The sequence below is a fragment of the Nocardia sp. NPDC019323 genome, from assembly GCF_044389845.1.
Classification (GTDB): domain Bacteria; phylum Actinomycetota; class Actinomycetes; order Mycobacteriales; family Mycobacteriaceae; genus Nocardia; species Nocardia implantans.
In genome coordinates this window covers 118961-349646 of record NZ_JBIRYN010000003.1, presented here as the reverse complement: position 1 = coordinate 349646, position 230686 = coordinate 118961, and the positions used below count along the sequence as shown (strand labels likewise).

189 protein-coding genes, 6 tRNA genes and 3 pseudogenes (1 of these 198 only partly in view) are annotated in these 230686 nt (G+C 68.1%); 81 read left to right on the top strand and 117 right to left on the bottom strand.

From position 1 onward, the window contains the following. Nucleotides 1–617, bottom strand: the beginning of a protein-coding gene (locus ACH49X_RS14560) for a valine--tRNA ligase (RefSeq protein ID WP_195077547.1). Its footprint begins 2062 nt before the window's first position; 617 of the gene's 2679 nt are visible here — the first part of the coding sequence; its start codon is at nt 615–617; its stop codon lies beyond the left edge, outside the window. A 300-nt stretch (nt 618–917) separates the two neighbouring features. Continuing rightward, entirely contained in the window at nt 918–1844 is a 927-nt protein-coding gene (locus tag ACH49X_RS14555) for an NAD(P)/FAD-dependent oxidoreductase (protein ID WP_195077546.1), read from the bottom strand. A gap of 91 nt (nt 1845–1935) precedes the next feature. Between ACH49X_RS14555 and ACH49X_RS14550 the strand changes: the two genes are divergently transcribed. Both ACH49X_RS14550 and ACH49X_RS14545 read left to right on the top strand, forming a co-directional pair. Further along, complete coding sequence (locus ACH49X_RS14550; RefSeq protein WP_195077545.1) at nt 1936–2529, top strand: helix-turn-helix domain-containing protein; 594 nt, start codon at nt 1936–1938, stop codon at nt 2527–2529. 159 nt (nt 2530–2688) lie between these two features. Next, nucleotides 2689–3348 carry an AAA family ATPase gene (locus tag ACH49X_RS14545; protein WP_323123919.1) on the top strand — a complete coding sequence of 220 codons (660 nt, stop codon included), beginning with the start codon at nt 2689–2691 and terminating at the stop codon, nt 3346–3348. A 20-nt stretch (nt 3349–3368) separates the two neighbouring features. On the opposite strand, the gene ACH49X_RS14540 is transcribed toward ACH49X_RS14545, so the two are convergent. Together ACH49X_RS14540 and ACH49X_RS14535 are read right to left on the bottom strand one after the other, a co-directional pair. Next, complete coding sequence (locus tag ACH49X_RS14540) at nt 3369–4313, bottom strand: YegS/Rv2252/BmrU family lipid kinase (RefSeq protein ID WP_397069913.1); 945 nt, start codon at nt 4311–4313, stop codon at nt 3369–3371. Further along, on the bottom strand, nt 4310–5887 hold the full coding sequence (locus ACH49X_RS14535; protein WP_195077909.1) for an FAD-binding oxidoreductase: 1578 nt from the start codon (nt 5885–5887) through the stop codon (nt 4310–4312). The genes ACH49X_RS14540 and ACH49X_RS14535 overlap by 4 nt, the downstream gene beginning before the upstream one ends. Before the next feature lie 145 nt (nt 5888–6032). On the opposite strand from ACH49X_RS14535, the gene ACH49X_RS14530 reads away from it, so the two are divergent. Further along, nucleotides 6033–6653 carry a TetR/AcrR family transcriptional regulator gene (locus ACH49X_RS14530; RefSeq protein ID WP_195077544.1) on the top strand — a complete coding sequence of 207 codons (621 nt, stop codon included), beginning with the start codon at nt 6033–6035 and terminating at the stop codon, nt 6651–6653. A gap of 43 nt (nt 6654–6696) precedes the next feature. Further along, nucleotides 6697–8238 carry a glycerol-3-phosphate dehydrogenase/oxidase gene (locus ACH49X_RS14525; protein ID WP_195077543.1) on the top strand — a complete coding sequence of 514 codons (1542 nt, stop codon included), beginning with the start codon at nt 6697–6699 and terminating at the stop codon, nt 8236–8238. A 13-nt stretch (nt 8239–8251) separates the two neighbouring features. Here the strand turns inward: ACH49X_RS14525 and ACH49X_RS14520 are convergent, their stop codons facing one another. Continuing rightward, the gene (locus tag ACH49X_RS14520) at nt 8252–8770 is read right to left on the bottom strand and encodes a GNAT family N-acetyltransferase (protein ID WP_357205108.1); all 519 of its coding nucleotides are present in this window, start codon (nt 8768–8770) and stop codon (nt 8252–8254) included. A 42-nt stretch (nt 8771–8812) separates the two neighbouring features. Next, nucleotides 8813–9484: a TetR/AcrR family transcriptional regulator gene (locus ACH49X_RS14515; protein WP_195077541.1), complete on the bottom strand. Its 672-nt coding sequence runs from the start codon at nt 9482–9484 to the stop codon at nt 8813–8815. A gap of 407 nt (nt 9485–9891) precedes the next feature. On the opposite strand from ACH49X_RS14515, the gene ACH49X_RS14510 reads away from it, so the two are divergent. From ACH49X_RS14510 to ACH49X_RS14495, 4 genes are all read left to right on the top strand, one after another. Next, complete coding sequence (locus tag ACH49X_RS14510) at nt 9892–11145, top strand: FHA domain-containing protein (protein WP_357205105.1); 1254 nt, start codon at nt 9892–9894, stop codon at nt 11143–11145. An 86-nt stretch (nt 11146–11231) separates the two neighbouring features. Further along, nucleotides 11232–13529: an FdhF/YdeP family oxidoreductase gene (locus tag ACH49X_RS14505; protein ID WP_357205102.1), complete on the top strand. Its 2298-nt coding sequence runs from the start codon at nt 11232–11234 to the stop codon at nt 13527–13529. 121 nt (nt 13530–13650) lie between these two features. Next, a complete protein-coding gene (gene fdhD, locus ACH49X_RS14500; RefSeq protein WP_357205099.1) occupies nt 13651–14490 on the top strand; it encodes a formate dehydrogenase accessory sulfurtransferase FdhD in 840 nt (279 codons plus the stop codon). 80 nt (nt 14491–14570) lie between these two features. Continuing rightward, entirely contained in the window at nt 14571–15152 is a 582-nt protein-coding gene (locus tag ACH49X_RS14495; RefSeq protein WP_195077537.1) for a hypothetical protein, read from the top strand. 47 nt (nt 15153–15199) lie between these two features. On the opposite strand, the gene mihF is transcribed toward ACH49X_RS14495, so the two are convergent. Beyond that, complete coding sequence (mihF, locus tag ACH49X_RS14490; RefSeq protein WP_039796616.1) at nt 15200–15514, bottom strand: integration host factor, actinobacterial type; 315 nt, start codon at nt 15512–15514, stop codon at nt 15200–15202. Nucleotides 15515–15931: 417 nt separating this feature from the next. Next, entirely contained in the window at nt 15932–16294 is a 363-nt protein-coding gene (locus ACH49X_RS14485; protein ID WP_357205096.1) for a hypothetical protein, read from the bottom strand. 113 nt (nt 16295–16407) lie between these two features. On the opposite strand from ACH49X_RS14485, the gene ACH49X_RS14480 reads away from it, so the two are divergent. The 3 genes from ACH49X_RS14480 (at nt 16408) to ACH49X_RS14470 (ending at nt 18568) form a co-directional block, all read left to right on the top strand. After that, complete coding sequence (locus ACH49X_RS14480) at nt 16408–16785, top strand: nuclear transport factor 2 family protein (RefSeq protein WP_195077535.1); 378 nt, start codon at nt 16408–16410, stop codon at nt 16783–16785. A gap of 106 nt (nt 16786–16891) precedes the next feature. Beyond that, nucleotides 16892–17461, top strand: a complete 570-nt coding sequence (locus tag ACH49X_RS14475) for a carboxymuconolactone decarboxylase family protein (protein ID WP_195077534.1) — start codon at nt 16892–16894, stop codon at nt 17459–17461. A gap of 225 nt (nt 17462–17686) precedes the next feature. Continuing rightward, nucleotides 17687–18568 carry a hypothetical protein gene (locus ACH49X_RS14470; protein ID WP_357205093.1) on the top strand — a complete coding sequence of 294 codons (882 nt, stop codon included), beginning with the start codon at nt 17687–17689 and terminating at the stop codon, nt 18566–18568. Nucleotides 18569–18677: 109 nt separating this feature from the next. Here ACH49X_RS14470 and ACH49X_RS14465 read toward each other — a convergent pair whose 3' ends face one another. The 7 genes from ACH49X_RS14465 to ACH49X_RS14435 all read right to left on the bottom strand — a co-directional run bounded on the left by ACH49X_RS14465 (nt 18678) and on the right by ACH49X_RS14435 (nt 25048). After that, nucleotides 18678–18941 carry a ribosomal protein L7/L12 gene (locus ACH49X_RS14465; RefSeq protein WP_195077533.1) on the bottom strand — a complete coding sequence of 88 codons (264 nt, stop codon included), beginning with the start codon at nt 18939–18941 and terminating at the stop codon, nt 18678–18680. Between the two features lie 27 nt (nt 18942–18968). Continuing rightward, nucleotides 18969–19379: an STAS domain-containing protein gene (locus ACH49X_RS14460; RefSeq protein WP_195077532.1), complete on the bottom strand. Its 411-nt coding sequence runs from the start codon at nt 19377–19379 to the stop codon at nt 18969–18971. A gap of 148 nt (nt 19380–19527) precedes the next feature. Continuing rightward, nucleotides 19528–20808 carry an ATP-dependent Clp protease ATP-binding subunit ClpX gene (gene clpX, locus ACH49X_RS14455; protein ID WP_067802795.1) on the bottom strand — a complete coding sequence of 427 codons (1281 nt, stop codon included), beginning with the start codon at nt 20806–20808 and terminating at the stop codon, nt 19528–19530. Nucleotides 20809–21270: 462 nt separating this feature from the next. Further along, complete coding sequence (locus tag ACH49X_RS14450) at nt 21271–21939, bottom strand: ATP-dependent Clp protease proteolytic subunit (protein WP_039796610.1); 669 nt, start codon at nt 21937–21939, stop codon at nt 21271–21273. 70 nt (nt 21940–22009) lie between these two features. Further along, nucleotides 22010–22597, bottom strand: coding sequence for an ATP-dependent Clp protease proteolytic subunit (locus ACH49X_RS14445; RefSeq protein WP_067802392.1), 588 nt, complete (start codon nt 22595–22597; stop codon nt 22010–22012). A gap of 235 nt (nt 22598–22832) precedes the next feature. After that, the gene (tig, locus tag ACH49X_RS14440) at nt 22833–24209 is read right to left on the bottom strand and encodes a trigger factor (RefSeq protein ID WP_357205090.1); all 1377 of its coding nucleotides are present in this window, start codon (nt 24207–24209) and stop codon (nt 22833–22835) included. Between the two features lie 263 nt (nt 24210–24472). Beyond that, nucleotides 24473–25048, bottom strand: coding sequence for an FKBP-type peptidyl-prolyl cis-trans isomerase (locus tag ACH49X_RS14435; protein WP_357205087.1), 576 nt, complete (start codon nt 25046–25048; stop codon nt 24473–24475). Nucleotides 25049–25254: 206 nt separating this feature from the next. Here ACH49X_RS14435 and ACH49X_RS14430 point away from each other — a divergent pair, with 206 nt between their 5' ends. The 5 genes from ACH49X_RS14430 (at nt 25255) to ACH49X_RS14410 (ending at nt 31249) form a co-directional block, all read left to right on the top strand. Beyond that, the gene (locus tag ACH49X_RS14430; protein WP_357205084.1) at nt 25255–27723 is read left to right on the top strand and encodes a phosphoketolase family protein; all 2469 of its coding nucleotides are present in this window, start codon (nt 25255–25257) and stop codon (nt 27721–27723) included. A gap of 65 nt (nt 27724–27788) precedes the next feature. Next, nucleotides 27789–28409, top strand: coding sequence for a TetR family transcriptional regulator C-terminal domain-containing protein (locus ACH49X_RS14425; protein WP_357205081.1), 621 nt, complete (start codon nt 27789–27791; stop codon nt 28407–28409). 180 nt (nt 28410–28589) lie between these two features. After that, complete coding sequence (locus tag ACH49X_RS14420; protein WP_195077527.1) at nt 28590–29339, top strand: DUF6008 family protein; 750 nt, start codon at nt 28590–28592, stop codon at nt 29337–29339. Between the two features lie 851 nt (nt 29340–30190). Continuing rightward, the gene (locus ACH49X_RS14415) at nt 30191–30565 is read left to right on the top strand and encodes a hypothetical protein (RefSeq protein ID WP_357205078.1); all 375 of its coding nucleotides are present in this window, start codon (nt 30191–30193) and stop codon (nt 30563–30565) included. 141 nt (nt 30566–30706) lie between these two features. Further along, a complete protein-coding gene (locus ACH49X_RS14410) occupies nt 30707–31249 on the top strand; it encodes a hypothetical protein (RefSeq protein ID WP_357205075.1) in 543 nt (180 codons plus the stop codon). Nucleotides 31250–31286: 37 nt separating this feature from the next. Here the strand turns inward: ACH49X_RS14410 and ACH49X_RS14405 are convergent, their stop codons facing one another. From ACH49X_RS14405 to ACH49X_RS14390, 4 genes are all read right to left on the bottom strand, one after another. Next, nucleotides 31287–33839, bottom strand: a complete 2553-nt coding sequence (locus tag ACH49X_RS14405; RefSeq protein WP_357205072.1) for a hypothetical protein — start codon at nt 33837–33839, stop codon at nt 31287–31289. 42 nt (nt 33840–33881) lie between these two features. Then, nucleotides 33882–36413, bottom strand: coding sequence for an AAA family ATPase (locus tag ACH49X_RS14400; RefSeq protein WP_357205070.1), 2532 nt, complete (start codon nt 36411–36413; stop codon nt 33882–33884). A 115-nt stretch (nt 36414–36528) separates the two neighbouring features. After that, nucleotides 36529–37104 (bottom strand): dihydrofolate reductase family protein, encoded by a 576-nt coding sequence (locus ACH49X_RS14395; protein WP_323123922.1) that lies wholly within the window; start codon nt 37102–37104, stop codon nt 36529–36531. A gap of 241 nt (nt 37105–37345) precedes the next feature. Then, nucleotides 37346–38080: a MerR family transcriptional regulator gene (locus ACH49X_RS14390; RefSeq protein ID WP_067802421.1), complete on the bottom strand. Its 735-nt coding sequence runs from the start codon at nt 38078–38080 to the stop codon at nt 37346–37348. A gap of 204 nt (nt 38081–38284) precedes the next feature. On the opposite strand from ACH49X_RS14390, the gene ACH49X_RS14385 reads away from it, so the two are divergent. Beyond that, nucleotides 38285–38641: a DUF1707 domain-containing protein gene (locus ACH49X_RS14385; RefSeq protein ID WP_195077522.1), complete on the top strand. Its 357-nt coding sequence runs from the start codon at nt 38285–38287 to the stop codon at nt 38639–38641. A gap of 6 nt (nt 38642–38647) precedes the next feature. Here the strand turns inward: ACH49X_RS14385 and ACH49X_RS14380 are convergent, their stop codons facing one another. Continuing rightward, entirely contained in the window at nt 38648–41023 is a 2376-nt protein-coding gene (locus ACH49X_RS14380) for a tetratricopeptide repeat protein (RefSeq protein WP_323123923.1), read from the bottom strand. 189 nt (nt 41024–41212) lie between these two features. After that, the gene (locus ACH49X_RS14375) at nt 41213–42745 is read right to left on the bottom strand and encodes an amino acid permease (RefSeq protein ID WP_357104467.1); all 1533 of its coding nucleotides are present in this window, start codon (nt 42743–42745) and stop codon (nt 41213–41215) included. Nucleotides 42746–42956: 211 nt separating this feature from the next. On the opposite strand from ACH49X_RS14375, the gene ACH49X_RS14370 reads away from it, so the two are divergent. Then, nucleotides 42957–44021 carry an SPFH domain-containing protein gene (locus ACH49X_RS14370; RefSeq protein WP_195077519.1) on the top strand — a complete coding sequence of 355 codons (1065 nt, stop codon included), beginning with the start codon at nt 42957–42959 and terminating at the stop codon, nt 44019–44021. A gap of 35 nt (nt 44022–44056) precedes the next feature. Here ACH49X_RS14370 and ACH49X_RS14365 read toward each other — a convergent pair whose 3' ends face one another. The 18 genes from ACH49X_RS14365 to ACH49X_RS14280 all read right to left on the bottom strand — a co-directional run bounded on the left by ACH49X_RS14365 (nt 44057) and on the right by ACH49X_RS14280 (nt 72205). Then, the gene (locus ACH49X_RS14365) at nt 44057–48997 is read right to left on the bottom strand and encodes an NAD-glutamate dehydrogenase (RefSeq protein ID WP_357205067.1); all 4941 of its coding nucleotides are present in this window, start codon (nt 48995–48997) and stop codon (nt 44057–44059) included. A 170-nt stretch (nt 48998–49167) separates the two neighbouring features. Then, the gene (locus ACH49X_RS14360) at nt 49168–49848 is read right to left on the bottom strand and encodes a hypothetical protein (RefSeq protein ID WP_195077517.1); all 681 of its coding nucleotides are present in this window, start codon (nt 49846–49848) and stop codon (nt 49168–49170) included. Between the two features lies 1 nt (nt 49849). Beyond that, nucleotides 49850–50893, bottom strand: coding sequence for a hypothetical protein (locus ACH49X_RS14355; protein ID WP_195077516.1), 1044 nt, complete (start codon nt 50891–50893; stop codon nt 49850–49852). Between the two features lie 77 nt (nt 50894–50970). Continuing rightward, nucleotides 50971–51324 (bottom strand): helix-turn-helix domain-containing protein, encoded by a 354-nt coding sequence (locus ACH49X_RS14350; protein WP_040775643.1) that lies wholly within the window; start codon nt 51322–51324, stop codon nt 50971–50973. Nucleotides 51325–51340: 16 nt separating this feature from the next. Further along, a complete protein-coding gene (eccE, locus tag ACH49X_RS14345; RefSeq protein ID WP_357205065.1) occupies nt 51341–53062 on the bottom strand; it encodes a type VII secretion protein EccE in 1722 nt (573 codons plus the stop codon). Continuing rightward, nucleotides 53059–54417 (bottom strand): type VII secretion-associated serine protease mycosin, encoded by a 1359-nt coding sequence (mycP, locus tag ACH49X_RS14340; protein ID WP_357104459.1) that lies wholly within the window; start codon nt 54415–54417, stop codon nt 53059–53061. The genes eccE and mycP overlap by 4 nt, the downstream gene beginning before the upstream one ends. Continuing rightward, complete coding sequence (gene eccD, locus ACH49X_RS14335) at nt 54417–55940, bottom strand: type VII secretion integral membrane protein EccD (RefSeq protein ID WP_195077513.1); 1524 nt, start codon at nt 55938–55940, stop codon at nt 54417–54419. Before eccD ends, mycP begins: the two co-directional genes overlap by 1 nt. Further along, entirely contained in the window at nt 55937–57499 is a 1563-nt protein-coding gene (locus ACH49X_RS14330) for a MinD/ParA family protein (RefSeq protein ID WP_195077512.1), read from the bottom strand. The genes eccD and ACH49X_RS14330 overlap by 4 nt, the downstream gene beginning before the upstream one ends. Nucleotides 57500–57533: 34 nt before the next feature. Beyond that, nucleotides 57534–58388, bottom strand: a complete 855-nt coding sequence (locus ACH49X_RS14325) for an ESX secretion-associated protein EspG (protein WP_323123924.1) — start codon at nt 58386–58388, stop codon at nt 57534–57536. Between the two features lie 22 nt (nt 58389–58410). Beyond that, nucleotides 58411–59799, bottom strand: coding sequence for a PPE domain-containing protein (locus ACH49X_RS14320; RefSeq protein ID WP_195077511.1), 1389 nt, complete (start codon nt 59797–59799; stop codon nt 58411–58413). A gap of 38 nt (nt 59800–59837) precedes the next feature. Further along, entirely contained in the window at nt 59838–60155 is a 318-nt protein-coding gene (locus ACH49X_RS14315; protein WP_195077510.1) for a PE domain-containing protein, read from the bottom strand. A 312-nt stretch (nt 60156–60467) separates the two neighbouring features. Further along, the gene (locus ACH49X_RS14310; protein ID WP_195077509.1) at nt 60468–60773 is read right to left on the bottom strand and encodes a hypothetical protein; all 306 of its coding nucleotides are present in this window, start codon (nt 60771–60773) and stop codon (nt 60468–60470) included. 43 nt (nt 60774–60816) lie between these two features. Next, entirely contained in the window at nt 60817–61125 is a 309-nt protein-coding gene (locus ACH49X_RS14305; RefSeq protein ID WP_195077508.1) for a WXG100 family type VII secretion target, read from the bottom strand. 485 nt (nt 61126–61610) lie between these two features. After that, nucleotides 61611–65618 (bottom strand): type VII secretion protein EccCa, encoded by a 4008-nt coding sequence (gene eccCa / locus ACH49X_RS14300; protein WP_357104453.1) that lies wholly within the window; start codon nt 65616–65618, stop codon nt 61611–61613. Further along, complete coding sequence (eccB, locus tag ACH49X_RS14295) at nt 65615–67171, bottom strand: type VII secretion protein EccB (protein WP_195077506.1); 1557 nt, start codon at nt 67169–67171, stop codon at nt 65615–65617. Before eccB ends, eccCa begins: the two co-directional genes overlap by 4 nt. Before the next feature lie 103 nt (nt 67172–67274). Next, on the bottom strand, nt 67275–69035 hold the full coding sequence (gene eccA / locus ACH49X_RS14290) for a type VII secretion AAA-ATPase EccA (RefSeq protein WP_195077505.1): 1761 nt from the start codon (nt 69033–69035) through the stop codon (nt 67275–67277). 521 nt (nt 69036–69556) lie between these two features. Continuing rightward, nucleotides 69557–71230 carry a hypothetical protein gene (locus tag ACH49X_RS14285; protein ID WP_357205062.1) on the bottom strand — a complete coding sequence of 558 codons (1674 nt, stop codon included), beginning with the start codon at nt 71228–71230 and terminating at the stop codon, nt 69557–69559. 27 nt (nt 71231–71257) lie between these two features. Next, nucleotides 71258–72205: a C40 family peptidase gene (locus ACH49X_RS14280; RefSeq protein ID WP_195077503.1), complete on the bottom strand. Its 948-nt coding sequence runs from the start codon at nt 72203–72205 to the stop codon at nt 71258–71260. A 173-nt stretch (nt 72206–72378) separates the two neighbouring features. Between ACH49X_RS14280 and ACH49X_RS14275 the strand changes: the two genes are divergently transcribed. Further along, nucleotides 72379–73494: a hypothetical protein gene (locus tag ACH49X_RS14275; RefSeq protein WP_195077502.1), complete on the top strand. Its 1116-nt coding sequence runs from the start codon at nt 72379–72381 to the stop codon at nt 73492–73494. A 448-nt stretch (nt 73495–73942) separates the two neighbouring features. Here ACH49X_RS14275 and ACH49X_RS14270 read toward each other — a convergent pair whose 3' ends face one another. From ACH49X_RS14270 to ACH49X_RS14175, 20 genes are all read right to left on the bottom strand, one after another. Continuing rightward, complete coding sequence (locus ACH49X_RS14270; RefSeq protein ID WP_357205059.1) at nt 73943–75907, bottom strand: type VII secretion target; 1965 nt, start codon at nt 75905–75907, stop codon at nt 73943–73945. 101 nt (nt 75908–76008) lie between these two features. Continuing rightward, a complete protein-coding gene (locus tag ACH49X_RS14265; RefSeq protein ID WP_195077500.1) occupies nt 76009–78588 on the bottom strand; it encodes a hypothetical protein in 2580 nt (859 codons plus the stop codon). 7 nt (nt 78589–78595) lie between these two features. Beyond that, the gene (locus ACH49X_RS14260) at nt 78596–78916 is read right to left on the bottom strand and encodes a hypothetical protein (RefSeq protein WP_357205056.1); all 321 of its coding nucleotides are present in this window, start codon (nt 78914–78916) and stop codon (nt 78596–78598) included. 36 nt (nt 78917–78952) lie between these two features. Then, a complete protein-coding gene (locus ACH49X_RS14255) occupies nt 78953–79333 on the bottom strand; it encodes a hypothetical protein (RefSeq protein WP_323123925.1) in 381 nt (126 codons plus the stop codon). Next, nucleotides 79330–80055 (bottom strand): hypothetical protein, encoded by a 726-nt coding sequence (locus tag ACH49X_RS14250; RefSeq protein ID WP_195077498.1) that lies wholly within the window; start codon nt 80053–80055, stop codon nt 79330–79332. Before ACH49X_RS14250 ends, ACH49X_RS14255 begins: the two co-directional genes overlap by 4 nt. Then, nucleotides 80052–80390, bottom strand: a complete 339-nt coding sequence (locus ACH49X_RS14245) for a YbaB/EbfC family nucleoid-associated protein (RefSeq protein ID WP_195077497.1) — start codon at nt 80388–80390, stop codon at nt 80052–80054. Before ACH49X_RS14245 ends, ACH49X_RS14250 begins: the two co-directional genes overlap by 4 nt. A gap of 79 nt (nt 80391–80469) precedes the next feature. Then, nucleotides 80470–81951, bottom strand: coding sequence for a PPE domain-containing protein (locus ACH49X_RS14240; RefSeq protein ID WP_357104433.1), 1482 nt, complete (start codon nt 81949–81951; stop codon nt 80470–80472). 39 nt (nt 81952–81990) lie between these two features. Beyond that, nucleotides 81991–83673, bottom strand: a complete 1683-nt coding sequence (locus ACH49X_RS14235; RefSeq protein WP_195077495.1) for a hypothetical protein — start codon at nt 83671–83673, stop codon at nt 81991–81993. Then, complete coding sequence (locus ACH49X_RS14230) at nt 83670–84200, bottom strand: hypothetical protein (RefSeq protein ID WP_195077494.1); 531 nt, start codon at nt 84198–84200, stop codon at nt 83670–83672. The genes ACH49X_RS14235 and ACH49X_RS14230 overlap by 4 nt, the downstream gene beginning before the upstream one ends. A gap of 524 nt (nt 84201–84724) precedes the next feature. Beyond that, entirely contained in the window at nt 84725–85660 is a 936-nt protein-coding gene (locus tag ACH49X_RS14225) for a transglycosylase SLT domain-containing protein (RefSeq protein WP_357205053.1), read from the bottom strand. A 580-nt stretch (nt 85661–86240) separates the two neighbouring features. After that, nucleotides 86241–86936, bottom strand: a complete 696-nt coding sequence (locus tag ACH49X_RS14220) for a DUF4226 domain-containing protein (protein WP_195077492.1) — start codon at nt 86934–86936, stop codon at nt 86241–86243. 358 nt (nt 86937–87294) lie between these two features. Continuing rightward, on the bottom strand, nt 87295–88164 hold the full coding sequence (locus ACH49X_RS14215) for a hypothetical protein (RefSeq protein ID WP_357104426.1): 870 nt from the start codon (nt 88162–88164) through the stop codon (nt 87295–87297). A gap of 48 nt (nt 88165–88212) precedes the next feature. Further along, a complete protein-coding gene (locus ACH49X_RS14210) occupies nt 88213–90726 on the bottom strand; it encodes a hypothetical protein (RefSeq protein ID WP_195077490.1) in 2514 nt (837 codons plus the stop codon). Further along, nucleotides 90726–93251: an ATP-binding protein gene (locus ACH49X_RS14205; RefSeq protein ID WP_195077489.1), complete on the bottom strand. Its 2526-nt coding sequence runs from the start codon at nt 93249–93251 to the stop codon at nt 90726–90728. Before ACH49X_RS14205 ends, ACH49X_RS14210 begins: the two co-directional genes overlap by 1 nt. Beyond that, nucleotides 93251–93805 (bottom strand): hypothetical protein, encoded by a 555-nt coding sequence (locus ACH49X_RS14200; protein WP_195077488.1) that lies wholly within the window; start codon nt 93803–93805, stop codon nt 93251–93253. The genes ACH49X_RS14205 and ACH49X_RS14200 overlap by 1 nt, the downstream gene beginning before the upstream one ends. Further along, on the bottom strand, nt 93802–94062 hold the full coding sequence (locus ACH49X_RS14195; RefSeq protein WP_067802523.1) for a hypothetical protein: 261 nt from the start codon (nt 94060–94062) through the stop codon (nt 93802–93804). The genes ACH49X_RS14200 and ACH49X_RS14195 overlap by 4 nt, the downstream gene beginning before the upstream one ends. 16 nt (nt 94063–94078) lie before the next feature. Further along, the gene (locus ACH49X_RS14190; protein WP_323123926.1) at nt 94079–95080 is read right to left on the bottom strand and encodes a conjugal transfer protein; all 1002 of its coding nucleotides are present in this window, start codon (nt 95078–95080) and stop codon (nt 94079–94081) included. Nucleotides 95081–95147: 67 nt separating this feature from the next. Further along, nucleotides 95148–96272, bottom strand: coding sequence for a GAF domain-containing protein (locus tag ACH49X_RS14185; protein WP_195077487.1), 1125 nt, complete (start codon nt 96270–96272; stop codon nt 95148–95150). A gap of 376 nt (nt 96273–96648) precedes the next feature. Next, nucleotides 96649–97545, bottom strand: coding sequence for an ROK family protein (locus ACH49X_RS14180; RefSeq protein ID WP_195077486.1), 897 nt, complete (start codon nt 97543–97545; stop codon nt 96649–96651). A gap of 50 nt (nt 97546–97595) precedes the next feature. Beyond that, nucleotides 97596–97928 carry a hypothetical protein gene (locus ACH49X_RS14175; protein ID WP_067802535.1) on the bottom strand — a complete coding sequence of 111 codons (333 nt, stop codon included), beginning with the start codon at nt 97926–97928 and terminating at the stop codon, nt 97596–97598. A gap of 386 nt (nt 97929–98314) precedes the next feature. Between ACH49X_RS14175 and ACH49X_RS14170 the strand changes: the two genes are divergently transcribed. After that, nucleotides 98315–99031, top strand: a complete 717-nt coding sequence (locus ACH49X_RS14170; RefSeq protein ID WP_195077485.1) for a MerR family transcriptional regulator — start codon at nt 98315–98317, stop codon at nt 99029–99031. A 418-nt stretch (nt 99032–99449) separates the two neighbouring features. On the opposite strand, the gene ACH49X_RS14165 is transcribed toward ACH49X_RS14170, so the two are convergent. Both ACH49X_RS14165 and ACH49X_RS14160 read right to left on the bottom strand, forming a co-directional pair. After that, a tRNA-Pro gene (locus ACH49X_RS14165) sits at nt 99450–99526 on the bottom strand. Between the two features lie 46 nt (nt 99527–99572). Next, nucleotides 99573–99646, bottom strand: a tRNA-Gly gene (locus ACH49X_RS14160). Nucleotides 99647–100660: 1014 nt separating this feature from the next. Between ACH49X_RS14160 and ACH49X_RS14155 the strand changes: the two genes are divergently transcribed. Beyond that, complete coding sequence (locus tag ACH49X_RS14155; protein WP_195077484.1) at nt 100661–101611, top strand: diguanylate cyclase domain-containing protein; 951 nt, start codon at nt 100661–100663, stop codon at nt 101609–101611. A 31-nt stretch (nt 101612–101642) separates the two neighbouring features. On the opposite strand, the gene ACH49X_RS14150 is transcribed toward ACH49X_RS14155, so the two are convergent. Both ACH49X_RS14150 and ACH49X_RS14145 read right to left on the bottom strand, forming a co-directional pair. Beyond that, the gene (locus tag ACH49X_RS14150) at nt 101643–102455 is read right to left on the bottom strand and encodes a DNA-formamidopyrimidine glycosylase family protein (protein ID WP_357205051.1); all 813 of its coding nucleotides are present in this window, start codon (nt 102453–102455) and stop codon (nt 101643–101645) included. 23 nt (nt 102456–102478) lie between these two features. Next, on the bottom strand, nt 102479–102952 hold the full coding sequence (locus tag ACH49X_RS14145) for a ribose-5-phosphate isomerase (protein WP_350904438.1): 474 nt from the start codon (nt 102950–102952) through the stop codon (nt 102479–102481). Nucleotides 102953–103127: 175 nt separating this feature from the next. Between ACH49X_RS14145 and ACH49X_RS14140 the strand changes: the two genes are divergently transcribed. Then, entirely contained in the window at nt 103128–104237 is a 1110-nt protein-coding gene (locus ACH49X_RS14140; protein WP_357205048.1) for a M48 family metallopeptidase, read from the top strand. 39 nt (nt 104238–104276) lie between these two features. Here ACH49X_RS14140 and ACH49X_RS14135 read toward each other — a convergent pair whose 3' ends face one another. Next, complete coding sequence (locus tag ACH49X_RS14135) at nt 104277–104918, bottom strand: disulfide bond formation protein DsbA (RefSeq protein ID WP_195077481.1); 642 nt, start codon at nt 104916–104918, stop codon at nt 104277–104279. A 179-nt stretch (nt 104919–105097) separates the two neighbouring features. On the opposite strand from ACH49X_RS14135, the gene ACH49X_RS14130 reads away from it, so the two are divergent. The 4 genes from ACH49X_RS14130 (at nt 105098) to ACH49X_RS14115 (ending at nt 108735) form a co-directional block, all read left to right on the top strand. Further along, nucleotides 105098–106333 (top strand): FAD-dependent oxidoreductase, encoded by a 1236-nt coding sequence (locus ACH49X_RS14130; protein ID WP_357205045.1) that lies wholly within the window; start codon nt 105098–105100, stop codon nt 106331–106333. A 106-nt stretch (nt 106334–106439) separates the two neighbouring features. Further along, entirely contained in the window at nt 106440–106841 is a 402-nt protein-coding gene (locus tag ACH49X_RS14125; RefSeq protein WP_195077479.1) for a YciI family protein, read from the top strand. Continuing rightward, the gene (locus ACH49X_RS14120; protein WP_195077478.1) at nt 106838–108103 is read left to right on the top strand and encodes an RNA polymerase sigma factor; all 1266 of its coding nucleotides are present in this window, start codon (nt 106838–106840) and stop codon (nt 108101–108103) included. The genes ACH49X_RS14125 and ACH49X_RS14120 overlap by 4 nt, the downstream gene beginning before the upstream one ends. A 155-nt stretch (nt 108104–108258) precedes the next feature. Next, nucleotides 108259–108735: an NUDIX domain-containing protein gene (locus ACH49X_RS14115; protein WP_195077477.1), complete on the top strand. Its 477-nt coding sequence runs from the start codon at nt 108259–108261 to the stop codon at nt 108733–108735. Nucleotides 108736–108738: 3 nt separating this feature from the next. Here the strand turns inward: ACH49X_RS14115 and ACH49X_RS14110 are convergent, their stop codons facing one another. After that, nucleotides 108739–109575: a phosphoribosylaminoimidazolesuccinocarboxamide synthase gene (locus ACH49X_RS14110; protein WP_357104411.1), complete on the bottom strand. Its 837-nt coding sequence runs from the start codon at nt 109573–109575 to the stop codon at nt 108739–108741. 217 nt (nt 109576–109792) lie between these two features. On the opposite strand from ACH49X_RS14110, the gene pepN reads away from it, so the two are divergent. Further along, on the top strand, nt 109793–112375 hold the full coding sequence (gene pepN / locus ACH49X_RS14105; protein ID WP_357205042.1) for an aminopeptidase N: 2583 nt from the start codon (nt 109793–109795) through the stop codon (nt 112373–112375). A gap of 59 nt (nt 112376–112434) precedes the next feature. Here the strand turns inward: pepN and ACH49X_RS14100 are convergent, their stop codons facing one another. From ACH49X_RS14100 to ACH49X_RS14085, 4 genes are all read right to left on the bottom strand, one after another. Further along, nucleotides 112435–112899, bottom strand: a complete 465-nt coding sequence (locus ACH49X_RS14100; protein WP_323123929.1) for a DUF5130 domain-containing protein — start codon at nt 112897–112899, stop codon at nt 112435–112437. Next, entirely contained in the window at nt 112886–113164 is a 279-nt protein-coding gene (locus ACH49X_RS14095; protein ID WP_067802579.1) for a hypothetical protein, read from the bottom strand. The genes ACH49X_RS14100 and ACH49X_RS14095 overlap by 14 nt, the downstream gene beginning before the upstream one ends. A 104-nt stretch (nt 113165–113268) precedes the next feature. Then, nucleotides 113269–114873 (bottom strand): alpha-amylase family glycosyl hydrolase, encoded by a 1605-nt coding sequence (locus tag ACH49X_RS14090; RefSeq protein ID WP_397069867.1) that lies wholly within the window; start codon nt 114871–114873, stop codon nt 113269–113271. Nucleotides 114874–115091: 218 nt separating this feature from the next. Next, complete coding sequence (locus ACH49X_RS14085; protein WP_195077473.1) at nt 115092–115496, bottom strand: globin; 405 nt, start codon at nt 115494–115496, stop codon at nt 115092–115094. A 243-nt stretch (nt 115497–115739) separates the two neighbouring features. Here ACH49X_RS14085 and ACH49X_RS14080 point away from each other — a divergent pair, with 243 nt between their 5' ends. Beyond that, a complete protein-coding gene (locus ACH49X_RS14080; protein ID WP_195077472.1) occupies nt 115740–116441 on the top strand; it encodes an HNH endonuclease in 702 nt (233 codons plus the stop codon). 4 nt (nt 116442–116445) lie between these two features. On the opposite strand, the gene ACH49X_RS14075 is transcribed toward ACH49X_RS14080, so the two are convergent. Further along, nucleotides 116446–117012 (bottom strand): XRE family transcriptional regulator, encoded by a 567-nt coding sequence (locus tag ACH49X_RS14075; protein WP_357104406.1) that lies wholly within the window; start codon nt 117010–117012, stop codon nt 116446–116448. A gap of 613 nt (nt 117013–117625) precedes the next feature. Between ACH49X_RS14075 and ACH49X_RS14070 the strand changes: the two genes are divergently transcribed. Both ACH49X_RS14070 and ACH49X_RS14065 read left to right on the top strand, forming a co-directional pair. Beyond that, nucleotides 117626–118321, top strand: coding sequence for an AzlC family ABC transporter permease (locus ACH49X_RS14070; RefSeq protein ID WP_357104403.1), 696 nt, complete (start codon nt 117626–117628; stop codon nt 118319–118321). Continuing rightward, the gene (locus tag ACH49X_RS14065; RefSeq protein ID WP_195077469.1) at nt 118321–118629 is read left to right on the top strand and encodes an AzlD domain-containing protein; all 309 of its coding nucleotides are present in this window, start codon (nt 118321–118323) and stop codon (nt 118627–118629) included. Before ACH49X_RS14070 ends, ACH49X_RS14065 begins: the two co-directional genes overlap by 1 nt. Before the next feature lie 451 nt (nt 118630–119080). On the opposite strand, the gene ACH49X_RS14060 is transcribed toward ACH49X_RS14065, so the two are convergent. The 8 genes from ACH49X_RS14060 to ACH49X_RS14025 all read right to left on the bottom strand — a co-directional run bounded on the left by ACH49X_RS14060 (nt 119081) and on the right by ACH49X_RS14025 (nt 131555). Beyond that, entirely contained in the window at nt 119081–119746 is a 666-nt protein-coding gene (locus ACH49X_RS14060; RefSeq protein WP_195077468.1) for a hypothetical protein, read from the bottom strand. A 48-nt stretch (nt 119747–119794) separates the two neighbouring features. Beyond that, nucleotides 119795–120166: a thioesterase family protein gene (locus tag ACH49X_RS14055; RefSeq protein WP_084486252.1), complete on the bottom strand. Its 372-nt coding sequence runs from the start codon at nt 120164–120166 to the stop codon at nt 119795–119797. A gap of 89 nt (nt 120167–120255) precedes the next feature. Next, on the bottom strand, nt 120256–125193 hold the full coding sequence (locus tag ACH49X_RS14050) for an NAD-glutamate dehydrogenase (RefSeq protein ID WP_357205038.1): 4938 nt from the start codon (nt 125191–125193) through the stop codon (nt 120256–120258). 193 nt (nt 125194–125386) lie between these two features. Then, entirely contained in the window at nt 125387–125509 is a 123-nt protein-coding gene (locus ACH49X_RS14045; protein ID WP_267465347.1) for a hypothetical protein, read from the bottom strand. A gap of 636 nt (nt 125510–126145) precedes the next feature. Then, complete coding sequence (gene ettA / locus ACH49X_RS14040; RefSeq protein ID WP_195077466.1) at nt 126146–127822, bottom strand: energy-dependent translational throttle protein EttA; 1677 nt, start codon at nt 127820–127822, stop codon at nt 126146–126148. Nucleotides 127823–127902: 80 nt separating this feature from the next. After that, a complete protein-coding gene (locus ACH49X_RS14035; protein WP_357205417.1) occupies nt 127903–128400 on the bottom strand; it encodes a single-stranded DNA-binding protein in 498 nt (165 codons plus the stop codon). Nucleotides 128401–128556: 156 nt separating this feature from the next. Then, the gene (locus ACH49X_RS14030; protein ID WP_357205035.1) at nt 128557–129525 is read right to left on the bottom strand and encodes a serine/threonine dehydratase; all 969 of its coding nucleotides are present in this window, start codon (nt 129523–129525) and stop codon (nt 128557–128559) included. Continuing rightward, entirely contained in the window at nt 129522–131555 is a 2034-nt protein-coding gene (locus ACH49X_RS14025) for a cytochrome c oxidase assembly protein (protein ID WP_357104392.1), read from the bottom strand. Before ACH49X_RS14025 ends, ACH49X_RS14030 begins: the two co-directional genes overlap by 4 nt. 198 nt (nt 131556–131753) lie before the next feature. Between ACH49X_RS14025 and ACH49X_RS14020 the strand changes: the two genes are divergently transcribed. Continuing rightward, nucleotides 131754–131827: transfer RNA gene (locus ACH49X_RS14020), tRNA-Arg, on the top strand. Nucleotides 131828–132058: 231 nt separating this feature from the next. Here the strand turns inward: ACH49X_RS14020 and ACH49X_RS14015 are convergent. Both ACH49X_RS14015 and ectB read right to left on the bottom strand, forming a co-directional pair. After that, entirely contained in the window at nt 132059–132457 is a 399-nt protein-coding gene (locus ACH49X_RS14015) for a group 1 truncated hemoglobin (protein ID WP_195077901.1), read from the bottom strand. 146 nt (nt 132458–132603) lie between these two features. Continuing rightward, on the bottom strand, nt 132604–133860 hold the full coding sequence (gene ectB / locus ACH49X_RS14010; RefSeq protein ID WP_357104390.1) for a diaminobutyrate--2-oxoglutarate transaminase: 1257 nt from the start codon (nt 133858–133860) through the stop codon (nt 132604–132606). A 227-nt stretch (nt 133861–134087) separates the two neighbouring features. Here ectB and ACH49X_RS14005 point away from each other — a divergent pair, with 227 nt between their 5' ends. The 3 genes from ACH49X_RS14005 to ACH49X_RS13995 are packed head-to-tail and all read left to right on the top strand — an operon-like array spanning nt 134088 to nt 136670. Beyond that, the gene (locus ACH49X_RS14005) at nt 134088–134861 is read left to right on the top strand and encodes an ABC-2 family transporter protein (protein ID WP_357205032.1); all 774 of its coding nucleotides are present in this window, start codon (nt 134088–134090) and stop codon (nt 134859–134861) included. Then, nucleotides 134854–135678, top strand: a complete 825-nt coding sequence (locus ACH49X_RS14000; RefSeq protein ID WP_195077462.1) for an ABC transporter permease — start codon at nt 134854–134856, stop codon at nt 135676–135678. The genes ACH49X_RS14005 and ACH49X_RS14000 overlap by 8 nt, the downstream gene beginning before the upstream one ends. Further along, nucleotides 135675–136670 carry an ATP-binding cassette domain-containing protein gene (locus tag ACH49X_RS13995; protein WP_195077461.1) on the top strand — a complete coding sequence of 332 codons (996 nt, stop codon included), beginning with the start codon at nt 135675–135677 and terminating at the stop codon, nt 136668–136670. The genes ACH49X_RS14000 and ACH49X_RS13995 overlap by 4 nt, the downstream gene beginning before the upstream one ends. Before the next feature lie 25 nt (nt 136671–136695). Here the strand turns inward: ACH49X_RS13995 and ACH49X_RS13990 are convergent, their stop codons facing one another. After that, nucleotides 136696–137379, bottom strand: a complete 684-nt coding sequence (locus tag ACH49X_RS13990; RefSeq protein ID WP_195077460.1) for a DUF4389 domain-containing protein — start codon at nt 137377–137379, stop codon at nt 136696–136698. Between the two features lie 228 nt (nt 137380–137607). Here ACH49X_RS13990 and ACH49X_RS13985 point away from each other — a divergent pair, with 228 nt between their 5' ends. The 3 genes from ACH49X_RS13985 (at nt 137608) to ACH49X_RS13975 (ending at nt 140535) form a co-directional block, all read left to right on the top strand. Beyond that, nucleotides 137608–138024: a hypothetical protein gene (locus tag ACH49X_RS13985; protein WP_195077459.1), complete on the top strand. Its 417-nt coding sequence runs from the start codon at nt 137608–137610 to the stop codon at nt 138022–138024. A gap of 223 nt (nt 138025–138247) precedes the next feature. After that, nucleotides 138248–139300, top strand: coding sequence for a PLP-dependent cysteine synthase family protein (locus ACH49X_RS13980; protein ID WP_323123957.1), 1053 nt, complete (start codon nt 138248–138250; stop codon nt 139298–139300). Next, on the top strand, nt 139297–140535 hold the full coding sequence (locus tag ACH49X_RS13975) for an MFS transporter (protein ID WP_195077457.1): 1239 nt from the start codon (nt 139297–139299) through the stop codon (nt 140533–140535). Before ACH49X_RS13980 ends, ACH49X_RS13975 begins: the two co-directional genes overlap by 4 nt. A 45-nt stretch (nt 140536–140580) precedes the next feature. On the opposite strand, the gene ACH49X_RS13970 is transcribed toward ACH49X_RS13975, so the two are convergent. Then, nucleotides 140581–140901 (bottom strand): hypothetical protein, encoded by a 321-nt coding sequence (locus tag ACH49X_RS13970; RefSeq protein WP_195077456.1) that lies wholly within the window; start codon nt 140899–140901, stop codon nt 140581–140583. Between the two features lie 378 nt (nt 140902–141279). Between ACH49X_RS13970 and ACH49X_RS13965 the strand changes: the two genes are divergently transcribed. Continuing rightward, nucleotides 141280–141810, top strand: a complete 531-nt coding sequence (locus ACH49X_RS13965; protein ID WP_195077455.1) for a DUF4254 domain-containing protein — start codon at nt 141280–141282, stop codon at nt 141808–141810. Here the strand turns inward: ACH49X_RS13965 and ACH49X_RS13960 are convergent, their stop codons facing one another. The 3 genes from ACH49X_RS13960 to ACH49X_RS13950 are packed head-to-tail and all read right to left on the bottom strand — an operon-like array spanning nt 141811 to nt 144419. Further along, on the bottom strand, nt 141811–142128 hold the full coding sequence (locus tag ACH49X_RS13960; protein ID WP_195077454.1) for a hypothetical protein: 318 nt from the start codon (nt 142126–142128) through the stop codon (nt 141811–141813). Continuing rightward, on the bottom strand, nt 142129–143277 hold the full coding sequence (locus ACH49X_RS13955) for an acyl-CoA desaturase (protein WP_357104378.1): 1149 nt from the start codon (nt 143275–143277) through the stop codon (nt 142129–142131). A gap of 20 nt (nt 143278–143297) precedes the next feature. Further along, entirely contained in the window at nt 143298–144419 is a 1122-nt protein-coding gene (locus ACH49X_RS13950; RefSeq protein WP_357205029.1) for a ferredoxin reductase, read from the bottom strand. Between the two features lie 171 nt (nt 144420–144590). Here ACH49X_RS13950 and ACH49X_RS13945 point away from each other — a divergent pair, with 171 nt between their 5' ends. Continuing rightward, the gene (locus ACH49X_RS13945; protein WP_323123932.1) at nt 144591–145211 is read left to right on the top strand and encodes a TetR family transcriptional regulator; all 621 of its coding nucleotides are present in this window, start codon (nt 144591–144593) and stop codon (nt 145209–145211) included. A gap of 1 nt (nt 145212) precedes the next feature. On the opposite strand, the gene ACH49X_RS13940 is transcribed toward ACH49X_RS13945, so the two are convergent. Next, nucleotides 145213–146577 (bottom strand): MFS transporter, encoded by a 1365-nt coding sequence (locus tag ACH49X_RS13940; RefSeq protein ID WP_195077450.1) that lies wholly within the window; start codon nt 146575–146577, stop codon nt 145213–145215. A 110-nt stretch (nt 146578–146687) separates the two neighbouring features. On the opposite strand from ACH49X_RS13940, the gene ACH49X_RS13935 reads away from it, so the two are divergent. The 4 genes from ACH49X_RS13935 to lysA all read left to right on the top strand — a co-directional run bounded on the left by ACH49X_RS13935 (nt 146688) and on the right by lysA (nt 151688). Then, nucleotides 146688–147266, top strand: coding sequence for a PadR family transcriptional regulator (locus ACH49X_RS13935; protein WP_195077449.1), 579 nt, complete (start codon nt 146688–146690; stop codon nt 147264–147266). Further along, nucleotides 147263–149293, top strand: coding sequence for an NADPH-dependent 2,4-dienoyl-CoA reductase (locus ACH49X_RS13930; protein WP_357205026.1), 2031 nt, complete (start codon nt 147263–147265; stop codon nt 149291–149293). The genes ACH49X_RS13935 and ACH49X_RS13930 overlap by 4 nt, the downstream gene beginning before the upstream one ends. Nucleotides 149294–149398: 105 nt before the next feature. Then, the gene (gene cmrA / locus ACH49X_RS13925) at nt 149399–150202 is read left to right on the top strand and encodes a mycolate reductase (RefSeq protein WP_195077447.1); all 804 of its coding nucleotides are present in this window, start codon (nt 149399–149401) and stop codon (nt 150200–150202) included. A 142-nt stretch (nt 150203–150344) separates the two neighbouring features. After that, nucleotides 150345–151688 (top strand): diaminopimelate decarboxylase, encoded by a 1344-nt coding sequence (gene lysA, locus ACH49X_RS13920; protein ID WP_195077446.1) that lies wholly within the window; start codon nt 150345–150347, stop codon nt 151686–151688. A gap of 13 nt (nt 151689–151701) precedes the next feature. Here the strand turns inward: lysA and ACH49X_RS13915 are convergent, their stop codons facing one another. Continuing rightward, nucleotides 151702–153384 carry a helicase HerA-like domain-containing protein gene (locus ACH49X_RS13915; protein WP_357104362.1) on the bottom strand — a complete coding sequence of 561 codons (1683 nt, stop codon included), beginning with the start codon at nt 153382–153384 and terminating at the stop codon, nt 151702–151704. 200 nt (nt 153385–153584) lie between these two features. Between ACH49X_RS13915 and orn the strand changes: the two genes are divergently transcribed. The 4 genes from orn to ACH49X_RS13895 all read left to right on the top strand — a co-directional run bounded on the left by orn (nt 153585) and on the right by ACH49X_RS13895 (nt 155068). Beyond that, a complete protein-coding gene (gene orn, locus ACH49X_RS13910) occupies nt 153585–154223 on the top strand; it encodes an oligoribonuclease (RefSeq protein ID WP_397070126.1) in 639 nt (212 codons plus the stop codon). Nucleotides 154224–154278: 55 nt separating this feature from the next. Then, a tRNA-His gene (locus ACH49X_RS13905) sits at nt 154279–154354 on the top strand. Between the two features lie 163 nt (nt 154355–154517). Further along, the gene (locus ACH49X_RS13900) at nt 154518–154712 is read left to right on the top strand and encodes a hypothetical protein (RefSeq protein WP_357104358.1); all 195 of its coding nucleotides are present in this window, start codon (nt 154518–154520) and stop codon (nt 154710–154712) included. A gap of 104 nt (nt 154713–154816) precedes the next feature. Next, on the top strand, nt 154817–155068 hold the full coding sequence (locus tag ACH49X_RS13895; protein ID WP_357205023.1) for a hypothetical protein: 252 nt from the start codon (nt 154817–154819) through the stop codon (nt 155066–155068). Nucleotides 155069–155134: 66 nt separating this feature from the next. On the opposite strand, the gene ACH49X_RS13890 is transcribed toward ACH49X_RS13895, so the two are convergent. Beyond that, complete coding sequence (locus ACH49X_RS13890; RefSeq protein WP_195077442.1) at nt 155135–156373, bottom strand: Ig-like domain-containing protein; 1239 nt, start codon at nt 156371–156373, stop codon at nt 155135–155137. A gap of 307 nt (nt 156374–156680) precedes the next feature. Here ACH49X_RS13890 and ACH49X_RS13885 point away from each other — a divergent pair. The 4 genes from ACH49X_RS13885 to ACH49X_RS13870 all read left to right on the top strand — a co-directional run bounded on the left by ACH49X_RS13885 (nt 156681) and on the right by ACH49X_RS13870 (nt 159214). Then, nucleotides 156681–156753: transfer RNA gene (locus ACH49X_RS13885), tRNA-Lys, on the top strand. 710 nt (nt 156754–157463) lie between these two features. After that, complete coding sequence (locus tag ACH49X_RS13880; RefSeq protein WP_195077441.1) at nt 157464–158096, top strand: transglycosylase SLT domain-containing protein; 633 nt, start codon at nt 157464–157466, stop codon at nt 158094–158096. Nucleotides 158097–158268: 172 nt separating this feature from the next. Then, a complete protein-coding gene (locus ACH49X_RS13875; RefSeq protein WP_195077440.1) occupies nt 158269–158583 on the top strand; it encodes a hypothetical protein in 315 nt (104 codons plus the stop codon). A gap of 94 nt (nt 158584–158677) precedes the next feature. After that, on the top strand, nt 158678–159214 hold the full coding sequence (locus ACH49X_RS13870; RefSeq protein WP_195077439.1) for a DUF1992 domain-containing protein: 537 nt from the start codon (nt 158678–158680) through the stop codon (nt 159212–159214). Nucleotides 159215–159229: 15 nt separating this feature from the next. Here the strand turns inward: ACH49X_RS13870 and ACH49X_RS13865 are convergent, their stop codons facing one another. Continuing rightward, entirely contained in the window at nt 159230–159694 is a 465-nt protein-coding gene (locus ACH49X_RS13865; RefSeq protein WP_195077438.1) for a MarR family winged helix-turn-helix transcriptional regulator, read from the bottom strand. Between the two features lie 58 nt (nt 159695–159752). Here ACH49X_RS13865 and ACH49X_RS13860 point away from each other — a divergent pair, with 58 nt between their 5' ends. Continuing rightward, nucleotides 159753–160730: a pirin family protein gene (locus ACH49X_RS13860; RefSeq protein ID WP_195077437.1), complete on the top strand. Its 978-nt coding sequence runs from the start codon at nt 159753–159755 to the stop codon at nt 160728–160730. Nucleotides 160731–160865: 135 nt separating this feature from the next. After that, nucleotides 160866–161162 carry an excalibur calcium-binding domain-containing protein gene (locus tag ACH49X_RS13855; protein ID WP_195077436.1) on the top strand — a complete coding sequence of 99 codons (297 nt, stop codon included), beginning with the start codon at nt 160866–160868 and terminating at the stop codon, nt 161160–161162. 63 nt (nt 161163–161225) lie between these two features. Here ACH49X_RS13855 and ACH49X_RS13850 read toward each other — a convergent pair whose 3' ends face one another. After that, nucleotides 161226–161447: a DUF3618 domain-containing protein gene (locus ACH49X_RS13850; RefSeq protein WP_195077435.1), complete on the bottom strand. Its 222-nt coding sequence runs from the start codon at nt 161445–161447 to the stop codon at nt 161226–161228. 165 nt (nt 161448–161612) lie between these two features. On the opposite strand from ACH49X_RS13850, the gene bcp reads away from it, so the two are divergent. After that, nucleotides 161613–162086, top strand: coding sequence for a thioredoxin-dependent thiol peroxidase (gene bcp, locus ACH49X_RS13845; protein ID WP_195043242.1), 474 nt, complete (start codon nt 161613–161615; stop codon nt 162084–162086). A gap of 57 nt (nt 162087–162143) precedes the next feature. Here the strand turns inward: bcp and ACH49X_RS13840 are convergent, their stop codons facing one another. Further along, the gene (locus ACH49X_RS13840; protein WP_195077434.1) at nt 162144–163370 is read right to left on the bottom strand and encodes a hypothetical protein; all 1227 of its coding nucleotides are present in this window, start codon (nt 163368–163370) and stop codon (nt 162144–162146) included. A gap of 297 nt (nt 163371–163667) precedes the next feature. Between ACH49X_RS13840 and ACH49X_RS13835 the strand changes: the two genes are divergently transcribed. Next, entirely contained in the window at nt 163668–164288 is a 621-nt protein-coding gene (locus tag ACH49X_RS13835; protein WP_323123958.1) for a TetR/AcrR family transcriptional regulator, read from the top strand. 37 nt (nt 164289–164325) lie between these two features. Here ACH49X_RS13835 and ACH49X_RS13830 read toward each other — a convergent pair whose 3' ends face one another. Together ACH49X_RS13830 and ACH49X_RS13825 are read right to left on the bottom strand one after the other, a co-directional pair. Further along, nucleotides 164326–164763 (bottom strand): holo-ACP synthase, encoded by a 438-nt coding sequence (locus ACH49X_RS13830; RefSeq protein ID WP_043721202.1) that lies wholly within the window; start codon nt 164761–164763, stop codon nt 164326–164328. Between the two features lie 76 nt (nt 164764–164839). Continuing rightward, complete coding sequence (locus tag ACH49X_RS13825) at nt 164840–174154, bottom strand: fatty acid synthase subunit beta domain-containing protein (RefSeq protein WP_357205020.1); 9315 nt, start codon at nt 174152–174154, stop codon at nt 164840–164842. 386 nt (nt 174155–174540) lie between these two features. Here ACH49X_RS13825 and ACH49X_RS13820 point away from each other — a divergent pair. Continuing rightward, nucleotides 174541–174622 (top strand) — tRNA-Leu (locus ACH49X_RS13820). 629 nt (nt 174623–175251) lie between these two features. On the opposite strand, the gene cyaB is transcribed toward ACH49X_RS13820, so the two are convergent. Genes cyaB through ACH49X_RS13800 form a run of 4 tightly spaced genes read right to left on the bottom strand, consistent with a single transcriptional unit; the run spans nt 175252 to nt 177850 of the window. Then, on the bottom strand, nt 175252–175818 hold the full coding sequence (gene cyaB / locus ACH49X_RS13815; RefSeq protein ID WP_357205017.1) for a class IV adenylate cyclase: 567 nt from the start codon (nt 175816–175818) through the stop codon (nt 175252–175254). Nucleotides 175819–175826: 8 nt separating this feature from the next. Further along, nucleotides 175827–177203, bottom strand: a complete 1377-nt coding sequence (locus ACH49X_RS13810; RefSeq protein WP_357205014.1) for a hypothetical protein — start codon at nt 177201–177203, stop codon at nt 175827–175829. 51 nt (nt 177204–177254) lie between these two features. Then, complete coding sequence (locus ACH49X_RS13805) at nt 177255–177446, bottom strand: hypothetical protein (RefSeq protein WP_357205011.1); 192 nt, start codon at nt 177444–177446, stop codon at nt 177255–177257. 26 nt (nt 177447–177472) lie between these two features. Then, on the bottom strand, nt 177473–177850 hold the full coding sequence (locus ACH49X_RS13800) for a DNA-directed RNA polymerase subunit beta (protein ID WP_244892119.1): 378 nt from the start codon (nt 177848–177850) through the stop codon (nt 177473–177475). A gap of 440 nt (nt 177851–178290) precedes the next feature. Here ACH49X_RS13800 and ACH49X_RS13795 point away from each other — a divergent pair, with 440 nt between their 5' ends. The 12 genes and pseudogenes from ACH49X_RS13795 to dbpB (ACH49X_RS13740) all read left to right on the top strand — a co-directional run bounded on the left by ACH49X_RS13795 (nt 178291) and on the right by dbpB (ACH49X_RS13740) (nt 190386). Beyond that, on the top strand, nt 178291–179610 hold the full coding sequence (locus tag ACH49X_RS13795) for a helix-turn-helix transcriptional regulator (protein ID WP_357205005.1): 1320 nt from the start codon (nt 178291–178293) through the stop codon (nt 179608–179610). A 9-nt stretch (nt 179611–179619) separates the two neighbouring features. Further along, a complete protein-coding gene (locus tag ACH49X_RS13790; protein WP_357205002.1) occupies nt 179620–180537 on the top strand; it encodes an aminoglycoside phosphotransferase family protein in 918 nt (305 codons plus the stop codon). 685 nt (nt 180538–181222) lie between these two features. After that, nucleotides 181223–182227 carry a site-specific integrase gene (locus ACH49X_RS13785; RefSeq protein ID WP_357204999.1) on the top strand — a complete coding sequence of 335 codons (1005 nt, stop codon included), beginning with the start codon at nt 181223–181225 and terminating at the stop codon, nt 182225–182227. 308 nt (nt 182228–182535) lie between these two features. Then, nucleotides 182536–183084, top strand: a pseudogene (locus tag ACH49X_RS13780) (IS1380 family transposase); the annotation flags it as partial. Nucleotides 183085–183420: 336 nt separating this feature from the next. Then, nucleotides 183421–184125 carry a 7-cyano-7-deazaguanine synthase QueC gene (gene queC, locus ACH49X_RS13775; RefSeq protein ID WP_357204996.1) on the top strand — a complete coding sequence of 235 codons (705 nt, stop codon included), beginning with the start codon at nt 183421–183423 and terminating at the stop codon, nt 184123–184125. After that, nucleotides 184125–184766, top strand: a complete 642-nt coding sequence (gene queE, locus ACH49X_RS13770; RefSeq protein WP_357204993.1) for a 7-carboxy-7-deazaguanine synthase — start codon at nt 184125–184127, stop codon at nt 184764–184766. The genes queC and queE overlap by 1 nt, the downstream gene beginning before the upstream one ends. Further along, a complete protein-coding gene (gene queD, locus ACH49X_RS13765) occupies nt 184766–185137 on the top strand; it encodes a 6-carboxytetrahydropterin synthase QueD (RefSeq protein WP_357204990.1) in 372 nt (123 codons plus the stop codon). Before queE ends, queD begins: the two co-directional genes overlap by 1 nt. Beyond that, complete coding sequence (folE2, locus tag ACH49X_RS13760; protein WP_357204987.1) at nt 185118–185942, top strand: GTP cyclohydrolase FolE2; 825 nt, start codon at nt 185118–185120, stop codon at nt 185940–185942. The genes queD and folE2 overlap by 20 nt, the downstream gene beginning before the upstream one ends. Further along, nucleotides 185932–186885: a hypothetical protein gene (locus ACH49X_RS13755; protein WP_357204984.1), complete on the top strand. Its 954-nt coding sequence runs from the start codon at nt 185932–185934 to the stop codon at nt 186883–186885. Before folE2 ends, ACH49X_RS13755 begins: the two co-directional genes overlap by 11 nt. Continuing rightward, nucleotides 186886–188025: a DGQHR domain-containing protein DpdB gene (gene dbpB, locus ACH49X_RS13750; RefSeq protein ID WP_357204981.1), complete on the top strand. Its 1140-nt coding sequence runs from the start codon at nt 186886–186888 to the stop codon at nt 188023–188025. A 2-nt stretch (nt 188026–188027) separates the two neighbouring features. Beyond that, nucleotides 188028–189278, top strand: a complete 1251-nt coding sequence (gene dpdA / locus ACH49X_RS13745; RefSeq protein WP_357204978.1) for a tRNA-guanine transglycosylase DpdA — start codon at nt 188028–188030, stop codon at nt 189276–189278. Next, nucleotides 189271–190386, top strand: coding sequence for a DGQHR domain-containing protein DpdB (gene dbpB / locus ACH49X_RS13740; RefSeq protein WP_357204975.1), 1116 nt, complete (start codon nt 189271–189273; stop codon nt 190384–190386). The genes dpdA and dbpB (ACH49X_RS13740) overlap by 8 nt, the downstream gene beginning before the upstream one ends. Nucleotides 190387–190517: 131 nt before the next feature. Here the strand turns inward: dbpB (ACH49X_RS13740) and dpdD are convergent, their stop codons facing one another. The 9 genes and pseudogenes from dpdD to ACH49X_RS13695 form a co-directional block, all read right to left on the bottom strand. Continuing rightward, nucleotides 190518–192503, bottom strand: coding sequence for a protein DpdD (gene dpdD / locus ACH49X_RS13735; protein ID WP_357205414.1), 1986 nt, complete (start codon nt 192501–192503; stop codon nt 190518–190520). Next, a complete protein-coding gene (gene dpdK, locus ACH49X_RS13730; protein WP_357204972.1) occupies nt 192503–193024 on the bottom strand; it encodes a phospholipase D-like domain-containing protein DpdK in 522 nt (173 codons plus the stop codon). The genes dpdD and dpdK overlap by 1 nt, the downstream gene beginning before the upstream one ends. Next, nucleotides 193021–197409: a protein DpdJ gene (gene dpdJ / locus ACH49X_RS13725; protein WP_357204969.1), complete on the bottom strand. Its 4389-nt coding sequence runs from the start codon at nt 197407–197409 to the stop codon at nt 193021–193023. Before dpdJ ends, dpdK begins: the two co-directional genes overlap by 4 nt. Continuing rightward, nucleotides 197406–198077, bottom strand: a complete 672-nt coding sequence (locus tag ACH49X_RS13720) for a hypothetical protein (protein WP_357204966.1) — start codon at nt 198075–198077, stop codon at nt 197406–197408. The genes dpdJ and ACH49X_RS13720 overlap by 4 nt, the downstream gene beginning before the upstream one ends. Continuing rightward, nucleotides 198070–201162: a protein DpdH gene (gene dpdH / locus ACH49X_RS13715; RefSeq protein WP_357204963.1), complete on the bottom strand. Its 3093-nt coding sequence runs from the start codon at nt 201160–201162 to the stop codon at nt 198070–198072. The genes ACH49X_RS13720 and dpdH overlap by 8 nt, the downstream gene beginning before the upstream one ends. Then, nucleotides 201159–202025, bottom strand: coding sequence for a protein DpdG (dpdG, locus tag ACH49X_RS13710; RefSeq protein WP_357204960.1), 867 nt, complete (start codon nt 202023–202025; stop codon nt 201159–201161). Before dpdG ends, dpdH begins: the two co-directional genes overlap by 4 nt. Further along, nucleotides 202026–204569, bottom strand: coding sequence for a protein DpdF (gene dpdF / locus ACH49X_RS13705; RefSeq protein ID WP_357204957.1), 2544 nt, complete (start codon nt 204567–204569; stop codon nt 202026–202028). Then, the gene (dpdE, locus tag ACH49X_RS13700; protein ID WP_357204954.1) at nt 204562–207783 is read right to left on the bottom strand and encodes a protein DpdE; all 3222 of its coding nucleotides are present in this window, start codon (nt 207781–207783) and stop codon (nt 204562–204564) included. The genes dpdF and dpdE overlap by 8 nt, the downstream gene beginning before the upstream one ends. Nucleotides 207784–207909: 126 nt before the next feature. After that, a pseudogene (locus ACH49X_RS13695) lies at nt 207910–209185 on the bottom strand (IS256 family transposase). Between the two features lie 194 nt (nt 209186–209379). Between ACH49X_RS13695 and ACH49X_RS13690 the strand changes: the two are divergent. Beyond that, nucleotides 209380–209726: pseudogene (locus tag ACH49X_RS13690) on the top strand (transposase); the annotation flags it as partial. A 993-nt stretch (nt 209727–210719) separates the two neighbouring features. Here ACH49X_RS13690 and ACH49X_RS13685 read toward each other — a convergent pair. Then, nucleotides 210720–211511: a hypothetical protein gene (locus ACH49X_RS13685; RefSeq protein WP_357104341.1), complete on the bottom strand. Its 792-nt coding sequence runs from the start codon at nt 211509–211511 to the stop codon at nt 210720–210722. 348 nt (nt 211512–211859) lie between these two features. Here ACH49X_RS13685 and ACH49X_RS13680 point away from each other — a divergent pair, with 348 nt between their 5' ends. Continuing rightward, a complete protein-coding gene (locus ACH49X_RS13680; RefSeq protein WP_195077431.1) occupies nt 211860–212489 on the top strand; it encodes a TetR/AcrR family transcriptional regulator in 630 nt (209 codons plus the stop codon). 119 nt (nt 212490–212608) lie between these two features. Here the strand turns inward: ACH49X_RS13680 and ACH49X_RS13675 are convergent, their stop codons facing one another. Beyond that, entirely contained in the window at nt 212609–212791 is a 183-nt protein-coding gene (locus ACH49X_RS13675; protein WP_357204944.1) for a hypothetical protein, read from the bottom strand. Nucleotides 212792–212973: 182 nt separating this feature from the next. Here ACH49X_RS13675 and ACH49X_RS13670 point away from each other — a divergent pair, with 182 nt between their 5' ends. The 3 genes from ACH49X_RS13670 to ACH49X_RS13660 all read left to right on the top strand — a co-directional run bounded on the left by ACH49X_RS13670 (nt 212974) and on the right by ACH49X_RS13660 (nt 214354). Next, nucleotides 212974–213126 carry a hypothetical protein gene (locus ACH49X_RS13670; RefSeq protein ID WP_357204941.1) on the top strand — a complete coding sequence of 51 codons (153 nt, stop codon included), beginning with the start codon at nt 212974–212976 and terminating at the stop codon, nt 213124–213126. A 140-nt stretch (nt 213127–213266) separates the two neighbouring features. Beyond that, a complete protein-coding gene (locus tag ACH49X_RS13665) occupies nt 213267–213896 on the top strand; it encodes a glyoxalase (RefSeq protein ID WP_357204938.1) in 630 nt (209 codons plus the stop codon). Between the two features lie 83 nt (nt 213897–213979). Next, on the top strand, nt 213980–214354 hold the full coding sequence (locus ACH49X_RS13660; RefSeq protein ID WP_195077428.1) for a phosphomannose isomerase type II C-terminal cupin domain: 375 nt from the start codon (nt 213980–213982) through the stop codon (nt 214352–214354). A 99-nt stretch (nt 214355–214453) separates the two neighbouring features. Here ACH49X_RS13660 and ACH49X_RS13655 read toward each other — a convergent pair whose 3' ends face one another. The 5 genes from ACH49X_RS13655 to ACH49X_RS13635 form a co-directional block, all read right to left on the bottom strand. Next, nucleotides 214454–215599: an alpha/beta fold hydrolase gene (locus ACH49X_RS13655; protein WP_323123934.1), complete on the bottom strand. Its 1146-nt coding sequence runs from the start codon at nt 215597–215599 to the stop codon at nt 214454–214456. Between the two features lie 326 nt (nt 215600–215925). Continuing rightward, complete coding sequence (locus ACH49X_RS13650) at nt 215926–217296, bottom strand: AarF/ABC1/UbiB kinase family protein (protein ID WP_357204935.1); 1371 nt, start codon at nt 217294–217296, stop codon at nt 215926–215928. Nucleotides 217297–217409: 113 nt separating this feature from the next. Continuing rightward, a complete protein-coding gene (locus ACH49X_RS13645; protein WP_323123935.1) occupies nt 217410–218657 on the bottom strand; it encodes a helix-turn-helix domain-containing protein in 1248 nt (415 codons plus the stop codon). A gap of 282 nt (nt 218658–218939) precedes the next feature. After that, nucleotides 218940–219572: a TetR/AcrR family transcriptional regulator gene (locus tag ACH49X_RS13640; protein ID WP_195077425.1), complete on the bottom strand. Its 633-nt coding sequence runs from the start codon at nt 219570–219572 to the stop codon at nt 218940–218942. A 147-nt stretch (nt 219573–219719) separates the two neighbouring features. After that, entirely contained in the window at nt 219720–219902 is a 183-nt protein-coding gene (locus tag ACH49X_RS13635; protein ID WP_195077424.1) for a DUF6011 domain-containing protein, read from the bottom strand. Between the two features lie 127 nt (nt 219903–220029). Between ACH49X_RS13635 and ACH49X_RS13630 the strand changes: the two genes are divergently transcribed. The 3 genes from ACH49X_RS13630 to ACH49X_RS13620 all read left to right on the top strand — a co-directional run bounded on the left by ACH49X_RS13630 (nt 220030) and on the right by ACH49X_RS13620 (nt 222106). Further along, nucleotides 220030–220446 (top strand): hypothetical protein, encoded by a 417-nt coding sequence (locus ACH49X_RS13630; RefSeq protein ID WP_195077423.1) that lies wholly within the window; start codon nt 220030–220032, stop codon nt 220444–220446. A 188-nt stretch (nt 220447–220634) separates the two neighbouring features. Beyond that, complete coding sequence (locus ACH49X_RS13625; RefSeq protein WP_357104321.1) at nt 220635–221627, top strand: serine/threonine-protein kinase; 993 nt, start codon at nt 220635–220637, stop codon at nt 221625–221627. 56 nt (nt 221628–221683) lie between these two features. Continuing rightward, nucleotides 221684–222106 (top strand): hypothetical protein, encoded by a 423-nt coding sequence (locus tag ACH49X_RS13620; RefSeq protein ID WP_195077421.1) that lies wholly within the window; start codon nt 221684–221686, stop codon nt 222104–222106. A 55-nt stretch (nt 222107–222161) separates the two neighbouring features. Here the strand turns inward: ACH49X_RS13620 and ACH49X_RS13615 are convergent, their stop codons facing one another. Both ACH49X_RS13615 and ACH49X_RS13610 read right to left on the bottom strand, forming a co-directional pair. Then, nucleotides 222162–223085, bottom strand: a complete 924-nt coding sequence (locus ACH49X_RS13615) for an SDR family NAD(P)-dependent oxidoreductase (RefSeq protein WP_357104318.1) — start codon at nt 223083–223085, stop codon at nt 222162–222164. An 89-nt stretch (nt 223086–223174) separates the two neighbouring features. Beyond that, nucleotides 223175–223843 carry a TetR/AcrR family transcriptional regulator gene (locus ACH49X_RS13610; RefSeq protein ID WP_323123936.1) on the bottom strand — a complete coding sequence of 223 codons (669 nt, stop codon included), beginning with the start codon at nt 223841–223843 and terminating at the stop codon, nt 223175–223177. Between the two features lie 20 nt (nt 223844–223863). Here ACH49X_RS13610 and ACH49X_RS13605 point away from each other — a divergent pair, with 20 nt between their 5' ends. The 4 genes from ACH49X_RS13605 to ACH49X_RS13590 all read left to right on the top strand — a co-directional run bounded on the left by ACH49X_RS13605 (nt 223864) and on the right by ACH49X_RS13590 (nt 227452). Beyond that, entirely contained in the window at nt 223864–224871 is a 1008-nt protein-coding gene (locus ACH49X_RS13605) for a GlxA family transcriptional regulator (protein ID WP_195077419.1), read from the top strand. A gap of 103 nt (nt 224872–224974) precedes the next feature. Beyond that, the gene (locus tag ACH49X_RS13600) at nt 224975–225697 is read left to right on the top strand and encodes an alpha/beta hydrolase (protein WP_357104313.1); all 723 of its coding nucleotides are present in this window, start codon (nt 224975–224977) and stop codon (nt 225695–225697) included. A 38-nt stretch (nt 225698–225735) separates the two neighbouring features. Next, the gene (locus ACH49X_RS13595) at nt 225736–226701 is read left to right on the top strand and encodes an alpha/beta hydrolase (RefSeq protein ID WP_195077417.1); all 966 of its coding nucleotides are present in this window, start codon (nt 225736–225738) and stop codon (nt 226699–226701) included. 22 nt (nt 226702–226723) lie between these two features. Beyond that, nucleotides 226724–227452, top strand: a complete 729-nt coding sequence (locus tag ACH49X_RS13590; RefSeq protein ID WP_357204932.1) for an alpha/beta hydrolase — start codon at nt 226724–226726, stop codon at nt 227450–227452. Nucleotides 227453–227686: 234 nt separating this feature from the next. Here the strand turns inward: ACH49X_RS13590 and ilvD are convergent, their stop codons facing one another. After that, nucleotides 227687–229393, bottom strand: a complete 1707-nt coding sequence (gene ilvD / locus ACH49X_RS13585) for a dihydroxy-acid dehydratase (RefSeq protein WP_195077415.1) — start codon at nt 229391–229393, stop codon at nt 227687–227689. A gap of 129 nt (nt 229394–229522) precedes the next feature. Between ilvD and ACH49X_RS13580 the strand changes: the two genes are divergently transcribed. Beyond that, a complete protein-coding gene (locus tag ACH49X_RS13580; RefSeq protein ID WP_195077414.1) occupies nt 229523–229909 on the top strand; it encodes a helix-turn-helix domain-containing protein in 387 nt (128 codons plus the stop codon). On the opposite strand, the gene ACH49X_RS13575 is transcribed toward ACH49X_RS13580, so the two are convergent. Beyond that, nucleotides 229910–230503, bottom strand: a complete 594-nt coding sequence (locus tag ACH49X_RS13575) for a ClpP family protease (RefSeq protein WP_039799894.1) — start codon at nt 230501–230503, stop codon at nt 229910–229912. Nucleotides 230504–230686: the final 183 nt, after the last annotated feature.

Genomic DNA, 230686 nt, shown 5'->3' with positions numbered 1-230686 from the left:
TCCTCGTACTTGACCTCGATGTCGGAGATAGCGGTGCGCAGCTCGGGCGACCAGTTCACCAGCCGCTCGGCGCGGTAGATCAGGCCCGCGTCGTAGAGCCGCTTGAACATCGTCTGCACGGCGCGCGAGAGGCCCTCGTCCATGGTGAAGCGGTCGCGGCTCCAGTCCACGCCGTCGCCGAGAGCGCGCATCTGCCACTGGATGGCGCCGCCGGATTCCCGCTTCCAGTCCCACACCTTCTGCACGAACAGTTCGCGGCCGAAGTCTTCCTTCGTCTTGCCGTCCACCGCGAGCTGCTTTTCCACCACGGTCTGGGTGGCGATGCCCGCGTGGTCCATGCCGGGCAGCCAGAGCACCTCGTAACCCTGCATGCGCTTGCGGCGCGACAGCGTGTCCATCAGGGTGTGGTCGAGGGCGTGGCCCATGTGCAGCGTGCCGGTGACGTTCGGCGGGGGCAGCACGATCGAATAGGCCGGCTTGCCGCTGCCGGGGTCGGCGGTGAAATAGCCAGCGGCTACCCAGCGCTCGTACATCTCGGCCTCCACCTCGCTGGGCGTCCAGCTCTTGGGGAGTGCATCGGCACGATTACGCGTGTTGTCAGGGGCTGCGCTGGTCACCCCGCGATTCTAGAGCGCGTCGATCGGCCGACTTCGGGTCGGTCGACCCGGCTCACCGCCGCCCACGCATCCACCCGCCGGTGGCACTTCGGAAATCGGCAGGGTATCGGCCCGCAGGGACGCCGCGCGGAATCGTTCGGAGGGGAATTCCACGACGAAGACGAAGAAAGGCGGAGTCTTCGGTGGATGAGGGACACCGAACACTCCGCCTATGTCAGAAGCTTACCGGCGATCCACGACCGCACTCGGAATCCATAAGCAATTCTCAGCTTCCGGCATTTTCTACCCCGGATACACCCCTTATCGGGCGAGGACGGCGACGTCGGCGAGCACCAAATCGCCGTTGATCGCGATGGCCGCGGTCGAGCCGGCGCCCGCCGCGGATATCACCTGGGCGGCCGGATTGCTCACATTACCGGCGGCCCAGACACCGGGCACGCTGGTGCGCCCGGTGGCGTCCGTCACGACCCAGCCGTTGTCGTCGAAGGCGCAGCCGAGCGCCACCAGCACGTCGTCGGCGGCGCGGAAGGCCGGCGCGACGAACATCGCCGTTCTCGGCACGGCTCGCCCGTCGGCCAGTTCCACACCGCGCAGCCGGTCGTCCACCACGAACCGCGCGACCGCGCCTTCGACCACACGGACCCCGCGCGCGTCCAGGTGGGCGCGCTCACCATCGGACAGCGGCATCGTGTTGGGGAAGAAGACGACGTCGCCGGACCACTGCGGCAGCAGCAGCGCCAGGTGCACCGCCCTGGCCATGGCGCCGGGTTCCGGTCCGCCGAGCACGCCGATCGGCTGGTCACGAACCTCGTAGCCGTGACAGTAGGGGCAGTGCAGCACGTCGCGGCCCCATCGTTCGCGCACTCCGGGCAGCTGCGGCAGTTCGTCGCGCAGTCCCGTCGCGACCAGCACGCGGCGCGCTCGCAGCGTCGCACCGCCGCCGAGCCGCAGCGCGAACTCCGAGTCCCCCGCCGGTTCCGCGCCGACGACGAAGTCGGAGATCAGCTCCGCGCCGTAGCCCGCCGCCTCCTCGGCTCCGGCCGCCAGCAATTCCGCGGGCGGCATGCCATCCCGGGACAGGAACCCGTGCATGTGCTCGGCGGGCGCGTTGCGCGGCGCACCGCCCCTGACCACCGCGACCCGCCGCCGCGCGCGGGCCAGGACCAGCGCCCCGGACAGCCCCGCCGCACCGCCACCCACGATCACCACGTCATATGTCTCGCTCATTCGCGATCACCTCCACCGACACAGTGCCGTCGACCGGCGGCATTCAGCAACTAATATTGCCGAATCCGGGAAAACGCGGTGCACTGGTGACATGTCCACACCACCGGGCGTCGCCCGAGCCCTCGCCGACATCGGTCCGCGACTCAAAGCACTGCGGACCCGCCGCAATGTCACACTCACCGCGCTGGCGGAAAGCACCGGGATCTCCAAGAGCACGCTGTCGCGGCTCGAATCCGGCCAGCGAAAAGCCAGCCTGGAACTGCTGCTGCCGATCGCGATGGCCCATCAGGTGCCGTTGGACGAACTGGTGGCCGCACCGAAGATCGCCGACCCCCGGGTCCACACGACGGCACGCAAGACCAACGGGCTGACCATTCTTCCGCTGACCCGGCAACCGGGGCCGCTGCAGGCGTTCAAGATCGTCATTCCACCCGAGCGCAGCGAGCCGGACCCGAAGGTGCACGAGGGTTTCGAGTGGCTCTACGTGCTGTCGGGACGGCTGCGGCTGGTGCTGGGCGAGCACGATCTGACGCTCGGCCCCGGCGAAGCCGCGGAATTCGACACCCGCCAACCGCATTGGTTCGGCAGCGCGGGGCGGGGCCCGGTGGAAATCTTGAGCCTATTCGGTTCCCAGGGCGAGCGAATGCATCTGAGAGCGCGGTCGGCTGGCCGCAAACCCACGTGAACCGACACGTGCCTGAAATGTCCGATATTGCCGAATCGGCGAAAACTCGGGAGGCTGGAGAGGGTGAACACCCCAGGCGCGCCCTCCCCGGCGAATCACCAAGAAAAACCAGGGTTTTCCCGGTTGTCGAACGCGTCTCGGCCACGGACGCTGGGAGAGGTGAACCCCCCGCTGGAAGCCGCGCCGCAGCACGTCCCGGAACCGGCGCCGCCGATCCTGTTCCCGGCCGCACTGCATGATCTGCGCGGTCACGCGGTCGCGGAGCTCCGATATCCCGCCGCGGCGGCGCTGATCGTCGCCGGCGTCCCCGGCGCGGGCAAGAGCACCGCCTTGGGCAAGTTCTTCGACGCCGACGCGGCGGCCACCGCACCGTCGCGCAGTTCCGCCGGGGTGCTGGTGCTCGACTCGATACAGGCGCGCAATCGGTGGCGGCCCAAACTCCGGTGGCTGCCGTATCTCCTATGGCGACCGGTGGTGCACGTGGCGCACTTCCTCGCCATCCGCGCCGCGCTGCGTGCGGGCGGCCCGGTGGTCATCCACGACTGCGCCACCTTCCAGTGGGCGCGCACCCTGATCGCCCGCTGGGCCGCGCATCGCGAACTGCACCTGCTCCTGCTCGATGTGCCCGCACCGGTGGCCAAGGCGGGTCAGCACAGTCGCGGACGGCGGATCAACCGCGTCGCCTTCCGGCTGCACGTGCGCGGCTGGGGCCGATTGATGAGCGCGGTGGCCACCGGACACGCCGCCCGCGGCGCGCGGTCGGTGGTCATCGCCGACCGCGCCACCGTGGACAACTTGCGGTGCGTGACCTTCGCCTGACCGGCGAAAGCCGATGCGGCTCAAGGCACCAGCACGGTCAGAGCCGCCGGGACGGCCCGGATGGTGATCGGCAGGACGCCCGCCGGTTCGCCGTCGGCGGTGGCGGGCGCGCCCGCTGCGGTGAGCGTCACGGCCGCGGCACGGAACTGCTTCACCTCCGGATGATCCTGGCGTTTTCCCGCCGACAGCGCGGGCAGCAAGCGCAGCATCTCCCGGCGCGACAGCGCGCCGACCACGGTGAGGTCGAGCAGTCCGTCGTCCATGATCGCGTCCGGACAGATCAGCATGCCGCCGCCGTAGGTGCGGGTGTTGCCGACCGCGACCATGACCGCTTCGGTCTCCAGCACAGAGCCCGCGCCCGGGTTGGTGAGACCGTCGGTCACCGCGTCCACCAGCTCGACCCGGTAGGGCACGGTGAAGCGGCCGGAAATCTCGGACAGCGCGGCGAGGGTGTAGCGCAGCCTGCCTTTGGGCCAGCGCATCTCGTTGGCGCGCAGGGTGACCCGCGCGTCGAACCCGGTGCCGGTCACCGTGGCGAACCACATCGGCGCGCCGGGCGATTCGATCCTGCCGAGATCGATCGTCCTGGTCCGCCCGCGCAGCACGAGCGCAGCGGCGGCGACCGGGTCGTCGGTCGGCACACCCAGTTCCCTGGCCAGGTCGTTGCCGGTGCCTGCGGGAACCATGGCGAGCGGGACGCCGGTCTGCGCCACGGCCGGGAGGGTCACGTTGAGCAAGCCGTCGCCGCCGACGCAGACCACGGCATCGGGCGGGACCGCGTCCGCGATGGACTCCCGCACCTGCCGGGCCGTTTCGGCGGCCGAGGGCGCGCACACCTCGGTGACCTCGGCGCCGCCCGCGCGCAGGCGGCCGATCGCGGCGCTCGCCGCCTCGCCGCTCCTGCCGTGCCCGGAACGCGGGTTGGTCACGACGGTGACCTTGCGCACCGGCGAATGGTCGTTCACGGCACCAGCTTTCCGGGGTTCATGATGCCGGCCGGGTCGAGTTCGGCCTTCACCGCGCGCAGGACGCGCACGCCGAGCTCACCCACTTCGTCCGGAACCCAGGGACGATGGTCGGCGCCGACCGCGTGGTGATGGGTGATGGTGCCGCCCGCCGCGATGATGGCGTCGCCGGCCGCGCGCTTGGCGGCCTGCCACTGGGCCGGCGCGTCGTGCGCCTGCTTGGCGACGACGGTGAAATACAGCGACGCCCCGGTCGGGTAGGTGTGCGAAATGTGACACATGACCAGCGGCGGCGTTCCCTCGGCGCTGAGCGACTCGCTCAGCGCCGCGGTCACCTCCGCCTTGAGCGCGATCACGTTGGACCAGGTGGTGGCGGTTTCCAGCGTTTCGCAGAGCACGCCCACATCCAGCAGCGCGTCGCGCAGATACGGCGCGGCGAAACGACCGTGCTCCCACTCCCTGGCCGGTGTCTCGCCCAGGGCCGAGCCGCCCGCCGCCGCCAGCAGCGCACCCGCTTCCGCGCTGCGCGCGGCGACGTGCGCGGCGCTGCCCTCAAAGGTGGTGATGGCCAGGCATCCGGCCACCGGGTTGCCGCCGACGTCGCCGGACCGGGCGAGGTTGATCCCGGTCTCCGCCTCGTCGGACAGCCGCAGCACGGTCGGCGCCGCGCCCTCCTGCACCACAGCGCGCAGGGCGGCGGCGCCGGTCGCGAAATCGGGAAACGACCATGCCTGGTAGGCAACGGTTTCCGGGACCGGGTGCACGCGCAAGGTGACCTCGGTGATCACGCCGAGCGTCCCTTCCGATCCGACGAACAGCTCACGCAGGTCCGGCCCGGCCGCCGAGGCGGGGGCGCGCCCGAGCGCCAGGGTGCCACTGGGCGTGGCGATCTTCAGCCGCTGCACCATGTCGTCGAAGCGGCCGTAGCCCGCCGAAGCCTGGCCGGATGACCGCGTCGCCGCGAAGCCGCCGATGGTGGCGAACTCGAAACTCTGCGGGAAGTGCCCCAGCGAAAGCCCGTGCTCGCCGAGCAGTTCCTCCGCGCGGGGACCGGTGAGTCCCGCACCCAGCGTGGCCGTGCCGCTGATCGGATCGATCTCGGTGACCGTGTCCAGCCTGCGTAGATCCAGGGCGATCACGATGTCGAAACGACCACGCAGCGGTTGCACGCCGCCCACCACGCTGGTGCCGCCGCCGAACGGAACCACCGCGACGGAGTTCGCCGCGCAGTAGGCCAGCACGGCGAGCACCTCGTCGTGGCCGGCCGGGAAGACGACGGCGTCCGGCGCGTCCTGCGGGCCATCGGCCCTGCGGCGCAGCAGATCGGGTGTGCTCTTGCCCCCTGCGTGCCGCAGCCGATCGCGGTGGTCGGTCGACACGTTGCCGGCGCCGACCACCTCGACCAACCCGGCTCGCCGCGCGGGCGTCAACGCCGATTCGCGCAGTGGCACGTCGCCCTCGTCGCGACGCGCCACCGAGTCGCCGGATACCCCGAACACCTGCGTCAGCAGGCCGCGGACCCGATCCGAGAGTGGCTGGTGCCCGGCCGGGACACCCCAGGCATCCCAGACCATACTCGCCGCCGGCCCGCTCACGTCGGGCTTCGCGGCGGAAGCCGGATCGGCCGGGGTGCGCTGCTCTGTCTCCACCATGCGTTACAGTTTGACATAAAGTGTCAAGCAGTAATGATTTGCCGATCTACTTCCCGGTGGTGACACGTTGACCGCTCCCGACGACTCCGCCGAGCGCCTCTCGGCGACCGACCTGGCGATTCTCGACGCCGCTCGCGCCTGCGTGGCGGAGTTCGGCGTGCGCCGCACCACCCTCACCGAGGTGGCGCGCCGAGCGGGCGTCAGCAGACCGACCGTCTACCGCCGCTGGCCGGATACCGGCGCGCTGGTGGCCGAACTGCTGGTGCGCGAGCTGCGCGGGATCGTGGCGGCGACGATGCCGTCCGCGGGCAGCGCGCGCGCCAGGTTGGTCGACGGCGTGGTCGCCGGGGCGGCGACAGTCCGGTCGAATCCGTTGTTCGGCAAGATCTTCCGCACCGACACCGACCTCATGCTCACCTACGTCTTCGGCAGGCTCGGACGCAACCAGCGCGCTCTGATCGAGCTGTTCGCGGCGGGTATCCGCGACGGCCAGCGGGACGGCTCGATCCGCGCGGGCGACCCCGATCGCATGGCCACGATGCTGCTGCTGATCGCCCAGTCCGCGGTGCAGTCGGCGGGCACCGTCGCACCGCTGCTGGCCGGCGAGCACCTCGACACCGAACTCCGCCGCGCGATCGACGGATACCTCGACCACCGCGAGACCGGCGAACCGAGGCACACGCGATGAGCCGTGTTTCGCGCGCTTCTCGTCAGAACCGAAAGGCCTCGTGATGAACCCTGATCCGGGACACACCGGTGATTCCGCGTTGAACGCCGCCCGCCGCGCCGCGGATCTGTCCCGGCTCGGCGACGGCGCCGAGGTCGACGTCCTGGTGATCGGCGGCGGCGTCACCGGCGCGGGCGCGGCACTGGACGCCGCGGCCCGCGGGCTGCGCACCGTGCTGGTGGAACGCCACGACCTGGCCTTCGGCACCAGCCGCTGGAGTTCCAAGCTGGTGCACGGCGGCCTGCGCTATCTGGCGAGCGGCCGGGTCGGCATCGCGCACGAGAGCGCGGTGGAACGCGGCATCCTCCTGCGCACCACGGCGCCGCACCTGGTGCGCCCGCTCCCCCAGCTGGTACCGCTGCTGCCGAACGTCGGCACGGCGCAAGCCGCGCTGGTGCGCGCCGGTTTCCTGGCGGGTGACCTGCTGCGGCGTGGTGCGGGCACCCCCGCGGCGCTGCTGCCACGGTCCCGGCGCGTCGCCGCAGCGGAGGCGGTGCGGCTCGCACCGACCGTGCGCCGGGCGGATCTGCGCGGCGGGCTGCAGGCGTGGGACGGACAGCTCGTCGACGACGCGCGCCTGGTCGTGGCACTGGCGCGCACCGCGGCGGCCAACGGCGCACGGATTCTGACCCGCGTCGAAGCCCGAGACGTCACCGGGAATTCGGCGACCCTGCGCGACACGCGCACCGGCGAGACCCTCGCGGTGCGGCCGCGCGCCGTGGTGAACGCCACCGGCGTCTGGGCCGATCAGGTGGATCCGAGCATCCGGTTGCGCCCGAGCCGCGGCACCCACCTGGTGTTCTCCGCCGCCTCCTTCGGTGGCCTTACCGCAGCGCTCACCGTACCGGTGCCCGGCAGCGTCGGCCGCTTCGTCTTCGCTTTTCCCGCCGCGCACGGCCGGGTGTACCTGGGATTGACCGACGAAGATGCCCCCGGCCCGGTGCCCGACGAGCCGAAGGCCACCGACGGTGAGATCGATTTCCTGCTCGACACCGTCAATCCCGCCCTGCGCGAGCCGCTGACCCGCGACGACATCCGCGGCTCGTACGCCGGACTGCGCCCGCTGCTGGAGACCGCCGACGACAGCACCGCCGACATCTCCCGCAAGCACGCGGTGCTGCGATCCCCGACCGGGATCGTCACCATCGTGGGCGGCAAGCTCACCACGTACCGGAAAATGGCCGAGGACGCGATCGACGCCGCGGTCGCGCACGGCGGCCTGACCGCGGGACCGTGCCGCACCCGGCGGCTGCCGCTGGTGGGCGCGGTCTCCGGCGCGGAGCGCGATCGCATCGACGCCCCGCCCGTACTGATCGACCGCTACGGCGGCGAGGCGGCCACCGTGCTGGCCGCGGCCCGCCGTGACCCCGCGCTCGCAGAACCGGTCGCACCCGGAATCGACGTGCTGGCGGCGGAATTCGCGTTCGCGGTGTCCCACGAGGGGGCGCTCGATGCCGGCGACCTGCTGGATCGGCGCACGCGCATCGGCCTGATCACCGCAGACCGGGTCGCCGCGGCACCCGCAGCCGCGCGCGCCCTCACCTGACGGCCCGGTTCGCTCAGTCCATCGACCACGTGGACAGCTCCGCGCGCATGCACGCGCGCGGCCAGCGGTCGAGCCCGTGGGCCCGCTCGGCGGCGCGCAGCGCGATCAGCCCCGGCGTCTCTTCCGCGGCCGACAGATACCGGAAGCCGAGGCGTTCGTAATACGGGCCGTTCCACGGCACCTCGGTGAACGTGGTCAAGGTCAACGCGGGCAGGCCCGCGGTCGCCGCCCAGCGCGCGGCCCGGTCGAGCAAGCGCTTGCCGATGCGGCGCCGCGCGTGCTCCGGGCGTATCGAGACCTGCTCGATGTGGGCGTTCCCGTCGACCACTCCCACCAGGAGATAACCGATCGGCAGCTCGTCATCGGTCCACACCCAGGCCCGTCCCGCCTGCTGGAACTGTCGCAGCGTCGCCAGCGGGGGTGGTTCGTCGTCGGCCACCGTCGTCATGCCGATTTCCGCGAACGGCTCGCCCGCCGCACGCTCGATGTCTTGCAGCACGGGGAGGTCTTCGGGCGTCGCGGGCCGGATCACCGGCTCATTGTGAATGCCCATCGGCGGGCGGGCCAGCGCATTTCACTCCGCCCGTGTGGCGAGCATGCCGTTGAGCAGCACGCGCACGGCCCAGGCCGCGCGCGCCTCGCCGCCGCCGGCCAGCAGCGTCTCCCGCATGGCCACGACGGTCGGATAGCGGTCGGCCGGAAGTTCCGCGAAGCGCCGCTCGATCGTGGCGAGGTACTCCTGTTCGCTGCCGCCGCCCGTGCGGTGCGCGCTCTGTTCGGCCGCCGACGCGGTGACGTGCAGATACAGCAGGTCCACCGCCCACGCCGCGGTCCGGTCGTCCAGTCCCGCCTCGATGAGCGAGCGGAGCATCAGCTCCACCAGGCGTATGGCGTTCGGACTGCTCGGGATCACGCCGAGCGCCACAAGCGCCAGCCCTTCGTGCCTGCTCATCGCCGCCACCATGGCATCGACCAGCGCGGTGAGCCGTTCGCGCCAACTCGCCCCGGCGGGTTCGGGCACCGAACCGAGGACATGGTCGAGCATGGCGGCCATCAGATCGTCGCGATTGGCGACGTACACGTACAGCGACGCGGCGCCGGTGTCCAAGTCCTGCGCCACCCGGCGCATGGTCAGCGCCGCCGCTCCGTCCCGGTCCAGAATGCGCAGGCCGGTCTGCACGATCACCTCGCGGCTCAGCGGAGCTTTGGCCGGACGGGCCCTGCGGCTGACGGCTGCTGCGCTCATCGGGTGAGCATAACCAGGGGCGAACGGCGTTCGGACGAACGGCGCAATTCCACGACGGAGGGACACCCGCCTAGCGCCCTCGCACAACGGGTGGGCAGGCGATCCGAGACATGGCCCCGGTGAGTCCTCGTACCGTCGGTGGGTGACCCACGACATAGTGATATATCGCCCCACATGACCGGCAGCTCGCTGCGGAAAACACCACAACGCGCAGCTCACAGCCCCTGCCGAAGGCGGAACCGACCGTTGGCGAGAACCCGCCCGGCGGAGTGTGATTCGAGCATCCGGCGGCATGGCGCGGCGATCGCGATGTCCGCCGCGCGATGCGCGCGGAGCCCGGTTCGGTTGTCGCCGACGCTCTATGCTGGCTTCGGTATGCCGGTAGTGCGCCGGGAAGGAGGGCGCGGGTGCGCAGACAACCGTCCACCGTGGGTATCGCACCGGGCGACGGGCTCGTCGCCCGATTCGGTGCGGTCGTCGCCTACCTCGGGGCCGAAACGACCTCCACGGACCGAATACTCGGCACCATCGAAGCCGTGGCCGAAGGCGAGCATCCCGGCGCCGCGCTGGCGCAGCGCTTGGCCGCGGTGATCTTCGGCAGCACGGTGCAACCGCCGCCGTTCGGCGTCGTCGCGCCGACCGCGGACGGGGTGCTGATCCTGCTGCGCGGACCGGTGACCGCGGAGATCCAAGGCGCGGAGGGCGCCCGCCGCCTCGACGGCGGGCGTGCGTTCACCTGGGTGGACGAGATCGTGCGCGAACCGGTGCGCCGCATCACCATCGGCGCGGGCACCGGCGCGCCGCCCACCGCGCTGCCCCGCACCGACCTGCGCTCAGGCGTGGTCCCCGGTGGCGGCTTCGTGCTGCACGCCGCGGTACGACGCGCCGGAAAGCCCGCCGGGCCGCGGACATCCGAGCCTTCCGCCCAGGGCGAGCCCGAGCCGACGGCCGCGGCCGGTTTCGCCGCGATGCCGGAACCGACCGGCGCCGCCGACGCCGTCGTCCAGGCAAAGCCCGGGGCCAGGCAGACCGGTACGTCCGACGCCGTCGCGCAGGCGACCCCCGCTCCCCGGCCGCCCAGCGCCGCCGACGCCGTCGCACCCGCCCGGCCGACCGAGTCGTCCCGCCCCCTCGTCAAACCGCGCCCGCCCCGGCCCGTTCCGGATCGACCGCTCGCGTGGTCGCAGGTGCAGCCCGCGCACGAACCGGTCGCCCTGCGCAAAGCGCCCGACAACGGCGGAACGCGTGGCCTGCGCCAGGCAGCGCTGTCCGCGGAGGCCACCGTCGGCGCCCTGGTCACCGAAGAGGGGGCGGCCTACCCGTTGGACCGCGCCTACGTCATCGGGCGCGGACCGCAGGTGGACGAAGCGGTCCGCACCGCCGCCGCCGAGCCGATCGTCATCCAGCGTGACCGCCACGTCTCGCGAGTCCATGCCTATGTGTCGGTGGACGGCGGCAAGGTGTACATCCGGGATGCCGCCGCCACCTCCGGCACCTTCATCGCAGGCCCCGGCACCGATCAGTGGACCCGGATCAGCACCTCTCCGACCGAACTCCCGCCCGGCTGGCGCGTCCGCATCAGCGAGCGAGTCCTCACCCACCGCGGCGATACGCAACGCACGGGCACGACGGATATCGCGGGAGCACGCCGCCGTTCGTGACCGCAGGGTGCGTCGGCCTCGAGCCGGAGACCAGCCGATCACCCGGTCGCGTCCGGTCCGGCCCGCGCGGGGAGGACAATGGCGACATGCACCGAAACGGACCGAGCCGCGACATCGACGAGTCCGAGCTGACGGTGACCCCGCCCGAAGAGCAGGCCGGGGGCGTCACCGCCGTGGCGGTGGCGTTGAAACGCTCGATCGAGGAGATGGGCGTGGTCCGCGCCGCGCGCACCCTGGCCCGGGTCAATCAGGTGCACGGCTTCGACTGCCCCGGCTGCGCGTGGCCGGAGCCGACCGGCCACCGCAGGCCCGCCGAGTTCTGCGAGAACGGCGCGAAGGCCGTCGCCGAGGAAGCCACGCTGCGCACGGTGACTCCCGAGTTCTTCGCCGCGCATTCGGTGGCGGAGCTGAGCGAGAAGTCCGGCTATTGGCTCGGCCGGCAGGGCAGGCTGACCCACCCGATGGTGCTGCGGCCCGGCGACACCCACTACCGGCCGATCGCCTGGGACGACGCCTACCACCTGATCGCGGAAACCCTGCGCGGACTGGACTCGCCGGACGAGGCGGTGTTCTACACCTCCGGCCGCACCAGCAACGAGACCGCGTTCCTCTACCAGCTGCTGGTGCGCAGCTACGGCACCAACAACCTGCCGGACTGCTCCAACATGTGTCACGAGTCCTCCGGCGCGGCACTGTCGAATTCGATCGGCATCGGCAAGGGCTCGGTCTCCATCGATGACTTCGCCGAGGCCGACCTGATCGTCGTCGCGGGACAGAACCCGGGCACCAACCATCCCCGGATGCTCAGCGCGCTGGCCGACGCCAAAGCGAAAGGCGCCCGGATCGTCGCGGTGAACCCCCTGCCCGAGACCGGGCTGCTCGGCTTCCGGGACCCGCAGACGATCAAGGGGGTCACGACCGGTGTGCCGATCGCCGACGACTTCTTGCAGATCCGCCTCGGCGGTGACCTGGCCCTGTTCCAGGCGCTGGGCCGCCTGCTCCTGGAAGCCGAGGACCGCGCGCCGGGCACGGTGGTCGACCGAGCGTTCGTCGACGCACACTGCGCGGGCTACGCCGAATACGAAAAGCACATGCGCGCGGTCGATTTCGACACGGTACTGGAAGCGACGGGCCTCACCAGGGCGGAGCTCGAGCACACCGCGGAACTGTTCGCCCGCTCCCGCAACATCATCCTGTGCTGGGCGATGGGCCTCACCCAGCAGACCCATGCCGTGGCCACCATCGAGGAGGCCACCAACCTGCTGCTGCTACGCGGCATGATCGGCAAGCCGGGCGCGGGCGTGTGCCCGGTGCGCGGCCACTCGAACGTGCAGGGTGACCGCACCATGGGCATCTGGGAGAAGATGCCCGCCGCCTTCCTCGACGCCCTCGACCGCGAGTTCGGCATCACCAGCCCGCGCGAGCACGGCTTCGACACCGTGGCCGCCATCCGCGCCATGCGCGACGGACGGGCGAAAGTGTTCGTCGGCATGGGCGGCAACTTCGTCTCCGCGACCCCCGACACCGCCGTGACCGAGGCCGCGCTGCGCGGCTGCGCGCTCACCGTGCAGATCTCCACCAAACTCAACCGCAGCCACATCGTGCACGGCCGCACCGCGCTCATCCTGCCGACGCTCGGGCGCACCGACCTCGACCTCGCCCCCGACGGCAGCAAGAACCAGGTGTCGGTGGAGGACTCGATGTCGATGGTGCACCTGTCCACCGGACGGTTGAAGCCGGTCAGCGACCATCTGCGCAGTGAAGTCGCCATCGTCTGCGAACTCGCCCATGCGCTCTTAGGCCCCGATCACGCGGTGGGGTGGGCGCGGTTCGCCCGCGACTACGACAGCATCCGCGACGCCATCGCCCGCGTCGTCCCGGGCTGCGCCGACTACAACGCGAAAGTCCGCGGCCGCAACGGTTTCCAGCTACCGCATCCGCCGCGCGACGCCCGCGAATTCCGCACCGCCACGGGCAAGGCCAATTTCGCCGTCAACGAGCTGACCTGGCTGCCGGTCCCCGAAGGCAGACTGATCCTGCAAACCCTGCGCAGTCACGATCAGTACAACACCACCATCTACGGCCTCGACGACCGCTACCGTGGCATCCACAACGGCCGCAAGGTGGTGCTGGTCCACCCCGACGACATCACCGCGTTCGGTTTCCGCGACGGCGATCCGGTCGACATAGTCTCCGAATGGACCGACGGCACCGAGCGCCGCGTCGAAGGGTTCCGCCTGGTCTCCTACCCGACGCCGCGCGGCAACGCCGCCGCCTACTATCCCGAGACCAACCCTCTCGTACCGCTGGATCACGTCGCGAAACGATCGAACACGCCCGTCTCCAAAGCGGTCACCATTAGGTTCGAGGCGAGCAAGGCATGACCGACCGGGTCCGTCAGCAGGACTGCGCGGCCACACACGGGCTCGCTGGTGCCGCCGAGCAACGCCGCATGGGCGGCAGACCCCGCGCGTCGAGCACCGCTCGCGCTGTAGGAAACACAGCATGAGCCGCGTCACCGCCCGCCGCCGGATGCGCCGGATCTCGCCGAGCGGAGAGATCCACCGCCCGGACACCCTCGCCGTCGAAGAACCGCTGGAGATCCGCATCGGCGGGCAGTCGCTGACGGTCACCATGCGCACCCCCGGCAACGACATCGACCTGGTGCACGGTTTCCTGCTGAGCGAAGACGTGATCGGCTCCGCCGAGGACATCGTGGCGGCCCGCTACTGCGCGGGCACCGACGACAAGGGCCGCAACACCTACAACGTCCTCGACGTCACCCTGCGCACCTCCGTCCCGGTGCCGACACGCTCCTTCCTCACCACCGGAGCCTGCGGACTGTGCGGAAAGACCGCCCTGGACGAAGTTCGCACCCGCACCAGGTTCCCGCTGCCCGCCGGCGGCCCGGTGGTGGATACCCGGGTACTGGCCGCGATGCCCGGCCTGCTGCGCGACCGCCAATCGGTATTCGAGGCCACCGGCGGCCTGCACGCCGCGGGCCTGTTCACCGCCGACGGCGAAGCGCTCGCCGTACGCGAGGACATCGGCAGGCACAACGCGGTGGACAAGGTGATCGGCTGGGCCCTGCGTGAATCCCTGATACCCGCCCAAGATTCGGTGCTGATCGTGAGCGGGCGCGCGTCGTTCGAACTGGTGCAGAAGGCCGTCATGGCCGGAATCCCGATGCTCGGCGCGGTCTCGGCGCCGAGTTCGCTCGCGGTCGATCTCGCCGCCGACGCCGGACTGAGTCTGGTCGGCTTCCTGCGCGGCGACACCATGAACGTGTACACCGCTCCCGACCGCGTCCGCGCCGCTCCGGGCGCGGACTCGTTGTTGGCCTGACTCACTATTGCCCGCGCCCGACGCCCGTTCTACCGTGACTGCACGGAGCCGGAACGGATTCTGCGAGAACGGAGCGGCCGATGCGGATTTCGGTGGAGGGGAACTCCGATGGCCTGCGGGTGCGGATGCGGTTCGAACAATACCGCCGCCTGCTGCTGACGCGGATCGTGCTGGCCGTCTTGGCGGTGCAAGGAGCGATCGTCGGTCTCTGGGCCACGCTCGCGCCGCACTCCTGGTACACCAGCTTTCCGGGGTTCGGCGCCCGATGGGTGGCGGCGGACGGGCCGTACAACCACCATCTGGCGGCCGATGTGGGGGCCTTCTTCCTGGCGCTGACTGCGGTGACGATCGCCGCGCTGGTGGTCAACCGGACCACTGCCGCCCGCATCGCGGGCGTCGGCTGGCTCACCTTCGGTGTGCCCCATTTCCTGTACCACCTGCTGCACCAGCCCGCCGAACTCGGCGCCGCGAGTTTCACCGCCAGCCTGATCGCGGCGTTGTTGCTGGTAATCGGCGGGGCGGTCTGCGTCTTCCTGCCGCCGCGGGGCGAGCTGCCCCTCTCGGAGCCGCGACCGGTGACGCTGCGTTTCCCCCGCCGCCGTCCGAGCGGCAGATCCGGCGGCCGAGTCCGGGACGCCCGTGGACGATCACCACGGGCGTGATCCGGTGAATCCGCGGATGACGCCGCGTCTTCCGAATTCCCCGCCCGTCAGTCCTTCAGCGCTTCGAGCAGTGCCGCGCGCTGGCGCGCCCCGAGCCCACCGATCCGGCGATCCTCCGGGATCTCCGCCTGGTCCATCAGCTTCGCGGCCTTCACCGGCCCGACACCGGGCAGGGCCTTGATCACCGCGGCCACCTTGGTCTTCTTCACCAGCTCGTCGGAGTCGGCCTTCTTCAGCAGATCCGCGACCGAAACCTTGCCCGCCTTCACCTTGCCGATCAGTTCGGAGCGTGCCTTGCGGACCGCAGCCGCCTTGGCCAAGGCCTCGGTGCGCTGCTCTGCGGTCATGGTAGGCAGTGCCATGTCTCCTCCGCTTCCACTCGTCACTCGAACATCTGGTTGACCGGACCGAGTAAACAGCACGGCACCGGGCACGCAAGCTCGACACACCGCGCACGAACAGCGGAAATAGCGATGAATTTCCCCGCTCCGCGCCGTCGGAACAGGTGAACGGCCGACGCTCGCCGGGCGAAAAGGACGAAAGGACCATCACGTCAGCGGGCTGCTCCGCGGTCGGTTCGCCACGCCGGATGGCCGGTGCCGAAGACGGGGCGCTCCGGCAGCGACGACCCGGAAATGGCGGCTATCGAGCAGTAACACGCGGTCCGCTGTTCCCGACACAATCAACAGATGCCGAGCGCGGGTCATGGTTCAACGGCGAACCTGGGAGATCAACGGCGATCGCCCGCGTGTCCGCCCGGGTCGCACCGGGCGGACCTGTCAGCCCGCACAACAGAACATCGTCCGGTTCGCACGAACCGTGACGGCATGACGGCAGGAGGCCGAGCCCCCGCCGGAAACGCCTTCGTCCTCGGCGCTGCGCGGGCCCGGCAGGCGAGCCATCGCACCGTCGCCTCGCCGAAGGCGCATCCGCCCGCCGCGGCCCTCTCCGTCGGGGTGGACGTTCCGTTCGTGCTCGCGACCGTTGACGTCGCGTACCGTGCGCAGCGCCTTGATCCCGCCGTGGCGGGCGCGCCGCGTCGTCGCGAGCGGCGACCGGATGATGTTCTGCCATCCGAATCCGGGTTCACGCCGCATTCCGGGCCGCATGACGCGCACTGAGCGGCCGGTCGGCCACAGCACAGCTCACCACCGCGGTGCGGATCGTCGTACTGAACGAAACGAAGGGGATCGAATCGGGCGCGCGAACGCGCTAGGCTACGAATTAGAACACGTTTCATTTCGAAGGAGACGCCGTGGCCAAGCAGATACGCGACGTGGTCGAGCAGTACGTCAAGCTGGTCGGCTCGGGTCCGACCGAGGACATCGTCGCGCTGTACGCGCCCGACGCGATCGTGGAGGACCCCGTCGGCACCCCGCCCAAGCGGGGCCACGACGCCATCCGCGAGTTCTACGAGGTGATCGCCGCACTGGATCGGGAGACCGAGTTGCGGCCGGAGGAGGTCAGGATCGCGGGCAATCAGGCCGCGTTCCCGTTCACCATCGTTACCAAGGTCGGCGGACAGCGCTTCGTCCTGTCGCCGATCGACGTGATGGAGTTCGACGAGGAAGGCCGGATCACCGGGATGCGCGCCTACTGGAGCCAGGAGGACATGCGGGTCGAGCCCGAGTAGCGCGCGACGGCCGGGTGCGCCACGTCACATCGCGGCCCCATCACATTCCGGCGCGGTCTCTCGTCCGAGAAGTAGGAACCACATCCGCTGATCGAAGGAGATCGACATGGGCGCCACCCGTATCGCCGCCGTCACCCCGCAGCAGGCGGGACCGACGACCAAGCTCCTGTACCGGCTGGCCAAGCGCCGCTTCCGTGAAGTGCCCGAGCCCTTCGCCGTGACGGCCAACCATCCGAAACTGCTGCGCGCGAGCGCGGTCCACGAAACCATGGTCGACAAGGCCAGCACCGCCCTCCCCGCCGTCATCCGCGAGATCGCGGTCTATCGCACGGCGTGGACGATCGGTTGTTCGTGGTGCGTCGACTTCGGGGCCATGCTCATGCGCCTGGGCGAGCTGGACGTGGCGCGGCTGGAACACATCGCCGACTACGCGACCTCGCCGTTGTACTCCGACGACGAGCGCGCCGCCATCGCCTACGCCGACGCGATGACGGCGACGCCGACCACGGTCACCGACGAGCAGATCGCCGACTTGGAGCGGCGGTTCGGCCGAGCGGGCGTGGTCGAGCTCAGCTACCACATCGCGCTGGAAAACTCACGCGCCAGGTTCAATTCGGCACTCGGCATCACCGCGCAGGGCTTCAGCACCGATTCCTGCCGCGTGCCCTGGGCCTGAAAACGGCCGCGGCGCTGCGGAAATGGTCCGGCCTCACCTGGCACTTCAGCGCCGCGTCCGCTCCGGGCTGTCGCTACGGCCCGGAATGCACTAAGAATAAGAGGTGTTGACGTCGCCTGGCCGTACCGCGGCCTGCGAGCTATCTTCGCGAGTTTCGGTGCGGGATAGGCCGTGTCGGCGTCTTCGGTGTCTCGAGTTCCCCTCCGCCCGACCGTTTGGAGCCGCATGCTCGACGAACAGACCCCGGACGACGACGTCGCACGGCTGGCCAGGCGAGTCGAGAAGGCCCGTGGCCGGCTCGCCTACCAGTTCGACCCCGCGCTGACCGGCGCGCTGTCGGAGGAGGAGCTGCTCGCCGAACGCGAACTGGCCGAACGCATCCGCACCCAGGACCGCGAACAGCGCTGGAAGCACGCCGAGGCGGGCGCCGCGGGCGCCGACCGGGCCAGGCACACCGCGGAGGCCATCGAGAAGGCCGAGATCAGAGATCTGCTGCTGGCGCGAAAGGCGATCGCCGCGCAACGGCGCGCCTCCAGCCCGCACGCCAGGCTGGCGTCGCTGTACCGGCACCGCTCCTGGTCGCTCGGCGCGCTGGCCGGCGTGGTCGCCGCCGGAATGCTGTGGTCGGCGGTCAACGTCCAGCACAACATCGCGCCGGGCGGGCCGGACGACCCGCTGTACTGGTTCAGCTATCTGCTCGAGGCGATGATCAGCGTGTCGCTGATCATCATCATGATCGGCACCAACAAGGTCACCGAATGGGGCGTGCTGGACAACCGCAGCCAAGTGGCGGCGGCCGAGATGGCCTTGCTCGCGCTCACCGTGGGACTGAACACCTACCCGTACGTGAGCGCGGGGCGGTGGTTCGACGCGGGCGTGCACGGAGTCGCCCCGGTGATGATCGGCGTCGCCCTGCTCATCCACGATGCCGCGAGCGCGCGATACGGACGCGCGATCGGCTACGCCACCGAGCAGGTGCGCAGCCTGCCCGACCCGACCGGGCACGAACCCTTGCCGGAACGCTCCGCGGCGGACGGCCCGTCCAGCGCGAGCGCCGACTTCCCGGTGGAGCTGCACACCCCCGCCGTCCAGGGCGCACACGGCTAGGTCTATTCGGCAGCGGCACAGCACAAGTCGTTCGGGAAGCGCCGCCTTACCAGCACATGACAGCGACGGTGTGCGAGCCGTCGAGCCCGGTGCTCGTATCGCCCGGAGGTCAGTACGGATACCGCCGTTCGACGGCGTCCTTGGCCTCTTTGAGCCCGCACCCGGTGAGTTCGCGATACCGCTTGATCGCGTGAATCTTCTTGCCCTGCGCGAGAAGAGCATCGATTTCGGCCATGCCGTCGCCGTGCGGGACGGACGGCACGGCGCGCGGCGCGGCCGAAGCAGGGGCCTCGATGCCCAGATGGCGCATGATCAGATCGAGCTTGGCGTGCAGGGCATCGACCTCGCGCTCCAAGCGCCGGTTGGCGAACATGCCCCGATGGTAACGACCGGGATCACGTCACGCCGCGTCGAGCACGGCGTCGGCGAGATTCGACACGGTCTCGAAGCGCGCGAGGTCCCCGGCCAGCTGCAGCAGCCGGTCCACGCACCGGGGCCCGGTGACCAGGCGCATCCTGCGGCCGGTCTCGGCCAGCATGGACCGTGCGTCGACCAGGACGTGCAACCCGGCGACCCCGAAGAAGGTGACCTTCGACAGATCGACCACCACCAGCGGCGCCGCCGTGCCCAGCGAGCCGATCAGCCTGCGGCGAAACACTTCGGCGGTGTAATGATCGACTTCGCCGGCCAGCGCGCACAGCGTGACGGAATCGCTCGGCACGGTGACGGAGATCTTGAGCCGCTCGGCAGGGTGATCGGCATTGCGAGCAGCGGTGAGAACGTACGAGGGATTGGCCAAGCCTGCCGACATGAGGACCTCGGTCCAGTCGCCCGCGAGCGATCTCGGGAACCGGATTCGCTCGCGGGAATGATGCGCCCCGGCGCGGAACGCCGGAACTAGGCTGTTTGTTCAACCCTCACGAAGGAGTACCCACTACGACGGGGCGCCACACCCCGAATTACGCCGACTTCTCCCGGCGCTCCGGGCGCTGCGCCTTGCGCGGCACGATGGTGGGCAGGACGTTGTCGTTGACCGTGTCCGCGTTGACGACCACCTTGGCGACATCGTCGCGGCTGGGGATGTCGTACATCGCCGGCTGCAGGACTTCCTCCATGATCGCCCGCAGGCCACGCGCGCCGGTGCCGCGCAGAATCGCCTGATCGGCGACCGCCTCCAGCGCGTCGTCGGTGAACTCGAGATCGACACCGTCCATCTCGAACAGCCGCACGTACTGCTTGACCAGCGCGTTCTTCGGCTCGGAGAGGATCTTGACCAGCGATTCCTTGTCCAGGTTGGTCACCGAGGCGACCACGGGCAGACGACCGATGAACTCGGGGATCAGGCCGAACTTGATCAGGTCCTCGGGCATGACGTCGGCGAAGTGATCGGTGGTGTCGATCTCGGCCTTGGAGCGCACCTCGGCGCCGAAACCGATGCCGCGGTGGCCGGTGCGATCGGAGATGATCTTCTCCAGACCCGCGAAGGCGCCCGCCACGATGAACAGGACGTTCGTGGTGTCGATCTGGATGAACTCCTGGTGCGGGTGCTTGCGCCCGCCCTGCGGCGGCACGCTCGCCTGGGTACCCTCCAGGATCTTCAGCAGGGCCTGCTGCACGCCCTCACCGGACACGTCCCTGGTGATCGACGGGTTCTCGCTCTTGCGGGCGATCTTGTCGACCTCGTCGATGTAGATGATGCCGGTCTCGGCGCGCTTGACGTCGTAGTCGGCGGCCTGGATCAGCTTCAGCAGAATGTTCTCGACGTCCTCGCCGACGTACCCGGCCTCGGTCAGCGCGGTGGCGTCGGCGATGGCGAACGGGACGTTCAGCATCTTCGCCAGCGTCTGGGCCAGATAGGTCTTGCCGCAGCCGGTGGGACCGAGCATCAGGATGTTGGACTTGGCCAGCTCGACGGTCTCGCCGCGGCTGTCGCGCCCCTTGTCGCCGGCCTGGATGCGCTTGTAGTGGTTGTAGACGGCCACCGCGAGAGTGCGCTTGGCGGTGTCCTGGCCGATGACGTAGTTCTCCAGGAACTCCCGGATCTCGGCGGGCTTGGGCAGCTCATCGAGCTTCACCTCGCTGGATTCGGCGAGTTCCTCCTCGATTATCTCGTTGCAGAGATCGATGCACTCGTCGCAGATGTACACCCCTGGTCCCGCAATGAGCTTCTTGACCTGCTTCTGGCTCTTTCCGCAGAACGAGCACTTCAGCAGATCGCCGCCATCTCCGATGCGCGCCATCTCGTGGGTCCCTACTTCCTTGTCCGCGTGCAACCGTCCGTCCAGGTTGCCAGCTGTCCACCACTTTCGCAGCCGCAAACGCATCGGCTGATTTCGTGGCCGGTGGGGCAGTGCCGTCAACCGGGAGCAAAGGTCCCTAGGTTGACCGTACCCGGTGTTCGGGATGGAGGTCGACAACTCGCGCATGTTTCTCGCGCGGGTTGTGCGAGTCGTCACGACGCCGAAAGGCGAAGCGTCCGCCGCGGCGGCAGTCGACACCTCCGCACCGCCCGCGGCGCCGCGCCGCCGGTTCGAACGAATTCTCGAACCCGCGGCCACGCGTGGGCGGTCCGGCCGGGCGGTATGCCCCATTGCGCACTTCCCGGCCGGAATTCCCTGTCACAAAGCAATTCAGAGCGGATCGCCGCCGGGATCGGCAATTCGCCCCGCCGTCCCGGACCGGCCGGAACGGCGATTCGCGCCTTATTTCTGCGCGCTGAGCTTCCGGTAGTCGAAGACCGTGTCGATGATCCCGTACTCCTTGGCCTCCTCGGCCGTGAGGATCTTGTCGCGGTCGGTGTCCTTGCGGATGGTGTCGGCGTCCTTGCCGGTGTGCCGCGCGAGCGTGGTCTCCATCAGGCGGCGCATGCGCTCGATCTCGGCGGCCTGGATCTCCAGATCCGACACCTGACCCTGGATGCCGCCCTCCAGCGAGGGCTGGTGGATCAGCACGCGGGCGTTGGGCAGGCAGGCCCGCTTGCCCGGCGTACCGGCGGCCAGCAGCACGGCGGCGGCCGATGCGGCCTGGCCCAGGCAGACGGTGGCGACGTCGGCGCGCACGTACTGCATGGTGTCGTAGATGGCCATCAGCGAGGTGAACGAGCCACCGGGCGAGTTGATGTACATGGTGATGTCGCGGTCGGGGTCCAGCGACTCCAGCACCAGCAGCTGCGCCATGATGTCGTTCGCCGAGGCGTCGTCCACCTGCACGCCGAGGAAGATGATGCGCTCCTCGAACAGCTTGTTGTACGGGTTGGACTCCTTGACGCCGAAGCTCGAGTGCTCGATGAACGACGGCAGGATGTAGCGCGCCTGCGGGCTCTGCGGTGCCATGCCGGACAGGCCGGCGCGCGGGTCGATCGAATTGGCCATCTTCGTCTCCAAAGTCGGTGCGGCGGCCGGACGTTCGAGGTGTCCGGGGGCCTGTGGGTGATCCGGTGCGTTACTTCTTGGCGCCGTTGGCCTGATTCGCGTGGCTGATCACGTGGTCGATGAAGCCGTATTCCAGGGCTTCGGCCGCGGTGAACCAGCGGTCGCGGTCGGCGTCGGCGGTGACCTGCTCGACCGACTTGCCGGTGTGCAGCGCCTGCAGCTCGTTCAGCTCCCGCTTCGTGTGCGCGAACTGCTCGGCCATGATCGCGATGTCGGCCGCCGAGCCGCCGATCCCCGCGGAGGGCTGGTGCATCATGATCCGCGCGTGCGGCAGCGCGTAGCGCTTGCCCTTGGTGCCCGCGGTGAGCAGGAACTGCCCCATGGACGCGGCGAGGCCCATGCCGTAGGTGGCGATGTCGCACTCGGCGAACTGCATCGTGTCGTAGATGGCCATGCCGGCGGTCACCGATCCGCCCGGCGAGTTGATGTAGAGCGAGATGTCCCTGGTGGGATCCTCCGCCGAGAGCAGCAGGATCTGCGCGCACAGCTTGTTCGCGATGTCGTCGTCGACCTGCGTGCCGAGGAAGATGATGCGCTCACGCAGCAGGCGCTCGTACACCGAATCACTGAGGTTGAGACCAGCAGTCGCGGTTGTCATGACCCCTGCCTGGTTGATTGTCACGGATACCTGCCTTCTCTCGCCGGCTCGTTGCGGATTGCCACATAGCCATCACTGGTTGGATACGCCGCACCCGGTCGGACATGGCCATCCAACTTGCCGTCACAAACATTAACGAAGCAGGGCGGCACCGAACTCCCGGTACCGCCCTTTCTTCGCTCACAGCGCAATCAGCGCACCTCGCGGGCGTCGATCACGCCGACATTCCATGGATTTACTCGGCGTCCGCCGCGGCCGTCTCCTCGGCCGCGTCCTCGCCCGCGGAATCGGCGGGCGCGCCGAACATTTCGGCGGTGTCCACCGGGTTGCCCGCGGAGTCGGTGACGGTCACCTGGCCGACCACGCCCGCCAGCGCCTTGCCGCGCCGCACGTCCGCGAAGATCGCACCGAGCTGGCCCGCCTGCTGCACCTGCTGGATGAACTGCTCCGGCGACAGGCCGTAGCGCTGGGACTGGAACAGGATCCGCTCGGTGAGCTCCTCCTGGCCGACCTGGGTGCCCTCCGCCTCGGCGATCGCGTCCAGCAGCAGCTGGGTCTTGACCGACTTCTCGGCGGCCTGCTTGGTGTCGGCGTCGAACTCCTCGCGGGTGCTGCCCTGCGCCGCGAGCGCCTCGGCGAACTTGGCCTCGTCGTGGTCGAAGCCGTGCACCGCGTCGTGGGTCACCGCGTCGATCTCGGCCTGCACCACGGCGTCGGGCAGCGGCACCTCGACCTGCTCGAGCAGGGTGTCGAGCACCTTGTCACGGATCTCGCCGGCCTGCTGCACCTTCTTGACCCGCTCGACGCGGCTGCGCAGATCGGCCTTCAGCTCCTCCAGCGTGTCGAATTCGCTGGCCAGCTGGGCGAACTCGTCGTCGGCCTCGGGCAGCTCCCGCTCCTTGACGGTCTGCACGGTCACGGTGATGACCGCGTCCTTGCCCGCGTGCTCGCCGGCGACGAGCTTCGAGGTGAACTCCTTCGACTCGCCCGCCGACAATCCGACCAGCGCCTCGTCCAGGCCCTCGATGAGCTGACCGGAGCCGACCTCGTGGGACAGGCCGGTCGTGGCGGCCTCGGCCACCTCCTCGCCGTCCACGGTCGCCGACAGGTCGATGGAGACGAAGTCACCGTTCCGCACCGGACGCTCGACCCCGGTCAGGGTGCCGAAGCGCTGGCGCAGCGACTGCAACTGCTCCTCGATGTCCTCGTCGCCGACGGTGAACGCGTCGACGGTGACCGCGATGCTCGAGTAGTCCGGCAGCGTGATCTCCGGACGCACGTCGACCTCGGCGGTGAAGGCCAGCTCCTGGCCGTCCTCGATCTTGGTGATCTCGATCTCGGGCTGACCGATGACCTTCACCTCGGAGGTGGTGACGGCCTCGCTGTAGCGACCCGGCAGCGCGTCGTTGACGACCTGCTCCAGGATCGCGCCACGGCCGAGACGGGCCTCGAGCAGCTTCGCGGGCGCCTTACCGGGACGGAAGCCGGGGATGCGGACCTGCTTGGCCAGTGCCTTGTACGCGCGGTCGAAATCCGGCTTCAGCTCCTCGAAGGGCACCTCGACATTGATCCGGACCCGGGTCGGGCTCAGCTGCTCGACGGTGCTCTTCACGGACATGCTCCTTGTTCGTTGTTCGTACTGGTTGACGTTCGTTCTGCGGCGCCACGCCCGCGGCGTTCCCGGTTCGGAACGGCGGGCGAAGCGGCCCTACGCCGGCTGCCGCGCTCCCCCACCGGCGCCGATCCGAACCGGAGTCCCGGCCTCGGCCGAGACGACGAGGGGTGCGGCGTACGCCACGCATCCCGACCAGGTTAGTTGACCGGCCCGGCGGGGCTGCACCCGGCGGTGCCCGTGGCGGCGCGTGAGCGGGCGGGCTACTTCCCCACCGACACGGCGTCGGTCACGAAGACCAGCGTCTCGTACGGGGCGATGCCGCGTCCGCCCGCGCCGTAGCCCAGCTCAGGCGGCACGATCAGCAACCGGCGCGCGCCTTCCTTCACACCGACCAGCCCCTGGTCCCAGCCGTCGATGACCTGGCCCGCGCCGAGGGTGAGCTGGAACGGCTTGCCGCGATCGAACGAGCTGTCCAGCGTCTTCTTGTCCGACCAGGTGACCAGCGCGTAGTTCATGGTCAGCTGCTGACCGGGCGCGGCGGCGGGCCCGCTGCCTTCCTGCAGATCCTTGACGATCAGTTGCTTCGGCGGGTCGCAGTTGTCGGGCAGAGTGATCTTCGGCGCCGCGCCGAAATCGCCGCTGACCCCGATATCGTCGGCCGTGCACTCCCTGCCCTTGCTCTGCGTGGCGGGGCGCTGCGCGGAAGGCCCTGCCGCCACGGTGGTCCTCGTCGTGGAGACGGCCGTGGCGGACTCGTCGTCCGAGCCGCAGGCCGCCAGCGCGACGGTGGTCGCGGCGAGGACGCCGATCCCGATGATCCGTCCGAGAATGTGCATGCCGCGGACCCTAGACCACGAGCGGCCGCGGGGCTGGACGGAGTTCACGCGACACGCGCGGGCCGCCCCGCGGAGCCCGCTGCGGCTAGGCTTGGCGGTGAATTCTCCATCCGGCGTTGTCGATTCCGGTCGGCAACCGTTGCAGGACCGGGACGGCGGCCGGTCGCCGTCGCCCCCGATGCCAAGAGCGTGAGGAGAGTCGGCCCATGACCCACATGGCGAGTGCGGGTGGCGATACTTCGGCGGACAACGTCGGCAGCACCGGCGGCCGGACCGTCGCACCGCGTCCCTATCGGCTGGCGGACGTGCCGGGACCGCTGGGGCGCGAGGAGCTGGCGGCGATCGACGCGTGGTGGCGGGCCGCGAACTATCTCGCGGTCGGCCAGATCTACCTGACGGCGAATCCGCTGCTGCGCGAACCGCTGCGCGCCGAGCACGTCAAACCCAGGCTGCTCGGGCACTTCGGCACGGTGCCCGGCCTGAACCTCGTCTGGGTGCACGCCAATCGCGCGATCCGCAGGCGCGACCTGAACGCCGTCTTCGTCGCCGGTCCCGGGCACGGTGGTCCCGGCCCGAACGCGTGCGGCTGGCTGGAAGGCACGTACTCCGAGCTCTACAGCCACATTCCGCAGGACGCCGCGGGCATGGGCGCGCTGTTCCGCCAGTTCTCCTTCCCGGGCGGGGTGCCGAGCCACTGCGCACCGGAGACGCCCGGCTCCTTCCACGAGGGCGGCGAACTCGGCTATTCGCTGCTGCACGCGTTCGGCGCCGCCCTGGACAATCCCGATCTCACCGTGTTCTGCGTGGTCGGCGACGGCGAGGCGGAAACGGGCCCGCTGGCCACCAGCTGGCATGCGAACAAGTTCCTCAATCCGGCGCGCGACGGCGCGGTGCTGCCGATCCTGGCGCTGAACGAGTACAAGATCGCCAACCCCACCATCCTGGCCCGCATTCCGGAAACGGAGCTGCTGACGCTGCTGCGCGGCTACGGCTACGAGCCCGTCGTCGTCGCCGGTGACGATCCCGCCGCCGTGCACCAGGCGATGGCCGCGGCGGTGGACGAGAGCATGGACCGCATCGGACGGATCCAGCGCGCCGCGCGCGACGGCACGGACGGGACGCGCCCGAACTGGCCGATGATCGTGCTGCGCACACCCAAGGGCTGGACCTGTCCCCCGGTGGTGGACGGCGACCAGGTGGCGGGAACCTTCCGCGCGCACCAGGTGCCGCTGCCGGGGGCGCGCTCGGACGAGGGGCACCGCGCGGTGCTGGAACAGTGGCTGCGGTCCTACCGTCCGGAGGAACTGTTCGACGAGGACGGCAAGCCGGTCCCGGAGCTGACCGCTCAGGTGCCCGTCGGCGATCGGCGGATGAGCGCCAATCCGGTCGCCAACGGCGGCACGCTGGTGCGCGACCTGCGCCTGCCGGACTGGCGCGACTTCGGCGTCGAGGTCACCGCGCCCGGCGCGACCTCGCACGAGGCGACCAAGGTGCTCGGCGGCTGGCTGCGCGAGGTCACCAGGCGCAATCCGGACAACTTCCTCACCTTCGCGCCGGACGAACTGGCCAGCAACCGCCTGCAGGACATCCTCGAGGTCACCGGCCGCAACTGGCAGGCGGAGATCGACCCGCGCGACCAGAAACTCGACCGCGCGGGCCGGGTGATCGAGGTGCTGTCCGAGCACATGTGCCAGGGGTTGCTCGAGGGGTATCTGCTCACCGGCAGGCACGGGGTGTTCACCTGCTACGAGGCGTTCATCCACATCGTGGACGCCATGTTCAACCAGCACGCCAAATGGCTCGACGCCAGTTCGGCGGTGCCGTGGCGGCGTCCGATCCCCAGCCTGAACTACCTGCTGTCCTCGCACGTGTGGCGCCAGGACCACAACGGCTTCACCCACCAGGACCCCGGCTTCCTGGACGTCGTGCTGAACAAGAAGGCCTCGATCGTGCGGGTGTATCTGCCGCCGGACGCGAACACACTGCTGTCCACCTACGACCACTGCCTGCGCTCGCGCCACTACGTGAACGTCGTGGTGGCGGGCAAGCAGCCGCAGGCCGACTGGCTGTCGGTGACCGAAGCCGCCGAACACTGCGCGCGCGGGATCGGCATCTGGCCGTGGGCCTGCCACGGCGACGAGGTGGGCACCACACCGGACGTGGTGCTCGCCTGCGCGGGCGACATACCGACGCTGGAGACCCTCGCCGCGGCGGCGATCCTGCGGGAACGCCTGCCCGAGCTGCGCGTCCGGGTGGTGAACGTGGTCGACCTGATGCGGCTGCAACCGCGCGAGGAACATCCGCACGGCCTGCCCGACTGCGAGTTCGACACCCTGTTCACCCGGGACCGGCCGGTGATCTTCGCCTTCCACGGCTATCCGTGGCTGATCCACCGGCTGACCTATCGGCGCGCCAACCACGACGGACTGCACGTCCGTGGTTACCGGGAGCGGGGCACCACCACCACGCCGTTCGACATGGTGATGCTCAACGATCTGGACCGCTACCACTTGGTGATGGACGTCATCGATCGGGTGCCGAGCCTGCGCGAGCGGGCCGCGGGCTTGCGCCAGGAGATGGCCGATGCGCGGTGGACGGCCAGCGCGTGGACCAGGGATCACGGCGAGGACATCCCCGAGGTCGCCGACTGGAGCTGGCCCTACGAGCGCGCCTGAACCGTACGACGGACTTCCGTCCCGGCCGGTGCGGGTTCCGGCCCGGCAGAAGTACGATCGACCGTATGGAAAGTGTCCCGCGAACCGCCGAAATCACCGACAAACGCCTGCTGCGCGGCGCCAGGACCCGCGCCACGGTGCTGCGACACGCGGTCGACATCGCCTCGCTCGACGGATTGGACGGCCTGAGCTTCGGCAGGCTGGCCGAGGACACCGGGCTGAGCAAGGCCGGGATCCAGACCCTGTTCCGCACCAAGGAGGCATTGCAGCTGGCCGCCGTCGACCACGCGCGCGACCGGTTCGTGGAAGCGGTCGTCGAACCTGCCCGGTCCGCGCCGCACGGCGTCGCTCGCCTGCGCGCCTTGGTGGAGCACTGGATGGTCTACGCCACGACGCCGCTGTTCCCTGGCGGATGCTTCCGCGTCGCGACCATGGCCGAGCACGACAGCAAGCCGGGGCCGGTGCGCGACGCCCTGTTCCGCGACCAGCGAGCGTGGGTGCGGCTGCTGGCGCGGGAACTGCGCGCCGCGGCGTCCGCCGGTGAGATCGCCGAGCTGGACGCCGATCTGGCCGCGTTCCAGATCGACGCGGTGCTCTGCGCGACGAACACCGCCCTGCGGATCGGCGATCCGGACGCCGCCGACCGCGCACGCCGCATCGTCGAAAGGTTCTTGCGCACACCCTGACCACGCCCGATACGTCTTCGGTATGACTCGGGCCGAATTGTGAGAGATTTCAGGACATTAGAAAATCGCGGACAGAGACCGTCGCCACCTTGTATCTTGCGGACAACGCGTTTCGCGCGTTTCCGTAGCAACTCCCCCATCCGTCGCCGTTGCCGGAGGGCGCGCAGAAGGGCGGTTCTCATGAACCACACAGCCGAAGCGACCGGGTTGGACATCCTAGGTGCGATCTTGATGGTGGCGTGGATGGTCGTCATGTGGGCGGCCGTCGGCGTGCTCGCCGTCGCGATACGTAAACCGCTGCGACCGTGGATGTTCCGTACCGCGCTCGGGGTCGTCGCGCTGGGCGTCATCGCCCAGATCGGTCACTTCCAGGAGCACGTGGCACAGGTCGGATACTGGGTCCAGCACCCCAACGCACCGTCGTGGATGACCCCGTGGGGCACCGGCTTGGCCAACGGATTCGGCCAGGTGAACCACATGAAACCGGCGCTGGGCATGGAAATCCTGCACCTGGTCGGCAATTTCCACTTCCTCGCCGGACTGGTCGGCGTCGCACTGGTCACCCATCACGCCCTGGAGAGCAAGGCACGCAAGTGGGGCCGCATGGGCGTGCTGATGCAGGGCATCCACGGGCTCGAACATCTCGCGCTCACGCTGACGGTGGCGTTCGGCACCAAGGCGATCGGGTTGTCGACCTTCTTCGGCCTGCTCGATCCGGGCGCGGGCGCGTCCACCTACCGCATCTGGTGGCACTTCCTGGCCAACGTGATCGGCACGAGCATCTTCGCCATGGCGCTGTACTACCTGTGGCGGGAGCGCGCCGTGATCGAGGCGCCGTTCCGCGACCCCGCCGCCGCCAAGCCGAGCCGCGCGCCCGCGGCGGCCGCGGGCGCGGCGGCTCCGGCGTACGCGGCGGTCACCGAAGCCTGATTCAGCGGCCCCATAAGGGCGTCTGCCATCACGGCAGGCGCCCTTTTTCGCGTCGCGACCTAATTACCCTCTCGCCGGGCGGTGCGGCCGGTCTCGGACGACGAATGCCCACCGAAGTCCAGCCTCGTCGGTAGCAAACCGCAGTCCGCTCGACGAGGTTGCGCGGACGTCGATTCCGACCACCCCAGCGCGCGTCGACAACGCATATGTACGCGGATTCCGGCCCGGAAATGCGCCACCCCTGGGGGAGGTCGCGCAGCCCCTCGGGTTCAAGACGCTTGGCGTCGCCGCTGGTCGCGGTGCCGGGCCGCGCGGAAAACGTGGCGACTCTTCCCATGCTCGAGAAAGCACTCGACAAGGGATCGACCCGTCGATTAATGTGACGTTATCCAACGGCACGATGGATAGGGACCCGCCGATCGGACCCCACCGGACCGATCCCCGAGCCCGAGGTGGCGAGATGAACGGACGCGAACGATGACCGGCATCACGCCGCACCAGCGACGGACACAGACCTGGCTCGTCCGCCCGCTGATCGTGAGCGCGATAGCGGCAACGCCGGAAACCCCGGCGCAAGCCGATGCGCTGGCCGGGCCCGACGCGATCGTCGCGGCACCGCGCCCCGCAGACCCGGGCCGCCACGGATACGACAGGCCGGGCTCCTCCCATCCCGACAACCGGGACCGAGCCGACCGGCACCGGCCCGCGGACGAGCCGTCCGCGACGGATGCCGCCCCGATCCCTTCCCCGCCCCCACCTCGCGCGGCAACCACGACCATCGACGTTCGCCGCACCGCCGCCGCTCGAACCGTGTCGCCGCGCACGGCTCGAATCCCGAACGGAGACTTACGATGACCGCCACCACCCATTCCGCCGCACGGCGACTGCTCGCCTGTACCGCGATCGTCGGCATGCTCACCGCCGCCGGCGCCGGCATCGCAGGCGCCGAGTCGCACTCGGGCCCGTCGGACCCGCGCAACGGCACCGGCGACACCAACGGCTGGCACCACATCGATCCGATGGGCTACAACCACAGCGACAACGACCCGCTGCGCGCGGAGGAGCACGACGACGCCATCCGCGACTATCACCAGCGCCAGAGCCGTCCCGCCCCGGCCGACACCACCACGGGCGACTCGTCGGCCAGCCCCAGCTGGTCGCGCGTCGCCCGCCCGGACGGCAGCGGCTACACCGTCTGCCGTCCGCAGGCCCGCTGGTGCCAGTGAGCGCCGGACCGGCTGCACCCACGAACCTTCCGTGACGTCCACTCGGACCGATTGTACCGCTATCTAGCGGCACACTACTTGAAGTATCACCCATCCCGGAAATCCACTCCGGCCGGGATAGCGCACGAAAGAGAAACACCCATGTTCAAGATCAACGGGCTTCGCCGGACGACCGCGTGTGAGGACAAGCGCGGCACGGCACGGACGCTCACCCTGCTGGCGGCGGCAGCGGTGGCGGCGGGCGGCCTGAGCCTCGGCGCGGGCACCGCCGAGGCTCAGGGCGCTGCCTGCCTCTGGGCCGGGGGCGCCTACGGCCAGGGCACCACGGTCGTCGCGGGTGGCTGGACCTTCAGCTGCGGCACCGACGCGGTCGGCGCGCCCTACTGGCATCGCGGCAACGCCGTGCGGCAGGGCAGCACCGTGCCGAACCCGGGCGCCTACACCCACCCTGCGGGCCTGTTCAGCCCCGGCGCCCGCCAGTACGGCACGGAATACAACGACTACTGCGTCGGAAGCCAGCTCATCGAGGGCTCCGAGGACGTCTACCAGGTGGTCTCGGACGGCCGCGGCTCCGTGTGGTGGAAGGCCGCCGGATCGATCGACCAGTGGACCTTCGATCCCGGCACCGGCCCGCAGCATTCCTGGCGGTCGTCGAGCCTGTGCTACGACGGCTCGCTGACCTGACCCGGCCCATCCACCGGCACGCCCGTGACCGCCGCGGTCACGGGCGTGTTCGCGTGCGCGCCGGCCTCCGCTGCGATTCCAGCCGGATCCGCTCCTCGAGGTGATCCGGCACATGCCAGCTGATGTCGGCCCTCGTGGCCGCCATCAGCTTCCTGCGCACGGTCGCCACCTGGGCATCGACCGTCCGGATCGAACTGCCCCTGCGCGCGGCGATGGCGCTGTTGGCCCAGCCCGCGGCGGCCAGCACGGCGACCTCGCGTTCGGCGGGCGTCAGCTCGTCCCAGCGCGAGGCCGTCGACCTGGCCTGCGGCCGCCGCGCGGGCAGCAGGCGGTCGGCGGGCAGCCTGCCAAGCAGCAGCAATTGCAGTTCGTCGCGTTCGGGACGCAGGCGCGCGCCGCGCTGGACCGCCGCCTCGTGCGCCTCCGCGCCGATGACCGCGGTGACCGCCGTGACGGCCTGAGCGGTGCCCCTGGCCACCAGGGTCACCCGATCCGCGACGATGCCCATGGAACGGTGCAGCGTGGCGATCCCGCCTTGCAGATGGGCGATCTCGGTGGCGGCGGCGATCGCCTCGGCGCTGTCGGTGTCCCCCGCCTCGATCCGGGCGGACAGCAGGTAGGTCAGCGCCATCATGATGAAATGCGCGACCCAGCCCGCCGTCCAGGTGTCGCCCGTGATCAGCAGGCGTTCCAGAATGGACTTCCCCAGCGTGACCGCCTCCCGCGCGTCCCCGTGCCGGGAGACCGCGATCATCCAGGCCAGCTCGGCCCACGAGGTCGCCCAGCCCGCGTCGGAGGCCACGGCCCGGTCCAGATGCCTGCGCGCGGCCGCGAGCGCGACGTCCGCCTCACCCAGGTTCGCGTAGGTGAGCGCTTCGAACAATTCGCTGCGCTGCTCGCCGGCCCGGTCGCCGAGCACGGCGAATTTCCGCCGCGCCCTGGCCAGCACGTCCACCGCGCGGATGTCGAGGTGGATCAGCAGCAGCTCGAGCCCCCAGGTGAACTCCACCGCGGCGGGCAGGCCGGCATCGGTGGCGGTCGTCTCACGCCAGCGACGCCGCAGTCGCGCGTCCGGCAGGCACTCCGCGGCGCATTCGTCCAGTAGTTGCGCGGTGTAGGCGTGTCTGCCCTGCCAGATGGCGATCCAGCCCACCAGGGCGGTCGCGTTGATCCGCAGCCGGGTCGGCGGCGGCTCGACCTGCGCGGTGACTTCCAGCGCCTGTTCGGTGAGGCTGGTGATGGCGCGGTTGGACCCGGTGATGAACGGCACGCGCAACGCCATCAGCGTCGCGGCGGTCTCCAACCCGACCACGGCCTCTTCCGGATCGGCCAGACTGGTCTCGATGGCGATGAGGATGTTGTCCCAGGCCGCGCGGGCCCAGTCGATCCACTCCTGTTCCCTCGGGCCGTACCAGAAGGAGGGGCCCGAGGCGACGCGGTCGCGATAGTGCCGCCGGTGCCGGGCGAGCAGCCGCGCCTCGTCGAGGTGGTCGCCGCGGGCGGACAGCCGGTCGCGCACGAACACCCGGACGCTTTCCAGCAGGTAGTAGCGCACCGTGGACGCGGTGATGCGGGCCGACAGCAGCGAGCGCTCGACCAGGCGCTCCAGCAGCCCGCCGATCCGCTCCGCGGGCAGCGCCGCGTCCGCGCACACCGCCACGATCGCGTCCACCTCGGCCCCGCCGCACGGCGTCTCGTCGTCCTCGGCGTCGCAACCGGTGGCGAACACCGACAAGCGGTCCAGCAGCAACTGCTCTTGCGCGGTGCACAGACCGTAGGACCAGGCGATCACGTCGCGCACACTGCGGTGCCGTTCGCCGACGCCGCCCCTGGCGCCGTGCGTCCACTGCAGGCGGCGATCGTCGGTGTCGCCGGACAACTCGCGCAGCACGATCGCGGGTGGCCGGTGCAGCAGCCGCGCCGCGGCCAGGCGGATGAACAGCGGGTTGTTGTCGACGTGCCCGCAGATGCGGGTGGCGATGTCGAGCTGGCCGGGATCCTCGGGAATCGGCCGTCCGGTGCGCTCGGCTCGCCGCCGGAACAGTTCGAGGGCGTGCGCGCTCGACAACGGGGGCACGGTCACCAGTTGCTCGTCGATCCAGCCGATCGGCTCCCTGCTGGTCGCGACGATGGTCAGGCCGGGGGCCGCCTGCAGCAGCCCGATGACGAGCGGGCCGACGCCCGCCAGCACGTGTTCGCAGTTGTCCAGCACCAGGATGGTCCGGTGCGCCTCGCCCTCGACGAAGCCGTCGGCGAAGATCTCCACCAAGCCGTCCCAGGCGGAGCGGCCCGCGATGCCGTTCTTCGCGACCGACAGCAGCACTTCCTCGGCGACCGCCCCGGTCTCCGCGCCGGGCACGAGCCGGGCCAGCCTGGTCCAGTACACCGGGTGCCGGACCGCGCCGCGATAGCGCCGCACGGCTTCGACCGCCAGCGTCGTCTTCCCGATGCCGCCGGGCCCGACCAAAGTGATCAACCGGGCGCTCGACGAGCTGAGCAGGGCTTCTATCCGCCGCAGTTCGGCGTGTCTGCCCACGAACTCACCGGGCGCGGCGGGGCCGTTGTCGCCACCGCTGTTCACCTCCGACATGCCGACGCACCTACCGATCCGGGACTCCACCGCTCGAGCAGCCTAATGGTTGCGACCGGTCCTTTTCCTGTGACCGCGCCTGGGCCGACGCTCGGCTTCGTACCTGACCCGATCGGCCAGCTCGTCGGGTATGTGGGCCGCGATGTCGGCGCGCGAGGCGATCATCAGCTTCTGCCGGATGGTGGCGACCTGCGCGTCGACCGTACGGATGGAGCTGCGCCGGTGCCCGGCGATGGCACTGTTGGGCCAGCCCGCGGCGGCGAAGACGGCGACATCGCGTTCGGCGTCGGACAGATCGTCCCAGCGCGAAGCGGGCCGCCGCGACACCGGTCTGGAGGCGGCCGGGCGATCCGGCCGCCTGGCGGGCGCGACCGCGTCCGCGGTGGGGCACCACAGCGCGTCCAGTTCGGGACGCAACCGCGTTCTGCGCTCGGCGGCGGCGTAGGCCCGGTCGCCGAGCACCGCGCGGGCGACCTCCGCCGCGCCGCGGATCTCGGCGGCGATCAGCGGTACCCGTTCGACGGAGATGCCCATCGAACGCTGCCGCGTCTTGAAACTGCCCACCAGATAGGCGATCTCCGTCGCGGTGTCGGCGCACGCGGCCCGATCGCGGCCCTCGGCGCGCTCCGCGACGAGCACCTGGGCCAGCGCGACGATGTGCGCGCCGACCGCCCAGCTAGCCGTCCAGGTGTCCGGCTCGCCGCGGTAGCGGGTGAGCACGCCGTGCGTCAGTGTCAGCGCCTCCGCGGCGGACCCGTGCTTGGCCAGCGCCACCGCGCGCGCGATCTCGGCCCAGGCGCGCGACAGCGTCGATCCGGAGGACGCCGACCGCGCGAGGAACCGCTCGGTGTGCTCCAGCGCCTGCCGCCGGTCGCCGACGAGGGCGGCGCAGAAGACCACGAACACGTCGCTGCGCTCGGCGCCGATGCGATCGCCCTGTTCGGCGAACTTGCGGCGGGCCCGGGTGAGGACGGCGATCGCGCGCGGGTCGCCGCGCACGAGCATCAGTTCCAGTCCCCACATCCACTCGACCGGCGCGGGCAGACCGAAATCCGTGTCGGTGTAGCGCGGGCCCGCGCCGGGCGGCAGGGCCGCGCGGTCGGCGAGTAGTCGCGGGATGTGATCGGTCCGCCCTTGCCACAGCGCGATCCAGCCGAGCAGCGCGGTGGCCAGGTCGGCGAGCCCGGAGGGGCCGAGGCCGCACCCGCGGGTGGCCTCCAGCGCGCGTTCGGTCAACCGGGTCAGCACGCCTGCGCCGGATTTGACGTACGGCACCTTCATCGACAACAGCACGGTGGCGGTCTCCAGCGCGACCACGGCTTCGGCCGGGTCCGCCAAGCCGGACTCGATGCCGAGCACGATGTCGTTCCAAGCCGATCGCGCCCAGGCCAGCCAGGCTTGATCCTGCGGGCCGAGCCACATGGCCTGCCCGGCGACCACCTTGTCCCGGAAATACCGGCGATGCCGTGCGGCGAGGCGGTCGAGCTCGGCGCGGCCCCGGCGGCACAGCCGCTCACGGGCGAACACCCGGACGCTTCCCACCAGATACCAGCTGACCGTGGTCGCGGTGAGGTGCGCGGACAACAGCGACCGTTCGGTGAGCCGCTCCAGCAGCTGTTCGATCGCACCGGCCGGCAGGTCCTCGTCGGCGCACACCGCGATCGCCGCGTCCAGTTCGATGCCGCCGCGCAGCGACTCGTCATCGGTCTCGTACCCGGCGGCGAAGACCGACAGCCGCTCCAGTAGCAACTGCTCGGCGGGGCCGCACAGCGCGAACGACCACGCGATCACGTCGTAGACGCCGCGGTGGCGCCGTTCGGCGCCCGCCCGTGCCCCGTGGGTCCAGTGCAACCGTTTGTCGTCCGCGTCGCCGGTGAGTTCGTGCAGCACCATGAGCGGCGGCTGATGCCGCAGGCGCGCCGCGGCCAGGCGGATGAACAGCGGATTGTGGTCGACCCGGCGGCAGATCCGCGCGGCGACGGCCGTCGCCTCGCGCTCGTCCGGGATCGCCCGCCCGATGAGTTCGGCCCGCTGCCGGAACAATTCGAGCGACTGCCGCGGCGACAGCGGCGGCACGGGCAGGATGTACTCGTCGGCCCAGCCGATCGGTTCGCGGCTGGTGGCCACGACGGTCAGTCCCGGTGTGGCTTCCAGCAACTCGGTGATCATCGCCGCGACCGCGCCGAGCAGGTGTTCGCAGTTGTCCAGTACCAGGATGGCGCGCTCGGCGGAGCGGTCAGCGCTGGTGAAGGTGCGCACCAGCGCGGACCGGGTCGGCGGCGCACCGAGGTCGGCGCGCACGGCCGACTGCATGACGTCTTGGGCGGTGGCGGTGCTGCCGGCCTCCAACCCGGCCAGCCGCGCCCAGTACACCGGCCTGCCGCGGGCGCGGACGCCGCGGCGCAGCGCCTCCGCCGCCAAGCGCGTCTTGCCGATCCCGCCCGGCCCGACCAGGGTGATCAGGCGCGCGCCGCCGTCCAGCAACGCGCCGAGCCGGTCCAATTCCGTTTCCCGGCCGACGAATTCACTGGTGGATGCAGGCAGCACGCCGCCACGTGCCTGAACCAGGGACATAAAACGAAAGTTAGCCGACGACGCGGCAACGCGCTCGACAATCAGAGGTTACGTCCGAGGTCCGGTCGGCCGCTCACGCGGACGCGGAGGCGGTGCGCGCTTCCCGCGCCGGTTCCTACCTGGCCGACGCCGTCTGCTGGTAGTGCATCTGGACCACCGCGCTGTCGAAGGTCATCACGTCCACCAGCTGCAATCCCGACACCACCGCGGGCGTCGGGAACAGCGGGATCCCGCCGCCGAGCAGGATGGGGTGCACGAACAACCGGTACTCGTCGATCAGGTCGTGCTTCATGAACTCCGACGCCGTCTCCGCGCCGCCGAACAGGACCATGTCGCACCCCGGCCGCGCGCGCAACGCCGTGACCTCCTCGACGAGGTCGCCGCCGACCACGCGGGTGTTCCAGTTCGCCCGCGACATGGTGCGGGAGAACACCAGTTTCGGCGTCTCTTTCCAGCACCGCGCGAAATCCACGTAGAACTCCGAGATCGCCGGATCCACGTCGGCCGTCGGCCAGAACGACGCCATGATCTCGTAGGTCTTGCGGCCGTAGAGGAACAGGTCCGCCGAGCGCAATTCGTCCAGGAACGATTCGCACAGTTCCTCGTCCACCACCGGCCAGTGGACTTCCTGATCCGGCCCTTCCGCGAAGCCGTCGAGCGACATCTGCATCCACAGTGTCACGCTTCCCATGTGCCCACACCCATCTGCTGCCCTTGTGCGACAGAGAGATTGTCGGGCGAAGCGACACTTCGGCGCATCGGTAGGTTGCCCGCAGACATACCTAAGTAGGGGAACTCAGGCGGCTCGGCGCCGCGATCGCGCGCCGGATGACCCCAATATACCGTTGATCAACGGCACGTTACCGCTACGTATCGCCAATGCTGGGAATCTGAAACGGAAATACTTCGATCGGTGCGGCCGCGCGGGAGGATCAAGCGTCCGGCAGCGTCTCGGCCAGCTCCGCGTCCTGGTCGAGATACCTTGCGACGAGCCGGTTCACGAGTTCGGCCGTGGTCTCCGCCGGGACCGCCCTTGTCGCCGCCAGCCGCTGCGCGAGTTCGTCGACCTGCGCGGGGCCGCGTTCGGAGTCCTGGAACGACGCCCACGCGGTGCGACGGAACAGATCCACGTAGCGCCGGGCGATCCGCTCGGCGTCGGCGCGCAGCTTCTCCAGTTCGCCGAGGACCTCCTCGGCCGGGATGCCCGCGGCCGTCATCTGGTCGAGGCTGTGCGCCAGGCGGCGGTCGGCGATCCGGTAGGTCGCCGCGTCGACGGGTTCGTACAGACCCGCGGCCACGACCCGGGCCAGACCGTTGGGCACGTCGCGATAGCGCTCGGCCAACTCGGTCGCCGCGATCGTGTCGGCGGCGTCGACGACGGGCGCCTCGGTGGAGCCGGGCTCGCCGACACCGAGGATGTCCCCCAGGTCGTCACCACGGTCCCAGGCGTTGAGCAATTCCTTGATGCCGTTGAGCTTGATCCCACGATCGAGCAACCTGCTGATGGTGCGCACCCGGTTGAGGTGGTCGGCGCCGTAGAACCCGGTACGCCCCTTGACCTGCGGGGGCGGCAGCACACCGCGTTCGTGGTAAACGCGCAGGCTGCGCACGGTCGTACCGGCCTCACGCGCCAGCTCGTCGATCGTGTATTCCACACCCGCAGTCATACCTCAAGGAAACCACATCGCAACACGTGACGACCGCCGGTGCGCGGCCATTGCCGGGGCGACCGACCGGTCTCTAGCGACGTTTCAGCAAACACCACTGCGTGCGGCGGATCGCCCCGCCGCGGGCGCGCCGGCCGCCCCTTCTTCCCGCCGCTGGAAATCCGTCCGGCGCCCGGTCGCGCCGCTGCGACCTATCCTTCCGGCATGGGTGATTCCGCGGGCCCTCCGGCCAGTCTCGCCGACCGCGAGCGCGCGATGCGCGAGCTGACCCACCACCTGGGCACGGGCCGGCTGTCGCTGGCCGAGTTCGACGAACTCAGCGCGGCCGTCTCGGCCGCGACCAGCAAGACTCAGCTGGCCGAACTGTTCGCCGACCTGCCGGGCAGCACACCGCCACCGGCCGAGGTCACGCCGGTCAACCCGCTGCCACGTCTGGCCGTGCTGGCCGGGGCGACGGTGGTCTTCTCGGTGGCGCTCGCGGTGACCACGGGCACCTGGCTGTGGCTGCTGCTGATCCTGGCCGCGCCAGCTCTTTTCATGCTCACCGCGCGCACCACCTGAGACCGGTCACCACCTGGACTTCGGCCGCACGTAGTTGGCCAGGTCGACCAGGCGATAGCGGTGCAGCCGGTGCGGCGCGATCCTGGCCAGCGCCCGCAGGCTCGTCTCCAGTCCGCGTTGCAGACCCAGCGTGGTGAACGGGAAACCGAGCAGGGTCGCGTCGGGGGTGGCGGATTGCCCGCCCGCGCGCACCCATTCCAGCGCCGCTCCCACCACGATCACTTGCAGTTGCAGCGCCCGCGGTTCGTCGGGCGCGGCGTCCAGCCGCGCGGCCGCCTCCAGCAGATCGGCCTCGGTGGTCTCCGGGATCGGTTGCGAGACCAGCAGCAGACAGCCGGTCATGCGCGCCACGCTCTGATACCGCGACGCCTCAGGCACCTGATCGAGCACCTCGACGGCCTCCAGCAGATCGCCGTCGGCGGCGAGCCTGCGGGCCAGGCCGAACGCCGCGCTCACCACGCCGTGATTGGTCCGCCACACCGTGCGGTAGTACTCCTCGGCGAGCCGATGCCAGCGGTCGTCCGCGGCATCCCCGAGGTGCTGGAGGGTGAGTTCGGCGGTGGCCGCCAGCGCCAGCGCGGGGGCGATCTCACCGGGCAGCATGCCGTGCACCAGGTCGAAGTACTCGTAGGCGCGCTCGTACTGCCCGTCCAGCAGGGCGGCGACGGCCGAGTACCACTCGATGCGCCAGTCCGTGCCGTAGTCGGGCCGCAGATCGGCGAGCCGGTCGCAGGCGGGCACCACCTCGCCCAGGTCGAGGTGCGCGCGCACCGCGGTGAGCGTGCCCTCCAGTTCGAACGTCTCCGGCTCCGGGATGGTCCCGGAGACGATGCGGTCGGCGGTGCGGCGCAGCGCGTCCAGCGCATGCCTCGGATCACCGTGCAGCAGCGTGGACAGCAGATCGGCGCTGGGGTCCTCGCTGTCGATCAGCGGCACCGGCAGGGCGGCGACGACGCTGGGCGCGTCCAGCGCGGGCAGGCGATGCCGTCCGTCGGTCATGCCGTCGGTCTGGCCGATCAACGTCTCGATGCCGAAATCGCCGCGCATCGCGCCGAATTCCAACGACGCCTGCGGATGCTCCTTGCCGGTGTCGTAGGCGAGCACCATGCGCAGCACGCCGGCGAGCTGGCCGTACATCGCGTAGGCGGTCGGGAAGCGGCGGCGCGGATCGGGGTCGGTCGCGCGGCACAGCAGCCGGTACAACGCCGGATAGTCCCGCAGCAGCGGCTGGTCCTCCGGGGAGGGGATGCCTGGCAGCTGGTGTCCCTCGGGGTTCTTGGGCATGTCCAGCACCAGCGCGGCCAGTGTCCGCCCCACGGTGTAGATGTCCGAGGCGACCGTCGGGCCGGTCTCGGTGATCTCCGGCGCCTGATAGCCCGGAGTGCCGTAGATGCTGCCGTAGGACTCCATCGCGGCCACCGCGCCGAGGTCGATCAGCTTGACCTCGTCCTCGCTGACCATGATGTTGTCGGGCTTGAGATCGTTGTAGGCCAACCCGAACGAGTGCAGGTAGTCCAGCGCGGGCAGGATCTCCATCATGAAGGCGATCGCCTCGGAGGCCGGGATGCGTTCGGGCGCACGCAGATCCAGCATCTTCTTCAGCGAGCGCCCGCCCACGTACTCCATGACGATGTAGCCGTCGGCCACGTCGCGCCCGGAGCGGTGCTTGACGAAGTTGTGGATCTTGACGATGCCGGGATAGGCCACCTCGGAGAGGAATTGGCGCTCGGCCAGGGCGACCACGTGCGCCTCGAAGTCGAGCGGGTTCTGCAACCCCTTCAGCACCACCCAGCGGTCGCTCACGTTTCGATCGATCGCCAGGTAGATCCAACCGAGTCCGCCGTGGGCCAGGCAGCCCTGGACCTCGTACTGGTCGGCGACCATCTCCCCCGGTTGGAGCAAGGGCCGGAAGTTGAACGGCGAAGCGCATCTGCCGCACTCGCCTTCGACCGCCCCCGGCTTCCCTTCGGCGGTGCGGCCCACCGGCTGCTGACATTTCCAGCAGAACCGTTTGTGCTCGGGCACTTCCGGGTTCTGCATCACCGCGGTGCGCGGATCGAGCGGACTCACCTTGGGCATGGACACCAGACCGCCGCCCAATCTGCGCCCGCTCGGCCGCGAGCGCCCGCTGCGCCCGGAACCCGGGTCGGACTCGAGTGCGCCGAGCAGCAGCTCGGCGGTCCCGATGGTGTGCTCACCGCCGTCCTCCCGGCCGTCCGGCTCGACGGCGCTGGGAACGGAGTCGACGGCCAGGGCACGTGGTGGCGCGACGTACTGGGGTGTCGACCACGGATTGGGTAGCCGGGGGGGCACTTCGGTCTTGAGCAGATGCCGAGTCGCCCACGGGTGGGAAGTTCGCCGGGGCACGTCGGTACCGCGCATGCGCCGATTCGCCCAAGGGTGCGCAAGTGGACGGTCGGATGCGCTGGGGTGCTCCGGCATACGAACCTCTCAGACCCGCCGTGTGATCGCGGTTTCATTCTGGTCCGCCGCCTGTCGATGCGCGCTGGGGTTGTTCCCGCCATTGGGAATATATCCGCCCCGGGCGAGCGGCCCGGGGCGGATACTGCCTCACTCTTCGTCGGGCTTGTCGAGGATCACCACCGGATCGCCCGATTCGCGGCGCGGCCGCTCGGCGAGGACCGGGAACTGACCGGTGATGCCCTGACGGATCTCCGCGATCTGCAGCACCCGCTTGCGGGCGAGGAACCAGCCGCCGACGAGCGCGGGAACCATGATGACGACCATCGCGATCACGGCGCCGCGCTGCACGTGGTCGTCGCTGAAGGCCATCAGCCCGACCACGACGACCAGGAAGGCCAGCGTGGCGAAGCTGGTGTACGGCGCGCCGATCAGCCGGAACGACGGCCGCTGCGCCCGGCCGGTGCGCGACCAGCGCCACAGCTGCAGCTGGCAGACCACGATCGCGGCCCACGCGAAGATGGTGCCGAGCGCCGACATGTTCAGCACGATCTCGAAGGCCTGCTCGGGCACCACCGCGTTCAGGCCGACGCCGATGAGCGCGACCGCGCCGGTGGCGAGGATGCCGACGTAGGGCACGCCGCCGTTGGACATCCGTGCCGCGATGGTCGGCGCGCTGCCGTTCATCGACATCGAGCGCAGGATACGGCCGGTCGAGTAGAGACCGGCGTTCAGGCTGGAGAACGCCGCGGTCAGCACCACGAGGTTCATCACGGAGCCGGCTCCGTCGACGCCGAGGCGCGAGAAGAAGGTGACGAAGGGGCTCTCACCGTTCTTGAACGCGGTGTACGGCAGCAGCAGCGCCAGCAGGACCAGCGAGCCCACGTAGAACAGCGCGATCCGGGCGATCACCGAGTTGATCGCGCGCGGCATGATCTTCTCCGGGTTCTCCGCCTCACCGGCCGCGGTGCCGACCAGCTCCACCGCCGCGTAGGCGAACACGACGCCGGTGGTGACCAGGACCAGCGGGAGCAACCCGGTCGGGAACAGCCCGCCGTTGTCGGCGATCACGCTCGGGCCGGTGACCTGGCCGTCGATCTTGAAGCGACCGGCGAGGAACACCGTGCCGACGATCAGGAAGGTCACCAGGGCGACCACCTTGATCAGCGCTGCCCAGAACTCGAGTTCGCCGAACCACTTCACCGACACGAGGTTGATGCTGACCACGATCGCGAGCGAGACCAGGGCGATCGTCCACTGCGGTATCGCCTCGAACGCCCCCCAGTAATGGACATACGTCGCGATGGCGGTGATGTCTACGATCCCGGTCATGCACCAGTGGAAGAAGTACATCCACCCGACCGCGAAAGCCAGTTTCTCGCCGTAGAACTCGCGGGCGTAGGAGACGAACGATCCCGAGGAGGGGCGATGCAGCACCAGCTCGCCGAGCGCCCGCAGGATGAAGAAGACGAACACGCCGCAGATGGCGTACACGAGGAACAAGCCGGGGCCGGCACTGGCCAGCCGGCCACCCGCGCCGAGGAACAGGCCGGTGCCGATCGCCCCACCGATCGCGATCATCTGCAGCTGACGCGGGCGCAGCGACTTGTGGTAACCCGAGTCCTCGTCTTCGAGCCCGGCAGGCTGCGCGGCCGCCTCCGCGGGTGGTCGAACTGTGGTCATGGCGATGGCCTTTCAGGTGACGGCGATCATAACTTCGCTCAATGTACCGTTACATAGCGGTACGTTCAATAGCGAGTCGCGACTTGTAACACGCTGGACATCAAAGCCTTTCGAAAAAAGGTGCCAGAGCAGCGACGATCGCCCCAGATTCGTTGATCGTGCCACCGCATATCGGTACGCTGGATGAGACAAATCGGATGAGGGAGCGCAGATGGCCTGGTTCGAGCGGGAATTCATCGCGGTCCCGGAGGACCGCAAGAACCAACTGGTCTACAAGTGGCCGGACATCAACATCCGCCGGTACAGCCGCGCGATGGTCAATGCCGACCAGATCGCCCTCTTCCTCAAATCCGGGCGGGTGGTCGGCGCGATGGGCCCGGGGCGCCACCGCATCGACGCCGACGAGCTCCCCGTGCTCGGCGCGCTCGTCGACACCCTCACCGGCGGCAACTTCTACCGCGCCGAACTGTATTTCGTCTCCACCCGCGAGTTCCCCGGGATTCGCTTCGGCGGACGGCTCGACGACATCCTCGACCCGGTCAGCGAGCAGGTGGTGACGCTGCGCGTGTTCGGCGAATTCGCCCTGAGCGTTCGCGACCCGGCCGAGCTGCTCACCGCGCTGTCGGGCACGGCCGATCTCACCGACCAGGAGCGCGTGCAGAACTGGTGCGCCGACCTACTGCTCAAATCCATGAAGATGGCGGTGACCCGGGGTGTCGCCGGCGGCGACTGGCCGGTGCTCGGTCTCTCGGCGCAACTGCAACCCATCGAGCAGGCGGTGCTGCGCCAGACCAACACCACCCTCTACGAATACGGGCTGCGCATCCCGCGGATGGGCAATTTCGACATCAGTCTGGCCCCGGAGGACGCCGAGCGCCTCAAGCGCCTGGCCAAGGACGTCAAGTACATCAACCTCACCGGTGATTTCCAGCGCTATGCCGCGGGCGAGCTCGCGCTCGGAGCGAGCCAGGGGTTCGCGCGCGGACACCACCACGGCGTCGAAGGCGGATTTCTCGGCGCGGCTTTGAGTTTGAACGCGATCGGTCACCACGTCGGCAACCACTCCCCCGCGCCGCAGCCGCCGGCCGCGTCGCCGGAGACGGCCCAGACCTCCTGCGCCGCTTGTGGATCCGCGAATCCGGCGAGCGCGAAGTTCTGCATGAACTGCGGAGCGCGCCTGGCCTCGCCACCGAGGCACTGCCCGAACTGCGGATCGGAAGCGACGCCCGGCGCCAAGTTCTGCGGCAACTGCGGAACGCCGATGCCCGGAGGCTGACGCCGCGCGCCTGCCTCCGGGCATCGTGGGGAAGGTCAGCCCGCGACCGTCGGCGCGACGGTCGACTCACCGCCGCTGACCATGCCGCGCACCTGCCGCGCCGCCACCGAGAGCGCCGCGAGATCGTGCGTCTCGGCGGCGAAGATCTGCGCCAGCGACGCGCCGGCACGGGCCAGCCGTGACCGGTTGGTCGACTCCCAGTAGGCGATCTTCTCCTCGGTGCTGTCCTGCGGCTCGGTCGCGGTCAGCACGTCTCGGGTCAGTGACCGCAGCGAATCGTAGAGATCCTCGCGCACCGCCAGGCGGGCCAGCGCCCGCCAGCGGCCGCCGCGCTCCAGCTTGCCCACCGCGGTCACCAGCCGTTCGATCTGGAAGTGCTCGTTGAGCGCGTAGTACAGCTCGGCGACCTCGGCGGGATCGCGATCGGCGATGTCGGCCAGGTCGAGCACGTCCAGCAGCGGGAAGCGGTGGATCAAGCCGAACGCCTCCTCGGTCAGTTCGCGCGGCGCGCCGCGGGCGATCGACCGCCGCGAACGCTCGGCGAGATCGTCGCTGAGGTAACCGGTCAACCACCCGGGCACCCGGCCGGAGAGGGCGCGAACGCCATCGCGGTACCTGGCGATATCCGCGCCGATCGCGATCGGCTGCGGCCGGTTGGACAGCAGCCAGCGCGCGGCCCGGTCCAAGGTGCGCTTGGTCTCCAGCTCCAGTTCGTTGCGCGCCGCCGTGGACATCGGCGTCTGCCTGATCCGCTCCCACAACTCGTGCAGATCGAAGATCTCCACCGCCGCCTTGTACGCGCGCACCGCGTCGTCGGTGGTCGCGCCGGCCTCTTCGGCGAGCCGGAAGGCATAGGTGATGCCGCCGTAGTCCACCATCTCGTTGACCACGACGGTGGCCACGATCTCACGCCGCAGCGGATGCCTGCCGATCGCCGCGGCGAACCGCTCCCGCAGGGGCGCCGGGAAGTAGGCGGGCAGCACCGAGGCGAACGCCGCGCTGTCGAGCAGGTCGCCTGCCAGCAGGTCGGCCTTGAGCGAGAGCTTGACGTGCGCCATCAGATTCGCCAGCTCGGGCGAGGTGAGCCCGGTCCCATCCGCGGCCCGGCGGGCCAGTTCCGCGTCGGTGGGCAGCGCCTCGAGTTCGCGATCGAGACCGCGGCGCTGCTCCAAGTCGTTGATCAGCCTGGCGTGCACCCCGGACATGCCTGCCGCGTCGGCCCGCGACATCCCGAGCCGGAAGTTCTGCGAGATGTTGTCGCGCAGCACGAGTTCGGAGACCTCGTCGGTCATCGAGGCCAGCAGCGGATTGCGCTCCTCGACGGCGAGCTCGCCGCTGGAGACGACGGTGTCGAGCAGGATCTTGATATTGACCTCGTGATCGGAGCAGTCCACGCCCGCCGAGTTGTCCAGCGCGTCGGTGTTCATCCGCCCGCCGTTGCGGCAGAACTCGATGCGGCCCAGCGCCGTGGCGCCGAGGTTGCCGCCCTCGCCGATCACCTTGACCCGCAACTGATCCGCGTCGACCCGGACCGCGTCGTTGGACTTGTCGCCCACCTCCGCGTTGGTCTCCGTGCTGGCCTTGATGTAGGTGCCGATGCCGCCGTTCCACAGCAGATCGACCGGAGCCAGCAGAATGGCCTTGATCATCTCCGGCGGCGACAGCGTGGTGACGTTCGCGGGCAGGTCGAGTGCCGCGCGCACCTCCGGCGTCACCGGGATCGCTTTGGCCGAGCGATCGTAGACGCCTCCGCCGGGGCTGATCAGCGAGGTGTCGTAATCCGCCCACGACGACCTCGGCAACGCGAACATCCGCTGCCGCTCCCGGTAGGAACGCGCCGCGTCGGGAATCGGGTCGAGGAAGATGTGGCGGTGGTCGAAAGCGGCCACCAGACGAATGTGCTCGGACAACAACATCCCGTTGCCGAACACGTCACCACTCATGTCACCGACACCGACGACCGTGAAGTCTTGTGTCTGGGTGTCGATCTCCATCTCACGGAAATGACGCTTGACGCTCTCCCAGGCGCCTTTCGCGGTGATGCCCATCGCCTTGTGGTCGTACCCCGCCGAACCGCCGGAGGCGAACGCGTCACCGAGCCAGAAGTCGTAGCTCTGGGCCACGTCGTTGGCGATGTCGGAGAACGTCGCGGTGCCCTTGTCGGCGGCGACGACCAGGTAGGTGTCGTCGCCGTCCCGGCGCACCACCTGCGCGGGAGGGAGGACCTCGCCGGTCGCGCGATCGACGTTGTCGGTGATGTCCAGCAGGCCGGAGATGAACGTGCGGTAGCAGGCGACGCCTTCCGCACCGAGCGCCTGCCGGTCGGCGGCCGCGTCGCCGGTGGACGCGGGCGGCTGCTTCACCACGAAACCGCCCTTGGCGCCGACCGGCACGATCACCGCGTTCTTCACCGCTTGTGCCTTGACCAAGCCGAGGATCTCGGTGCGGAAGTCCTCCAGCCGGTCCGACCACCGCAGACCACCGCGGGCCACCGAGCCGAAGCGCAGGTGCACGCCTTCCACCCGCGGCGAGTAGACGAAGATCTCGAACTGCGGCTTCGGCTTGGGCAGTTCGGCGATCGCGTGCGGATTCAGCTTGACCGACAGGTAGTCCAGCGCGGAACCGGCCGCGTCGCGCCGGTAGTAGTTGGTCCGCAGGGTCGCTTCGATCAAGCCGAACAGCGCGCGCAGGATGCGGTCGGTGTCCAGGCTGACCACCGCGTCGATCTCGGCCTGCACCCGCTCGGCGATCTTCGCGGCGCGGTCGGCCGCCTCCGTCCCGACGCCCTCCGGATCGAAGTACGCCGCGAACAATTCGATGCACGACCGCGCCGTCGCCGGATGGGTGAGCAGCACGCGGGTGATGTTCCCGAACGTGTAGGCGAATCCGGCTTGCTGCAGGTACTTCGCGTAGGCCCGCAGCAACGCCACCTCACGCCAGTGCAAGCCGGCGCGCAGGACCAGTTCGTTGAGGCCGTCGACTTCGGCGCGGCCGAACCACATCGCCGTCACCGCGGCCGGGAAACGCCGCCGCACACTGGTTTCCGGCAGCGACGCGGCATCGACGGCGTGCGCCAGCTGGGCGGGCGGCTCGGCGGCGAGCGCTTCCCGCAGCGGCGCGGCGGTCACCCGCAGACCGAAGTCGTAGATCCACCGGTCCGGCCGGTCGGCCAGCTCGACGCGGTAGGGCCGCTCGTCGACCACTTCCACGCCGAGGCTGTGCAGCACCGGCAGCACCCGGCTCAACGAGATGCCCTCGCCCGCGACGTAGAGCGTGAATCGCCATTCCGGGGCGGCGGAGTCGCCCTGGCGGTAGAAGTCGGTGTCGATCTCCCCGTCCGACAGCCGCTCGAGGCGGCGCAGATCGCTGAGCGCGTGGGCCGGCTCGTGCTCCTGCTGGTAGCTGGTGGGGAAGGCCGCCGCGTAGTCGGTGGCCAGCGCCTGCGGCACGTCGGACGCGCCCGCGGCCTCGGCGACCAGCCGGTCGCCCCAGGTCCACGTCGTCGCCAGCAGCAGCTCCTGGATCCGCTCGCGATTGTCCTCGGAGATGTCGGCGGCGTCGGCGCCCGGCTTGCGATGCACCGTGAAATAGACGACGGCCAGCTCTGATTCGGTGGCCCGCGCCGAGTACGCGATCTGCTCGGCGTCGAACTGCTCGCGCAGGATGTCGCCCATGCGCACGCGGACCTCGGTGGAGTAGCGGTCGCGCGGCATGTAGACCAGGCAGTAGATGGTGTCGCTGCGCGAATCGCGCCGGATGAACAGCCGCACCTGCCGCCGCAGGCCCAGATTCATCACCGCGGAGACGGTTTCGAACAGCCTGCGCGCGTCGGTGGAGAACAGCTCCACCCGCGGGAACGACTGCATCATCTCCAGCATGGCCTGCCCGGAGAACGAGTCGAGACCGAAGCCGGCCCACTCGATGACCTGCAGCACGCGCCGGGAGATGACCGGGATGTCGAGGATGTTCTCGTGCAGGCCAGCGACGGTGAAGGTGCCGACGAAGACGTGCTCGCCCTTGACCATCTTCACGGTGTCGCCCCAGGCCGCACGGCCGCTCGGGTCGCTCGCGCCGTAGTCGGCCACGCTGATGAAGTACAGGTCCCTGGAACCGGGCAGCAGCGAGTCCACCGAGCCGTTGGCCATCCGCAGGACCGTGCGCTTGGCGCCGACCACGGGCACGCTGATGTCCGCGGTGGCGCCGTTGCCGAGGATGCCGAGCCCGGTGCCGGGCAGCTGCCACGGCTCGAAGGGCGCGTCGGCGCTCGGCGCGGAGCGGCGGAAGTGGTAGTAGCCGTATCCGAGCGGGGTGAAGTGTCCGTCCGACAGCCAGCGCAGCAGCCCGGCGGTCTGCGGGATCTCCGCGTCACCGGCCCATTGCGCCGCCTGATCGAGCTGGTCGGCAACGGTATTGAGCACCTCGACCATGGTCGGCGTGTCGTCGGCGACGCGGCGCAGGTCGGCCAGCAGCGGCGGCAGCGCTTCTTCGATCCGGTCCACCAGTTCATCGGACAGGCCCGTGCCGAGCTGCACGTGGATCCACGACTCGCGCAGCGTCCGCCCGTCGGCTTCACCGGCCGGTTCGGCCACGCCGTCCCTGGGCGCGATGGACAGCACCCGGCCGTCGGCGTCGCGCGACACGTCGAACACCGGATGCACGACCTCGGTGACCGTGGCGCCGAGGCGGCGCAGCGCGGCGGTCACCGAGTCGACCAGCAACGGCATGTCGTCGTTGACGATCTGGATCGCGGCGCCGACCCCGGCGCTGTCGTCCGGCCGGTAGACGCGGGTGGTCGCCGAGCCGGGCGCGCGGGTGGCCGCCAGCTCCAGATGCTGACGGAAGATCCGCTCGGCCCGATCCGTGATCGCCGACGCCGAGGACCCCGGCTGGATCCAGCGGAAGTACGCCGCTTCCAAATCGGTCGGATCATCGCGGAACCGCTTCGGTGAAATCGTCTGCTGGGTGGTTGCCACCATCGATCCGTTGCCTTCCCGAGAACTGCGCTCGTACGTGTTTCGTACTTCACATAACGTACCGCTGGATAACGGCACAATCAACAGTGTAACAATAATTTCCCTGGGCCGACATGGGTTACGGCGGCCGGATCAGGGATTTTCCGGGTCCGGCGGAAGGGAGCGCTGCTACGTCAGCGGACCAGCCCCGCACGCGACAGGAAAGTCTGCGCGCCCGTCCGCCCGGCGAAGTTGCCCGTCTCCAACCGGAGACCGGTCCGGGTGTCGGCGTACCAGACGGTTGCCGAGGGGCCGATCGCCGCGTAGACCGGGCCGTCTACGATGGCCGTCGCGCCCGCGCCGCGCCAGCGGGAGATGGTCTCGGCCAAGCGATCCTGCGGTAGGAGTTCGGCGTAGAAGGTCAGGTCACGGCCGCCGGCGATATTGCCGAACAGCATCGGGTCGGTGGCGGCGACGACGCACTTCTCCCGCTGCCCTCCGGAATCCAGCGGTTGACAGGTCGCCGCTGTGCGGAGCATGTCGGGCATGGCCCGGACCGGCGCGCTCCCCTGCGCGAGCGACGGCAGCGACGGCGAACACGACCGCAGCCCCCACACCACGGCCACCACCATCAGCAGCGCGAGCACGCCGACGGCCTGCCACTGCCAGCGCGGATACGTCTTGTCCACAAACCTTTTCGCCTCGCCGCCGACCTTCTCTGCGACTTCGGCGACCTGGGTGGGCAGCTTCTCCCCGACGGATTTCATCGTGTCCACGGCCCTGCGCAGCGGCGCTCCGCAATGCGTGCAGCGGGAATCGGCACCGGTGTTGCGGTGCGAGCAGTACTGGCAGACCAGCTCCGGCGGCGCGGACACCTCAGCGCCCCGTGATGACGATGGAGGAGATGGCGGTGGTGTTGATCGACGGTTCGCCCTTGGACTCCAGCACGGTCAGCACGATCTTCGATGCGCTCACCGCGGGCTCCATCTTCGTCACCACCAAGGTTCGCTGGTCGAGGGTCGGCTGCGTGTAGACGGTCTTGGCGCTGTCGTCGAACCGGTAGGAAACCCTGCTCACCGTGCGGTATTTCGCCCACTGGTCGACGCCGTCCGCGCTGATGTGATCCCAGCCGGGCACGATGCCGATCGATTCGATCTGGTAGGTCTTGCCCAGATCGATGGTGATGACCTGACCGTCCACCTTGTAGGCGCGCACGCACGACCATGCCTTGCCGGTCTGACCGCCGAAAGCGTCCATCGCCGAGGTGCTGCCGGGCGGGCACTTCGACTCCGCCGACTTCGGCTGGATGATCGAGCTCGACGGCGCGGCGGGTGAGGTCGGCGCCGCCGAGGTCGGCGGCGGCGTGACGACAAGCACCTGATTGCTCGACGTGTTCTCCTGGCCACCGGTGGTGATCAGCAGCAGCACCAGCAGCACGGCGAGCACCGCGGCGACGATCAGCGCGACCTTCGGTTTGCGCAGTTGGGTGAGCACGTCCTTGGCGAGCTGCTGCGCGGGCGGAAGCCGGTTGCCCGTCGCGGCGGGCTGGCGTTGCGGCTCCGGCTCCGGCTCGGCGGGCGCGTTCGTGCGCGCGGCGACCGAGGAGTAGTCGTTCGCGAAATCCATCGCGGGCGTGGCATCCTGCGCCTGCCCGTTCAGCAGCGCCAGAATTCGCTCGCTCGCCTTCGGACCGTCACCGCTGCGCCGCCGCGGCGCGACCTCGCTCGGCTGCGAGTCCAGATCGGGTAATCCGATCGACGCGACGCTGCTCTCCCCGCCGCCCACCTCGACGCCGCGGCTGAAGCCGACGCTGTCCACCGAAGTCGCGGCAGGGGACCCGAGCGAAGGATCGGCGAGCAGAGTGTCGAGGACCGCACCTCGATGACGGAGAAAGACGTCTCCCGGGTCCTCGACGGGCATGATCCGGATCGTATCCGCCCGCGGCCTCCCGCCGAGACCGCGCTATTCCCGCTGGAGAGAACAGCCGGCAGGCCGGATCAGCGCTTCTTCTCCTCGGTCACGAAGTACTCCGGCGGCACGTCGAACACCCGCGCCAGCGCGATCACCAGGTCGAGGCGCGGGATCGCGTCACCGTGGATCAGCCGGTACAGACCGGACTGCGACACCGGCACGTCCGGGTAGGCCAGCTCCAGGTGCTGCGCCAGCGAGTAGAGCGTCAGCGACCGCGTCGATCCGTCCTCGGTCGAGACGACGGACTCCGCGATCAGCTCCGACAACCGGCTGGAGAAGATGGCCGCGGCGGCCTGTCTGGGGGTGAGCGCGTCCCCGGCGTCCTGATGAGGGAGATCGCCGCCATCGGAATGGGTGTCCGCTACCACGGTGATAGACATTAACCGACCGCTCCCATCAGCTCACGCGACGGCCACCGGGTTGCGGAGGTGCAACCACGGGTCCTGGTGCCCCCGCGGGATGCGCGGGCGGACCGTCGACAGTATCGAAATATCGGGTTTCGCCTCTCGGCTCGATCAGATCGACCCGCACCGTGCGCATGGGAATGCTCACGTCCACCGCGGTCGCGCTGACCTGGTTGATCGCGAGATCGACAGCGCGCCTGCGCGGACCGCCGGGCTCGCTGATGGTGACCGTCGTGTGCGCGCTGGACGCACGCGGCGGCAGATGGTCGAAGACCGCGATGGTGGCCGTGGTCTCCGCCTCCCCATTTGCTGGGCCGGTGTGCTCGTCGCCGGGGTCGGCCAAGCGCATGGAGCGCGGGTCGCCGACGGCGGTGACGAGTTGACGCCAGCTGTCCGGCCGCGCCGAGTGGATCTCCACGTCGGCGCCGACCACCATCGCCCGCAGGATGATCTGCTGGGCGACGGGCAGCTTGGCATGGACATCGATGGTGCGTCTGCGCGGGTTGAACCGGGCCGGATCGAACAGCGGCAGCGCCAGGGTGTGGCGCGGCTGGCCGCTGATCGCGCCGAGGATCTGGCCGTTCGGGCCGATCGCGATGGCCAGCCCGGCGGCGAGGTCCTCCGGCGCGATGTCGGCGCCGGACTCGAAGCCGCGCAGGGCGCGGATGGAGGAGCCGGTGGGCAGCGACGCCAGCAGAGCCGTGGACTGGTCGCCGCCGAGCAGCCGCAGATAGTCCGGCGGTTCGGTGGTGACGGGCGGACCGATGAACCGCACCAGGGCGCGCGGACCCTCGGTGTCGGAGGTCAGGCTCACCACCAAGGTGGTTCGTCCGCGGTTCCAGGTCCAACAGTCGTCCAGGCCGACCCCGTCCAGCCGGGACCAGTCGATCAGGAAGCTGGTCACACACCGGCCCGGCACCGGCGTCTGCAGGTTGCTCCAGGTTTCGCGCAGGTCGGACAATTCGATTCCGGCGTGCAGCAGGCGCGTCGCGTCCCGCAGGGCGGCCGCGGGCAGCGGGTGCGCGGCGATGCCCCGCTCGCGCAGCCGGCCCGCGATCCGATGCGTGGCGCTGGCCAGTGCTTTGGGGGCGACCACCGCGCACGGCCCGCGCTTGCTCAGCGCGGCGAGGTTGCGTTCCTGGTCGAGGCGGACCACCAGCCAGGTCAGCCGGTCGCCCACCACCGGGTGCGAGCCGATCAGCTGGTCGTAGAGCATGCTGTAGCTGCCGGTGGAACGCACGCGCTGTCCGGTCGTGACGATGTCGATGTCCACCGAGATGCCGTACTGGTCCAGCATCGGCAGCAGCAGGTCGACCGGAATGGTGTCCTCGGTGTAGAGCGTCCGCTCGGCGATCACGGTGGGCAGGTCCAGATTCGGCGCGAGCTGGATCATCGCGATCAGGGTGCTGCCCGCCTCGTTGACGCCGCAGACGCCGGCGGCGACCCGCACGTCATCGATCCTGGCGGTCTGCGTGCGTTCGCGGGCCCGCGCGGATCGGCCGGTGCGGTAGGCCGCCCAGTCGAGCAGCCAGCGCATACCGGTCCGCCCGTTCACCCGGACGGTCACCGTCGCCACCAGCACCGTGACCACCACCGCGCTCACCCACCACGGCGTCTTGGCCGACAGGCCGACCAGCAGCGGGCTGCCGACGACGACGAAGGCGGCGAACGGACCACGCTCGACGCCGGCGACCCGTACGCTCGGAAAGCTCACCGGCGCCTCCGCATCGCCGAGTTGAGGTGACTGCCCGCGAGGCCGAGCAGCAGCGCCGCGAGGATCACGACGGTCGCGGTGATGGCGGGACGCAGATCCTTGGGCCGCGGCGCGGGAGGTATGGGCAGTTCCGCGGACCGGAACAGGCCCGCGGGTTGCTGCGGCGGCGTGCGGTAACTCAGGGCGGCGAGCGGGTCGATCACGCCCGCGCCCACCACGTTGTCGATGCCGCGGGCCGGGGCGTGCGCACTGGCCTGCAGGCGGGCGGCGATCTCGCGCGGGGTCTCGTTGGGGAAGCGTGAGCGCAGCAGGGCGGCCACCCCGCTGACGTAGGCCGCGGCGAACGACGCGCCGCCGACCGGCACCAGCTTGTCCGGCTCACCGATGCCGTTGATCAGGCCACCGCCGCCTGGACCGAGCGATTCGATGCCGGTGCCGGGGGCGGCGACCGAAACCCACGGTCCGGTGAGCGAATCGGGCATGGGCGCGCCGTTGGCGGTGGTGAATCCCACCGTGAGCACGTCGGGGCCGAACCACCCCGGCGTGGAGATGGTCTTCACGTCGCGCCAGTTGCGCGGGTCGGCGGGACGCGTCGGGTCGATGTCAGGGTTCTGTACGCAGTTGTCGCCGCCGGCGGCGTTGCCCGCTCCCGCGACGATGAGCGCGCCGCGGCCGTGCACCGCGTAGCCGATCGCCGCCGACAGCATGGACTGATCGACCTGCGCGTCCACCGGCAGGCAGATCGGCAGCGACACCGTGATCACCGAGGCGCCCTGATTCGCGGCGCGCGTGATCGCCCGCGCGAGCGTCCTGATGTCGACGGCCTTCCGCTGGTTCGGGTCCGAACCCGGTCGTTCGGGGCTGAACGCGCCGGAGCGGACGCGGATGGAGACGATGCGCGCGTCCGGGGCCACGCCGGCGAATCCGTCCGCGGGATCGGACGTCGCGCCGATGATCCCGGCCACCAGCGTGCCGTGCGCGTCGCAGTCGGACAGGCCGTCACCGCCCGCCGCGAGGTAGTCGCCGCCGCCGATCAGGTTGGGCAGGCGCGGATGTGGCTGCACTCCCGTGTCGATGACGGCCACGGTCACCCCCGCGCCCCGGCTCAGCGCCTTGGCCCGGCGCAGATCGAGCGCCAGCTCCGCGGGCGGGGTGCGGGTGAGGTCGCTGTCGGGCAGCACACCCGCGGCCAGACAGCCCTTTTCCTGCTTCATCGGCTGCTCTGGCCCCGGCGGGTCGTCCGCGGGCGGCGCGCCGACCACGACCTGCGGCGGTTCCAGGGCGAGGGCGGGGGCGGCCGCAACGGCCAGTATCACCCCCGCCAGAACCGCCACAGCGGCACTGCCGACCTTCATCAGATCCCTCGCATCGCGGTGTAGACGCCCATGATCCAGAAGGCGATCACCGGAACCACCAGGATGAGCGCGTATTCCACCAGATCGATGACACGGCGGGTGACCGGGGACAACCGCTTGCCCGGCAGCCGCAGCGCCGCGAGACACGCCGCGCACGCCGCCGAGGCCACCACGAGCCCGACGACCAACCGGGCGACCGGAGTCTCGTACGCGCCGACCAAGACGAAACCGACACCGCACACGGTGACGGCGGATCCGGCGATGAGCGCGATCGCCTGGACCCGGTCCGGATGCCAGCGCGCGCGCATCGCCAGCAGACCGCCGATCGCGGCGGCCATGACGATTTCGCGAATACCACCCGGGCTCGCCGCGGCCGCGACCACGGCGGAGACCGCGAGCACCGTGGCGATCGCGGCCATCAGGCCGCGCAGGCTGGTCACCGCCAGCCGGGCGCGGCTTTCGATGCCCGCTTCGTTGGCATTGCGCTGCTGCTCGCCGACCGCTGTGTGCTCGTCGCCCTCGCGTACCGTCTCCGCGTCGAAGATGTCGGTCAGCGTGGTCGGTGAGACCTCGTTGCCCGGGTCGGGCAGATCCGGCGGCCGGATGCGGGCGATGACCACGGCCAGGCGTGGCGCCATGGTCAGCAGCACGACCGCGACGAAAGCGGTGCCGCCCGCGACCTGCCCGACGGACAGGTCCGCGTAGGTCAGCGGCAAGGCCGCCGCGGTCAGCACGATGCCGAGTACGGTCACCGCCATCAGGGTCGCGATGCCCACCCCGCTCAACCGCATCATGGTGGCGGCGGCCACCGCGGCGACCACCGCCCCTGCCGCCAGATTGGCCGCGGCGAACGGACCCGGCTGGCCGTAAGCAGGCGGCACCAGCATCGCGCCTCCGGCGAACAGCAGCGGCGTCGCCGCCAGCGTCAAGCCGAGGGAGATCATCGCCGCGGCGTCGCGCCTGCGCGACTGCGCGGCCGCCGCCCAGCACAAGCCGCCCAGCAACAGCGCGGGCAGGCCGCACCACAAGGTGGAACCGGTCATGGTCCACGACCAGGCCAGCATGGCGGCCACCGCCGACGCCCCGATCCCCAGCACGGTCAAGCCCACGATCGCGGCGGTCTTCGCGTCGAACTCGGCGAACTCGCGCTCGTTGATCATGGCGAGCGCGTCGGTGATGTCCTCGACCACCGGCGTGAACACCTCCGCCGACTCGACCACCGACAGCATCAGCACCGTGCCGTCGGTGATGTCGTGGTCGGCCAGGCTGCGCCAGCGCGGGATCGGCGGCTCGCCCGGACGCGCGAGGCTCCACTGGCCCTGCGGCGGCGTGAAATCGACGTTCTCGTCATCGATCGCCGAGGCCAGCACGACCAGCAGATCATCGATGAACGTCTCGATGGTGAACTTGGTCGGCACCACCACGTCGACCTGATAGCTGGAGACCAGCACGGCGATCCTGGCCCGCGCGACCTCCGCCGACGGCTGCGTCCCGGCAGGCGCGGGCGCGACGGCAGTGCTCATCGCCATCCTCCGCGGTCACCGGAGTTGTCGGCGCCGCCGGCCAGGTATCCAGGGAATCCATCGGCCAGCCAGGCGGCCAGTTCCTCGAACGCGAGCACGGTCTCCTTCTCCAACAGCCGCAGGTCGATCTCGCCGCCCTCGGCCAGATGCGCGTCGTAGGGCAGCACACAGGTGGGGCGCTGCGCGGTCTCGAACAGCTTCTCGATCGCGTCCACGTCCACGGTCGGCTTCAGCGGCTGGTGATGCACGATGCCGACGATCGACTTCGCGATCAGGTGTTGCAGCCCATGAGAACTCAGCCAGTTCAGGGTGGCCACCGCGCCGGTCACGCCGCCGACCGTGGCCGGGGTGACGACCACGACGGCGTCGCTGGTCTGCAGCACCGTCGCCGTCGCCGAATCCAGCACACCGGTGCCGCAATCGACCACGAGCAGGTTGAAGTGCTTGCGCAGTACTTCGACGGCGGTGCTGTACTCGCGGCCCGACAGCGCCTCGGTGGCCTCGGTGCTCCACGGCGACGCGATCACCGCGAGGTCGGCGGAGTTGATCGACGTGAACGATTGCACCGCCGAGAAGGCGTCGAGGTTCTGCGACTGCGCCAGGTCGCGCAAGGTCAGACCGTAGGGGTGCCTGCAGGTGCGGGTCGAGAGGTCGCCGAAGTCCGGGTTGGCGTCGATCGCGACCACCCGGTCCGGGCGCAGGCTGGCGAAGGTGGAGCCGAGCGTCGCCGCGGTGGTGGTGCGGCCGACGCCGCCCTTCACGCTGATCACCGCGATCTGATACGTCGTGGTGAGCTGACGCCGGATGCGCGCCTTGCGGTCCTCGGCGCGCTGCTCGGCCGGGGAGAGGCCGAGGTTGAAGCCGACCTTGTTGAGCGCGCCGCGCACACCGGAGTTGGAGCGCAGCTGGGCCCGCTTCGCGGCGGAGATGTCGGCGAGCAGTTCGATCGAGCTGAGGGCGGCGGGCAGCACCTCGATCCGCGGCGTCGGCTCGTAGGCGGAGTGGTCGACGCGCTCGGGCACCCATGGCGTCGCCGAACTCGACGACCACTCCTGATTCGCGGATGCCGCTTCGTTGCGCGCGATCGCCTGGGACGGCGTGGCGGCGGAGTAGTCGGCCTGGTACTGCTCGGCGGACCGCTGCCCTGCCGAATGCTGTTGCGCCGTCTGCTGCGCGGCTCCGGGCGGTGCGGCCGGGGGATGCGGCGCGGGCGTGCTCGCCTGCGGCGGCGCGTTCGTCGGAGCCGGAGGTGTATTGGGGTGCGCCGCCGCTGCGTTCGCCTGCCGTGGGGGTGGCCCACTCGCGACGGGAGGTGGCGTCACCCCCGCCTGCGTGGGACGGGGGCCGGATTCCCCGGGGGGCGCTTGCGGCTCGCGCGGCGCGCCGATCACGGGGTCGGCGGGCGTGGAATTCTCGGCGTCCTGGCGGGTCTCGGGGGCTGGGCCCGGCGCGACAGCTGCGTCGGCCAGGTCGTTCGTCGGTGCGAAGTACGCGTCGTAACCGCCGCGAGCGCGCGCGGACTCGGCCGCATGACCGTTGATGCTCGGTGCTCGGTTCATTTCCGTCGTCCTCTCGACAAACACTGTCCGACGTTCAGCTCGTTCTGCTGGTGTCGAACCAACTTCGGCCGGGCACCAGATCGATGAGCGCACCGATGCCCGACCGCAAGGCCGCGTCGTCCCCAGGGGCGAACGTGGACCATATCTCTCCATCCATCGCCCTGCTCGGGGTGACGATCAGCCGCCCCGACGTCGTGTCGAGCACGCTCACCGACACCTCCGGCCGCGCCTGGCTGCCGTCCCGGTGCTCGATAACCAGGATCTCGGCCCGGCGCACCACCTCGGTGAGCGCCCGGCTCAGGACCGCTGCGGTGTGCGGCTGGGCGCCCAACTCCAGCAACGCCTGTCGTCGTTCGTCCGGGTCGGACGGAACCTCGCCGAGTTGCTCGACCGTGGCGGTCACCGGTGTGAAGCGCAGTGCCTCCGCGGGACCGAGCGCGGCGGCCAGCGCGGCCGTCAGGTTGTCCAGATTCTGCCCGTCCTGGAACATCGTCTGGATCACCACCTCATCGTCGCAGCGCAACGCCAGCACATGGGTGTCATCGCTGCGCACCAGCGAGAACCGCAGCATCGCTCGCGGCTGCCCGTCCGATCCGGTGGACATGATCCTGGCCGCCAGTTCCACGTCCGGCCGGTCCAGGCACCGCACCCAGTGCTCGACCACCGGGTGCACACGGTCACCGTCGATGATGCCCGCCTCGGTGAGTCGCTGCGCTACGACAGCGTGCACCCGTTCCCGATCCTCGAGCCGGTAGATGTTCGGTAGCAGCGCCAGCACCGGCGGATACGAGTCGATGCCGACCAGCTCTTTCAGCACGAGGGCGGCATCGACATTCAGATCGATGGCTACCGGATCTGCTTCCAGGGGAAAGGCCTCCTCTCCTTGCACCGGACCTCGGCTACGGTGTGGCTCACCGCGCGGGCTCCGAGTCGGCCGTCGCCGGCTCGTCCGCGGCGCCTTCGATCACCCCGACCAGCAGCAGCTGTTCGCTTTCCGGCTCGTCGATCTCGTCTCGCCGGTCGGCGTCGCCGTATTCGATGACGCCGATCACCGGGGGCTGCTCGAGCACGGGGACATCCTGCGGCTCACCGGGCACGAACACCTTCGACTTCTTGCGGTCCTCGTCGCGCCTGCGCCGCCGCATCTGCGCCTTGGGTGCGGTCGCTCCGCGCGGTGCGGTCGGACGCGAGGCGGGCCCGCCGCCGGTCGGATTCGGCGACGCGCCGAACGCGGTTCCTCGGCCGAGGGACCAGTTGGACGGCATCCGGAAACCGCTGGCGGCGCCGGGCATGGCGTTCAGTCCTCCGGTGGTCATGTTGAGCGCCACCAGGGTGCCCGCTCCGCCGTACAAGCCCGCCAGCGTGGTCGAATTCTGCGACGCTCCGAGGAGACCTTGCTGGTCGAACGAGCCGTCCATCCCCGAATTGGCCAGTGAATCCGACAGCGACGAGTTGTTCATGTCCGGAAGCTGATCGGTGGGTTGTGTGGTGTCCACCGGCTGCGTGGTGTCGGTGGGCTGTGTGGTGTCGCCGGGTTGAGTCGTGTCGCCCGGTTGCGTGGTGTCGCCGGGCTGCGTCGTGTCACTCGGCTGGCTGGTGTCGGTGGGATCGGGATTGGATTTGACCGGATCGCTACCGGTGTCACCGGTCTGGTGATTCACCACGTCCTGGGTCGTGTGCCCGGTATCGGTGTCCAGCGGATTCGTGATATCCGGCGTGGACAGCAGGTTCGGCGCCGACTCCAGCCCCGAACCACCGTTGACGATCGGCAGGGGAACCTCGGGCGTCGGCAACCCGGCCAGCACTCCGGAGGCCGCGGTATCGTAGCCGGCCATCACCCCCGCCGCCGCTGCCGTGATCGCCAGATATTCGAGCTCGCTCAGCGCCATGGCCCCGAGGGTCAGCGGGGCCAGCTGCGTCGTGCTGGCGGCGGCGAGAGCCGCCTGTTTCGCATACCATTCCGCCAGCCACGCTTCCACACCCAGCATGGCTGCCTCGGCCTCGCCGAAGATCATCCCCAGCTCGGCCGCGGATTTCGCGGCATCCATAGCGACGACGGCCTGCCTGTGCAGCCAGCCCGCGTGCTGACGAAATGCCGCTTGGGCGCGCTCGGACGACAGTCCTTCCCACGCCCCGCCCATCTCGGCCGTCGAGCCATCCGTGCCGCTGGCGGTGGCCGCCAACCCTGCGGCCAAGTCGGCATAGGCGGCCGCGGCAGTGGTGAGCGCGGACACGCCGGGGCCGGACAGCAACCGGTGGATGTTCACTTCCGGTGGCAACGCGAAGTAATCGAACGACATGAACGGCATGGCATCGGCCTCGCTCGCAGCGGCTCGGACTACTCGCCGAACGCCACGCCTCTCGCGCTGATGTGACTGTCGCCGGCGGCGTCCGCGGCGCAATAGCAGGCGTCCACCTCGGGCAGGTGCGGCTCGGCCATGATGCGGTGGTTCACTCCCTGGACCGTCTTGTCGTAGAGGTCGGTCGCGAAGCCGAAGAATGCCTCGGTGATCTTCTCGCTCACGGAATCGCAGCCCGGCGGTAGTGGGACACACCCGGCCGCGGTCGTACCTGTCGTCGCGGCCAGCGCGGCCGTCCCGGTGCTCAGTTGCGCGGCGATAGCGGGGAGTTGCCCTGGAGTGAGACTGAAGTACATGGAAAGCTCCTAACGAAGGGCGCCGTGCTCGCGTCGAGCGGTGCAATCAGAACGTTAAGGCATTCCCAGTGTTGGGGATAGCGGTGCGGGACGCGCATTCCACCCCTGTCCGGCCGAAACTCGTTGGGCCAGAATTGATCCATACATCCACGGGCGGCACGTCACGTGACACGACCCGGGGGCCGCCCTCCCCGCATAGGACCGATGACATGCGATCGCCCTCGACGAAGTCCGTTCGAGCGAACTCGTCGAGGGCGATGGCGGATATCGTGGTCTCGCCTCGGGCGCGCGACAGCGACCCGAGCGGAGTCGCTAGATCCCGATCTGCGAGAACCGCATGGCCTGACCGGTGTCGACGACGCGGAACTGACCGTCGATACCGGACACAGCCTTGGTGGCCGCCTTCAGCTGGGTCAGCGCCTCGTTGTACTGGTCGATCTGCTGCTTGACGCGAGTCTGCAGGTCGCCGTTGGAGGTACCGGCGTCACCCTGGAAGTTCTCGGCGAGCAGCTTGGCCAGCGTGTCGCGCTCGCCCGCGTCGACCATCATGTTGCTGAGCACCTGGTCGGTGCGGATGACCAGGCCCTCGACGGCATCGTAATCATTCTTCAAAGCCATTTTCCGAAACCTTTCCTGATTGTTTTCTGCTGCGGATCCGGCATCAGAAATTGAGGTTGTATTTGTTGACCTGCGACGCGTTCTCCTGGTCCTGGCTGTCGAACGTCGCACCTGCGGCATTCAGCGCGTCGACGATTTCCATGAAGGTCTGGTGCAGCTTCGACCCCTTGTCGAGGGCTCCCTGCATCGCCGCCTGGATGGCGTTTCCGGTCGCGCCCTGGACAGCGGGCGCGTACTCCATCTTGATGCCCTCGAGAATACCCTGGTGGTTCTTGAAGGTATCGGCGTGCGTGAAGAACTTCTTGGCGGCGGCGTTGATCTCGGACGGGTCGCCGGTGTAGCCGATGGGCATATCTGTTCCTATCCTATAAGGCGTTTACCTTGCCTCGGACGGGTTCGCCGAGGACGTTGACAGCGTGTGCGTCGCAATCGTCGATGCGCGGCTCGGGCCATCGACGTCCTCGACCACACCGAATACAGGGGATCTCTCCAGTACCGGCACCTCCTGAGTTTCTCCGGCGACGAACACCGCCGCCGGACAGAGAGTTTCCCGTCGTTCCGGTGGCGTCCCGTCTGCGGCGCGATGGCGCCTCGCGGCCGAACGCGACTGTCCGCCCCGCGACCGGCTCGCAGACCTGCGCGAATCGGCGACGCTGCCGGAGATGGAACCGAGCATGCGCCTGAACTCGGTCGCGGCCTCCCGCACGTCCGGCGGCGCGATGCCGAGATCCGGGAGTGCCATGGCGAGACTCCAATCGAGCGTGACTACCAGCTCGGATCGAGCGGCTGCTAAGGAAAACGGTAATTTATTCCCAACCTTGGGATGGAGCGCCGAGGTCAGATCTGCTGTGGAATCCAGGCCACTTGGACGAGGTCACGCCGAGAACTCATGGGCTCCACGTAGATTCCGCGGCCCGGCGGCTGCTTGGTGGCGCGCACGTCGCTGATCAGCACGCCGTCGAGCTTCGAACCGTCCATGATCAGACCCGAGGAATTGAGGTTCTTCATCTGACCGATCACGTTGTCGTACAACGCCGTATCCGCCTGGGCGATATTGCGGGCGGCGATGACGTGCAAGCCGGTGTCGCGTCCGTCGACCAGGATGTCCTTCAGCGGCTCCAGCGGGTTCATCGCACCGCGCTGCGCGATCATGTGATAGTCGTCGATCACGACGAAGACCTCGGGCCCGGACCACCAGGACCGCTCCGCGAGCTGCCGGGTGGTCACGTTCTCCGGTGGGCGCCGCGAGCGCATCTTCTCCACCAGCGGCGGCAGCGCCTCGCGCACATCGCGCTCGTTGGTGACGTGCCCGATGAGCATCTCCTGCGGCACCGTCTCCAGATGCCTACGCCGGTAATCGATCAGCAACACGCGCGCCTGCGACGGATCGTACTGGCGTTTGATCGACTCCAGCAGCGCGGCCAAGGTGGTCGACTTCCCCGACCCCGTCGATCCGAGCACGATGAAATGTGTCGACACGCTGAAATCGATCGTCGCCGGACTCAGATCGGATTCCCGGACGCCGAACGGCACGACGAGACGCTGAGCGAGCGTCTGCGGCACCGGCCATCCCGCACGAACCTCGTCGATGCCGATCTGCGGCGGCAGCAGTCGCACCTGCGGCGCGCGCCTGCCGGGATAACGCTGCGCGACTTCGGCGACGGCGGCGGCGAGACCCTCGGCCGCCGAATCCGGCTCGCCGACGCCGTCGATACGCGGCAACGCCGTCAGCATGTGCAGGCCGTCGGTCGAGATGCAGCGACCGGGCCGGTTGGCCGGTATCGCCGCGACCACGGTGCGGTGGACATTGAAGGTCGTGTCGGCCAGGTCGCCCAGACGCATCTCCACGCGCGTCTGCATCAGGTCCTTGATCGCCGGGCGGATGGCGATCCAGCGCGAGCTGCTCACCACCAAGTGGATGCCGTAGTTCAGGCCCTGCAGGGCGATGGACTCCATCACCGGGGTGTACTCGTCGTAGTACGGGCCGTTCGTACCGAAACCGACGTCCCATCCGTCGATGACCAGGAAGATGTCGCCGTACGGATCGCGGTCGTGCCACGGCGGGGCGGTCGGGCCTTCGCGCAGTGTGCGGAACTTCCGGATGGAGTCGATCCCGAACTCGGAAAACATCGACTGCCTGCTCTCGAGCAGGTTCGTGACCAAGGCGATCGTGCGCCGGATGCGGTCGCCGTCCCTGGCCGCGGCGACCGATCCCACGTGCGGCAGGTTCGCCAGCGCCGTCAAACCGCCACCGGAGAAGTCCAGGCAGTAGAACTGCACCTGCTCCGGGGTGTGCGTCAGCGCCGCGGACATGATGAACGTCTGCAGCGCGGTCGATTTACCCGACTGCGTGCCGCCGACGATCGCCATGTGCCCGCCCGCGCCGGACATATCGACCGACCACACATCCTGGCGCTGCTGCCGAGGCTTGTCGACCAGCGCCAACGGCATCTGCAACGCCCCTTGCGGCACGGCGCGGATCATTCGCTCCAGCGTCGGTGGCGTACCCAGCGGCGGCAGCCACATCTTGTGCGCGGGCTGGCCGTGCCGGGCCAGCTGCTGCAATACCGCTTCCATCACCGTGATCGACTCGCCGTCGGCGGATTCGGGCGCCTGCTGGACGACGATCGGCTCGACCACCGTGGGCCGGGTGTCGACGATATGACCGGCGGTGAAGCGCTGCGGCGGCCGGTACCCGCCACCGGGTCGCCGCGCCCGCTGCGCGGAGGCCGCGGAGATCTGCGCGGGCGGCGCGTACTTCTCACCCACGTACGCGGCCTGGAAGCGCTGGAGGTCGCCGGAGCCGACGCGCAGGTAGCCCGCTCCGGGCTTTTTCGGCAGGTGGTAGGCGTCCGCGGTGCCGATCGCGTCACGCGAGTCGCTGGTTTGGTTGGTGCGCAGCGCGACTCGGTAGGAGAGATGGGCCTCCAGCTCACCCATGCGGTTCGCGGGCACCTTTTGCGACGCGAGCAGCAGGTGGATACGCAGCGATCGGCCCAACCGGCCGATGGCCACGAAGAGCTTCGAGAAGCTGGGATGCTGCTCGAGCAGTTCGGCGAACTCGTCGAGGATGATCAGCAATGTCGGCAGCGGGCGCAGGTCCGCGCCCTGCTCCCTGGCACGCTCGTAATCGGCGACGTTGGCGAAGTTCCCCGCGTCACGCAGAATGCGCTGCCGCCGGGCCATTTCACCGTTGATGACGTCTTCCATACGGGTGACGAGGTCGGCTTCTTCCTCCATGTTCGTCACGATGGCCGTCACATGCGACAGCCGGTCGAAACCGAGGAAGGTCGCGCCGCCCTTGAAGTCGACGAGCAGCAGGTTCAGAACATCCGGCGAATGCGTCGCCACCGCCGAAAGCACCAGGGTACGTAGGAATTCCGACTTACCCGATCCGGTCGCGCCGATGCACATGCCGTGCGGGCCCATGCCCTCTTCGGCCGATTCCTTGATGTCCAGATAGACGACGCCACCGGCCGGGTCATGGCCGAACGGAATGTTCAGGCGTGCCCGGTCCTGGTCGCGACGCCGGACCCACGCCTGCTCGACCCGGATGGCGCCGGGGTCGTCGATCCCGACCATCTCTTCCCAGGACGTGCCGCCGCTGGCCTGCTCGGCGGCCACCGCTTCGACCACGGTGGACAACCGGTACGGCGAAATGCTGCGCGCCATCGCCGTGATCGCCGCCGTGGACAGCGAGTCGGCGACTCCGACGCGACGCAATCCGCGCGGGGTCACCTCGTTCAGCGACCGGTCCTCGGTCACTTTGAAGCGCAGCGCCCGCGGCAGATTCTGCTCCGCGGGGCCGAGCCGCAGCCACGTGCAGCCGTCGATGCCGGAGATGTCACGGTCGCTGGCCGGTCCCCCGACGTCCACGATCAGCAGGAAGTGCGTGCGGTCCAGGGTGGGCTGCGAATTGGCCGAGAACGGGCCGCGATTGAGTCCGGCGAGCACCTTGGTGCGCAGCTCGGCCACGGTGCGGTAGACCATCCGGCTGGAGCCGATCGCGTCGGTCTCGCTCGGATGCTGGGTGTGCGGCAACCATTTCAGCCAGGACCATTCCGGCGCGTCCGGGTCGGACAGCACCGCCGCGACCGCCACCTGGTCCGGGCCGTGCAGCACCACCACCTCGGCGATCATCGCGCGAATCAGCCCGGCCACCAGCTCCGGGTCGCCGTCGATGCCGACCTGCGGCGCCGACAGCAGGTTGATCGCGACCGGCATGCCGCCGACCGTGGAGTAGGCCTTGGCGAAGCGGGTCAGTTCGACGACGCCGACCGGATCCAGATCCGAGGTGGGTGCGGCTTCCGGGACGATCACGCGCACCTGGTTGGCGATGCGCCCGCGACCGACCCGCACGCGCAGGAACTGCGGACTGGCGACCTGCACCTCCCACATCCGCTTGCCGCCGATCAACCGCGCGATCTCATCCGGACCGGGATGGGTGTACCGCAGGAAGGCGTGCAGCTCGGCTTCCGCCGCGTGCACCGTCTTGCGGTTGTCGGTGAGGCTGCGCAGATAGTCCTTGCGTTCCTCGTTCAGGCTCGCCGCGCCGCCGCTGGAGTTGCCGGCGAACGCGCCGCCCATCATGCCGAACATCGACACCAGCATCATGGCCGGGAACATCAGCATCATCGGGTTCATGGTTCCGCCGCCGCGGAACATCATCACCATCATCCCGCACATGGCCGCCACCATGACCACGGGCATGATCATGCGCAGCCGCGACGGCGGCACGGGTTTGGGCAGCTCGGTGGGCGGTTGCAGCCGCAACTCGGTCACGGCGGGAGCTTTGGGGCCGCGCACCATCCTGGCGGGCCGGACGAATCGGCGAGTGGTGGTCACTGCGAACCCCCGAGCCCCGCGACGATCTTGTTGTTCGGAATTCCGTCGTGTTGGATGCGAGCTTCCTTCTGGGACAGGGCCGGTCCGATCGCGAACAGCGAGATGATGCTCCACGGCGCCGGGACCGGGGCCCGCAGCGCGAGCGAGGTCAGAGTGGGGTCGGCGGCGCCGATACTGCTGGGGTCGGTGATGATGCCGTAGCGGACGCCGCTGTCGGAGACCCAGTACAGCGATTCCCGCAGCGGCGACCCCGGTTCCGCTCCGGTCACCTGGACGAAGCGACCGGTGTCGCGCGGCAGGTAGGCAGCGTCCGCGGTGGTGCCGCGCGAGGCCGCGGAGGTCACCAAGTCGACCGCGCGGCCCTGTTCTTCCTTGGTGAGCGGCAATTGCCTGCCCACCAGCAGTTCGGTGGCCGCGTTCGGATCGTTCCCCGAGCGCGACCAGTGCAGGCAGGTCACGCCGGACCGTTCGGGGTCGACCAGGCGGATGGGACGGGGCGGGTAGGTCGCGGTGCCCGGCCACTGTCCAGGGCGGAGATTCGCCGCGATCACGTCGGGTCCCACCGTCCGGGTGGACACCGAACCCTGCGAGTCCGCGTTGCGGACCATCGCCGCGAGCACCGTGCTGATCCGCACCAGTCCCGACTGGGAGACGAGGTAGTACGAGACGCCCTGGTCCGGCACCGACACGGTGAGCACCGATCCGACCGGCGTGGTGTATCCGTTGTTGAGCGTGATCGACTCGCCCTTACCCGGCACCTCGGGCACCCGCAGCGGCGGAGCCTCGGGAATGGCGTTGATCAAGCCCTTGGACGCCGCCATCACCGGAGCGGTCGAATCGATGCCGAGCGCCATGGCCACCGCGGTGTTCGCGAGATCGATCGCGGCGCGCACCACGCCCTTCTCGGCGTCGCCGTACACCAGCCAGGTCGTGGTGTCGTCGCGCAGCAACCGGGCCTCGCCGTCCCCCAACGGGCGATTGGCGTCGCCGTCCACGGTGAGCGGGCCGCCGATCGCGGTCGTGCGCACCGCGGAGCGGCTCACGGTCGGCAGACCGGTGCTGGGGTTGACCGGCGCCGCCGCGCCGGTGCGCGCCGTGTCGCACACCGTCCACGAGGAATCCCGCTCGTCGGTATCGACGATGCTGGCGGGCGCTCCGGGGATGCCGACCCACGGCCCGCGCGGGTATTTCGCCAGCTCGTCCCGGGAGACTTTCACCGGGGTGTCGGGAGAACCGACGATCAGCCGGGCCGAGGTCAGATTCAGCGCCGGGAACAGCCGATTGTTCAGGCGCACGAACAGGGCCCCGGTGTCCTTCTCCGCGACGATGTTCGAGTCCCCGACCTTCTTGGCGGGCTTGAAGAACGCCAGCACCGCAGCGCCCGCGATGATCACGCAGGCCAGCGCGATGCCGATGGACAGCGCGGTCGAGCGACCGCGCTGCGGGTCATCGATCATCGACGCGTCGCGTCGGACCAGCGCGTGCTCGATCCGGCGCAGCAGAAAACGCCAGCCGGAGATCTGGTGTTTGGTCACAACCCGGAAGCGCGCCACCGGTTCTCGTTCCTTCCGCCGCCCTCACCAAACCGTAACCAGCGGTCACAGCATGAATACGACCGCTATTCCCGCGACTGGGAACAGCGGACCAGCGGACGCCTCACACCCGCGTGCTCGGCGCCAAACCCTCCAGCGCCGCGGTGATGTCGAACGCGTCGATCGTCATGAGTTCCTCGTCGGTCATCGCGGCGATATCGGCGTTCTCCCTGGTGAAGCGATAGTCCCGCTCGGCTTCGGCGGCCTCGACCACGTTGCGCACGAAACGGCCGTTGCCGGCCAGGTCGATCAGCCGCCTGCCGTTCTTGGTCTGCCCCGCCAGTTCCTCACACCGCAGCCGCAGCACCTCGCGGGCCTCCTCGGAGAGGATCGAATCCTTCTTCCGCGCGATGTGCTCGGCGATCTGCACCAGTTCGTCGGCACCGTAACTGGCGAAACGGATGCGCTTGGTGAAACGGGAAGCCAGGCCGTCGTTCGACGCCAGGAACCGATCGATCTGATCCTCGTAACCGGCGATGATCACGACCAGCTTGTCGCGGTCGTTCTCCATCCGGGCCAGCAGCGTGTCGACCGCTTCCTTGCCGAACGCGTCGCCGCCGGAAAGACCTTCCTGGATCAGCGTGTACGCCTCGTCGATGAACAGCACGCCGCCGAGCGCCGTGTCGATCAGCGCGTTGGTCTTGGGCGCGGTGTGGCCCAGGTGGGTGCCGACCATGTCGTTGCGTGACACCTCGATGACATCGGCGTTCTCCACGACGCCCAGACCGGCGAAGATCTTGGCGATCACGCGGGCGATGGTCGTCTTGCCGGTGCCGGGGGGCCCCGAGAAGATCAAGTGCTGCGACTTGGAATCCACCGCGAGCCCTCGCTTGGCGCGCACCTGGTCCATCAGCACGCCGGACTTGAGCCGGTCGACCTGCTCCTTGACCGAGTCCATGCCGATCTGCGCCTGCAGCAGGTCGGAGGCCTCGGCGAGGAGACTCTCGCGCTCGGCGCGCGCCGCGCTGGCGGCCGCCTCTCGTGGATCGTCACCCGTCTTCGGGTCCCACCGGTTGGTCCTGGACGCGATGAGTTCCGCGGTGGCGATCTCGAAGCGGTAGGTCTTGTCGCGCACCGCGCGCTGCCATTCCTCGCGCTCCGGCCACAGCGCCGAGCCCTGCAGTCCCTTGAGGATCTTGTCGGCGGCGTCGTGATCGCCGTTGTGCCGCATGAGCATGCCGAGCAGGAAGTGCGCGTCGGCCCAGATGTAGGACAGATTGCCCGAGGAGCTGTCCTCCACGATCCGCTGCGCGCGCGGCATGGCCTCGCCGAAGCGTCCCAGATGGGCCAGCGACTGGGCGGTCATCAGCTCGGCAGCGATGTCGAGCAGGCCGTCCTCGAGCACCGGCCGCGCGTTGCGTGCGGCGAGCACCTCCGGCCACTGCTTGGTCCGGAAGTACAGCGACATGCGCACGAAGTCGGAGACGTCGTCGCGCGGGACCTCGTCGAGAATCGCCGCGGCTTCCTGCCATTCACCGCCTTCGGCATAGGAGCACGCCTGCGCGATCGCGATCTGGTCGCGATCGGCCATCGCGACGCGCAGGCCGTACATGCCGATCTCGACCTGGCACCACAGGGCGCGGTCGACCAGACCGGCCCGCTGCTGATCGCGGTAGAGATTGTGCACCGAGCGGTAGGCGCCGTAGATCACCTCCGAGGTGACCTCGCCGGCCATGGCCCGCCCGAGCCACGCATCGCACATGTCCGGGTCGAGGTCGGTGGCGGCCCGAAACGCCGCCGCCGCGTGCTGCTCGTTGCGCACGCCACCCGCGACCAACCCAAGATTCTGAACACCCGTGTAGAACGCGTCCTCGGCCGCTGACACTCGGACTTCCCTTCCGCCGATCTAGCCTGTTCAAAAGATAGATTCCGGCGTCGGACCCCGGGTCCAGCGCCTTCCCAGTCATGGGAAGCAGTCGTCACCGCGGAGACCGTGCCGTCACATGCCAGTTTTGAACGTGCCGTCGGTTAACGGTATGTTTACCTCGGGGCCGGCAATCATCCGCCTGCAGACGGCCCCTTCGGCGGCGGCTGGCCAGCCGCGATCCGGTCCCCCAGCCGCCGCGCAGCAGGTCGGAGGACCCCGCGAAAATTCTTGCCGCTATTTAGGTGCACACTATTGAACGTTCCGACAGAAGAGGGTACTGTCTGAACACAGATCGCCAGTCCCTCATCCTGACGATCTGAACCCAATAAGCAACGGCCGGTGGCACCGGCAGGCCACCGGCCGTTGTGGGGGTAGGACTTCCCGCCGAACGGCGCTTCTACGTCTACCACTGCCGTCGATCCGACTCAGCAACCCATTCCCGTTCTTGGGAATGGGTTTTCGCGTTTCGGCGGCCTCGCTCAGCCGCGCGTGGGAGGCGCGTCCCCGTGCTCGGGCGCCGGTGCCGCCACCCGCGATCGCACCGAGTTCGCGTCGGCGAGCTCGGCGCCGTGCGCTTCGGCGCCCTTCTCCCCGACCAAGCGCAGTCGCGGCCGTGTGGACGGTGCGTGCACCACGGCGGGAACTTCCCGGGAACGACGGGTCTTGCTCCACGGGGTGACCGCGGGCCTGCGCACTTTCGGCGAGATCGTCTCCAGACGACCGCGCTTCGCCTGCACGGGGTTCGGCGTACCCGACGGCTGCGCGGCACGTCCCCAAGGGGTGGCCGTCGCTCCCGGGTTCTGCTGCGCGGAGAACGCGACTCCCGCGACCGGCGCATCGGCCGAAGGCTCCTGACCGGCGGAAGCGACCGGCTCGGTGGCCGAGCCGCTTCGGCGAGGCTCGCAGTCGGACGCGGGTCGCTGCGCCACCTCCGACACCGCGTCGCCGCCGACCGCCGTTCCGGCAGGTGCGCCTGCGTGCGCGGACGTCGCAGGAGGGCTCATCAGTCCATCGAGCCGGTCCGCCGCGTCCTTCGGCGCGACCGCGGAGATCTGCGGGTGCCGCGCGGAGTCGGCGACCCGGCTCTGCGCCGATGCGGCCGAGGCAGAACGGTCGGCCACCGGGCCTTCCGCCGAAGGCGGCAAGGCGGAACTGTCACCGCCCCGGATCGGTACTCGCGCACCGCTTTCGGGTTCATGCCGATCGGCTACATGCCTGTCGACGGGCCGTTCCCTGACACCGACCGCGTTCGCCGCATCGCGCGGCGCGACCGGGACAGGCGCACCGCCGGTTCCCTGTCCGTCCAGACCGGATGCCGCTGCGGGGGCGGGCAGCCCCGCGCGCTGTTCGCCGCGCCCGAGCGGATAGTCCCGCGCGGTGTGGCCCGGAGCTGCCGGTCCGGCGTCGGCCACGGCGCGCCGCGCCGCGTCGTCGAGCAGCGTCGACGTCGTGAAGTCCAGTGTCGAGACGTTCTCGGCGAAGTCCGCGGCGTGCCGCATGATGTCGTCGGCGTGGTCGTCGAGCACCTTCGCGAAGTGCTGCACGGCGTCGGGGTCGATGTGCAGCGGCTGGGGGCGACTCGACGACGGGACACCGAGCGCGTCGCGGGTGGCGTCGTAGACGATCCCCCTGACCAAGTCGTCGATCGCCTGCTCCAGCGGTTCGATCGCCTTGCCGACCACTTCGGCGACGATGTAGCCGATGAGGTACTGCGACATCTGCTCGCACACCCGGCGAGCGGCGGCGGCGACCAGCGGAGCCGACGAAGCGAGCGGCGGCGTCACCATGATCGAGGCGTAAGTCGCGGCCAGCGCGGCGAGTTCGGCCAGCACGGCGGCCTTGACCACGGTGATCACGGTCGCCGCCACGTCGAGCGCGCCGCCGACGAGCTCGCAGGCGCCCTCGAGTCGCCGCATGTGCGTGGCGCTCATGTGCGACCAAGTGGCGACCAGCTGCTGGTAGGACTCACCCGAGTAGAAAGCGCCCATCTGGCCGATCACGCCTGTCGCCGACTCGTGCGTGTCACGCACCTGCGCGGCGAATGTGCGCACATGCCCGGCCAAGGCGCGCACATCGTCCTCGTCGATGTCCGGGTACGGGATGCCGCAGATGTTGAGGAAGAGCGCTACCTCGCTGGGGATCTCGATCGCCACGCCGCACTCTCCTCCCCGGTCACCGGCTCACAGCACCCGCACGACGACGGCCTCGCTCGGCATCCGCGACCACTTCACCGTCGAACCCGTGTACGGCGCCTCGATGACCATGCCGTTGCCCGCGGCCAGCTGCACGTGCTCCGGTCCTCGCGTGCTGAACGAGCTGGCGGGGAACACCAGGTCACCGGGGCGCACGTCCTCGGGGTGCACTCGGACGCCGCTGTAGATCTGCTCGTAGGTGGTGCGCGGCAGCACCACGTCGCCGTGGCTGGCCTGGGCGATCGCGTACTGGGTCAGGCCGGAGCAGTCGAATCCGCCGCCGCTGGGACCACCCGCGCCGCCACCGCCCCAGACATAGGGGGTGCCGAGCCATTCGCTCGCGGCGAGCACCGCGTTGCTGCCCCGCGTGCCGTCCGAACGCACGGTGCTGCCGCGGCGCAACCGGGAAGCGGACCTGGACCTCGAGCGCGTCCGTCGCCGCCTGCGCGGGGTGGTGCCGCGCCGGGTCTGCCGGGTCGCGGGTGTCGCGGGCGGCATGATCTGCGCGGCCTGCTGCCGTGCGGCGGCGACGTCGGCGTCGACCTGCCTGGTGGCGTTGGAGATGGTGGTCTGCGCGGCATCCAGCAGCGCGGGACCGCTGAAGCGGGTGTCGCCCACCGCGGCGATCGCCTGGATCCGGCTCTGCAGATCCGCGATGTGGTTGTTCAGGCGGCCACGGCCGTTGACCGTTCCGTCACCGGACTCGCCGACGGCTTTGCTCACGATGCTGTCCTTGCCCGCATGCGATTGCGCGACCGACAGCTGCATGCTCTGCGCCTCGCCGTACCGCAGCGCCACTGCCCCCGCCTGGGGAGACAGCCCGCCGGCCAGCGCTTCGGTGGTCCTCGCCGCCTGGCCGGCGGGCTGGCCGTCGCCGTACAGCGCGAGCAGCGAGCGGAGCACACCGTCCAGGTCGTTCGTCAGTGCCGGCGCCATTCGAACTCGCCATCGCTCATCACCGACCGCCTCTCACACTTTCCAGCTATTGTGTCGCCCCAGCCGATCCCGCCGTATTCCCATCGCTGGGTGGGTAATCGAACTATGCGCCACTTCCCATAATCGGGAAGCCGAGACAATGGGGGTGACTTCTGAGAGGCGGTGGCGGCGGTATGGCAACAACGGCGACGGAAACCGAAGCCAAGAAAACGACGACCACCTCCAAAGGCAAGCATTTCTGGGTGGTGAAGCTGTACTGCCCGCCCGGAGCCTCGGAAGGGCTGCGCGCCTACATCGCCATGGCCGAGACCGCCATCCAAACCGCCGTCGACCTCCTCGGCCGCGGCATGACGACGCTGCCGCCTGCAGTGTCCGACCTGCTCGAGCCCGAGATCTACGAAACCCTCGGCAGCGGCAAGGCGGACGACGAATACCGCGCGACCGTCAACAAAGTCGAAGCCAGACAGCTGCAGCTGCTGCAGATGGACGACAAGGTGATCAAGACCTCCGCGACGGTCGCCGCCGAGCAGGTACAGGCACTGCGTTCCATCGAGAACATCGTCGAGGACCTCAACACCACCCTGAAGGCCGTTGGCACCGGCAAACTGAAATCGGCGCAGGAGCTGTCCCTGCTGAAGGCGGTCGCCCAAGCCGTGGACGCGGTGTACGACAAGGTCATCGCGATCGCCGAACTGAACGAGCAGATGGCCAACGGCGGCGGGAGCGGCAACAGCGGCTCCGGCGGATCGAACGGCTCCGGCAGCGGCGGTGCCGCCGGCGGCACCGGCGGCGCGGCCGGCTCCGGTGGCGGCGGCGACGGCGGGTTGTCCTCGCTCCTCTCGTCGTTGGCGATGCTGCCGATGATGGCGTTACCGCTGGTCCAGCAGATACCGCAGATGTTGCAGAACGCCGAAGAGCAGAAGCAGAAGAAGGCAGAGGAAGACCGGAAGAACGGCCAGCCACAGCCGGGCCAGCCGGGTCAGACACAGCCGCCCGGCACTCAAGCCGCCCCCGCCGCCGCACCGCAGCCGGGCGATCCGAATGCGCAACCCGCCGCTGTGGAAACAGCCACCGCACAACCCGGCGGCATCACCGCCGCCCCCGCCGCGAATACCGCGCCGCCGCCCGAGCCGGATGGGACTTCCACCGCGGGCACGACGCCCAGCGTGGTCCAGGCCCGGCGGACCAGGGACGTGTCGGCGGCCGATCGGCCGGCCAACGGGTCCACGCAGGACGCGACGACCGACGAACAGCCCGATCAGGACGCGGGCGCCGTCATCGAGGTGTAGCCGTCGCGCCGAGCGATCTTTCGCGCGGCGCTCGGAAGCATTCGGTGCGTGCCGCCGACCACGTTGACGTGAGCGTCGACCACCCCCGCTCGGAACGACCCGTCCGAAGATACGGCGTGATTCGCGCGCTCGACCACGCTGACGCGAGGGCCGATCACTCGGTTGGGAAGGATCCAGCGCTCCGGCGTGATTCGCGCGCTCGGCCGTCATCCGGCAGCGTCTTCGCCCTGACCGCGGCGGTCGCTCGCCGGCACGATGCCGGCGCCAGCGGCAGTCGCGTACTTGATCGAAATCGTTCTACTCGCCCTGCGGGACGGTGTGCCGTCGAGCAGCCACGGCACACCGTCTTCTCGTGCGGCCCCTCGTGACAAGGGCCGTTCCGGTGTCCGGGTCGCGGGGAGCGCCCCACCACGGCCCGGAGCACCGAAACGATGTCACGACCGGCGATTCACGATCGCTGCGAGTTCGCCGATGGCGGTGAGGTGGGCGGCGCGACGACGGTGGACGGCGGAGCCACCACGGTGGGCGGCGGCCCTCCGGCGACCTCCGGTGCGGTGACCGAGGGAACCGCGGCGGGGCGGGCGACGCGCTCGGGCTGCGCGGTGGTGGACACGGGCGCCGGTGTGGAGACGAATTGCGGATGCAGCGTGATCTGTTCGTGCGCGTAGACGGCGTCTCGCAGCGTCTGCCTGCTCGGCTCGTCGGCCAGCAGCAGCACCAACTCGTTGCAGCGCCGCTCGAAGACCATGTTCCGCAACGGGGAGGTTCCCGCGTCCAGCCGCAGCTGACCGACCTCGACCCGGCCCACGTCGACCCGCTGTCCGAGCATCGACGCGGCCAGCAGATCGTCGGCGTCGCGCAATTCGTCCCACAGTTCGCGCGCCACCGGCCGTCCGGCTTGCAGATCGGCGAGAATCCGTTCCCGGACCCGGCGCGAGGTAGCGGCTTCCGCGGGTGCGGGTCCGGAGCGCCCGAGCTGTCCGTGGGCGTCCACGGCCAGTTCCACGCAACGCGACCGCACCCCCGTGTCGGGTACCGAGGAGACGTGCTCGAGTCCGGCGATCGAACCGGCGAGCCCGAGGCGGTCGGCCGTGTCCGGGGTGAACTGGCGCAGGTCGACGTCGTAAGAGGGGCCCACGAGTCCTTCCATCGCCGCCTCGCCGAACCGCGAACGCAAGCCGGGATCGATCGGTCCGGACGAGACGAGGGCCGACAGGCTCGCGTTCGCCTTCGCGCCCCAGGCCAGACCGAACTCCGCCAGGATCCGGGCCGGATCCGTGACGCCCTCCCACGGCGATCCGGCGCCGTCGTCGGCGGAGAGCAGCTCGTCCCAGTTCCACGGGGTGGACACCTCACGCGGCAGGTACAGCCCCGCGGGCAACCAGCCGCGGCCCTCGTTCGACGTGATGAAGACGCCGACCCCGCCTGGACCGCGCATCACGGCGACCGACCAGGCCATGCCCACCGGCGAGTCCACGGCGGCGAGCACGCTGCCGAGCAGCGTTCTGGCCAGCACCAGGTCGTCGTTCACCTGGCTGCCGACCACGTACGCGGGTTCGGCCTCCTTGTCCTTCGCCGAGGCGACGGCGGCGGCGAACGGACTCGCGGCAGGCACCGGAATCGGCGACGCGTCCGACCGCCCCGCGCCGTCGGCCGGCTGTGTGGCGCCTCGATCCTCCGGGCCTGCGTTCAAGGGGCCGACACCGCCCGGCGGCATGCCCGCCGCCGCGGGCGCCGTCACTCCGGAGCTCGACGGTCCGCCCGGAGGAGGTGTCGTTCCGTTCGCGTTCGGCGTACCCGCGCCGTTGGTGCCGACCTGCTCGCCAGGAGCGCCGGGAGCGCCGGGCACGCCCGTGCCCGTGGGAGATGTCCCGTTGGGTCCACCGGGCGAGGTGCCCACGGGGTCGGCCTGGGTGCCGTCGGGCGCGGTCGAGGTGGGCCTGGCGGTCGTGGGATCGGTGGCAGACGGCTGGGCCGAGGACGGGTCGGCCGTCGCCGGTCCGTCGCCGGGCGTGGCAGCGGAGGGCGTCGGCGTGGATTGGCTCGGGTACGGAAGGCTGTGGCTGGTGCCGGGGCCCGTCGGGGACGGCTGATCGAACAGGTCGTTGGACTTACGGATCTGATTGGCGAAATCCTCGTCGGCTTGCTCGTACGCGTCGGCGGACGCACGCAACGAGTCGGCCGTGCGCTCGTGCTCTTTGGCCAGCGCCTCCCCCGCACGCTGGCGGGCGTCGTAATACCGCACCAGCGCTTCGTAGACCGGGTAAGCGATCTTGCCGTAAGTGGGCAGGAAATTCGCGAGCCACTCCGTCGGCGGTTTAGCCCACTCTGTGATGTCGCGCCCGACTCGGCGGTGCTGTTCCTCCAGCTGGCGCAGAACCACAGGGTCGACTTCCATGCTGTTTTCCGGCATGTTCGATCAGATCCTTTCCCACCACACGTCTCCCCATTGTCGATCCTTCCCATACATGGGGAGTCTTTCGCGGTGGCGCTCGGGATCCGACTCCGCCCTGCTCAGCGCCCCGGCCCCGCCGTGATGGTCGGGCGACGCGGCGCCGGAGCGGCGGGGGCGGGGGCCGGCGCGACGAAAGCCGGGTGGCCCACGATCTGGGCGTGTGCGTACACCGCGTCGCGCATGCTCTGCCGAGTCGCGTCCTCCGCCAGCAGCAGCACGAGTTCATCGCATCGCCGCTCGAAGACCATGGCGCGCAGAGCGCCCGCCTCCGACGCCGACCGCCCTTCGGCATGGTCGGCACGCAACTCACCCAGCGCGACCCTGGACACGTCGGCGCGCCGCGACAGCATCGACGCGGTGAGCAGGTCGTCGGCGTCCCGCAGCTCGTCCCACCACTCCTGCGGCACTTCACGGCCCCGCCGCAGCGCACCGAGAATCCGCTCGCGGGCAGCGGGCGCCCCCAGCGCGGCCGGCGAGCCCAGCCCGGCCTTGTGGACGCGGACGTGCGCGTCCGAGGCCAATTCCCAGCGCCGCACCCCGATCTCCGCCTCGGGTGTGGTCACGGCACGCCGGACCAGCGCCGGCGCGCCGACCAATTCGAGACGGTCGGCCAGGGTCGGCTTCGGTGCGCTGAAATCCATCGCCGACGAGGCGGCCACCGAGCCCTCGATCGGCACCTCGCCCAACTGCCGTCGCAGCCCGGCATCGACTTCCACCGATGAGGCGACAGCGGTCAGCCGGGCGCCGGACTTGCGTCCCCAGGCGATCCCGAATTCGGCCAGCACGCGTGCGGGGTCGGCGACCCCCTCCCAAGCGTTCTCGGCCACCTCCCACACCCACGGCGTGGACAACTCACGCGGCAGGAACAAGCCCGCAGGCAGCCAGCCACGGCCCTCGTTCGAGGTGACGAACGCGGTGATGCCGCTGGGATTGCGCATCACCGACACCGCCCACCCGAGCCCGAGGACCGCGTCGCCACCAGCGGCCAGGATTCCGCCGAGCAATGTGCGGGCCAGCACCAGGTCGCCGTCCACTCGCTCGCCGAGCACGAACGCGGGGGCGGCCGCCGACACCATCGCGGCGCCGACCGCAGTGCGGATCGACTCGTCGCCGTCGTCTTCGTCCTTCGCGGCGTCCGCGCGCTGCTCGATTCGCTCCGGCGGCTGCGCCTTGCCCGCGCCGCCCGCGCCGGGGGGCGGCCCCGAACTCACCGCCGTGACCTTGGGCGCGACGGCAGCCGGACGCGCGTCGCTCGGCGGGGCCGCTGCGGTCTGCTTCGCCTGGGCTTGCGGCGGCGTCGAACTCCCCTGCGCCGCCGGAGCGGACACCGGCGATCCAGGGGGAGCGACCGAGGCGGCCGGTGCGGACGATGCGATGGAACCGGGCGCCACGACGGGTGGCGGAAGGATCACCGGCGGCGGCATCGACGCGGCCGGATCTGCCGCGGACACAGCGGTACTCGTGAACCGGCCCGCTTCGGCGGCGTCGTGCGGTTCCGCTGCCGCAGCGGTGGACGAGTCATCGGGTGTCGCGGGTTCGGCGCCGTGACCGGAAGCATCCGGATCCCTTCCCTGCGCATCACGCGTATTCGTGTCCGCGACACTCTGATGGTTGTCGTCTGCCTGCACCGCCCCGTCCGAGGTGTGCGCCGGCACGACCCCGTCGGGGCCGTCCACCGGCGCGGACCGGCCCGGAACGAACGGGTCGGCGCCGGGAATCTGCCCGCGAGGCGTGACACCGGCGGCGGGCAGGCCGGGTCCGTGATCGGATGTCCCGCCCGGCAGATTGCTCACCGGGACGGTCGTCGTCCCTCCGGGCGTGTACTGGTCGCCCGTCGACGAGGGGTCGACCGGGATCTCTTCCGTCGCAACGGGATCCGTCTGCTGTCCGGGTTCGTCACCGAGCAGCGGATCGACGGGGTCGGCGGCCGGTTGATCGGCGGGGTGTTCCGGAGACACCACGACCGGCGAATCGTCCTTCGGCCGATCGGTCCGCGGCGAGCCGTCGTGCCGTGGATCGCCCGAGTGGTCGGTGGCCTGCCGGTGCTGCCCGTTGTCGGTCCCGCTGTGGTCGTCCGCATAGCGGTGGCCCGGCTCCCAAGGTCCCGGCTGCCCCAGTGCGTCGGCGATGGCGGCGAGACTGGGCAGGCCCTGCGGGCTGATCGAGTTGAGCGCCGCGCGGACGACGTCCTCCACGTCTTCCCTCGCCGCGGCGATCATCCCGGGAATCCGGTTGCGGAGGGCCTGGGCATCGGATTCGTCCTCCTCCGCCGCGGCCCGTCGTTTGATCGCGTTGATCCGCGCGGTGGTGTCGTCGACGATGTCCAGGATCTTGTGCCGGGTGCGGTACACCAGATCGGAGAAGTCTCGGAAGGTGTCCGCCGCGGCTTCCAGCGCGTCGGCGAACGCCTGCGGGTTCATCCGCTGGCGCAGCATGTCGAGCTTGACCGGAAGCAGACCGGCGCTGGAACGAACCCGATCGTCGAACTCACGCCGTCTGCCGTCGGCGTCGAGCAGATCCAACGCCCCCGCGCCGTCGCGCGCGAGACGTTCCAGCGCGCTCCAGTCCCCCGGGGAGATCGCAGGCCAGTTGTCGCCGACGATGGCATCCCAGTACGGACTGTCGCGCTCGGGCTCCATGCGCGAGTCAGACGGATTCGGCGCGACGGCGCACCGCGGCGGCGCCCGCGCGATCGGCATCGCCGTGGGTGTACGTCACCTGGGTGGTGACCTCTATCGTCGCGTCCACCCGGCGGCCGTTGGCCCGTACGGCGCGCTCGAAAGTCGTCTTCATCCACTGCGTGTGCGCCGTCAACCGCCGATCGATCTCCGATTCGGGCCGCCGTGGCACGACGAAATCACCGCTGATCTGCCCGACCTGGCTGCCGACGGTGTTGATCGCGGTCCGGAATTTCTGCGCGACGGCGACCACCTCGTGGGGGTCGTCGGTATCGAACTTGTCGGTCATGTCGCTGTCCTGTCTCGCCGTTGCGGCGGTCGGCACTCAGGTCTGGCGGAACTCGGCTTGCTCCATGGCGCGATACGACGCCTCGGTGGGAAGGTCGAACGAATCGATCGTGTACGAGCGGGTGCCCTTGTACTCCATCTCGGCACGCAGCCCCACGCGGGACTTCGCGTGCGCCAGCCGCGCGAGCTTGACGATCTGGGCGGCCAGCCACTCGTCGCCGTTGTCGCGGGCGTCGTCGGTGATGTACAGACCGATGATCTCGCCGTCCCGGTCGCATCCGACGCCGACGGTGTGGTCGGGGTTGAACACCTCGTAGGTCATGTTCCGCCAGTCCGGCTCGGCCGCCACCGGCTCGTCGACCTCATCGATGTCGTCGTAGTCGTAGTCGTCCATGTGGATCGAATGCATGTCGGTCATCGGCTGCTCTCCGAGAATTGGTCGCCGGGACGGGGATTGATCAGGTAATCGGCATCGTCGGTCACCGATTCCAGGCGTGCCGCCAGTGCGGACCAGGCGGCGTCCTCGATGCGCATGACCTGGCGCATCTGCCAGAACCGGGCGCCGAGATACAGCTCGCCGGTGCCGTCGGGGGCCACGTCCAGATGGTCGGGGCCTTCGGTGGACGGATTCAACGTCACCGCGGTCAACGGCGGGCGGGTGTCGTCGACGTTGACCAGTGTCGCGCCGCCGCCAGGGATGAAACTCTGCCGCAGTCTGGCACTGCTGCCGATCGCGACGTCGGCGCTGTTGGTGGTGATGGTGATCTCCGGATTCAACAGCAGTTGCAGCACCCACGATCGGGCCGTGTGCTCCGGGCGGTCGGCGTTGATCGCGATCGTCAGAGTCGCCGCCAAATCGATCACCAGCACCGCGTCCGTACTCGTGACACCGGCGATCACCAGACGCCGTGCCGTGCCGACCGGGTACGGCAGGTCGTCGGCGGCCAGGGACACCACGTCCGCGCCGACCCCGCCCCCGGTCGCGGGATGCGCGGAGACGGTCCCGGTGGCGACGTCGATCGTGTAGGCGACGATCGTCTCCGAGATGCCGTCCGCCACGCCGGCCAGCCGGACCAGCCCCTCGTCGTGCAGCCACCGCACGGTGTCGGCGACGGTGACCTCAGGGGCGGGCTCGGTCATCCGGTCCGCCCCCAAGCGCTCGCGACCGTTCCGGGTTCTTCGACGGGCGCCTCCATGACGCTCTGGTACTGCCGCGCCGCGTCGGCGGTGCTCTCCCTGATGGCGGCCATGATCTCGGCGACCAGTTCGGGACAGGTGAGCCGCGCGGCGGTCCCGGGTGCGAGGTAGAGGTCGGTCAGCCTGCCCATGGCATCGACTTCCGGAATGACCGCACCGCTCGGCGACGGTCTGCGGGCGCGGATGTTGTCGATCTTCTCCCGCATCTCCGCGATCCGGTGCCGCAGGCTGCGGGCGGCGTCCAGAGCCGCCTGCACGTCCGGGTGGACGGAACTCACGACGCCACCTCGCCCGCGCTCGGCTCCGTCATCACCGCGATGGCGGCTGTGCCGGTTGTTCGTTCGCGGCACTCCCTCATCATGCGTTACCTCCGGTCTGGGTCGGGGTCTGGTTGCCCGGTGTGGGCGTCGGCGGGGTCACGGTCGGCGCGATGGTCGGCCGCTCACCGATCACCGCTTCGGTGTGCGGTGTGTCGTCGACGTACATCAGGCGGTCGGGATGCCACGCCACCACGCGGTTGCGGTCGTTGCCGCCGCTCGAGTTGCCCATGCCCGGCGACATCGGCATGTACGGCATCATCGGCGAACCGCTGCCTCGCGCGGCCGTCGCGCCGGATGCCGAGGACGTGCCGAGGGGTTCGATCACCGAGGTGCGCGGCAGACCGGAACCCAGACTGGCCGCCGAGGCCACCGGCAACGCGGTCGCCTGAACGGTCTCGGCCTCGACGTCCGGGATACCGGCGCCGGGGCTGCCGACGGGCATTCCGCTGGGACTGCCCGTGCCGAGCCCGCTCGGGATTCCGAGGTCGTCGTAGCCGTAGTCGTCGAGGCCGTAGTCGTCGTATGCCTCCGAATCCGACTGCCCGAGCTGGCTCAGCGGCGTTCCGGCCGCCGACATCGCACTCATCAGGGCGGGCAGCATCTGGCTCAGCATGTTGCTGCTGCTGTCGCCACTGCCGCTGCCGGTCTTGCCGTCGCTGCCGGTCGAACTGCCCGCTTCGCTCTCGCCGACTTTCGCGCCGACCTCGGTGGAGTAGCCGGTGATCGTCTCCGCCGAACGCGCGTTCTGCTCGTTGAATTTCGCCATCGCGGCCGCGATGGCGGCTTCGTTCTTGGAGCGCATCGCCGTGAGGAGTTCTTTGCGGGTGGCGATGATCTCTTCCGGCGTGGGGTGTTTGGCTTTCGCGGTCTGGAACGCGTTGCTGTAGGTATCGATGCCGTCGGCCAGGAGCCCGAGTCCGGTGCCGAGCTGGTCGAGGAACCCGCGCCGCTGGTCGAGTTCCCCCGCCGCCGCCGTGCCGACCGGTTCCCAGTTCTGCATCGACTTCGACGCGGCGCTCACTTCCTCGATGGCCGCCAGATGCGCGCTCCCGGCGAATCGGCGCAGTGAGTCCGCGAAACCTTTGGCCGCGCTCGTTCCAGGGCCGGAGTGCAACTGCTGAGCGAAAGTCAACGGATCGACACTGCCGCCGGCGGAGGGGAACTGGATCGCAGGCATCCTGCGCCGCCCGATCTCCTGCACTTCACCCACCGGATTCGCGAGAATCTCGCCGCCGCTGCCGTTCACGGTCCTGGCGCCGCGGTCATCGGCATCGGTGTAGTCGGCGGCGGCGGCGCCGATGTTGTAGGCGGTGCGCTGGACATCGGTGAGAACGCTCGCCACTCCGTTGAGCAGCGAGGTGGCCTGCTTGTTCAGCGCGGGCACCGCGGCGGCCGAGACCGGGTCGGCGCCGCCGGGCACGACCCACCCGGTGGGCATCGCCGCCCCGGCATCACGGGCCGCCGCGGCGAGTCTCGACGCCACGGCGACGAGTTCCTGCGGATCCACCTTGAGCACCATCGCGACCTCCTCTCCTCATCCGCGCGCTGGCCCGCGCGATCAGCCCGCGGGCATCGCGGCAACCGGCATTGCCGCGTCCGCGGGCTGATCGGCCGTGCCCGGCGTCGTCTGAGGCGCGGCCCCGTCCGCCGGCGCGGTCACCTCGATGCCGTTCGGATGCGCGAATCCTTCGAACAAGTTCGTGTCCGAAGCGATCTCGGGCATCTTCGGGTCGAACGGCTTCAGCTCGCCCTTGACGATGACCTCCAATGTGCCTGCCTCCGTGCCACCTTCCTCGGGCGGCCACACGACGAGGATCGCGGTCGAGTTCGTCCACGTGGCGACGTCACCGGTCATCAGCTGGAAGTCACCCACCCGCTGGCCGATCTGCTTCTTGTCCGACCACTTCGCCGGCGTCTTCTCGTAGGCCTTCTGCGCGTCGGTGCCGCTGTGGTTGCCGAACGCGGCGTCGAGACCTTGGGCGGTGGTGACGGACACCTTCTGCGTCTTCCCGTTCGGGAACGTGTAGACGACGCTGCCGTCCTCGCCCGGCGTGCGGCCGGGCGCCGCCGTGGGCTGGGTAGACGTCGCGCTCGCGGGCGCTGCGGCATGCTGCGTCGACGCCGGAGCTGTCGAGGCGGGCTGCGCGGCCGCAGGCTGCGCGGTGACCGGCGACGCCACCGGCTGCGGGGCGACCGGGTCGATCTCGTCGTCGTAGCGGCTGGGATCGAGGTCCCGCCGCCGGTTGTTCATGTCCTGGTCGGCGAGGTTTCGCATCATCATCTGCTGCGCGAGCAGGGAACCCAGATCCATGCCGGGAGTCGGGCTGGACGTCGGCGTGTAAGCGGCGGGTGTACCTACGCCGGAGGTGTCCCCGAGACCGTTCGTCCCGGGGGTTGTCCCGTTGCCCAGGCCGGAGGTGTCGACATCTTGCGGCTTCGTGCTGTCGGTGCCGGTGTTGTCCTTCGTGGAGTCGCCCAGGTCGGAGGGGTCCACGTCCTTCGGCTTGGTGCCGTCGTCGGTGCCGTTGGGGTTCTTCGTGACATCGCCCGGATCCGGGTTGCCGACATCGTTCGGTTTCGTGCCGTCGTTGACGCCGGGGACCTGCGGCTGCTTGATATCGTCCGGTTGGGCCGCCCCGGCTTTCTGGGCTGCCTCCAGCGCCTTTATCCGGTCGGCGAGTTCCTTGTTGGCGGCCGATTGCTCATCGATGCCGTCCGCCGTCTTCTCTTGTTCGGTCTTCGCGGTGTCCATGGTGCCCAGCGCCGCCTCCAGGCCACTCGACACATACGTCATGACATGCTTGTTCTCGTCCATATCGGCAGGCGGTCTCGCGGCCTCCGTGTTCAGGAACGAGATCAGTTTCTTCAGACTGCTCCTGGCGTTGTCGACGGAAATCTTCGAATCGTTGACCTTCGCGGCGAGCTTCGCATCCCGCTCCAGCATTTGGTCGAAATTGTCCTTGAGCGCGCTGTTGACATTGGCGTAGTTGGTGAACAACAACGATCTGATGTGCGTACTGTTCAGTTCGACTTGCGGCACCGTGCCGCTGTCGGGCACGTCGTCCTTCTCGCCGTCACCGAGAGCGCTCCAGTCCTCTTGGAGAATCGTGTGCAGGGACTTGTCATCCCCTTTGTCTACATCCAGCCAATCGTGAATGGTGGCGAAAAGTTTGAGCCTTTTCGCCGGCCACTTGGGCGAATAGACATCCGGAACCACCAGCATCGGCATGTCGTCGCTCATGCATACACCAGTGCGTCAGAACTGGTACCCCTGTACTGCGCACCCGCAGGCCGGGTGGGCAGCGTATCGGGAATATCCTGCTGCTTGGGCTGCTGAGGCCCCGGCACGGGATGCACGGCGTCGTACGTTTTACTGGCAAGAGCGTTACCGAGGCCCGCGACCGCCGCGCCTGCACCCAATCGCGGCATATACATCTTGGACAGAGCCAACCGTGACCCGAGTCCCCCCAAGCCCCGCTGGGTCATGAGCTGGCCGGCATCACGGACGGCCATGCCCAAGGCCTGAAGCCCACCACCGGTCAGGCCCCTCGTCGCACCGCCGACCACACCGCCGGGTATCGCGCTGACCGCCGCGCCGATCAAGCCGGCCTGCAAACCCTCTTCGAAGGACCCCCGCTCGATGCCGGTCCAGATGCCGCTGACCGCGCCGCCGATGATCGCGGAGCCGACCGGACCGCCGACCATGAATCCGACACCGCTGGCTACGCCCGAGACGACATCTTTCCATTCGAGACCGAACAAGCCCATGCGATTTCACCCATTCGACGCGCAGCGAGTATCTATCGAGCCAAGCCGTTCGCTGTCGCCGCAGGTAGACGAGGTAAGGCGACCTGGTCCTGCGGCTGCACATCGACCATGCTCGGGAGTCCTCTCGACATCACCATTGTCGATGATTCCCACTGATGGGAACCGGGGTTTCCTTCGTACGGCCTGACCACGTGCCCCGCGGAACGCATACCGAACCGCACGAATCACCCAGCACGCCTGCTGTACCGGCGCGGCAGGCGCTCCCGTCGCCCCGTCCTCCGTAGCTGCCCGCACCGGGCCGTCGGTCGACGCAGGACGGCCGGGATCCGGGTTGGCCCGGTGCCGGTCGCGGGTCCGCATTGCGGTTCGGTCGGGCGGTCGCGCGGCATCAGGAGCGGTGAATCTCGACTCCGAGCCTGGGCTGCGCGAGGCGGCTCCCGGCGCGTCGCAGCTCCGCGGACCTGCCCTCGGCAGCGGGACACGGGGCGGGCGAGCGATGGCCGAACTCACGACCGGTGGCGGCATCAATATCCCACGTACGAACCTCCGCCGCGCATCTGCACGATTCCCGGCACATTACTGACCGATCCGTAACGATCGATGGCATAGCGAACGCCCGCGACGATGTTGTCCACCGGATTCCAGATATCACGGTGCCCGGGAAGCGAATACGCGTTGAACGTCGGATCGATGGTCTGCATCAGGCCTTTCGACGGGATTCCCGCCGCCGCGTTGCTGTCCCAGAGATTGATGGCGTTCGGGTTGCCACCGGACTCGTGCTGGATGATCGCCGCGATATCGGCCGGATCGATCTGGCGCGTGTCGTACCCGTGCTGACGCAGTACCTGCAACGCCTCGTTGATCCATTGGCCCTGTTGCCCGGACGGCCGCGTGCGTGGCGGACCGCCGCTGCGCAGGCCGGAGTGCGAGGTGCGGCGGGATCGGCGCGGCGCCGACGGTCGCGACTCACGCAAGTAGCTGTCGGCCAGCGCGGCCACCCGATCGGCGGTGAGCACTGCCGCGGTCTGCCCTTGACCGAGCACGGAACCCGCGCGCTGCAAGGCGTTCTCCATGGTCGAGATCACCAGCTGCCTGCTCGCGTTCGCGTCCTGGATGGTTCCGAGCGCGGTCAGAGCGGTGTTCACCTCGGCGATGATCGCGCCGATCGCGGCGCGACCCTGCGTGGTGCTGTCGACCGCGCCGCCGAGGATGCGTTCCAGCTCGGCGTTCATCGATTGCGTCGCGTCGCCGTGGCGTGCTCGATTCTGATCGCTCATGGCGTACTGCGAGCCGAGCGCGCCGTCCCACGCGACGGGTCCGCTCGGCCGCCCGGCGCCCAGATCCGGCGGCGCGTACGGCTGCCCCGTGGCGGCGGTCGGCGTGTGGTCACCGTACTGGGCCGCGATGGCCGCCAACGCGCCCATCGCCGCGGCCGCCATCGGTGTGGACGAACCGGCCATGCCGAGCGCATCCGACCGTGGCGCGGCTGTCGAAACCGATGGCGCGGACGCTGTTTCGGATACCGTGGGCGCATTCTGGGCTCGCCCCTGCGCCGCCGCGCCTGCCTGCGGCGCCGCGGTCGGCGCACCTGCCGGTGGCCGCGGAATCGGTGTGGGAGCGGTGCGCGTCGCGGACTTGCCGGAACGGCGCGGAGCGGACGTGGTGGCGCTCGCCCGCCCGTCGCGAACACCGCCGGGATCGTCGGGATCCGCGTCGGGCGGGGTGCGATTCACCGGTGCCATCAGTGCCCCCGAGACGCCCGCGGGCTACGCGCGGTGACCACAGAGGCAGCCATGATCCACCTTCCGCCAGACGCTTCGGTACCCGCACCGGACCCGCCTATCGCCCTGGTGCCGCCTTGCCCGCTGCCGGCTCATCCGACTCGGACGGACTCTTCCCCGAGGCTCGCCTCGAAGCGTATCCGCAGCTTGATCCAGGTGCAGTCCCGCCGTGTTCCCGCTTACGGGAACACCGGATGACTTGTGCCCCGCCGACCAGCCCGAGCATTCGGCCGTCCGAGATACCGGCCGTGCTCGCGGATCACGTGGAGCGCTTCCCCGCGATGTCGCCCAGATACTGATTGGTCAGCCGATTGATGGCGACGGCGATATCACTGGTGGTCTCCTGCCCACCCGAGACGATCGCATGCGCCCTCTGCAAGGCCGCGGCCAGGATCTGGTGCGCCTTCTGCCGCCCGGCCCTCGTATATGCCTGCGGCCCCAGCTCCGCCAGCGCCGTGTTCGCCTGGCGCGCCAGTCCGCTGATCTCCGTTTTGTCGATCTTGTTCGTCCCCGCCAAACCCCGCATATACGAGGTCAACTGGTCGTCCACATCGCTCAACGCCTCCGCCGCGTTCTGCTGGAACAACTGCTCGGCCCGTAGCGACCGCGCCCCCGCCCCACTACCCGACGAAATGGCCGAATGCTGCGGCAACTGTCCGGCCCGCGGATCCGTCGGATCCGCCTCCCCGTACACGCCCTCCAACTGTTTCAACACATCCAGCGCCTTCGCCGCCTCCGGCGACAACCCGCCGTCGCCGGAACCATCCGACGCCACCGGAGCCGAACCACCGCCGCCACTGCCGAGCCCCGCCAACGCCGAGGCGATCATCGGCAGCATCGCCATCGCCATGGCCCCGGTCGTCGCCGCTACCGGCACCACATCCGCCACCAACTCCGGATCCACCGGCGGCGGCTCATGATCCACCGGCGGCACCCGCTGGATCTGCGGAGTCACGGCACCACCCGGCGCCGCTGTGCCATCACCGGGCGCAGCGCCCTGACCGGAGGTGCTCGGCGTTGTTCCGGAGTGCCCCGGCGCTGCCGCCTGGCCGGACGGACCCGGCTGAGACGGGCCGGAAACACCGGGCTCACCGGCGCTGTTCGGCTGAACCGGCGCCGATCGGCCCGGCTCCGGCGAGTCGGACCGCTCCGATCCGGGAGACGGACCGCCGGACTGCCCCGGCACCCCGCCCGGTCGCGGCCGTTGCTGATCCGGCGGGTGCGACCACGGTGTCACCGGCCCCGCCGGCGCGCCGGACTCCTCCCCCGTATCCGTCCTCGGTTCTACTTCTGTCGGCGGCATCGTCTACTCGTCACCTCTCGCTGCCGAGCACTCGCTTCACCCGCACGTCGGTCGTGCTCGGGATGACCAACTCCACGAAACCGCCGGTCGACGCATCGGTGGTGACCAGCCGGGAATCGCTGACCGCGATGCCGACCCGGGTCGGAGCGTTGCTTCGATAACTCCAGAAGACGAGGTCTCCCGCCGATACCGCGGAAGGATCGACCCGCTGACCGCACGCACCCTGTGCCGCGATGGTGTTCGGCAGCTCGACGACCCCCGCGCCGTCGAGCTGACCGCACGCCCGCCGCTCCGAACCGCTCGATCGGCCCCCTGCCTGCGCCGCCGTGCCCGAGGTCGCTTCGCACCGTCCCGTCGATCGCGCGACCGAGGCCTGATAGATCACCGACCTGGTGAACTCCGCGGCGGTCTGGCCGTCCCCGGAGCCGTTCACGTCTCCGGTCGCCGAGACCCTCGCCAGCGCGAGTTGACGCGCGCACGCCGCACCGATTCCCGAGCTGCCCTCCAGCAACGGAGAATTCTGATACGGCGCGTCTTTCAGCGCTGACACGCAGGCGCGCTGCCAGTCCGACACATTGGTGTCGTCCGCTTCGATCTCCAGTTTCGCGTAGGGGTTGGTGGTCGGAGCGGTCGTCACACCGGCCACCGGAGCGCCCTGCGTCCTCGGCGCCGCGGGCAAGGCGGTAGCGGTCACCGTCACGGAGGGATCGGGACCAACCGCGCTGTCGCACTGGTAATGCAGGTCCGCGGCGACCGACGAGGTCGCACCGCCGATGACCAGCACCAGGACCATCAGGAGCAGGGACACGACACTCACGCCACCCAGCACCACCCATACCCAGAGCGGCATCAGGACGAACGTCAACAGACGACCGATCATCGACTACCTTTCTGTGCGTGTCACCAGGTCGCGCGAACGCGAATCCGATCAGGGGTGGGCGCGCTGGAACCTGATCGCGTCCAGCAACCGCTCCGGGATGGGCTCGTTGCGATCGCGGTTGCCCGCGGGCGTCGGGAGGCGGCGAGCGGCGCTCGGTTGCGGGAGCGACACCGCGCCCGTGATACTCCGGCCCGCTGCCCATTGGTCGGTTTGGGCGGCCTTGTCGACCTCGGAGCGAAGCGCACGGATCCGTTGGAAGTCGTTCGGATTCTCCGCCACCCAATTGGTGGCCGCCTGAACACGGAGCGCATGCTCGTTCGAGATCCAGCTTCGCATACGGTCGGCTTCGTTCGCCGTCATGAAAACTCGCTGGCCGCCGAGTTCGATGTGGTTACCCGCAGCCGGACCGCTCGCGATGGTCTGCAGATCTTTGATGAACTTCTCTTCCGGGTTCCGGATGTAGGAAAGGCCGAGGCGGTTCAGTGCGGACCTTTCGAAGGAGACGCCGCCCGGATAGTCACCTCGATACCGATCGACACTGGCCTCCAGCCCGTGCAGCCTCGCCATGTACATGTGCCGGTCGTTCGAGTTGAACGCATTCTCCAGATGCTTGTGCGCGGCAACCACGTTCGCCAGGTGCTTCGAGGCGAGCGGCTCCGCGTCGGCGTGCCGAATGATGTCCGTTCGCGCCTCGATAGCCCGTTGGGCGATGTGCTCGGGGACACCTGCCATCAGCAGGGCGTGATATCCACCGGACTGCGGGCCGCCGCTACCCAACAGGTGCGTGACATTCTCCATGGCGAACGCGGCGCCCCGCTCACTGCGCTGGCTGTTGCCGGAGCGGCGGATACCGCGCCGCGCCGCGTTCGCCGCCGCGACACGGTCGTACAGTCCAGCGTGCGCGGCCTCGCGCAGGTCCTTGGTCTTCAGTCCCTTCGCCTTGTTCTTCTTGTCGATGTAGTCGACCCGTGAGAAGGGATTCAGCGGGTTGAGGCGACCACCGGCGAGCCACGCGGTGAGCGGCGAGCTGTTGATGGTGCTGATCGCGCCGACCATCGCGAGCGGAGTCATCGAGCTGGCCACATTCGAATTGCCCATGCCCATGCCCATGCCCAGCGCGGAGCCGCCTCCGCCGCCGCCACCGCCCCCTGTCGATCCGCCGCTCTGGATCGCCGCCCCGATCCGGTTGGTCACCCAGTCGTTGGCCTCGTCGATATTCCTGCTCAGCCGCCGCACCTGGATGATGGCGACGATCTCTACGCCGGCCCCGATGACGAACACCACCATGACCTGGCCGTTCGCCGCTCGGAACAGGCTACCCAGCAAGAGTTCGTAGACACCGAGAGCGATGACGAAGAAGGCCATCTTGCCCGCGGCGATGAAGCCGTGGACCACGCAGCGAACGGTGAACGTCTGCGTCGGACCGTAGATGTATCCCCCCGCGGCGAACCCGAAGACCGACGCGAACCCGTAATAGATGAGATCGAGTACCGCCCACATGATCTTGATGGACAAGTACGCGGCGAAGGCGAGGAGAATGATCGCGCACAGCAACAGCAGCAGTCCGGCGCCGATCTGACCGACGCTCGGATTCTCCACCGCGGCATAGGCCGCGCTGTCGCCGCACGATTTCATGCCGTTCTTCACGCGGTCGTCGCTGCCGGCCGTCATGCCGGACGACCACGCCGCCCGGCAGGACGGACTGCTGTCCACCACGTGCCCGAAATTCCACACCTGCAGGGGAAGCCGTACGAAGTTGTCCGCCATGGTCGCCTGCAGCGTGCTGACCAATTGGTCCGGATTCGGATTGTTGTTCCCGTTCAATCCCGCCGCGACCGAGAGCCCCAGATCACGCCCTTGCACCAGGAAGCCGTCGGCCGACAGCGCCTCGGCCAACGGGTCGGCCAGGATCGGCACGCCCACGATCGCGACCACGATCATGGTGACGATCTGCATCACCGCCTTGGCGATCAAGAAGCGCACGAGGAAATAGGCCACGAAGAACGCGCCGATCGTCGCCGCCGTCCCCGCCAGCAGGGGCGTCGCGATGGTCCCCGTGAAGTTCTGGGCCATACCGCGCAACGGCGCGGTGATCAGATTCAACCACCCGAAACTCATCGCCTCGCCGGGTAGCCAGACCCCCGTGGTCGAACAGAGCAGCCAGACCGCGAACAGCGGCATGAGGATGATCCACAGCGCGAAATTGCCCAGGTTGAACACTCCGCCCTGATCGACCACCAAGCGATAGCTCGAGACATTCACCCCGAAGGAGTCTTTGACATTCATCCAGCTGGTCGCGCTGTTGGGCGCGGCTCCCTGAGTCGGGGTGCCGGTCTGCGCGATCGACACCGCGTGCACCAGGCCAGGGCAGACGAACAGCACGAAGAGCGCGAGGACGATCCACGCGACCCGACGGCGACGGCGCGACGCGGCGATCCAGGACCGGAAGCGCCGGAACATCATTTGCGGCCGCCAGCGTTCCGCGTCCCAGAACTGCGGTTCCCACGGCATGCCGAAGGACGCCTGACGTGCGCGCGTGCTCGACCCGAGCGGAGATCTCATCAGCGCACCGACCGCTCCGGCAGCGCCGAACGCATGCCATTGGCACTGGTCGGCGTACTGGTGATCGCCGCGGCGCGGTCCGGACGCGCAGGACCGAGCACCTTGCCTCGCCCGATGCGGTTCAGCGCGTCGCGCATGAACATCTCGCCGCGGCGCTCCTCGGGAATCTGACGGCCGGGCCCGACCGGCGGCGAGGTCTCCTCGCGCAGGATCTGCAACAGGAACGGCGCTTCCTCCAGATCGACGCCCAGCCACTCGAGGCTGTTGCGCGCCAGCGTCTCGTCGCGCTGGCGGAAGACGAACCGGTTCGGGATGAGATTGTGCGCCGCGCCTTGGAAGTCGGTGGCCGGGTCGTGCGAGGCGAGCCCGATCGCGGCCAGGTGCTTACGGCCGTCGCGGCTGAAGTCCGAGGTGACCGCCGAGCCGACCTGCGTCTGCGTGAAGTGGTGCGCCTCGTCGCCGACCAGCAGGCCGAACCTGCCGTTGTCGGAGAGGAACGCCTCCCGCGCCGCGACGCCGACCAGTTCGTACAGCGCCGTGCCGAGCCGCTTCGTCAGCGGCAACCGGTTGTACAGGTGGGGGGTGGTGAGTTCCTCCGCGCTCGGCAGTTGCAGGTTGTGGCTGCGCACAACGGTGGCGGCGGCGTCGAGGCGCAGCGGTCGCAGCTTGGGATCGAACAGCACCGGCACCCGCTCCACCACGGTGCCCAGCCGGGCCGCGAGATCGGCGTACTCCTCCCCTCGCTCCGGGTGCTCCCGCAGGCGGCGCACGACATGGAACAGGTCGAGCAGGCTCTTGATCTTGTGCTCGGCCATGCCTCGCGGTGACAGCAGATTGCTCGCCGCCGCGCCCGCGCCCGAGGTCGGTGACAGATCCAGCAGCGGAAGGATCGAATCCAGCGCGCGCTCGCCCGCGATCCGCGGGTTGAACAGCCGCAGTGGATCCAGGGAGACCGTCGGATTGGCCAGATCGATGATGACCGCGTCATCGATCGATCGCGCGAAGTGCTCCCATTCCCCGACCTGACTGCGGTCGATGGCGAGGAACTGACCGCCCATGTCGTGCACGAGCACCGCCATCAGCTTGAGGAAATACGACTTGCCCGAACCGAGTTCGCCCGTCACGGCGAACGAGGCGGACAGGTCGTGCAGCGCGGCCTCCATGATGCCGAAGTGGATCGGCTCGAAATGGCCCGACAGCAGGTTGACGCCGATCACCGGCCCGCTGTCGTCGCCGATCTGGCTGGTGGTGAACGGCACGAATCCGGCCCACATGTCCGAGGGGACGATATGGGCGAAATCGTCGAAGGCGCGTCGCGGCGGACTGCCGGGAACCAGCATCGACCACAGGTCGACCTGAGCGCCGACCGGCGCGGTCACGTCGACCTGGAACCGCTTGTAGCGCCGCTTGAGCGTGTTGACCGCGTCCATCGTGGCGTCCCGCGTGGGTCCGCCGATGGCGATCACGGTGGTGAAGGAGACCTCCGATTCACCGCCGTTGACTTCGAAGTGCTGGTTGTACTCGCTGAGCATCTGCGCCTTCGACGCCAGCGTGTTCTGCGCGAACGAGATCTCCTGATCCCGTTGATCCATCTGCTCGCCGAGCCTGCGCAAGCTGAGTTCGTTGTTCTTGAGCACCTCGTCGGCGGGCTTGGTGGAGATCCGCATGCCCCAGTCCACCGTGACGTCGCCGAGGCCCTCCAGCACGTTGAGGAACTCGCTGCCGCCGGGAAACGTCATGCCCGCGTACGGGAACGAGTGCGGCGTCAGCATGGCCTGATACGACGGGCGGTAATCGAAATCCGGCTGGACCACCTTGATCACGGGGACGAACGACGGCCGGATACGCCGGTTGCTGTCGGCCTGGGCCCCCTCGTCCAGCGCCGCGGAGCGGAACACCGCCGCCGTCGCGTCGTCCAGCGCGCCGGCCCGGGTGGGCGCCACCGGGTCCCCCGCCGCACCGCGCGAGAGATAGTGTTCCCACAGCCATTGGAACAGGGCCGCGGGCACCGGCACCGGATCGAAGTCGCCGCCGATCCTGGACAGGATCTCGTTCGCCTTCTCGTCGTACTCGTCCAGGTCGGCGCGGGAGATCGCGGTCGCGTCGATGGTGGCGGTGCTGCCGCGCCACAGGCGCGACAGCGCGGAAATGCTCGAGTTGCTGGCCCCGACCGGGATCGACAGCAGGAAGATCCGGGTTTGCGGCATGATCGCGTGCACGCGCTCGTAGGAGGCGACCACCTCGTCGGCGTAGTCCTCGCACTCGTCGAGGTCAACGCCCTCCACCATCTTGGTGAGCACGTCGATGGTGTTCAGCCGCGCCTGGATACCGAGCAGCAGCGACCCGTTCGGCAAGTTGTTGACCAGGGCGTGATGCGCCAGCTTCACGTCGTACTTGTCGCTGGCCTTACGCAATCCGTAGCCGAGGGGATTGATGAAGTACGTCGCGGTGACCAGACCGGAATGGGTGAACTGGAGATTGCCGCGAATCGCGGCGGTGGGCTGTAGATCTCGTCCGAGTGCCATCAGGGGCGTCCTCCGGGGGCCTGGCCGCTGCCGTTACCGTTGTCTTCGTCGTTGCCGTTCAGTCGCTGCCACAGGTCGGTGACCTTTCCGCCACCACTCATCACCTCGAGCAGCCGGACACCGGACTTCGGCGCGGCGGCCATCGCCTCATCGGAGCGGTCGGGCAGCAAGAGGACTACGCTCTCGTCGACGAAAACGGTGTTGCGCGAGGAGTCGCTGGTAACCGGCATGCCGGAGGCGGACACCGGCTTGCGGTAGACGATGAGCCTGCCCAGCCACAGGGCGCGTGAGGTCATCCGGACGCCCGTGTACGGCACTAGTCCGAGCACGAACACCGCCAAGATCGTCAGGGCCAGCCCCGTGATGAACGTGACGGCCGGGTTGACCGGCAGCGTCATGGCGAACACCGACGACACCGACATCATCACCACGCCGGCCGCGACCTGGGGCAGGGTGTAGGGACCGAACGGGAGTTTCTGCCCGTTCTGGGCCTTGCCGATCATCGTCGGCACACGTTTGACCGGCGTGAAGACCTTGATGACTTGGGTCGTCATCGATAGCCACCGATGGGGTGATCGGGGACGATGAGGTTGGCATCCGTTCGGGCGTAGTTGATGGTCGTGGGCAGAATCCAGATCACCACCCCGGCCATCAAGCCCGATCCGAAGACGACGATGATCCGCGACGGCGACAGCCGGGATTTCGCCGCCTCGGAGATCACCACACCGATCGTGACGATGGCGATGATGATCATTCCGCCCCACCGGACAAAGATCAGAATGCCATAGAGGATGTTGCTCAGATTACCCATCGGGCTGCCTCTCGGATCAGTTCTGTGTCGCCGGCGGAATCGTCACCGTCGGCGAGGAAGTCGTGGTCGACGTAGGTGGCGCTCCGCCGCGCGCATCCCCGCCGACCACCACCGCAAGCGGACTCGACAATGCGGGGATCGGATCGATGGACACCACCTGCCACTGGCCCGCGTTGCGGATCATGGTGAGCGGGTAAGCCAATGTCGCGGTGGCGCCGGTGTCGGCTTTGGGGTTGACGGTGGCCAGTACTTGGGCCTTCGCGCCGCCGGAGCCACAGCTGGAATCGTCCGTGGTGAGCGAGGTCAGCTCGACGGCGGTGAACGGGGACGGCTTCAGCGCGGCCAGCCCGGAATCCGGGACGGTGTAGCGGGCGACGTCGCCGTTTCCGGTCAGCATGGCGCTGAGGAAACCCGAGGCGACCTGGCCGAGTGGCGTATCCGGTGCACAGGGCGCTCCGTAGGCCAGTTTGAGGTCAACGCCCTTGCCGGGGGGCTGGACCACAGCGGGCGTGGACAGCGCACGCAGCCGCCCATCGGTCAGCGACACCGCGACCCGGTAGAACTGCCGCTGGTCGGATGCGGCGGCTCCGGGTTTGCCGACGCGGACCGACACCGTCACCGACCACACTTCCAGCCCGCCCGCCGCGACCGCGCGCGAAACGTAGACGACCGCGGGGTCGGAGACCTGACGTGCGGACGAAGGCAAAGTGATCTGCTGATTGGAACCGACGAATTCGCCGATTCGATCCTGCTGTCCCCCAACGGCGGTGAGATAGGCGACGACGAACTGCTCGGCGAAAGAACCGGCCAATTGCGCATGCCCGACGATTGCCGTCGTCGAATCGTCCGACGGCGCGGGCGGGCCCGAATCGAAGACGCTGAGGATCGCGTGGCCACCGCCGAGCACGGCGAGCACGGCGAGCACCGCGACCACGATGTTGTCGCGACGGCGGCGGGCGGCCATCCGGCGAAGCAGCGCCTCACCCGAATCTGCCGGTCCCCGAACCACTGTCCTCACTCCCGAAATGGTAGAGAGCACAGGCCTTCTTAACCGGCCGGTAGTTCCCATCCGTGGGAACTAATCATCAGCAGGCCGGGCTGCTTTTCATTCTCCCCGCGAGCCAATGCCGCAATTGTTCGTCATAGCCGATCGGCGCGCTGCGCTGCCGCGGCTCGAGGACCTGACGATGGGTTTCCAGCAACGGAACGTCGTCGGCCACGCGCACCAGCTGCGCGATCGCCAGCTGTCTGCTGGAGTACCCGGGATAGGGATACAGCAGCAGCGAGGTCGGCGTGTAACCGCCGCCGTAGTTGAGCACCCGCAACGTCACACCGGCGCTGTCGCCCGACCGCAGCCGGTCGCCGAGTTCCACCAGCCGCGGACGGTCCTCGGGATGGAAGACGTCGACGGGCCGGAAGAGATAGTCCCACCGGACCCACGGCGCGGGATCGGTGAGCCAGTGCGAGATGCTGGTGTGCTCGAGCTGGACAACGGCCAGATGCGTGCCCGCGCGGCGATGCGCCTCGCGCAATCCGATTCGCTCCAAGGTCGGCCACGCCGCCGGAGCGTTCTCCGACGTCACGTCCTCGATCAGCCACCAGGCGCCACGGGTGCGCTCGTCGTCCCGGGCGCGAATGGTGATCCGCCACTGGGCCGGACGCCCGAATCCGTGCACCACGGTGGTGTCGAATTGCATGCGCTCACCGGGTTTGGGGTCGTACAGCAGATCGAGAACCTCCGCGTGCCGATCGAAACTCGACACCCGGTGGAACAGTTCCGCGATCGACATCCGCGGAACGTACTGTTCGGCGGTGCTGCCGGACAGCCGCGTGATGCCGCTCGGTTGCTGAATGGTTTGACTGCTCAGGTCCCAGATGGCGCCCACCGCCGGGCGCAACGCGGGCACCCGTTCGGACGCCGGGCCCAGCCACAGCCGCACCGCGTGCACGTCGCCGGCCGGGCCGAAGATGGGGCGGATGAGCAGTTGATGCCTTCCCGCGCGCGTCTGGATGGCCAGGTCGACGTCCTGCGCTTGATCGTGCGCGGTATGGATCGCCTCCGTCAGCGCCGCGGTGGTGAGTTTGTCGTACAACGCGGGCGTCTTGGACAGCGTTCGCTGCAGTACTCGCTGCCAGCTCGCGAACTCACGCGGTGCATCCCCCACCGAGGCGACGGACATGCCGTCCGGCGCCAACGTCTCGATAGTCACCCATGGAATCACTGCGCCACTTCGCTTCGCACTTGCCCGACCAGCCGTTCCTCCGGATCCGCCTCAACCCGGATGAGACCTCTTGCGACTCAGGCAATGTACCGTTATTTAGCGGCTCAATCAACCCGTGACATGGCGGCCGGTTCTCCTGCAGTCTGCGTCATGTTCACCGGACACGCGCGCGGGTGTTCATTTTGTTCACGTGGAGTTACGACAGACCCGCTCCTCGACCGGCGCGCGGCCCAACGGCACATCCATCGCAAACCGGTGCGCGAGAACAACGGGCGCCGCACCCGGGAGCCGATGGCACTCTCTTGGCTAATGCCACGCGCGGCGGCGCGCGGTCCCTCTCGCCATGAGCCTTCCCCGCGGTCGATCAGGCGGCGGCCGCGCCGGCGAGGGCGAGCACGCCCGCGCCCATGATCGTCGCGGCGTCGCCGAGCCGCGAAGGAACCACCCGCAATCCGGGCAGGAAGCTGAGCCTGGCGTGCGTGGCGACCGCTTCGCCGAGCGGCTTCCACAGCGCGGGCCCCGCCTCGGCGAGCGAGCCGCCGAGCACGACGAGATCGAGGTCGAGCAGCGCAGCCACCGAGGCGATCGCCCGGCCGAGCGCCGTGCCCGCCCGGCCGAGCGCCGCGGCCGGGATGTCCTCGCCGACGCGGGCGGCCTCGAGCAGCTCCGGGATCGATGTGCCCGCCCAGCCCTGCTCCTGCGCCCAGCGCACCACCGCCAGGCCACCGGCGACGGCTTCCAAGCAGCCGCGGCCGCCGCAGGCGCACCGGTCGTCGAAGCCCGGCACCAGGACATGGCCTACGTGCCCGGCGTTGCCGGTCCGTCCCACCAGGGCGAAGCCGCCCACCGTGACCCCGCCGGCGATGCGATCGGAGACATCGATCGCCAAGCTGTCCATCACGGCGCCCGTCGCGCCGAAAGTTCGCTCCGCCATCGCCAGGCAGACGCCGTCCAGCGCGAGCCGAACGGTCGCTTTCGGGAACAGTTTCCGCGCGGCTTCCACGATGCCGAAGCCGGTTCGCCACTGCGGAACGTCCGGCGGCGCGATCACACCGGCCGCCATGTCGATCGGGCCGGCCGAAGCGATGCCGAGGTCGGTGACCTCGCCACCGCCGGCGACCTCGAGCAGCAGTTGGCTGCATTCATCCCAGGCGTCGGCCTCCGGGATCGGAATCCTCCGGATGTCCTCGGTATCGACGTCGTCGGCGATACGGCTGGCCGCGAAGCCCGACGAACCGATTGCCAATGCCAGGACTGTCATGAGTTACGCACCACCGGAGGACTCGACGCGAAAGACCGCACGCAGCATAGTCACAGACCGTCGGTTCCGGTCGGCTTGAGGGGTTGCCCGAGCACGATGTGCCTGCGGGGAGCGGGAAGAGTGGATACGGTGCGCAGCGGACGCGGTCCGTTGCGGATGATGCGCATCGGGCGCTTGTGGTCGATCGGCGCGGCGCGGTGGCGGTCCAGGTTCTCGATGACGCTGCCGGAGTTGTCATAGGCGACGCCCGCCCAGATCATCGCGCGCGGACCGTCACCGCGGGTGGTCAGCGCCTGCGCCAATTGGCGGCACTGCGCGAGCAAGGGGCAACTCTGGCAGGTGCGCACTGCCGCTCGCCAGGCATCCGGATTCCCGGTGTCCATGTCCCAGTTGTCCGGGACGTCGGCGCACGGGGGCCGCTGGTTCGACTTTGCCGGAATCGACGAGATCTTTGCCGGTGCAATGGATCCCGTGTCCATCGGAAGGGTTCGCGTAATGCTCATAGCCATCTCCGGGGATGCCGAGCACACACCTCTGGCAGGTGCGTGGCCCATGGATCGGACGTCATCAGGGCTGCTCAACAGTCCCCGGAACCCAGCCGCGATAAGCTGGTCTACGCACGGTAGCCCACTGTTGCCCAGACCACAACCCTTTGTGCCGCTATGTAACGGCTCGTTGACCTTGAAGCAACACCCAGCTACCGTCTTTAACGGCACGTTATGAAACGGACCGTTTTCCACGGGGGCTCTACTATGGTTTCCTTTTAAACATGGCTGCGGACTCTGAATTCACGATCGACGAACTGGCGCGGGCAGCCGACACCACCGTGCGCAGCGTCCGCGTGTACCACGAGCGAGGTCTCCTGCCCTCGCCGGAGGTGCGCGGGCGGATCGGGTATTACGGGTCGGACCACCTCAACCGGCTGCAGACGATCAGCCGCTTGCTGGGGCGGGGCATGAAGCTGAACGGGATCAGGGAACTGCTCGAAGCCTGGGACCGCGGTGACGGACTCGCCGATGTGCTCGGCGTGAAGAACCAGAACGCGGCTGAGCCGGAATCGGAAGCCACCACCGAGCCACAGGACAGCTACGCCGAGTTGCCCGACTACGCGAAGCAGGCGCTGGCCTCCAGCGAAGACCCGCTCGAGGCGTATCGGGTCACGAATCCGCGGTGCTGCGATCTGGCGACCAGGCTGCACGACACCGGGCTGCCGATGCAGGACACGTTCCAGCTGGTCGAACGCCTGCGCGCCGATTGCGATCGCATCGCCGACCGGTTCGCCACCGAGCTGTTCTTCCGCTTGGCCGGGCAGACCTACGAAGAGTCCGCACGCACCCCGCGCGACCGCACCAAACTGGAGACCGACCTGGCGATCGCCCGGTTGATCGTCACCCGCGCCACGTCGGAACTGATCGATCAGGCATTCGCCCGGCACTCGGAGCTGCCGCCGGTGGCGACCACCCCGCAAGCGCAAGCCGAACAGTGACAGCGCGCGCCGCGCACCGACCGTTCTCCAATTTCCTTCCGGCACCGTCCAATACTTAAGTAGACGAAATCCTTCGGGCCTTTCGAGTGCTGCGCCGGGGACGGCGGACGGAATGGCTCGTAGCCCGTCCAACGCGGGGCTCGGCGAATCGCCGAACTCGGCTACGCAGGACCGGTGCCGAAGGGTTGCCACAGGGTGCCCGGCGGCCGACCCGAAGACGGAAGCGGTGATCCGGGCGTTCGTAGCGGCTGCGCGTTGTCCACCCGTTCCCGCCCGCGTGAATTCCTCTGCGATACGTAGGTATACCGATCCGCGGAAGGCCGGCGCCGCGATGGCCATGCTCATCTCAAAGCGGACCGCGCCCGCGACCCCACCGCCGACTACCGATCAGCCCTGTGCGAACCTCGCCCCCGAACGATGGTCGGGGTGACAGGATTTGAACCTGCGACCCTCCGCTCCCAAAGCGGATGCGCTACCAAGCTGCGCTACACCCCGTGGCCCTCGCCTGCGACCGGAACCGCAGGCGAGGATGAATACTCCGTGGAGCGGGTGACGGGAATCGAACCCGCACCATCAGCTTGGAAGGCTGAGGTTCTACCATTGAACTACACCCGCAGGCATACGACACCGATGGGATCGCCACGATGTCGTGTGCGATCCGACTGTACCGAACCCGGCTTGCGAAACGCCAATCAGCCCCCCGCGCAGCGCGATGTCGCAGGTTGCCCGGCGGAGCGCTCAAGGGTTGCCGCACCAGTGTCGCACGCCAGGCCCGTCGGCACTCGATACCGCGCCGATCGGAAATTTTAAAGGTGATTTTTCATTGAAACTCTGGCGTGTCGGATTCCGGTGGGCGAAACTCGGATGACACACATGTCACGCCAGGAACTTCGCTCGAGGGAATTCCGATGAGGACCGCAGGACTCGCCGCCACAGCCGACGCGCTCGGCGTATGGGGCGGCCACGGCCGCCCCACCGGGCATAGCGGGCGGTGCGCGCCGAGAAGTGCGTCCGGCGAACACTCGGCCGATCGCACGGCAACCCGGCTCCCGGCAGGGCGGCGACGGGAAGGCGCCCTCATCCCGTTCCCGGAGGTATCCGGCCTCGTGCCTCGCGACGGCGGACACACCCCGAGCCGCCCCGGCCGGACGACCACGTGCGGGCGACCCGCAACACGCCAGGAACAACCATCCGCAACTCGACAGGGAAGACGAGGACGTCGCGTGCGAGAACCGATTCTCGTGAGGCAGGCGGCGCGGGGCCGGTCCGGACCGTCACCGCGGCTCACGCCCCACTCTCCGCACACCTCGCACCGCGTGTCGCCAGCGCGTCGCGGCGCGATTTTGCGGCGAACCGGAATCGGGTGTAACACCAACGCGACGGGAACGATCACATACCCGATCGCCATTCGCCTGGCGTCGAGAACACGTTGCAAATCGCCGCTTTTCGATGCCGAGTGGCTTGCTAGGATCCTTTTTGCCGGACGGGGGTATCTGGAAAGGGGGCGGTGACCGTGCGCCGAACCAGGTGGACACAACCGCGTAGCAGTGGGAACGATCAGGGTGACGCCGGCGCCTGTGTGACTACAGGGCACCCGGGTACCGACGTCGCCCACACCGGGTGAGTCCGATGTCGACCGACATCGAGCCCCCGGTAGCCGCCATGGCCCGAGCATGGGCCCGTGCGGTCTGCGCCGAGCCCGGTTCGGGCGCGGCGCCCCAGCAGTTGGAACCGGTGCTGATCGAAATCGTCGAGCGCCTGCTCACGCTCGCCAGGTCCGAGCCGTTCCCGGTCCCGGAAGCACGGATGCTCGGCGCGCGACTGGCCGAGGCGCCGTTCGACCGCATCCGGATGCTGGCGCAGGCCACGCGCTGGCTGCTCGGTTTCCCCTCCGGCGCTCCCGGTTCCCTGGTGGCCACGCGCTGGCCCTTCATCGCCAGCCAGGCCATCGATAGTTACGCCCAGGCGCTGCAGGAGCGCGCGCTCGCGCAGCAGGAGCAGAACCTGTCGGCCAAGGTGTCGTTGCGTGTGCAGGAGATCGCCGCGCTGCAGCACCGGTTGCGCCACGAGGCCACCCACGACGCGCTCACCGATCTGGCCAACCGGACGCTGCTGCAGGACAAGGTGCGCCTGATGGCCACCGACCCGACGCGCGGCGTCGGGCTGCTGCTGATCGACCTGGACCGGTTCAAGCAGATCAACGACGGCTACGGGCACGCGATCGGTGACGAGGTGCTGGTCGAACTGGCGGGCAGGCTGCGCGAAGCGTGTCCGCCGGACACGGTGATCTGCCGGTACGGCGGCGACGAATTCGTGCTCGCGACCAACCCGCACCACAACAACCTCGGTGACCTCGCGCACCGGATCGTGGCCGCGCTGCGCGACCCGGTCTGGTCCTCGGCAGGCCCCGTTCCGGTGTCGGCGAGCGTCGGCACCGCCTACAACCCGCCGGGCAGCCCGCTCGATTTCACCGATCTGCTCCGCCGCGCCGATCGCGCGATGTACTCCGCGAAGACGGCGGGTGGCCGCCGCTTCGCGCTGGCGGACCAGCCGGACATCGATACCGCCGTCGCAGGCTGACCCGGGCTGCCACCTGTCAACCCGGCCGGGGTCAGCCGGGTTGACAGGTGGGGCACCAGAAGAGATTCCGCGCCTGCATCACCTGATGGGCGATCGGCGTGCCGCACAGACGGCACGGGGCGCCCTGACGGCGATAGACGTAGGTGCGCGGACGATCCGGGGCGTAGGAGGGCTCGCCGTGATCGTGTTCTGGCCGCACCACGACCATCTTTCCGACGCGCACCCCCACCCGCATGAGCGCGACCAGATCCGACCACATGTCGGCCCATTCGCCCGCGGACAGTTCCGTGCCGGGACGGTGGGGCGAGATCCGGTGGCGGAACAACAATTCCGCTCGATAGACGTTGCCGACCCCGGCGACCACCTGCTGATCCATCAGCAGCGCGCCGATCGGCCTACGGGAACGATGGATGCGCCGCCACGCCCGGTCCGGATCGGCGCCGCGCCGCAGCGGATCGGGCCCGAGCCGGTCGGTGAGCGCCGTCACCTCGGGCGGAAGCAGGATCTCGCAGGCGGTAGGTCCGCGCAGATCGGTGCCGAAGCCGGGCTGCCCGTCCCGCTGCCCGAACAGGCGCATCCTGACCTGCCCGACCGGCTCCCCCATCGGCACCGCGGATTCGGTGAACGTGCCGTACAGGCCGAGATGCACGTGCACCACCAAGCCGGAGTCGTAGTGGTGCAGCAGGTGCTTGCCCCACGCCTCGGCTCTGGTCAGCACCTGCCCGTCCACCCGGGCAGCGCCCGCGGCGAATTTGCCCTGCGGGCTCGATACGCGCACCACACCGCCCGCGAGGCGACGCTGATGCAGCCGCGCGAGGCGGTGCAGCGTATGTCCTTCCGGCACAGCCGGTTACGATCCCGGTGCGCTCAGTACGCGGGCACCGCCGGGGCGACGCCGGTCTTCTCGTACTCGGCCAGGATATCGATGCGCCGCTGGTGGCGCTCCTCGCCCGACCACGCGGTGGCGACGAACGCGTCGACGATGGCCAGCGCCTCCTCGGTCGAGTGCATGCGGCCGCCGATGCCGATCAGCTGCGCGTTGTTGTGCTCGCGGGCCAGCTTCGCGGTCTCCACGCTCCAGGCCAGCGCGCAGCGGGCGCCGGGCACCTTGTTCGCGGCGATCTGCTCGCCGTTGCCGCTGCCGCCGAACACCAGGCCGAGACTGCCGGGGTCGGCGACGGTCCGGCGGGCCGCCTCGATGCAGAAGGCGGGGTAGTCGTCCAGCGCGTCGTACTCGAGCGCGCCGCAGTCGACGACCTCGTGGCCCGCCTGCTCCAGATGGGCCTTGACGTGATTCTTCAGTTCGAAACCGGCATGGTCGGCACCCAGGTAAACGCGCATGCCAGGCATTGTGTCAGGTGACCGCGTCGCGGCGGCGAGAGGGTTTGCCCCGCCATTAACACCGCGGCGGGCCTGCGCGAATCGACTGATGCGCCAGTTGTGTTCACGGCCACAGCGCCCGCGTACACGGCCGACGCGCCGACCCACTTCCCGGCAACTGAATAGAGTTCATCCCATGCAGCCGTTCGAACCCCAGCCGTCCGACCAGGCGGGCCGACAGGCCGACCCGTACGCCCCGCAGGGCGGGTGGGTCCCGGCTCAGAGCACGCCTGCCGCGTCCTACGGCCAGCAGTACACCTCGGGCTCGTATCCGTCCGCGCCCCCGGCTGCGTACCCGGCGCCCTACGGGTCCTACCCCGGCGCCCCGGCGCCGCCCGTGGCGCCGCCGCAGCGGCAGCCGCGCGGCCTGTCACCGTTCGGCATGCCCGCCCGGCACAGTTGGGAGATCCCCATGCTCGTCGTCGTGGTGGTGCTCACCGTGCTCGCGTATCTGATCGCGCTGCTGCTGCTCGCCACCGGTAACTTCGACCAGTACGTCCTCGCGTTCGCGGCCGCCCCGCTGCTGCTGTGGTTCGGTCGCGGCATCAACTACGCGGGCCAGCGGGTAAACGGCGTGAAGATGTCGCCCACGCAGTTCCCCGAGGGCTATCAGATGGTGGTGGACGCCGCCGCTCGCTTCGGCATGGCGAAGGTGCCGGACGCGTACGTGGTGCTCGGCAACGGCCAGATCAACGCGTTCGCCAGCGGGCACGGGTTCCGGCGCTACGTGGTCGTCTACAGCGACCTGTTCGAGATCGGCGGCGCCGCACGGGAACCCGACGCGCTGGCGTTCATCATCGGCCACGAGGTGGGTCACATCGCGGCCGGGCACACGTCGTACTGGCGGCAGCTGGGCATGTTCCTCGTGCCGTTCCTGCCGATCATCGGCAACAGCTTGATCCGCGCGCAGGAGTACACCGCCGACAACCACGGCTTCTGCAATCGCCACACCGGCGCGTCCGCCGCCATGGGCACGCTCGCCGCGGGCAAGTACATGAACCGGCTGGTCGGCTTCGACGAGATGGCCGATCGGGCGGCCGTCGAGAAGGGGTTCTTCGTCTGGATGGTGAACGCTCTGTCCAGCCACCCGGTGCTCACCTGGCGGATGTGGGCGCTGCGCGATCGCAGCAGGCACGGGAAACTGTTCCTGCGCCCCGCGCCGCCCGCGGGCGCCGCTGTGCCCACGGGCGGCTACGCGAGTTCCTACGGCCAGGCGCCGGCAGGCCCGCCGAAGTCCGTGCTGTGACCGGGCCGGGTGCCGCGCGACGGCACCCGGGCACGGTGCTCAGTCGAACGACGGATCTTCGGTCCGCGTGCGCTTCAGCTCGAAGAAGTGCGGGTAGGACGCCAGCGCCACCGCAGCGTCCCAGAGCTTGCCCGCCTCCTCGCCGCGGGGGATCCGCGACAGGACCGGACCGAAGAACGCCGTGCCGTTGATGTGGATGGTCGGGGTGCCCACATCCGGCCCCACCTTGTCCATCCCCTCGTGATGGCTCTTGCGCAGCGCCTCGTCGTAGTCGGTGCTCTCGGCGGCCGCGGCCAGCTCGGCGGGCAGGCCGACCTCCGCCAGCGCGTCGGCGATCACCGCGGCGAGGGTCTCCTTGCGGCTCTCGCGTTCGTATTCCGCCCGCCGATTGTGGATGCGCGTGCCCATCGCCGTGTACAGCGGCGACAGCACCTTGTCGCCGTGCTCCTGCGCCGCGGCGATCGCGACGCGGACCGGGCCCCACCCCGTGTCCAGTAGTTCCTGGTACTGCGGCGGCACATCCTTGCCCTCGTTCAGCACCGACAGGCTCATCACGTGGAATCGGGCTTCGATGTCGCGCACCTGCTGGACCTCGAGGATCCAGCGCGACGTGATCCAACACCACGGGCACAGCGGGTCGAACCAGAAATCGGCGACGTCCTTGGTGGCTTCGTCGGTCACGGGCGGCTTCCTCTCGATCGCATGCGGACAGGCGGCCGCACACTGCGCCGCCCTACCGAGCAACCACGGCGGCTCGCGATTCGTTCCCACCCGCGGCGCCCGTTTTCCCGAGCCGCGCGCACGGCTGCCAGTAGGGTTGACCGGCAGGAGCTTGGTTCCCTTCGGAGAAGGAGTCCGCGATGAGTTCTGACCAGCGTTTCGTCATCGTCGGCGGCGGACTGGGCGCGGCCAAGGTCGCGGAAGCGTTGCGCGCCAACGACTTCGAGGGAACCGTGACGCTGATCGGCGCCGAGGAGCACCTGCCCTACGATCGACCGCCGCTGTCGAAGGAGCATCTGGCCGGGAAGAAGTCGCTGCCGGAGTTCACGATCGATCCGGCTCAGTGGTACCGCGATCACCACATCGAGGTCCGGCTGGGCACCACCGTCACCGGGCTGGACCCCGCGGCCAAGACGGTCACCCTGCCCGACGGTTCCACGCTCTCCTACGACAAGCTCGCGCTCGCCACCGGCTCCACGCCCCGGACCCTGCCCGTTCCCGGCGCCGACGCGCCCAACGTGTACACCTTGCGCACCATCGAGGACTCCGACACGTTGATCGAGCTGTTCAGCGGCGCGACGCGGCGGCTGGTCATCATCGGCGCGGGCTGGATCGGCCTGGAGGTCGCCGCCGCGGCCAGGGCGGCGGGCGTGGCGGTGACCATCGTCGAACGCGCCGGCCTGCCGCTGCTGGCGGTGCTGGGGCCGGAGATGGGCGAGGTGTTCGCCGACCTGCACCGCGCCAACGGCGTCGACTTCCGGTTCGGCGCGCAGGTCGAGGCGATCACCACCGAGGACGCCATCGCCACCGCGGTCGCCAACGGCGTGCGCCTCGGCGACGGCAGCACGATCGAGGCCGACGCGGTGCTGGTCGCCGTCGGCGCGCGCCCGAACGTGGAACTGGCCGCCGACGCCGGACTCGCCGTGGACGACGGCGTGCTCGTCGACGAGCGCTTGGCCACCAGTGATCCGGACATCGTCGCGGTCGGCGACATCGCCGCCCAGCAGCACCCGGTGCTCGGCAGGCGGGTCCGGGTCGAGCACTGGGCGAACGCGCTCAATCAGCCCGCGGTCGCCGCCGCGACCATGCTCGGCAAGCAGGCTTCCTACGACCGGCTGCCCTACTTCTTCACCGATCAGTACGACCTGGGCATGGAGTACACCGGGTTCGCCGCGCCGGGCGAGCACGCCAGGGTCGTCGTGCGCGGCGACAAGGCGGCACGTGAATTCGTGGCGTTCTGGCTGGACGCCGACAACCGGGTGCTGGCCGGGATGAACGTGAACGTCTGGGACGTCACCGACCGGATCAAGGAATTGATTCTGGCGGGCGAACCGGTGGATCCGGATCGGCTGGCCGACACCTCGGCGCCGCTGTGACGTGGATCACCTCCGCGATGTGTCGAATGCGCGCGCCGCGCTCCGACCCCATCGCGAGCGCCACCCGCGCGCTGCATCCGACCGAACGCCGGAGAGGAAACCGATCATGAAGTACATGCTGCTGAAGACCTACGGGCCGACCGCGTACTGCGACACACCGATCAACGAATGGTCCCCGGAAGAGATCCGGGCCCACATAGACTTCCAGCGCGCGCTGGGTGCGCAACTGGCCGAGGCGGGCGAGTTGGTGGACGCGCAGGGATTGGCCGGTCCGGAGGAGGCGCGGATCGTCAGTTCGGACGGCCGGTCGGCGCCGGTGGTCACGGACGGGCCCTTCCCGGAGACCAAAGAGTTCTTGGCGGGGTACTGGATCGTCGACGTGGACAGCCCCGAGCGGGCCTACGAGATCGCCGCGCAGGCCTCCGCCGCACCCGGCCCCGGCGGTAAACCGATCGGCGAGTACATCGAAGTTCGCGCGGTGATGGGCGCCCCCGCCACCGAGCAATGAGCGACCGGAGTGCGGTGCCCGACGACACACCGCTCCCGGCGAGCACCGAGGACCTGCTGCGCACACTGGCGCCGCAGGTCCTCGGAACGCTCGTCCGCCGGTTCGGTGACTTCGACACCGCGGAAGACGCGCTGCAGGAAGCGCTGCTCGCGGCCGCGACCCAGTGGCCGAGGGAGGGCCTGCCGGACCATCCGCGGGCCTGGCTGATCCAGGTCGCGCAGCGCCGGATGGCCGACGCCGTGCGCGCGGAGGTGGCTCGGCGGCGCAGGGAGACCACGGCTTTCGACCGCGAGGTCACCGACGCCGTGCCCGTCGATCACGACGACACCCTCACCATGCTGTTCCTGTGCTGCCATCCGGCGCTGACGCCCGCCGCCGCCATCGCGCTGACGCTGCGCGCGGTGGGCGGTCTCGGCACCGACCAGATCGCCCGCGCCTTCCTGCTGCCGGAAGCGACGATGGCGCAGCGCATCACGCGGGCGAAGAAGAAACTGGCCACGGTCGAGCGTCCCTTCGCGCAGCCGGGCGATCAGCGGTGGCGCGAGCGGCTCGGCGCGGTGCTGCACGTGCTGTACCTGATCTTCAACGAGGGCCATACCAGCAGCTCGGGGCACACGTTGCAGCGGACGGACCTGTCCGACGAGGCGATCCGGCTCACCCGAGCGGTGCACCGGCTGTTGCCCGAAGACAGCGAGGTCACCGGTTTGCTCGCGCTGATGCTGCTCACCGACGCCCGCCGGGCCGCACGCACCGGCGCGCACGGCGAACTCATCCCGCTGGCCGAGCAGGATCGCGCGCGGTGGGATCGTGCGCTGATCACCGAAGGGACGACCCTGGTCACCGGCACGCTCGCAGGCGGCTTGCGCGGGCCGTACCAGATCCAGGCGGCCATAGCGGTCCTGCACGCGCAGGCTCCGCGCTCGGAGGACACCGAGTGGACCAAGATCCTCGCGCTGTACGACCGGCTCGAACGGCTCTCGGACAATCCGATGGTGACGCTCAACCGGGCGGTGGCGACGGCGATGGTGGCGGGGCCACAAGCGGGTCTCGCGCTGGTCGAGACCCTCGACGACCACCTGTCCGGCACGCACCGGCTCGACGCCGTGCGCGGCCATCTGTACGAGATGGCCGGTGCGGTCGACGCGGCCATCGACTGCTACACCAAGGCGGCCGCGCGCACGACGAGCGTGCCCGAGCGCGACTATCTGACCATCCGTGCGGCACGGCTGCGGCACGAAGCGCGGGTGAACCTCACCGACTGAGCGGATTCCTTGCTTCAGGTGGGCGGCCGCGCCATTCCCGGTTCGGCGTCACCGGAAGCCGGCGATACGTTCGTCGGAAGCGTCTGCTCCGGCGACGCGCCGGGCACCGCCACGCGAGGGCACTCGGCCGGTCGCGACCGGGCAGACTATCCCGGGTGGCAGGCAAACACAGTGCGGGAGTCCTTCTTTTCCGCCGGAACTCCGATGGCGCCGCCGAGGTGTTGCTCGGACACATGGGCGGTCCGTTCTGGGCGCGAAAAGACCTCGGCGCGTGGTCGATTCCGAAAGGCGAGTACGAGCCGGAGACGGAGGACGCCGAGGCCGCGGCGCGCCGCGAGTTCGCCGAGGAGCTCGGGCTGCCGGTCCCGGCTGGCACCTGGCTGCCGTTGGGCGAGGTGCGCTACAGCGGCGGCAAGAAGATCCTCACCGTGTGGGCGGTCGAAGGCGATCTCGATCCCGCCGCCGTGGTACCGGGGACCTTCCAGTTGGAATGGCCGCCGCGTTCCGGTCGCCTCGCGGAGTTCCCCGAGGTCGACCGCGCGGAGTGGTTCGATACGGCCACCGCGCGAGACAAGCTCGTCGCGGGGCAGCGACCCTGTCTGGACCGGCTGGCCGAGTTGCTCGCGGACTGACCGTCAGCGCGCCAGGCCCGCCCAGCTGCGGCCGGTGACGAGTTCGTAGGCCTCCACATACTTCTGCCGGGTCGCCGCGACGATCTCGGCCGGGATCTCCGGGCCTGGCGCCTCCTTGTTCCAGCCCGTCGAGGTGGCCCAGTCGCGGACGAACTGCTTGTCGAACGAGCGTTGCGCGCGGCCGGGCTCCCACTCGTCGGCGGGCCAGAACCGCGACGAATCCGACGTCAGCACTTCGTCGCCGAGGGTGAGCACATCACCGTCCCAGCCGAATTCGACCTTCGTATCGGCGACGATCACACCGCGTTCGGCGGCGTGCTCGGCGCCTCGGGCGTAGATGTGCAAGGTCAGCTCGCGCAGCCGCTCGGCGACCTCACGCCCCTCCTGGTTCACCACGTCCGCGAAGGTGATCGACTCGTCGTGCCCCTCGGACGCCTTGGTGGTCGGCGTGAAGATCGGCTCGGGCAGCTTGTCGCCCTCACGCAGGCCGGGCGGCAGCGCGATCCCGCACACCGAGCCCGTCTGCCGGTACTCCACCAGCCCCGACCCGGTCAGGTAGCCGCGCGCGATGCATTCCACCTGCACCATCTTCAGCGGCTTGACCCGGATGCCGCGACCGGCGAACTCGGCGGGCACGTCGGTGGCCGAGACGACGTGGTTGGGCACGTCGGTGAAGTACTCGAACCACCAGTTCGACAGCTGCGTGAGCAGAGCGCCCTTGTCCGGGATCGGCGTCGGCAGCACCACGTCGTACACCGACACCCGGTCGGAGGCGACCAGCAGCAGCGTGTCGCCGTCCTCGTACAGGTCACGCACCTTCCCGGCGTGCACATGCTTCAACGTCGAGCCTCCGAATCCGTGGGGTGAACCTGCGCTGTACCAGGCACAATACCGCCGTCCCCGAGCGCGCCCGCCGCGCCGTCGCGGTCGCGCCGCCGAACCGGCGCGCGAGTGCCCGTGAACACTAGGGTTGATCGGGAAACTCCCGCGCGAACTGCCATGACGAATGGCATCGTGGGTGTCGCCCGTGCCAGTTCTTCGACCACGAAGGAGCCTTATGTCCGCACCCAATCTCACTCGCGACCAGGCGATCGAACGCGCCGCGACGGTGTCGGTCGAGAACTACCGCGTCGAGCTGGATCTCACCGACGGCGCGGGCAAGCCGGGCGAGCAGACCTTCTTCTCCCGCAGCACCGTGACCTTCACCGCGGAACCGGGTGCGAGCACGTTCATCGACATCGTGGCGCGCGGCGTGCGCTCGGCGGTGCTCAACGGGACCGCGCTGGACGTCTCCGATTACGACGAGTCGACCGGCATCACGCTGAACGACCTGGCCGAGCGCAACGAGCTGGTGGTGGAAGCCGATTGCGAGTACTCGCACACCGGCGAGGGCCTGCACCGGTTCGTCGACCCCGCCGACGACGCCGTCTACCTGTACTCGCAGTTCGAAACCGCCGACGCCAAGCGGATGTTCGCCTGCTTCGACCAGCCCGACCTCAAAGCCACCTTCGACATCGCCGTCACCGCGCCGGAGGACTGGCAGGTCATCTCCAACGCGGCCGTCGTGCAGACGCTCGTCGCTGAGCCGGGCAAGCACGTCTTCCGCACCACCCCGAAGATGAGCACCTACCTCGTCGCGCTCATCGCGGGCCCGTACGCGCAATGGACCGACGTCTACACCGACGAGCACGGCGACATCCCCCTCGGCATCTACTGCCGCGCGTCGCTGGCCGAGCACATGGATGCCGAGCGGCTGTTCACCGAGACCAAGCAGGGTTTCGGCTTCTACCACCGCAACTTCGGCGTCCCGTACGCGTTCGGCAAGTACGACCAGCTGTTCGTCCCCGAGTTCAACGCCGGCGCGATGGAGAACGCGGGCGCGGTGACCTTCCTGGAGGACTACGTCTTCCGGTCCAAGGTCACCAGGGCGTCCTACGAGCGCCGCGCCGAGACCGTGCTGCACGAGATGGCGCACATGTGGTTCGGCGACCTGGTCACCATGAAGTGGTGGGACGACCTGTGGCTGAACGAGTCCTTCGCCACCTTCGCTTCGGTGCTGTGCCAGTCCGAGGCCACCGAGTACACCAACGCATGGACCACCTTCGCGAACGTGGAGAAGTCCTGGGCCTACCGGCAGGACCAGCTGCCGTCCACGCACCCGATCGCCGCGGACATCCCCGACCTCGCCGCGGTCGAGGTCAACTTCGACGGCATCACCTACGCCAAGGGCGCCAGCGTCCTCAAGCAACTCGTCGCCTACGTCGGCCTGGAGCCGTTCCTGGCCGGCCTGCGCGCGTACTTCGCCGACCACGCCTATGACAACGCCACCTTCGACGACCTGCTGTCGGCGCTGGAGAAGTCGTCCGGCCGCGACCTGTCCACCTGGGGCGCGCAGTGGCTCAAGACCACCGGCCTCAACATCCTGCGCCCCGAGTTCGAGGTGGACGCCGAAGGCAGGTTCAGCTCGTTCGCGGTCGTGCAGGAGGGCGCGCAGCCGGGCGCGGGCGAGCGGCGCGTGCACCGTCTGGCGATCGGCGTCTACGACGATCAGGACGGAAAACTGGTGCGCACCGAGCGCGTCGAACTCGACCTCGACGCCGCCGAGCGCACCGAGGTACCCGAGCTGGTCGGCGTGCCGCGCGGCCAATTCGTGCTGGTCAACGACGACGACCTCACCTACTGCTCGATCCGGCTCGACGCCGATTCGCTCGACGTGCTGGTCAACCGCATCGCCGACATCGCGGAGCCGCTGCCGCGCACGCTGGCCTGGTCGGCGGCCTGGGAGATGACACGCCAGGCGGAGTTCCGTGCCCGCGATTTCGTCGCGCTGGTCCAGCGCGGTGTCGGCGCCGAGAGCGAGATCGGTGTGGTGCAACGGTTGCTGATGCAGGCCAACACCGCGCTCGGCAGCTACGCCGAGCCGGAATGGGCCGCGACCACCGGCTGGCCGGAATACGCGAACCGGCTGCTGGAGCTGGCGCGCGAAGCCGAACCGGGCTCCGACCACCAGCTCGCCTTCGTCAACGCGCTGACCGGCGCGAAGCTATCGGCCTGGCACACCGAGGTGCTCAGCGAGCTGCGCGACGGCGACCCGGCGAAGGTCGGCCTGCCCGGCCTGGTGGTCGACACCGACCTGCGCTGGCGGATCGTGACGGCGCTCGCGGCGGCGGGTGAGATCGACGCCGAGGGGCTGCACACGCCGGTCATCGACGAGGAGCTGGCCAACGATCCCACGGCGGCGGGCAAGCGGCAGGCGGCCGCCGCGGCGACGGCGCGCCCGATCGCCGAGGTGAAGGAGCAGGCGTGGACGACGGTGATGGGCGACGACTCGGTGCCCAATGTCACCGCGCGCTCGATCGTCAGCGGTTTCGCGCCCGCCGGGCAGGGTGAGCTGCTCGCCGACTACGTGGAGCGGTATTTCGCCGAGGTGCCCGGCGTCTGGGAGCGGCGCTCCAGCGAGGTCGCCCAGACCGTGGTGGTCGGCCTCTACCCGCACTGGGCGATCAGCGAGGACGCGGTAGCCGTCGCCGACAAGTTCCTCGCCGGCGATCACCCGCCCGCGCTGCGCCGGCTGGTCAGCGAGGGCAAGGCGGGCATCGAACGCTCGCTGCGCGCCCGCGCCTTCGACGCGCAGCCGTAGAACGAAACCGGCGCGTCCACCTGGACGGGTGGACGCGCCGGTACGGGGTTTCGCTGTCCCTACCTGCCGATGGCGGCGGCCATCACGCGGACGGCGGAGACCACGCCATCGATCAGCTGGCCCTGCCGGAACGAGCTCAGCGCGGCGGTGACGCCGAGCTGGCAGACCCGATCGTTCGCACGGTCGGCGACGGCCCGGCCCGAGCGCACCTCGATCGCCTTCTCGTTCGGCGAGACGGCGATGAGCACCGAGTGCGCCGCCTCGGGCGTGCCGGGGAAGATCGCGTCCGCCGCGGCGGCCGGGTCCTCGCCCAGATCGCCGATGTAGACGTTGAAACGCACCTTCGTCGCGCGGGTCGCCTCGGTGAGCACGTTGTCCATGGTGAGCCGCTCGACGTCGTCGAACGGCGCTTCCTTGAACACGTCGCCCGCCTCGTGCACGCCGGAGACGCGGCCGCTACTGGTGATCGCGTATCCGTGCGGCAGATCGGCTTCGACCACCGCGGGCCACTTAGAACCTGCCACTTGCCCGTCCTCCGATCAGCTCCACCGCGGTGGACTCGATGGCCGCATGGGGTTCATGCGGTGTATCCGCGAAGTGGTGACCCGAACCGATCACCTCTTCGGTGGCACTCCACAGCACCGGCGACGCGGTCCACTTCTGACCGAGGGTGAAGTGGACCGGCTTCTCGCCAGGCAGCGGCTTACCGAGGAACGACAATCCGGCGATGATGCCGTAGATCACCAGCGGTATGCCGGCGAAGATCAGCACTGTCTCGAGAATGCTCACGGATCAAAGGTAGACGATCCTCTGTAGTAGTTCTCCGTCCGGTCGAGCCGGAGTGCCGCCCGTGTCCGGTGCACCCACCGTGAGCTGGGTCTTTCCGGTTTTCCTCAAACCAACCATGCGGCCGCGTTCGGCGGCAGCTGGCCGCCGTCGGTCGGCGCGCTGGACAGCAGAACGTCTCCCGGCGGGAGCTGGATCGGCAGGTCCGAGGCGTTGAGCACGCACACCAGTCCACCCGGCCTGCGGAACGCGAGACAACCCGGCGGGCTGCCGTACCACTCGATCCGGTCCCCGGCGAACTCCGGCCGCTGGGCACGCAACTCGATCGCAAGGCGATACAGCGACAAGGTCGATCCCAGCTCCTCGAGCTGGGCTTCCACGGTCAACGGCGCCCAGCCGAGCGGCATCGGCAGCCACGGCGTCCCGGTGGTGAACCCGTACGGCGGCGCTGCGCCTTCCCACGGCAGCGGCACCCGGCAGCCGTCGCGGCCGCGCTGGGTGTGGCCGGAGCGCTCCCACACCGGATCCTGCAAGACCTCGTCCGGCAGGTCGTCGACGTTGGGCAGGCCCAGTTCGGCGCCGTTGTAGATGAACACCGCGCCGGGCAGCGCGAGTTCCAGCAGGATCATCGCCCGTGCCCGCGCGACGCCGAGCGCGCCGCCGCCGTACCGGGTGACCTCCCGCTCGATGTCGTGGTTGGACAGCGTCCAGGTGGGCACGGCGAAGACCGGCGCGACGGCGGCCAGCGAGTTGTCCACGGCGTCGCGCACCGCGTCGGCGTCGAACGCCGATTCCGCGAGGCGGAAGTTGAACGCGAGGTGCAGTTCGTCGGCGCGTACGTACTCGCCGAAACGGGCGTTGTCCTCGACCCACACTTCGCCGATGAGCACCGCGTCCGGGTACTCGTCGACCACCTTGCGGATCCGGCGGTGGATGTCGTGCACGGCGGGATTGTTGAAGCGCGGGTCGCTGTCGTCGTGCGCGAGCAGGGCCGAGACGGACAGCTCCGGCATGTCGGGCAGACCGTCGGGTTTGGCCATGCCGTGCGCGACGTCGATCCGGAATCCGTCCACCCCGCGGTCGAGCCAGAACCGCAGCGTCTGCTCGAAATCGGCGGCGACCTCGGGATTCGACCAGTTCAGGTCGGGCTGTTCACGAGCGAACAGGTGCAGGTACCACTGGCCGGGCGTGCCGTCGGGTTCGGTGATCCTGGTCCAGGCCGGGCCGCCGAAGATGCTGGGCCAATTGTTCGGCGGCTCGGCGCCACCGGGGCCACGGCCGTCGCGGAAGATGTAGCGGTCGCGCTCCGGGCTGCCGGGAGCCGCCGCCAGCGCCGCGCGGAACCACGGATGCTGGTCGCTGGTGTGATTGGGCACCAAGTCCATGGTGACCTTGATCCGGCGGGCGTGCGCCTCGGCGATCAGCGCGTCCATCGCGGCGAGCCCGCCGAAGAGCTGATCGATGTCGCGGGGGTCGGCAACGTCGTAGCCACCGTCGGCCATCGGCGAACGCATCACGGGGCAGATCCACAGGGCATCGACGCCGAGCAGTTCGAGATAGCCCAGTTTGTCCCGGACTCCCCCGAGATCGCCGATCCCGTCTCCGCTCGAGTCCGCGAAGGATCTCGGATAAACCTGGTAGAACACGGCCGACCGCCACCACGACTGCGTGGCACGATCCACCGGCGCCGTTAAGGCTGGTGCATCACTCACATCCGCAATAGTGCCAAAGTTCCGACGCGAAAGCCTTCAGGCGTCACCCCGCTTCGAATCGTGGGCAAATATTCAGCACCGTCACCGGGATGAGCGAAAAACGGTGCTCAGCTCCGTCTCTCGCGGGCAAGCACCGCGTCACCCGTTGTTCATCAGCGAATTTTTCACCACCACAACGCGGTAGAAAACACACCATCGCCGCCGTGCTGGGCGCGTGGTCAGAACGGCGCGTTCACCAATGAGTTGGCCGCCATCTCCAGGTAGTCGAGCAGCGCCTTGCGGTGCTCGTCGTCCAAGGTTTCCGGCTCGATCTCCGCGACCGCGATATGCATGCACCGCAGCCACGCGTCGCGCTCGATCGGCCCGATGGTGAACGGCATGTGCCGCATGCGCAGCCGGGGGTGGCCGCGCTCGTCGGAGTAGGTGCGCGGACCGCCCCAGTACTGCTCCAGGAACATCCGCAAACGACGCTCCGCCGGACCGAGATCCTCTTCCGGATACAGCGGACGCAGCACTTCGTCGGCGGCCACCTCGCGATAGAACGTCGCGACGAGCCGCCGGAACGTCTCCGCCCCACCGACCGCCTCGTAGAACGACGTCGCCGTTTGCTCGCCCGAAGTCATAGACCCTCTCGCTTCACCGGATGCGCCGCTGTCCATTGTGCCCGCGCCCCGGCACCGCCGCCGCACCGCCCTCGCACCGCCGATCGGCAACCGGAACATCGCGCCGGAATGGCACTTCAGCCACAGTTAACCGGACATTGTCGAAAATCACCGTGCAATGCCCGACATTCCATGGTCAACTGGGTGACAGTCTCTGCTTTGCAGATACCACATGATCCTGCCAATCATGAAATCGAGGTCGAGATGAAGCAGCGGCACGGCGCCCGATCAGAGGCGCGAGCGCACCGACAACTCCAGCCCGCCGACGTCCACAATCGTGGGTCGGGGGCTACTCCGCTGCACATCTTGTCCGAACGATATCCGGGTGGACATCGTGGTCATCACGACCACGGACCCCGCCCCACCGCCCCGCCGTCCGAGGGCACGAACTGGCTCAAGACCAGGGTGCTGCTGTTGAACGCCACCTACGAGCCGCTCACCGCATTGTCCGCGCGCCGCGCGATCGTGCTGCTCATCTGCGACAAGGCCGACGCCGTCCACCACAACGACGAGGGACCGGTAGTGCACTCCGCCGACACGTCGGTGACCATTCCCTCGGTGATCCGCCTGCGCACCTACGTGCACGTTCCGTACCGCGCCAGGGTGCCGATGACCCGCGCCGCCCTCATGCACCGCGATCGCTACCGCTGCGGTTACTGCGGCGGCAAGGCCGAGACGATCGACCACGTCATCCCGCGCAGCCGCGGCGGGGAACATTCTTGGGAGAACTGCGTCGCCAGCTGCGCGCCGTGCAACCATCGCAAAGCCGACAAACTGCTCAGTGAGCTGGGCTGGACGCTGCGCGCCCCGCTGGTCTCCCCCAAGGGCCCGCACTGGCGCCTGCTGTCCACCACTGCCGATCTCGACCCGGTGTGGTTGCAGTATCTCGGCGAAGGCGCCGCCTGATCGATCAGGTGTACTCCACCACCAGCGTCGCCCAGGTCGGCGACGCCAGTGCCTCGAAGACATGCGGCTGATCACCCGGGTACGCGATGTAATCGCCCGGGTGTAATTCGACAGGCGCGTCGACGGGGCCGACCAGTGCACGTCCTTCCGCCAGCAGCACATGCTCGACCACACCGGCGATATGCGGATCCGATCGGCGGGCATGCCCCGGTTCGGCGGTGATGCGGAACAGGTCGCGGCGAGAATTGGCCGGTCCGGCCGCCAGCAGCGTCGCACGGTACTCCGATCGCTCCGCCGCCACGACCGGGCCCTCACCGGCGCGAATGACGTGCACGTTCGGGCGCGGCGGGTCGAGCAAGCGGGAGAACGGCATGTCCAGCGTGACGCACAACGCCCACAAGGTCTCCAGGCTCGGGTTCCCGGTTCCCGACTCCAGTTGCGACAGGGTGGATTTCGCGATGCCCGCCCGGCTGGCGACCTCGCTCAACGACAGTCCGGCCCGAGTGCGCTCGCGGCGGAGGGCGGCGGCGATCACCGCCTTCGGGGTCGTCGTCGCGTCTTGCTGCGTCATCTCCCGCTCCGTTGGTTCTTCCAGCGCCTGCGGCGCTGGTGTTCGCTGTGCTTGTTCGGCCGCGACTTCGTCGCGGCGTGTTCGACAATGCCAGGTCTCGCTCCGCTCGGAACCTGCGGTCGGGCTGTGGGGTCTCGTCCTGCGGTTCCACCCGGCGCTGACGCTTCGGCGGGAACGCCTGCCGTGCGATACCACCCGCTGTCGCGCCACCGGCCTGCTGTTGCGAACGACCTGCTGCAGCGCGAGGCACTTGCTGCGCGAGGGACTGTTGGCGCTGTGGGCGTCTCTTGCTGCGCCGGCGGCCTGGTGTTGCGCTGGGCGGCCTGGCTCGGTTGCGGCGCGAGCCTTGGTTGCCTGCGGCCCAGAACCGCGTGACCGAGGCAGCGGGACGGGCGAGGCCGCCACGGTGCCGATCAGGCTCACCCCGGAACAGAAGCGCCGGGCATCTCGCAACCATCCTTCTCGCGCACCGCCGGTGATCCGGCTCCCTGGCACCATGCTCCGCGACACGCCTGCCGCAGAATGGCCCGGCCCCGCCGGTGCTTGCCCGGACGAAGCTTTCGCCGGGGAAACCATGTTGACGAAGCGCGGCGCTGTGTCCACTATAAACAACATGCGTTCGATATGGCGAACACTGGATCGGGATGCGCTGCTCGGGATCGGGGCGGTCTGCCTCGCCGTCGGGGTGATCGGGATTTCCTACGGGGCGACCGCGGTCGCGGCGGGCTTTCCGGTCTGGCTGCCGGTGCTGCTCGGGTGCGTGGTGCTCGCCGGGAGTTCGGAGTTCCTGTTTCTCGGGATCGTGGCGGCCGGGGGCAATCCCATCGCGGCGGTGCTGGCCGGGCTGCTGGTCAACGCCCGGCACGTGCCTTACGGGCTGTCGGTACCCGATGCGGTCGGCATGGGTTGGCGGCGCTCGCTAGGGGTCCATCTCATGAACGACGAGTCCGTCGCGATGACCATCGCGCAACCGGACGCGCGACGCAGGCGCGCGGCCTACTGGATCACCGGCGCGGGGGTGCTGCTCGCCTGGCCGGGCGGCGCCGCCGTCGGAGCGCTGATCGGATCGGTGGTCACCGACACCTCGGCGCTGGGACTCGATGCCGTGTTCCCCGCGGTTCTGCTCGCCTTGGTGCTGCCCGCGCTGCGGGAGCGCACCACCCTCGCCGCGGTGGCGGTCGGCACCGCGGTCGCTCTGGTCAGTGCGCCGTTCCTGCCTACGGGGCTGCCGGTGCTGCTCGCCCTGTCCGGGGTGCTGGTCGCGGCGCGGGAGAAGCCGCGGCAGGCGACCGTGTCGGGAGCGGCGTGATGCTGGCCGCCGGAGTCGTCGCACTCGCCGCGGGCACCTACGCCTTCCGCTGGGCCGGACCCGCACTCCGCGACCGAGTACGCCTGCCCGCGCGTGTGGTGCGCCTGCTGGAGATCGGCGCCGTCGTATTGCTCACCGCGCTCGTGGCCGTCACCACCCTGCCGCTGGGCACCGCGGACCTCGGATTCGCCGTGCCCGCAGGCGTTCTCGCCGGTGGGCTGGTGGCCTGGTTCCGGCAACCGATCCTGCTGGTGATTCTCGCCGCCGCCGCGACAACGGCATTCATCCGCCTGCTCGGCGTCGCCTAGCCGGGATGCGCGACAGCCGGTTTCGCACAGAGGCAGGCGGCGCCGTCCCCTCCTGCCGACGGCGCCGCCTACCCATCGATCGCTTCCGAGCAATTGTTTGCTACGCGAGAAATCACGGTGGAACCCTTCACCGCGAAAGGGGTGCGCGGAAACGTAACAGCTGATCTGATCCGCCTTCCGGGCCACCCGAATCCAACCCTCGACCGGCTGGAGGACTCTCGGGACCAACGCTGCCGGAACCGGCCTCGACCTCGCGATCTGCTACGTTCGGGCCTTCGCCTGGCACGCGGAACGGCACGAGAAGTGCATAGCCTGCGTCGCCGCTGGCTATGGCTCGTGGGGTGAGTCGGCCGGGCCGAGGAAGCTATCTACATAGCCACTTGCACGGCGAAGCGCTTGTGTCCCCGCGCGAATCACCTGCCCCGCATACCCCTGAGCACCCTGGCGAAACTCACTGCGGCAGTAAGGGAATCCCACCGCCGAGCCGACGAGCCACCGAACCGTAGCGGGCGTCGAGCCGCAGCCACGTTCTGGTCGCGCGGACACGGACGATCTCGGCGGGTGGAATACGCCGGGGGTCGGCCTTCTCCCCCGAGTGCGGGATGAAGTCCATCGCCGTGAGCGCGAAGACCACGCGCATCGGCACCTGCACCCGAGTGCCTCCGCCGGACACGGTCAGCACCGCCTGATCCAGCAGCGAGGCGGGCGGACCGTGACCGCTGCCGTGTTCCCGCGCCAGCTGCGCACCCTGCTCGGCGAGTTCGACCAGCGTGCGCGCGGGCACATCGTCGACGTGCACGAAACCGTCGGTGGGTGGCAGCGCGCCGCGCCACGCGGAGTCCATCGAAAATCCGAGGTCGATCGGACCGCCGACAGCCGAACCGGCGAGCACCAGGTCGGCGCCGACCGTCACGTCGTCGACGCCCAGTTCGGCGACCACGGTGCGCATCGCCAGCGCCTCGAAGCCCGTCGCCACCCAGGCCGAAACGTACTTCTCCCCGCGGCGGCGCAAGCGCACCACCGCCGCTGGGTCCAGCCGCACGGCCCTGGTCAGGAACGTCGCGAGATTCTCCCGCTCCGCCGGATCGGGCACGCGCAGCACTCGTTGTTCCGTCATCACGGCTGCTCCGCCGTCAGCACTCGGCCACCATCGGCGCGCGGTCGTTCACTCCATCCATTCCGACAGGTAATCACGCTCGGCGTCGGTGAGCCTGCGCAATCGCTGTGCTCGCATGTCGAACGCCGCGATCTGCGTGGAGGCCACCACGGCGGCGGGCGAATCGGGCTGCGCGCCCGCCGCACGCACCTCGTAGCCGATGGTGAAATCGACCGCGCGCAACTGCTCGATCCACATGGCGATGTCCAGCGGCGTGTCCTCGTGCCGCAATTGACCGCGGTAGCGCACCCGCAGGTCGGCGAGGACACAACCCTCACGCAGCGGCGCGGTCGGGCGGCCGTCCTCGAACAGCCACGGAATCCGCGCCTCTTCCAGCAGCGTCACCATCCGGGCATGGTTGACGTGCTGGAACACGTCCATGTCCGACCACCTGACGTCCACCTTGGCGTGGAACCGCCGCGGCAGCACCAGGCTGCCCGCGGCCTTCCCGCTTCCGCTCACCGAACTCGTCAACGTGGTACCTCCGATTGAGCGCCCACCCCGCTCACCATGCTCCGCACTTGCCGCGCTGCAACCGACAACGTGGCGAGATCGTGGGTTCCGGACTCGAACAATTCCGACAGCGCCGCCCTGGCTCGCCCGAGGCGGGACTGATTCTTCGACTCCCAGTATGCAATCTTCTCGTCCGCCGTCTCCTCGGGGTCGCCGCCGGAGAGCACATCGAGCGTGAGGGAGCGCAGCGACCCGTACATGTCGTCGCGCAGGGCCAGCCGCGCCAGCGCGTGCCAGCGGTCGCCGCGTTCGAGGTGGCTGACCGCCTGCAGCAGCCAGTCGATCTTGAGGTGATCGTTGAGCGCGTAGTACAGCGAACCGACCTCGTCACCGTCCCGGTCGGTGATGTCGGCGATGTCCACGATGTCCAGCAGCGGGAACAGGTGCAGCAGGCCGAAGACCTCGGTGGCCAGGTCGGTCGGCGCGCCGCGAGCGATCAGCTCGGCGGACCGGTCGGTCAGGGTGAACACGTGGTGCCCGCGCAGCCATCCCGGCACCTTCGGTGCGAGTTCCCGCACGTCGGCGCGGTACCGGCTGATCTCGGAGCCCACCGCGATCGGCTGCGGGCGGTTGCTCAGCAGCCACCGGGACGCCCGGTCCAGGGTCCGCTTCGTCTCCAGTTCCATCAGGTCGCGCACCGGGGTGGGCGCGTCGCAAGCGCGGATTCGCGCCCATCGCTCGTGCAGGTCGAAGATCCCGCTCGCCGCGGCGAAAGCGCGCACCGCGTCGGTGGTGGTGGCGCCGACCTCCTCGTTCAACCGGTGGGCGTAGGTGATGCCGCCGTAGTCCACCATCTCGTTGACGATCATGGTGGTGACGATCTCCCGGCGCAGCCGGTGCCGCTTGATCGCCGCCGCGAAACGATCCCGCAGCGGTGTGGGGAAGTACTCCGGCAGCCGGGCCGCGAAGTACTGGCTGTCGGGCAGATCGGACCCGAGCAGATCGGACTTCAGCGACAGCTTCACATGCGCCATCAGATTGGCCAGCTCCGGTGAGGCCAGTCCGGAGCCTTCCTCCAGCCTGCGCTTCATCTCCTGATCCGACGGCAGCGCCTCGAGTTCGCGGTCCAGGCCGCGCCGCTCCTCGAGTTCCTCGATCAGCCGCGTCTGCACGCTCAGCATCTGCGGCGCCTCGGTGCGCGAGAGGCCCATGAGGAAGTTCTGCGCCACATTGTCCTGCAGGACCATCCGGGCAACCTCGTCGGTCATCGAGGCCAGCAGCGGATTGCGCTCATCCTGCGGCAACTGACCGCCGGAGACCACGGCGTCGAGCAGGATCTTGATGTTCACCTCGTGATCGGAGCAGTCCACGCCGGCCGAGTTGTCCAGCGCGTCGGTATTGATCTTGCCGCCGTTGCGGTTGAACTCGATGCGGCCCAGCGCCGTGGCGCCGAGGTTGCCGCCCTCGCCGATCACCTTGGCCCGCAGTTGGTTTCCGTTGACCCGGACCGCGTCGTTGGACTTGTCGCCCACCTCCGCGTTGGTCTCCGTGCTGGCCTTGATGTAGGTGCCGATGCCGCCGTTCCACAGCAGATCGACCGGAGCCAGCAGGATCGCGCGCACCAGATCCGGCGGCGACAGCGACACGACATCATCGCCCAGTCCGAGGGCCGCCCTGGCCTGCGGGCTGATCGGCACGGCCTTCACGGTGCGATCCCACACCCCGCCGCCGGGACTGATCAGCGAGGTGTCGTAATCCGCCCACGACGACCTCGGCAACGCGAACATCCGCTGCCGCTCCCGGTACGAGCGAGCCGCGTCCGGGTCGGGATCGAGGAAGATGTGGCGGTGGTCGAAAGCGGCCACCAGACGAATGTGCTCGGACAACAACATCCCGTTGCCGAACACGTCACCACTCATGTCACCGATGCCGACCACGGTGAAGTCCTGGGTTTGCGTGTCGATCTCCATCTCACGGAAATGACGCTTGACGCTCTCCCACGCACCCTTGGCGGTGATGCCCATCGCCTTGTGGTCGTACCCCGCCGAACCGCCGGAGGCGAACGCGTCACCCAACCAGAAGCCATAACTCTGCGCCACCTCGTTGGCGATGTCGGAGAACGTCGCGGTCCCCTTGTCCGCCGCCACGACCAGGTAGGTGTCGTCCCCATCGCGCCGCACCACCCGGGCCGGGGGCAAGACCTCCCCGCTCGCGCGATCCACGTTGTCGGTGACATCCAGCAGGCCGGAGATGAACGTGCGGTAGCAGGCGACGCCTTCCGCACCCAACGCCTGCCGGTCGGCGACCGGATCGCCGGTGGACGCGGGCGGCTGCTTCACCACGAAACCGCCCTTGGCGCCGACCGGCACGATCACCGCGTTCTTCACCGCCTGCGCCTTCACCAGACCCAAGATCTCCGTGCGGAAATCCTCCAGCCGGTCCGACCACCGCAGACCACCGCGCGCCACCGGACCGAAGCGCAGGTGCACGCCTTCCACCCGCGGCGAGTAGACGAAGATCTCGAACTGCGGCTTCGGCTTCGGCAGTTCGGCGATCTCCCGTGGTTCCACCTTCACCGAGACGAAGTCGCGCGGCCTGCCTTCCGCGTCGGTCACGTAGTAATTGGTCCGCAAGGTCGCCTTGATCAGGCCGAGGATCGCGCGCAGGATGCGGTCGGCATCCAGACTGACCACCTCGTCGATCCGCCCCCGCACCTGGGTTTCCAGCTCCGTGGCATGCTCGGCGGACACCGTGTCGGGGTCGAAGCGCGCCGCGAACAGGTCGACGAAAAGGCGCGCGATATCCGGATAGGTGAGCAGCACGCGGCAGATATTGGCCTGGCTGTACGGAAAACCGGCCTGCTGCAGGTACTTCGCGTAGGTGCGCAGGATCGACACGGCCCGCCACGGCAGCCGGGCGCGCAGCACCAGCTCGTTCATGCCGTCCGCCTCCGCGCGGCCGTACCACATGGCCCCGAAGGCTTCCACGAACCGTTCCCGCAGCCCACGCACCTCCGCCTCCAGCACGTCGGCGCGTTTGGAGGACTCGAGCAGTTCGGCGTCCAGATCGCGATCGAGCGAACTGCGCAGCAACTCCGGGCGAGCGAGCAGGCCGAAGTCGTAGATCCACCGCTCACCGCCGGCGCTGTCGGCCGCGGCCTCCAGCTCGATCTGGTACGGCCGCTCGTCGACCACCTCCACGCCGAGACTCTGCAACAGCGGGAGCACCTGGCTCAACGAGATGCCGCTGCCTCCGACGTAGAGCGTGAAACGCCACGAACCCGGCGCCGAATCGGGCTTCCGGTACAGGAATTGGTCGATGTCGCCGTCGCGCAGACGGTCGAGGCGCACGATGTCCTTCAGCGCGCGGTCCGCGGCGAAATCCTGTTTGTAGCCCTCGGGGAAGGCTTCCGCGTACCGCTGCACCACCGCGGGATCGAGCACCGTCGACGTGCTCACCTCGTCGTTCAGCCGGTCGTCCCAGGTGCGGCTGGCTTCGGCGAGCAGGCTCTGCAAACGCAGCCGGTTGGGCTCGGAGGTGTCGACGGCGGGCGGCGTACGACGCGGAACACCGAGTTCGGCCTCCGGCATGCGCACGGTGAAATACACTCGCGCCAATTCGCTTTCGCCCACCCGCGCGGAGTAGTCGATGGACACGCCGCCCAGTTCGCGGACCAGGATCTCCTGCATCTCGAGTCGCGCGCTGGTGGTGTACCGATCACGCGGCAGATAGACCAGGCAGGCGACATAGCGGCCGTAGGTGTCCGCGCGCAGGAACAGGCGCACCTGGCGCCGCAGGCCGACGCTCAGCACGGCGGTGGCGGTGCGGCGCAGCGTGTCACCGTCGGCGGAGAACAGTTCGGTGCGCGGGAAGGACTGGATCACCTCGAGCATGGCCTGACCGGAGAACGAATCCAGGTCGAATCCGCTCGCCTCGATCGCCGAGCGGACCCGGCGTTCGATCACCGGGATGTCCAGGACGTTCTCGTGCACGGCGGTGACGGTGAAGACGCCGATGAACAGGTGTTCGCCGACGATCGTTCCCTCGGCGTCGAAATCCGCTACGCCGACGAAGTACGGGTACACCGCACGGTGCACGGTGGCGGGGACCAGACCCTGGGTCAGCGTGAGCAGCGGACGGTCACCGCCGTTGACCGGCACGTGAAAGTCGGTGCCGACGTCCGGGCGCAGCACGCCGAGGCAGGTGTCGGGCACGACGGTGGACAACTCCCGGCCCTGGTCGGAGCTCAGCCGGTAGCGCGCGTATCCGAGCAGGGTGAAGTTGCCCCCGGCCAGCCAGCGCAGCAAGGCGGCGGTGTCGGTCAGTTCGGTGGCCGGGAAAGGCGCCGACCCGGATCGCGCGGCCTGTTCCAGATCGTCGGCGAGCTTGCTCTGCACGGCTTCGATGGCCTCGGTGTCACCGATCACCTGACGCACGTCGTCCACCACGTCCGGCACCGCGGACTCGACCTTGGCCAGCAGCGCTGCGCTGGTCGACGGGTGCAATTGCACATGCATCCAGGACTCGCGCAGCCCCGCGCCACCGGTGCCGTCCACCTCGTGCGCGGCGGCGTGCGTCAGCCGTCCCTCTTCGTCTCGCTCGACCTCGAAGATCGGGTGGATGATCTCGCTGACACTGACACCGAGGCGGCTCAGCGACGAGCTGATCGACTCGACCAGCAGCGGCATGTCGTCGGTGACGATCTGCACCGCCGCACCGATTCCGGAGCGATCGTCCGGGTGATACACCCGCACGAGCGCGCGACCGGGGCGGCGGGTGACGGCCAACTCCAGATGCCTTCGGAAGATCTGGGTGATGCCGGTGATCGCACAGTCCACATCGCCCGCGTCGACGTGGCGGAAGTACGCCTCCTCGAGCGTCGCGAGTTCGCCGCGCAGCGACTGCGGCAAACCCGCGGCCCACGCCGCGCTGGACAATTCGGACGAGACGGTCATTTTTCGCCAACTCCCTCGGATATCGGTTCCGTAACAAAGTGACGCCGGTCCGAGGGTAACTGTGCGCCGATGACGCGTGGGTGAATTCCCTTTTCACATCCGGTGGTTCACCACGACGGCGGAGTTCGCCGCTCGTATGCCGAGATCGCACGCGACAACCTCGGGCACAGCACAGAAGTCGGACCCGCGAATGTCAGGTGAGCGCTACAGGTCGTATCCGCGGCGGCAGCGGCGCCGCACCGGTACCTCGGGTCAGCTCGGCCACCGCGTCGGCGGTCGATGCCACCGATTGCTCGAACTGCGCCTGCGCATTCACAACTCCCACCCTAGCGAGCTACGCGCGGGTAGGTGTCACTCCTGTTCCGCGTTCCCCGGAAAGACTTTTCGCTCCACCCCACCGCAGCTCTCATCCCCTGCTTCCGACCCGAATTTCGGGGCCTACCCGCACCGCACGCCACACCAGCAAACGCCAGGCAGCGCCCGCTCGTCGAAGCAGGCAGCGGTACCCCTGCGAGCGCACCTCGGCGATATTGTCCGGAGTCGCCGCAGGCAGCCGTGTCGAACGCCCTGCACGTAACCCGCGCGGCGATCTCCGCGGAGATGCCGGGCAGCGCCATCGGTCGCACAACCACCGGCGATGAACAGAGCCGAACCACTGTCCCTGCTCGCCACGGGCCGGACAGGATCACGCTGTCGCAGCGCGGTTGCAGCCCCGTGCCCCGGCCTGGCTCATACGCGTCCCCCGCCCTCGTCCTGCCCCCTATCAACCCCCAAACGCACCGCACTCGTATGCGAGCATTCAGCCCGAGAGCTCCACGGGCGAGATCCTTCGCCGAACGACGACCTCGAACCGCTGCGGCGGCCGGCACCCCGGGCCGCCCAGAAGATCCAAGGCCGTGCGTCGCATAGGGCGGGTGCGGCCACACCGCGCACCCGCCCTGTGCGGGCGAACTCAGCCGCGGGTGAGCTTGCGGTGCGTAACCCGGTGCGGGCGAGCCGCTTCCGGGCCGAGCCGCTCGACCTTGTTGGCCTCGTACGCTTCGAAGTTACCTTCGAACCAGAACCACTTGGCCTCGTTGTCGGAATCGCCCTCCCACGCCAGGATGTGGGTGCAGGTGCGGTCGAGGAACCAGCGGTCGTGGGAGATGACCACGGCGCAGCCGGGGAACTTCTCCAGCGCGTTCTCCAGCGAGCCGAGGGTCTCGACGTCGAGGTCGTTGGTCGGCTCGTCCAGCAGGATCAGATTGCCGCCCTGCTTGAGCGTCATCGCCAGGTTCAGCCGGTTGCGTTCACCGCCGGACAGGACGCCCGCGGGCTTCTGCTGGTCGGGGCCCTTGAAGCCGAACGCGCTCACGTAGGCGCGCGACGGCATTTCCTGCTGGCCGACCTCGATGTAGTCGAGGCCGTCGGAGACCACCTGCCACACCGTCTTCTTGGGGTCGATGCCCGCGCGGTTCTGGTCGACGTAGCTGAGCTTGACCGTCTCGCCGACCTTCACCTCGCCGCTGTCCGGCGACTCGAGCCCGACGATGGTCTTGAACAGCGTCGTCTTACCGACGCCGTTGGGCCCGATCACGCCGACGATGCCGTTGCGCGGCAGGGTGAACGACAGGTCCTTGATCAGCTGACGGTCGCCGAAGCCCTTGTCCAGGTGCTCGACCTCCACCACCACGTTGCCCAGGCGCGGGCCCGCGGGAATCTGGATCTCCTCGAAGTCCAGCTTCCGCATCTTCTCCGCCTCGGCAGCCATCTCCTCGTACCGGCCGAGGCGGGCCTTGTTCTTGGCCTGCCTGGCCTTGGCGCCGGAACGGACCCAGGCGAGTTCTTCCTTGAGCCGCTTCTGCAGCTTCTGGTCCTTCTTGCCCTGCACCTCGAGCCGCTCGGCCTTCTTCTCCAGGTAGGTGGAGTAGTTGCCCTCGTACGGGTAGGCGCGGCCGCGGTCGAGCTCCAGAATCCACTGGGCGACGTTGTCCAGGAAGTACCGGTCGTGGGTGACCGCGAGCACGGCGCCCTGGTACTGCGCCAGGTGCTGCTCGAGCCAGTTCACGCTCTCGGCGTCGAGGTGGTTGGTCGGCTCGTCGAGCAGCAGCAGGTCGGGCTTGCTCAGCAGCAGCTTGCACAGCGCCACGCGGCGGCGCTCACCACCGGAGAGGTTGGTGACCGGCTCGTCCGGCGGCGGGCAGCGCAGCGCGTCCATCGCCTGCTCGAGCTGGGAGTCCAGGTCCCACGCGTCGGCGTGGTCCAGTTCCTCCTGCAGCTTGCCCATCTCCTCCATGAGTTCGTCGGAGTAGTCGGTGGCCATCAGCTCGGCGATCTCGTTGAAGCGATCCAGCTTCACCTTGATCTCGCCGAGGCCCTCCTCGACGTTGCCGCGGACGGTCTTCTCCTCGTTGAGCGGCGGCTCCTGCTGAAGGATGCCGACGGTGGCGCCCGCGGCGAGGAACGCGTCACCGTTGTTGGGCTGGTCCAGTCCGGCCATGATCTTCAGCACGCTGGATTTACCCGCGCCGTTCGGGCCGACGACGCCGATCTTGGCGCCGGGAAGGAAGTTCAAGGTGACATCGTCGAGCACGACTTTGTCGCCGTGCGCCTTGCGAACCTTCTTCATTTGGTAGATGAACTCAGCCATAAGTGTGAAGCCTATCGGTGCGAGAGATGGGAGGACGAAGCAGAGCTACCCTGCCGCCGGGACGAAAACCGGTCGCGGGATCAGGCGTCGACCGGCTCGGGTGCACTGCCGTGAGGCGGCGCCGAACCGACGGCAGCGTTATTCTCCCCCGGCGCGTCGGCGACCGGCACCCGACCTTCAGCGCTCACCACCCCGGAAGTATTCCGCGGCGGCAGGTCGGACAACCGCGTCGGTTGCGCGACACAGCGGGCCAGGTCGGGTCCGACCGCGGTGGCGCGCATCTCCAGGTCCCGCCGTTCCACGCCGTCCTTGCTGCGGTATTCATGGGAGCGCAGCTGGCCGTAGGCGATGACCGGATCCCCGCGCCGCAGGGACGCGTCGACACCCGCCACCAGCCTGCGCCAGCAGCTGACGGTGAGGTACAGGGTGCCGTTGTCCACCCATTGCCCCGACGTGTGGTCCAGTCGGCGGGAATTGCTCGCCAGCCGGAAGGTGACCACCTGCTCGCCATTGGTCAGGTCGCGCTTGACCGGATGAGTGGCGATCGTTCCGATCACCGTCGCGTTCGCCTCGTACATATCCACGCCCCTTCACATTCGGATCCGGAATCACCCGGGATTTCCTCCCCTCCAGGAGGGCTCTTCCAGCGTGCGCCGATTCCGTGGACCCGAGCGATTCGATTCAGGAATGTGGACAACTTCCCCAGATGTGAAGACCGAGCGTTCCGCGCGCGGTCAGAACACCGCCACGTCGGTATTGGCGCCGCAGAGGACGATCACCGGCCGCTCGTCCGGAGCGGGCACATAGGCGCCGCTGTGCACGGCGGCCAGCGCCGTGGCTCCGGACACTTCGACCAGGATGCGGAACTCGCGCCACAGATACTCCCGCGCCGCGCTGATCGCGTCGTCGCTGACCAGCAGCGACCGCACGCCGTGGCGGCGGGCGAGGTCTAGTGCGATGTCACCGATCCGCGTCGGGCCGAGCGAGTCGACGGTGATTCCGGACCCGACGATGTCCACCGGACGCTCCGCGCCCAACGCGGCGCGCAGGATCGCGGCGCCGTCGGGCTCCACACCGATCACCCGCTGACGGCGCCCGACCGCGGCCGCGATCCCGGCGACCAGCCCGCCGCCACCCACCGCGGCCAGCACCGGCGGCCTGCCGCGGACCTGCTCTTCGAGTTCGAGCCCGACCACGCCGATGCCTGCGACCACCGCGGGCAGGTCGTAGCCGTGTAGCAGCAGCGCGCCGCGTTCGGCGGCCAGCTCCGTCGCGTGCCGCAAGGCCTCGGCGTAGGAGGTGCCGTGCCAGAGCACCTCGGCGCCGTGCGACCACATCGCGGCGACCTTGGTGTGCGGCGCCGTCTCCGGGACGACGACCGTGCAGGACTTGCCGAGCCGCGCGGCGGCCAGCGCCGCCGCGATACCGGCGTTACCGCCGGAGGCGATCACCACCTCATCGACGCCCGCGCCCGACTCGAGCAGCGCGTTGAGGCTGCCGCGCACTTTGAACGTCCCGCCGTGCTGCAGGTGCTCGAGCTTCATCGTCACCGGCACGGGGCCGGACGGGCTCGCGATGGAGGTGTGGAAGACCGGTGTCTTGCGGATCTGTCCGGCCAGCCGCCTGCGTGCGGATCGCACGTCCGACCGTTCCACCCGCCCGACCGGTCTGTGTGGCTGGACCGTGGTGGCGCGTTCACTCACTTACGCACTTCTCCATCCCGCTTGGCCAGTTCGGCGAACATCGCGTTGTGTGCGGCGAGTGCGGCGTCGTTGTCGCGTTCGGCGGCTCGATCGGTGCGCTGCGCGAGCCGCTGGTCGCTGCGCGACCATTGGATCAGCAACGCCAGCATCACCACCACCAGGGGGACCTCGCCGCTGGCCCACGCGAGGCTACCGCCGGTGCGCTGATCGCCGAGCAGATCGCCGTGCCAGCCCAGGCCGAGGCCGCGGTAGAACCAGCCGCCGAGCACCGTGGTCGTGCTCATCAGCGCGATGCCGAAGAACGCGTGGAACGGCAGCGAGCCGAACACCATGGCGAGCTTGGTCAGCGGCTCCACCTGCCTCGGCTTGGGATCGATGCCGATCACCACCCAGTAGAACAGGTAACCGCTGAGCAGGAAGTGCACGTTCATCAGCAGGTGTGCCGCGTGCGAGTCGGCGTAGGCGTCGAAGATGCCGCCCAGGTATAGCGCGTAGAAGCCGCCGACGAAGATCGCCGAGGCCACAATGGGGTGGGTCAGGAACCGCGACACCGGGTTGTGCACCGCGGCAAGCAGCCACTCCCGCGGACCGGGCACGCCACCGCGGCCCGCCGGGGGCAGCGCCCGCAGCGCCAGCGTCACCGCGCCACCGAGAGCCAACAGGATCGGCGCGAGCATGGACAGCGCCATATGCGCTCCCATATGCACGCTGAACATGGCGGGCGAGTACCGGCCGACGCCGGAGGAGGTGGTGACGAGCAGCACCGCGCAACCGGACAGCCAGGCGACCGTCCGCCCGGCCGGCCACGCGTCGCCCCGCGCTCGCAGCCGCCGCACGCCGAGCAGGTACAGCACCGCGAGCACGACGGACAGCGTTCCGAAGATCAGATCGAACCGCCAGTCCAACACCAGGCGGGCGAAACTGGGCGGTCCGGCCAGGTCGTAGCCCAACTCCACCTCGACGGGGGTCGGCACGGAGTCCGGCGGGGGCGGCGGCGTGCGGCCGAGCCCGACCGCGAGGCCGATGGTCGCGGCGAAGATCAGCACCTCGACGCCCGCGTACCGCACCAGGGCCGACCGGTCGCCGGGATCGGCGGCCAAGGCGGGCAGCGCCGCGCGGCGCTGCAGATAGCCGAACACCCCCAACACCATCAGCGCGGCGGCCTTGGCCAGCACCAGCCTGCCGTAGGTGCTGGAGAACAGCTCGTCCAGCGGCACGCGGACCCAGGAGTTGATCACGCCGCTGACCGCGATCACGGCGAACGCGACGGTGGCGGTCAGCGAGAAGCGGCGCGCCGCCACATCGGTGTGCGCCCCGCCGCGCAGGGCGTGCGCCAGCACCGCGAACAGACCGCCCACCCAGACGGCCGACGCGATCAGGTGCAGGATCAGGCTGTTGGTCGCCACGTCGTGCGACCCGCCCGAGGACGAATGGCCGGTCAACGCCAGCGGCATCATGGTGGCGATCGCGCCCCCCAGCAGGACCGGAGTCCAGCCCCAGCGCAACGCGAGCCGGCAGCCCACCGCGACGATCAGGGCGAAGACGACGGTCGTCCGCCAGGCTCCGGCCAGTTCGATCCGGGCGATGGCATGCCACAGCTCCTGCGGCCGCAGGACGTCGGTCACCGGCCGTCCGGTGGTATCCGACACCGTCAGCGGCACCAGCAGCGCCGCGCAGCACGCCCAGACCACCGCGAAATTCGACGCCCTGCGCACCGCGCGATACCCATCGACGTCCAGCAGCCCGTTCGGCTGCGGCGGTACCAGGAAGGCCGCGAACAACAGCGAGCCGACCGTCAGCGCGGCCGACAGATCGGCGAGCGCCCGGACCGCGGGCAGGCCGTAGGTGGTCGGGACACCGGGGTCGGGGATGCCGAGCAGGCTCAGTGCCTGCGCCGCCGACAACCCCACCACCAGCGCCGCGACCACGGCCGCGATGGCGCCGGCCAGCGCGGTGATCGTCGCGAACGTCGCCCCGGAGCGAGCGGCCTCGGCTCGGGGAGCGGCGGACGAGGTGGGGGCGGACGACATACGACTGAGCGTAGTCGGCGAGTATTCCGTGGCCCGGCCGGGTTTGTACCGATATCCTTGGCCCGTCACCACGGGCGCGTCACCTACTGTCTCGGAATGGCTGAAACGTTGCTAACGCTGAGATTCCGGTCACCTGGACGGTCGCTATAATCGACTCGCTGGACAGCACGGCCAATGTCGGCCATCGTAGAACCCGCTGCCTCCGTAGCTCAGTTGGATAGAGCAAGGGCCTTCTAATCCCTAGGTCGCAGGTTCGATTCCTGCCGGGGGCGCAGCACACTGGAGACCCGCAGCTATAGCTGTGGGTCTCCAGTCCTATTACCCAGGACGCGCGAGGCTCAAACACGCGAAACTTTCGCCCGTATGTGCTCCGGACGGCGCGTGCCGCACGGATCCCGCCGAAGTCGTCGCGAAACTTGCGAGCCGGTTGCGGGCGTGGCCACCCCGCGTCTGCCGGTCTCGGCGCGATCGAGGCCAGCGCTCGGCGCCCGGCGGGACGGCCGTCAAATCTTCGCGGGCGACGAGGTGATGTCGTCGGCCAGCGGTGCGATCGCGCCCAGGATCTCGGCAACCAGATCGGCGGGCACCCCGGCGGCGGTGAGCGACGCCTCCAGATGACCCGCCACCAGGCCGAAGTGGTGCATGGTGATGCCACGGCCCTGGTGGACCTGCTTCATCGGAGCGCCGGTGTACGGGATGGGCCCGCCCAGAGCGGCGGCGAAGAACTCGACCTGTTTTCCCTTCAACCGCGACATGTTCGTGCCGGTGAAGAAGCCCGCCAGCTCGTCGTCGGCGAGCACGCGGGTATAGAAATCCTCCACGACGATCTCGAGCGCCTCGTGACCGCCGATCTTGTCGTAGATGCTGCTGGTTGTCTTGCTCTTCCCGAGCCAGGAGGGCATTCGCATGGCTACCAGGACACCAGCGGACTGTTGCGTCCGGATTAGTACGATGTCGCGACTCGTTTGCCTTCGTCGCGGCGCGATTACTCGCCCCTCACCGACACTTCGGCCGGGCTGAGATACTTCCGCAACACGCCCGAAAATCTCTACCGGCAAACCGCTTCCATCGCTGCCGTCAGTAGCTCGATGCCGTGGTCGATCTCGTCGTCGGCGATCGTCAGGGGCGGCATCAACTTGATCACCTCGTCCATCGAACCGGACGTCTCCACCAGCAAGCCCCGATCGAAAGCGGCCCGGCCGACCTTCTCCGCCAGCGAGGTGTCCTCGAACACGACGCCGTGCACCAGGCCCCGTCCCCGTGTCGAGACGCCGGGGAAGGCCGAGACGACCGCACGCAGCGCCTGCGCGATCCGCTCCCCCTTGGCCACGGTCGCGAGTTCCAGTGCGGAATCCGACCAATAGTGCTCCAGCGCGACACGCCCGGTGACGAACGCCGCGTTGTTGCCTCGGAATGTGCCGTTGTGCTCTCCCGGCGCCCACTGATCGAGTTCCGGCCGCAGCAGCACCAACGCCATAGGCAGACCGTAGCCGCCGATCGACTTCGACAACGTCACGATATCGGGCGTGATCCCCGCGGCCTCGAAGGAGAAGAACGGCCCCGTACGCCCGCAGCCCATCTGCACGTCGTCGACGATCAACAGGATGCCGCGGGCCGCACACAGCTCGGCCAGCCCACGCAACCACTCCGCCCTGGCCACATTGATGCCGCCTTCACCCTGCACCGTCTCCACGATCACCGCCGCGGGCTTGTCCAATCCCGACGACGGGTCGTCCAGCGCCTTACGCATCCACAGCAGATCGTCGGCGCCACCGAGATACCCGTCATAGGGCATCGGCAGCGCATGCCCGAGCGGCACCCCGGCGCCCGACCGCTTGGCGGCGTTCCCGGTGACCGCCAGCGCGCCCAGCGACATCCCGTGGAAAGCGTTGGTGAAGCTCAGCACCGTCTGCCGCCCGGTCACCTTGCGCGCCAGCTTCAACGCTGCCTCGACCGCGTTGGCTCCGGTCGGCCCGGGGAACTGGACTTTCCAGTCCAGTCCGCGCGGGGTGAAGACGGTGTCGCGCAACGCTTCCAGCAACCGCCGCTTGGCGATGGTCGACATGTCCAGCCCGTGCGTGATGCCGTCCCCGGCGATGTAGTCCAGCAATGCCCGCTTGAGCACGGGATTGTTGTGACCGTAGTTGAGCGAACCCGCCCCGGCGAAGAAATCCAGGTACTCCTTGCCGGTCTCGTCGCGCAACCACGCGCCGCTGGCGGTGTCGAAGACGGCGGGCCAGCAGCGACAGTACCCGCGCACGTTCGATTCGAGTGCCTCGAAAACGGTCATCTCGGCGACGGTCATCGGCGTTCCTTACTCGTCGTGCGCGAGCGCTCCACAATCTGAAGTGAGAGTGTTTCTAACATCGGTGGCATCCCGATGTGGCCTTTTCTCCGAAACCGCGTCGAAGCCTTTCCCGGGCCGAGCGGGGCCGGTAGAGTCGACTCCTTGTGCGCGGCAGACCGGAGGGGGGCGGACAGCGTGCCGTCGAGGAACGATTTCGCAGCGCCGTCGCCCTTTACGCATCGCTCGTGGGCGCCGGATTCCGCAGACAGTGGCAATACAAGATGGCCATGTTCGCGGGGCTGTTCACCAACTGTGTGTTCGGGTTCGTCCGCGCGGCCGTCCTCGCCGCGGCGGTGGACGCCGCGGGCGACTTCGGCGGGTACGACCGGGGCAGCATCGGCGCCTACGTGTGGCTCTCCCAGGGTCTGCTCGGCGCGCTGCAGTTCATGGGGCCGCTGGGGCCACTGGACGATCGGGTGAAGAACGGCGACATCGCGATCGATTTCCTGCGCCCGGTCGATATCCAATGCGGTTATCTCGCCGACGATGTCGGGCGCGCGGCCTGCACCTTCCTCCCACGCGGAGTGCCGAGCGTGCTGGTGGGCACGCTCACCTTCGGGCTGGCGATGCCGGTCACGCCGGGTCCCTACCTGCTCGGAGCGGTGAGCATCCTGCTCGCCGTGGTGGTTTCGTTCCTGTGCCGGTTCCTCGTGGTGCTGATCGGCTTCTGGGTCGTGGAGACCCGTGGCATCCGGGTGCTGTACTACACCGGCGGCACGTTCCTTGCCGGCCTGTTCGTGCCGGTGCACATGTTCCCGTCGTGGCTGGGCGCCATCGCGGCGGCCAGTCCCTTTCCGTCGATGCTGCAATCCCCGATCGACGTGCTCTCGGGGCGGCTCACCGGCGCGGAGGCGCTGACGGTCGTCGGCGTCCAGGTGTTCTGGGTGCTGGTGACCGCGATCGCGGGGCGCGTGCTGCTGATCGCGGGTCGCCGCAGGCTGGAGGTGCAGGGTGGTTGACGCCACCGCGCGCTCCGGATCGTGGTCGACGCCGTATGTCGCAGTTCTGCGCTCCAGGATCCGGGCGCAGCGCAGTTACCGATTGTCCTTCGCCAGTGAGCTTTTGAGCGCGTTCCTGGTCGGCTTGGTCGAATTGGCCGAAGTGTGGCTGATCTTCCGCACCGCGCGTGTCCTCGGCGGGCTCGACCTGGACGCCGCGCTGCTGTTGTTCGGTCTGAGCAACACGAGTTTCGCGCTGTCCCAAGTGCTGTTCGGCCATCTCGACACGCTGCCGGTGCTGATCAGGATGGGCCAGCTCGACGCATACCACCTGCGACCGCAACCGCTGCTGCTGCAACTGATCACCAGCGACATCTCCCTGCGCCGGTTCGCGCGCGCCTCGGTCTCGATCGTCGCGCTCGCGGCCGGTGCGGCGCGCAACGACATCGCCTGGACCCCGGAAACCACCGCGCTGCTGACACTTACGCTCGTCGGAGGTATCGCGCTGTTCGGTGGGGTATTCGTCTGCGCGGCGGGATTGCAGTTCTATCTGATCGACGGTTCCGAGCTCACCAACAGTTTCACCTACGGCGGCTCGTTCGCCGCGACGCAACCCGCCTCGGTGTTCCCCACACCCATGCGACTGCTGTTCGGGTTCGCGATCCCGGTCTCGTTCACCGCCTACCTGCCCACCCTCGCGCTGCTCGACCTGCCAGGGCCGCCGCTGCTGCCCACCTGGCTGGCCTGGCTCACGCCGGTGGCGGCGCTGTGGGTCTGGCTGCTGGCGCTGGGTTTGTGGCGATCGGGCACTCGGCACTACCAGGGAGGCGGCGGATGAGCACCGACCGGTTCGGCAGCCAGGAGCCGATCATCGAGATGGAGGGCCTCACGAGGCAATTCACTCTGTATCGCAAGGACGGCCGCCGCTGGCGCAGGCGCCGCGAGACGCTCACCGCGGTCGACGGGATGACCGTCCGGATCGAGCGGGGCGCCGCCGTCGGCTACATCGGCGCCAACGGTGCGGGCAAGTCCACCACGATCAAAATGCTCACCGGCATCCTGGTCCCCACCTCCGGCGCCGTGCGCACCTGCGGGCTGGACCCGGTGCGGCAGCGACGCGAACTGGCCGGGCGGATCGGCGTCGTGTTCGGCCAGCGCTCTCAGCTGTGGTGGGATCTGCCGCTGCGCGAATCGTTCTCGATACTCGCCGCGATCCACCGGCTGGAGCCCGCCGCCGCGCGCGAGCGCGCGCACGAACTGATCGAGCAGCTGGAAATGGCCGACACACTCGACACACCCGTGCGCCAACTCTCGCTGGGCCAGCGCATGCGCGCGGAAGTCGCCGCCGCACTGCTGCATTCACCCGAGCTGGTGATCCTGGACGAGCCGACGATCGGCCTGGACGTGCTGTCCAAACAGCGGTTGCGCGAATTCCTGCGCGCCGAGCGGGCCGAGCGTGGCACCACGCTCCTGCTCACCACACACGACATGGGCGACATCGAGAGACTCTGCGAGCGTGTGCTCGTCGTCGACCACGGCCGTTTGGTGTACGACGGGTCGCTGGCCGGCTTGGCGGCCACCGTCGGAGCGCGCCGCGTGCTGGTGGTCGATCTGGCCGAACCTGCGCCCGACCTCGACGATCTGCCCTCGGCCCAGCTGCTCGGCAGCGAAGGCGACGGCATGCGGCAGCGGCTGGCCTTCGATCCGGAGCGGATCACGGCCGCGCAATTGCTGGCCGCGGTGTCCGACCGCGCCGAAGTGCGGGACCTGTCGATCGAAGAACCCGAGATCGAGGACGTGGTCAGGCGGATATACGAATCCGCCCGCTGACCTCGGCGGGCGGATTCGGTGGCGATCAGGTTCGGTCGGACTCGCGAGCGCCTTGGTCGAGCCGGAAGGGCGGGTACTCGTCCCGCATCAGGCTGGCGTAGGCCTGCACCCGAATGATCCAGCGGTTGACGCCCATCACGAAGTCGTAGAGCCCCTGGGGGTAGCGCGCCGAGAACAGCAGCGCGATCACCGCGACGATCAGCAGGATGCTCAGCAACGAGATCGAAGCGCCGCCCCAGTCGTCACCATCGCTCCCCGCGACCGCGATGCCGCCGCTGACCACCGCGCCGACGATCAGATAGTGCGGAATGGCGAGCAACCACCACTTCACCAGCACCAAGCCGCGGTGCAACGTCTCCGGATAGTCGATCTCCAAGTCGGCCGGGTACTCCGCGTTCGGTTGCAGGCTGAACGGCGGGTACTTGTCGGTGCCGAGTACCGAGAGCGCGTAGAAGGTCACCCGCCATCCCCAGCGCATGACGCCGACGTTGAAGTCGAACAGCCGCCGCGGATACCTGCCGGTGACCAGGATGGCGACGAAGGCGACGACCGTGAGCACCGCGTACGCGATGTGCAGGAAGAACAGCACAACGTAGTGCGGAATCGCCAGTAGCCATTTGACCAGCCACAGCCACCGGGACAACGCGGGGTCCAGATCGCCTCGAACACGAATCGGGCTGGACGGCGCGGCGGGCTTCTCGAGTTCCATGAGCAACGCTCCTTATGGTTGCTGTGATCCATGCCACAACCAGTAGGTGTCCTGATTGTCGCGTATCCGGCTGCCCGCGAACGGCACCATCTGATACCGACACGCCAACGAATCGGGGTGCACGACGGTCTTCGGCGAACGACCCGCGTTGCGCCGCAGCGGATATCACTCGCATCGTCGTTCCCACCCGCCGATCCCGGTGCGGACGGACTTGTACCATCGGAAGGCGTGACGTTCGGCGCGCTGCGACTACCGGTGATCCGGGTGATCGTGGTACTCGCGTACACCGTCTGGGTGGTCGCCATGGCGGTGCCCCAGTGCCATGTCTTCGGCCACGTCGTCGCCTCGCACGCCCACATCGAAGCCGCCGGGCCGGTCATGGTCTCCACCGTCTCCCCGGCGATCCTCGCCGACCGGCATCAGCACGTCGCCGAGCCGGACCCGCACGTGCCGGCCGATGGGGTACTCGCCGCCCTGCCGCGCGCTGTCTCGCTGCTGCTGTTGTTGCTGCTCGCGTCCGTGTCGGTGTTGCTCATGAGGCCCGTGTCCGCGCTCGCGGGCGGTGTGCGCGCGCCCCCGGTCGCGACCCTCCCGGTATATCCGGGCAGAGACAGACTCACTCGATTCGGCATCGATCGGAACTGATCGGTCAGCGTCAGGCCGGAGCCTGCCGGGGCCCGGCCGGTGTTCGTGCGAAGTCCCGCACTCACACCGTCGCCGCACGGCGACCGCACAGAATCGACGATTCCTCATGACTTCTGCGCTGCAGAACCCGGCTGTGCCCGATCCGGCTCCAGGCGAGACGTTGCCGCTCGCCAGCCCGGCGAGTCTCCTGACGGCGGCCCAGCGCTGTCCGCGTCCGGCCACCATGGTGGGTAACACGCCGGTGCTCTGGATCACCGAACCGCTCGACGGCGCGACGCGACCGGACGGCCGCGGCTTCTGGGCCAAACTGGAGGGCGCCAACCCCGGCGGGATGAAGGACCGGCCCGCGCTGCACATGGTCGAGCGCGCCATCGCGCGCGGTGACCTCGCACCGGGCGCACCGATCATCGAATCCACCAGCGGCACGCTCGGTTCGGGCCTGGCGCTGGCCGGCATGGTGTACCGCCACCCGGTCACGCTGGTCACCGATCCCGGGATGGAGCCGCTCATGCACCGCATGCTCGCGGCCTACGGCGCGCGGGTGGAACTGGTCACCGAGCCGCACCCGACCGGAGGCTGGCAGCAGGCGCGCCGCGACCGCGTCGCCGAACTGCTGGCGCGCGAACCTCGGGCGTGGTGCCCGGACCAGTACCGCAACCCCGACAACAGCGACGCCTACCAGTCCCTTGCGCTCGAGCTGGTCGCCCAGCTGGGACGGATCGACGTCCTGGTCTGTTCGGTCGGCACGGGCGGCCATTCCGCGGGTATCACGCGCACGCTGCGCCGGTACTTTCCGCACCTGCGCTTGGTCGGCGTCGACACCGTGGCGTCCACGATCTTCGGACAGCCCGCGGGACCGCGGCTGATGCGCGGGCTGGGTTCGAGTATCCATCCGGACAACGTCGACTATTCGGCGTTCGACGAGGTCCACTGGGTCGCGCCCGCGGAGGCGGTGTGGGCCTGCCGCAGGCTCGCGGCGACCCACCACGCCAGCGGCGGCTGGAGCGTCGGCGCGGTCGCCCTGGTCGCGGGCTGGCTGGCCCGCACCGGCGATCCGGCCACGCGGATCGCCGCGGTCTTCCCCGACGGTCCGCTGCGCTACTTCGACACCGTGTACAACGACGACTACTGCCGCGAGCACGGCCTGCTCGGCGTCGCACCGCCCGCCGCACCGCGGCGTATCGCGCATCCCGGCGAGGCCGTCGCGGTCTCGTGGACCCGATGCACGACGGTCGTCGATCCCCGTGGCGCCGCCGGGAAGGAGCGGACGCGATGACCGGCCTGATCACCACCTTCCGCGGCTTCAACCGGCCCAGCCGCATGCTGATGGTCAATCAGTTCGCCATCAACACCGGTTTCTACATGCTGATGCCCTACCTGGCCGGTTACCTGGCCGCCTCGCTCGGACTCGCCGCGTGGGCGGTGGGGCTGGTCCTCGGCATCCGCAACTTCGCCCAGCAGGGCATGTTCCTCGTCGGCGGCACGCTGGCCGACCGGCTCGGCTACAAACCGCTCATCGTGGCCGGATGTCTGTTGCGCACGGCCGGTTTCGCGCTGCTCGCGGTCGCCGACACGCTGCCGGCGCTGCTGGTGGCCTCGGCCGCGACCGGCTTCGCGGGCGCGCTGTTCAACCCCGCGGTCCGCGCGTATCTGGCCGCGGACTCGGGTGAGCGCCGGGTGGAGGCGTTCGCCGTGTTCAACGTCTTCTACCAGGCCGGCATCCTGTTCGGACCGATCGCGGGGCTCGCGCTGATGGCCGTCGACTTCCGCGCGACCGCCACGGGCGCCGCCGTGGTGTTCGGCGTGCTGACCGTGGCCCAGTTACGCGCGCTCCCGCAACACCGGGCGGAGCCGAAAACCACCTCGGTGCTGGACGATTGGCGCGTGGTGCTGGCCAACCGCCCGTTCCTGCTGTTCGCGGGGGCGATGATCAGTTCCTCGGTCCTCGCCTTCCAGGTCTATCTGGCGTTACCCGTGCACGCCGCGCGGATCGCGGCCGACTCGGCGACGATGCTGATGACGGCGGTGTTCGTGCTGTCGGGGTTGATCGCGATCGCCGGGCAACTGCGCATCACCCGCTGGTTCGGTCGGCGATGGGGCCGCGCGCACAGCCTCGCGATCGGCATGGCGATACTCGCGTCCGCGTTCGTTCCGCTGGTGTTGATCCCCGGCACCGGTATCGGTGTGTGGCCCGCGATCGGCGCACTGCTGGTGACCGCCGCCGTCCTGGGAATCGGTGCGGCAGCGGTGTTTCCGTTCGAGATGGACACCGTGGTCGCGCTGTCGGGCAACCGCCTGGTGGCGACCCACTACGGCCTGTACAACACCATTGTCGGCGTCGGCATCCTGCTCGGGAATCTCGGCATCGGAACGCTGCTGGACCGCACCAGGGAAGCCGGAATGAGTGCACTGTCGTGGGCCGCGCTCGTCGCCGTCGGCGCCGTCGCGGCGGCGGGGCTGTTCGCGCTCGCCCGGTCCGGACGGCTCGACGCGCCCGTCCCGATCGGCTGAACGCCTCCGGCCGTCCCGGACGCGCGTCATCCGGGTCGGCCGGCCTCAGGCCGGTCCGCTCGCCTGCGCCGAATACAGGCTGACCTCGCCGTCCTCACTGAGAAAGGCGTTGACCAGCATGGTGCGGGTGGTGCGCAGCTCCTCCTCGTCCGGCGCGGCGGTGGTGATCGAGATCTGCGGGATGACCGCCCAGTTGACCACGTAGCGCTCCGGCGGACCGTCGTCGTCGGACAGCCGGGCGAGCCGGAACACCGAGACGGTCTTGCGGACGATCAGGTTACGCACGACCTCCGCGATTCGCTCAGGGTCTTCCAGCGCGAACATGAAGCCGAATGTCAGCTCCGGCGATGACACGTAGGCGGGCACGAATACCGAGGCTAGCCGATCGCGCACCGGCGCGCAGCGCTCGCGCCGAATCGGTTGCCGCTCATACGCTCGGCAATTCCGAGAACGCCGGCGCCCGGTTGACCGATCCGTAACGGAACATAACGATTTCCCGGCAGCTTTCGGATTCGCAGACCAGAGTGTTGCGCGGCTTCGGCTACCGCGCTTTCCTGGAAAGTGTCCTGATTTCTCGGACCGTCTTCTCTCGCATCGTCGCGGAATTCCCGGTTTCTCTGCCGTGCCGGTGGAACGTGGGATGGCAGCCGGGTGCGGGACTGCGCCGGAGCCGAGGGGCGCCCCTCCCCGAAATCCCCCTCGGCCCTGGCGTATCCAGGATTCGTCGTGTCGCAGAGGTAGGTCATGCCCACCGAATACGCTCAGCGCAGTTTCGGAGCCGAAGAGCTTCCGCCGCCCGCCGCACTCCTTCGCGCGATTCGCGAACCAGGCGACAACCAGCACCGGCACAGCGTGCTGCACGCGGCGCGGAAACTCGTCGACTGCCATGAGCGACGGCAGCGGGCGCTCGAGCGGGCACACGCCCCGGAGGCATCGAGCACCCGCGTCGCGGCGTGCACCCAGCAAGTGGAGGACATCGACGGCTGCCGCACCGAATGGATCGGGCGGATCGACGCCTGGGTGGCCGCGAACGTGCAGCACCGGGAAGGCGCTTCCCTGCATACCGAGACGCTCGGCGCGGTCGTCGACCGAATCGCGGCCAAATGGGTTGCGGCTCGTCACTCTTTGGACGAGGAGATCACGACCGGGCCGCACCCGGCGCAGGCGGGCGGGGAGGCCCACCTGCAGTGGTCCAGGCTGGCCGAGCTGCTCGACGGGTATCAGGATCTGATCACCGACGTCCTCCAGCACCGGCGCAGGCTGCCGGTGTGGTGATCAGCGCGGCTCGTCCACCCCGGGCTCGACCACCTCGGCGTCCAGAAACGCCTCGGTCGCGTCCGCCCGCGGTTTCGGCACCGTGACCTCGGCCTCGTCACCGAGGTCACGATCGAGATCCCGCTGCGCCTGCGCGTCCCTGCGCGCCGCGGCCGCCGCTTCGTTCATCTCGATGGCGTCGGTGATCCACTCACCGATCTCCCTGGTGACCTCGGCGACGGTCCCCGTGATGATGTTGGCGATATTGCCGACGTGCTTGGCGCCGGAGGACGTCAATTCCTGAATGAGATCCTTGCGGCTCTCGAATTTCCCGATCATTCACACGCCCGCTTCGCTCGCCTTTCGCTGACGCATCACGATAACACCGGGGGACGGCTCGCTCTCGACCCAGCGCGGCGGAAGTGCCAGCTTGAAAATCTTCTTCCACACCGAGCCGATCTGCTTACCGAGCGGGCCGGTGTTGTACGGCAAACCGTACTTCTCACACAATGCGCGCACGGTCGGCGCCATCTCCGGATAACGGCTCGCGGGCAGGTCGGGAAACAGATGGTGTTCGATCTGATGCGACAAATTACCGGACATGATGTGGAACAGCTTGCTGCCGGTGATGTTGGCCGAGCCGAGCATCTGCCGGATGTACCACTCGCCGCGGGTCTCGTCCGCGGTCTCCTCCTCGGTGAACGTCTGTACGCCGGCCGGGAAGTGACCGCAGAAGATGATGGCGAAGGCCCACACGTTGCGCACCAGGTTGGCGGTGGCGTTACCGGCCAAGGTGTGGAAGAACAGCGGCCCGGTCAGCGCGGGGAACACCAGGTAGTCCTTGAGCACCTGCTTGCCGGCCTTGCGCCACTGGCCGAGCAGCAGCCGCTTGACCTCCGGCCACTTCTTCTTCCCCGCCAGGATGTTCTCGACCTCGAGGTCGTGGCCCATGACACCCCACTCGAACAGCATCATGAGCACGAAGGCGTACAGCGGCTGACCGAGCCGCAGCACGTTCCACTCCTGCGCCTCGTCCATGCGCAGGATGGAGTAGCCGATGTCGCGGTCCTTGTTGTGGATGTTGGTGTAGGTGTGGTGCAGATAGTTGTGCGAGTGCTTCCACTGGTCGGCCGGGCAGACGGTGTCCCATTCGAAGACACGGGAATTCAGGCCCGGCTCACGCATCCAGTCGTACTGGCCGTGCATCACGTTGTGGCCGATCTCCATGTTGTCCAGGATCTTCGACACACTCAGCGCCGCCACCGCGGCCAGCCAGAAGGGCGGAAGGAAGCCCAGGTACATCAGGCCGCGCCCGGCGATCTCGAATCCGCGCTGCGCCTTGATGATCGAGTACAGGTATTCCCGGTCGCGTTCGCCGAGGTCGGCGACGATCGCGGCGCGCAGCTCGTCGAGTTCGCGGCCGAGCTCTTCGATCTGGTCCGGGCTCAGGACCAGCGGTCCGTTCTCGGTTTCGGTCAGGATGGTCATGATTCGTTCCCCTTCGTGAATCAGATGTCGATGTCGACGTCGCCGACCGGCGCGCTGACGCACAGCTGGATCGGCTGGTCGGGGTCGGTGTCGGTTTCGCCGGTGCGCAGATTGCGCGTGCAGCCCGAGCGGCGCACCGCGGTGCAGGAAAAGCAGATCCCCATGCGGCAGCCGTACTCGGGACTCAGGCCGGCGGCTTCGGCCTGCTCGAGCAGCGTGGCGCCGTTGTTCGGCGCGCTCACGCCGCTGGCCGAGAAGCTGACGGTGCCGTGCGCGTCGGCGGCGTCCACCGGCGCGAGCGACAGTGTGAACTCCTCGGAGTGCAGCCGGTCGGCGAGTTGCTCGGCCTCGTAGATGGTGCGCACCGCGTCCATCAGCGCCGGCGGGCCGCAGACGAAGGTCTGCGCGTCGGCGAACCACGGCGCGACGCGCTCGAGTTCGTCGTAGCCGAAATATCCGTCGCCCTTCGGCTGGGCGAGGTCCACCCACGGCGCATCGGGATCCACCTTCGGCGGCAGGTCCCGCGTGCGGCGCGGGTAGCGCAGTTCGATGCGGAAGTTCGGGTGCCGTCGCGCGATCGCGTCCAGCTCCGCTCGATGCGGCAGCGCGGCGGGCGATTTCGCGTAGTGCAGGAAGACGACCTCGCCCGGATGCTCCTCCGCGGCGAGCGTGCGCAGCATGGACAGCACCGGCGTGATGCCGCTGCCGCCGCTGATCAGCAGCACACGCCGCGGCCGCGGCTCGGGCAGCCGGAACACGCCGTCGGCGGGTGTCAAGTCGACCACCATGCCGGGGGCGGCGTTGCGGTAGAGGTACTGCGACACCAAGCCGTCCGGATGCGCTTTCACGGTCAGCTGGATGCGGCGATCCCGATCGCCTTCCGGGTTCACCGGCGAATAGCACCGCGTGTGCCGCACACCATCGATCACCACGCCGATCTGGACGTACTGTCCGGCGACGTGGCCCTTCCACTGCCGGGTCGGGCGCAGCGTGAGCGTGACCGAACCCGGCGCCGAGCGGCGCACGTGAGTGATTTCGGCCCGCATGTCCCGCACCGTGAGGGTGGGGCGGACCAGCTCCAGATAGCGGTCCAGCGGGTGTGGCGAGGTCAGGGTCTGCACCAGGTTGATGAGATCCACCATTAGTTCTCCGTGCCTCTTGTCGGGCTGACGACGTGCGACCGAATTTCAGTGCACGTCTGTACACTCAACTAGTGTGACCGATGACCGGGGCTAGGTGTCAACCGGCGAAACATGTGACTCGAACTACATCTGGGGATAGGTCGAATGGTGAACGGATGTATGCTCACCGGGATGAATGAGCAGGCAGCGACCCGAGGCGAACGCAAGGAGCGGACCAGGCAGGCACTCCTGGACGGCACCCTCGCGCTGGCCGCCGAGCGCGGATTCGCCGCGCTCAGCCTGCGGGAGATCGCCCGCTCGGCGGGCATCGTGCCCACGGCGTTCTACCGGCACTTCGCGTCGTTGGAGGACCTGGGCGCCACTCTGGTCGACGACGGCGTCACGGCGCTGCGGCTGGCGCTGCGGGAAGTCCGCCGCAACGCCGACGCGGGGCTGTCGGACACGGTGCGCTTCGTCTTCGCGCAAGTGGGCCCCAAACGGGAACTGTTCGGCTTCCTCACCAGGGAGCGCCACGGCGGGTCCGCCGCGCTGCGCACGGCCATCGCCAGGGAGATCCAACTGATCGTGCGCGAACTGGTCGCCGATCTGTCCCGGATCCGGGCCCTTGACTCCTGGACGCCGCGAGACCTGGAGATCGCCGCCGACCTGATGGTCACCACGGTGACCGACGGGATCGCCGCCTACGTGTCGGCCGCACCGCGCGACGAGCAGGCGATCATCGACCGCACCGTCCAGCAGATGCGGTTGATCGCGCTCGGCATGGGCGGCTGGCGGCCACCGAAGCGGCGCTAGCTCACTCGACGGGCCGCGCGTCCTCGACGCCGTCGCGCGCCACGGCGACCGGATCGGGCGACCGCACCGGCAGCAGCACCGCGAGCCCGGCCGCGAGCACCACCAGCAGGCCGACGATGCCCGCCCGGTCCGTGCCGAACAGCCAGACGAACAGTCCGAACAGACTCGGCGCGAGGAAGGACACCGCCCGTCCGGTCGTCGTGTACAAGCCGAAGAGCTGACCTTCGCGGCCCGGCGGCGCGAGGCGGGTCAGGAACGAGCGCGCCGCCGCCTGGGCCGGACCGACGAAGACGGTGAGCAGCAACCCGAAGATCCAGAACATCATCGGCCCCGACACCACGAGCAGCGCCAGCCCGCACACCAGCATGGCGGCCAGGGACACCACGATGACGATCTTGGGCCCGGCCCGGTCGTCGAAGCGCCCCGCGACGATCGCGCCCAGCGCCGCAACGACATTCGCGGCGATGCCGAACAGCAGCACGTCCGAGTCGGCGATCCCGTAGACCCGCACGGCCAGCACCGCGCCGAAGGTGAACACCCCGGCGAGGCCGTCCCGGAAGACGGCGCTGGCCACCAGGAACCCGACCGTGCGCCGGTCGACGCGCCACAGTTCACGCAGGTCGCGCCACAGCACCCGATACGAGCCGAGCAGGCCCGCGCTCGCCGCGCCGGGATCGGCGTCCGTCCGCGGCAGCTCGGGCACCGCGAACAGCACCGGCAGGGCGAAGGCGGCGAACCAGACGGCGGCCAGCACCGCCACCAAGCGGATGTTGAGCCCCTCGTCGGTGGGCACACCGAGCAGCCCGCGGTTGTCGCCCTCGCCTGCGATGAAGCCGAAGTAGCAGATCAGCAGCAGGAAGATGCCGCCGAAATAGCCCATCGCCCAGCCGAACCCGGAGACCCGGCCGACGGTCCGCGGCGTGGAGACCTGTCGCAGCATCGCGTTGTACGGCACGTTCGCCAGTTCGAAGCAGGCCGACGCGAACGCCAGCAGCGCCAAGCCGAACCACAGGTCGTGGTAGTCGTCGTGCACGAAGAACATCAGCGTCATCGCCGCGATGGTCAGCGCGGTCAGGGTACCGAGCGAGCCCTTGCGTTTCGCCGATGCGTCGAAGCGCTGCCCGCTGACCGGCGCGGTCAACGCCACGATCAACCCCGCGATGCCCAGCGCCCACCCCAGCCACGCGCTGGCGGAGACACCGCCGGGCAGATCGTCACCCACCTTGTCGGTGAGATACACCGAGAAGACGAAGGTGAGGATCACGGCGTTGAACGCAGAAGACCCCCAATCCCACAGCCCCCACGCCACCACCTGCCCGCGCCCGGCGGCCTGCCCGACGGTCGCCCTGGCGTTCACCTCGGTCATGCCGCGCAGCTTAATGCGCGCGGACGTCACGAGTCCGGCCGAAATCGAGACCGGCCGCATTGCTATGCACCCAGTTGCATAGTACCGAGTGTCACGGCTATTCTCACCGCATGGCACTCGAGCATGCGCTGCTGGTATCGCTCACCGAGCGCGCCGGCTCCGGTTACGAGCTGGCGCGCCGCTTCGACAAGTCCATCGGTTACTTCTGGAGTGCCACCCACCAGCAGATCTACCGCGTGCTCAAGCGCATGGAGGAGTCCGGCTGGGTGGACGGCGAGACGGTGGTCCAAGAGGGCAGGCCGGACAAGAAGGTCTACTCGGTGAGCGAGACCGGACGCGCCGAACTCGCGCGCTGGATAGCGGCGCCGAGCGATACCGCCACTCCGCGCAACGAACTCGCCGTGAAGATCCGCGCGGCGGCCTACGGCGATGTCACCGCGTTGCGTGCCGAGGTGGCCCGCCACCGCGACCAGCACGCCCAGCGGCTCGAGCTGTACCGGCACATCGAGAAGCGCGACTTCCCCGACCCCGGCCGGCTCGCCGGGACGGCCCTGCACCAGTACCTCGTCCTGCGCGCGGGCGTCCGCGTGGAGGCGGGATTCGTCGAATGGTGCGACGAAGTTCTGCAAGCACTGCACCCGCGCGCGACAGCCCCGCACGCGGACGGAGAAAGGCGACCGCAGCCATGAGTTCGTTCCCCCATTTGCTCGAGCCGCTGGATCTCGGCTTCACCACCCTGCGCAATCGCGTGGTGATGGGGTCGATGCACACCGGGCTGGAGGACCGCGCTTGGGACACCAACAAGCTGGCCGCCTACTTCGCCGAGCGCGCCCGCGGCGGTGTCGGCCTGATCATCACCGGCGGCTACGCGCCCAATCGCGCGGGCTGGCTGCTGCCGTTCGGCGCCAAGCTGACCAACAAGACCGAGGCGTACCGGCACCGGACGATCACCAGGGCGGTGCACCAGCACGGCGGCAAGATCGCCATCCAGATCCTGCACGCCGGTCGCTATTCGTATATGCCCGGCAGCGTGTCGGCGTCGTCCATCAAGGCCCCGATCAACCCGTTCCGGCCGCGCGCGCTGTCGGCGAAAGGCATCGAGCGCACCATCGACGACTACGCCCGCTGCGCGAAACTCGCTCAGTTCGCCGGGTACGACGGCTGCGAGATCATGGGCGGTGAAGGGTATTTCATCAACCAGTTCCTCGCGCCGCGCACCAACAAGCGCACCGACGCGTGGGGCGGCTCCCCGGAGAACCGGCGCCGGATCGCGGTGGAGATCGTGCGCCGCACCCGCGCCGCGGTCGGCCCGGATTTCATCATCGTGTTCCGCCTGTCGATGGCCGAACTGGTGGAGAAGGGGCAGACATTCGACGAGATCGTCGCCCTGGCCACGGAACTGGAAGCCGCCGGGGTGAACATCCTGAACACCGACATCGGCTGGCACGAGGCGCGGGTGCCCACCATCGTGACCTCGGTGCCCCGCGCCGCCTTCGTCGAATTCACCGCGAAGATCTCCGCGCGGGTGAACATCCCGGTGTGCGCGTCCAACCGGATCAACATGCCCGAGGTCGCCGAGGAGATCCTGACCCGCGGTGACGCGCAGTTGATCTCGCTGGCCCGTCCCTTCCTCACCGACCCGCAGTGGGTGAACAAGGCCGCGCAGGATCGCGTCGACGAGATCAACACCTGCATCGCGTGCAACCAGGCCTGCCTCGATCACGCCTTCCAGCACAAGACCGTGTCGTGCCTGCTCAATCCGCGCGCCGGGCACGAGACCGAGCTGAAGCTGCTGCCGACCCGCCGCGGCAAGCGCGTCGCCGTGGTCGGCGCGGGCCCGGCCGGGCTTTCCGCGGCGGTGAACCTCGCCGAACGCGGCCACCGCGTCGAGTTGTTCGAGGCCGACGACAAGATCGGCGGCCAGTTCGACATCGCCCGCCGCATCCCGGGCAAAGAGGAGTTCAGCGAATCGATCCGGTACTACACCCGGATGCTCCAGCTCACCGGCGTCACGGTGCACTTGAACAAACGGGTCGGCGCGGACGAGCTCATCGCTGGCGGCTACGACGAAATCGTGCTGGCCACCGGCGTGCGGCCGCGGATCCCCGACATCCCCGGTATCGACCACCCCATGGTGGTGTCCTACGCCGAGCTGGTGCGGGAGGAGAAGCCGGTCGGCAAGCGCGTCGCCGTGATCGGCGCGGGCGGCATCGGCTACGACGTGAGCGAATTCCTCACCGTGGAAGGGCATCCCACGCTCGAGCTGGACGAGTGGAAGCAGGAGTGGGGCGTCACCTCCGACGACGAGGAGGTCCGCGGACAGCTCACCACGCCTCGGCCCGCGCCGGCGGCGCGCGAAGTCGTTCTGCTGCAACGCAAGTCGACGCCGTTCGGCAAGGATTTGGGCAAGACATCCGGATGGGTGCACCGCGCCGCGCTGAAGGCCAAGGGCGTCGAGCAGATCGGCGGCGTCAACTACGAACGCATCGACGACAACGGCCTGCACATCAGCTTCGGGGAGAAACGACAACGGCCCCAGTTGATCCCGGTCGACAACGTCGTCGTCTGCGCGGGCCAGGAATCCGTGCGTGATCTGGAGGCCCCGCTGCGCGCCGCGGGGATCAGCCCGCACCTCATCGGCGGCGCCGATCTGGCCGCCGAACTGGACGCCAAGCGCGCCATCGACCAGGGCACCCGGCTGGCCGCGCGGCTGTGAGCGGACGGCGGCCGGGCCGCGCGCCGGCCGCCTCGGCCCCGGCACGGATGCCGCGCCGGGGATCGTGCGGCCGGCCACCGCGTCGCGTCGCCTAGGCTGCATCGGGTGAGCCTGCCCTCCCCCACCTCCGAGAACCGCGCGGTCGTCACCGGCGCCTCCTCCGGCATCGGCACCGCGCTCGCCGCCGAACTCGCCGCCCGCGGCTACTCGCTGATCCTCGTCGCCCGCCGCGAGGAACTGCTCACCGAGCTCGCGCAGCGGCTGACCCTGGCCCACGGCATCACCGCCGAGGTGCGCGCGGTCGATCTGGCCGACCGCGACCAGCGCGGTGTGCTGGTGAAAGAACTGGCGACCCGCGAGATCGCCGTCCTGTGCAACAACGCGGGCATCGCGACCTTCGGCGCGATCGCCGAACTCGACCCGGCCTACGAGCGCGCGCAGATGGAGCTCAACGCCGTCGCCGTGCACGATCTGACATTGGCCGTGCTGCCCGGCATGCTCGCCCGCGGCAGCGGCGGCATCCTGATCAGCGGGTCGGCCGCGGGCAACATGCCGATCCCGAACAACGCCACCTACGCGGCGAGCAAAGCGTTCGCCAACACGTTCTCCGAATCGCTGCGCGGCGAGCTGAAAGGCTCCGGGGTGCATGTCACCCTGCTGGCCCCCGGCCCCGTCCGCACCGAGACCCCTGACCCCGCCGAGGCCTCCATCGTCGACCGGATGGTGCCCGACTTCATGTGGGTCTCCTCGGAGTACACCGCCAAGGTGTCCATCGACGCGCTCGCCCGCAACAAGATGCGTGTGGTCCCCGGCCTGATCAGCAAGGGCATGAGCGTGGCGGGACAGTATGCTCCGCGCGCGGTCACCGCCCCCATCGCGGGCGCGTTCTACCGGAAACTCGGCAGCTGAGCCCACCGCGTCAGCGAGCCGTCAAGAAGCGACGCCGGGTGGTCAAGGATCCGCAAACGACGCGCCCACCGGCCCGGTACCCGGCGTAGTCCTGGCATCGGCCCCGCAATTCGAGAAAGCGGGGGCGACCCAGGAGAACATCGTGACGCTGCTCGACATCATCCCGTCCTTGCGCTCGGGATCGTCTTCGCGCCTGGATGCCACGGTCTGGCCGCGAGAAACGCATTACGACGGCGACGGCGGGATCACCCTCGGCGGCGTCGCCCTCGCCGATATCGCCGATCAGTACGGCACGCCCACCTACGTCTTGGACGAGCAGGAGGTGCGGTCGCGCTGCCGGGCCTATCGCAAGGCTTTCCCGGAGGCCGAGATCATCTACGCGGGCAAGGCCCTGACTGTCCGGGCGGTGCTGGATTGGGTTACCCAGGAAGGGCTTTCGGTGGACGTGTGTTCGGCTGGCGAACTGGCCGTCGCGCTGGCGGCCGGGGTGGACCCCGCCCGCATCGTCCTGCACGGCAACGGGAAGTCGTTCGACGAACTGGCCGCCGCCGTGCGCGGCGGGGTCGGCCGGATCGTGATCGACTCGCACACCGAGATCACGCTGCTGTCCGCCCTGACCACGACATCGCAGCAGGTGCTGCTGCGGCTCTCGCCCGGCATCGATGTCCACGGTCACCCGGCCGTGCGCACCGGCGTGCACGACCAGAAATTCGGCTTTCCGCTCGGCGGCGATTCGGCCGCCGAGGCGATCGACCGGGTGCTGCGCAGGCCGAACCTCACCCTGGTCGGCTTCCACTGCCATCTGGGCTCACAGATCCATCAGCCGGACCACTACGGCGAGGCGGTGCGGCGCATGGTCGCGGCGATGGCACAGGTGCGGCAAGACCACGGTGTCGTCTTGACCCAGCTGGATCTGGGCGGCGGCCACGCGGTGGCCTATCGCGGCGGCGACGCCGAAATGAACCTCGCCGAACTCGCCGACATCCTGGAGGACGCCCTCGACGCCGCCTGCGCCCGCCACCATTTCCCGCGCCCGGTGCTCGCGTTGGAACCCGGCCGCGCGATCGTCGCCCGAGCCGGGGTGACGCTGTACCGAGTGCTCTCGATCAAACACGTCGAGGGCGGGCACACCTACGTCACCGTGGACGGCGGGATGAGCGACAACCCGCGCGTCGCGCTGTACGGCGCGCGCTACGACGCGGTGGTCGCCAACCGTCACCCGTGCGGCCCGCAGATGACCGCGACGGTCGCCGGTCGCTTCTGCGAGGCGGGCGACATCCTCGCCGCCGACGTGCGGCTGCCCGCCGATCTGCGTCCCGGCGAAGTGCTGGCGGTGCCGTGTACGGGCGCCTACCACCACAGCTTGGCTTCGTCCTACAACAGTGTCGGGCGTCCTCCGATCATCGCCGTTCGCCACGGCCGCGCCCGCGAACTGATCCGCAGGGAGACGACAACCGACCTGCTCGCCCGTGAGGTCGGGCGCTGATCCGGCCGTCCGCTCAGCGGCGCCTGGTGCCGAACAGGCTGCGGGTGATCTCACGTCCCGCCGCGCTGGCCGCCGAGCGCAGGAAGCCGCGCACCGCGGGATTCCGCATGATCCGCTCGGCGGCGGACTCCTCCTCCACGCGGGTCGCGCTGCGGCCGGGGACGGGCGCCGGTTGCGGCTCCCGCGGCGCCTCGGCGACCTTTGCGGCCAGCAGTTCGTAGGCCGACTCGCGGTCGATGGTCGCGGCGTACTTCGAGGCCAGCGGGCTGGACAGCGCCCGCGAGCGGATCGCGTCCGCGCCGATGGTGTCCATCAGCGACCGCGGCGGCCGCATCCTGGTCCAGGCCACCGGCGCCGGCGCGCCCTGCTCGGAGAGCACCGTCACGATCGCCTCGCCGGTGCCGAGGGAGGTCAGGGCCTGCTCCAGGTCGTAGACACCGGTCGTCGGATAGGTACGGACGGTCTTGGCCAGCGCCTTCTGGTCGTCCGGGGTGAACGCGCGCAGTGCGTGCTGGATGCGCGCGCCGAGCTGGGACAGCACCGGATTCGGGATGTCGGTGGGCAGCTGGGTGCAGAAGAACACACCCACCCCTTTGGACCGGATCAGTTTGACGGTCTGCTCCACCTGATCCAGGAACGCCTTCGAAGCGTCGGAGAACAGCAGGTGCGCCTCGTCGAAGAGGAAGACCAGCACGGGCCGGTCCACGTCGCCGACCTCCGGCAGGGTCTGGAACAGGTCGGCGAGCACCCACATCAGGAAGGTGGAGAACATCACCGGCCGCGCCGCGTCCGCGCCCAGCTCGAAGAGCGTGATCACCCCTTTCCCGTCCACCATCCGCACAAGGTCGGCCGGGTCGAGTTCGGGCTCGCCGAAGAACGTGTCGCCGCCGTCGGCCTCCAGATTCGCCAGTGCGCGCAGGATCACGCCGGCGGTGGCCGAGGAGACACCGCCGATACCTTTCCGGTCGTCCTTGCCCTCCGGGCTGGTCAGGTGGGTGATCACGGCGCGCAGGTCCTTCAGATCCAGCAGCGCGAGACCGTTGCGGTCCGCCCAGTGGAAGATCAGGCCGAGGGTGGATTCCTGCGTCTCGTTCAGTCCGAGCACCTTGCTCAGCAGCACCGGACCGAACGAACTGATCGTCGCGCGGATCGGAAGCCCGGCCCCGGCGGTGCCCAGCGAGACGAACTCGGTGGGGAAGCCGGTCGGCGCCCAGTCCGCGCCCGTCTCGGCGATGCGCGTGGCGAGTCGTTCGCTCATTCGTCCCGGCTCGGCCAACCCCGACAGATCGCCTTTGACATCGGCCAGCACCACCGGAACCCCGGCGCTCGACAGTTGCTCCGCGAGGCTTTGCAGGGTTTTCGTCTTTCCCGTTCCGGTCGCCCCCGCGACCAAGCCGTGCCGGTTCATCATCCGCAACGGGATACGGATGCGCGCGCCGGGATCCACCGTCCCGTCGACCACGACGGTGCCCAGATCCAGCGCATCCCCTTCGAACGCGTAGCCTGCGGCGATCTCCCCTGCGGCGGCCTGGCCCTCGGACGGTTCGTCCCGCCTCTGCGCACCGGCTCCGCCCGCTGTCTGCTCGGCCAGTTCCCGTTCCGCCGCCTCCGCGGCGGCTGCCGCCTCCGCCGCGATCCGCGCCGCCTCGTCGGCCGCTTTACGCGCCGCGGCCGCCTTCTCCTGCGGAGTGGTCATCGCACGTCTCCGTCCTGGCTCGACCCGACTGCTTCACTCACTGTTTGCCGCGGCCCCGAAAACACCTGGTTGCGAACCAGAAGAAACTGTATCTCCGCTGGTCGAGTTCATGGCCACATCGGCGGCTTCGGGGTTGCCGTGCCGTACCGCCTGCACCGGCCCTTCGCCCGGCTAATGTTGCACGGGTGTCCGACAAATACATGGTGTGGATGGATTGCGAGATGACCGGCTTGCGCTTGGACAGCGACAAGCTGATCGAAGTGGCCGCACTCGTGACCGACAGCGATCTCAACATCCTCGGCGAGGGCGTGGACATCGTCATCCACGCCGACGACGACGCGCTGGCCGCGATGCCCGCCGTGGTCGCCGAGATGCACGCGCGGTCCGGGCTGACCGATGAGGTCCGCCGCTCCACCGTCACCCTCGAAGAGGCCGAGCATCGCGTGCTCGACTACATCCGCCAGTACATCCCCACCCCGCGCACCGTGCCGCTGGCCGGCAACTCGATCGCCACCGACCGCGGTTTCATCGCCAGGGACATGCCGCTGCTCGATGCCCATCTGCACTACCGGATGGTCGACGTGAGCTCGATCAAGGAGCTGTGCCGCCGCTGGTACCCGCGTATCTACTTCGGCCAGCCGGAGAAGGGGCTGAGCCATCGCGCCCTGGCCGACATCCAGGAGTCCATCCGCGAGCTGGAGTACTACCGGCGCACCGCGTTCGTCGCACCGCCGGGCCCTTCCACCACCGAAATCGCCGCCGTGGCCGCCGAGGTGGCCGAGAGCGCCACGCAGCGGTCCGAATCGGCGCAGGTCAACGGGTCGCCAGACGCCGATTAGGGCCAGGGCGGGTTGACACGCTAATATCTAGCCCGCCGGTTCTTCACCGGCGATGGTGAGCGTAGTTCAGTTGGTAGAGCACCAGGTTGTGATCCTGGCTGTCGCGGGTTCGAGTCCCGTCGCTCACCCCAGGTGTCGCGGTGTGCGAACCGTCCTCCGGGGCGGTTCGCACACCAGACCAGACTCTTCTTCCTCTGTTCATCCGCCACAGCGGAGGCTTCGCGGAATCCTCCCAGCGTCGGCGACGGCGCGAAATGGTCGTCGGCCTAGCACGACCTGATCGACGGTGTGCGTATGACCGCGGTGCCGAGCGGCTTTCCGAAGTATGTCCTGGCCACGAGCAACGCCCGCCAGCAGGCCGATCGCAGCCGTTTCACCGCAGGCGGCGCTCGCCAGGCAGCCGCCGATGCTGCCGCGGCACCGAGCCACGACGGCTTTCCCACTGCGCCCCAATCCATTTCCACCGCGCGCCCATTCGCCGCGATGTGAAACAAATCCACTCCAGAATCCGCCACTCGTCCGTAGACTGCGGTGCACGTGGGACGGTGTCGCTGGGGCGCCTTCCCGGTTCGACCAGAAAGACACACCTCGTGATGCGTTCCGCGGTAATCGCAGCCTTCGTCGGCGCCACCCTCGTCACCGGATCCAGCGGGACCGCGGTCGCGGGCATCGGACTGCCCACGCTGCCCGACTCCGGCTCGGCGTCGAGCGGATCGGCGGGCGGCCTGGCCACCACCGGTTCCTCCGGCACCGGTTCGGCGGGCAGCAAGCTGCTGTGCGCCGCCACCGGCAGCGCCATCGCGATCCTGGGCGACGCCCAATTAGGGTGCAACATGCTGCCGTGAACGCACCGTGAACGCCGAACGGGCCGCCGGATTCGCTCCGGCGGCCCGTTCGGCTTTGGTTTCGGCTCAGCGGTTGTCCTCGGCGTTACCCGCCTTCCAGACCGGCCACGGGATGTTCCAGTCACCCAAGCCGTCCACACCGGACAGGGTGCCGCCCACGGTGTTCTTCACGATCGTGATGTCACCGCGCTTGGCGTTCTGGAAGACCCACTGCGCGTTCGCCGGGCTGAGGTTCAGGCAGCCGTGACTGGTGTTGCTGTACCCCTGCGCACCCACCGACCACGGCGCGGAGTGGAAGAAGATGCCGCTGTAGGACAGCCGGGTCGCGAAGTCCACCGGCGTCTTGTACCCGTCGGGCGAATTGACCGCGACGCCGTAGGTCGAGGAGTCCATGATGATCTTCTCGTGCCGGTCGGCCACGATGTAGACGCCGTTGTCGGTGGGCGTGCTGTCCTTGCCCATCGAGGTCGGCATGGTGCGGATCACCTGACCGTTCAGCTCCACGGTCACCTGCTTGGTGTTGTCGTCGGCGGTGAAGACCATCGCGTCGCCGATGGTGAAGAACGAGTGGATGTTGTCCTGGCCGTACAGACCGTTGCCGAGATCGCGCCCGTAGACGTTCACATCGACGGTGACCTTCGTCCCCGGCGCCCAGAAATGCTCCGGCCGCCAGCGCACCTCACGATTGTTCACCCAATAGAACGCGCCCTCGACGGGCGGCTCCGTGGTGATCTTGATCGCATCCTGCGCGGCCTTCCGGTCGGGAATGTTCTCGTCGAACTGGACGGCCACCGGCTGGCCGATGCCGACGACCTCCGCCTCACCGGGGACGAGGTAGGGCTTGGTCTGGTTACCGGGCGAGCTCGTGGTGAAACTCAGCGTCGCGGAGTTCGCGCCGCCGAGCCCGATCGCGTCCGCCTTCAGCCGGTAGGTCTTGCCGTAGCCGAGCACCTCGGTGGTCTCCCACGACCGGCCGTCGGCGGCGAGCTTGCCCTCCACCGTCTTGCCCTGCGGACTGACCAAGGTCACATTGGTGAACTTGCCGTCCTCGACCTTGAACGCCAGCGGGACGCCGGGCGACACACCGACTTCACCGTCTTTCACCGGCGACATCAGTTTGGGCTTGATCAATTCCGTGATGGGGTTGCGGTCGATGGCCACCTGGGCCGCATCGGCGGCGTCGGACGCCGAACATCCCGTCGATGCCAGCGCGGCGACCGCCACGACGATCACCGGCCCCGCGAACGTGCGTAGCGACCACCGTTTGGCCGGCTTACGCTCGCGCCGACCCAGACCAACACTCATTTCAACCCCGTTTCAAAGTCTCGGTGCTCCAGGACACACCGATGGCTTCGGATGCCGACCGCCACGCCGCTCACCCCGCCGTGTACGCGGGCGGTCGAAACCACAATCGGACATTCTGCCAGTGCGTCACGTCCAGGCCAATGTGAACACCTCGTCCGTCACTGCAGCGTTACCACCCTCTAGATCAACACGCCGCACCCCCGCGTTACCGGCGCGGGAGGACATCACATCCGCGCCGGTCAGGACACGATTTCACTTCTGCGGCCCCAGCCTGTTAAGGTTTGTCCCGCACCGGAACACGGAGCAAGCGCCATTAGCTCAATTGGCAGAGCAGCTGACTCTTAATCAGCGGGTTCGGGGTTCGAGTCCCTGATGGCGCACAATTCGAGAACCGTGCCCTTGTCAGTCATCGGCTGGCAAGGGCACGGTTCTTTCGTCTCCACGGCGTCCCGATTCCCGTGACATCACCGTGACCTGGCCTCTTTCCCAGATGCACCTGCTGTCCCGATTCGGACAGCGATACGCCCGTCGCGGCCCTGAAATCCACCTCGGTGGCTGAAAAGTTCTGTGATGTACAGCACAAGAGGTTTAGCAGCAAACTCCCAGCTTGGATAACGATTCGGCAACCGCGCCCTGGGCGTTCCAAGATCGGCAGCACCTGCCATTCATGATCAGTTCACCCTCTGTTAACCATGCGTGACCATTCTGCAATCAGGTCACAAAGCGACCTGAAGTTTGGTCAGCCCGAGGAGTTGTAGACACCGATTCGGTAACGATCACACGGCAGGCACTGCCCGCCACGTGATCGGCGGAGCGGAATCCGGCAACGGACCCGCAATCCCATACTTCCGCCCGTCTCTCCGCATCGAGGATGCGGAGTCTCACGCGACAAGCGGCCGAGCCCCACCGAGGGCGATCCGGTGCCGTACGCACGAAGCGTCGCGTTCCGGGGACATCAGCGTCCCCCACAACAAAACCACACAACAGCACATGGCCGTTTCGGCGAACGCACACGAGCGTACGCCGCAGGATCCGTGCTGCCCAACTGCGGCCGGATCGAGTAAGTCCCCGATCAAGGAACCGATTCGCAATGCCTGACAGACGCCTTTCCGCCCTTCGTCGCCCCTCGCTCCGCGAAACCGTCACCGTCGGATTCGCCGCCGCCGGTGTCGTGGCCGTGGCCGCCTGCTCCGCGGCGTCCGTTGCCGACAACAGCGTCCCGTCTCGCATCGCCATGGTGGCCGAGCAGCAGCCGGAGGCAGTCGCCGCTCCGGTCGCCGCCGAGGTCGCCGCTCCGGCCGCAGAGGCGATCCCCGCACCGATGCCCGCACCCGCGCCCGCCCCGGCTCCCGCGCCCGCTCCCGAGCCTGCCCCGATGCCCGCCCCGGCCCCGCCGGTCTACCCGGACAACCTGGACGGCTGGATCCGCCAGGCGCTGGACATCATGTCGGCGAACGGCATTCCCGGCACCTACAACGGCATCTACCGCAACATCATGCGCGAGTCGACCGGCAACCCCCAGGCCATCAACCTGTGGGACTCCAACGCAGCCATGGGCATCCCGTCCAAGGGCCTGCTCCAGGTGATCGACCCCACCTTCGCCACCTACCACGTCGCGGGCACGCCCTTCGACATCTGGGACCCGGTCGCCAACATCGTCGCCGCCTGCAACTACGCGGCGCACCGCTACGGCTCGATGGACAACGTCAACAGCGCGTACTGAGCCATCCCGCCACGCAGCCTCCCCATCCATTGATGGGGAGGCTGTGGCGCTTTCCGGCCGATCCGCGCCGTCGGCCTGACGCGTCCCTCCGGCTCCCGGCCGTGCGCCGGGCGATCGACGGGCCGAGCTCCGGCCATAATGGTCGGCACACCTGCGACCACTGGACCTTGCCGTGACCGACTACGCACACAGCGACGCGGCCGCCAAGAGCCGCGCCGAGAAGGCGCGCCGGCTGGCGAGCTACCTCTGGCACCGAGGCATCACCGAACCCGAGGTGCTGGCGATGCCCGCGCCGATTCGGCGCAAACTGGCCAGGGCCGCCGGGACGAATCCGCCGAGCACCGACGAGACCTGGACCGCGGTGGCGCGACTGCTGACCGAGAAGGACGCCTGGGCCGCCCGCCATCCGCGGCATCCCTCGGCGCGGCGGGAGCACACCGACGAGAAGCTGCTCTGGGTGAAGCCGCCGATCACACCATGGACCTGATGATCCGCCAAATATGCTGTGCCGCAACATTTCTCACGTCTACTACAGAATTACGTAGAGTAGAGTTCATGGACCAGCAGACCCAGCCGTCCCGATGACCGAGCGCAAGCCGCCGAAGCAGACCTTCGAATCGTGGGTCGACAAACAGATCCGCGAGGCGGCCGAGCGCGGCGAATTCGACAACCTGGCCGGCACCGGCAAGCCGATTCCCGGAGCCGGCACGACCCCCGACGAGGACTGGTGGTTGCGCGCGTATCTGCGCCGCGAAGGGGTCAGCGGTGACGCGCTGCTTCCTCCGTCGCTGGTGCTGCGACGCGATATCGAGCACCTGCCCGAGACCGTGCGCGACGCGACCGGCGAACGGGAGGTGCGCGCCGCCGTAAGCGAACTCAACAAGCGCATCGTGGACTGGCTGCGGATGCCGCAAGGGCCGTTCGTCCCGATCGCTCCGGTGAACGCGGACGAGATCGTCGAGCAATGGCGGCACGCGCGCGAAGCCGACCGGCCGCGGCGCGCGCAGCCCGGCCGTGCGGCCACCGCGGCCGCCCCGACGCCGGACGAACACATCGCGCCGCGCGCGCGCCGCCCGTGGTGGCGTCGATGGCGGCGGCACGGCACCGAAGCCGGATAGCGCCGCAACCGGCGATCAGGCGCCGAGCTCGGTCACCTGTTCCACCTCGGCGATCACCTTCTCCGCCAGCGCGCGCAGCGCCCGCGCCTCACCCGGCGTCATCAGCTCGACGAAGACGCGACGGACCAGATCGACGTGATTGGGCGCGGCACGCTCCAGCGCCACGCGCCCTTCCGGCGTGAGCTGCACGATGATGCCGCGAGCATCCTCCTCGGCGGGCCGCCGCTCGACCAGTCCGCGCGCGTCCATCCTGGCCAGATGCTTGGACAACCGGCTCTTCTCCCAGCACACCTCGGTGGCCAGCTCCTTGGCGCGCAGACACCCGTTGGGGGCCGCCGACAACGCCACCATCAACTCGTAGTCCGCCAGGGACAGGCCGTCCTCGGCCAACCCGGCGGAAATCGCCCCGTCCAAACGCTGGCGCAGCCGCACGTAGGCCTGCCACGTCGCCTGCTCGTCGTCACTCAACCACCGGACCATGGGAATGAAGTGTAGTCACGGTTGGTTGACATGGACACCAACTCCCGAGGAGGTCCCGATGCCCGCCGTCACCGTTCCCGACATCATGGTCCTGCCACGCCTCCCGCGCACCGACGCCACCCTGCGTGAACGGCCGGTGCGCAGCGTGGTCACCGCGCACAGACAGCGCGAAGGCGCCGGCTTCGAGGTGCGCAGGCCGTTCCCCAGCATGGATCTGCGCACGGCCGATCCCTTCATCCTGCTCGACCAGATGGGTCCGGTCGCCTATGAACCGCACGAGGCCAAGGGCGCGCCGTGGCATCCGCACCGCGGCTTCGAGACGGTCACCTACATGCTCGACGGCACCATGGTGCACCACGATTCACAGGGCGGCGGCGGCGTCATCGGCGAAGGCGACACCCAATGGATGACCGCGGGCTCCGGCATCCTGCACGACGAGGTCCCGCCGGAGGAGATGGTCGCCTCGGGCGGCTGGTTCCACGGCATCCAGCTCTGGGTGAACCTGCCGCGCGCGCTCAAATTCGCCACCCCGCGCTACCAGGACCTGCGCGCTCGCGAACTGACCCTGGTGAGTTCGCACGACGGCGGCGCGCTGGTCCGGCTGATCGCCGGCGAGGTCGGCGGATTCACCGGTCCCGGTTCGACATACACCCCGATCGCCTACGCCCACGCGTCGATCACACCCGGCGGAATCCTGGAAACGCCGTGGCCGCAAGAATTCACCGCGATGGCGTACGTGCTGTCGGGCAGCGGCACGGTCGGCGCGGAGCGCAGGCCACTGGCCGAGGGGCAGCTCGCCGTCTTCGGTCAGGGAGACGCGATCAGCGTGACCGCCGATGCGCGCCAAGACAATCGGACCGGAGCGCTGGAAGTCCTGCTGCTCGGCGGACGTCCGATCCGGGAACCGGTGGTGCAATACGGGCCGTTCGTGATGAACACGCGCGCCGAGATCATCGAAGCCATGGAGGACTACCAGGCCGGACGCATGGGAAACATCCCCGCCGAACACATCCGCGGCGCCGGGACGACCGCCTGAGCGGCCGCACCGGGTGTGATCCCCTAATCCCCTAGTTCCGTCCCCCCGAGGTTGACAACGGAGCGGCCCGTCACAACAGTGGATGCGGCGTCCGGTCGGACGCCCATCCACCGCAGCAACCACATAGAGGAATACATGAACGTTCGCCGGCTCTCCGTCAGCGCGGCCGTCGCGGGATTGACCTTTCTCGCGGCTCCCGCCGCCCTAGCCGCCCCTCCGTCCGGATCCGCCGGAACCGGCTCCTCGGCCGTCGACACCGGCTCCGCCGCGACCGGCTCGGCCGGTCTGTCGCAGACCGGTTCGGCCGGTGGCGCCTTCGCCAACTGCGACGACGCCCGTGCCGCCGGTCGCGCGCCGCTGTTCCGCGGCGAACCCGGCTTCGGCCCGCACCTGGATCCCGACGGCGACGGCTTCGCCTGCCCGACGGTCTGAACCGACCGCGAAACGACGACACCCGGTGGGCAGCTGCCCACCGGGTGTCGTCGTTTCTCCAGCTCAGCGGAAGATCTTGAGCAGCACCAGCCCGACGAAGACGGCGGCGGCGCCGATCAGGCTGTATTTCACCTTCGGCTCGTTCAGCTTCGAAACCACGATCTGCTTGGTGTCGTCCGCGATGCGATGCGGGTCCGCGCGTACCGCGAGTTCGTCGAGCGTGCTCGCCAGCCGAGTGCGGGCGGCCTCGATCTCCTGCTCGATCCGCTCGGTATCCCTTGCCACGTTCCACCCTCCTGTTGTCGATTGCCGCACCCGGTGCAGAATCACGCCGCACGCTCAGCCGTTCGCGCAGTACCCGGGGCTCGCGGACGAGTCTATCCGCCGCCACGCGGCGCGATCCGGCCGTGCGCGGATCTGCGGTCCCGACCTTCGGATACCGTGCTGGAGGTGACCACCAACCAACGACTCTCCCCGGGTGACACCGCCCCCGACTTCACGCTGCCCGACGCCGACGGCAAGAACGTCTCGCTGTCGGACTACCGCGGTCGCAAGGTGATCGTGTACTTCTACCCCGCCGCGAGCACGCCCGGCTGCACCAAGCAAGCCTGCGACTTCCGCGACAACCTGGCCGACCTGGACGGTGCGGGCATCGACGTGGTGGGCATCTCGCCGGACAAGCCCGCCAAGCTGGCCAAGTTCCGCGACGCGGAGGGACTGACCTTTCCCCTGCTGTCGGATCCCGATCGCGCCGTGCTGACCGCCTGGGGCGCGTACGGCGAGAAGACCATGTACGGCAAGACGGTCGTCGGCGTCATCCGCTCGACCTTCCTGGTGGACGAAGCGGGCAAGATCGCCCTCGCGCAGTACAACGTCCGCGCCACCGGTCACGTCGCCAAGCTGCGCCGCGACCTGTCGGTGTAGCCCACGGGGCAGCGAAAAGCCCGGCGCCGCAGGGGCGCCGGGCCGGAGTCGGGTGGATCAAGCCTGCAAAACCTGCTGGGCGGCCCATTGCGCCATCAGGCGAAGGTGCTCGTCCCACCAGTCCGCCGCTTCCGGGGTGAACGCCGCGGGCGGTGGAGCCTCACCGGGGAACAGCAACGCGCCGTCGGGCGCGCCCACCTGGCGATCGGACGGGATTCCGGTCCCCGGCACGAGCGGCTCCGGGGCCTCCGGCTCCGGCGCGACGGGGGCATCGGCGGCGACCAGCGGCAACGGACGGTGCCGCGGGGACGATCCCCAGCGCTGGTCCGGAAGCCACACTCCGGTCGTGGTGGCATCGCCACCGTGCGGGCCGTCGAACGACTCGTCCGCCTCGGTACCGGCGGGCCGGACCGGCTCCACCGGATGCGTCGCACCGGCGCCCTCGATCCTGGCGTCGGTCACGACGGTCGGCACCGACCGAGACGAATCGTTCAGCAGGTAGCTCCCGCCGATGACCATTCCGCTGGCCAGCACACCGGCCGCGGCGAACACCGCCACCCCGCCGCGCGGTCGATTCGACTCGCTCACCGGGCCTGCGTAGCTGTCCTGCTCCAGCCGTGCGCTCAACGCCGCGCCCGCGGCGGAGGCGAAAGCGCCTACGGTGCAGGGGATCACCGGAGCCCCGAATTTCTCGACCGCCGTCAGCACGGCCGAACCCGCGCCCGCCGAGCCGATCAGCGCCACCGCGTCCGGCCGCGCGCCGGCCGCGTCCAGCTGATCCCACGCGGCCGTGACGCCCATGCCGAGCGATCGCGGCGTCGCCCGGCCCGCCTGCCCCACCGCGGCGAGCACTCGGCGGCGGCCCCGGTCCACCAAAGTGAACGCGTGGTACCCGGGCACCACCTCACACACCAGCAGGTTGTCGTAGGCGTCCAGCCACGTCATCATGCTCGCCACGCTCAGGTGGGCCGATTTCACCGAGACCATCGAGGCGCTGTGCCACCGGCCCGCCGCCAATCTGGTCACGATGGCGCGCCGCTCCGCGGCGTCGCGATAGGCGACCGCCACACCACCGACTTCCCGCTCCGCGCCCAGGCCCGCGGCCACGGCGTCGAGCGCGGCCTCGACCGCTGCGGCCACGTCCGCCTTGCTGTCGCCGCCGGTTCGCTCGACCCGGCGCAGCAGCACTCGATCGGCCAGCTTCCTGCCGTCGGCGAGCGCCACCGCGTGCACGGCACCGCGTTCGGTCGAAACGCCGAGAGTCACCACAGATTCAGCTACCACTGATCACGCCTTCCCTCTGTGCATTGACCGAGCTCACGGGCTTGCCGAAAGCCATGAGCCCCATGGATTCCCCTGCTCGGAACACACGCCGCGATGCACGCGCGCTCGGTATATGTTCGATGCCGCATCGGTTACGGATGGGTAGCGGAAATCCAGCCGACTGGACGCGAACGGCGGATGCGCGTATCGCACGCTTGCCCCTACCGTTAGCCTGGATGCGTGGAAGTACGCGCGGAGGCCAGGGTGAAGCACCGTCTGGACCCTGCGTTGGAGCTGCAGGCCGACCCACAGGAGCTCATGCCGCGACGCCGGCCGACGCAGGAACGCAGCAAACGAAAGTTCGACGCCTTACTCCAGGCGTCCAGGGAGTTGCTCGTCGAGGTCGGGTTCGAGTCGTTCACCTGTGAAGAGGTGGCGGCACGGGCGGAGGTGCCGATCGGCACGCTGTATCAGTTCTTCGCCAACAAGTACGTCATCGTCTGTGAGCTGAATCGCCAAGACCTGGTTGCCGTTTCCCAGGAGCTGGCCGACTTCCACGGTGAGATTCCCTCCCTGGACTGGTTGCGGCACATGAACCAGTTCGTCGACCACTTGGCCAACCTCTGGATGACCGACCCGTCCCGGCGGGAGGTGTGGCTTGCCATGCAGTCCACGCCGTCCACCCGGGCCACCGGGGCGATCCACGAGAAGCAGTTCGCCGAGGTCGTCTCGCAGATGCTGCGGCCGCTCACGCCGCGCACGCCGAGGGCACGGCGCACCATGATGGCCGAAGTGCTGGTGCACGTGGTCTATTCGATGCTCAATTTCTCCGTGCAGGACGAGCAGAGCAGCGCCGAAGCGGTCGCCGAACTCAAGCGCCTGATGGTGGCCTACCTGCTGGTCGCGGAGAAGGAATCGCGTACCGGCGGCGAAGGATAACGGGTGGTCCCGGCCGCGACCGGGACCACCGCGCTGCTCAGCCCGCGCTGTCGCGGCCTTCGATGAGGTCGGCCAGCTCGCCCGGGTCCTCCAGCACCACCATGGCGGCGGCGGTGTCGCCGTCGTGCGTCAGCGAGAGGTGGACCCGCACCCGGGGCAGGAATTCCGCGGCCAGGCCGTGCAGCTTGATGCTCGGCCTGCCCCACGCGTCGTTGACCACTTCGATCAGCGGATACGGGTTGTCCCCGATCTGCGGGCGGCGGGCGAACCGCGACGACGCCCATGCTTTGAGCACCGCCTCTTTCGCCGCCCACCGCGCCGCGTAGCTGCGCGCCGGGTCGGTCCCTTTGCTCTGGCAGTAACGCCGCTCTCCCGCGGTGAAACTTTCCCTGAGCATGGTCGTTCCGGCGCGTTCGAGCTGTTCGGCGAACTCGGAGATGGTCACCAAGTCCAAGCCGATACCGAGGATCGTCATAGGCGGGCAGCCTACGACGTGCCCGGCGCGCCCGCGCGCGGACCCGGCGCGGCGAGTTGCCCCGCCGCGCTTCCGGTTACGCGCATCCGATGCCCTTCGCGCGGTAGGCCCCGTCCTGGTCCAAGCGCGCCTCCGGCGAGAGCAGCACGTCGGCCTCCAGCTGCCGTGCCCGCTGGGACGGGGTGCCCTCACCGCCGAGCCTGCGATCCGCGGGACGCTCGTACAGCGGAGCGCCGCCGCACATCGCCTCCACGAACCGCTGCCGTCCGGCCAGCTGACGCTCCTGCGCCCTGCGCTGGTACTCCTCGCGCCGCCCTGGCTCGATGGCCTGGATGAACGCCTCCGGGTGCACCACCGCGAGCAGACCGTTCACGTGGCCGAAGCCGAGCGAGGTGACCAGACCGGCCTTCAGCGGAAGGCGGCCACCCAGGCGCAGCGGTTCGCGCAGCCACACCAGGTGCGGGAAGGCGAGCATCTTCTCGTCGACGCAGTCGAGGCTGCGGTTCGGCGGGATGACGCCCTGTTCCAGCACCTGGCACAGGCCGATGAGCTGGAAGGCGGCCGCGCCGCCCTTCGCGTGCCCGGTGAGGCTCTTCTGCGAGACGACGAACAGCGGAGCGCCGTCCGAACGTCCGATGGCCGTCGCGAGACGCTCGTGCAGTTCGGACTCGTTCGGGTCGTTGGCGGCGGTGGAGGTGTCGTGCTTGGACACCACCGCGATCTCGTCCGGGGTGACGCCCAGCTTGCGCAGTTCGGTCGCCAGCCTGGACTCCGTCCCGCCACGACCGGCGCCCAGCGCGCCCAGACCGGGAGCCGGGATGGAGGTGTGCACGCCGTCGGCGAAGGACTGCGCGTAGGCCACCACGCCCAGCACCGGCAGGCCCATCTCCAGCGCGACGCTGCCGCGCGCCAGCAGGATGGTGCCGCCGCCCTGGGATTCGACGAATCCGCCGCGGCGGCGGTCGTTGGCGCGGGAGAAGTACCGGTCGCTGATGCCCTTGGCGCTCATGGCCGCGGAATCCGCGGTGGCCGACATGTCGCCGAAGCCGACGATGCCCTCGATGCCGAGATCGTCGTAACCGCCGGCCACGACCAGGTCGGCCTTGCCGAGCCGGATCTTGTCGACGCCCTCCTCGACCGACACCGCGGCGGTGGCGCAGGCCGCCACCGGGTGCACCATCGCGCCGTAGCTGCCGACGTAGGACTGCACCACGTGCGCCAGCGCCACGTTCGGCAGCGCCTCCTGCAGGATGTCGTTCGGGCGCGACTCACCCAGCAGGTTGTCGATGTACAGCGAGCGCATCGAGGACATGCCGCCCATGCCGGTGCCCTGCGTGTTGGCGACCAGCGAGGGGTGCACCCAGCTCATCAGCTCCGCGGGGCTGAATCCGGAGCCGATGAACGCGTCCACCGTGCAGACGATGTTCCACAGCGCGACCCGGTCCACCGAAGCGGCCATGTCGGGCGAGATACCCCAGATGGTGGGGTCCCAGCCGGTCGGGATCTGGCCGCCGACGGTGCGCGAGAGCTTGGCCCGGCGCGGCACGCGGATCTCGGTGCCCGCCTTGCGCGTCACCGTCCAGTCGCCGGAGCCCTCGACCGGCGTGATCACCGTGTGCTCCGGGTCGGCGGCGTAGAAGGCGCGGGCCTCGGCCTCGCCGCCCACCGTGAACGACAGGTCCTGGTCGAGGAAGACCGAGGTCATCAGCGGCGCCGAGTTGTCGGTCATGGCGCCGTCGTCCTCGTAGCGGCGCACACCGCACCGGGCGACGACGGCGTCGTGGTAACGCTCGGCCAGCTCGTGCTCGGGCACGTAGTCACCGGACGCGGCGTCGTACCAGCCCGGCTTCGGGTCGTTCTCCCAGGTGACCATGCCGGTGGTCCAGGCGAGTTCCAGCACGCCCGCCGCCGACAGCTCGTCGGAGACCTCCATCTCGAAGCGGGTGCGCGCCGAGCCGTACGGGCCGAGCTCGCCCGCGCCGACGATGACCACCATGTCGGCCGGGTCCGCGGTCACCTCGCCCCACTCGGGGACCGGCAGCGCGGAGGTCACGGTCGGCGGCGCGGGCAGCGCCGCGATCGTGCGGCCGGAGTCCGCGTCGGTCTCCGCCTCCGTCTGCTCCGCGGCCTGCTTGGCCAGCGCGGGCAGGTCCAGCTTGGCCCTGGCCAGCCCGCCGGTCAGGTCGATCTGCTGCGGGCCGCTCGCGGTCACCTGACGGGCCCGCGAGGTGCACCACTTGAGCAGCTCGTCGGCCATCTCGGTGGTGGACCAGGTCTGCACGCCCGCCTTCTCGACCGCCTCGACCATCGGGTCGTTGTGGCCCATCAGGCCGGTGCCGCGCACCCAGCCGATCAGGGCGTGCACCAGGGTGACCCGGCTCGACCACGACTTCTCGGCCCGCCACTTGGCGACCACCGCGTCCAGCGCAGCCTTCGACTCGCCGTAGGCTCCGTCGCCGCCGAACATGCCCCGGTTGGGCGAACCCGGCAGCACCACGTGCAGTTTCGCGTCCACGTCGTGATCGGCGCCCAGCTTGGACAGCCCGCCGATCAGCCGTTCGACCGACCACAGCAGCACGCGCATCTCCATCTCGGCGCGCGCGCCCGCGTCGGCGAGGTCACCGGCCACCCGCGGCGCCGCGAACGGCAGCAGCAGGGTGGGCGTCATCGCGTCCTTGATCTTGATCTTCGCGCCGCCCGCGCTGTCGACCTGCTCGGTGCCGATCCAGTCGATCAGGGCATCGACGTCCTGGTAGGACGCCATGTTGGCGGGAACGACCCACAGTGCCGCGCCGTGACGGGCGTTGTCGCGGTAGAGCTTCCGGTAGAAGGCGAGACGTTCGTCGTTGAGCGACGAGGTGGTGACCACCACCGTGGCGCCACCGCTGAGCAACCTTCCGGTCGCCGCCGCGGCGATCGATCCCTTGCTCGCGCCGGTGATCACCGCGATGTCGGAGGACCACAGACCGGGCTCCTCCGTGCTCAGGGCCGCCTCGGCGATGCGCTCGTACAGTCCGGCCAGCACCGAACGCGCCTCGTGCATCGCCCGCTGCCGCCACCAGTTGGCTTGGGCCGCAACGGCTTCACCCGCGCCGATGAACCCGGTGACCGGCTGGTCGGCACTGTCGGAGTCGTCGGCGAGCCACAGTCGGGCCAGATCCTCGCGCGCGGTGGCCCACCGGTCGTCCAGCAGCACCGCCTTGCGGGCGTCGAACGCAGGCGCGACCAGACGCGGCCAGTCCGAACCGAGTTCGGCCGACACCAGATCGACCAGGGAGTCCTCGGTGGCTTCCGGCGCGGACACGCGCTCGGACAAACCGAGCTGTTCGAGCACGACGCGCGCGGCCGTGGCCAGCACGCCGTCGCGGCCGGTGATCTGCTCGGTGAATTCGCCCAGCGCGGCGGCGTCGACGGTCGCACCGCCACCCCCGCCCGCCGAAGGCAGCGACACCGCGACACCGCGGCGGGCCGCGACGGCCTGCACGGCCGCGTCGATGGCCGCGTCGACCGAGGCGGCGTCGCCGAGCGCGCCGGAGACCAGCCCGCCCAGGTCGCCACCGCGCACGCTGGTGCCTTCCCTGGTGCCGAGCGACACCTCTGCGGTCACGTGGCTGGCCCAGCCGTCGCCGAGTTCCCAGACCTTCTTGACCCGGTCCGCGATGGCGGCCGGACGCTTGCCGGACGGGCCGAAGACCTTGCGCAGATGGTCGCCGATGGCGTCGGTGAGCACCGTGCCGAACGGACGGTAGGTGCGGGCGAGCCGCTCCACCGTCGCCGACAGCGCGCCCATGTCGGCGTCGGCGGCGCCGTCGATCGCGCCGAGCGACAGCTCGGAGCCGAGGTCGACCAGCAGCTGGTTACGCCGGGAGGACACGCCGTCGCACAGGCCCTCGATGGTGTCCACCGGGCCGATCTGGTCCAGCCGCAGCTTGGTCCACAGCGCGATCAGCACGCGCGTCGCGTCGGCGGCGGTGAAGGCGATGTCGTCCGGACGCGGCCCGCCCGAACTCGGCGCGGGCGCGGCCACGGGGGCGGCGGCGACCGCTGCCGGAGCCGCGGCGGCGGCCGGCTCGTCCACCGGCTCGTCGACCGGGGCGGGATCGGTGTCGGTCGCGTAGACGATCGCCGCCTCGCGCTCGATGTTGAGCACCTCCACCTTGGCTCCGCCGAAGGCGGGCAGCTTCAACGTCTGGCTGGCCAAGTTGGCCACCGTCGGCGTGGCGCCGAGACCGATCTCGACGAACCGCTCCACTCCGAGCCCACCCTGCGCGGGGTCGGTGAACAGCAGGTCCTGGGTCTCGATCCAGCGCACCGGGCTGGCGAACTGCCAGGCGAGCAATTCGATCAGCACCACGCGGCACAGGTCGACCGGCCGCGCCGCCCAGCTGTCGAAGTCGGCCAGCACCTCGGTGAGCGGCTCGGACGGCACCAGGTCCGCGATCTCCTGCACGAACGCCCGCTCCAGCGAGAACAGCCTCGGCACCAGGTTCGGGATGTAGCGGCCGACCAGGGTCGCCGGGTCCAGGTCCACCGGCAGCAGCTGTTCGAGCTTCTGCCGGAACTCCGGAACGCCCTTGCGCAGCACCGTCGAGTGGAACGGCACATCGATGCCGGGGACCAGGATGAAGGCGCGCTTGCCGCCGAATTCCGCACGGCGGCGGTCGATCTCCTGCTCCAGCGCGTCCAGCCCGGCCACCGTGCCCGCGATCGCGTACTGCGAACCGCGCAGGTTCAGGTTGACCACCTCGAGGAACTCCCCGACCCGATCGCCGACTTCCTTGACGAAGCCGACGACCTCCGCGTCGGGCAGTCCGATCTGCGAGGGCCGGATCGCGGCCATCCGGTAGTCGCTGCGTCCCTGCGCGTCCCGCGGCACCAGCTCGTGCATCGCCGAACCCCGTTGGAACACCACCTCGAGCACCGCCTCCAGCGGCAGCACTCCGGCGACGGCGGCGAGCGCGTTGTACTCGCCCACCGAGTGGCCCGCGAGCAGCGCACCCTCGACGAACGCACCGGACTCGCGCAGTTCCGCCATCTGGGCGACACCGAGGGTGGCCATGGCGACCTGCGTGAACTGCGTCAGGTGCAGCACGCCGTCCGGGTGCCGGTGCTCGACGCCGCGCGCCTTCAGGTAGGTCGGGTTGTCCCGCACCACGGCGAGAATCGAGAAGCCCAGCGCCGCACGGGTGTGCTTGTCGGCGCGGTCCCAGACCTCCTTGGCCGCCTTCGACCGGGAGCGGGCGTCCAGACCCATCCCCTTGCGCTGGATGCCCTGGCCGGGGAAGGCGTAGACGGTCTTCGGCGCCGCGGTGCGACCGGTCGCGGTCATCACCAGCTCGCCTTCGGCGCGGCAGGAGACCTCGACGATCTCGCTGCCCGCGTCGAGCGCGACGCGCTCGACGCGCACATCGATCTGCGCGCCGGGGCGGACCATGCCGAGGAACCGGGTGGTCCATGCGGTCAGCGTCCGCGCGGGCGCCGAACTCGACGGATCCACCGCCGACACGACGTGCTGCGCGGCCGCCGACAACCACATGCCGTGCACGATCGGGCTGCCGAGCCCGGCGAGCTTGGCGGCGGCATCGCTGGTGTGGATCGGGTTGTGATCACCGGACACGGCGGCGAAGGCGTGCATGGTGCGCGGAGCGACGATCGTGACGTCGCGGCGACGCCTGCGCGGGGTGTCGGTGGCCGCGTCGGACACCGTGCCCGCCGCGCGCGGCGGATCGGCGAGCTCGCCCGCTCCGGTGCGTCCGCGGATGGCGAACCGTTCGGTGAGAGTGGCCAGCACCGGCATCGACATCCCGGTCTCGGGCTTGTCCAGCATGGCGGTGATCCGCACGTGCACCTCGACCACGCGGCCGAGGTCGGTGTCGACGGTCTCCCCCGCCTCCGCGCGCACCGCAAGCACGCTGGTCTCGGCGGGCAGCGCACCGGCGAGATGCACCTGGTGGTCCAGGTGGACCAGGTCGAGCATGCCCTCGATGACGCTCTCGCCCCGCGCGGTGCGGGTCGCGCCGAGCACCGCGAACACGGCGGGCCAGCACGCGCCGACCAGCACGTCGGGCACGGTACGGCCGAGCGTGCTCAGCGTGGCGGGCAGGCCGGAGCCGGTGACCCCGGCGTGATCGGCGATCAGGTCCGGCATCCAGGCCAGGTTCACGTGGGCGACCTTGCCCTTGACCTCGGGCAGGTCCTGGCCCGCCGCGACCGCGAGCAGCGCGGACATGGCCTCGTCGGCGTCGGCCTCGGTGACGACCGGGGCGCCGCCGTTGTAGACCGAGGTCGGCACGGTGATCCGGATGCGGACCGCGTTGCCCGCCAGCAGCGGGACGGTCAGCTCAACGTAGGCGTGCTCCGGCTCCGGACCGGTGGTCTCGACCAGCGTCGCGCCGCTGGGCGGATGCACCGCGCCCTTTCCGTCGACGACCCACTCGGACAGGTCGCCGAGCCGGTGCACCGGGCTGATCGCGGTGCGCCCGGCCCACTGCACGTCGGGGGCGGCGAGCACGGCGTCGATCGGGCCGCCGGTGACGCCCGCCGTGCGGCGCGCGTCCACGGGGACCGGGGCCACGCCCGCGCGCACCAGGGAGTACGCGGTGTCCTGTTCGAAGCGGTCGAGCAACTCGCCCACCGGCTCGTCGACCCGGGTGATGCCCGCGACCGAGACCGTGCCGGGGATGACGCACACCTGATCGGCCGAGTAGCGCGGATCGTGCGCCTGCCACAGCGAATCCGAGCGCCACCAGCGGCGCACGTCGCCGTCCACGACCGGAACGAAGTTCACCGGCTTGCCGGGGGTCTTGCACAACGCGATGAAGAACGGGACGTCGGCCGGGTGCAGCAGCGTCTGCGCCGTAGCGGGGTAGGCGTCCTTCAGCGCGCACAGGGCGCCGACCGGGTCCTCGAAGTCCTCGTCACTGGCGAACAGGGTGGGGATCTCGCCGCGGTCGGCCGGGTGCAGCCGAGACTCGGTGCGGCGCACCATCTCCGCGAACCGGTCGCGCCAGGTGATGTCCAGCCACACCGAACGGGTGGCCTCCGCGATCGCGTCGCCCAGGTCGCTGCCGCAGTCGAAGTCCTTGCGGCGGTCCAGCCCGACGGCGAGCTCGATGTAGCGCTCCAGCCACTCCTGGTAGGTCATGGTGGACAGGTCGCCGAAGTACGGCTTGGCGGTGGCGTTCAGCGCCGCGATGATCTCGTCCCGGCGCGCCGCGACCGCGTCGGCGTCACCCGCCACCTCGTCCAGCAGCCGGCCGGTGCGCGAAGCGGCGTTGTCGATCTCGTGGATGTCGGCGCCCAGCTGGCTGCGGCCCGAGGCCATGCCGCCGGACGCGGTGCCCGCACCGACCCAGTCCGGGGTGCCGGGGGTGTCCACGAGCAGTTGCTTGACCTCAGGCGCCGTGGTGGCTTCCAGCGTGGCCATGGCCGCGGTACCGACCAGAACGCCGTCCAGCGGCATCACCGGGTAGCCGTGCCGCACCGCCCACTGGCCGGTGAGGTACTCCGTGGCGCGCTCGGGCGTTCCGATGCCGCCGCCGACGCACACCACCACGTTGGCGCGGTTGCGCAGCTCGGCGTAGGTCTCCAGCAGCAGGTCGTCCAGGTCCTCCCAGGAGTGGTGACCGCCGGCCTTGCCGCCCTCGATGTGCATGATCACCGGGTAGTCCGGCACCTCGTCGGCGATGCGAAGCACGGCCCTGATCTGGGCGACGGTGCCCGGCTTGAACGCGACGTGGCTGATCCCGACCTCGGTGAGCTCCTGGATCAGCGCGACGGCTTCCTCCAGCTCCGGAATGCCCGCGGTCACGATGACGCCGTCGAACGGGGCGCCCGCCGAACGGGCCCGCTGCACCAGTCGCTTGCCGCCCAGCTGCAGCTTCCACAGGTAGGGATCGAGGAACAAGGAGTTGAACTGCACCGAACGCCCCGGATGCAGCAGCTTCTTCAGCTCGGCAACCCGGTCGGCGAAGATCTGCTCGGTGACCTGTCCGCCACCGGCCAGCTCCGCCCAGTGGCCGGCGTTCGCCGCGGCCGCGACGATCTTCGCGTCGACTGTCGTGGGGGTCATGCCGGCGAGCAGGATCGGCGAGCGTCCGGTCAGCTTGGTGAAGGCGGTCTCGACCACGATGCGCCCGTTGGGCAGCCGCACCGGCCGCGGCGCGAACGCCGACCAGGGGGTCGCAGGCTCCGGCGCGGCGCCCGGGGTGAGCAGGCTGCGCTGACCGGCGCGGGTGGCGGCGGCGACGATGCCGAGGCCGGTGCCCTTCAGCGTGCCGCCCGTGACGCGGGAGAGCAGGTCGCCGGGGCCGAGGTCCAGAATCCACTCCGCGCCTGCGGAGATCACGCCTTCGACGACCTCCACCCAGTCGATCGGATCGACCAGGATCTGCCGCGCCAGCTCGCCCGCCAGTTCCGCGTCCAGGCCGCACTGGGTGGCCCAGCTGCTCACCAAGTCCACCGTGTCGGCCAGCGCCGGGTGGTGGAACGCCACGTCGACGGCCACGTCCTCGAAGACCGGAGCGAACACCGAGCCACCGCGCACCTTGGCGTCGCGTTCGCGCGCCTGCTCGTCGTGGAGCTGCGCACACCGCTGCCGCACCCGCTCCAACTGCGCGGGCGGCCCGGACAGCACCGCGCGGCGGCGTCCGTTGCGGATCGAGACCACCACGGCGGCGGCGGGATCGGCTCCCGCGCACACCTCGGCCACCACGGCGCGCAGCTGCTCGGGATCGACGTTGGACACCGCGACCATCGGCGAGCGCTCGCCCACCGGCATCAGCCCGCGCCGACGCGCCACCAAACCCGCTGCGGCGCCGATCATCTGGGCCACCGCGAGCAGCTCCGCGTCGCGGGCGCCACCGGCTTCCACCGCCGCGGCGGCGAGCAGGCCCTGCGAGTGCCCGACGATCGCGACCGGCGCGTGCTCGGCCGGATCCAGACCCTGCAGGCGCAGCGCCCGCACGGCCGCCACCTGGGTCAGCAGCACACCGGGCATGGACACCGCCGCCGAGCGCAGCACCGCCTCGGACGGGGCCGCGGACGCCTCGCCCTCGTCGCCGTCGGCGAGCTCGTTCTCGAGCATCCACCCGATGGGATCGAAGCCGACGGGACGGACCACCAGCAACTGCGCCGCGACCGGCTCGAGCAGCGTCGCCGCCTCGTTGACCAGTGCGGTCAGCTCCGGCTCCAGCGCGCTGTCGCGCCCGATCTCCTCCAGTTCACGCAGCCACTGCGCGCCCTGCCCACCGAAGGCGAGCGCGTACGGCACGCCGCCGAGCAGACGATCCAACAGCGGCGACCGCGCCCCGCCCGACGCGGCCTTCCCGGCGGCGCCGGCCACCTTCGTGCTCTGTCCGGACTCGGTCTTGGTGCTCTCGTTGATCGTCAAGACGCTTCGACTTCCTTCTCCATGCGACATGCCTCGGCGACACGCCGGTCCCTACCGGTTCACGAGTGATCGCGGGTGATCGGCCTGATAGGGGCGAGGATGGCACAAAATCATGAGGAAATCCTCACGTTTGCCTCCGGGCGTGGCCGCTACTTAGGAGTATTTCAGTACGTACGTACCAGAATAGTCGTGAACATGACTCCGCCTCATGTTTGAACTCCCTGGTCCATCGGGTTACCAACGCGTACGAAACATGAGTGCCCCTCATATTGAGGTTCATCAAATCGTTATAATCCCAGGTGGGGTTACTGACCAGTACGCCACGCCAACCCAATGCTTCGCTATGACCGATTGGCCCGGTAGAGTTTGGACGGTCGTACCATCAAGCGCGAGTGGCGAAATTGGCAGACGCGCCAGATTTAGGTTCTGGTGTCCACGGACGTAGGGGTTCAAGTCCCCTCTCGCGCACAGATTCACGTCAGTCGTGACGCTCGCCCGAGCCGCGTATCGGAGGGCACTCGCACACTCGGAGATCACCAGCGGAAACAAGCTCTGACCTGTGATGATTCATGGCCTATCTGCCGGGCGGCAACACACCTGCCCGTGCGAAAAGTTTGCTGACAGAGGTGATCGCCAGTAATCAAGCCGGTCATCCCGTCGCGCTCGCCGTTGCGGGAACCCATCTACAAACCGCAGGTCACGAACCGCGTGGTTCGTACCCGACCGTGATGTCGTCTACGGAATCTGCACCGTCGGCGATCGCGGCTGCGTCCTCGACAAGCACACCGTCACCGCCTCGACTGGCAACCAGGGGGCCGCCCGGAGCTCACCGCCTGGAAGCCGGTGTTCTCCTTGCTCGACCGACCATGGACGGGCAGACGCTCATCGCTGTGGGCCGGTACCCGGTACGGACTGCGGCGCCGAGCGGGCTTCTCCGACGCCGACGTGTCGAGCTCTGACGGCGGCGCATCGCGGGCAATGTCGCCCGCGACTCCACCCCCGAATCTAGAACGGGTTGTCGGCCGGAACCCAAGCGCGTCCGACCACCTGTAGATCGCCTATCGCCACAGAGCGAATACTGGCCGAAGATGGTCGTCTCAAGCCGTGGCCGCCAGTACCAGATCCCGATAGGGCAGCTTGGTGATCGGATTATCGGCGATGCCGAGTTCCACTTCGACCTGACAGAGGTGAATGGTTGCCACGTCCGTGTCGGCCGCCGTGATTTCCGTTTCGACGAATGTTCCAGCATCGGTGACGGCATCGATGCTGACGATGATGTCGTCCCGCTCCGGGTGCTGGTAGATGGTCCTGCGCTTCTCGACACGGACGAGTTCGACCATGCCGATCGCGTCTAGTAGCCGACTGCCCGACTCGGCTTGCTCCGGCCCGCTGAGGGTGACGTTGGTTTCGCGCTTGGCGATCACGTCGGCGTCGCTGTGTGTAGCAGCGTTGGACGGCGGCTTATAGGTCATCTCAGCGAAGCCATCGCGACGCCGAATACGAAGGCATTCAACAGTCTTCATGTAGTCGACGTCGGGTCGGCTGTAATAGATGTCGACCTCGGTGAGGTGTCCGGCCTCTCGATATCCGAGTTCGGTGAGGCGCTGCCGAAGGACGTGGGGGTCGGGAAGTTCCCGTTTACGCTCGACCTCGATCAAGTGCATGTGCTGGATCATCCTCTCGCATGGATGGCCGTGTGTACGCGGGCCAGGTTCGGTTTGGAGCAGTGTCGACGGATCGTTCCCAGCGCCTGTTGCAGAACTTCGGAGTCGGCGACAGGAACGTTCTGGAACAAGACCATCTGCTTGGCGTCGATCAAAGGGTTCGCAAGACTCTTGCGCAGAAATCGGTTGTAATAGTGGCGCTCTCGGACGAGCACGTCAGTGGCCCGCACAGGAACAAGCACGGACGGACTGGATTCTGCCTCCACGGAGTTGGTGGCGAACGCAGTCAGAAGCTCATCTGCTGTGAGATAGGCATAGGTCTCTCGGCCCTCCCGCTCGAGCCAAGTACCCCATACGTGGCTGCAGTCGCCGTCGCCGCGCTCCGCCGCGGCGAGGAACAGACTGAGCGCTACGTCGGTGACAGTGTCGAAGATGTCGCTGTCGATGACGTGGTGATCGCCGTAGCGTTCGCTGACCGCCTCGATGGCGGCGCGGTCATTCTGCGATAACCATCCGTCACCGGTGAATGAGAAGTGCACACGTTTGTGTCCAGCGCGGAAGTCGATCCAGTCGCCCGACAGTTGGCCGTCGAGAGTCGGGGTGAATCCGAGGACTCCCGACCTCCAAACGTGATCGCGCAGCGTGATGTAGTGACGTTGCAGTTCGCGAAAAAGCCCGATCGGCGCATGGATGACCGCGTAGATCCGAGTGTCCAGTTCTGCTGCCGCCACGATGCGGGAGTTCTGGCGAATGACCAAGTCGTCGTCGTGGCGATGGTAGGGATGCGTGCCTTCCCGTAGATAGTGCGGCACGAACAGACGAAGAAACTGCAGCCACGACTGGGCGTTGTAGGACTGGACGACGCGCTCGTGCAGCGATACGGCATCGACTGCGTAGACGTCACGGTAGACGAAGAATCCGTAAGGCTTCAGTACCGTCGGAAAGATCCGCATCAAGGTGTGCAGGCCACTGTATGCACCACCGTAGGAGTACACCTCATGCAGCAGTGCCGATGCGCTGATGACATCGACGGGTTCGCAGACCATTGATCCGATGTTCTGGGCCCATCCATGAAGCAGCTCGCAGGTACCTACCGCGTTGAACTGGTCGATAGCCTGCGTCAGCGACTGAGATGCGATTCCGGGCGCCTCTATCAGAGTCAATCGCACGTCGCGGGGCTGGTCACGGAGCTGAGAAGCGAGAAACTCGACCGCAGCACCGCCACCAGGGCCGATCTCGATGATGTGCGGCTCGGTGCCTGCTACGCGCGAGAGAGCGCGGTGCACGAGCATGCCTTTCTCGTGGCCATGGTCGTTTGCTGCGATATCGAGATAGGTCCGCTCCGCTTTTCGCTCGGAAGCGAAGGGGTTAGTTGTTCCGATCATTGCGCACCAGTGATGGTCGTTACGTGGTTCCGGGCAGTCGGCCGGATGTGGCTAAGGCTCGAGGTAGAGGCGTTCATTGGGGAGCCGGGGCAGGTGCCGGGGATCGTCCGAGATCACGTGGATGGCGTTGGGATGGTGGTGGGCGTGGAAATCCTGGACGAACAGCAGCGCGGCCGTCAGGCAGGCGGCGAAGTCCAAGCGCACGTCGTTCAGGTAGATCGACAGATGGACATCCCGTTCCATCGGCCGCGGGGACCCTCCCGGACCGGTCACGAGGCGCGACTGCGGGACTGGCCGGAAGACCAGCGCGGGCCGACGCACGCCCGCACCGAGGAAATCACCACGGCGCCCAGCGGGCGGTAGGTATCGCGCGCCGGCTCGATCCACCGGCGGACTCCTGCGGGCATGCCTACTGGAGATGGCAGAGCGATCAGTCCGCCATTACGGATGACCTTGACCTGGTGACGGAACAACATCGCGAACAGCCGCGGGTCGTCCGGAAAGTCGGGACGAATCAAGAACGTCCATGTCCCGGACCGCGGGTGAGTGAAGATCGGCCCCAACGCGTGCTGCCTGACCTGCATGTGATGCCGCACGCCAGCACCGATATGTGCAGGCATCGTCACGGCGCCGACCGATCCGGCCACCAATTCGATCCGGCCGAGGGCCGGATCGACTCGAGTCGGTAAGCCACACACTCGCCGGTAGAAGGCGCAGCGCTGTTCGGCTGACTCGCCGACCCGCACATCGGGCGACTCGTGCTCAGCGACAGTTCGGCGGCCCCTACCCACGCCGCGGACTGACGACGCACCCTCGCCAGCGAATCTTCCTGCATTGTTATGCGAAACCATGCTCTGCCTCCCTGAGATCTCGAATCGCGCCCGACGCCGAGGGCTTGCGCCACCGACCAGCGGCATTGCGGGCCGGTGTGCCGAAGAGGATCGGCATCGGCCCGGCGTCGGACGCGACTTCAGTCTGTGACGGAGGCAACGGAAGCCGGTATATCTTGGATGCGGACAAGAAACTGTCCCCGTTCGAGGCTGTCCCGGTAGTGGTCGCATCCGACCAGGTCACAGAGGATGTAGCGATGGCCCAACAACCGCGTGAACTGGCCGCCATGGAGTCGGCGCGACAGTTCTTCGGCGCCGAGCTGCGGCACTGGCGGCTGCTACGGAAACTGTCTCTGAACCAGCTCGGGGCAATCAGCCACGACAGCGGTTCGCTGATCGGCAAAATCGAGAAAGCTCAACGCCGTCCGACACAAGCGTTCGCCGCGCGAATGGATAGAGCGCTCGACACCGACGGCATCCTCCAACGCATGTGGCTCGACATGAATTCTGCCGCAGCAGAGATGAGTACATCTCCCCCCTTGGTGGCCGCAGAAACCGCTGCGCCCTGGGTGGGCCTGGAAGCCTTCGACCCTGTCCGCGAATGGTTGGAGTCAGCCGTTCCTACGTTCGGCCGCGGCACAGGCCATCGGCGTGTAGGGCGCACCGATGTCGCGGTGATGTGGTCGATGTGCAGCGTATTCGCCAACGCAGATCATCACCTCGGTGGAGGATACGCTCGCGCGACTCTGGCAAGGCTCATCGACGACGTTGTCATACCAGCGTTGCGCGGTTCCTACGACGACCAGACAGCCTCTCAGCTGTATGCCGTCTCCGCCCGGTTATGCAACTTGAGCGGCTTCATGTGCTTCGACTCTGCGCAGCAGGGTCTTGGACAGCAGTACTTTCAGCAGGCCCTCCAACTCGCCAAAGCGGCCAGAAACACCGCCTTGGGCGCACACATCCTTACCGATATGTCCATGCAGGCCCACTACCTCAGCCGTCCCACCGAGGCCGTGCGATGTGGTACCGCCGCGGTGCAGGCCGCCGAGCAGTCAGGCTCCCCCAGTACCGCGGCACGCTGCAACGCGCTTCTGGCGCGTGCACATGCGCTCAATAACGATGCGAGCGCGAGGGCGATGCACGACGCCGAACGGCATCTCGGCCGTGCTCGGCCAGATGACGAACCGGACTGGATCCGGTTTTTCACCGACCGCCAACTGTCGGCCGAGTTCATGTATGTCGCTCACGATGGGCGACGTCCGACAGATGTACGCGAGCAGGCACCTATTGTTCTGGCGGACTCGGTAGGGATGGAGCGAAGGAAGGTCCTGGTCGCCGCAACGCTTGCAGCCTCCTTCGTGCCTGAGGATGGAGAGCGCGTGTGCAATTCAGACGCCGACGTCGAGCAGGCGTGCCAGGTACTACTGGACACGCTTCCCGCAGCGCGCGGACTGACCAGCTCCCGTGCGATCGAGTCGATCAACCTCGTTCGGCGCCGACTCGCGCCGTTCGCGAGCATGCCTGCAGTTCAACAGGTCGAACACGAGTTCCAGGCATCCGTTGCGTTAGTGGGATAAGGCTGAAACATGTCATCAACGATCGACACCGTGCTGCGCCGAGGATGCGAAGCTCGTGGGCTGGACCCGACAGACGCGGTCCTCCTTCATCATTCGAGCAACGCCGTCTATGTGCTGCCGCGCCATGACGCAGTCGCACGGGTCAGCCGGACAGAGGCGGATCCAGACCGACAGATCCGCACATACGCCGTAACACAGTGGCTGACCACCGCATACAATTTCGATGCCACAGCTCCACTTCCTGGGGTGGAACCGATCGAGATCGCCGGACACACCATCGGATTCTGGACCTACTATCCACAGACAGACGACACCCCGGCGCCGACCTCCACAGAACTCGGGCGGCTGCTGCGCACCCTGCATGACCTCCCCGCACCGTCGGCCCTGGAGTTGCCGACGTGGACGCCCCTGGAGTCGCTGCACGGGGCACTACTGGAACAGCATGCTCTCGACTCGATCACATACGACGAACAGTCCTGGCTTCTCGAACGCATCGACGAGATCCGCAAAGAGCTGAGTGAGCTCGACTGGCCCCTCGGACTCGGTCTCATCCACGGCGATGCATGGGCAGGAAACCTACTGTGGGACAACCGAGCCGACGCCAAGACGGCAATCCTCGGCGACTGGGACTGGGTAAGCATCGGCCCCCGCGAAGTCGACTTGATCCCCACATGGCACGCTTCGGTCCGCTACGGACGCGACCACACCTGGGTCCGCAACTTCATCGACGAATACGGCTACGACCTGTCCGACTGGTCCGGCTACAACTTGCTGCTGGACATGCGAGACCTCGTACAACTAACCGGCCCCCTTCGCCGCGCTACAAGTTCACCCGAATACGCCCAGCGACTGCGCCAACGACTAGATGACATCCGCGCAGGCAACCGAGCGACCCAGTGGAGCCAGTATCGAACACAAGGCAGCTGACCTCGCCGACCCACCGCAACTCTGGTCCGGGCAGCCGCCACCTCAAGTACGTCGGTGGAGAGCCAGCACGGCAGTTGGCAGGGGCCCGACAGCACCGCCATCCGGTTCACACGCACCGGCGCCACAGTGACCAGCTCAGTCGACACCACGGTAGTGCCGACCCACGCTCCGCAAGGGGCGATCTCTCTCGAGCTGCGGTGGCGCGATCGTCGATGATCAGCTTTCATGGAGATAGGGGGAATCGGCAGACTGGACCGAGAAGGAAAGTGTCCATGTCTATTCAGCCACGTGCAGGCTTCCCTCTGCCCACAGATCCGGCCCTCGCCACACGCAGGCGCCAAGTAGGGCCTTCGACGATCGCGGTATCCATCATCAACGACCGTGCGCGACTATCCGGCCGCCGCATATTCGCTGAACTACGTTGGCCAGCAGGCCAACCCATCACCTATACCGTCGCTGGACATCTCATCGCCATCCGCTCAGCCCATCCCCACGAAACCCGCCATAGGATCAGCCGACTAGGACAGATACGACTGCCCGCAGCGACACGACGCGCCACCGGCATCGTTCTCGGCGATCCCCTCCTCCTCATCGCCATACCCAATGCCGATGTCGTCGCTATCGTCCCGGCGCCGATCGTGTACGAGGCCCTGTCATCTGCTTTGGCGCTCCTCCCCGGTGCGGCATGATCCCCGACGACCGCGAGGTTGCCCGGCTGTTTCTGGAGCGGTTGGGAATCCACCCGGAAGAACTCCTGCGCACGACAACTCCCGCCAGCAAAACGCCAACCTTCGCTGAGTACGTACCGCGAGTCGCCGAGGCGGTCTCCGCCGGAGCCCGACGCACCTACCTTCCCTACTGGCGTCAACTCAGTCGGCGCTGGCCCGACCGTCCAATCGACCAACCGACGCACCTCGAACTACAGGAACTCGTCGAGCAAACCCGACGGACCGCCGTCCTGCGCCGCAACAACCGCAGAGGGCGATCCGCCGCCGAGCATATGGTCTGCGCGATTCGCTGCCTCTACCGTTACGCCAGCAACGACGGGCACATTTCCGCCTCCAACAACCCGTCCGCGCATTTGGAGAAGCCACCACGACTTCCCGGCACCCGTCGCGCACTGTCCACCCACCAACTCGAACAAATCAACCATGTCGCCGCAACCACAGGAGACGACCCCGAACTCGACACCCTCCTACTGCGGCTACACCTCGAAACCGCCTGCCGCACAGGTAGCGCCCTCAAACTCCGCCGAGAAGACCTCGATCCCGAGCAATGCCTGATCCGACTGTCCGGCAAGGGCGGAACCCTACACTGGCAGCCAGTCTCCCCCACCTTGATGACCCGATTGATCGCACACGGTGAACGAAGCCCCGATCCAGGACTCCAACTGTTGCGATACCGACACGGCCGTCCGATCACCCGCCGCAGCTACGACCACCTCTGGAATCGCATTGGACGCCACCTCCCCTGGGTCACCGTGCAGCAGATAACAACCCACTGGCTCCGACACACCACCCTCACCTGGGTCGAACGCAACTTCGGATACGCCACCGCCCGCGCATTCGCCAATCACGCCGGACCAGCCGGCCAGGACGGTGCCACCCTCACGTACGTCCAAGCATCCATCGAAGAAGTCGCATCAGCCGTAGCCGCACTCACCGGCGAACCACACCCCCTCGCGATCTAACGCCCAAGGCGTCGCCTCACCGAAGGCCTCGACCAGACCGATCTCGCCAAGATCGGTCCGAAGGTTCCGACCCAGCGCTGCGAGGCGATGCAGTCACGCACTCCCGAAGCGAAAGGCGTTGATTCTCGCCGGACACTTTGGCACGGTGCTGACCGGCGGCGCCAGCGGCGCGAACTCCGTCGGGCAAAGGGTTGAGATCCTCGCCGAACACTCCGGCCCGGCACTGCAGATCGGTACCCGAAACTCATGCCGTGGATGATGTGGTTGAGATTCTCGCCGGGCGCTCGGCCCGTCGCTGCCCCGATTTTGCCGTACCGGTGATCGCTGGGATGCGGCTGCGGGCCGGCAAGACCGGCTTAGCCAAAGGAGCGGGCCGTATGGTCGCCCAGTCGATCGCCGCCGCCCGCAGGGCCGGTGCACCGGCGAGACCCTCCTGCGCGGCGATGCGGCCTACAGCACCCGTGCCGGGATCGGTGCCTGCCGCCGCGCCGGGTGCGGTTCTCGCTGGTGCTCACCAAGAATCCGGCCGTAGCGCGGGCGATCGCGGCGATGCCGGAGACGGCATGGACGCCGGTGAAATACCCGGGCGCGGTCCGCGATCCAGACACCGGAGAGTGGATCTCCTACGCCGAGGTTGCCGAAATCGGCTACTCCGGTTCGCATCCAAACCCGACCGGGTCACCGCCCGGTTGATCGTGCGCCGCGTCCGCGATGCCGCCCGCCAGCACGAACTGTTCCCGGTCTGGCCGCATCACCCGTTCTTCACCGACTCCGTCGAGCCAGCACCGACCGCCGACATCACCCACAGCCGCCACGCCGTCATCGAAACCGTATTCGCCGATCTGATCGACGACCCGGAGGTCGGCGGCTCGGGTTCGTCTTCTACGAGGGGTTCGAGGGCGGTGCCCGGAAGGTCGCGTTGGCGCGGCGAGTGCGGGTCAGCTCCGGGATTGTGATCGAGTGTGGTTCGGTCGCATCGCCTGGCCGATTCGGCTCGGTTGGCACGCGACCCAGTGGTCGCGTTATCGGGGACCGGCCACAATCACATGCCCAGTGGTACTCAACATATTACATTGATGTAGTTTACTGAGGCGTAGTCGGTAGAAACTACGCACTGCTATGACGGCTACTGGCTGTAGTTAGGTCGGAGGCTGCTATCGCGTATGGCAGGCGTGTGATCGTTAGGAGGCGGCATGGGCAAGAAGGCAGTAGTGCTGTTGAGCGGGGGACTCGACTCTTCGACGGTTCTGGCGATCGCGCGTGACGAGGGCTATGAGCCCTATGCTCTAAGCTTTCGCTATGGACAGCGGCACAACGTCGAACTCGAGGCGGCGGGGCGGGTTGCAAAGGCATTGGAAGCAGCGGCGCATGTCGTGGCCGATATCGATCTGCGGGTCTTCGGCGGGTCGGCGCTGACCTCGGACATCGCCGTTCCGCATCACGATCACGCCGATGACATCGATACCGCCGAGATTCCGATCACCTACGTACCGGCTCGCAACACGATCTTCCTGTCGTTCGCATTGGCATGGGCAGAGACCCTGGGAGCAAGCGACGTGTTCATCGGCGTGAACGCGTTGGATTACAGCGGGTACCCGGACTGCCGCCCCGAGTACATCGAGGCGTACGAGCGCATGGCGAATCTGGCTACCAAGGCAGGGGTGGAGGGTAGGCAGAATTTGAAGGTCCATACCCCGCTCATCGAGTTGACCAAGGCGCAAACGATCGAGCGCGGCCTCGCCCTGGGAGTGGACTACAGCCTTACCCACAGTTGCTACGACCCCCGGCCCGACGGCGCAGCTTGCGGCACGTGCGACTCGTGTCTGCTTCGGATCCGAGGCTTCCAGGAGCTCGGCATGTCCGACCCAGCACCGTACGTTCCGACCCGAGTGGGCTGATGAGTTATCAGGTCAAGGAGCTGTTCTACACGCTGCAGGGCGAGGGAGGGAACGCCGGGCGCCCGGCCGTGTTCTGCCGGTTCGCCGCCTGCAATCTCTGGAACGGTCGAGAGTCTGGTCGAGCTCGAGCGATCTGCCAATTCTGCGACACCGATTTCGTAGGCACCGACGGGCCCGGCGGTGGCACTTTCGCCACAGCTGCTGACCTAACCGCAGCGGTCGTTGCGGCCTGGGAGGGGGAGGCTCATCCGCGCTCACGACCGCTGGTCGTGTGTACGGGTGGAGAGCCGCTATTACAACTTGACCAGCCACTGGTGGACGAGCTCCATGTCGCGGGCTTCGAGATAGCGGTCGAGACAAACGGCACCAAGCCCGCACCAGATGGGCTCGACTGGATCTGTGTCAGCCCCAAAGCTGGCGCAGAGCTCGTGTTGACATCGGGTGACGAGTTGAAACTCGTCTTCCCTCAGGCTGGAGCGGCTCCAGAGTTGTTCGAATCACTCGACTTCCGTTCGCTACTGCTGCAGCCGATGGACGGTCCATCTCTGCAGGAGAACACGAAGGCGGCGATCGAGTATTGCCTCCAGCATCCGCAGTGGAGGTTGAGCGTCCAGACCCACAAGTACATAGGAGTCAAGTGATGGAGATCTACCGCGAATTCACCTTCGAGGCGGCTCACCGTCTGCCAAATGTCCCGGCGGGACATAAATGTGCACGGCTCCATGGGCATTCGTACCGCGTGGTGATTCAGGTTGCCGGAGAGCTAGATCCGAAGACCGGTTGGGTGATGGACTTTGCCGAGATCAAGAAGGCGTTTGCCCCGCTGTCCGAACAATTGGACCATCACTACCTCAACGAGGTTCCAGGACTGGAGAATCCGACCAGCGAGGTCATCGCGCGCTGGATCTGGGCACGTCTGATCGATCAGTTGCCGCTCTCTCAGGTTGTCATAAAGGAGACCTGCACGTCCGGATGCGTTTACCGCGGGGAGGATGAAGCAGATGCTCGCTGATGTGCAGGCGGAACCCGACACACGAGGTATCTCTCTTGCGGAGGTCGGGATTGAAGGGCTGCGCTATCCCTTGCTTATCGCAGATGGGCAGGGCGGCAAAAGGGAAGTCGCCGCAACCGTCACCATGTCGGTGAGTCTCACCGCGGATGTCAAAGGTGCACACCTGAGCCGTTTTATCGATGTCTTGAACGAGTGGCGAGATCAATTCGGACCGGACAATACGCTGAGTATGGTTGACGAACTCAGGCGCCGTATGGGTAGCAGTTCAGCGCGGGTCAGGGTCTCTTTTCCTTACTTTCTCGAGCGTCGGGCACCTGTTTCCGGTACCCTGTCCTTCGTCGATTACGCGTGCGAACTCGAAGCGGCTGTCTCGGGCGCCGGATTCGAGTTGACTCAGCATGTAGACGTGCCGGTGACGAGTGTTTGCCCCTGCAGCAAGGCCATCAGCGACCGCGGCGCCCACAACCAGCGGGGACATGTGACGATCGGCGCCCGTCCTCTCGATCCGTGCGGTGACCTGTGGTTCGACGACCTGATCGATATCGCGGAGTCTTCCGGTTCTTCACCTGTCTATTCGCTTCTGAAGCGGTCCGACGAGCGGTACGTCACCATGGCCGCATACGATCACCCGGTGTTTGTCGAGGACATCGCGCGACATGTGGCCCTCGCACTGCAGGCGGACGGTCGCATAGCCGAGTACCGCGTCCGTATCGTCAACGACGAGAGCATCCACAACCACGCCGCGTATGCGGCCATTCCGTGGACGGCAGTCGCCACGGCCAACGGGAGCGGCGATGGTGACTAACAGTCCCCAATCCCCAGTACATATAGTTGTCACCTGCACGAACCGTAAACGTATCGCTGTCCCCGAGCAGTTGACGCTGGGAAGTATCAGCGCTGTCACGCCGCGCGACAGATTCTCCACATGGACCCGTCGGCTCAGTGAAGAACCGCCGACCATTCCTGCGGAAGACCTGTACTGCGGTGATCATTGGAATATCGCACGAAGCTTGCCGAACCTGATCGGCGAGCAGGCTAGCCTGTGGGTCTGTTCGGCGGGATATGGACTCGTACCGGTCGATACCTGCTTGAACCCTTATATGGCGACGTTCTCGGCCGGGAGCCGAGACTCGGTGGGCCGAGACCGGGCAACTACAGCCGACTGGTGGCGACGACTTTCCGACTGGGCAGGCCCGCACCCTGATCAGCCGCGATCTTTCGCGGGCCTGGCACGACGCGATCCTGATGCCACCATCGTGGCGGTCCTGTCCAATCCCTACCTGTATGCCTGTGCTGATGATCTCCGCAGCGCGGCAGCATCACTAAACTCCATAGACAAGTTCATCGTGATCGGTGCGAACCGGGCTACGCCCGAACTGGAAGATGTGGTCATCCCGATCCCGGCTACTCTGCGATCCGTTGTCGGCGGAAGCCTGCATGCCCTCCAGGTCCGTGCCGCCACACACTTGCTCCCACTTGCTATGGCTGAACCCGCCGGCATCGGCCGGAAAGTTCTGCGCGAGCTTGCCCAGCAGGTTGTCGCTGCTGCCCCGCCTGATCCGAGCCGGCGAGCTCCGGGAGTGCGGATGGGCGACGATGAAGTGCGGCAGTTCATTATTCTCCACAGGGTTGCGCCTGCGGTGAGCGCGACCAGGCTGCTGCGAAAGCTGCGAGATTCCGGGTTCTCCTGCGAGCAGGGACGTTTCAAGAAGCTCTATCACGAGACCATGGCGGAGGTGGCGGCCTAAATGACCTCCGGCAGCCCCAACCTCCTTCGTCGGCGGGCACTCTGTCTGTCACAGAGCGGAAAGCACCCCCTGTACGTATTCACTCTCAGAGCCGAAGAGATCCTGCAGGTTGCCGATATCTCCCGCGTCAGCCGGGACGAAGTCGGCAAGCTGATCGGATATCAGCGGCCAGAGGTCCGCCGCCACGTCCAGGAGATCGTCGAATACCTCGATGGCGTTGATGCGATCTTTCCCAACCCCATCATCATGGCGCTCTCCGATCGGGTGCAGTTCCGAGCAATCCGCGGCAACCGCATGCCTGGTGATGAGTTGGGAATCACTGGAACGGTGACGATCCCGCTGCCGGCTACCGGACGATCGAAGCCTGCCTGGATAGTCGACGGGCAACAGCGGGCGATCGCCCTGTCTCGGATCAAGAAGAAGGATTTTCCGGTTCCGGTAACGGCTTTCGTCGCAGACTCGGTGCAAATTCAGCGCGATCAGTTCATCCGTGTCAACAACACTCGCCCCCTACCGCGGGGCCTCGTGACGGAATTGCTGCCCGAAGTAGACAGCAAATTGCCGTCGCGTCTGGCCCTGCGTAAGGCGCCCTCGGAGTTGTGCGACGTCTTGAATACCGATGAGAAATCTCCCATGCACGGGATAATTCGGCGATCCTCGACGTCGAAGAACTTCGATACCAAGGCCGTGATCACGGATACCGCCGTGGTGGACATGATTCAAGAAAGCCTGACGTCGCCTTCTGGATGCCTGTATCCATATCGGAACGTGCGCCAGAATGAAACAGACTTCGATGGAATCATCCATGCTCTGTTCACGTACTGGTCCGCAGTGCGCGACACATTTCCCGATGCTTGGGGAAAGCCTGCGAGCAGAAGTCGGCTCATGCACGGCGCGGGAATCCGAGCTATGGGTAGGTTGATGGATCGCATCTTGGGAACGGTGGACGCGCGCCGCCCGGATGCACTCCAAACAATTCGGAAACATCTGGAACTCGTTGCTCCTCATTGCTGCTGGACCTCGGGGACGTGGGATGAGAACGGGATGAGATGGAACGAGGTTCAAAATGTGCCCAAACACATTCAGGAGTTGTCCAACTACCTGATACGGGCATATCTCAATGCGAGGGTGGGCGTATAGAGATGAAGTTCTACTTTCCGGACAGCCAAGACCTCGTGAGTCCGACCTACGACTTCCTGCATGACGAGTATCTGGCTACTCGTGTCCGTCAGCGCGATGACCTGTATGCCCACGAGGTGCTGACCAAACCTGCCTACAACGGCATATTGGTCTCCAAGGCGATAGTGGATGGTTCGGTCCGTGGTGCCGGCAAATATTCTATGCCCCAACGCAATCGGCTGTACCGCCTGGGTGTCCGATCTTTTTTCAGACTGCCTGACGATGTGGCCACTCTCGGCGATTGCGGAGCTTTCAACTATGTAAACGAGCCCGCTCCGCCCTATTCAGTTGACGAAGTTCTCGATTTCTACGAGGAGTGCGAGTTCGATGCCGGTGTAAGTGTCGACCATGTGATTCTTGGATACCAGCGGCCGGGTTTGGTGAATGAGCCCAAGGACGAGTGGGCAAAGCGGAGAATCATCTCGCTTAGGTATGCCGAGGAGTTCTTGGCAGCGGTCGAACATCGGAAATCTGCAGTCGAACCGGTGGGCGCCGCGCAGGGCTGGGACCCGCAAAGCTATGCGGACAGTGTTTCCCAGTTGCAGAAGATGGGCTACAAGAGGATTGCTCTGGGAGGCATGGTCCCCCTGAAAACCGTAGATATCCTGGAATGCTTACAGCATATCGACGAGATCCGTGAGCGTGACACCGAATTGCATTTGCTGGGCATCACCCGCCTGGAATCCATCGGATCCTTCGAAGACCTCGGAGTGAGCAGCTTCGACAGCACCTCGGCCTTCCGCCAGTCCTTTATGGACGATCGTGACAACTACCACACTCGCTCGACCACATACACTGCCATTCGTGTGCCACAGGTCGATGGCAACGTGACGTTGAAGCGAGCGATCCTCTCGGGCAAGGTCTCCCAGCGCGATGCACTGACCGCCGAACGCGACTGCATGGCCGCATTGCGGAAGTTCGACCAGGACGAGTGCAGCATCGCAGACACACTGGACGAGGTTCTCGCCTACGAAAAGATCGTTGGGGTGAAGAAGAGCTACCGCGACGCCTATCAGCGAACCCTTGAGGACGCTCCATGGAAGTCCTGCGACTGCGGCTTGTGTGCCAAGCACGGCATCGAAATCATGATATTCCGCGGTACCGAGCGGAATAAGAGGCGCGGATTCCACAATCTATCGGTCCTCGCTGCCAAGATGGATGCGCTGCATACCGACGCACCGCCAACTACCCAAGAGGAGTTCGTACATGGCTGATCGATACGACGTTCGGGTACCTGCTCTGCAGGTCCGGCAAGGCGATCGCCACATCTACTGCTTCGGTATCGATGGCAAGCGGTTGCTCGACTTCACTACCGTCTCACGGGTACGCCGATCCAGCCAAGGCAGCCTTGACGGCTACCAACGTCCCGAGGTCCTCAGCCATATCCGGGCGATCCGCAGGTATGTCGAATCCCCGGTGGCCATGCTGCCGAACGCTATCGTCCTAGCCTTCGATGGGCGGGTTCGGTTCGAGCCCAGCCGTCAATTCAGCGCGGTGGACTACTCGATCCCTGGTGACCTCGTGATCCCCGTCGACGAGACGATCGACGAAGCTGAGAAACCGGGCCTGCTGGTCGATGGACAGCAGCGTGTCGCCGCGATCCGGGATGCCGATGTCGACGCATTCCCGGTAGCGGTGGTCGCATTCATCGCCGAAGGCCAGGACGAGCAGCGTTCCCAGTTCATCTTGGTCAACAACACCAAACCGCTACCCAAGGGGCTTATCCACGAGTTGCTACCGGACTCGGCCGGCTATCTTCCTCCGAAGTACGCCCGGCGCAAGCTCCCGGCAGAAGTCATGATCCGCCTGAACATCGAGACGGATAGCCCGTTCTGCGGGGCGATAGCGACCCCGACTTCCCCGGATGGTCGGATCAAGGACAACAGCGTCCTGAAGATGATCGAAAATAGCCTGTACGACGGCGCCCTCTACCAGTACCGGAATCCAGAGGACGGAACGGGCGATATCGAGCAGATGGTCTTGCACTTGAAGATCTTCTGGAAGTTGATCGCAGACATGTGGCCGATCGAATGGACCTTGCCGCCTCGGAGGTCCCGGCTCACGCATGGGGTGGGAATCCAATCGCTTGGATACGTGATGGACATGCTGACGGACAGGTATACAGCTGACCAACTGCCGGACAGCGGATTGGAGCGTCGGCTGGACGGGTTGCGGGATGTCGCAGGGTGGACTTCGGGCACATGGGATCTGGGACCTGACGATCAGCGGCGATGGAATTCCCTTCAGAACACTCCGACTGATATCAAATTGCTGACTAAAGTGCTGGCTGCTGCGGTACGAGTGCGTAGGCAGATCTCCTGATAGGGAGGCGTGGTTCAGCCTTTCCGGGGTGACCGGTCCCCGTTGAATGAGACCGCTTGATCCGGCCCCGGGAGCGGGTGGTCGCGTTATCGGGGACCCTTCAACACCACGTGAGCCAAGTCAGGACCCACTCATCCCGAAACTCTCAGGTCGTCGAGTTCGGCTTCAACCGCCCGCAACATCGACGCCGATCCAGAGCCGTCCGGGTAGCAGATCCTGCCTCGATCAGCGTTATCGACGATGAAGCCGGTCGCCGCGTGAGCGGCACGGCGTGTAGCGATCGCGATGATGTCGGCATTGCGACTGTGTTGCCGAAGGGCAGCATTGCCGACCTTGTCGGACGACTGACTCACCTGGATGGTGGGGTACTGCGCGGCCAACGCGGCCGCGACTCGATCCAGGGTCCCCGTATCGAGGCTGTACAACAGAACGTGAATGCCCACCGGGAGTTCACGTTCAACCGACTGCGCCTCGATCTGAGCGGGTGCCCAGTCGAATTCAAGGCTCAGGTCACTCGAAATCAACGCCGCAAGCGACCGCAACGACCCTGCCAACCGGTGACGTTGGTGGTGCAGCGCACCCAGAATCGTCGTGACAAACGCGATCTGCGCGTCGCTGTCCGGGCGCGGCCCGCAGGTTACGACATCGGCCAGGTCAAGCGCCTGGGCAGCCGCATTCACGGATACCCAACGGCCTGCGAATGCACCCAGGTCGTCGAGCAGCATCGCGTAATCGTCGGCCCTTGGAGCGCTGCTGAGGACAATCGTGAGAAGCGAGGTCAATGCGCTCAAATCTGCTGGCGCGAACCGCTCTTCAACCAGATAACGACGTATGAACGCATGTGCGGTATCCGGTGCGGGCACGTCCGGGGCGGACGTCTCGAGGAAAGCCGCGACTCCTGCCAACAACGCATCGGTCGCGATGTCCGGCAAGGAATCGATGCGGTGTGCGATCTCTCGATCGTGATCCGATACTGGAGTCCAGGACTCGGCAAGTTCCGTCACGGCGTAGGATGTCGCTGCACGGTCGAGGCTGTCCAGCCACTCAACCCACGAACTCGGTGTCCTGTCTGCATCATCGACTGACGGTTGTTCAGCGGCGACAGCCACTTCCTCGATCGACTCCGAGGACACCGTCTCCTCTGAAACCGCCTCCGACAGAGGTTCCAACCCCAGATCAGACGCGAGCACAGTTCGCGCGTGCTCATCGAGCGAATCATTTTCCAGCAGAGAGAGTACGAGCTGGTGATCACCGCGCGCCTCTGCGACGACCGCACCGAGAGTTACCGCATCAGTGGCATGCGATCGTGTCAGGAAACCCCCCACGAGCATGGCGACATCGACTGGATCCTCGCGAAGGCGGGCTAGCGCCTGCTGGACATCTATCTCGCCGTCGACGTAGAGATTGACTCGAGCCCAGGCTCCGAGGATCGCTTCGCGAACCGCCGTCGGAGGCTCGGTATGGACGACGGTGGGGAGTGAAATGTGCGCCAAGAGTTCCGCGTCGCGTCCCAATCGGCCGAGTCGTTGCAGTTGCAGGAAGGCCAGATTCTCGTGCGAGATGCCGCCGACCCGTTCGATCTCTTCAAGAAGACTGGTCGACTGCGCTATCGCGCCAGCAGCGAGAGCCAGGTCGAACTCCCGAAGGATTCGGCCTGCAGGCCGTGGAAGCGAAGCCTGCCGTCTGGGGCGTCCTGCGAGGGTACGTACGAACCGGTGTAGACCGCTGACAAGTTCGCGTTCGGTCGTGGGATCAGGGTGCAGTACGAAAGTGGTTCCGGGTCCCACCAGATCGTGGATGGCGCTCTCGGGGCCGTCGGACGTCCGCAGGTGCGTCACCCTGCCGTCGAAGGGTGCCAGGTAGGAAGCAAAGGCCGCGTGCAGGAGTGGCCGAATCCGCCCTGCATGGGCGTGGTCCCAGCACACCACGTAGACGGTCGCTGCCCGATCGCCGCGCTCGCGACGCGGTAGAACCAGCGGGCACTCTCCCCTACCGCGTGCTGCATGGACGAAAGGTGAGATCACACTGGATGCTCCGACTGTCTGACTCATCTCGGGCCAAATGAGATTCGGGGGTGAGAAGAATCGCCGTACGGCGTCGTCGAAGTCGGATGACATCATTCGCCACCACCGGTCCATCGCGTTTGCAACTCGAGGCGCTCCCTCGCCGCCGCCGCGCTTCCGACCTGCAGGTCGATGCTTTCCTCATTGCGTTGCAACCCATTCCAGGTGAAGTTCATGGATCCTTTCATCACCCAGTCGTCACCGACAAGCAGTTTCTCGTGCAGGTCCGGACTCGAGTGCGTGTGGATCGGAGCACCACGATTCTCCAGTCTGCGAAGGAAACTGGTGTTGTGATCGACATCTCGAACGGCGACATGCACCTTCGCTCCACGACGGGCCAGTTCAACCAGAACGTCGGACAGGAACAGTTCAGTCGGGGCGTCGTCGCCCAACACATCGTCGAATCGGTGAGCCGAGTTCTCGAGCACAAGGGTGTCGCTCACCCACCCGCTGACCAGCCAGAGTTCCGAACTCGGTGAACAGAGTTCCGATAGCAACACGCCGGAAAGCACATCAACGATAGCCAGGCCGTTTCGCGGCCGGGTCCGGATTGTGCGCTGCGCGGGGACGCTCATTGCAACTCCTCGGCGAGGTCCATACATGCCAGCCAGCCGGTTCCACGCCGGGTGACGGCGGTGACGCGGGCGTACACGCGGAGACCGGCGCGTTCGATGGGAGTGACGAGGCATTCGCGAATCGCTCGCGCGAGATCGTCGTTCCGCACTCCTTGCGCGTGTAATCGGACGGCACCATCTCGTTCGACGGCTTCGACGTAGCGCTCCTGCCACCCCTCCTCTGAAATATCCACGACGGCGGACCGGTCCGCAACGAATGGTTCGATCACGAGTCGCTCGACGACCAGATCATCGCGATAGGGATTCCAGTACTGCAATCGCTTGTTGCGTGCTGGGTACCCCCTCGCCCAGAGCATGCTGTAGGCTGAGTCGAGCGTCAAGGGTCTCATCGATATGCCAAGCGTTCCCTTGTCGGCGTGGTAGACGAGCGTGCGGGGATCGACCTCCACCCCGAGTCGGCTTTCGATATCGATCCAGGCCTGCACCAACTGGTTTACCTTTGCGTCGATCTGCGGGTGCGAACCCGGACGCAGGAGGCGGGTCGAGAACGTCGACAGTGTCAGATGACTGGGCGGGCCGTCGAGCACTTCCCATTCACGCCGAACATCGTCGAGTGCCCTGTCCAGTGCCGATGCGTCTCGCGCTGCGCGGAAATCGGCCACCGCGCGCGCGAAGGGGGATCGGCCTTGCACCAACGCGGCCAGCGCAATTTGTATTGCGCGATCACTGTCTTCGACGTCGGTTGGCGCGACTGCGCGACCAACCCCATCCCAGAACCGGCGCGGATCCAGCGCATAGGCCTGGTGTAGGGCCTCCATGATGCCAAGGCCGCCAATGGACGTCTCTGAGACGAGTATTAGATACTCGTTCGATTCGTGATCCAACTGCACGTCAGCAACCAGATCGCCCTCCTGAGCATCAGGTACGGCATCAAATGTGGCGTCGAGGATTGCGGCGGCAAGTGTATCGACGAAGACCTGCCGATGAAGCTCCTGGGTCGTCACGCCGATATCTGTGGAGGTGAGAAGTTTCGAATGCTCCTCCACGACCGCCCGCACGTCCGGGTCAGCCGCCAGACTCTCGAGATCGACTAGCACCCGTTGGTTTTCCACCATCGCAGTGTCGTCCGACCGATACGCAGTGCCGAGGAATGCGATGAGGTCCCGCGCCCACACTCCGCCTGCGAGGGTGGAATATACCGCTACCCCATCGGGATTCGTGAGGCCAGCGTTGACGTACGCATGCAGGTAGACTTCAACGAGCCATCGCCGCTGGAACACGTTTGCGATGCCGTCCAGTCGCCTGTCCGAGAGCACGCTCCGCCGGAATGCGAGTGTCCTCCACGCAGGTGTTTGCGCAAGCGTCAACCACTCGTCCCCTTCGGGGACAACGCCAGTGACGATGAAGGCATCAACCTCCATTTCGAATCCCATTGCGGCCGCGGCACCCTGATGCACGTACCGCGTCGTGTGGGCCCGGCGGTCGATCCCCGAACCCCTCTGTAGCGCCAACTCGCCCTGTGCACCCACACACATCCGCCGAACCGTCAATGGGCCGCCGGCGACGTGGAGTGCGAAGGCCGATCTTGCGACGAATGCGGACCACGGCGAGGGCGAAGGGATATCCATTTCATGGAGCGAGGCGGCCTCGTACTCGAACGACGACCGCCAGATGGTCTGCGCCCCTGACGTATCCGCTACCTCGCGGGGTGGTGCCTGCAACTGGATCTCCAGTGGACGGACGACGAAGAACTCCTCACCCGACTGCGCGATCCAAGTCCCCAGAGCATGTCCCTTCGACACCACGTTCGTCAATTCGACTTCCACGCCTTGGGTTGCCGGCGGCAGCCAGGTCCGGTGTGACGCATGCGCGAATCCGAAGCGTCGACTGACTCGTCCTGGTACAGCCTCCCTGAGTGCCTGGAGCACCGGCATTGTTTGCGGTTCTCCCGTGCGGAATTCGGACGGCATCGTCAATACCACATCGGGGGTGTTCAGGGCGTCGAAGAGTGTCGAGGTGAGGAATTCCGGTAACGGGGTTCCCGGGATAGCCCCCGGATCGACACTGCCGGGCAGTGTCCGCCAATCACGCTCGAGTCGTTTGAGCAGTGTGGGTATGACCGACAGCATCATCGACCGCGGCTCTTCCCACATGACTGCTTCGGTGTCGGCGACCGAGATCGACAGAGCTCGCTGGATGAAGCGCTTCACCTCGTCCTGGCGTTGCTCTGAATCCAGCACCTGCTGGAGAAGTTCAACGACGGCCGAGGCATCGGGAGCATGACCCGGTCGAGGCGGCGCCGCCAGGGCTCGCGCGTCACATCCCGTCACGCGCGCCAACCAGTCGAGCAATGCATGCGTGGCCTGGATCTTGATGACGAAGCGGTTGCCCACCGGCAGAGTTCGCACACCGATCTCCGGGCTCAGGAGCCGTTCATACTCCCGGTACGCGGCGTGATCACGACCGAAATCCGAGAGAACCACCGCCGTCAACGGGCGCATCTCGAGGCGCCGGCCCGCCCGTCCACGACGCTGAAGGAACGACGCCATGTCGCGCGGCGCCTTGTGCTGGACCACCACGCCCACACGGGGATCATTGAACCCCACCTCCAGCGATGAGGTGGCCACCACAACGTCCGCGGCCACATCCACGCCCGCGTCTTGCGAGGACGTGCGCGCCACGCGAAGAGGTGAGGCCATTCGCCCCAACCGGCTTGCCAGATCCCAGGATTGGCCGTCCTCGTAACGCGCGCCCGTTTGCGGAAGCCCCGGATCGCGCAGTTGACCGAGAACCTCGCCGCGTGAACGTCCGAACCGTGAATGCCCCTCTGCATCGCGCATGTTGTCGTAGAGGCGATTCACAACGTCGAGGTCGTCTGTGAATGCGAATGCGATAGAACCGAACTGGCTCGGCCCGCGGTCCAACATGCGCCCCAGGAGCATCAAGGTCTGAATCGTGGTCGAGAGGAGCGCTGCTCCGGACAGCGGATCCCCACGCAGAACGACACCGTATTCCCTGCTGATGGGGTCGAGTTCGTGGACAGTTGGCGCGATCAGATCGACATCACCGCGGTCGAGACCGGTCAGGTCCGCAAAGAACTGGCTGGCATCGCGCAGTGTCGCCGACAGACCGACCATTGCAACACTGTCGGAGCCGTACTGGCGGTTGGCATGTCGCCAGCGGCGCAGCGTGTATGCCACTTGCGCCCCGTGGACGCCGGAGTACGTGTGGACCTCGTCGAGCAGCACGAGTCGGATTCCGTTGGGCCCCTTCCATCCCAGTACCTCCGCAACGCGCCCCGAGCTCGACTGTTTGCTCAGCATCTCGGTGGTCGTGAACAGAATGTCTGGCGGACGTTTGGTAATGGACTCGCGGGTCAGCGCGATTGCGTCGGCCGCGGTGGCCCTTCCACAGATCGAACACGTCAGGCGTTCGGTGCCCATGCGTCGATCCCGGTCGAGCCACGCCATGCTCCCCACGCATCCGTCAGACAGACACGGGAAGTACGGGGAGATCCATCCCGCGTTCGTGCGGGTCCATCCGCGTGGTTCCGATTCTTCGAAGTCACGACTGTATGGTGTGCCTCCGTACAGCAACCCCACGCGAACCCTACGACCATCCTGAGCAACGGGGCCGATGCGTTCGCTCAAGAGCGTCGCTTCACGTGCCTGGTCACGGAGAAGTTCGATCCGTGGATACAGCGCCAGCGTGTGCGGTCCACGGCGGCGCGCAGACGTGGTGGCTGCGATGTCGAGAACGGCAGGTAGATAGAACGCCAGCGTCTTTCCAGAACCCGTACCGGCAGTGACAATCTGCGCCGTGGGCCGGTCGGCGGCTATTCCCGTGAGAACGGCACGCGCAGCCCGCAACTGGAATCGCGCCAGCGACGAACCTCCCACCACGCGGTCCAGGATTTCCTCGTGGATCGCAGACCAATCGGGAAGTGTGCGCAGATGATCGCGGACCGTCTCGGCAGCGATGTCGCGGCGCGGGTATCGACGCGGACCCACCCACAGCCTGTAGTCGGCGACCAGGGTCGCGTACCGTCGCCACCATCCGTCAGCGGCAGGCTCTGTGGGCGGCCACAACTGCCGCAGCAGACGGAGCAATCGGAGTTGCTCGGCGAACCTCGTTCGGTAGCGCTCCTCACCAGTGGGGAGGCGGAAGAGAAGGTTTCGCTGGATCAGCAGGTCGAGATACTCGTCGGTGGACAGCACATCGAACTCACCAATGGCGAATGCCGCACTGCGTTGATCGTCGATCGCCGAGGTCACATCGTCGGCGCTGAGGAATCCGTCGACAACTCCCCAGGACAGCAGTGGGAGTTCGAGGTCCTCGAGGCGGCTGACGAGTTCTCCCACGCGGTGTTCGCTGACGTGCGTCATCCCATCCTCAAGGAGATCTGCGAATCGACGCCATGGGAACGCAGGAGTGCGATGTCCTTATCCGATAGGTCGCTGAGCGGGCAGGGGAGCTTCGCCAGAACCGCGTCCAACTCTGCCGTGGGACCGAGTTCGTCGAAGCGCGCTTTGACGGTCGCGTATTTGGATAAGAATGTCTCGACACCGGCTATCGTTGGCGGCCTGCCAGCAGCCTGCCTTATCTCCCGCACAGCGATTTCGACCAAGGTCTTCCGCGCACCCAAAAGCGCGATTCGCGAGAGCGGAAGCGCGCTGATTTTCTCCTGCGACCACTCTGCCCATGAACTTGCCGCGCTCGCATCGAGTGCTTCGCACGCTTTCCGCGCGTCCCTCGCGCGCGCATTCAGGAATTGTGGACTCGGCCTACCAACCTGGTCGACATGGTTTCGCAACTCTCGCGGAGCCTTGCCGAGGTCGATACCGACCTCTGTCGCGATGGACTTTGCAACCAGGAATGCATGCAGTTTCAGCGACGCCTCCAGAGCAGTCAGTTCTCTGTCAAGCGCCGTCAATGCGGTTTGCGTTCTGGTGACGTCCTGGAGTTTCTCCGCACCTTCACGCCGCTGCCTTGCCAAGGCGGTCAAACGCCTCGACCGGGTCAGAAGACTCGCTCCCGGTTGGGCGTCAGACATCGGTGCCGTCCTCTCCTACCATCTCGAGCCACCGTACGACCTGCTCATCAATCGCGACGTCGATATCAATTGCCGAGCCTTGGTCGACCTCGGCATTCCGAATTCCTGCCTCGATCCACTTTGCCGATTCTTCAAGAAAGGTAACGATCTTTGTGAGGTCGCTACCCACGTCGGTACCGACGACACAGGCCAGGTCGTAGCCGGACAGCCCTTCGGAGTTTTCGAGGGTCTTCTCCACTCGCGCGATGACACGGTCGTTGAAGCCCCGAGCGTTGGCATTCATCGCAGCCAGGTTGGACAGATTCTGAACCATCACCAAGCCCTGCCCCTGCGCTTCCTCGGCAGCCCGCTTGACGGCGTCGACCGTCTCCACGTACGAATCGCCGGGCTGAAGCAATCCGCGGAGCCGACCGATCAGTTGTGTCCACTCGTTGACCTGGAGTGGTGCTATCTGGATCAACTTGTCAAGTTGCCTGTGCGCGTCAATACACCAACTGGACAATTGCTGCTGATCTAGAGGGGTCCCCCAGTCGGCGCGTACCCGTTTGAGGATTTTGGTGACTCTCTCGTAATCGAGTGCATGGACACCACCCGCCCCCTGCGCGGTACCCACACCGGCGACGAACTTATCGACTGCATTCTGGCGTTCTTCGATGTACTTCGTGTACTCGGTGTTGCATTGCGGGTGACGGGAGTCCTCGTCCGGGCGATTTGGCGCTCCCCTCCATACGAGTGCACGCACCAGTTCGGCGTTCGTCTGTACCGAGGTGGAGTGGCCACACACGTGTGCACCTTCGATCAGTGAACGAGCCGCAACGACCAACTTTTCCTCGTCATATTCGAGGGTCGCGAGGATCCTGTCGCACGCCACTGGAATCGCGTCGATCACAAGAGCATCCAAGCGTGCCAGTGCATCACCCGACAGATCCGGCCTCTTGGCGTCAAGCAACACCAGACCCCTGAGTATCTGAGCGTTTCGCGCCGTTCGGCTCACGCGAATGACCGGTTCGACACCGGAACCGATTGATTCCTGGGCTCCCTCGATCGACACACCGCGGGCATTATTGGGTATTGCCTTTGTGAGGGTCTCCGCATCGGGGGATTTGATCGCTGGGGAAAACCACTGCACACGACTGAGAATCGCATCGCGGATTATGTTCCGAGCGAGACTCGCGATTCCCTGCGGCAGAACTGCACCACTGGTGCCCCATGCATTGATCTGATCGAGTTGCCGCTGCAGTGAAGGTCGAAGCGTGCCCGTGTCGCTCGACCGACTCCTCGACTCCTCAGCGGGGGTACTTGCGGGTTCCTGCAGAGATCTGCCCGTGGAAGTCGATCCCCCGGTGTGCGCCCCAGACTCCAGAAACAGATTTTGTGGAAGCGGGTCGATCCCGAAGGCAGAAAAGATCGTCTCGGCCGGTCGACGGGTCCCGTTCGCCCCCCAGAAGAGAAGGAACGTCTGCAACCGCCGCGCGATGTCAGGCGGGTATTGCTCCTCCAGTTCTGCCGTCACGTCGACAGTGAGCCCCGGCAGCGTGAGCCCCAGCAACCTCGCGTTCCTCGACTCGTCGGCGAGGAGGTCGCCCGGAGGGAACTCCCCTTTTTTCAACAAACCCTCGGCCGTCTCCAGAACGTCACGCACGGCCCTGGCAAGCACACGTCGTGGGTTGAACAGTGTCTGCTCACCGTTTCGGTCAACATCCGCGCACGCGCGCACGGCGCGTTCGACCGCCGATCGGTTGTATGGGTAGAGACCGTAGCCGGCATCGGACTTTCCGAATGCCTCATGACATGCGTCCTCGAATGCACAGTCCTTACATGCGTTAGGAGGGTCAGGGAAAGTCGGCGTGGACGCCGCGCGCATTGTCTCACGCATTGAAGACTCCAACTTGTCCTTACCGATACGCGCCGCGTTGAGGTACCGACTGACGAAGTCGACGAACTGCGAGTCTTCGGCACTATCGGCTGCGAGTTCGACATCCACGACATATCGCGGCGAGCTAGCCTCTGCGCGCGTCCGGAACGTGTCGGGAAGGTTCTGACGGTAGTACGACGGCGTCACCGCGAGGAGGGCACGGACAGTAGCGTATTTTTCCCTGCCTTGCACAATGCTGGTTTCGATGATTGCGTCCAGCAGGTCGCGCCGAACGCCTTGGATGAGTGCCACATCTTCGATCAACAGGACGATTTCATGTCCGACCAACTTCTCGCGGAGTTTCATGAATGCTCTGTTGATATTTCCGACCCCAATGTTCGCCGCCTTCATGACGGCGACATCGAGAACCTCATTGAGCAGACGGACAGCCTCCATCTGCAGATCGGGACGGACTGCCAACCCCTTGAACAATCGTCGAGTCGGAGCGGAAGCATCAACCAGGCTCACCGAATTCTCAATGTCCAGGGGGAGTTCGTCGACCGTGAACTCAAGAGGCACATCTGGCTCGTCGGGATCACGCCCGTTGAGCGCATGGAGGGCGCGCCGGTTAATAAACGAACCGGGTCGAAGCAGGTGTTCACGGAAAAGGGGATCGTGAAACAGCAAGCCTAGCCCGTTGTCGCCGACTAGTTTCTTATCGAGTGGGCCTTGCGGCACTCGAGAACGCAACGCTTCGGCAAGTTCGTTGAGGATCCTGCGTTCCATTTCCTCGACAGTGATCGAGGCGCCGGAGCCCACTTGTCCGCGGATCTCGTCGAATCCGGGGCCTTCCTGATCGGTCAGGAGTATCTCGACGACATCGCGGAGACTGGTCCGTGTCTTGGGCAGATAGATGATGTGGCGTTTCTCCGCCCTCGGCATCATGGCATTGACCCACCGGACAAGATGTGACTTTCCAGCGCCGGATTCCCCAAGGACCGGAGCGATCACGACGCCGGCATTGGAGGTCGACCCGAGAAACTCGTCGAGCACGTCGCGTTCCGTCACCCGGTTGGCTCCCGCGCCTGCGCGCGAACCTTCGCGCCGAATACTCAGCGGCGAGTGAGTGGCCAGCAGGACCTCATCCGACGGGGTCGCCGCTTCCGTGGGAATCGTCGCGGCGACGGTTTCCGCTTTCCAGCACGTAAAAGCGACTGGGAGTGTGGTCATTTCAGCACCTCGACCCATGAGACATAACGGGGGCCGGAACCCTCGTTGCTCGGGAGTGCTGCCACCCCGGTGGGGTCCGATTGGTAGCCCATCTTCAGCACTCCCCGTGCTTCAGCGCAGTTGAGAGCCAGTCCCACGGCAGCCCACTCACTCGACGCGTCGGTGTCCATACCGTCGTATACCGCTGACGGATGCCCCGGGAGAATCGGCAACTCATTTCGCAGGGAGTTCATAAAAGTCCCGACTGGTATTGCCTCGCCACTAGGGAAGTGCGATGCATCCCCTGGACTCAACAGAACGTCGAGGATGGCGTCTGTCGGATCCGCTGTGATGTGATTGGCCGATCCACTGGAGCCAGAGACGAGAATCTTCAGCGCCGGGCGCGCAAAGCCCAAAGCACCACTCCAAAAACGGAACCCGTTCCAACGAGTGTCGTTGGTGAACAATCCCGTAGGCATCTCAGTCTGGACACCGGTGTCCCAGTAGAGTGGACTGAACGGACTCTGCCGCATAAGCCACACCAGACCTGCCCGCAGATCAGGCGTACCGTCGAACGAAGGTGAGATGTCGACTGGGGGCACGACGACAACTCTCCTGAGTTTCCTCAAGAACCCAGCCACATCGGTTGGCTCAGCGCTGAGCATTCCCTCGCTGTCGACATCGATGAGACCCAACTCAATGAGGTCACTGATTGCTCTAGGGGCGTGCGCGCCCTTCTGTGGAACAGTCTCGAGCATCTCCTCCGGTACGAGGAGGCGAAGCAATTGCTCCTCGGCCACCCCGTTATTGCGAGCCACAGTTGAGTAGCACAACCACATCGTTTGAGGCAACGCCAGTGCCGGTCGAGGGTTCAGGATCTCCATTCACAACTCCGTCAACAAGGTTGATGCTCGAACGCTTAAGGTGGTATCCGCCAGACTCCATCCTGGCTTGTCCGGGTTCGCGAGGGCGCGTGGACCCACGACGTAGGTGACGAGTTTCAGGTCGATCCGCTCCCAGACCTCGGCGGGGACAGACCCTCCACTCGCGACAACCACGAGTGGTCCCTCGTACGTGAGCGTGAGCGGCTCGTCAGAGTCGGGATCGTCCACGATCACCGGCACCGAGGGAACACTACGCTGCAAGCGCTCCCCCTCGGTCGTTGTTAGGCCCGCGAAAAGCTGCAGCCCACGCTGGGCGAGTCGCGTGAGAATGCCATCGGGTTGTTCGGGGTCGGTGTACCAGATGAATGCCCGGCAGGAATCGCCTCTCCACCCGGCGAGTGGGTCCGCACCGCCCGAGTACGGCAGAGGCGGACTGGGCTCGCCCACCGATATCCCCGGCGAATGCGCGGGATTCCGCCTGCATGCCGGGCATCCGCGACATGCCGGAGCAGTAACGAGCAGCCCACCTTCGCGCCGCACCCGGTAGTGGCCCGCAAGAATGCGACCCACGCATCGGTCGCCGGACAGAATCTCGAACATTGCCTCCAGCGCCTGCTGCTGGGATACGCGGACCTCCTCACGCACACGATTCGCCGCACGTGACCATCCGTCTCGATTGAGGTACTCGCCATTTGCCAGCTCGAACTCGACAGCATCGGCGGCAGACTCGAAGAACGCGTCCCGATCCGCACCGTCGATATCCGGTCGCCACTGCGGTACCCGGAACTTGATCGCCCCGGCCTGCGCCATCAGAAGCAGCGTGCGGACGTTCCATTGCGCGCTCTCCCCAAAACCCTCGGACAGGTACGCAGGGACCAAGGAACGATCGACTCGGTATCGCAGGCCCGAAATGTGTGTTGTCTTGTGCAGCAGACCCTGCCATCGGTCCCAACCCTTAGTATCGCCGATGAGCGCGGGCATGTTCAATCGCTTCGCGAGATTCCGATCTCCGGGGGCCTCGCACAGGTACGCAACAGTGGGTCGGCCGTCGCGACCTGCTCTACCCACCTCCTGGTAGTAACGGTCCACCGTCTCGGGAACACATGCGTGGACGACGGTGCGGATATTCGGGATATCGAGTCCCAGGCCGAAAGCAGAAGTCCCTACCACGATATCGACGGTGGTGTCGATCCTCCTACCATCGGCGTCGATCCCGCGGACCGACGCCACAACCTCGGCTCGCTCGTCATCCGTCGAGTCACTGGTGATGCACGCAACGCGGTGATAGCCCGCGTTCTTCAATCGGCCAGTCCACTTCTTGGCGTCCTTCACCGTTGTGGTGTAAAGGATCATCGGCTTCGGCAGTCCGTCGACTGCACGGATCACCGCGGCTTGGCGGGCCGCCTCGTCCTGAGCACTGTCGGTAAAGAACGCCGGTTCGGTCCGAAGTTCCGACCCCCACACCAGCTTCGGGCGATGCCCGGCTCCGAAGAGGTGGTCGACGACGTCCATCGCACGCTGCGCAAAGGTGGCACTGAGTAGCGTGATCGAGGGGCGTGAGCCTTCAGGTGCGCACGCCCGCGCTTCGGCGATCAACCCCGCCATCGTCTGAAACGCGGTGCGGAAGTCGTTTCCCCACTGATCGACAAGGTGAGCTTCGTCCACGACGACCTGCTGCAAGCGTCCTGCCTTGGCACAGTCGAGAATCGCGGGCGCAAGGCCCGTGACCAGCGCCTCGGGACTGGTGTACAGGAGTCGCTGGGAACCCTCACGGACAGCTCCACGAATTGCCGACTTGGCATCGGGACCCATGCTTCCCACATAGGCGAAACGCCCCGCGGGGCTGAGAGTCAAGCTGCGCTCCCGAGCAAGCTCCCGCGTCCGACGTTCCATGTCGAGTGCGAGGACCACGGTCGGGACCACCACGACAGTGACCCCAGACGCGGACATCAGCGGCTTGGACCACGCAACCGCGGTTTTGCCCCGACCGGTGGGTAGCGAAACGACCAATGTCTCATCGTGGTTCAGCACCGCTGCACGCGCCGCCTGGCGCTGAGTCTCTCCGCGATACGTCTTGAAATCTCGGCCGTGCGCGCTGCTCCAGAACGGGTCGGCCGGCACCTCCCGGAACTCCGGAATCGAATCCTTGAATGCCGCGCGAATCTGATCGTGGGCCCGAGCCGAGATCTCGTTGTCGGACTCGCAACTCGCAGGAATCCACGGTTGTGGGGCGACCCTCACACCGCCGGCGGCGAGTGGCGTGGTTCGACAATTGATGCGCTGCCACTGTTCAGCGGTAGGCCATCCGGGCCCTTCCGGGACCGGTAGTGCAGCATCTTGGCCATACGTGGCGCTCACGCCGATGAGGGCATGGCGCAGCAGTGTGCCGACATCTCGCCAGCCAGCCTGGCCGGACGTCAGTTGGGCAGCAGCATCCAGAAATCGTACGCACGCATCCGAAATCTGCGCCGTGGGTGCCGCCTTATACTCCGACGGCCACGCACGAAGCGCGTCCGCGACGCAAGTGAGATCGTCGCTAGACATATTCACCCCATCTCTGCGCGGAGCGGACAAGGCACGACACTGACGCAAGGTGAATCCGGGGTGTCCTGACACCTTTCTCGAGCGCTCGCCCTGCCTCAACCTCGCTGGCTAACAGGTCTACATCCGGCACCAGTCCCGCTGCGGCGCGCCGCGCCTTCGACTGCGCAACGATCAAATCCGTCTGCAGTGCAGCATATTTCGCTGCTTCTTCCGTCACGCGCGCGAGGTCGGCAACGCTACGGAGGTGATTGTTAGCGATGTCGAGGCACTGCGGCGCAATAGTGCCGAGAACCGTGGGCCCTCCCAAGACAGAATGCAGTGCCCCAATGCGACTCGGGTTGAGATTGGCATCCCGCTTGTCAAGATAGGGCTGATCCAGATACCTGATCGTGTCCTCATCGTTCACCGGCGCCATGGTGCTGACATCGACCCACACCTTCCGGTATTGAGGCCGTAGCGCGAGATCACCGCGTCGGCGAGCGACCGGAACCGCGTCTGTACCGTCGCGGAAAACCTTGAGGAGGGGATCTAGGTCGGCTTCCACGAGAAATTCGAAGCCGAAGTACACGAGTGGGTCATACTGCCATGTGCGATCGAGTCGCCACTGCGCGGTGGCCTGGCCCCTGTCATCGATTGCGAGAATGGACTCCACGCCGTCGATGAAGGGGTTTCCGCGGCGGAACAGGCGCCGATTGGGCTTGACTCGCCAACGGTCGAAGTATCCGGTGCGCGACTCCGGGCGTGTGCTGACCCGCACCAGCAAGCGAGGACTGACCAATGGGGACTGGAGCGCATCGCGTTCGAACATCGTGCTGCCATCTGCGTTGAGCCGTGCAGCCAACGCAAAGCCTTCGACACCGGTCAGCAAGTGCTTGAAGGCATTTTCGATCGCGTCGTGACGCACGTCGTATTGGGCGATGCGTTTCGCCAGCATGTCACTGGCGCTGTCGCCATAACTAGCCTCGAGTGCATCGAGCCTGTTGATGCGGGTACGTTCCTGGGCCAGGCGCGGCGGGATCTCAGTGATCTTCTCGTTGGCTGCCTCACGACCTTCGTCGAGAACACTTACCCACACGTCATCGGCCAACTCCTCGACGATGTCCTGTAGCGAGGAGATCGATTCATTGAAGATGGAGAATCCGGACGCCAAGATCTGAAGCCACGCAAAGTGAATTCCGTCTCGATCGGAATCCGATACGACCCACTGGTCGGCGGTCCTGTGGGTTCCGTATCGGTCCACACGCCCGATCCGCTGTTCGAGTTGGTTGGGGTTCCATGGTACGCGAGCATGAAACACAACCTCGGCCTGTTGAAAGTTGCGCCCGACGTCGCCACTCTCGTCCGCGACCAGGACGCCACCCGACATCCGCCAGACATCCACCGCTCGCTGCCGGACCTCGCTGGGTGCCTGGACAAAGTGCTCAAGTACGGCAACCGAGTCTCGGCGCAGGGATTTCAACTGTGACGTCAGGGCGGATGCTAGGCGGCCCTTGCCGCAGAACACAACCCCGCGTTGACCTGGCTTGATCCTGCGCAGCAGGGCGATCGCCAGGGTTCGCGGCCCGTCGGCCGTCTCCGACTGACGCAGTCGGTCGAGGAGATCCGCCTCGAACGGCAACGGTGGCACACTCCGCAGGCGCGCCATCTCACTCGGCGAGAACTCCCCGGTGTTGCGCCCGGATACCCTGGCTTCGATGGCGTCGGCCATATCGTCCGCGGTGGCGGCACCGAGTCTGGAAACAAGCATCCCGGCGACACGCGCATACGGCGCCGACTCCACACCGTGGTCGAGAATATGGTCGGCCGTCCTGCGCAACCACTCGTCCACAACGCCCACCGTAAGCGCCCCCTCGGCGGTGTCCACCCGAAGCACATTGGGCCGACCGCGTCCGGTGAACTCAAACGGGGTCATCGTTCCTTCGTCGTCCAACGTCTGGCGCTGAACAGTGTGCCGACGGTTACGGATCACCCGGTGGTGAAGGCGGTACGTCTCGGCAACGTGCGTGCGGACGGCGACAACCGAACGCAGGAACGCATCCTCGTCAGATACAGTGCCCTCGGAGTAGGTGGCCATGGAGTCCGCAATCGCCGCGTCGAGCAACTCGTCCTGCGGCAGCAACTCCCGCAGGCGATCGTAGAAGTACTCGACGTCCTCAGGATCCTCCGGATCAGGGTCTTCCAGTCCGGTAATCGCCTCCGCCACTTCCACTCTAGACTCGACCAGGCGTTCGAACTGTTCGTGCTCCTCCCACCTAAAGTGCACCGGATCGAGCAAGTGGAGGAGCGCAAGGTGGGTGGCAGCGCGTCGGCCGAAGGGCGTTGCTGAGATCAGAAGGATCCGCGGTACCGCCCGCGCAACCTCGGCAAGTAGGCTGTATGGCTCTTCGTCCGGGGATTCGACACTGGAAAGCAGGTGCGCTTCATCGACCACGAGCATGTCGGCACTGGCGAATTTGTGCCACTCATCAACTTGCTCGTGGCTACGGATCGCAAACGGCAGGCGCCCATCAGGGGTGGCGAAGTCATCGAGATAGAACTTCTCGAGGAGCTCGCCCTGCCACTGCTCCCTCAGCGCCGATGGGACGATCAAGCCGATGCGACGGCTCGGGTCATCGATGAGCAACTGGCGGATTACAAATCCGGCCTGGATAGTCTTGCCCATTCCCACTTCGTCGGCCAACAGATACCGCTGAAGCGGGTCGTTGATGATGCGCAGGGCGGCACTCACCTGGTGCGCGTGGATCTTAACTCCGGACGAGGTAATACCGGTCGCGGACATCGATGACGCCCGATCTGCCAGGAGGGCGTCGCGCACCGACTGCCTGGCGTCCCGATATCGCGAAGTCTCGTTGGCCTCTCCGACCAGGACCTGGAGAGGGTCGCTGACCGGCAGTTCCCAACGTACTCGGAGGGCATGCTCAGGCACCTCAAGGTCAACCGTCTGATTGGGGAACCGGACGTAGTATGTGGGCGACTTTCCGCCAATTACCCGGCCCGCGAGCCAACCGCCGTCGTTCTTGGGGACAAATACGCGCGTCTCCTTGTCCAGACGGACGCGACGAAGATCCTTGACCGAGACCCACTCGGACCCGACGACCGGTTCGGCTGCGGACTCGAAGAAGTCGACGCGCGCCTGGTTCGCATGCACAGCAGCGACGCGTCCGATCCCCGGAGCACCATCAAACGTGACCAGGACCCCTACGGCATCTGACACGTACGGCCAACCTTCGACACCCCGCCCTAGCCTTTCCAGTTTGTGACTAGAACCATCAACTGGAGGCGAGCATAGCCGCATAGGGGGAGGGGAGTGTCAGAACCTTTGTGGGTGAAGGCGATGATTCTATTTTTCGGTGTGGTCGGTGATGCGGTCGCCGTAGATCAGGGCGAACTGCTGCAGGGCTCGTTTCCAGCCGGGGGTGTGGCCGACGACGTTGGGCCGGTTCTTGCGGCGGTCGCGGATGACCAGGTAGAGCACCTTCAACGCGGCCTGGTCGGTTGGGAAGTGCCCGCGGCGGCGCACCGCTTGCCGGAAACGGGCATTGAGCGATTCGATCATGTTGGTCGTGTAGACGACCCGCCGGATCTCCGGCGGGAACTGCAGAAACGTGGTGAAGTGCTCCCAGGAACCGCGCCAGGTCTTGACGATCATCGGGTAACGATCGCCCCATTCGGCGGTGAACTCGGCGAACCGCGCTTCGGCCGCATCGACCGTCGGGGCGGTATAGACCTGACGCAGCTGCTTGCTGATCGGCCCCCAGTGCTGTTTACCAGCATATTTGAGGCTGGCCCGCACGAGGTGGACCACACACAGCTGCACGTCGGCTTGCGGCCAGATCTCGGTGATGGACTCCGGCAGTCCCTTCAAGCCATCGCAGCAGACGATGCACACATCCTCGACACCACGGTTACGCAGCTCGGCCAGCACCGCCATCCAATGCTTGGCGCCTTCACCGCCGTCGCCGACCCAGAGCCCGAGCACGTCGCGGGCACCGTCGAGTCCGATACCGACAGCCACGTACACAGGGCGCGAGGCGACCTGACCATCCCGGATCTTGACCCAGATGCAATCGATCATCACGACCGCGTACACGCGATCGAGCGGGCGGGACTGCCATTCGGCCAGCTCGCCGGCCACGGCGTCGGTGATCTTCGAGATCGTCTCCCGCGAGACATCCGCGCCATAGATCTCGGCCAGATGCGCGCGGATCTCACCGGTCGTGAGCCCCTTGGCATACAGGCTGACCACCGCCTCGTCGAACCCGGCGACACGGCGCGCGTGTTTGGGCACGATCCGTGGCTCGAACTCCCCCGGCGCGGTCCCGGGGCACGTCCACGGTGACCTGCCCGATATCGGTATGCATCCTCTTGCGGCTGGTGCCGTTGCGATGATTGCCGCCCTCGGTCTCGGCCGCCGCCGCACGATCGCCTTTGGCGTATCCGAGGTGCTCGGTCATCTCCGCTTCCAGGGCGGCCTCGATGACCCGGCGAGTCACCGCCGTCAGCAAACCATCGGCCCCGGTCAGCGACAGCCCCTCGCTGCGGGCCTGCTCCACCAACTCCTGCGCGATCCGAACATCCAGCCCGCCACCAGCAGTCCGAGTTACGTTGTCGTTCAAGGTGATCCTTCCTCGCCGAAGCAGCCGCAGGCTACTTCAGCACCTGTTCGGAATCACCTCCACCCCCAAAGTTCCTGACAGTCCCCATAGGGGAGTGCCGGAACCGCCACTCCCCTTCCTAAGACCGTGTCTCACGTCGTTGCAAATCGCTCGATGTGTGTGTCGTAACCGGCTGTGCTGCAGGACGTCTGGTCGTGGTCGATGCTCTGTCGCAACGTCTGGTCCCGGATGAGCTGTGGGTGCTGGTCGAGCCATTGTTGCCGAAGTTCGAGACTCTCCCGCAGGGGGGTGGCACGGCGTCGGTCGATGAGCGGGCCGTATTCACCGCGGTGGTGTTCGTGCTGACGAGCGGTTGTGCGTCGCGGATGCTGCCGCCGTTCGGGGGTCACTGTCCACGACGCCGCATCGTCGCCGATTCACCGCCTGGACCGAGGCCAGCCTCTGGCGGCGGTTACACCGCGTGGTGTTCGACGAACTGGGTAGCCAGGGCTTGATCGACTGGTCGTGGGCGGTGATCGACGCGGCGTTGGCGCGAGCGAGACATCCCGACGGCTTGAATGTCAAACGTGGCTTTCTCGGCGTTTACGGACGATGCGGTGGTTTTGTCGTAGACCGTTCGGGTCTTGAGACAGCCATGGAGGATGCCGACAAGGCGGTTGGCGAGCTGGCGCAGCGCAGCCTGATGTTCGAGTCCGCGGGCGCGGTGTTTGTCGTAAAAGGCACGCGCACCCGGTGAGACGGTCAGGGCGCTGAACGCCGGACAGACGAGGGCATCGATGAGAAGATCGTTGTGCAAGGACCGTGTCGCGACAGATTTTCCGACCGGGAGGTTGCTCATATCAGCTTGCGCACGGTAATCCAGGGCGCGGCACCCTCCCGGGCCCACCCGGCGCAGTCCGGCAAGTCCATAGCGGTCTCTGAACATGTCTGATGGCAAGAACTTCCAGCAACAGGGCCGCTGACCGGGTTGACCGTTATCGAATAGCAATCTAGGCTAGACACCACTCCAGCACCATTTTCCGTCAGGTCTGTCACAGGTCTGTGGTCAAGTCCCCTCTCGCGCACAGATTCACGTCAGTCGTGACGCTCGCCCGAGCCGCGTGCTGGAGGGCCCTTTCCCGCACGAAGGCGCCCCCGGAAAACCGCTCTGACCTGTTCCGATTCCTGGCCCATCTGCCGGACCGCCCCACACTTGATCCCTGCGAGATGTTTGCTGGCACAGGCGGTCGGCGTTGATCGCGCCGGTCATCCGGCCGCAGGCGCCGTTGCAGATATTCGTTTACGTACCGCAGGTCACGAACCGCGTGGTTCGTACCGGCGACGGCGATGTCCCCTATCTGTCCACCGGCGGCGACGAAGGTCGCGTCCTCGACAAGCACACCGGCACCGCGTTCGAGTGGCGGCCGGGCACCCGACTGGAGCGGACCCGACTCGATGGCGGAGTAGTGCTGGCCCGAAGGTCACCGGACGGACACGCTGTCATCGCATTGCCCGCCCGCGGAGTCATCGGCGTCGAGGTGGAGCCCGAGGCGACTTACGACGTGGCGGCTGTGGATGCGGCGGCGATGATCCAGTTGCCGAATTCCACGGCCAGGTGCCATCGGTGCTCGCGGATGAACCGGGCGGGCAGACTCGCCGGGAACTGCACGGTCAGCAGGGCTTCCATCGTTCCGCGGCGGTCGAGGAATTGGTGTCGTACGCCGCCGATCACGAGGCCGTCGTCGAGCAGGGCCTGGCCCGCGATCTGCTGGGGGTAGCGGGGGTCGGCAGGGATGGTGAGTGCTTCGGTTCTGCCGTAGTCGACGAGAAATCGGGTGGCCAGGGGTGACCCGCCGGTGGCTTCGACGACTTCCTGGCGGCCGTCGGGAAGTCCGCGCAGGAGGTAGTGGTCGGGGCAGGCGGCGACCATATCGGTCTCGGCGTTGGTGGCGGTGAGGTCGGAGAACCAGGCGGCGAATCGTTCGGCGCTGTAACCGGGAACCTCCAGGCGGGTGACGGCGTGCCCGGTGCGGCCCCGGCTGAGCGCCACCCCGGTGCGCGTCATCCGCTCGGAGATCTCGAGGTCACGCTTGAGTGCGGCGTACACGCCCGCGTGACCCAGGCGGGTCTTCATCGAGGTCAACGCGGATCGTTGCGCGTCGAGCGGAGCGCCGAGCAGGTCGTCCAAACGCTTTCCCGGCGCGAGTTCGGCGAAGGCTCGCGCTCCCAGACGGCGGGCGAGTTTGGTCAGCACCACTTCGGCGCGGCGGGCTTCCCATGCCCGTACTCGTTCCCGCGAGATTTGTTCGCCGCCAACGTACGTCCGAATCGCGATGGACTCGCCCATGAGCCTCGCCTTCCTCTCCGCTTTCCGTCCCGGCCACTTCCGTCGACGGGGGATGAACCAACGTCCGCCCGCTCGGGAAGCGCGGTTGGCTAACCACGAGGCAGACCAGCGTCAACGTAATCCCACACCTTCACAAACGCAAGTTTTCCTAGCTTTAAGCGCCCGACGAGAGGAATCGGTCGATCCTGACCACGCGGGTGATCTTCCCTGCGGCTCTTGCACATCGCCGCACACGAGTGGCATCTGGCCTGCGAGTTCGGCAACTGGATCACCGCGTATCCGCGCTGACCGAACCGCTCGCGGCCCGGTCCTCCGGTCGCCGGCTCGCGCATCGAGTAGAACAGGGGCATGGACCGGCGCGGACGCGACGCGAGCATCGAGGAACTGTCACCGCCCCCGGCCCCGCGCAAGCGGACCGGGGGACGGTCGGCGCGCGTACGCGAGGCGGTACTGACCGCGACGCTGGAACAGGTGGCCGAACACGGGATCGAGGGGTTGACCATCGGCGATGTCGCGGCCAGGGCGGGCGTGGCGGAAACGACGATCTACCGGCGCTGGGGCACGCGCACGGCCTTGATCGCCGAGACCGTCACCGAATTGGCGGCGGCGGGCAACCCCGCTCCCGATACCGGGACGTTGCGCGGCGATCTCCGGCAACTCGCCGAACAGATCTCCCACCTGCTCTCGCGCCCCGGCATCGCGCGGCTACTGGGCACGACCATCGCCCTGTCGGCCGACCCCGAGGTCGCCGAGGCGCGCCGACGCTTCTGGGTCGACCGCTTCGACCGAACCGCGCACGTCATCGGCAGGGCCGTCGATCGCGGCGAGCTGCCATCGGACGTCGATGCCCGCGAAGTGCTCGAAACCCTCTCCGCCCCGATATATTTCCGTCTCCTGGTGGTGGATGGTCCGCTCGACGACGAATTCATCGCGCGCTGCATCGAGCACACGCTCATCCTGCACGGGGTGCCCCGCTGAGGGTCCGCGCCTTCGACGACTGTGCTCACCCCGAGCGGCGAGGGCCGCTCAAACCTTCCCGTGCGGCGTGACCTCCGTGTCGTGTTCGCCGGACGGCGCGCCGACCGCTCCGAGCAGGCTCAGCACGTCGACGGCTTCAGCGACCCGCCGGGACCCTGCGCTGCGGCCTCGGCCGGTTGTGCGGCGACCCAGATCCGCGATGGGCCTGCATCGTGGCGACCGGAGACGAACCGCACTCCGGTCGCCGGTTCGATGTGGTAGGCGGCTTCCCGGACTCCGACCGTGAGGAAGGTTTCGGTCACGATCTGCGCCCACGGCTCGATGCCGCGGGCGCGCAGTTCCGTAGTTCGGGGTGGCCGACCATGTCGATGTCGTCGGGAGGAGGTCGCTGGTCCAACTGAGTTGTGCCGGCATGGAGTTCGCGCCGTCGGTGGCCTAACTGCGTTCACCTGGCCGACGACCAGCCTACCGCCGGGGCCTGTCGGTGCGGCCGTGCCCGGTCGATCTCGACCCGCTGGTGCAGGCCATGTGGTGGCATCCGGCCTACGACAGCGAACCGGAACACCAGTTGTTGCGTGAGGTGGTCCGCGCCGTCGTCCGGGACGTATTCCCTCCCGGCGACAACCTCGACCCATGAGGGTCGCCCCGGCGAGCGCTCCGCCGGATTCGTCCGTCGCCCGAGCTGCCGGATGGTCTCGGACCGGATGCCAGGCGGCGCGACCGACCGGTCAGGAATCGAGAAGCGGCGCGCGCCGCGGGGCGCCTAGCGTTGGGGGCATGAACCTCACCACTGATCAGGCCGCGATCGATTCCGTCGTGCTCGAGGTGCCGGACCCGGACGCCGCCGAAGCCTTCTACGCTGCCGCGTTCGGACTCGGCGACAAGGTGCGCTTGCGCGCCTCCGACGCTGCGACCACCGGTTTTCGGGGTTACGTGCTGTCGCTGGTGGTGTCGCAGCCGAGCACCGTCGACAGCCTCGTCGGTACCGCCGTCGACGCGGGAGCGACGACGTTGAAGCCGGTCAAGAAGAGCTTCTGGGGCTACGGCGGCGTGGTGCAGGCTCCGGACGGGGCGATCTGGAAGGTGGCGACGTCGGCGAAGAAGAACACCGGGCCTGCCACCCGGGAAGTCGACAGTTTCGTGGTGCTCCTCGGGGTCGACGATGTCAAAGCGACCAAGCAGTTCTACGTCGACCGCGGCCTGGCCGTGGCGAAGAGCTTCGGCAGCAAATACGTAGAGTTCGCCACCCCGGCCGATTCGGTCAAACTCGCGCTCTACGGGCGGCGCGCCGCGGCCAAGGACGCGGGCATCGCACCAGAGGGCTCCGGGGCGCACCGATTCGCCATCCGCGGCACTATCGGCCCGTTCGTGGACCCGGACGGTTTCGCCTGGGAGACCGCCGACTGAGCGGTTCGACCGCCGGCCCGCCCCACCGCAGGGTGCGCACCCCGACGAATTCCCGGACGAGACTGCTGAGGCAGGATAGCGCCGTGACCGAATCCTCTCAGCGCCCATGGGGCAGCTACACCATCCTCACCGAAGGCGACGGCTTCAAGGTCAAGACCATCGAGGTACACCCCGGCCGGCGCCTCAGCTACCAAAAACATGCGCGCCGCGCCGAGCATTGGTTCGTGGTAGCCGGAGAAGGGCTGGTCACGCTCGACGGCGACACCGTCGAAGTGCGCACCGGAGAGGCCATCGATATCCCGCTGGGCGCCGCTCACCGCATTCACAACACCGGTCCGACCCCACTGGTTTTCGTGGAGGTACAGCACGGCGACTATTTCGGAGAGGACGACATCGTCCGCCTCGAAGACGACTACGGGCGGTCGGAGACGAATCAGCCGGCCAAACAGTCGGTCTGACCGAATCGCCGTCACCATGCGGTCGTCCCGGTCACATGGGTGTGCCCATCGAGTGAGGGACCAGGTCGCTCGATGGGCACTTCGCCGTGGCGCGGACCGTCAGAGTGAGCCGCCGCCGCCCAGCAGCCACGGGTTGAACGTGCACTCCAGATTCGGGTGACCAGCCGGATCGAGAGCCCGCAGCGCGATCGACAACGCGCGCGGCGAATACATCATCGTCAGATGATCCGACACGTCTTGCTCGCACCCGTCCTGCAGCGTGATGTTCTGCACCGCCACCCCCGGCGCCGCCTTCAGGAACGTCAGGTCATACGGATTGGTGATCTCGTCGTACCGCGTGCCGACGATCGTGTAATCCACCCCCGTGATCGTGTCGCCGTGCTCGTTCAGCTTGTTGACGAAATCCGAGCCGATCGTCTGCTGGATTCCCGCGTGCCCGACGAAGATCTCCACGAAACCGAGCACATCGATACCGAAGTTGTTGATCGCCCGCCCGAGCGCGCCGATGCCGTCCAAACTAGTCCCGTGGTGCGTGGCGCCGAAAGTGACCAGATTCTTCACCTTCGCCGCACCGCCCTCGAACTTCGTGTACCAGTTCGACATCGATCCACCCTGGGAATGCGCCACGATATCGACTTCCGAAGCGCCGGTCGCCGCCAGCACCCGATCCACGAACACCGCCAGCTGTTTGGCCGAATCCTGGATGTAACCGGTGCCCATCACCCCGGGCAGCACCGATCCCAGGCCCCCGCCTTCCAGGAGATTCGACCGCCCATAGTTGAACGTGAACGTGCAGAATCCGGCGTCTTTGATCGGCTGGCCCATGAACGCGAATCCGTTGTACGCGTTCATCCACGTTCCGTGCACCAGAACCACCGGACGCGGATGCTCGGCCGTCGGTTTACACGCCCAGTCGTTCGTCCCCGGCGGCGCCACGTCCGGATGCGTCAATCCGTATCCGAACGCCGCCAGCCACGACGTCATCGGCGGACCGAAACCCACAGTGTCGCTGGCGTAACCGCCCGAGGATCCCGAACTGCTGCCCGACCCTCCGTAACAGTCACCGGAGCCGTTACCCGACCCGGCCCCACTCCCCGACGTACACGCAGAACCCGACCCCGCGCTTCCCGAATCCGCCACCGGCGCCGCCTTACGGCCCGCCGCGATGTAATCGGCCAGCTGCTGCTCCGTCGGTCCTGCCTCGGGCGCCGCGTGCCCGGTCAGCACGCTCAACCCCATCGTCATGGTCGCGGTTACGGTGAATACGGCGGTACGCAGTATTCGCCGACTGACGCTTGATCTCATCGAATGCCTTTCCGTATCTCGACATCGTTGTCCTTGCCGGCAGGCGCGCCTCGCAATGTCGAACGGCAGCAACGATAGGACGCCGATCAGTGGAAAATGCTGGTCAGCGCGGGACTCTGGGCGGCTCACTGCGAAGTTGCGGGCTCATATATGAGCGGCCACAGAACGGCGGAACGCGAGCTACACCTGGCGAGGACGGGCGGCCGGCGAGAAACCGCGCCACCTCCCCTTTCCGGCAGGCGATCGGAAAGAAGCGGTAGCGGGTGTCACAAACTGTCCCGCCATTTCGCGATGGCGCGCCCGACCTCGGTGACGGGAGGCTCGTGGTAGAGCCACTCCCTTGCCAGCCGGTGCCAATTGTTGGTGACCCGCAACTGACCGAGCACGGCGAAGGTGAACAGATCCGCACGCCGGGAGAACACGTGCTCCGGCGGAAGCAACTGCTGCCGCATACCTTTGAACTCGGCGGCACGAGGATCGACAGCGAGAATCACCGCGCCGGTGGCGATCTCGGGAGTGATCGTTATCCGCTCGTCGAGCAAATGCCACCCCGCCGCCGCCCAGACGTATTCCAAACACTCCTCCGCGGCGACACCCGCGTCGGGGTCGACGATGCCGCGTCCGACCCAGGCCTCGTAGAGGTCTCCGGCGCGGTGTTCTCCGGCCGCCCGCAGACACGCGCGCTCGAAATCGACATGCGCGGGGTCCATCCGGTCGTAGAGCCCGAAATCGACGAACGCGAGCCGGCCGTCGGCCGCGAGGAGGATATTTCCCGGATGCGGGTCGCCGCAGAATTCGTTGTCCTGGAACAGCGAACTGATGTAAAAGCGGTAGATCAGCTCACCGAAGCGATCGCGTTCGGCGTCGGGCAGCGTCCGGAGCTGCTGAAAATTCTCTCCTGCGACGAATTCCGTTACGAGAACTCTTCGGGCGCAATATTCCTCGATACTGTCCGGCACCGTGATGAAAGGATGGCCGCGATACCGCATCGCGACGCGATGCTGGGTCCTGGCTTCCCGCGGATAGTCGAGTTCGTTGCCGATGTTGCGCGCGATCTCGTCCAGCACGGCACTGTCGGCGGCGCTGGGCAGCATGGATCTCCACAGCTTGCTGAGCGTTTCGAGATTGCGCATGTCCGCGTGGACGGCCTCGTCTACGCCGGGATACTGCACTTTCACCGCGACGGCGCGCCCGTCGTGCAGCCGCGCCCGATAGACCTGGCCGATGGATGCCGCGGCGATCGGCGTCTCGTCGAAATCGGCGAAGACGCGCGCGAGCGGCCCGAGATCGTCCTCGATGACCTTCGACATCGCCGCGAACGGTACGGCGGGCGCTTGATCGCGGAGTTCGGCCAGCTTGCCGCGGAAGAGTTCCCGATGCGATTCCGGAACGAAGTCGGCGTCGAGCACCGACAACATCTGGCCCAGCTTCATCGCCGCGCCTTTCATGCTGCCGAGCACGGTGACGACCTGCTGCGCGGTCGCGAGCGTGGAACGCTCGGCCAGCACTCGCCGGGCCTCTTCGGTCCGGCCGATCATCGACAACCGGGTGCCGACCCCGCGCACGGCTTGACCCGCGGCCAGTCTGCCCAACCGACCGCTCCTGGCCAGACGTCCTCCGGGCACTCGATCGGCCACGGCATGCACCTCCATGAGCATCCGCGCGGCGTGCGTCGCACGTCCGGATATTCTTCGCACCCGGACCGCGAATTGTCGAGGGCGCGACGCAGCGCCGTGGCCGGAATGCCGGTCTACCGTGAGCCGGCCATGCGCCGGGCACCGGCCGGTATCCGCCGGGTGCCGTCCTCGGTCCAGACGATCAGCGCCGAACGCAGGTACCACAGTCCCCTGGGGTCGGCGGGGTCGAGACCGGTGAGCTGGGCGATTCGGCGGAGCCGGTAGTCGACGGTGTTGGGATGCACATGGAGGTGCCGGGCGGTGCGCTGGCGGTTGAGGTCGTTGTCGATGTGAATCCGCAATGTCTCCAGGAGGTCCGGGTGCTCCATCAGCGGCGCGACCTGGGTGCTCAGGACATCGCGGCCGATGCCGGGGCGGGTGAGCTGGTATTGCAGCGCCAGTTCGGTGAATCGGTACAAGCCGGGCCCGTGTCCGAGTTGCTCGACGGTGTCGAGCAGTTCGTGGGCTTGGGCAGCGGCGGCGGAGACCTGCCTCGGCCCCGCGGTCACGACGGCGGCGGTGATCGGCACACGCGCCGCCGCGGCGAGCTTGTCCACCACGCTGTCGAGATCCAGCGCGCTGACCTGGGTGGTGGGAATGAGGATCGTTCCTCCGTCGACCGACAGCAGCGACAGCGCGCGGCCGTCGAACAGGTCGGCGAGACCGGACTGGAGCCGGCGGAGCTTACGCCGGGCAACGACTCGGCTGTCGAGCTGGGGAAGACGCTCGTCGGGATGCGCCGGTAACGCGACCGCGAGCACGAAATACTCCTCGGCGACCGGTATTCCGCATTCCCGAGCCATCATCGAGGTCGCGTGACCGCCGAGCAGCGCCGAAGTCAGGGTGTGCATCGCGGTGTGGCCCTCCGCCGCTACGGCTTTGCACTCTCGCACATAGGCTTTGCTGACCGTCGCGGTGATCAGATTCAGCAGCTCGAGCGTGACGGCGGTGCCGGTGACGAGGTGGGCGCGGTCCGTCGCGCCCTTGTCGGCCAGCAGCATGCCCAGACCGAATTTGAACCCGGCATGGATCGCGTGGAGGATGCCGTCGATCGGGATGCCTTTCCTGGCCCATCCCGCCGCGGCGGTCCGCAGAATCTCGGTCCGTCCGGTCGAATCCTGCCCGTTCAAGCGCTGGACGGCCCAGTCCAAGCACATCCGCACCACGACAGCGACTTCCGCTTCGGCCGTGCCGCCGGGCAGAGCGGCGGAATCGATGAGGTGCGCGACGACCTTCGCGGCCGTGCGCTGGGCTTTCGGGGAAAGCGGCACGGTCTGCCGTGCCTGGTTCGATCCGGGGTTGGCGATGCTTTCGATCGTCACTGGTGACCTCCTTGTCGCCGTGGAGCCGAGGCCGCGCCGGATGTGCGCTGGATGCGACCGTGACCACCTCGCGATGTCCGCGGCGCTACCTGCCGTTCGGTCTGTGGAAAAACGGTAAACCGCAGGCCGACTCAGTTGCTACTCCGCTTCGGCCGCTCGGGACCGAAACGGAAAAAGTCGGTTTGACCAGGCAAGATCATGAACGGCCACCCGCTTTCGGAAGCCCATCCGCAGCACATACATGGTCAGGTACTCACTTTTTGCGCGGCGCGCCGCGGCTACTCAAACGGCGGCGCGCGCCGCGACCTCGGCGTCGGCCCATGCGCCGATCATCCGCGCCGTCATGTCGATCGCCTCCGCGCGCACCGGATCGTCGACCTCGAGGGCGGACGCGCGCAGCACCGCCGCGAAACCGGTGTTGATCACGACGAATGTCATCACGTCGTACTCGTGATCGTCACCGGGACCGAGCATCTGGATCAGCATCACCTTCACCAGCAGGCGCAGCCGCGGTTCGAACTCGGGGATGCCACTGCTGTAGAACTGGACGCCGGCGACGAGCGCGCGCACCAACTTCGCGTTGGCCACCAACTCTTCGGTGATCACTCCCAGGATGTCGGCGGCGACCTGCTGCATCGTTTTCCCCGACACGTCGAAGACGCGCTGGGTGAAGCGCCGTTCCACCGTCTCGAGCAGCCGTTCGAGCAGTTCTTCGACCAGGACGCCGCGATCGGCGAAGTACCGGTAGACCGTGCCGATGCTCACTCCCGCTTCGGCCGCGATCCGGTTGGTCGAGGTGTTGGCGATACCGCGCTCACCGAACAGCCGCGCCGCCGTATCCAGGATGTGCTCCCTGGTCGCCTTGGCTCGTGCCTGAGCGGGACGACGACGTTGACCCACAGCCTTCGGCGGCATGACTTCCTCCCGCCCGTTCACTGAAAATGAGCGTTGCTCATCTTAACCACAGCAAGCGGCGTCGCGCCCGAACTCGAGTGCTCTGACGCGCACTCGACGCTTCCGCACCGACCGGACCGACGGTCGGCGAGCGGACGAATCCGCAGCTCACGCCGCGACGTCGAAAAGAGTGAGCTCGCCCGCGGATTGGGCGCGCAGCTCGGCGCGCTCACGGATCGCGCAAGTCGGGCCGATTCCTTGTGCGACCGATTGCGGCGACAGCAGCCAACCGTGACAGCGACGGCAATGCGCGACCAGTCGCACCATGGGGCGGTCATCAATCTCGGCCAATTCGTTCTCCTCTGGCCAGGTGACTACGCCGTCAGTGTGGCATGAGGCACCGACAAACTCCCCGGCTCGGCGTTGTCCACCGCAGCCGCATGAGATCTCGCACACGCGTTGAGGAAAGATGTGGCCCATGACCGCTTCTCGACTGATTCGTTCGTTGGTGGGTACCGCACCCGCGGTGCTCGCCGTCCTCAGCTTCACCGCAGCCGGAGGGGTCGCGACCGCCCAAGCCGCGCCCGGCATTCCCTCGGTTCCCGGCGTCGTGCAGCGCCTGCAGATCGCTCCCGGCCACAACAGCATCGAGGCCAGCGGCAACGTCGCGCAGGGCAAGGCCGACAGCTACTCCATCGCCACGGCGCCGGGGCAGCGCCTGAGCTTCGACGTCGCGGGTAATGCCCGCGTCTCGGTGGCCCCGCTGATCGGCCCGCAGGTCGCCAACGAGGTTCCGCACGCCGATCTCGTCGCCGACGGCAACGACTACCAGATCGTCGTCTCCTCCGCCGACGGCTCGGCGGCCGGCTACACCCTCAAGGTCACCATCGTCTGACGTACGCCTTCCGCCCGCCGGCCCGATGAGTCGTGGCACGACCTCCGGGACGGCGGGCGAAGTCCGTGCCCAGCCCGCTCCCGGCCGGCGAGCAAGGACGCCTGCTCGTCTCCGAGCAGACAGTGCCGTTGGGCACACCCGAGGCAAACATCCGCGTGCGGCGGATCGCCTAGCACTATGGTGAGGCGGTGCTGCTCGAACCAGGTGACCAGTTCGCGGGCTTCGTCGTGCGGGCCCCACTGGGACACGGCGGCAGCAGTCAGGTGTACCTGGCCGAGGATCCGGAGTGGTCGCGGCCGGTGTCGTTGAAGATTCTCGGACCCGAGGACAGCCGGTCGCCAGAGGCGCGCGCTCGATTCGTGCACGAGTTCGACATCTTGTCGGCGCTGCGGCACCCCGACATCGTGCGGATGTACACCCACGGGGAAACCGATGGCAGGTTGTGGTCGGCTCACGAGTACGTCGCGGGCGCGACGGGTTCGACGTTGGTGCGATCGCCGCGCCGGTACCCGGACTTGCGGCAGGTGCTCCACGTGCTGACGCACGTCGCGGCGGGATTGGACTTCGCACACGCCAACGGAGTGGTCCATCTCGACGTGAAACCGGCGAACGTGCTGGTCGGGACGGACGAGCCCGCGACGGTGAAGATCTCGGATTTCGATTCGGCCCGATGGCTGGACCGCCCGGAGCCGCCGCTGGCCACCGACGGGTTCGTCGTCGTCTCGGTGCCGTATGCCGCACCGGAACTGCTGCGAGCGGACACAGTGTCACCGGCGACCGACCAGTACGCCTTGGCCTGTTCCGCCGTCGAACTGCTCACCGGGCACACGCCGTTCGCTCGCGGCAACCTCATGGCCACCGCCGAAGCGCAGCTGAACGAACCGCCTCCCACGCTATCCACACGCCACCGCTGGATCCCGCCCGAGGTCGACGCGATCCTGCACCGGGCACTCGCCAAGGCCCCCGGCGAGCGCTACGACTCCTGCGCCGAACCCGTCCGCCTGCTCACCGAAACGCTCGCCGACGTCGATCCCCGCCCGCTCGCCCCCATCCTGAACCGTCTGAAGGTGTCGGTCACCCGCTCGCCACTGCTGAATGCCACCCTCGGACGGCTCGGCAATCGGCTCGTGCTGCGGTTCCGGCCGCCCTTTGCGTCCGCTCTCGAGTACGCCCCGGTGTAGCCCTTGATTTGCCGGTTTCCTTGCGATGAGCCGGTACTGCGGTCACGCTGAAAGGTATGCGGACCCGCGATATCGAGGTCGGGTGCACCTATATGGTGCTGGTCCCGCAGCGCCTGCCGCGCAGTCGATACCCCGACTGCGACCAGCCGGGTTCGCTCACTTGGGCGTGGTCGTGGCTGCGCGGTGGCCGGTTCCGGCTCACCGTCACCGACATCGACCACACCAGCGATCCGACCACCGTCGAAGGGCTGCGGATCACCGCGAACTCCCGCATCGCCGTGGTGCTGACCGGTGAGCAAGCCAATGAACTCGGGCTGCCGGTCGGCGTGTTCCGAGTGCGCGGGACCTTGTTCGACGGCGAGGACCGGCCCGTGCGGCTGCCCGAGGTCGAACCGCTGCGAGTCCCCGCTCGCTGGCTGCGGCCGGTCGAGCAGCCCTGCTTGACGCACCGCGATATCGATTGCTTCCCTTACCTGTGAGGTTTCGCGGGAACCTGCGCCCACTGTGATCATCCGGCCGGTCCGGTCGCGCCGCTCAGGGCGTGTGAGGCGCGATGAGCTGCTCCACGGCCGCCCAGAGTTCGGCTTCGCGCCGCGGATCGTAGGACTCCTCCGACGAGCGGGCGACCCGGCCACGGTCGACGTAGGATCCGGTCGGCGCGGCCGTGGCGCCGAGGACCACGTCCGCGAGCTGGCGCCCGGCGGCAGCACGGCTGTTCGCGAACGGCGTGCGGGTCAGCGCGGGCAGGATGCGGCGCATCGCGAACCGGGAGACCGGGCCCGCGTTGCGAGCGAGATCGGTGCCGGGGACGAAGCCGGGGTTGAAGCCGATGACATCGATCCCTGTCGGCAGACGGCGGGCGTACTCGTGCACCAGATAGATGGCGGCGAGTTTGCTCGTCGAGTACGCGGTGCGGCCGGCGGCGGTGGTGCGCGGCGCGGAGAACGCGCCGGGGCGGGCCAGGACGTCCGGGGACCGCCAAGCCGGGCCCGGCACCATACCCATGTTGTGCCGGAAGTCGCCGAAGTGGGTGTCGCTCACGGTGATCACGACGCGGCCAGGGGCGCGCAAGCGATCCTCGAGCAGGCGCACGAACAGATGGTTGGCGAGCACGTTGACGGTGAAGGTGGACTCCAGCCCGTCGGGCCCCGCGGTGAGCGCGTTCGTGTACTGGATTCCCGCGTTGCCCACGAAACCGTGCAGCGGCGGCAGCTCGCCGCGGTCGAGCCTGCCGCGGATTTCGTCCGCCGCCGACCGCACGCTGTCCAGTACGCCGAGGTCCACCGGGACGTGCGACACCATCCCCCCGCCGGCGCCGAGTTCGGCCGCCAGCCGTGCGCCGGTGGCCTCGCGCGCGGCGACGACGAGATGCGTCTGCGGCGCCGCGTGCACGATGCGCTCCGCGGCGACGCGGCCGATGCCGCGACTCGCCCCGGTCATCACGATGGTCGACGGCATGGCGGCTCCTTCACTGCGTGATCTGCGCGTCGCGAACGGTCGCGCGGCGGGCACGCCGCCATGAACGCACGCCGTCCGGGCCGGCCGGATCAGTGCACGAGCTGGTCGGCCCATGCCCGTGGCAGCGCCGCACTCGACACATCGGCGATCTCGTGCAAACGCTGTGCGGAAAATCCCTGACGGCTGAGCTGGATCAGGCCCTGGGCGACCAGCACCACATTGGCGCTGACCGCCGAGAGCACGGCTTCGTCGTCGTCTCCCGCGGCGTGCATCGCCGACCGCAGCCGGTCGGCCACGCCCCGCTCCATCTCGGTGGTGGTCCGGCGGCCGATGGTGGCGACTTCGGGGATGCGGGTACCGAGATGGGCGATGCTGTTGATCATCAGGCAGCCGCGCCGGTTCGGCTGCGCGGCACAGTCTTCGATGATCGCCTGGTACAGCGCGCGCACCGCGGAGCGTGCCGAACCGCCCGCCGAACCGATGGCCTCGCGCACCAGACGCGCGCGGCGCTCGCAATAGCGTTCGAACGCCGCCAGGAACAATCCCCGCTTGCTGCCGTAGGCGGCGTAGATGCTCCCGTTGCCGACGCCGGTCGCGAGCGAGACGTCTTCCACCGAGGTGCTGTCGAAACCTTGCGACCAGAACAGCTCCGTCGCGGCGTCGAGCAGACTCGACTCGTCGAATCGCCGCGGCCGTCCCATGTGCTCACCGTACCAATCGGCGTGCGAGGTGGCGCACACCGCTTGTTCTGGAGGCACCACTCCATAATAATGATGACATGTCCAACACTTTCGCCGCCTCGCCCAGCAAACGGGTGGGCATCCTGGTCTTCGACGGCGTGAAGATGCTCGACTTCGTCGGGCCGGCGGAGGTGTTCGTCGAGGCGAACCAGTCGGTGGCGGGTTACGAGGTGGTCTTGATCTCGGCCGACGGCAAAGACGCCCAGACCTCGATCGGCGCCCGGGTGGAGGTGAGCTGCGCGGCGGCGGACGCGGGCCGTTTCGACACCGTGGTGATCCCGGGCAGCGAGCTGCCGCCGGGCAAATTCATGACACCCGAGGTGATGGCCGCCGCGCGGCATCTGTCCTGCAGCACCCGGCGGCTGGCCTCCATTTGCAGCGGCGCGTTCGTGCTGGCGGATCTGGGCCTGTTCGACGGCCGGCGCGCGACCACGCACTGGAAATTCGCGAACGAACTCGCGCGGCGCTACCCGGCGATCGACGTGGACCCGGATGCGATCTTCGTGCGAGACGGCAACCTGTACAGCTCGGCCGGGGTCGCCGCGGGCGTCGATCTCGCGCTGGCGCTGGTGGAAGAGGACCACGGCGCCGACGTCGCGCGGCGCGTGGCGCAGGCGCTCGTGGTCCCCATGCAGCGCGCGGGCGGCCAGTCGCAGTTCTCCGCGTCGCTGAGCGGACCGGCGCCGCGCAGTCCGCTGGTACGCAGAGTGGTGGACTTGATCTGTGCCGACCCGGCGTACCCGCACACGGTTCAGACGTTGGCCGCGCACGCGCGGGTCAGCGTCCGGCATCTGACCCGGCTGTTCCGCGCGGAACTCGAACGCTCGCCCGCGGAATACGTCGCGTTCATCCGTTTCGGCACCGCCAGGGACATGCTGCACGCCGGATACAGCGTGACGGAGGCCGCCATGGCCGCGGGGTACGGCACCAGCGAGGCGTTGCGCCGGGCGTTCGTGGCGCGCGTGGGCATCTCCCCGCGCAAGTACCAGCAGCGTTTCCGGTCGACCGTCAGGACCGATCCGGCGCTGGAGCAGGCCGTGTCCTGATTGGAGGCTTTTGTGGCCCGTGGGGAGGGGCGCGCGGCGGGGGCCGCGGCCGAGACTGAGTCGGCCACAGCGCCGCTGATCGAGCGCTGAAGAGAGGAAACATATGTCCGCCCCGGCTGATCCGACCATCGTTCTGGTGCACGGCGCTTTCGCCGACGCTTCGAGCTGGTCTCCCGTCACCGCACGGCTGCTCGACCAGGGCCATCGCGTCCTGGTTCCCCCGGTGTTCAATCGCAGCCTCTCGGCGGACGCGGCTTACATCAAGTCGTTCGTGGAGCGGATCGACGGCCCGGTCCTGCTGGCCGGGCATTCCTACGGCGGCGCCGTCATCACCGTCGCCGGCGTCGCCGACAACGTGGTCGGCCTGGTCTACGTGTCCGGCTACGCGCTGGAAGAAGGCGAAAGCCTGGGGCAGCTGCAGGGCGGGTTCCCGGATTCCGATCTGGCGGCCAACCTCGTCTACGCGCCGTACCCGATCGAGGGCGCCGAGCCGGGCACGGACGTCTCGGTCGCCGTCGCGGCCTTCCCCGAGGTCTTCGCCGCGGGCCTGGATCCGGCGAAGGCCGCGGTCCTCGCGGTCTCGCAACGGCCGCTGTCGGCTTTCGCGTTCACCGAGCCCGCCTCGGCGGCCGCGTGGAAGACGAAACCGGCCTGGGGCATCGTCTCCAGCGCCGACCGCACCATCAATCCCGACGTCGAGCGGTTCGGCTACCAGCGCGCCGGAGTGCGCGCGGCCGTCGAGATCGACGGGCCACACCTGGTGATGCAGACCCACCCCGACGAAGTCGTGGCCGTCATCGTCGACGCGATCGCGCAATCCGTTTGAGTTCCAGTAGTTCCACCCCCTTCCAGAGAGGCACGACCATGTCAGGTAACCCGCACGGCATCTCGCTCGAACCGGCGGCGCAGGAGTTCGTCGACGCGACCTCGCAGCCGCCGTTCCTGTACCAGCTCCCGCCCGAGGAGGGGCGCAAGGCGGTGGACTCGGTGCAGGACGCGCCGATCTTCAAGCCGGAGATCGACGAGGAGTGGATCACCGTCGACGGCGGCCCGACCGGCTCGGTGCGGGTCCGGATCGTCAAGCCGCAGGGGGTCACCGAAACGCTGCCGGTGATCATCTACACCCACGGCGCGGGGTGGGTGTTCGGCGACGCGCACACCCACGACCGCTTGGTGCGCGACCTGGCCGTCGGCACGCACGCCGCCGTGGTGTTCCCCGAGTACGACCGGTCGCCCGATGTGCGGTACCCGGTGGCCAACGAGCAGTCCTACCGGGTGGCGCAGTGGGTCACCGCGGAGGGCGCGCAGAAGGGCCTCGACTCGTCCCGCATCGCGATCGCGGGTGACTCGGTCGGTGGCAACATGGCCATCGCGCTGACGCTGATGGCCAAGGAGCGCGGCGATGTCTCCTTCGTTCAGCAGGTGCTGTTCTACCCGGTGACCGACGCCAACTTCGACACCGGCTCCTACGAGCGGTTCGCCGAGGGCTACTTCCTCACGCGCGAGGGCATGAAGTGGTTCTGGGATCAGTACACCACCAGCGCGGAGGATCGCGCCCGGATCACCGCGTCACCGCTGCGGGCGACCACCGAGCAGCTGGCCGGGTTGCCGCCTGCGCTGGTGATCACCGCCGAAGCCGATGTGCTGCGCGACGAGGGCGAGGCCTTCGCGGGCAAGTTGCGCGCCGCGGGCGTGCCGGTCACCCAGGTGCGCTACGGCGGGATCGTGCACGACTTCGTGATGGTCAACTCGCTGCACGACACCCACGCCGCCAAAGCCGCGGTGGCGCAGGCCGTCGCGGCGCTGCGGTCCGCTCTGTACACCGACTGAACGATTCGAAGGAACCACATTCGTGAGCACCGAGCCCACCAATCCTTCCGCGCCGACCATCGTGCTGGTCCACGGCGCGTTCGCCGACTCATCCAGCTGGAACGGAGTCGTCGAGCGTCTGCGCGCCCGAGGACATTCCGTGATCGCGGCCGCGAACCCGCTGCGCGGCCTCGACAGTGACGCGGCCTATGTAGCGTCGGTCCTCGATTCCGTGGCAGGGCCGAGCATTCTGGTCGGCCATTCCTACGGCGGAAGCGTCATCACGGTCGCCGCCGCAGGAAGAACCGATGTCGAAGCGCTCGTCTATATCGCCGCGTTCATTCCGGACGAGGGCGAGAGCGCGCTGCAATTGACCGACAAGTTCCCCGGATCGACGCTCGGGCCCACCACCCGGGCGGCGTCCTATCCACTGCCCGACGGGGGCGCCGGCACCGAGCTCTACATCCGGCAGGAGGAATTCCACCGGCAGTTCGCCGCCGACGTGCCCGCCGCCACCGCCGAGCTGATGGCCGCGACCCAGCGGCCGGTCGCCCTCGACGCGTTGCAACAGCCGGCGACCGCCGCCGCCTGGCGGGGCATCCGGTCGTTCGCGCTGGTCACCGGCGAGGACATGAACATCCCGGTGGAAGCGCAGCGGTTCATGGCCGAACGCGCAGGCGCCGAAGTCGTCGAGGTCTCGGCCTCGCACGCGGTCTCGGTGTCGGCTCCCGACGTGGTAGCTGAGCTCATCGCCCGAGCCGCCGCCGGTTAGGAATCCGCGGTCACGCGACGCGGCCCGCGCGGCAGGAGAGTCTTCCGTGCGGGCCGCGACGACCCAGCTGGATGGCGCGGATTTCCGCCTGCGCGGCTACCGCACTCGGCCGGAGTATCCGGTGCGCCGCATCGGATACCGAGCCTGGCATGTGCGTCCCTTTCCTCGGCCCACCGATCAGCGGCGGGTCCGCGCCGCCCGATCCAGGCCGTAGTGGCGCAGGATCGGGCGTCGTCAGCCGCAGACGGCCCCGCCGGAAGCGGAGCCCACCAGCTTGGTGTACTTGGCCAGGACGCCGCGGGTGTAGCGGGGCGGCAAGGGTTTCCAGTCGGTGCGGCGGGCAGCGAGTTCGTCGGCGTCGACCAGCAGGTCCAGCGTGCCCGCCGCGACGTCGAGGCGGATGCGGTCACCGTCGCGCACGAACGCGATCGGGCCGCCGTCCACGGCCTCCGGCGCGACGTGCCCGACGCACAGGCCCGTCGTGCCCCCGGAGAAGCGCCCGTCGGTGAGCAACAGCACGTCCTTGCCCAGGCCCGCGCCTTTGATGGCCGCGGTGATGGCCAGCATCTCCCGCATCCCCGGACCGCCCTTCGGACCCTCGTACCGGATGACGACCACGTCGCCCGCCGCGATGGTGCCGTCTTCGAGCGCGTCCATCGCGGCCCGTTCCCGATCGAAAACCCGTGCCGTGCCGGTGAACACGTCGGAATCGAAGCCCGCCGACTTGACCACGGCGCCATCCGGTGCCAGAGATCCGGACAGGATGGTGATGCCGCCGGTCGGATGGATCGGCGCAGCCATCGCACGGATCACCTTGCCGTCCGGGTCCGGCGGGGTGATGTCGGCCAGGTTCTCCGCCACTGTCCGTCCGGTCACGGTGAGACAGTCACCGTTCAGCAACCCGGCGTCGAGCAGGGCTTTCATCATGACCGGCACGCCCCCGATCCGGTCCACATCGGTCATGACATGGTTGCCGAAGGGTTTGACGTCCGCCAGGTGCGGCACCCGGCGACCGATCCGGGCGAAGTCGTCCAGCGACAGATCGACATTCGCCTCGTGCGCGATGGCCAGCAGGTGCAGCACGGCATTGGTGGAGCCGCCGAACGCCATGACGACCGCGATCGCGTTCTCGAACGCCGGTTTGGTGAGGATGTCCGACGGGGTGATGCCCTGGCGGATCAACTCGACCACGGCCTCGCCGCTGCGGCGGGCGTAACCGTCGCGGCGCCGGTCGGTCGCCGGCGGCGCGGCGCTGCCTGGCAGCGACATGCCGAGCGCCTCGGCCGCGCTGGCCATGGTGTTCGCGGTGTACATGCCGCCGCAGGCGCCCTCGCCGGGGCAGATGGCCCGCTCGATCGCGGCGACGTCGTCCCGGCTCATCAACCCTCGGGCACAGGCGCCGACCGCCTCGAAGGCGTCGATGATCGTCACTTCGCGCTCGCTGCCGTCGGAGAGCTTCGCGATCCCCGGCAGGATCGACCCCGCGTAGAGGAACACGCTCGCCAGATTCAGCCGGGCCGCGGCCATCAGCATTCCCGGCAGCGATTTGTCGCAGCCGGCCAGCAGCACCGAACCGTCGAGCCGCTCGGCTTGCATCACCGTCTCGACGCTGTCGGCGATCACCTCGCGCGAGACCAAGGAGAAGTGCATCCCCTCGTGTCCCATCGAGATGCCGTCCGACACCGAGATGGTGCCGAACTGCATGGGGAAGCCGCCGCCGGAGAAGACGCCGTCCTTGCAACCCCGGGCGAGCCGCTCCAGGGACAGATTGCACGGCGTGATCTCGTTCCACGAGGAGGCCACGCCGATCTGCGGCTTCTCCCAGTCGTCATCGCCCATGCCGACCGCGCGCAACATCCCGCGGGCGGCGGTCCGCTCCAGGCCGTCGGTGACGTCGCGGCTGCGTGGCTTCAAATCGGGGACTTTCGAATTCTCGGGCACGGTTTCCCATCATGCTCGCCTCCGCACCGATTGCGGCGGCGACCACGCCGAATCCACGCCGACCCGCCGCTCGTCCGCCCTGAGCGTAATGCCGGGCGGACCCGCGCCCGCGGACCTTACGCTCAGTTCATGAGCGAGCACCCGAGACTGCACTCGATTCCCGGTGGACGCGACGACCGTCCCCGCCAACCGGACTCGCGGACGCTTCCGGAACCCCTGTGGCGCGAGGTGCTCGGCGAACAGTTGCGCACCCTGCGGCTGGACCGGAACGAGACGCTGGTCGAGACGGCCCGGCGGGCCGGCATCTCCCCGCAGTATCTGTCGGAGGTCGAGCGGGGCCGCAAGGAGCCGTCGAGCGAGATGATCGCCGCCCTGGCCGGGTCGCTCGGCACCACGCTGGGCGAGCTCACCGGCCAGGTGGCCGACGACCTGCGCGCGCGCCGCCAGATCGCCCTGCTGCCGCGCTCGGCGCCGCGTTCCGGCACCGGGCCCACGCTCATGGCGCTGGCGGCCTGATCAGTCGCGTCGCCCCAGCACCTGATCGACGAGGCCGTACTCGATCGCGGCCGACGCCGTGAAGACCCGGTCGCGGTCGGTGTCGTGCCGCAGCCGCTCCACCGACTGCCCGGTGTGCCGGGACAGGATCGACTCGATCTCCGCCCGCAGCCGCACCAGCTCGTCGGCCTGCAGGATCAGGTCGGGAATCGCGCCCTGTCCGCGCGCGGCGGGTTGGTGCAGCACCACCCTGGCGTGCGGGAGCATGGCGCGACGCCCCGGCTCGCCACCGGCCAGCAACACCGCGCCCACCGCGATCGCCTGGCCGACGCAAGTGGTCTGGACAGGCGATCGAATGTGCTGCATGGTGTCGTACACGGCGAGCATGGAGGACAGGTCGCCGCCCTCACAGTTGATGTAGAGGTTGATCTCCTGCTCCGGGCTCTCCGACTCCAGGTGCAGCAACTGTGCGATGAGCGCGTTGGCGACGCCCGAGTCGATCGGCGTGCCGAGGTAGACGATGCGCTCGGCGAGCAGGTGGGAGTAGATGTCGGTGATCCGCTCGCCGCCCCGCGGATGCTGCGCGATCACATTGGGGATGGTGTAAGTGCTCATGCTGTTTCCTTCACGCTGCGCTGCCGCCTCCGGGCCTGACCGTTCATGCTCCGCCTGATTCCGGCATGAACGGGGCCCTCCGTGGTCACGCTGCGCTGCCGCCTCCGGGCCTGACCGTTCATGCTCCGCCTGATTCCGGCATGAACGGGGCCCTCCGTGGTCACGCTGCGCTGCCGCCTCCGG

Excerpts from the sequence above, each read along its gene's own strand:
- ACH49X_RS13685 (WP_357104341.1), bottom strand. The coding sequence starts at position 211,511 with ATGGGCGAGTCCATCGCGATTCGGACGTACGTTGGCGGCGAACAAATC.
- ACH49X_RS13870 (WP_195077439.1), top strand. The coding sequence starts at position 158,678 with ATGACCGAGCGCAAGCCGCCGAAGCAGACCTTCGAATCGTGGGTCGAC.
- ACH49X_RS13605 (WP_195077419.1), top strand. The coding sequence starts at position 223,864 with ATGTCCAACACTTTCGCCGCCTCGCCCAGCAAACGGGTGGGCATCCTG.
- ettA (WP_195077466.1), bottom strand. The coding sequence starts at position 127,822 with ATGGCTGAGTTCATCTACCAAATGAAGAAGGTTCGCAAGGCGCACGGC.
- ACH49X_RS14475 (WP_195077534.1), top strand. The coding sequence starts at position 16,892 with ATGGGCGCCACCCGTATCGCCGCCGTCACCCCGCAGCAGGCGGGACCG.
- dbpB (WP_357204975.1), top strand. The coding sequence starts at position 189,271 with ATGGCTGATCGATACGACGTTCGGGTACCTGCTCTGCAGGTCCGGCAA.
- ACH49X_RS14390 (WP_067802421.1), bottom strand. The coding sequence starts at position 38,080 with ATGACTGCGGGTGTGGAATACACGATCGACGAGCTGGCGCGTGAGGCC.
- ACH49X_RS13630 (WP_195077423.1), top strand. The coding sequence starts at position 220,030 with ATGACCGCTTCTCGACTGATTCGTTCGTTGGTGGGTACCGCACCCGCG.
- ACH49X_RS14130 (WP_357205045.1), top strand. The coding sequence starts at position 105,098 with ATGAGTTCTGACCAGCGTTTCGTCATCGTCGGCGGCGGACTGGGCGCG.
- ACH49X_RS14125 (WP_195077479.1), top strand. The coding sequence starts at position 106,440 with ATGAAGTACATGCTGCTGAAGACCTACGGGCCGACCGCGTACTGCGAC.
- ACH49X_RS14425 (WP_357205081.1), top strand. The coding sequence starts at position 27,789 with ATGGAAAGTGTCCCGCGAACCGCCGAAATCACCGACAAACGCCTGCTG.
- ACH49X_RS13805 (WP_357205011.1), bottom strand. The coding sequence starts at position 177,446 with ATGGAACGGGATGTCCATCTGTCGATCTACCTGAACGACGTGCGCTTG.
- ACH49X_RS14310 (WP_195077509.1), bottom strand. The coding sequence starts at position 60,773 with ATGGCTTTGAAGAATGATTACGATGCCGTCGAGGGCCTGGTCATCCGC.
- pepN (WP_357205042.1), top strand. The coding sequence starts at position 109,793 with ATGTCCGCACCCAATCTCACTCGCGACCAGGCGATCGAACGCGCCGCG.
- ACH49X_RS13915 (WP_357104362.1), bottom strand. The coding sequence starts at position 153,384 with ATGACCACTCCGCAGGAGAAGGCGGCCGCGGCGCGTAAAGCGGCCGAC.
- orn (WP_397070126.1), top strand. The coding sequence starts at position 153,585 with ATGGTGTGGATGGATTGCGAGATGACCGGCTTGCGCTTGGACAGCGAC.
- ACH49X_RS13755 (WP_357204984.1), top strand. The coding sequence starts at position 185,932 with ATGGTGACTAACAGTCCCCAATCCCCAGTACATATAGTTGTCACCTGC.
- ACH49X_RS14515 (WP_195077541.1), bottom strand. The coding sequence starts at position 9,484 with ATGAGCGCAGCAGCCGTCAGCCGCAGGGCCCGTCCGGCCAAAGCTCCG.
- ACH49X_RS13995 (WP_195077461.1), top strand. The coding sequence starts at position 135,675 with ATGAGCACCGACCGGTTCGGCAGCCAGGAGCCGATCATCGAGATGGAG.
- ACH49X_RS13890 (WP_195077442.1), bottom strand. The coding sequence starts at position 156,373 with ATGAGTGTTGGTCTGGGTCGGCGCGAGCGTAAGCCGGCCAAACGGTGG.
- ACH49X_RS13880 (WP_195077441.1), top strand. The coding sequence starts at position 157,464 with ATGCCTGACAGACGCCTTTCCGCCCTTCGTCGCCCCTCGCTCCGCGAA.
- ACH49X_RS14240 (WP_357104433.1), bottom strand. The coding sequence starts at position 81,951 with ATGGTGCTCAAGGTGGATCCGCAGGAACTCGTCGCCGTGGCGTCGAGA.
- ACH49X_RS14265 (WP_195077500.1), bottom strand. The coding sequence starts at position 78,588 with ATGGAGCCCGAGCGCGACAGTCCGTACTGGGATGCCATCGTCGGCGAC.
- ACH49X_RS14355 (WP_195077516.1), bottom strand. The coding sequence starts at position 50,893 with ATGCCCGTCGAGGACCCGGGAGACGTCTTTCTCCGTCATCGAGGTGCG.
- ACH49X_RS14280 (WP_195077503.1), bottom strand. The coding sequence starts at position 72,205 with ATGGCGCCGGCACTGACGAACGACCTGGACGGTGTGCTCCGCTCGCTG.
- ACH49X_RS13895 (WP_357205023.1), top strand. The coding sequence starts at position 154,817 with ATGCGTTCCGCGGTAATCGCAGCCTTCGTCGGCGCCACCCTCGTCACC.
- ACH49X_RS14445 (WP_067802392.1), bottom strand. The coding sequence starts at position 22,597 with ATGACAACCGCGACTGCTGGTCTCAACCTCAGTGATTCGGTGTACGAG.
- ACH49X_RS14370 (WP_195077519.1), top strand. The coding sequence starts at position 42,957 with ATGGCCTGGTTCGAGCGGGAATTCATCGCGGTCCCGGAGGACCGCAAG.
- ACH49X_RS14250 (WP_195077498.1), bottom strand. The coding sequence starts at position 80,055 with ATGACCGAGCCCGCCCCTGAGGTCACCGTCGCCGACACCGTGCGGTGG.
- ACH49X_RS13720 (WP_357204966.1), bottom strand. The coding sequence starts at position 198,077 with ATGTCTGACGCCCAACCGGGAGCGAGTCTTCTGACCCGGTCGAGGCGT.
- ACH49X_RS14450 (WP_039796610.1), bottom strand. The coding sequence starts at position 21,939 with ATGGCCAATTCGATCGACCCGCGCGCCGGCCTGTCCGGCATGGCACCG.
- ACH49X_RS14065 (WP_195077469.1), top strand. The coding sequence starts at position 118,321 with ATGCTGGCCGCCGGAGTCGTCGCACTCGCCGCGGGCACCTACGCCTTC.
- ACH49X_RS14155 (WP_195077484.1), top strand. The coding sequence starts at position 100,661 with ATGTCGACCGACATCGAGCCCCCGGTAGCCGCCATGGCCCGAGCATGG.
- ACH49X_RS14465 (WP_195077533.1), bottom strand. The coding sequence starts at position 18,941 with ATGTTCGCCAACCGGCGCTTGGAGCGCGAGGTCGATGCCCTGCACGCC.
- mihF (WP_039796616.1), bottom strand. The coding sequence starts at position 15,514 with ATGGCACTGCCTACCATGACCGCAGAGCAGCGCACCGAGGCCTTGGCC.
- ACH49X_RS14525 (WP_195077543.1), top strand. The coding sequence starts at position 6,697 with ATGAACCCTGATCCGGGACACACCGGTGATTCCGCGTTGAACGCCGCC.
- dpdD (WP_357205414.1), bottom strand. The coding sequence starts at position 192,503 with ATGTCATCCGACTTCGACGACGCCGTACGGCGATTCTTCTCACCCCCG.
- queE (WP_357204993.1), top strand. The coding sequence starts at position 184,125 with ATGAGTTATCAGGTCAAGGAGCTGTTCTACACGCTGCAGGGCGAGGGA.
- ACH49X_RS14420 (WP_195077527.1), top strand. The coding sequence starts at position 28,590 with ATGAACCACACAGCCGAAGCGACCGGGTTGGACATCCTAGGTGCGATC.
- ACH49X_RS14225 (WP_357205053.1), bottom strand. The coding sequence starts at position 85,660 with ATGGCCGGTTCGTCCACACCGATGGCGGCCGCGGCGATGGGCGCGTTG.
- ACH49X_RS13950 (WP_357205029.1), bottom strand. The coding sequence starts at position 144,419 with ATGGTGGATCTCATCAACCTGGTGCAGACCCTGACCTCGCCACACCCG.
- dpdF (WP_357204957.1), bottom strand. The coding sequence starts at position 204,569 with ATGTCTAGCGACGATCTCACTTGCGTCGCGGACGCGCTTCGTGCGTGG.
- ACH49X_RS14195 (WP_067802523.1), bottom strand. The coding sequence starts at position 94,062 with ATGGGTAATCTGAGCAACATCCTCTATGGCATTCTGATCTTTGTCCGG.
- ACH49X_RS14145 (WP_350904438.1), bottom strand. The coding sequence starts at position 102,952 with ATGCGCGTTTACCTGGGTGCCGACCATGCCGGTTTCGAACTGAAGAAT.
- ACH49X_RS14075 (WP_357104406.1), bottom strand. The coding sequence starts at position 117,012 with ATGACGCAGCAAGACGCGACGACGACCCCGAAGGCGGTGATCGCCGCC.
- ACH49X_RS14400 (WP_357205070.1), bottom strand. The coding sequence starts at position 36,413 with ATGTCCCTGGTTCAGGCACGTGGCGGCGTGCTGCCTGCATCCACCAGT.
- ACH49X_RS14215 (WP_357104426.1), bottom strand. The coding sequence starts at position 88,164 with ATGATCGGTCGTCTGTTGACGTTCGTCCTGATGCCGCTCTGGGTATGG.
- ACH49X_RS14260 (WP_357205056.1), bottom strand. The coding sequence starts at position 78,916 with ATGACCGACAAGTTCGATACCGACGACCCCCACGAGGTGGTCGCCGTC.
- queC (WP_357204996.1), top strand. The coding sequence starts at position 183,421 with ATGGGCAAGAAGGCAGTAGTGCTGTTGAGCGGGGGACTCGACTCTTCG.
- ACH49X_RS14205 (WP_195077489.1), bottom strand. The coding sequence starts at position 93,251 with ATGGCACTCGGACGAGATCTACAGCCCACCGCCGCGATTCGCGGCAAT.
- fdhD (WP_357205099.1), top strand. The coding sequence starts at position 13,651 with ATGAGCCGCGTCACCGCCCGCCGCCGGATGCGCCGGATCTCGCCGAGC.
- ACH49X_RS13860 (WP_195077437.1), top strand. The coding sequence starts at position 159,753 with ATGCCCGCCGTCACCGTTCCCGACATCATGGTCCTGCCACGCCTCCCG.
- ACH49X_RS14535 (WP_195077909.1), bottom strand. The coding sequence starts at position 5,887 with ATGGTCTGGGATGCCTGGGGTGTCCCGGCCGGGCACCAGCCACTCTCG.
- ACH49X_RS13810 (WP_357205014.1), bottom strand. The coding sequence starts at position 177,203 with ATGATCGGAACAACTAACCCCTTCGCTTCCGAGCGAAAAGCGGAGCGG.
- dpdJ (WP_357204969.1), bottom strand. The coding sequence starts at position 197,409 with ATGACGCACGTCAGCGAACACCGCGTGGGAGAACTCGTCAGCCGCCTC.
- ACH49X_RS13595 (WP_195077417.1), top strand. The coding sequence starts at position 225,736 with ATGTCAGGTAACCCGCACGGCATCTCGCTCGAACCGGCGGCGCAGGAG.
- ACH49X_RS14430 (WP_357205084.1), top strand. The coding sequence starts at position 25,255 with ATGACCCACATGGCGAGTGCGGGTGGCGATACTTCGGCGGACAACGTC.
- ACH49X_RS13975 (WP_195077457.1), top strand. The coding sequence starts at position 139,297 with ATGACCGGCCTGATCACCACCTTCCGCGGCTTCAACCGGCCCAGCCGC.
- ACH49X_RS14330 (WP_195077512.1), bottom strand. The coding sequence starts at position 57,499 with ATGAACCGAGCACCGAGCATCAACGGTCATGCGGCCGAGTCCGCGCGC.
- ACH49X_RS14050 (WP_357205038.1), bottom strand. The coding sequence starts at position 125,193 with ATGACCGTCTCGTCCGAATTGTCCAGCGCGGCGTGGGCCGCGGGTTTG.
- ACH49X_RS13965 (WP_195077455.1), top strand. The coding sequence starts at position 141,280 with ATGCCCACCGAATACGCTCAGCGCAGTTTCGGAGCCGAAGAGCTTCCG.
- ACH49X_RS14415 (WP_357205078.1), top strand. The coding sequence starts at position 30,191 with ATGACCGCCACCACCCATTCCGCCGCACGGCGACTGCTCGCCTGTACC.
- dpdG (WP_357204960.1), bottom strand. The coding sequence starts at position 202,025 with ATGGAGATCCTGAACCCTCGACCGGCACTGGCGTTGCCTCAAACGATG.
- ACH49X_RS14085 (WP_195077473.1), bottom strand. The coding sequence starts at position 115,496 with ATGACTTCGGGCGAGCAAACGGCGACGTCGTTCTACGAGGCGGTCGGT.
- ACH49X_RS14080 (WP_195077472.1), top strand. The coding sequence starts at position 115,740 with ATGAAGCAGCGGCACGGCGCCCGATCAGAGGCGCGAGCGCACCGACAA.
- ACH49X_RS14470 (WP_357205093.1), top strand. The coding sequence starts at position 17,687 with ATGCTCGACGAACAGACCCCGGACGACGACGTCGCACGGCTGGCCAGG.
- ACH49X_RS14170 (WP_195077485.1), top strand. The coding sequence starts at position 98,315 with ATGGCTGCGGACTCTGAATTCACGATCGACGAACTGGCGCGGGCAGCC.
- ACH49X_RS14230 (WP_195077494.1), bottom strand. The coding sequence starts at position 84,200 with ATGGGCTTGTTCGGTCTCGAATGGAAAGATGTCGTCTCGGGCGTAGCC.
- ACH49X_RS13620 (WP_195077421.1), top strand. The coding sequence starts at position 221,684 with ATGCGGACCCGCGATATCGAGGTCGGGTGCACCTATATGGTGCTGGTC.
- ACH49X_RS14410 (WP_357205075.1), top strand. The coding sequence starts at position 30,707 with ATGTTCAAGATCAACGGGCTTCGCCGGACGACCGCGTGTGAGGACAAG.
- ACH49X_RS14375 (WP_357104467.1), bottom strand. The coding sequence starts at position 42,745 with ATGACCACAGTTCGACCACCCGCGGAGGCGGCCGCGCAGCCTGCCGGG.
- ACH49X_RS13785 (WP_357204999.1), top strand. The coding sequence starts at position 181,223 with ATGATCCCCGACGACCGCGAGGTTGCCCGGCTGTTTCTGGAGCGGTTG.
- ACH49X_RS14315 (WP_195077510.1), bottom strand. The coding sequence starts at position 60,155 with ATGTACTTCAGTCTCACTCCAGGGCAACTCCCCGCTATCGCCGCGCAA.
- ACH49X_RS14320 (WP_195077511.1), bottom strand. The coding sequence starts at position 59,799 with ATGTCGTTCGATTACTTCGCGTTGCCACCGGAAGTGAACATCCACCGG.
- ACH49X_RS14060 (WP_195077468.1), bottom strand. The coding sequence starts at position 119,746 with ATGACGGAACAACGAGTGCTGCGCGTGCCCGATCCGGCGGAGCGGGAG.
- ACH49X_RS14175 (WP_067802535.1), bottom strand. The coding sequence starts at position 97,928 with ATGGACACCGGGAATCCGGATGCCTGGCGAGCGGCAGTGCGCACCTGC.
- ACH49X_RS13790 (WP_357205002.1), top strand. The coding sequence starts at position 179,620 with ATGTCATCAACGATCGACACCGTGCTGCGCCGAGGATGCGAAGCTCGT.
- ACH49X_RS14200 (WP_195077488.1), bottom strand. The coding sequence starts at position 93,805 with ATGACGACCCAAGTCATCAAGGTCTTCACGCCGGTCAAACGTGTGCCG.
- ACH49X_RS14435 (WP_357205087.1), bottom strand. The coding sequence starts at position 25,048 with ATGCACATTCTCGGACGGATCATCGGGATCGGCGTCCTCGCCGCGACC.
- ACH49X_RS14055 (WP_084486252.1), bottom strand. The coding sequence starts at position 120,166 with ATGGACGTGTTCCAGCACGTCAACCATGCCCGGATGGTGACGCTGCTG.
- ACH49X_RS13935 (WP_195077449.1), top strand. The coding sequence starts at position 146,688 with ATGGCACTCGAGCATGCGCTGCTGGTATCGCTCACCGAGCGCGCCGGC.
- ACH49X_RS14365 (WP_357205067.1), bottom strand. The coding sequence starts at position 48,997 with ATGGTGGCAACCACCCAGCAGACGATTTCACCGAAGCGGTTCCGCGAT.
- ACH49X_RS13900 (WP_357104358.1), top strand. The coding sequence starts at position 154,518 with ATGACCGCGGTGCCGAGCGGCTTTCCGAAGTATGTCCTGGCCACGAGC.
- ACH49X_RS14505 (WP_357205102.1), top strand. The coding sequence starts at position 11,232 with ATGCACCGAAACGGACCGAGCCGCGACATCGACGAGTCCGAGCTGACG.
- ACH49X_RS13835 (WP_323123958.1), top strand. The coding sequence starts at position 163,668 with ATGCCGCGACGCCGGCCGACGCAGGAACGCAGCAAACGAAAGTTCGAC.
- ACH49X_RS14395 (WP_323123922.1), bottom strand. The coding sequence starts at position 37,104 with ATGGGAAGCGTGACACTGTGGATGCAGATGTCGCTCGACGGCTTCGCG.
- ACH49X_RS13980 (WP_323123957.1), top strand. The coding sequence starts at position 138,248 with ATGGTGGGTAACACGCCGGTGCTCTGGATCACCGAACCGCTCGACGGC.
- ACH49X_RS14015 (WP_195077901.1), bottom strand. The coding sequence starts at position 132,457 with ATGCCCTCCTGGCTCGGGAAGAGCAAGACAACCAGCAGCATCTACGAC.
- ACH49X_RS13580 (WP_195077414.1), top strand. The coding sequence starts at position 229,523 with ATGAGCGAGCACCCGAGACTGCACTCGATTCCCGGTGGACGCGACGAC.
- ACH49X_RS14555 (WP_195077546.1), bottom strand. The coding sequence starts at position 1,844 with ATGAGCGAGACATATGACGTGGTGATCGTGGGTGGCGGTGCGGCGGGG.
- ACH49X_RS13990 (WP_195077460.1), bottom strand. The coding sequence starts at position 137,379 with ATGGAACTCGAGAAGCCCGCCGCGCCGTCCAGCCCGATTCGTGTTCGA.
- folE2 (WP_357204987.1), top strand. The coding sequence starts at position 185,118 with ATGAAGCAGATGCTCGCTGATGTGCAGGCGGAACCCGACACACGAGGT.
- ACH49X_RS14255 (WP_323123925.1), bottom strand. The coding sequence starts at position 79,333 with ATGACCGACATGCATTCGATCCACATGGACGACTACGACTACGACGAC.
- queD (WP_357204990.1), top strand. The coding sequence starts at position 184,766 with ATGGAGATCTACCGCGAATTCACCTTCGAGGCGGCTCACCGTCTGCCA.
- ACH49X_RS14305 (WP_195077508.1), bottom strand. The coding sequence starts at position 61,125 with ATGCCCATCGGCTACACCGGCGACCCGTCCGAGATCAACGCCGCCGCC.
- eccD (WP_195077513.1), bottom strand. The coding sequence starts at position 55,940 with ATGAGCACTGCCGTCGCGCCCGCGCCTGCCGGGACGCAGCCGTCGGCG.
- dpdH (WP_357204963.1), bottom strand. The coding sequence starts at position 201,162 with ATGACCACACTCCCAGTCGCTTTTACGTGCTGGAAAGCGGAAACCGTC.
- ACH49X_RS13945 (WP_323123932.1), top strand. The coding sequence starts at position 144,591 with ATGAATGAGCAGGCAGCGACCCGAGGCGAACGCAAGGAGCGGACCAGG.
- ACH49X_RS14025 (WP_357104392.1), bottom strand. The coding sequence starts at position 131,555 with ATGTCGTCCGCCCCCACCTCGTCCGCCGCTCCCCGAGCCGAGGCCGCT.
- ACH49X_RS13665 (WP_357204938.1), top strand. The coding sequence starts at position 213,267 with ATGAACCTCACCACTGATCAGGCCGCGATCGATTCCGTCGTGCTCGAG.
- ACH49X_RS13655 (WP_323123934.1), bottom strand. The coding sequence starts at position 215,599 with ATGACGATGGGGTTGAGCGTGCTGACCGGGCACGCGGCGCCCGAGGCA.
- ACH49X_RS14210 (WP_195077490.1), bottom strand. The coding sequence starts at position 90,726 with ATGAGATCTCCGCTCGGGTCGAGCACGCGCGCACGTCAGGCGTCCTTC.
- ACH49X_RS14070 (WP_357104403.1), top strand. The coding sequence starts at position 117,626 with ATGCGTTCGATATGGCGAACACTGGATCGGGATGCGCTGCTCGGGATC.
- ACH49X_RS13640 (WP_195077425.1), bottom strand. The coding sequence starts at position 219,572 with ATGCCGCCGAAGGCTGTGGGTCAACGTCGTCGTCCCGCTCAGGCACGA.
- ACH49X_RS14385 (WP_195077522.1), top strand. The coding sequence starts at position 38,285 with ATGGGTGATTCCGCGGGCCCTCCGGCCAGTCTCGCCGACCGCGAGCGC.
- dpdK (WP_357204972.1), bottom strand. The coding sequence starts at position 193,024 with ATGAGCGTCCCCGCGCAGCGCACAATCCGGACCCGGCCGCGAAACGGC.
- ACH49X_RS14120 (WP_195077478.1), top strand. The coding sequence starts at position 106,838 with ATGAGCGACCGGAGTGCGGTGCCCGACGACACACCGCTCCCGGCGAGC.
- ACH49X_RS14495 (WP_195077537.1), top strand. The coding sequence starts at position 14,571 with ATGCGGATTTCGGTGGAGGGGAACTCCGATGGCCTGCGGGTGCGGATG.
- ACH49X_RS14235 (WP_195077495.1), bottom strand. The coding sequence starts at position 83,673 with ATGAGCGACGACATGCCGATGCTGGTGGTTCCGGATGTCTATTCGCCC.
- ACH49X_RS13865 (WP_195077438.1), bottom strand. The coding sequence starts at position 159,694 with ATGGTCCGGTGGTTGAGTGACGACGAGCAGGCGACGTGGCAGGCCTAC.
- ACH49X_RS13680 (WP_195077431.1), top strand. The coding sequence starts at position 211,860 with ATGGACCGGCGCGGACGCGACGCGAGCATCGAGGAACTGTCACCGCCC.
- ACH49X_RS13955 (WP_357104378.1), bottom strand. The coding sequence starts at position 143,277 with ATGACCATCCTGACCGAAACCGAGAACGGACCGCTGGTCCTGAGCCCG.
- ACH49X_RS13960 (WP_195077454.1), bottom strand. The coding sequence starts at position 142,128 with ATGATCGGGAAATTCGAGAGCCGCAAGGATCTCATTCAGGAATTGACG.
- ACH49X_RS14140 (WP_357205048.1), top strand. The coding sequence starts at position 103,128 with ATGCAGCCGTTCGAACCCCAGCCGTCCGACCAGGCGGGCCGACAGGCC.
- dpdA (WP_357204978.1), top strand. The coding sequence starts at position 188,028 with ATGAAGTTCTACTTTCCGGACAGCCAAGACCTCGTGAGTCCGACCTAC.
- ACH49X_RS13600 (WP_357104313.1), top strand. The coding sequence starts at position 224,975 with ATGTCCGCCCCGGCTGATCCGACCATCGTTCTGGTGCACGGCGCTTTC.
- dbpB (WP_357204981.1), top strand. The coding sequence starts at position 186,886 with ATGACCTCCGGCAGCCCCAACCTCCTTCGTCGGCGGGCACTCTGTCTG.
- ACH49X_RS14035 (WP_357205417.1), bottom strand. The coding sequence starts at position 128,400 with ATGTACGAGGCGAACGCGACGGTGATCGGAACGATCGCCACTCATCCG.
- mycP (WP_357104459.1), bottom strand. The coding sequence starts at position 54,417 with ATGAAGGTCGGCAGTGCCGCTGTGGCGGTTCTGGCGGGGGTGATACTG.
- ACH49X_RS14550 (WP_195077545.1), top strand. The coding sequence starts at position 1,936 with ATGTCCACACCACCGGGCGTCGCCCGAGCCCTCGCCGACATCGGTCCG.
- ACH49X_RS14275 (WP_195077502.1), top strand. The coding sequence starts at position 72,379 with ATGGCAACAACGGCGACGGAAACCGAAGCCAAGAAAACGACGACCACC.
- ACH49X_RS13940 (WP_195077450.1), bottom strand. The coding sequence starts at position 146,577 with ATGACCGAGGTGAACGCCAGGGCGACCGTCGGGCAGGCCGCCGGGCGC.
- ACH49X_RS14380 (WP_323123923.1), bottom strand. The coding sequence starts at position 41,023 with ATGCGCGGTACCGACGTGCCCCGGCGAACTTCCCACCCGTGGGCGACT.
- ACH49X_RS13855 (WP_195077436.1), top strand. The coding sequence starts at position 160,866 with ATGAACGTTCGCCGGCTCTCCGTCAGCGCGGCCGTCGCGGGATTGACC.
- clpX (WP_067802795.1), bottom strand. The coding sequence starts at position 20,808 with ATGGCGCGCATCGGAGATGGCGGCGATCTGCTGAAGTGCTCGTTCTGC.
- ACH49X_RS13615 (WP_357104318.1), bottom strand. The coding sequence starts at position 223,085 with ATGCCGTCGACCATCGTGATGACCGGGGCGAGTCGCGGCATCGGCCGC.
- cyaB (WP_357205017.1), bottom strand. The coding sequence starts at position 175,818 with ATGCACTTGATCGAGGTCGAGCGTAAACGGGAACTTCCCGACCCCCAC.
- ACH49X_RS14405 (WP_357205072.1), bottom strand. The coding sequence starts at position 33,839 with ATGTCGGAGGTGAACAGCGGTGGCGACAACGGCCCCGCCGCGCCCGGT.
- ACH49X_RS14350 (WP_040775643.1), bottom strand. The coding sequence starts at position 51,324 with ATGTCTATCACCGTGGTAGCGGACACCCATTCCGATGGCGGCGATCTC.
- ACH49X_RS13830 (WP_043721202.1), bottom strand. The coding sequence starts at position 164,763 with ATGACGATCCTCGGTATCGGCTTGGACTTGGTGACCATCTCCGAGTTC.
- ACH49X_RS14460 (WP_195077532.1), bottom strand. The coding sequence starts at position 19,379 with ATGTCGGCAGGCTTGGCCAATCCCTCGTACGTTCTCACCGCTGCTCGC.
- ectB (WP_357104390.1), bottom strand. The coding sequence starts at position 133,860 with ATGACCGTCGCCGAGATGACCGTTTTCGAGGCACTCGAATCGAACGTG.
- ACH49X_RS13930 (WP_357205026.1), top strand. The coding sequence starts at position 147,263 with ATGAGTTCGTTCCCCCATTTGCTCGAGCCGCTGGATCTCGGCTTCACC.
- ACH49X_RS13795 (WP_357205005.1), top strand. The coding sequence starts at position 178,291 with ATGGCCCAACAACCGCGTGAACTGGCCGCCATGGAGTCGGCGCGACAG.
- ACH49X_RS13575 (WP_039799894.1), bottom strand. The coding sequence starts at position 230,503 with ATGAGCACTTACACCATCCCCAATGTGATCGCGCAGCATCCGCGGGGC.
- ACH49X_RS14270 (WP_357205059.1), bottom strand. The coding sequence starts at position 75,907 with ATGCCGGAAAACAGCATGGAAGTCGACCCTGTGGTTCTGCGCCAGCTG.
- ACH49X_RS14180 (WP_195077486.1), bottom strand. The coding sequence starts at position 97,545 with ATGACAGTCCTGGCATTGGCAATCGGTTCGTCGGGCTTCGCGGCCAGC.